Annotated in this window: 178 protein-coding genes, 3 tRNA genes and 1 pseudogene; 92 read left to right on the top strand and 90 right to left on the bottom strand. The window is 71.7% G+C overall.

Annotated features, from left to right (window positions below):
- The 3 genes from tuf to putA form a co-directional block, all read right to left on the bottom strand.
- On the bottom strand, positions 1-835 hold an 835-nt coding region (gene tuf / locus LY05_RS10365; RefSeq protein WP_148923120.1), incomplete at its 3' end, for an elongation factor Tu.
- A gap of 133 nt (positions 836-968) precedes the next feature.
- Positions 969-1,042: transfer RNA gene (locus tag LY05_RS10360), tRNA-Gly, on the bottom strand.
- Between the two features lie 55 nt (positions 1,043-1,097).
- A complete protein-coding gene (putA, locus tag LY05_RS10355) occupies positions 1,098-4,754 on the bottom strand; it encodes a bifunctional proline dehydrogenase/L-glutamate gamma-semialdehyde dehydrogenase PutA (protein WP_148923119.1) in 3,657 nt (1,218 codons plus the stop codon).
- A gap of 127 nt (positions 4,755-4,881) precedes the next feature.
- Here putA and LY05_RS10350 point away from each other — a divergent pair, with 127 nt between their 5' ends.
- Positions 4,882-5,340, top strand: a complete 459-nt coding sequence (locus LY05_RS10350; protein ID WP_072746981.1) for an Lrp/AsnC family transcriptional regulator — start codon at positions 4,882-4,884, stop codon at positions 5,338-5,340.
- Between the two features lie 46 nt (positions 5,341-5,386).
- On the opposite strand, the gene LY05_RS10345 is transcribed toward LY05_RS10350, so the two are convergent.
- The 9 genes from LY05_RS10345 to LY05_RS10305 all read right to left on the bottom strand — a co-directional run bounded on the left by LY05_RS10345 (position 5,387) and on the right by LY05_RS10305 (position 18,540).
- Positions 5,387-8,041: a TRAP transporter large permease subunit gene (locus tag LY05_RS10345; protein ID WP_148923118.1), complete on the bottom strand. Its 2,655-nt coding sequence runs from the start codon at positions 8,039-8,041 to the stop codon at positions 5,387-5,389.
- Positions 8,042-8,055: 14 nt separating this feature from the next.
- Entirely contained in the window at positions 8,056-9,066 is a 1,011-nt protein-coding gene (locus tag LY05_RS10340) for a TRAP transporter small permease subunit (RefSeq protein WP_072746983.1), read from the bottom strand.
- 63 nt (positions 9,067-9,129) lie between these two features.
- On the bottom strand, positions 9,130-10,221 hold the full coding sequence (locus tag LY05_RS10335; RefSeq protein ID WP_072746984.1) for a TRAP transporter substrate-binding protein: 1,092 nt from the start codon (positions 10,219-10,221) through the stop codon (positions 9,130-9,132).
- A gap of 216 nt (positions 10,222-10,437) precedes the next feature.
- Entirely contained in the window at positions 10,438-11,232 is a 795-nt protein-coding gene (locus LY05_RS10330; protein ID WP_346265233.1) for a TIGR03084 family metal-binding protein, read from the bottom strand.
- Positions 11,233-11,234: 2 nt separating this feature from the next.
- Complete coding sequence (locus tag LY05_RS10325) at positions 11,235-12,365, bottom strand: nitronate monooxygenase (protein ID WP_148923117.1); 1,131 nt, start codon at positions 12,363-12,365, stop codon at positions 11,235-11,237.
- 25 nt (positions 12,366-12,390) lie between these two features.
- Positions 12,391-14,343 carry an acetyl/propionyl/methylcrotonyl-CoA carboxylase subunit alpha gene (locus LY05_RS10320; RefSeq protein ID WP_346265232.1) on the bottom strand — a complete coding sequence of 651 codons (1,953 nt, stop codon included), beginning with the start codon at positions 14,341-14,343 and terminating at the stop codon, positions 12,391-12,393.
- A 2-nt stretch (positions 14,344-14,345) separates the two neighbouring features.
- Entirely contained in the window at positions 14,346-15,146 is an 801-nt protein-coding gene (locus tag LY05_RS10315) for an enoyl-CoA hydratase/isomerase family protein (RefSeq protein ID WP_148923115.1), read from the bottom strand.
- A 2-nt stretch (positions 15,147-15,148) separates the two neighbouring features.
- The gene (locus tag LY05_RS10310) at positions 15,149-16,768 is read right to left on the bottom strand and encodes an acyl-CoA carboxylase subunit beta (RefSeq protein ID WP_072746988.1); all 1,620 of its coding nucleotides are present in this window, start codon (positions 16,766-16,768) and stop codon (positions 15,149-15,151) included.
- Positions 16,765-18,540, bottom strand: coding sequence for an acyclic terpene utilization AtuA family protein (locus tag LY05_RS10305; protein WP_148923114.1), 1,776 nt, complete (start codon positions 18,538-18,540; stop codon positions 16,765-16,767). Before LY05_RS10305 ends, LY05_RS10310 begins: the two co-directional genes overlap by 4 nt.
- A gap of 104 nt (positions 18,541-18,644) precedes the next feature.
- Between LY05_RS10305 and LY05_RS10300 the strand changes: the two genes are divergently transcribed.
- From LY05_RS10300 to LY05_RS10290, 3 genes are all read left to right on the top strand, one after another.
- Entirely contained in the window at positions 18,645-19,271 is a 627-nt protein-coding gene (locus tag LY05_RS10300; RefSeq protein ID WP_170258973.1) for a TetR/AcrR family transcriptional regulator, read from the top strand.
- Positions 19,268-20,410 carry an acyl-CoA dehydrogenase family protein gene (locus tag LY05_RS10295; protein ID WP_148923112.1) on the top strand — a complete coding sequence of 381 codons (1,143 nt, stop codon included), beginning with the start codon at positions 19,268-19,270 and terminating at the stop codon, positions 20,408-20,410. The genes LY05_RS10300 and LY05_RS10295 overlap by 4 nt, the downstream gene beginning before the upstream one ends.
- A gap of 72 nt (positions 20,411-20,482) precedes the next feature.
- On the top strand, positions 20,483-21,097 hold the full coding sequence (locus tag LY05_RS10290; protein WP_072746992.1) for an MOSC domain-containing protein: 615 nt from the start codon (positions 20,483-20,485) through the stop codon (positions 21,095-21,097).
- On the opposite strand, the gene LY05_RS10285 is transcribed toward LY05_RS10290, so the two are convergent.
- Positions 21,088-21,429: a DUF2853 family protein gene (locus LY05_RS10285; RefSeq protein ID WP_072746993.1), complete on the bottom strand. Its 342-nt coding sequence runs from the start codon at positions 21,427-21,429 to the stop codon at positions 21,088-21,090. The genes LY05_RS10290 and LY05_RS10285 overlap by 10 nt on opposite strands.
- Positions 21,430-21,843: 414 nt before the next feature.
- Between LY05_RS10285 and LY05_RS10280 the strand changes: the two genes are divergently transcribed.
- From LY05_RS10280 to LY05_RS10240, 9 genes are all read left to right on the top strand, one after another.
- Positions 21,844-23,520: a formate--tetrahydrofolate ligase gene (locus LY05_RS10280; RefSeq protein WP_148923111.1), complete on the top strand. Its 1,677-nt coding sequence runs from the start codon at positions 21,844-21,846 to the stop codon at positions 23,518-23,520.
- Positions 23,521-23,614: 94 nt separating this feature from the next.
- A complete protein-coding gene (locus LY05_RS10275) occupies positions 23,615-24,118 on the top strand; it encodes a hypothetical protein (protein WP_148923110.1) in 504 nt (167 codons plus the stop codon).
- Complete coding sequence (queF, locus tag LY05_RS10270; protein WP_072746996.1) at positions 24,115-24,582, top strand: preQ(1) synthase; 468 nt, start codon at positions 24,115-24,117, stop codon at positions 24,580-24,582. The genes LY05_RS10275 and queF overlap by 4 nt, the downstream gene beginning before the upstream one ends.
- Positions 24,583-24,620: 38 nt before the next feature.
- Complete coding sequence (gene folD, locus LY05_RS10265) at positions 24,621-25,520, top strand: bifunctional methylenetetrahydrofolate dehydrogenase/methenyltetrahydrofolate cyclohydrolase FolD (RefSeq protein WP_148923109.1); 900 nt, start codon at positions 24,621-24,623, stop codon at positions 25,518-25,520.
- Positions 25,521-25,608: 88 nt separating this feature from the next.
- The gene (locus tag LY05_RS10260; RefSeq protein WP_148923108.1) at positions 25,609-25,824 is read left to right on the top strand and encodes a SlyX family protein; all 216 of its coding nucleotides are present in this window, start codon (positions 25,609-25,611) and stop codon (positions 25,822-25,824) included.
- 32 nt (positions 25,825-25,856) lie between these two features.
- Positions 25,857-26,606: an SDR family oxidoreductase gene (locus LY05_RS10255; protein ID WP_148923107.1), complete on the top strand. Its 750-nt coding sequence runs from the start codon at positions 25,857-25,859 to the stop codon at positions 26,604-26,606.
- 101 nt (positions 26,607-26,707) lie between these two features.
- Complete coding sequence (locus LY05_RS10250; protein WP_148923106.1) at positions 26,708-29,278, top strand: ABC transporter transmembrane domain-containing protein; 2,571 nt, start codon at positions 26,708-26,710, stop codon at positions 29,276-29,278.
- 37 nt (positions 29,279-29,315) lie between these two features.
- On the top strand, positions 29,316-29,783 hold the full coding sequence (locus tag LY05_RS10245; protein ID WP_170258972.1) for a cyclic nucleotide-binding domain-containing protein: 468 nt from the start codon (positions 29,316-29,318) through the stop codon (positions 29,781-29,783).
- On the top strand, positions 29,780-30,691 hold the full coding sequence (locus LY05_RS10240; RefSeq protein WP_170258971.1) for an MBL fold metallo-hydrolase: 912 nt from the start codon (positions 29,780-29,782) through the stop codon (positions 30,689-30,691). The genes LY05_RS10245 and LY05_RS10240 overlap by 4 nt, the downstream gene beginning before the upstream one ends.
- A gap of 3 nt (positions 30,692-30,694) precedes the next feature.
- Here the strand turns inward: LY05_RS10240 and LY05_RS10235 are convergent, their stop codons facing one another.
- Genes LY05_RS10235 through LY05_RS10205 form a run of 7 tightly spaced genes read right to left on the bottom strand, consistent with a single transcriptional unit; the run spans position 30,695 to position 38,894 of the window.
- Positions 30,695-32,149 (bottom strand): aldehyde dehydrogenase family protein, encoded by a 1,455-nt coding sequence (locus tag LY05_RS10235; RefSeq protein WP_148923103.1) that lies wholly within the window; start codon positions 32,147-32,149, stop codon positions 30,695-30,697.
- Complete coding sequence (locus tag LY05_RS10230) at positions 32,146-33,759, bottom strand: ABC transporter ATP-binding protein (RefSeq protein WP_148923102.1); 1,614 nt, start codon at positions 33,757-33,759, stop codon at positions 32,146-32,148. Before LY05_RS10230 ends, LY05_RS10235 begins: the two co-directional genes overlap by 4 nt.
- Positions 33,756-34,574: an ABC transporter permease gene (locus tag LY05_RS10225; protein WP_148923101.1), complete on the bottom strand. Its 819-nt coding sequence runs from the start codon at positions 34,572-34,574 to the stop codon at positions 33,756-33,758. Before LY05_RS10225 ends, LY05_RS10230 begins: the two co-directional genes overlap by 4 nt.
- Positions 34,571-35,518, bottom strand: a complete 948-nt coding sequence (locus tag LY05_RS10220; RefSeq protein WP_148923100.1) for an ABC transporter permease — start codon at positions 35,516-35,518, stop codon at positions 34,571-34,573. Before LY05_RS10220 ends, LY05_RS10225 begins: the two co-directional genes overlap by 4 nt.
- A complete protein-coding gene (locus LY05_RS10215; RefSeq protein ID WP_148923099.1) occupies positions 35,515-36,036 on the bottom strand; it encodes a hypothetical protein in 522 nt (173 codons plus the stop codon). Before LY05_RS10215 ends, LY05_RS10220 begins: the two co-directional genes overlap by 4 nt.
- Positions 36,037-36,094: 58 nt before the next feature.
- On the bottom strand, positions 36,095-37,567 hold the full coding sequence (locus LY05_RS10210; RefSeq protein WP_148923098.1) for an ABC transporter substrate-binding protein: 1,473 nt from the start codon (positions 37,565-37,567) through the stop codon (positions 36,095-36,097).
- Positions 37,568-37,592: 25 nt separating this feature from the next.
- Positions 37,593-38,894 carry an acetylornithine deacetylase/succinyl-diaminopimelate desuccinylase family protein gene (locus LY05_RS10205; RefSeq protein WP_148923097.1) on the bottom strand — a complete coding sequence of 434 codons (1,302 nt, stop codon included), beginning with the start codon at positions 38,892-38,894 and terminating at the stop codon, positions 37,593-37,595.
- Positions 38,895-38,974: 80 nt separating this feature from the next.
- On the opposite strand from LY05_RS10205, the gene LY05_RS10200 reads away from it, so the two are divergent.
- The gene (locus tag LY05_RS10200) at positions 38,975-39,544 is read left to right on the top strand and encodes a PAS and helix-turn-helix domain-containing protein (RefSeq protein ID WP_072747010.1); all 570 of its coding nucleotides are present in this window, start codon (positions 38,975-38,977) and stop codon (positions 39,542-39,544) included.
- A gap of 55 nt (positions 39,545-39,599) precedes the next feature.
- On the top strand, positions 39,600-40,424 hold the full coding sequence (gene dapB / locus LY05_RS10195; protein WP_072747011.1) for a 4-hydroxy-tetrahydrodipicolinate reductase: 825 nt from the start codon (positions 39,600-39,602) through the stop codon (positions 40,422-40,424).
- An 11-nt stretch (positions 40,425-40,435) separates the two neighbouring features.
- Here the strand turns inward: dapB and LY05_RS15555 are convergent, their stop codons facing one another.
- From LY05_RS15555 to LY05_RS10180, 3 genes are read right to left on the bottom strand one after another with little or no spacing between them, the layout of a single operon-like run.
- A complete protein-coding gene (locus LY05_RS15555) occupies positions 40,436-41,125 on the bottom strand; it encodes a Smr/MutS family protein (protein ID WP_148923096.1) in 690 nt (229 codons plus the stop codon).
- 9 nt (positions 41,126-41,134) lie between these two features.
- The gene (gene mltA, locus LY05_RS10185) at positions 41,135-42,205 is read right to left on the bottom strand and encodes a murein transglycosylase A (RefSeq protein ID WP_148923095.1); all 1,071 of its coding nucleotides are present in this window, start codon (positions 42,203-42,205) and stop codon (positions 41,135-41,137) included.
- Positions 42,202-42,864, bottom strand: a complete 663-nt coding sequence (locus LY05_RS10180) for a Tim44/TimA family putative adaptor protein (RefSeq protein ID WP_346265231.1) — start codon at positions 42,862-42,864, stop codon at positions 42,202-42,204. Before LY05_RS10180 ends, mltA begins: the two co-directional genes overlap by 4 nt.
- A 188-nt stretch (positions 42,865-43,052) precedes the next feature.
- Between LY05_RS10180 and LY05_RS10175 the strand changes: the two genes are divergently transcribed.
- Together LY05_RS10175 and secB are read left to right on the top strand one after the other, a co-directional pair.
- Positions 43,053-43,556 carry an FxsA family protein gene (locus LY05_RS10175; RefSeq protein WP_148923093.1) on the top strand — a complete coding sequence of 168 codons (504 nt, stop codon included), beginning with the start codon at positions 43,053-43,055 and terminating at the stop codon, positions 43,554-43,556.
- 83 nt (positions 43,557-43,639) lie between these two features.
- Positions 43,640-44,128 (top strand): protein-export chaperone SecB, encoded by a 489-nt coding sequence (gene secB, locus LY05_RS10170; protein WP_370426841.1) that lies wholly within the window; start codon positions 43,640-43,642, stop codon positions 44,126-44,128.
- 31 nt (positions 44,129-44,159) lie between these two features.
- Here the strand turns inward: secB and dnaQ are convergent, their stop codons facing one another.
- The 5 genes from dnaQ to LY05_RS10145 are packed head-to-tail and all read right to left on the bottom strand — an operon-like array spanning position 44,160 to position 47,762.
- Positions 44,160-44,873, bottom strand: coding sequence for a DNA polymerase III subunit epsilon (dnaQ, locus tag LY05_RS10165; RefSeq protein WP_148923092.1), 714 nt, complete (start codon positions 44,871-44,873; stop codon positions 44,160-44,162).
- Entirely contained in the window at positions 44,866-45,498 is a 633-nt protein-coding gene (gene coaE / locus LY05_RS10160; RefSeq protein ID WP_072747017.1) for a dephospho-CoA kinase, read from the bottom strand. The genes dnaQ and coaE overlap by 8 nt, the downstream gene beginning before the upstream one ends.
- 1 nt (position 45,499) lies before the next feature.
- A complete protein-coding gene (locus LY05_RS10155) occupies positions 45,500-46,339 on the bottom strand; it encodes a shikimate dehydrogenase (RefSeq protein ID WP_148923091.1) in 840 nt (279 codons plus the stop codon).
- On the bottom strand, positions 46,336-46,944 hold the full coding sequence (locus LY05_RS10150; protein ID WP_148923090.1) for a Maf family protein: 609 nt from the start codon (positions 46,942-46,944) through the stop codon (positions 46,336-46,338). The genes LY05_RS10155 and LY05_RS10150 overlap by 4 nt, the downstream gene beginning before the upstream one ends.
- Complete coding sequence (locus LY05_RS10145) at positions 46,941-47,762, bottom strand: pyruvate, water dikinase regulatory protein (RefSeq protein WP_148923089.1); 822 nt, start codon at positions 47,760-47,762, stop codon at positions 46,941-46,943. The genes LY05_RS10150 and LY05_RS10145 overlap by 4 nt, the downstream gene beginning before the upstream one ends.
- A gap of 455 nt (positions 47,763-48,217) precedes the next feature.
- Here LY05_RS10145 and hemE point away from each other — a divergent pair, with 455 nt between their 5' ends.
- From hemE to LY05_RS10105, 8 genes are all read left to right on the top strand, one after another.
- A complete protein-coding gene (gene hemE / locus LY05_RS10140; protein ID WP_072747021.1) occupies positions 48,218-49,258 on the top strand; it encodes a uroporphyrinogen decarboxylase in 1,041 nt (346 codons plus the stop codon).
- Positions 49,255-49,710 carry a protoporphyrinogen oxidase HemJ gene (gene hemJ, locus LY05_RS10135; RefSeq protein WP_148923088.1) on the top strand — a complete coding sequence of 152 codons (456 nt, stop codon included), beginning with the start codon at positions 49,255-49,257 and terminating at the stop codon, positions 49,708-49,710. The genes hemE and hemJ overlap by 4 nt, the downstream gene beginning before the upstream one ends.
- 140 nt (positions 49,711-49,850) lie before the next feature.
- On the top strand, positions 49,851-51,122 hold the full coding sequence (gene rho, locus LY05_RS10130) for a transcription termination factor Rho (RefSeq protein WP_170258970.1): 1,272 nt from the start codon (positions 49,851-49,853) through the stop codon (positions 51,120-51,122).
- Positions 51,123-51,192: 70 nt separating this feature from the next.
- The gene (gene mnmE, locus LY05_RS10125) at positions 51,193-52,497 is read left to right on the top strand and encodes a tRNA uridine-5-carboxymethylaminomethyl(34) synthesis GTPase MnmE (protein ID WP_148923087.1); all 1,305 of its coding nucleotides are present in this window, start codon (positions 51,193-51,195) and stop codon (positions 52,495-52,497) included.
- Positions 52,498-52,499: 2 nt separating this feature from the next.
- Positions 52,500-54,365, top strand: a complete 1,866-nt coding sequence (gene mnmG / locus LY05_RS10120; protein WP_148923086.1) for a tRNA uridine-5-carboxymethylaminomethyl(34) synthesis enzyme MnmG — start codon at positions 52,500-52,502, stop codon at positions 54,363-54,365.
- The gene (rsmG, locus tag LY05_RS10115; RefSeq protein WP_148923085.1) at positions 54,362-55,003 is read left to right on the top strand and encodes a 16S rRNA (guanine(527)-N(7))-methyltransferase RsmG; all 642 of its coding nucleotides are present in this window, start codon (positions 54,362-54,364) and stop codon (positions 55,001-55,003) included. The genes mnmG and rsmG overlap by 4 nt, the downstream gene beginning before the upstream one ends.
- 10 nt (positions 55,004-55,013) lie before the next feature.
- Positions 55,014-55,805, top strand: coding sequence for a ParA family protein (locus LY05_RS10110; RefSeq protein WP_072747027.1), 792 nt, complete (start codon positions 55,014-55,016; stop codon positions 55,803-55,805).
- Positions 55,806-55,823: 18 nt separating this feature from the next.
- Positions 55,824-56,681 (top strand): ParB/RepB/Spo0J family partition protein, encoded by an 858-nt coding sequence (locus tag LY05_RS10105; protein ID WP_148923084.1) that lies wholly within the window; start codon positions 55,824-55,826, stop codon positions 56,679-56,681.
- Here LY05_RS10105 and holA read toward each other — a convergent pair.
- The 4 genes from holA to LY05_RS10085 form a co-directional block, all read right to left on the bottom strand.
- The gene (holA, locus tag LY05_RS10100; protein ID WP_148923083.1) at positions 56,678-57,694 is read right to left on the bottom strand and encodes a DNA polymerase III subunit delta; all 1,017 of its coding nucleotides are present in this window, start codon (positions 57,692-57,694) and stop codon (positions 56,678-56,680) included. The two genes, LY05_RS10105 and holA, sit on opposite strands and share 4 nt — an antisense overlap.
- Positions 57,691-58,113, bottom strand: coding sequence for an LPS assembly lipoprotein LptE (gene lptE / locus LY05_RS10095; RefSeq protein WP_170258969.1), 423 nt, complete (start codon positions 58,111-58,113; stop codon positions 57,691-57,693). The genes holA and lptE overlap by 4 nt, the downstream gene beginning before the upstream one ends.
- Before the next feature lie 64 nt (positions 58,114-58,177).
- Complete coding sequence (leuS, locus tag LY05_RS10090) at positions 58,178-60,754, bottom strand: leucine--tRNA ligase (protein ID WP_148923081.1); 2,577 nt, start codon at positions 60,752-60,754, stop codon at positions 58,178-58,180.
- An 81-nt stretch (positions 60,755-60,835) separates the two neighbouring features.
- Complete coding sequence (locus tag LY05_RS10085; protein ID WP_170258967.1) at positions 60,836-61,357, bottom strand: DUF3576 domain-containing protein; 522 nt, start codon at positions 61,355-61,357, stop codon at positions 60,836-60,838.
- 254 nt (positions 61,358-61,611) lie between these two features.
- On the opposite strand from LY05_RS10085, the gene LY05_RS10080 reads away from it, so the two are divergent.
- Positions 61,612-62,622: a porin gene (locus LY05_RS10080; protein WP_148923080.1), complete on the top strand. Its 1,011-nt coding sequence runs from the start codon at positions 61,612-61,614 to the stop codon at positions 62,620-62,622.
- Positions 62,623-62,910: 288 nt separating this feature from the next.
- Here the strand turns inward: LY05_RS10080 and LY05_RS10075 are convergent, their stop codons facing one another.
- Complete coding sequence (locus tag LY05_RS10075; RefSeq protein WP_170258965.1) at positions 62,911-64,677, bottom strand: ATP-binding protein; 1,767 nt, start codon at positions 64,675-64,677, stop codon at positions 62,911-62,913.
- A gap of 97 nt (positions 64,678-64,774) precedes the next feature.
- Positions 64,775-65,323, bottom strand: a complete 549-nt coding sequence (locus LY05_RS10070; protein WP_072747035.1) for a GNAT family N-acetyltransferase — start codon at positions 65,321-65,323, stop codon at positions 64,775-64,777.
- A 133-nt stretch (positions 65,324-65,456) separates the two neighbouring features.
- Between LY05_RS10070 and LY05_RS10065 the strand changes: the two genes are divergently transcribed.
- The 8 genes from LY05_RS10065 (at position 65,457) to LY05_RS10030 (ending at position 74,171) form a co-directional block, all read left to right on the top strand.
- On the top strand, positions 65,457-67,889 hold the full coding sequence (locus LY05_RS10065; RefSeq protein WP_211356318.1) for a heavy metal translocating P-type ATPase: 2,433 nt from the start codon (positions 65,457-65,459) through the stop codon (positions 67,887-67,889).
- Complete coding sequence (cueR, locus tag LY05_RS10060; protein WP_148923078.1) at positions 67,886-68,284, top strand: Cu(I)-responsive transcriptional regulator; 399 nt, start codon at positions 67,886-67,888, stop codon at positions 68,282-68,284. Before LY05_RS10065 ends, cueR begins: the two co-directional genes overlap by 4 nt.
- 58 nt (positions 68,285-68,342) lie before the next feature.
- Positions 68,343-69,752 carry a sensor histidine kinase gene (locus LY05_RS10055; protein WP_249041928.1) on the top strand — a complete coding sequence of 470 codons (1,410 nt, stop codon included), beginning with the start codon at positions 68,343-68,345 and terminating at the stop codon, positions 69,750-69,752.
- Positions 69,749-70,384, top strand: a complete 636-nt coding sequence (locus tag LY05_RS10050; protein WP_148923077.1) for a response regulator — start codon at positions 69,749-69,751, stop codon at positions 70,382-70,384. The genes LY05_RS10055 and LY05_RS10050 overlap by 4 nt, the downstream gene beginning before the upstream one ends.
- Positions 70,385-70,492: 108 nt before the next feature.
- Complete coding sequence (locus LY05_RS10045; RefSeq protein WP_148923076.1) at positions 70,493-71,695, top strand: calcium-binding protein; 1,203 nt, start codon at positions 70,493-70,495, stop codon at positions 71,693-71,695.
- 121 nt (positions 71,696-71,816) lie between these two features.
- Positions 71,817-73,112: an amidohydrolase family protein gene (locus LY05_RS10040; RefSeq protein ID WP_148923075.1), complete on the top strand. Its 1,296-nt coding sequence runs from the start codon at positions 71,817-71,819 to the stop codon at positions 73,110-73,112.
- Positions 73,113-73,135: 23 nt separating this feature from the next.
- Positions 73,136-73,957: a purine-nucleoside phosphorylase gene (locus LY05_RS10035; RefSeq protein ID WP_148923074.1), complete on the top strand. Its 822-nt coding sequence runs from the start codon at positions 73,136-73,138 to the stop codon at positions 73,955-73,957.
- 19 nt (positions 73,958-73,976) lie between these two features.
- Entirely contained in the window at positions 73,977-74,171 is a 195-nt protein-coding gene (locus LY05_RS10030) for a PLDc N-terminal domain-containing protein (protein WP_245728492.1), read from the top strand.
- Between the two features lie 39 nt (positions 74,172-74,210).
- Here the strand turns inward: LY05_RS10030 and LY05_RS10025 are convergent, their stop codons facing one another.
- On the bottom strand, positions 74,211-75,158 hold the full coding sequence (locus LY05_RS10025) for a cyclase family protein (RefSeq protein WP_148923073.1): 948 nt from the start codon (positions 75,156-75,158) through the stop codon (positions 74,211-74,213).
- Positions 75,159-75,362: 204 nt separating this feature from the next.
- On the opposite strand from LY05_RS10025, the gene LY05_RS10020 reads away from it, so the two are divergent.
- Positions 75,363-76,859 (top strand): helicase HerA-like domain-containing protein, encoded by a 1,497-nt coding sequence (locus LY05_RS10020; RefSeq protein ID WP_148923072.1) that lies wholly within the window; start codon positions 75,363-75,365, stop codon positions 76,857-76,859.
- A 3-nt stretch (positions 76,860-76,862) separates the two neighbouring features.
- On the opposite strand, the gene LY05_RS10015 is transcribed toward LY05_RS10020, so the two are convergent.
- From LY05_RS10015 to ccrA, 7 genes are all read right to left on the bottom strand, one after another.
- The gene (locus LY05_RS10015; RefSeq protein ID WP_249041927.1) at positions 76,863-78,422 is read right to left on the bottom strand and encodes an ATP-dependent DNA helicase; all 1,560 of its coding nucleotides are present in this window, start codon (positions 78,420-78,422) and stop codon (positions 76,863-76,865) included.
- A gap of 91 nt (positions 78,423-78,513) precedes the next feature.
- Complete coding sequence (locus LY05_RS10010) at positions 78,514-79,161, bottom strand: acyl-homoserine-lactone synthase (RefSeq protein WP_072747045.1); 648 nt, start codon at positions 79,159-79,161, stop codon at positions 78,514-78,516.
- A gap of 86 nt (positions 79,162-79,247) precedes the next feature.
- Positions 79,248-79,973 carry a helix-turn-helix transcriptional regulator gene (locus LY05_RS10005; protein ID WP_072747046.1) on the bottom strand — a complete coding sequence of 242 codons (726 nt, stop codon included), beginning with the start codon at positions 79,971-79,973 and terminating at the stop codon, positions 79,248-79,250.
- Positions 79,974-80,127: 154 nt separating this feature from the next.
- Positions 80,128-80,475, bottom strand: coding sequence for a hypothetical protein (locus LY05_RS10000; protein WP_148923071.1), 348 nt, complete (start codon positions 80,473-80,475; stop codon positions 80,128-80,130).
- Between the two features lie 87 nt (positions 80,476-80,562).
- Positions 80,563-81,192 (bottom strand): acyl-homoserine-lactone synthase, encoded by a 630-nt coding sequence (locus LY05_RS09995; RefSeq protein WP_072747047.1) that lies wholly within the window; start codon positions 81,190-81,192, stop codon positions 80,563-80,565.
- A 90-nt stretch (positions 81,193-81,282) separates the two neighbouring features.
- Positions 81,283-82,014, bottom strand: a complete 732-nt coding sequence (locus tag LY05_RS09990; protein WP_072747199.1) for a helix-turn-helix transcriptional regulator — start codon at positions 82,012-82,014, stop codon at positions 81,283-81,285.
- Between the two features lie 658 nt (positions 82,015-82,672).
- Positions 82,673-83,965, bottom strand: a complete 1,293-nt coding sequence (gene ccrA / locus LY05_RS09985) for a crotonyl-CoA carboxylase/reductase (protein WP_148923070.1) — start codon at positions 83,963-83,965, stop codon at positions 82,673-82,675.
- Between the two features lie 296 nt (positions 83,966-84,261).
- On the opposite strand from ccrA, the gene LY05_RS09980 reads away from it, so the two are divergent.
- Positions 84,262-86,235 (top strand): protein meaA, encoded by a 1,974-nt coding sequence (locus tag LY05_RS09980; protein WP_148923069.1) that lies wholly within the window; start codon positions 84,262-84,264, stop codon positions 86,233-86,235.
- A gap of 10 nt (positions 86,236-86,245) precedes the next feature.
- Here LY05_RS09980 and LY05_RS09975 read toward each other — a convergent pair whose 3' ends face one another.
- Positions 86,246-87,418: an MFS transporter gene (locus LY05_RS09975; protein ID WP_148923068.1), complete on the bottom strand. Its 1,173-nt coding sequence runs from the start codon at positions 87,416-87,418 to the stop codon at positions 86,246-86,248.
- Between the two features lie 104 nt (positions 87,419-87,522).
- On the opposite strand from LY05_RS09975, the gene LY05_RS09970 reads away from it, so the two are divergent.
- From LY05_RS09970 to atpC, 8 genes are all read left to right on the top strand, one after another.
- A complete protein-coding gene (locus LY05_RS09970; RefSeq protein WP_148923067.1) occupies positions 87,523-88,908 on the top strand; it encodes an aminotransferase in 1,386 nt (461 codons plus the stop codon).
- Positions 88,905-89,291 carry a DUF952 domain-containing protein gene (locus LY05_RS09965; protein ID WP_148923066.1) on the top strand — a complete coding sequence of 129 codons (387 nt, stop codon included), beginning with the start codon at positions 88,905-88,907 and terminating at the stop codon, positions 89,289-89,291. Before LY05_RS09970 ends, LY05_RS09965 begins: the two co-directional genes overlap by 4 nt.
- Positions 89,291-90,337, top strand: a complete 1,047-nt coding sequence (locus LY05_RS09960; RefSeq protein WP_148923122.1) for a quinone-dependent dihydroorotate dehydrogenase — start codon at positions 89,291-89,293, stop codon at positions 90,335-90,337. The genes LY05_RS09965 and LY05_RS09960 overlap by 1 nt, the downstream gene beginning before the upstream one ends.
- A 250-nt stretch (positions 90,338-90,587) precedes the next feature.
- A complete protein-coding gene (locus tag LY05_RS09955) occupies positions 90,588-91,148 on the top strand; it encodes a F0F1 ATP synthase subunit delta (protein ID WP_148923065.1) in 561 nt (186 codons plus the stop codon).
- The gene (gene atpA / locus LY05_RS09950) at positions 91,148-92,686 is read left to right on the top strand and encodes a F0F1 ATP synthase subunit alpha (protein ID WP_148923064.1); all 1,539 of its coding nucleotides are present in this window, start codon (positions 91,148-91,150) and stop codon (positions 92,684-92,686) included. The genes LY05_RS09955 and atpA overlap by 1 nt, the downstream gene beginning before the upstream one ends.
- Before the next feature lie 29 nt (positions 92,687-92,715).
- Positions 92,716-93,594 carry a F0F1 ATP synthase subunit gamma gene (locus tag LY05_RS09945; RefSeq protein ID WP_072747055.1) on the top strand — a complete coding sequence of 293 codons (879 nt, stop codon included), beginning with the start codon at positions 92,716-92,718 and terminating at the stop codon, positions 93,592-93,594.
- Between the two features lie 19 nt (positions 93,595-93,613).
- Complete coding sequence (gene atpD / locus LY05_RS09940) at positions 93,614-95,035, top strand: F0F1 ATP synthase subunit beta (protein WP_072747056.1); 1,422 nt, start codon at positions 93,614-93,616, stop codon at positions 95,033-95,035.
- Positions 95,036-95,061: 26 nt separating this feature from the next.
- Positions 95,062-95,460 (top strand): ATP synthase F1 subunit epsilon, encoded by a 399-nt coding sequence (gene atpC / locus LY05_RS09935; protein ID WP_072747057.1) that lies wholly within the window; start codon positions 95,062-95,064, stop codon positions 95,458-95,460.
- Positions 95,461-95,534: 74 nt separating this feature from the next.
- On the opposite strand, the gene LY05_RS09930 is transcribed toward atpC, so the two are convergent.
- The 7 genes from LY05_RS09930 to LY05_RS09900 all read right to left on the bottom strand — a co-directional run bounded on the left by LY05_RS09930 (position 95,535) and on the right by LY05_RS09900 (position 102,059).
- Positions 95,535-96,011, bottom strand: a complete 477-nt coding sequence (locus tag LY05_RS09930; RefSeq protein ID WP_148923063.1) for an RNA pyrophosphohydrolase — start codon at positions 96,009-96,011, stop codon at positions 95,535-95,537.
- A 7-nt stretch (positions 96,012-96,018) separates the two neighbouring features.
- The gene (locus tag LY05_RS09925; protein WP_148923062.1) at positions 96,019-97,338 is read right to left on the bottom strand and encodes a S41 family peptidase; all 1,320 of its coding nucleotides are present in this window, start codon (positions 97,336-97,338) and stop codon (positions 96,019-96,021) included.
- Positions 97,339-97,352: 14 nt separating this feature from the next.
- Complete coding sequence (locus LY05_RS09920) at positions 97,353-98,501, bottom strand: murein hydrolase activator EnvC family protein (protein WP_148923061.1); 1,149 nt, start codon at positions 98,499-98,501, stop codon at positions 97,353-97,355.
- Positions 98,498-100,057, bottom strand: coding sequence for a 2,3-bisphosphoglycerate-independent phosphoglycerate mutase (gpmI, locus tag LY05_RS09915; RefSeq protein WP_148923060.1), 1,560 nt, complete (start codon positions 100,055-100,057; stop codon positions 98,498-98,500). Before gpmI ends, LY05_RS09920 begins: the two co-directional genes overlap by 4 nt.
- A gap of 78 nt (positions 100,058-100,135) precedes the next feature.
- Positions 100,136-100,606 (bottom strand): 23S rRNA (pseudouridine(1915)-N(3))-methyltransferase RlmH, encoded by a 471-nt coding sequence (rlmH, locus tag LY05_RS09910; RefSeq protein ID WP_148923059.1) that lies wholly within the window; start codon positions 100,604-100,606, stop codon positions 100,136-100,138.
- A gap of 7 nt (positions 100,607-100,613) precedes the next feature.
- Entirely contained in the window at positions 100,614-100,961 is a 348-nt protein-coding gene (rsfS, locus tag LY05_RS09905) for a ribosome silencing factor (protein ID WP_370426843.1), read from the bottom strand.
- Between the two features lie 219 nt (positions 100,962-101,180).
- A complete protein-coding gene (locus LY05_RS09900; RefSeq protein WP_072747062.1) occupies positions 101,181-102,059 on the bottom strand; it encodes a branched-chain amino acid aminotransferase in 879 nt (292 codons plus the stop codon).
- 185 nt (positions 102,060-102,244) lie between these two features.
- Between LY05_RS09900 and LY05_RS09895 the strand changes: the two genes are divergently transcribed.
- The 6 genes from LY05_RS09895 to LY05_RS09870 all read left to right on the top strand — a co-directional run bounded on the left by LY05_RS09895 (position 102,245) and on the right by LY05_RS09870 (position 106,197).
- Positions 102,245-102,781 (top strand): MarR family winged helix-turn-helix transcriptional regulator, encoded by a 537-nt coding sequence (locus tag LY05_RS09895; RefSeq protein ID WP_148923058.1) that lies wholly within the window; start codon positions 102,245-102,247, stop codon positions 102,779-102,781.
- Positions 102,778-103,524, top strand: a complete 747-nt coding sequence (locus tag LY05_RS09890; RefSeq protein WP_148923057.1) for a response regulator — start codon at positions 102,778-102,780, stop codon at positions 103,522-103,524. The genes LY05_RS09895 and LY05_RS09890 overlap by 4 nt, the downstream gene beginning before the upstream one ends.
- A 131-nt stretch (positions 103,525-103,655) precedes the next feature.
- Complete coding sequence (locus LY05_RS09885) at positions 103,656-104,165, top strand: type III secretion system chaperone family protein (RefSeq protein ID WP_170258963.1); 510 nt, start codon at positions 103,656-103,658, stop codon at positions 104,163-104,165.
- Positions 104,166-104,211: 46 nt separating this feature from the next.
- Entirely contained in the window at positions 104,212-105,048 is an 837-nt protein-coding gene (gene proC / locus LY05_RS09880; protein WP_148923055.1) for a pyrroline-5-carboxylate reductase, read from the top strand.
- Positions 105,049-105,191: 143 nt separating this feature from the next.
- Complete coding sequence (locus tag LY05_RS09875; RefSeq protein ID WP_170258961.1) at positions 105,192-105,680, top strand: phasin family protein; 489 nt, start codon at positions 105,192-105,194, stop codon at positions 105,678-105,680.
- 160 nt (positions 105,681-105,840) lie between these two features.
- Positions 105,841-106,197 (top strand): tRNA-binding protein, encoded by a 357-nt coding sequence (locus LY05_RS09870; RefSeq protein ID WP_072747067.1) that lies wholly within the window; start codon positions 105,841-105,843, stop codon positions 106,195-106,197.
- Between the two features lie 9 nt (positions 106,198-106,206).
- Here the strand turns inward: LY05_RS09870 and LY05_RS09865 are convergent, their stop codons facing one another.
- Positions 106,207-107,541 carry an ATP-binding protein gene (locus tag LY05_RS09865; RefSeq protein WP_346265230.1) on the bottom strand — a complete coding sequence of 445 codons (1,335 nt, stop codon included), beginning with the start codon at positions 107,539-107,541 and terminating at the stop codon, positions 106,207-106,209.
- Positions 107,542-107,613: 72 nt separating this feature from the next.
- On the opposite strand from LY05_RS09865, the gene LY05_RS09860 reads away from it, so the two are divergent.
- Positions 107,614-108,552, top strand: coding sequence for an MBL fold metallo-hydrolase (locus LY05_RS09860; protein WP_148923052.1), 939 nt, complete (start codon positions 107,614-107,616; stop codon positions 108,550-108,552).
- A gap of 10 nt (positions 108,553-108,562) precedes the next feature.
- On the opposite strand, the gene LY05_RS09855 is transcribed toward LY05_RS09860, so the two are convergent.
- From LY05_RS09855 to ispH, 4 genes are all read right to left on the bottom strand, one after another.
- Positions 108,563-109,702, bottom strand: coding sequence for a M48 family metalloprotease (locus tag LY05_RS09855; RefSeq protein ID WP_148923051.1), 1,140 nt, complete (start codon positions 109,700-109,702; stop codon positions 108,563-108,565).
- Positions 109,703-109,771: 69 nt separating this feature from the next.
- A complete protein-coding gene (locus LY05_RS09850; protein ID WP_083581246.1) occupies positions 109,772-111,634 on the bottom strand; it encodes a DUF898 family protein in 1,863 nt (620 codons plus the stop codon).
- Between the two features lie 89 nt (positions 111,635-111,723).
- Positions 111,724-112,248 (bottom strand): ribonuclease HI, encoded by a 525-nt coding sequence (rnhA, locus tag LY05_RS09845; RefSeq protein WP_148923050.1) that lies wholly within the window; start codon positions 112,246-112,248, stop codon positions 111,724-111,726.
- On the bottom strand, positions 112,245-113,228 hold the full coding sequence (gene ispH, locus LY05_RS09840; RefSeq protein WP_148923049.1) for a 4-hydroxy-3-methylbut-2-enyl diphosphate reductase: 984 nt from the start codon (positions 113,226-113,228) through the stop codon (positions 112,245-112,247). Before ispH ends, rnhA begins: the two co-directional genes overlap by 4 nt.
- A 229-nt stretch (positions 113,229-113,457) precedes the next feature.
- Between ispH and LY05_RS09835 the strand changes: the two genes are divergently transcribed.
- From LY05_RS09835 to LY05_RS09825, 3 genes are read left to right on the top strand one after another with little or no spacing between them, the layout of a single operon-like run.
- Entirely contained in the window at positions 113,458-115,026 is a 1,569-nt protein-coding gene (locus LY05_RS09835; protein ID WP_170258959.1) for an efflux RND transporter periplasmic adaptor subunit, read from the top strand.
- 3 nt (positions 115,027-115,029) lie between these two features.
- A complete protein-coding gene (locus tag LY05_RS09830) occupies positions 115,030-118,209 on the top strand; it encodes an efflux RND transporter permease subunit (protein WP_148923047.1) in 3,180 nt (1,059 codons plus the stop codon).
- A gap of 34 nt (positions 118,210-118,243) precedes the next feature.
- Positions 118,244-120,052 (top strand): ABC transporter ATP-binding protein, encoded by a 1,809-nt coding sequence (locus tag LY05_RS09825; protein ID WP_072747205.1) that lies wholly within the window; start codon positions 118,244-118,246, stop codon positions 120,050-120,052.
- A 171-nt stretch (positions 120,053-120,223) separates the two neighbouring features.
- On the opposite strand, the pseudogene LY05_RS09820 reads toward LY05_RS09825, so the two are convergent.
- A pseudogene (locus tag LY05_RS09820) lies at positions 120,224-120,975 on the bottom strand (IS5 family transposase).
- A gap of 276 nt (positions 120,976-121,251) precedes the next feature.
- Complete coding sequence (locus LY05_RS09815; RefSeq protein WP_148923046.1) at positions 121,252-122,376, bottom strand: NAD(P)/FAD-dependent oxidoreductase; 1,125 nt, start codon at positions 122,374-122,376, stop codon at positions 121,252-121,254.
- 28 nt (positions 122,377-122,404) lie between these two features.
- Between LY05_RS09815 and mnmC2 the strand changes: the two genes are divergently transcribed.
- The 6 genes from mnmC2 (at position 122,405) to LY05_RS09785 (ending at position 130,095) form a co-directional block, all read left to right on the top strand.
- Positions 122,405-123,130, top strand: coding sequence for a tRNA (5-methylaminomethyl-2-thiouridine)(34)-methyltransferase MnmC2 (gene mnmC2, locus LY05_RS09810; protein ID WP_148923045.1), 726 nt, complete (start codon positions 122,405-122,407; stop codon positions 123,128-123,130).
- Positions 123,127-123,723 carry a uracil-DNA glycosylase family protein gene (locus LY05_RS09805; RefSeq protein ID WP_148923044.1) on the top strand — a complete coding sequence of 199 codons (597 nt, stop codon included), beginning with the start codon at positions 123,127-123,129 and terminating at the stop codon, positions 123,721-123,723. Before mnmC2 ends, LY05_RS09805 begins: the two co-directional genes overlap by 4 nt.
- 96 nt (positions 123,724-123,819) lie before the next feature.
- Positions 123,820-124,623, top strand: coding sequence for an SseB family protein (locus LY05_RS09800; protein WP_170258957.1), 804 nt, complete (start codon positions 123,820-123,822; stop codon positions 124,621-124,623).
- 165 nt (positions 124,624-124,788) lie between these two features.
- Complete coding sequence (locus LY05_RS09795; protein WP_148923042.1) at positions 124,789-126,711, top strand: bifunctional 2',3'-cyclic-nucleotide 2'-phosphodiesterase/3'-nucleotidase; 1,923 nt, start codon at positions 124,789-124,791, stop codon at positions 126,709-126,711.
- Positions 126,712-126,808: 97 nt separating this feature from the next.
- On the top strand, positions 126,809-129,118 hold the full coding sequence (locus tag LY05_RS09790) for a xanthine dehydrogenase family protein molybdopterin-binding subunit (RefSeq protein WP_148923041.1): 2,310 nt from the start codon (positions 126,809-126,811) through the stop codon (positions 129,116-129,118).
- Positions 129,119-129,321: 203 nt separating this feature from the next.
- On the top strand, positions 129,322-130,095 hold the full coding sequence (locus LY05_RS09785) for a metallophosphoesterase family protein (protein WP_148923040.1): 774 nt from the start codon (positions 129,322-129,324) through the stop codon (positions 130,093-130,095).
- A gap of 66 nt (positions 130,096-130,161) precedes the next feature.
- Here LY05_RS09785 and LY05_RS09780 read toward each other — a convergent pair whose 3' ends face one another.
- The 11 genes from LY05_RS09780 to LY05_RS09730 all read right to left on the bottom strand — a co-directional run bounded on the left by LY05_RS09780 (position 130,162) and on the right by LY05_RS09730 (position 138,627).
- A complete protein-coding gene (locus tag LY05_RS09780) occupies positions 130,162-130,863 on the bottom strand; it encodes an orotate phosphoribosyltransferase (protein WP_072747083.1) in 702 nt (233 codons plus the stop codon).
- Positions 130,864-130,865: 2 nt separating this feature from the next.
- Positions 130,866-131,936: a dihydroorotase gene (pyrC, locus tag LY05_RS09775; protein ID WP_148923039.1), complete on the bottom strand. Its 1,071-nt coding sequence runs from the start codon at positions 131,934-131,936 to the stop codon at positions 130,866-130,868.
- Positions 131,937-132,021: 85 nt separating this feature from the next.
- A complete protein-coding gene (locus tag LY05_RS09770) occupies positions 132,022-132,426 on the bottom strand; it encodes a hypothetical protein (RefSeq protein ID WP_072747085.1) in 405 nt (134 codons plus the stop codon).
- Positions 132,423-133,523: a flagellar type III secretion system protein FlhB gene (gene flhB, locus LY05_RS09765; protein ID WP_148923038.1), complete on the bottom strand. Its 1,101-nt coding sequence runs from the start codon at positions 133,521-133,523 to the stop codon at positions 132,423-132,425. The genes LY05_RS09770 and flhB overlap by 4 nt, the downstream gene beginning before the upstream one ends.
- On the bottom strand, positions 133,520-134,320 hold the full coding sequence (locus tag LY05_RS09760; RefSeq protein WP_072747087.1) for a flagellar biosynthetic protein FliR: 801 nt from the start codon (positions 134,318-134,320) through the stop codon (positions 133,520-133,522). The genes flhB and LY05_RS09760 overlap by 4 nt, the downstream gene beginning before the upstream one ends.
- Before the next feature lie 12 nt (positions 134,321-134,332).
- Positions 134,333-136,450, bottom strand: a complete 2,118-nt coding sequence (gene flhA, locus LY05_RS09755) for a flagellar biosynthesis protein FlhA (RefSeq protein ID WP_072747088.1) — start codon at positions 136,448-136,450, stop codon at positions 134,333-134,335.
- A 9-nt stretch (positions 136,451-136,459) separates the two neighbouring features.
- Positions 136,460-137,197: a lysozyme family protein gene (locus LY05_RS09750; RefSeq protein WP_148923037.1), complete on the bottom strand. Its 738-nt coding sequence runs from the start codon at positions 137,195-137,197 to the stop codon at positions 136,460-136,462.
- Entirely contained in the window at positions 137,194-137,460 is a 267-nt protein-coding gene (locus LY05_RS09745; RefSeq protein WP_072747089.1) for a flagellar biosynthetic protein FliQ, read from the bottom strand. Before LY05_RS09745 ends, LY05_RS09750 begins: the two co-directional genes overlap by 4 nt.
- A 6-nt stretch (positions 137,461-137,466) precedes the next feature.
- A complete protein-coding gene (gene fliE, locus LY05_RS09740; RefSeq protein WP_072747090.1) occupies positions 137,467-137,775 on the bottom strand; it encodes a flagellar hook-basal body complex protein FliE in 309 nt (102 codons plus the stop codon).
- A 30-nt stretch (positions 137,776-137,805) separates the two neighbouring features.
- Entirely contained in the window at positions 137,806-138,183 is a 378-nt protein-coding gene (gene flgC, locus LY05_RS09735) for a flagellar basal body rod protein FlgC (protein ID WP_072747091.1), read from the bottom strand.
- Positions 138,184-138,210: 27 nt separating this feature from the next.
- The gene (locus tag LY05_RS09730) at positions 138,211-138,627 is read right to left on the bottom strand and encodes a FlgB family protein (protein ID WP_148923036.1); all 417 of its coding nucleotides are present in this window, start codon (positions 138,625-138,627) and stop codon (positions 138,211-138,213) included.
- A 103-nt stretch (positions 138,628-138,730) separates the two neighbouring features.
- Between LY05_RS09730 and LY05_RS09725 the strand changes: the two genes are divergently transcribed.
- Complete coding sequence (locus LY05_RS09725) at positions 138,731-140,131, top strand: FliI/YscN family ATPase (RefSeq protein WP_148923035.1); 1,401 nt, start codon at positions 138,731-138,733, stop codon at positions 140,129-140,131.
- Positions 140,132-140,183: 52 nt separating this feature from the next.
- Here the strand turns inward: LY05_RS09725 and LY05_RS09720 are convergent.
- Both LY05_RS09720 and LY05_RS09715 read right to left on the bottom strand, forming a co-directional pair.
- Positions 140,184-140,258: transfer RNA gene (locus LY05_RS09720), tRNA-Gly, on the bottom strand.
- A 29-nt stretch (positions 140,259-140,287) separates the two neighbouring features.
- Positions 140,288-140,362, bottom strand: a tRNA-Gly gene (locus LY05_RS09715).
- Between the two features lie 136 nt (positions 140,363-140,498).
- Here LY05_RS09715 and LY05_RS09710 point away from each other — a divergent pair.
- From LY05_RS09710 to LY05_RS09700, 3 genes are read left to right on the top strand one after another with little or no spacing between them, the layout of a single operon-like run.
- Positions 140,499-141,158, top strand: coding sequence for a carbonic anhydrase (locus LY05_RS09710; protein ID WP_148923034.1), 660 nt, complete (start codon positions 140,499-140,501; stop codon positions 141,156-141,158).
- 29 nt (positions 141,159-141,187) lie between these two features.
- Positions 141,188-141,967: a SpoIIAA family protein gene (locus tag LY05_RS09705; RefSeq protein ID WP_148923033.1), complete on the top strand. Its 780-nt coding sequence runs from the start codon at positions 141,188-141,190 to the stop codon at positions 141,965-141,967.
- A gap of 22 nt (positions 141,968-141,989) precedes the next feature.
- Positions 141,990-142,934 carry a zinc metalloprotease HtpX gene (locus LY05_RS09700; RefSeq protein WP_148923032.1) on the top strand — a complete coding sequence of 315 codons (945 nt, stop codon included), beginning with the start codon at positions 141,990-141,992 and terminating at the stop codon, positions 142,932-142,934.
- On the opposite strand, the gene LY05_RS09695 is transcribed toward LY05_RS09700, so the two are convergent.
- A complete protein-coding gene (locus LY05_RS09695) occupies positions 142,928-143,722 on the bottom strand; it encodes an FkbM family methyltransferase (RefSeq protein WP_148923031.1) in 795 nt (264 codons plus the stop codon). The two genes, LY05_RS09700 and LY05_RS09695, sit on opposite strands and share 7 nt — an antisense overlap.
- A gap of 117 nt (positions 143,723-143,839) precedes the next feature.
- Between LY05_RS09695 and LY05_RS09690 the strand changes: the two genes are divergently transcribed.
- From LY05_RS09690 to gmd, 5 genes are all read left to right on the top strand, one after another.
- Positions 143,840-147,916, top strand: coding sequence for a DUF4114 domain-containing protein (locus tag LY05_RS09690; protein ID WP_170258955.1), 4,077 nt, complete (start codon positions 143,840-143,842; stop codon positions 147,914-147,916).
- A gap of 39 nt (positions 147,917-147,955) precedes the next feature.
- A complete protein-coding gene (locus tag LY05_RS09685) occupies positions 147,956-149,641 on the top strand; it encodes an ATP-binding cassette domain-containing protein (protein WP_148923029.1) in 1,686 nt (561 codons plus the stop codon).
- A 229-nt stretch (positions 149,642-149,870) separates the two neighbouring features.
- Positions 149,871-151,805 (top strand): peptidase domain-containing ABC transporter, encoded by a 1,935-nt coding sequence (locus LY05_RS09680; RefSeq protein ID WP_170258953.1) that lies wholly within the window; start codon positions 149,871-149,873, stop codon positions 151,803-151,805.
- Between the two features lie 15 nt (positions 151,806-151,820).
- Positions 151,821-153,176: an HlyD family type I secretion periplasmic adaptor subunit gene (locus LY05_RS09675; protein WP_148923027.1), complete on the top strand. Its 1,356-nt coding sequence runs from the start codon at positions 151,821-151,823 to the stop codon at positions 153,174-153,176.
- 72 nt (positions 153,177-153,248) lie between these two features.
- Positions 153,249-154,319, top strand: coding sequence for a GDP-mannose 4,6-dehydratase (gmd, locus tag LY05_RS09670; RefSeq protein ID WP_148923026.1), 1,071 nt, complete (start codon positions 153,249-153,251; stop codon positions 154,317-154,319).
- A gap of 6 nt (positions 154,320-154,325) precedes the next feature.
- On the opposite strand, the gene LY05_RS09665 is transcribed toward gmd, so the two are convergent.
- From LY05_RS09665 to LY05_RS09630, 8 genes are all read right to left on the bottom strand, one after another.
- Positions 154,326-155,519 carry a glycosyltransferase gene (locus LY05_RS09665; RefSeq protein WP_148923025.1) on the bottom strand — a complete coding sequence of 398 codons (1,194 nt, stop codon included), beginning with the start codon at positions 155,517-155,519 and terminating at the stop codon, positions 154,326-154,328.
- Positions 155,520-155,522: 3 nt separating this feature from the next.
- Positions 155,523-156,545 carry a glycosyltransferase family 2 protein gene (locus LY05_RS15160; protein WP_170258951.1) on the bottom strand — a complete coding sequence of 341 codons (1,023 nt, stop codon included), beginning with the start codon at positions 156,543-156,545 and terminating at the stop codon, positions 155,523-155,525.
- 65 nt (positions 156,546-156,610) lie between these two features.
- Complete coding sequence (locus LY05_RS09655; protein ID WP_148923024.1) at positions 156,611-157,633, bottom strand: glycosyltransferase family 2 protein; 1,023 nt, start codon at positions 157,631-157,633, stop codon at positions 156,611-156,613.
- Complete coding sequence (locus LY05_RS09650) at positions 157,630-158,637, bottom strand: glycosyltransferase (RefSeq protein WP_148923023.1); 1,008 nt, start codon at positions 158,635-158,637, stop codon at positions 157,630-157,632. Before LY05_RS09650 ends, LY05_RS09655 begins: the two co-directional genes overlap by 4 nt.
- A complete protein-coding gene (locus LY05_RS09645) occupies positions 158,634-160,139 on the bottom strand; it encodes an O-antigen translocase (protein WP_148923022.1) in 1,506 nt (501 codons plus the stop codon). Before LY05_RS09645 ends, LY05_RS09650 begins: the two co-directional genes overlap by 4 nt.
- An 88-nt stretch (positions 160,140-160,227) precedes the next feature.
- Positions 160,228-161,160, bottom strand: a complete 933-nt coding sequence (locus tag LY05_RS09640; RefSeq protein WP_148923021.1) for a sulfotransferase family protein — start codon at positions 161,158-161,160, stop codon at positions 160,228-160,230.
- Positions 161,157-162,278, bottom strand: a complete 1,122-nt coding sequence (locus tag LY05_RS09635; protein ID WP_282957562.1) for a DegT/DnrJ/EryC1/StrS family aminotransferase — start codon at positions 162,276-162,278, stop codon at positions 161,157-161,159. The genes LY05_RS09640 and LY05_RS09635 overlap by 4 nt, the downstream gene beginning before the upstream one ends.
- The gene (locus LY05_RS09630; protein WP_148923019.1) at positions 162,275-162,727 is read right to left on the bottom strand and encodes a sugar 3,4-ketoisomerase; all 453 of its coding nucleotides are present in this window, start codon (positions 162,725-162,727) and stop codon (positions 162,275-162,277) included. Before LY05_RS09630 ends, LY05_RS09635 begins: the two co-directional genes overlap by 4 nt.
- 76 nt (positions 162,728-162,803) lie before the next feature.
- Between LY05_RS09630 and LY05_RS15550 the strand changes: the two genes are divergently transcribed.
- On the top strand, positions 162,804-163,292 hold the full coding sequence (locus LY05_RS15550) for an acyltransferase (RefSeq protein WP_211356317.1): 489 nt from the start codon (positions 162,804-162,806) through the stop codon (positions 163,290-163,292).
- A gap of 69 nt (positions 163,293-163,361) precedes the next feature.
- Positions 163,362-164,663 (top strand): hypothetical protein, encoded by a 1,302-nt coding sequence (locus tag LY05_RS09620; protein WP_148923018.1) that lies wholly within the window; start codon positions 163,362-163,364, stop codon positions 164,661-164,663.
- A 279-nt stretch (positions 164,664-164,942) separates the two neighbouring features.
- Here the strand turns inward: LY05_RS09620 and LY05_RS09615 are convergent, their stop codons facing one another.
- Complete coding sequence (locus LY05_RS09615; protein ID WP_148923017.1) at positions 164,943-165,905, bottom strand: GDP-L-fucose synthase family protein; 963 nt, start codon at positions 165,903-165,905, stop codon at positions 164,943-164,945.
- Between the two features lie 110 nt (positions 165,906-166,015).
- On the opposite strand from LY05_RS09615, the gene LY05_RS09610 reads away from it, so the two are divergent.
- Complete coding sequence (locus LY05_RS09610; RefSeq protein WP_148923016.1) at positions 166,016-166,948, top strand: glycosyltransferase family 2 protein; 933 nt, start codon at positions 166,016-166,018, stop codon at positions 166,946-166,948.
- A 148-nt stretch (positions 166,949-167,096) separates the two neighbouring features.
- The gene (locus LY05_RS09605) at positions 167,097-167,804 is read left to right on the top strand and encodes a VPLPA-CTERM sorting domain-containing protein (protein ID WP_148923015.1); all 708 of its coding nucleotides are present in this window, start codon (positions 167,097-167,099) and stop codon (positions 167,802-167,804) included.
- A 72-nt stretch (positions 167,805-167,876) separates the two neighbouring features.
- Here the strand turns inward: LY05_RS09605 and LY05_RS09600 are convergent, their stop codons facing one another.
- Both LY05_RS09600 and LY05_RS15155 read right to left on the bottom strand, forming a co-directional pair.
- Positions 167,877-168,584, bottom strand: a complete 708-nt coding sequence (locus LY05_RS09600; RefSeq protein WP_170258949.1) for a polysaccharide deacetylase family protein — start codon at positions 168,582-168,584, stop codon at positions 167,877-167,879.
- Positions 168,585-168,598: 14 nt separating this feature from the next.
- Complete coding sequence (locus tag LY05_RS15155; protein WP_170258947.1) at positions 168,599-168,862, bottom strand: hypothetical protein; 264 nt, start codon at positions 168,860-168,862, stop codon at positions 168,599-168,601.
- 140 nt (positions 168,863-169,002) lie between these two features.
- Between LY05_RS15155 and LY05_RS09595 the strand changes: the two genes are divergently transcribed.
- From LY05_RS09595 to LY05_RS09570, 6 genes are all read left to right on the top strand, one after another.
- A complete protein-coding gene (locus LY05_RS09595; protein ID WP_148923013.1) occupies positions 169,003-175,590 on the top strand; it encodes a type I polyketide synthase in 6,588 nt (2,195 codons plus the stop codon).
- A gap of 4 nt (positions 175,591-175,594) precedes the next feature.
- Entirely contained in the window at positions 175,595-176,590 is a 996-nt protein-coding gene (locus LY05_RS09590; RefSeq protein ID WP_072747211.1) for a glycosyltransferase, read from the top strand.
- Between the two features lie 47 nt (positions 176,591-176,637).
- Positions 176,638-181,305 carry a MupA/Atu3671 family FMN-dependent luciferase-like monooxygenase gene (locus LY05_RS09585; protein ID WP_148923012.1) on the top strand — a complete coding sequence of 1,556 codons (4,668 nt, stop codon included), beginning with the start codon at positions 176,638-176,640 and terminating at the stop codon, positions 181,303-181,305.
- A gap of 146 nt (positions 181,306-181,451) precedes the next feature.
- Positions 181,452-182,258 (top strand): sulfotransferase family 2 domain-containing protein, encoded by an 807-nt coding sequence (locus tag LY05_RS09580; RefSeq protein ID WP_072747111.1) that lies wholly within the window; start codon positions 181,452-181,454, stop codon positions 182,256-182,258.
- A 151-nt stretch (positions 182,259-182,409) separates the two neighbouring features.
- Positions 182,410-183,435 (top strand): glycosyltransferase, encoded by a 1,026-nt coding sequence (locus LY05_RS15150; protein ID WP_170258945.1) that lies wholly within the window; start codon positions 182,410-182,412, stop codon positions 183,433-183,435.
- Positions 183,432-184,832 carry an O-antigen ligase family protein gene (locus tag LY05_RS09570; protein WP_148923010.1) on the top strand — a complete coding sequence of 467 codons (1,401 nt, stop codon included), beginning with the start codon at positions 183,432-183,434 and terminating at the stop codon, positions 184,830-184,832. The genes LY05_RS15150 and LY05_RS09570 overlap by 4 nt, the downstream gene beginning before the upstream one ends.
- Positions 184,833-184,842: 10 nt before the next feature.
- Here LY05_RS09570 and LY05_RS09565 read toward each other — a convergent pair whose 3' ends face one another.
- A complete protein-coding gene (locus tag LY05_RS09565) occupies positions 184,843-186,276 on the bottom strand; it encodes a right-handed parallel beta-helix repeat-containing protein (RefSeq protein ID WP_148923009.1) in 1,434 nt (477 codons plus the stop codon).
- Positions 186,273-187,199, bottom strand: coding sequence for a glycosyltransferase family 2 protein (locus LY05_RS09560; protein WP_148923008.1), 927 nt, complete (start codon positions 187,197-187,199; stop codon positions 186,273-186,275). The genes LY05_RS09565 and LY05_RS09560 overlap by 4 nt, the downstream gene beginning before the upstream one ends.
- A 114-nt stretch (positions 187,200-187,313) precedes the next feature.
- Here LY05_RS09560 and LY05_RS15545 point away from each other — a divergent pair, with 114 nt between their 5' ends.
- From LY05_RS15545 to LY05_RS09540, 4 genes are all read left to right on the top strand, one after another.
- Positions 187,314-187,820, top strand: a complete 507-nt coding sequence (locus tag LY05_RS15545; protein ID WP_148923007.1) for an acyltransferase — start codon at positions 187,314-187,316, stop codon at positions 187,818-187,820.
- Positions 187,817-188,920: a glycosyltransferase gene (locus tag LY05_RS09550; protein WP_148923006.1), complete on the top strand. Its 1,104-nt coding sequence runs from the start codon at positions 187,817-187,819 to the stop codon at positions 188,918-188,920. Before LY05_RS15545 ends, LY05_RS09550 begins: the two co-directional genes overlap by 4 nt.
- On the top strand, positions 188,917-189,633 hold the full coding sequence (locus LY05_RS09545; protein WP_148923005.1) for an SGNH/GDSL hydrolase family protein: 717 nt from the start codon (positions 188,917-188,919) through the stop codon (positions 189,631-189,633). The genes LY05_RS09550 and LY05_RS09545 overlap by 4 nt, the downstream gene beginning before the upstream one ends.
- 597 nt (positions 189,634-190,230) lie before the next feature.
- Complete coding sequence (locus tag LY05_RS09540; protein ID WP_148923004.1) at positions 190,231-190,956, top strand: 4'-phosphopantetheinyl transferase family protein; 726 nt, start codon at positions 190,231-190,233, stop codon at positions 190,954-190,956.
- 21 nt (positions 190,957-190,977) lie between these two features.
- Here the strand turns inward: LY05_RS09540 and LY05_RS09535 are convergent, their stop codons facing one another.
- On the bottom strand, positions 190,978-192,258 hold the full coding sequence (locus tag LY05_RS09535; RefSeq protein WP_148923003.1) for a glycosyltransferase: 1,281 nt from the start codon (positions 192,256-192,258) through the stop codon (positions 190,978-190,980).
- Positions 192,259-192,382: 124 nt separating this feature from the next.
- On the opposite strand from LY05_RS09535, the gene LY05_RS09530 reads away from it, so the two are divergent.
- The 7 genes from LY05_RS09530 to LY05_RS09500 all read left to right on the top strand — a co-directional run bounded on the left by LY05_RS09530 (position 192,383) and on the right by LY05_RS09500 (position 200,147).
- Complete coding sequence (locus LY05_RS09530; RefSeq protein ID WP_072747120.1) at positions 192,383-193,378, top strand: hypothetical protein; 996 nt, start codon at positions 192,383-192,385, stop codon at positions 193,376-193,378.
- Positions 193,375-194,256, top strand: a complete 882-nt coding sequence (locus LY05_RS09525) for an SGNH/GDSL hydrolase family protein (RefSeq protein WP_148923002.1) — start codon at positions 193,375-193,377, stop codon at positions 194,254-194,256. The genes LY05_RS09530 and LY05_RS09525 overlap by 4 nt, the downstream gene beginning before the upstream one ends.
- Before the next feature lie 48 nt (positions 194,257-194,304).
- The gene (locus LY05_RS09520) at positions 194,305-195,603 is read left to right on the top strand and encodes a glycosyltransferase family 4 protein (protein WP_148923001.1); all 1,299 of its coding nucleotides are present in this window, start codon (positions 194,305-194,307) and stop codon (positions 195,601-195,603) included.
- Positions 195,600-196,652, top strand: coding sequence for a polysaccharide deacetylase family protein (locus tag LY05_RS09515; protein ID WP_148923000.1), 1,053 nt, complete (start codon positions 195,600-195,602; stop codon positions 196,650-196,652). The genes LY05_RS09520 and LY05_RS09515 overlap by 4 nt, the downstream gene beginning before the upstream one ends.
- A gap of 201 nt (positions 196,653-196,853) precedes the next feature.
- Entirely contained in the window at positions 196,854-197,510 is a 657-nt protein-coding gene (locus LY05_RS09510; RefSeq protein WP_148922999.1) for a hypothetical protein, read from the top strand.
- A 10-nt stretch (positions 197,511-197,520) separates the two neighbouring features.
- Entirely contained in the window at positions 197,521-199,134 is a 1,614-nt protein-coding gene (gene xrtD / locus LY05_RS09505; protein ID WP_148922998.1) for a VPLPA-CTERM-specific exosortase XrtD, read from the top strand.
- Complete coding sequence (locus LY05_RS09500) at positions 199,131-200,147, top strand: glycosyltransferase family 2 protein (RefSeq protein ID WP_148922997.1); 1,017 nt, start codon at positions 199,131-199,133, stop codon at positions 200,145-200,147. The genes xrtD and LY05_RS09500 overlap by 4 nt, the downstream gene beginning before the upstream one ends.
- Here LY05_RS09500 and LY05_RS09495 read toward each other — a convergent pair.
- From LY05_RS09495 to LY05_RS09475, 5 genes are all read right to left on the bottom strand, one after another.
- Entirely contained in the window at positions 200,133-201,521 is a 1,389-nt protein-coding gene (locus LY05_RS09495) for an oligosaccharide flippase family protein (RefSeq protein WP_148922996.1), read from the bottom strand. The two genes, LY05_RS09500 and LY05_RS09495, sit on opposite strands and share 15 nt — an antisense overlap.
- Positions 201,518-202,369, bottom strand: a complete 852-nt coding sequence (locus LY05_RS09490; RefSeq protein WP_148922995.1) for a glycosyltransferase family 2 protein — start codon at positions 202,367-202,369, stop codon at positions 201,518-201,520. Before LY05_RS09490 ends, LY05_RS09495 begins: the two co-directional genes overlap by 4 nt.
- Positions 202,366-203,703, bottom strand: coding sequence for a hypothetical protein (locus tag LY05_RS09485; RefSeq protein WP_148922994.1), 1,338 nt, complete (start codon positions 203,701-203,703; stop codon positions 202,366-202,368). Before LY05_RS09485 ends, LY05_RS09490 begins: the two co-directional genes overlap by 4 nt.
- Positions 203,704-203,762: 59 nt before the next feature.
- A complete protein-coding gene (locus LY05_RS09480) occupies positions 203,763-204,551 on the bottom strand; it encodes a CpsD/CapB family tyrosine-protein kinase (RefSeq protein ID WP_170258943.1) in 789 nt (262 codons plus the stop codon).
- Between the two features lie 76 nt (positions 204,552-204,627).
- Positions 204,628-206,265 (bottom strand): GumC family protein, encoded by a 1,638-nt coding sequence (locus LY05_RS09475; protein ID WP_072747130.1) that lies wholly within the window; start codon positions 206,263-206,265, stop codon positions 204,628-204,630.
- Between the two features lie 317 nt (positions 206,266-206,582).
- On the opposite strand from LY05_RS09475, the gene LY05_RS09470 reads away from it, so the two are divergent.
- Both LY05_RS09470 and LY05_RS15540 read left to right on the top strand, forming a co-directional pair.
- Complete coding sequence (locus LY05_RS09470; RefSeq protein WP_148922992.1) at positions 206,583-206,840, top strand: hypothetical protein; 258 nt, start codon at positions 206,583-206,585, stop codon at positions 206,838-206,840.
- 68 nt (positions 206,841-206,908) lie between these two features.
- Positions 206,909-209,318: calcium-binding protein (locus tag LY05_RS15540; RefSeq protein ID WP_170258941.1), on the top strand; the 2,410-nt coding region annotated here is incomplete at its 3' end.

The raw sequence follows: 209,318 nt of genomic DNA, 5'->3' as shown, positions 1-209,318 counted from the left end.
TGCCGCGCAGCAGCGCGCCGATGTTGTCGCCCGCCTCGCCGCGGTCCAGCAGCTTGCGGAACATCTCGACGCCCGTGCAGGTCGTCTTCTTGGTCGGACGCAGACCCACGATCTCGACCTCGTCGCCGACCGTGATCACGCCGCGCTCGACGCGGCCCGTCACCACCGTGCCGCGGCCCGAAATCGAGAACACGTCCTCGATCGGCATCAGGAAGGGCTGGTCGATCGGACGCTCGGGCGTCGGGATGTACTCGTCGACCGCCGCCATCAGCTCGCGGATCTTGTTCTCGCCGATCTCGGGGTCGCGGCCCTCGAGCGCCGCAAGCGCCGAGCCCGCGATGATCGGAATCTCGTCGCCCGGGAAGTCGTAGGACGACAGCAGCTCGCGCACCTCCATCTCGACCAGCTCGAGCAGCTCGGGATCGTCGACCTGGTCCACCTTGTTCAGGAACACCACCAGCGCCGGAACGCCCACCTGGCGCGCCAGCAGGATGTGCTCGCGCGTCTGCGGCATCGGGCCGTCGGCCGCCGAAACCACCAGGATCGCGCCGTCCATCTGCGCCGCGCCCGTGATCATGTTCTTCACGTAGTCCGCGTGGCCCGGGCAGTCGACATGCGCGTAGTGGCGCTTCTCGGTCTCGTACTCGACATGCGCCGTCGAGATCGTGATGCCGCGCGCGCGCTCCTCGGGAGCCGCGTCGATCTGGCTGTAGTCCTTGAACTCGCCGAAATACTTCGTGATCGCAGCCGTCAGCGTCGTCTTCCCGTGGTCAACGTGGCCGATCGTGCCGACGTTCACATGCGGTTTCGTGCGCTCGAACTTTGCCTTCGCCATCCGTCCGTTCCCTGATTTCGAGGTCCCATCCGCGCAACCGCGGATCAACCGCGCCCGCTTAGTGAAAAAAGCGTCGCAGCGCAACAGGGAATGCGGTCATCGCTCCGCGCGGCGCGCGAAAATGGGGAAGGCGTGGAGCGGGCAGCGGGAATCGAACCCGCAACAAGAGCTTGGAAGGCTCGTGTGATACCGTTTCACCATGCCCGCCGACGCTTTCCAGATAGCGCCGCGGCGCGCCGGACGCAAGCCCGGCGCGCCCCGTTCAGGCCGAGCGCGCCAGCAGCTCGGCGTTGCCGCCCGCCGCGGTGGTGTCGACGCTGAGCACGCGCTCATGCGCGAAATCCTGCGGCGCGTCCAGCCCGGCGACCAGCGGCGCGATGGGCCCCTCGCGCGCCGCAAGGGCCCTGCGCAGCGCGGCGAAGCGGTCGGGCGCGCAGGGCGTGGCGGCGGCGACCGCGATGGGCAGGCGCGTCAGCGCCTCGGGGTCGAGCGCGCCGTCAAGCGCGACGAGCGGCGGCGCGGCGCGGCCGCGGCCGGGCGCGCGCAGCAGCGGCGCCAGGATGCGCGGCGCCCCGGGCGCGGCGGCGACGACCGGGCAGCCCATGGCCAACGCGTGGACGCATTGCGTCAGCAGCGCCTCCTCGTCCGGCCCAAGGCACAGCGCCGGGCCGCGGGGCGCAAGCCACAGCTGGTTCGATTCCCCGGTCGGTCCGGGCAGGTCGATGGGCCCCATGTCCACCGCCGCCGCCGCCGCCAGCGCCCGGGCCGCGCGCCCGCGCAGCAGGGCGCGCAGCGTGGCGAGGCGCGCGGGATCGGCCGCCCAGGCCCGCGTCTCGGGCGCGGCGGCGAGGCGCTCGAGCGCGGCGCGCGCCGCGGCCTCGTCCAGCGCCGGACCGGCCGCAACCGCCGTCGGCTGCGTCACGGGCCGGCGGAAGCGGGGCAAATAGTTCGGCCCGCCCGCCTTCGGCCCGGTTCCCGACAGCCCCTCGCCGCCGAAGGGCTGGCAGCCGACCACGGCGCCGATCTGGTTGCGGTTGACATAGATGTTGCCGACATGCGCCCGATCGACGATGCGCTGAACGCGCCCGTCGATGCGGCTGTGCACGCCCATGGTCAGCCCGTAGCCGCGCGCGTTCACCGCCTCGACCACGCGCAGCAGATCCGGCGCGCGGAAGGTGGCGATATGCAGGACGGGGCCGAAGATCTCTTCCTCCAGCGCCTCGATGCCCGGCACGCGGATGACCGCCGGCCCCACGAACAGCCCGCCCGCCGGCGCCGCGAGGCGCTTGAGCAGCCGCCCCTCGGCCTCGGCGCGGGCGATGTGAGCCTCGATGCGGGCGCGCGCCTCGGCGTCGATGACCGGGCCGACATCGGTCGACAGGGCGCGCGGGTCGCCGATGCGCAGCAGGTCCATCGCGCCCAGCAGCATCTCGGTCACCGTCGCGGCGACGTCCTCCTGCACATAAAGGATGCGCAGCGCCGAGCAGCGCTGCCCCGCCGACTGGAAGGCGCTGGCCAGGATGTCGCGCACCGCCTGTTCGGGCAGCGCCGAGCTGTCGACGATCATGGCGTTGAGCCCGCCGGTCTCGGCGATCAGCATCGCCTCGGGGGCGCTGCGGGCCAACTGGCGGTTGATCAGGGCGGCGACCTCGGTCGAGCCGGTGAAGCATACGCCGTCGATCCCCGGATCGGCGGTCAGCGGCGCGCCGACGCCGGGGCCGTCGCCATAGACCATGCACAGCACGTCCTCGGGCAGGCCCGCCTCGGCCAGAAGCGCGGCGGCGCGCGCGGCGGTCAGCGGCGTCTGCTCGGCTGGCTTGGCGACCACGGCGTTGCCCGTGGCGAGGGCGGCCGAGATCTGGCCGGTGAAGATCGCCAGCGGAAAGTTCCAGGGCGAGATGCACGCGATCACGCCGCGCGCGGGGCCGGCCGCTTCGGCCAGCGGCGCCTGGGCGGCGTAGTAGCGCAGGAAATCGACCGCCTCGCGCACCTCGGCCACGCCGTCGAGCCAGTTCTTGCCCGCCTCGCGCGCGACCAGCTCGATCAGCTCGGCCATGTTGTCTTCGTAAAGATCAGCCGCCGCGCGCAGGATGGCGGCGCGGGCGGCGACGGGCGTCGCCTCCCAGGCCGGCTGGGCGGCGCGGGCGCGCGCGACGGCGCGGGCCACGCCCTGGGCGTCGGTCTCGTGCGCCACGCCCACCACCTCGGCCGGATCGGCGGGGTTGGTCACGGCGCGCGGCGCCCCCTCTTCGCCGGCGATCCAGCGATGGGGCGCGGCGAAGGGCGCGCGCGCCCGCGCCAGCGCCCGCACGGCCAGCGGATCGGTCAGATCGACCCCGCGCGAGTTGCGCCGCTCGGCGCCGTAGAGGTCGGGCGGGGCGGGGATCGTCGGATCGGGCGCGAACTCGTCCTCCTCGGCGGCGGCGATCGGGTCGGCGGCGATGACCTCGGGGGGAATGTCCTCGTCCACGATCTGGTGCACGAAGGACGAGTTCGCGCCGTTCTCGAGCAGCCGCCGCACCAGATAGGCCAGCAGGTCGCGATGAGCCCCGACCGGGGCGTAGATGCGGCTGCGCACGCCATGCTCGGACAACAGAAGATCGTGCAGCCCCTCGCCCATGCCGTGCAGGCGCTGGAATTCGAAATGATCGCGCCGCTCGCCGGCCATGTGCAAGACCGCGGCGGCGGTGTGGGCGTTGTGCGTGGCGAATTGCGGATAGATGCGGTCGGTCATGCCCAGCAGCTTGCGCGCGCAGGCGATGTAGCTGACGTCGGTGTGGCGTTTGCGGGTGAAGACGGGATAGCCCTCGAGCCCCAGCACCTGGGCGCGCTTGATCTCCGAGTCCCAGTAGGCCCCCTTGACCAGCCGCACCATGATCCGCCGGTCCAGCTTGCGGGCCAGCGCGTGCAGCCAGTCCAGCACCTCGGGCGCGCGCAGCCCGTAGGCCTGGACCACGACGCCGAAGCCGTCCCAGCCGGCAAGCTCGGGGTCCGACAGAACGGCCTCGATCACGTCAAGCGACAGGTCCAGGCGGTCGGCCTCTTCGGCGTCGATGTTCAGGCCGATGCCGGCCCTGGCCGCCGCGCGGGCCAGCTCGGACAGGCGCTCGACCATCACCGGCAGCATCACGTCGCGCTGGCCGTATTCGTAGCGCGCATGCAGCGCCGACAGCTTGACCGACACGCCCGGATTGTCGCGCACCGTGCAGCGCGCGCCCTCGCCGGCGACGCGGATGGCCTTGGCGTAGGCGCGGTGATAGCGCAGCGCGTCGGCGTCGGTGCGGGCGGCCTCGCCCAGCATGTCGTAAGAGAAGGTGTAGCCGCGCTCGCGCATCCGGGCGCCGCGCTTGACGGCCTGCTCCATGGTCTCGCCCAGCACGAACTGGGCGCCCATCTCCTGCATCGCGCGCGAGACGGCCAGGCGGATCGCCGGCTCGCCCAGCCGCCGGACCAGCCCGCGCAGGGCGGCGACGACGCCCTCGCCTTCGTCCGACAACATGCGTCCGGTCAGCATCAGCCCCCAGGTCGAGGCGTTGACCAGGATCGAGCCGCTGTCGCCCAGATGCGCGCCCCAGTCATGGGGGGCGACCTTGTCCTGGATCAGGTCGTCGATGGTCTCGGCGTCGGGCACGCGCAGCATGGCCTCGGCAAGGCACATGAGCGCGACGCCCTCGCGGGTGGACAGGCCGTATTCGGCCAGGAACAGCTCCATCAGCCCCGGATCGTCGCGCTTGCGGATCGCGCGGACCATGTCGGCGGCGCGGGCGCCGATGGCGGCGCGCTCGTCCGCGGTCAGGCTCGCGGCGGCGGCCAGGGCGGCGACGGCCTCGCTCTCGTCGGTCAGGATGCGGCGGCGCATGCGCGCGCGCAGCTCGTCAAGGGCGGCGGGGGCGGCGGAATCGGCGAAGGTCTGGGACATGGCGGGGCTCTCCTGGGCTCATGCTTGCGAGCATAACCCGCCGCGAGGGGGCTTGCGTCCCGTCTTGCGGGCCTGTTTCGGGCCATCTGACTTTTGTTCGTCGTCCCGTTCAGCCATCATCCCGCGCATGAAGGAAGAAACGGACCGACTCGATTCCATCGACCTGCGCATCGTGCGCGAGCTCGAGCGCGACGCGCGCCAGTCCTTCGCCCGGCTGGCCGAAAAGGTGGGCCTGTCGAAATCGCCCGTGCAGGCGCGGGTCAAGCGGCTTGAGCGGCTGGGGGTCATTCGCGGCTACGCGGCGCGGGTCGATCACGCGCGGCTGGGGGCGGGGCATGTGGCCTTCGCGCAGGTCACGCTGTCGGACACGCGCTCGCACGCGCTCGAAGCGTTCAACCGCGCGGTGGCCGACATTCCTCAGATCGTCGAGTGTCACATGATCGCGGGCGGCTTCGACTATCTGCTCAAGATCCGCACGCGCGACATCGGCGCCTATCGCCGCCTGCTGGGCGAGACGCTGTCGCGCCTGCCGCATGTCTCGCACAGCTCGACCTTCGTGGTCATGGAGGCGGTGAAGGACGACTGAGCGCGAAAGCGAACGCCCCGCCGCGGGGGCGGGGCGTCGTGGTGGCTCAGAAGCTGAGCGAGATGTCGCGGTGATCCGCCGAACACGAGGCGATGAACAGCGCCTGCTCGCGCGTCAGTCGGGGCTGCTGGCGCGCGCCCAGCGTGTCACGGATGGCGGCCTCGTAGCGATCGAGCGCCGGCGCCAGCTCGGCCAGCGCCCGCTCGCGCCAGGTCAGATCGGCCTCGAGCGCGTTCAGCGCCGCCTGCATCTGGGCGATGGCCTCGGCCTTGTCGGGCGTGCGGGCGCGCAGGGCCGAGCGCGCCTTGGACACGGCCGAACGGATCGCGTCGGCGCCCTCGACATCGCCCAGACGGCTGCGCATCTCGGTCACGGGCTCGACCATCTCGGCAGGCTCGTTCGCGGCCACTGCCTCGGCCAGGGCGCGCAGATCGGGCGCCAGGGCGCGCAGCGCCTCGGTCGCGGCCAGCGTCGCCTTGATTTCGGCCGCGGCCTCGTAGCTCTGATCCGCGGCGCGGCGATAGGCGTCGCGCGCCTTGCTCTCGGCCTGGTCCAGCTTGTGGAACGCCTTGTAGACCTCGGGCCAGTCGGCGGGGATCCGCGCGGCCAGCGCGGCGCGCTCGGTCTCGATCTCCTTCAGCCGCGCCTCGAGACGGGGCTTGAGCTGGTCGCCATCCTCGGGCCGCAGGCGGCTGAGGCGGGTGCGGATGCGGTCCGCCTCCTTGTCCAGACGGCGGATGTCCTTCTCGAGCGTGCGCACGGCGTCGTGCACGGGCCGATAGGCGGGGGCCGCGGCCTCGACCGCCTCGGCCGCCTTGCGCGCCTGGCCGAGCAGCGCGATGGCCTCTTCGGCCTTGTCCAGCCCGGCGGTCAGGTCCTTGGCCAGCTTCGAGGGCAGATAGCTCAGATCCTGGGCGCGGACCGCATCGGCGGCGGCGCGGATCCGGTCCGCGTCCTGCGCAAGGCGCTCGGCGACGTATTCCTCTAGGCACAGCTGCAACTTCGGGTTGCGCGGCGGCGGCGCGGTTTCCGAGGTCAGCGAGACGCGCGTGGGCAGGTAGTTGGCCAGCGGCGGGTAGAAGCCGACGATGCCCAGCGCCACCAGCTGCAGCGCGATGAAGGCGATGACGCCCTTGTAGATCTCGATCGTGCGCACCGCCGCGGGCGCCACGCCGCGCAGGTAGAACAGCGCGAAGCCGAAGGGCGGCGTCAGGAACGAGGTCTGGATGTTCAGCCCGATCATCACGCCCAGCCACACGGCGGTGACGTTGGCGGCCGGATCGGCCAGCAGGATCGGCGCGACGATCGGCACCACGACCACGGCGATCTCGATGAAGTCCAGGAAGAAGCCCAGGATGAAGATCACCGTCATGACGATGAAGAACTGCATCCAGAAGCCGCCGGGCAGCGATTCCAGGAACTCCTGCACCAGATGCTCGCCGCCGAAGCCGCGGAAGGCGGCGGTCAGCATGGCCGCGCCCATCAGGATGATGAACACCAGCGCCGAGGTCTTGGCCGTCTCGACCATCACGCCCTGCAGCGTGTTGTCGATGCGCAGCGCCCTCGCCCCGGACCACACCAGCGAGGCGATCAGCCCGGCGCTGCCGATCAGGGCGATGACGACGCCGATCTGGTCGTCGGGGGTCTGGATGTTCTTGATGTTCGGCGCATAGACCACCTGCGCGAAGGCCGCCACGGCCAGCGAGGCCATGAACAGCAGCGCCGGCGCATAGGCCCCGCGCCCGGTCTCGAGCCGGTAGCCCGCCATCACCAGCGCGCCCGCCGCGCCGATGGCGCCGGCCTGGTTCACCGTCGCCACGCCGGCGATGATCGAACCCAGCACCAGGAAGATCAGCGCCAGCGGCGGCACCAGGGTGATCGCCACCTTGCCCCAGAAACGGGCGTCATAGTCGCCCTCGTAAGGCACGGCGGGGGCTTTCTTGGGGTTGAGCAGCGCGAAGACCAGGATGAACGCCATGTAGAGCCCGACCAGCACCAGGCCGGGCACGAAGGCGCCCAGGAACATCTCGCCCGCCGAGGTCGAGGCGACGTCGAAATCCGAGGGCATCGACAGCTCGCCCGTGGCGGCCTTGTAAAGCGCCTTGCGCGCCGTGCCGGCCTGATCCACCGCGCTGGACAGCTGGTCGGCCAGGATGATCAGCACGATCGAGGGCGGGATGATCTGCCCCAGCGTGCCCGAGGCGGCGATGGTCCCGGTGGCCAGCGGCTTCGAGTAGTTGTTGCGCAGCATCGCCGGCAACGAGATCAACCCCATCGCCACCACCGTCGCGCCCACGATGCCCGTGGTCGCCGCCAGCAGCGCGCCCACGAACACCACCGAGATGCCCAGCCCGCCGGGAATCGGCCCGAACAGCTGCGCCATGGTCACCAGCAGATCCTCGGCGATGCGCGAGCGCTGCAGCATGATGCCCATGAAGATGAAGAGCGGAATCGCGATCAGCGTGTCGCGCTCGGCCTCCCAATAGACGCCGCGCAGGTTCGTCACCCCCGCCGACAGCCATTGCGACGGACCGCCCGAGGCGAAATAGGCGTCGGGCGAGCCGGCGAACAGCCAACCCGCCGCAGCCGCCGCCCCCACGGCCAGGATCGCCGAGCCGGGCAGGGCGAAGGCGACCGGATAGCCCGAGCCGAGCGCCAGCGCCATGAGCAGGATCAGAAGGGCCAGAAAAACGAGTTCCATGTCAGCGATTCCGATCAGGCGGCGTGCGCGCCGTCATGGGCGCGGCCGCCCGGCTCGCCGCGCCAGTCGGCGACGGCGTCGAAGAAATATGCGGTGAACTGGATCAGCATGGTGATGGCGAACACGCCCAGATACCCGGCCATCAGGTATTTGACATACATGCCGAACCCGGACTGCGAGACCTCGTAGTTCGAGAGCGCGCCGGTGATGATGGCCGATCTGCCCGCGAACCCGATGATGAGGACCGTCCAGCACAGGACCATGCCCAGCAGCACCGTGCCGACGGCGTTCACCATGCCCTTGGTGCGGGGGCGGAAGCCGGCGTAGAACACGTCGACGCGCACATGCCCCTCCTCCATCAGCGTGTGGGCCGAGGCGAACAGGAACAGCGCCGCATACCAGAAGCGCACGAGGTCGCCCATGAAGGCCTGCTCGTAGGAGAAGATGAAGCGCGTGATCACGATCAGCAGCTCGGCCGCCACGATCAGCAGCGCCAGCCAGGTGAAGCCGAGCGTGCGCGAGAAGAACGCCGTCGCGAACCCCAGCGCCACAAGCGGCAGGTGAACGTTCGGCCCGCGGAAATGCGAACGCCCCAGATCCGAGGCGAGATCGGCGCCGACGACCTGTTCGAGCAGGCCCTCGACGCGCAGGAAGGAAATCGCGGCGTCGGCGATGCCCACATACAGCACCGCGAAGAAGCAGCCGCGGATCAGAAACGCGTTAAAGGCGGCGATGTCGTCGCAATCCTCGCGCAGGCCGCGCAGGGGCGTGCGCACGACCCAGAAGGCCGCCGCCAGCGCCGCCGCCGGCCAGGCCAGCAGCATGACCCAGGCCGCCGCGCCGCCGCCGGCCAGGGCCTGCGCCGGGCCCGGCATTTCGGGCGCGCCGTAAATCAGCCAGATCTCGGCCAGGAACACCGCCAGCATGGCCAGGTTGACCCAGCCGAAAAGCCGCGCGGCGACGTCCAGCCCGTCATTGCCGCCGGCCTTGCCGATCCTGCGGCCCTCTTCGCCAGACAAGGTCATCGCGTTCCCCCCTGTGCGAGGAACGGGGCCGAAGCCCCGTTCCCGTCATCGTAGCGGCGCGGCTCAGATGCCCAGCGCGCGGTTGCGCTTTTGCGAGTAGGCGACGTCCGAGATCTTCATCCAGGCGCCGATCTCGCGCAGCGCCTTCTGGAAGCTGTCGTCCACCTCGCGGGTCAGCTCCGAGTGGGCGCGCGTCTCTTCGAACACCTCGGCGGCGGCCTCGGCGAAGCTCTCGTAGATCTCGTCCGAGAACTCCTTCAGCACGACGCCGTTCTCGTTGATCATCTTCGACAGGTATTCGCCGTTGAGCGCGTTCACCTCGTCCATCGAGTTCGCGTGCTCTTCATAGGCGGCCGCGGTGATGACCTGACGCTCCCAATCGGTCAGCGAGCCCCACCAGGACGCGTTCATGGTCAGCGACAGGGCCGCGCCCGGCTCGTGCATGCCGGGATAGTAGTAATACTTGGCGGCCTCGTAGAACTTCATGAAGTAGTCGTTGTAGGGGCCGACCCACTCGGTCGCCTCGATGGCGCCGGAGACGAGGTTCTCGTAGATCTGGCCGCCGGGCAGCGACACCGGCGAGGCGCCCAGCTTGGCCATGACGTCGCCGCCAAGGCCGGGGATGCGCATCTTCAGGCCCTTGAGATCGTCGGCGGTCTCGATCTCCTTGTTGAACCAGCCGCCCATCTGGCAGCCCGTGTTGCCGGCCAGCAGGCCCTTGAGGCCGAACTCGCCCTTGACCTTGTCCATCAGCTCGTTGCCGCCGGCGTATTTCATCCAGGCGGTGTGCTCGGTGTAGGTCATGCCGAAGGGCACGGCGGTGAAGTAGGCCAGCGCGGGGTGCTTGCCCTTCCAGTAGTAGTCGGCGCCGATATAGGCCTGCGCGTTGCCCGAGGCGACCTCGTCGAAGCTGTCGAAGGCGCCCACGCGCTCGCCGGCGGCGAAATACTCGGTGACGATGCGCCCTTCGCTCAGATCGGTGATGCGCTGGGCCAGGCGCTGGGCGCTGATGCCCAGGCCGGGGAAGTCGCGCGGCCAGGTCGAGACGATGGTCATCGTCTTGCGCGCCTGCGCGACGGCCGGAGCGGCCAACCCGCCGGCGGCGGCGGCCGCGCCGCCCAGCGCGGCGCCCTTCAGAAACTTGCGGCGTTCCATTCATACCTCCCGTCTGATGTCATCGGCGCGCGGCCCGCCTTTTGCGCGGGCGGTTTGAGCGCGTCCGGTCTGCCAATTTGCACTTTCAGGGCCGATGGTCAATCGCAACGCCTTGCAACGCGGCGATCGGTCCCGCCGCGGCGACGCCAAGCGCCTGACGGCGCGTCGCTTTCGCGCGCGGCGATCTGCGCCGCCCGCCCGCCCGGCGCGGGCGCCTCAGCGCCGAACCGGGCCGCGCGTGCCCGGCGCGGGCGGCGTCTCGGGCGGTCCGGCGAAGCATTGGGCCGTGCGCATCCAGCGCTCGGCGGTCGGGCCGACCATGCGCAGGGCGGTGTCGGCGACGTTGCGCGTCTGGGTCACGACCTGACAGAACTCGACGGCCGATCCCTCGATCAGATCCGGGCCCTCGCCGAACTCCCACACGGCGCCCGAGGGCGCGGTCAGCCGCAGGCGCGGCATGGGGGCGGGGGGCTCTTCGCCGCGCACGCGGAACGACCAGCCATAGGCGTTCACCCCCAGCACCACGACGTTGCGGATGCGGTCGGTCTCTTTGCGCTCCAGCCCCAGAAGGTCGAACACCTCCTGCCCATGGGCCCAGGTCTCCATGATGCGCGCCGAGATGGACGAGCGCGCCGACATGCTGGGCCCGGCCCATTTCACGCGCGCCCTGGGGTCGGCCTCGGCCCAGCGCGCGGCCATGTCCAGATAGTGCGCGCGCCAGGCCTCGCGCAGCGCGTGGCCGCGCAGGCCGCCCAGCCATTCGTCCTCGGCCTGGCGCAGGCCGCGCCGGCCCAGCCGATCCATGACCGGCGCCAACATCTGGTCGAAGGCGCGCTCGTCCGTCAGCGAGCGGTCGGCGGCGACGTTCCAGAAATGCAGGTGCCCCAGAACGTCGTTGATCGTCCAGCCCTTGAACTGCGTCGGGCGGTCGAAATCGGCCTCGGGCAGATCGGCGACGACGGCGTGCAGCGTCTCGCTCTCTTCGCGGAAATCGCGGGCTTGCTCGATCATGTTCATTCCTCCAGAAGGCGCGACAGGCGCTCGTAGGCGGCCAGGAAGTCGGTCTTGAACTCCTGCACCACGGCGGCGGCCGAGCCGGCGGCGCGCATCAGCCCCACGCCCTGCCCGACCCAATAGGTGGCCAGCCGCTCGGCGCCGGGATGGCCCGCGGCGGCCAGCTTCTCGACACGGGCGAGCGCCGGTTCGGTCAGCAGCGATTGCAGCGGCATGGGCAGGGGCGGCGGCGCGTCGGGGCCTTCCCACGCATCGGTCCAGGCCGAGCGCAGCTGGCGCGAGGGCTTGCCCGTGCGGCTGCGCGCGCGCACCGTGTCGCGCGAGCCGGCGGCCAGCAGCTTGCGCTTGATCGGCTCGGGGGGTTCGGCCTCGGCGGTGGTCAGCCAGACCGAGCCGCACCAGGCCCCGGCCGCGCCCATCGCCATGGCCGCCGCCATCTGGCGGCCGGTCACGATGCCGCCGGCGGCCAGCACGGGAACGTCGCCCGCGACCTCGACCACCTCGGGGACCAGAACCATGGTCGGGACCTCGCCGCAATGGCCGCCGGCCTCGGCGCCGGCCGCGACCAGGATGTCGACGCCCGCCGCGATCTGCGCAAGCGCATGCTCGCGCGCGCCCACCAGCGCGGCCACCGGGACGCCCCGCGCGCGGGCCATCTCGATCATCGCCGCCGGCGGCGCGCCCAGCGCATTGGCGATCAGGCGGATGGGAAAAGAGAAGGCGACCTCGAGCATCTCGGCCGCGCCGGCCTCGCTCATGTTGCGCGCGGCGCGCAGGGCGGCGCGGCGGTCCTGGTCGAGATCGGCGGCGGGCAGGCCGCCCTGGGCCAGAAGGCGCTCGACGAAGGCGCGCTGGGGCTCGGGCAGCATGGCCGCCAGGGCGTCGTCCTCCAGCGCCATGCCCTTGCCGGCCATGGCGTTGGGCACGATCAGATCCACCCCGTAGGGCTTGCCGTCGCAATGGGCGTCGATCCAGGCCAGCTCGCGCCGCAGCTCGTCGGGCGTGTATTTCACCGCCCCGAACACGCCCATGCCCCCCGCGCGCGAAACCGCCGCCACCACGTCGCGGCAGTGCGAGAAGGCGAACAGGGGAAATTCGATGCCCAGCCTTCGGCAAAGCTCCGAGTTCATGGCTCGCTCCTTTCCCGGCGCCGCGTCACGGCTCTTCGATCTCGACCAGCGGATCGCCCGCGGCCACCTGCGCGCCGGCCTGCGCGTGCACGGCCTTGACGCGCCCGGCGGCGGGGGCGCGGATGTCGTGCTGCATCTTCATCGCCTCGAGCGTGGCCAGGCGCTGGCCCTGGGCGACCTCAAGCCCCGGCTCGGCGGCCATGTCGGTCAGCACGCCGTGCATGGGCGCGCGCACAAGCCCCGGCCCGGCCTGGTCGCCCGCGGCGGCGGCGCGGTCGGCGCGCGTGAAGCGCAGGTCGCGCCAGGGCAGGGCCAGCAGCAGCGCGTCGCCCTGCGCGGCGTGGAACATGCGCACGCGCCTTTCGTCGAGGCGCAGCGTCGCCCCGTCGGGCTCGTCGCGCTCGATCCGGGCGGCGAAGGCGGCGGCGCCGGTCTCGACGCGCAGCGCCGCGCCGCGCGCGCTCACGCGAAGGGCGCGCTCGGCCTCGGCGGCGCGCAGGCGCGCCGTCCATGCCGCGGCGCCGGCGCTGGACCAGTTCTCGAGCCCGGCGGGGTCCGAGACCATGGCCGCGCGCGAGGCGCGGCGCCCGCGCAGGAAGGCGGCCAGCGCGCCCAGCGCCCAGTCCTCTTCGCTCAGGGGCGGCGCGGGGTCCACGCCCGCCTCGTCCAGAAAGGCGGTCGTCGCGGCGCCTTGCGCGAACAGCGGCGCGCGCAGGGCGGCGATCAGAAAGCCGCGATTGGTCGCCGGCCCCAGCAGCGCCGTGCGCTCGAGCGCGGCGATCAGCCGCCGGCGCGCGGTTTCGCGGTCGGGGCCATGGGCGATGATCTTGGCCGCCATCGAGTCGTAATGGGCCGAGATGCGCGGCCCCACGCCGTGATCGACGCGCACGCCCTCGGGCGCGCGCCACAGCGCCACCGGCCCGGTCGAGGGCAGGAACCCCGCGGCGGGATCCTCGGCGCACAGGCGAACCTCGATGGCGTGGCCGTTCAGGCGCACATCCTCCTGCGCAAGGCCAAGGGGCGCGCCCTGCGCGACGCGGATCTGAAGCGCGACAAGGTCAAGGCCGCAGACCGCCTCGGTCACGGGGTGCTCGACCTGAAGGCGCGTGTTCATCTCGAGAAAGAAGAAGTCGCCGCCCCGGTCCAGAAGGAACTCGACCGTGCCGGCGCCGCGATACCCCGCCGCGCGCGCCGCCGCCGTCGCCGCCGCGCCCATGCGCGCGCGCAGCTCGGGATCGAGGGCGGGGCTGGGGGCCTCTTCGATCAGCTTCTGGTGGCGGCGCTGCACCGAACAGTCGCGCTCGCCCAGATGGATCGTCGCGCCGTGGGCGTCGGCCATGATCTGGATCTCGACATGCCGCGCGCCCAGCGCCGCGCGTTCCAGGATCAGCGCGTCCGACCCGAAGGCGGCCAGGGCCTCGGCCCGGGCGCGGGCGAGGGCGTCGGGCAGCGCGTCAAGCTCGCGCACAAGGCGCATGCCGCGCCCGCCCCCGCCCGCCGCGGCCTTGACCATGAGCGGCGCGCCGATGGCGCGCGCCTCGGCGATCAGGCGCGCGTCGGACTGGTCGGGGCCGTCATATCCGGGCAGGCAGGGCACGCCGGCCTCGGCCACGCGCCGGCGCGCGGCGGCCTTGTCGCCCATCAGCGCGATGGCTTCGGGCGGCGGGCCGACGAAGACCAGCCCCGCCGCCTCGACCGCGCGGGCGAAGTCGGCGTTCTCGGACAGGAAGCCATAGCCCGGGTGGATCGCCTGCGCCCCGGTCCGGCGCGCCGCGCGCAGGATCGCCTCGGCGTTCAGATAGCTTTGCGCCGCCGGGGCGGGGCCGATGCACGCGGCGTCGTCGGCGAAGGCGACATGGGGGGCGTCGGCGTCCTCGTCCGAATGGACGGCGATGCAGCGCAGCCCCAGGCTGCGCGCGGCGCGCATCACGCGCAGGGCGATCTCGCCGCGATTGGCGACAAGGATGGAGTCGAACATGCTCATTCCTCCGGGGCCGCCAAGGCCCAGCGCGGTTTGCGGCGAGCGGCGAAGGCGGCCAGCCCCTCGCGCGCCTCGTCGCCGGTCAGAAGGCGGGCGAAGCCGCGCGCGGCGCGCTCGATCTGCGCCGCGCGCTCCAGCCCCGGCAGCGCGCGCAGCAGGGCCTTGGTCTCGGCCACGGCGCCGGGCGCGGCCGCGAGGGCCTGCGCGCGCACGGCCGCCAGCGCCGCGTCGAGCCGGTCCGCGGGCACGGCCTGATCCACAAGGCCGAGGCGCTGGGCCTCGCGCGCGTCGAGGGCGGCGCCGGTCAGCATGAGCCGCCGCGCCGCCGCCGGCCCCGTGCGCCGCAGCACGAAAGGGGCGATCTGGGCGGGCGACAGGCCCAGCCGCGTCTCGGTCAGGGCCAGGCGCGCGTCCTCGGCCGCGATGGCGACGTCGGCGACGCACATCAGCCCCACCCCGCCGGCGGCGGCCGCGCCCTCGACCGCGGCCACGACCAGGATGGGCAGCGCGTCGATCTCGTCGAACAGGCGCGCGGCCTCGCGGCTCATCCGCTCGGCGGCGGCGCGGTCCAAGCCGCCGTCAAGCGCGGCGGCGAAGCCCTTGAGGTCGCCGCCGGCGCAGAACACCCCGCCGCGCCCGCGCAGCGTCAGGCCGCGCGCGCCCTCGGCGACCATGGCCGCGCAGGCCTCGCGCAGCTGCGCGGCCATCTGCGGCGTGAGGGCGTTGCGCGCCTGCGGCCGCGAAAGCCAGACGGTGCGCCAGGGGCCGTCGCGCTCGATCTCGATTTCGCTCCGGGCCATGGTCACATCCTCGCCACGCCGAAGGCGTTGGGCCGAAGGCGGCGCGCGCGCGCCTCGCGGCAGGTCTGCAGGGCGAAGGCCAGCACCTTGCGGCTGTCGCGCGGGTCGATCACGCCCATGTCCAGCATCCGGCCCGAGGTGTAGAAGGCGTCCTCCTGCCGCTCGAAATGGGCCTGGATGGCGGCGCGCTGGGCGGCCAGCCTGTCCTCGTCGGGCTCGAGGCCGCGCCGGCGCAGGCCAGCGCGGGCGACCAGATCCATGGCGCCGGCGGCCTGCGCGCCGCCCATCACCCCCGTGCGCGCATTGGGCCAGGCGAACAGGAAGTCGGGGTCGTAGCCCAGCCCGCACATGCCGTAGTTCCCGGCGCCGAAGCTGGCCCCGACATAGAGCGTGATCTTGGGCACGCGCGCGTTCGACACCGCCTGGATCATCTTCGAGCCATGCTTGATCATGCCGGCGCGCTCGCTTTCGACGCCGACGATGTAGCCGGTGGTGTTGGACAGGAAGATCAGCGGCGCGTCGGCCTGGTCGCACAGCTGGATGAACTGCGCCGCCTTGGCCGCGCCCTGCGGATCGATGGGGCCGTTGTTGCCGATGATGCCCACCTCGACGCCATGGATCGCGGCCTGAAGGCACACGGTCGAGGCGCCGAAGCGCGGCTTGAAGTCCATGAAGTCCGAGCCGTCGACCAGCCGCGCGGCCAGCTCGCGCATGTCGTAGGGCTTGCGATAGTCCACGGGGACGAGGCCGGCGATCTCGTCCGGGTCGTGCAGGGGCTCGGCGAAGGAGGGGCGCGGCGCGGCGCAGCGGCGGTTCCAGTCGAGCCGGGCCATCAGCTCGCGCGCCATGGCCAGGCCCTCGGCGTCGTCCTCGGCCACATACTCGACCAGCCCCGAGACCGAGGCGTGCATGTCCACCCCGCCCAGCTCGGCGTCGGTCGCGCTTTCGCCCGTCGCGGCGCGCACCAGCGCCGCGCCCGCCAGCGCGGCCATGCCGTTGCGGCGCACGCCGATGACGTAGTCCGACAGGCCCGGCTGATAGGCGCCGCCCGCGGTCGAGGGGCCGTGCAGGACCGTGATCGTGGGGATGCCCGCCGCGCTCAGCCGCGCCAGCTTGCAGAACATGGCGCCGCCATGGGCCCACAGCTCGACCTCGTAGTTCATCAGGTTGGCGCCGGCGCTTTCGACCAGATGCACCAGCGGCAGCTTCTGGCGCATGGCGATGTCCAGCACCCGCAGCGCCTTGTCCACGCTCTTGGGCGTGACGGCGCCGGCGTTGATGCCGCTGTCGTCGGCCAGCACCATGCAGCGCACGCCCGAGACGAAGCCGATGCCGGCGATCATGGACCCGCCGGGGATCGAGGTTTCGGGGTCGGGGTCCTCGACCATGTAGTTGCACAGGCTGAAGAGCTCGAGAAACGGCGCCCCCGGGTCCAGCAGGCGCGCCACGCGCTCGCGCGGGGTCAGCTGGCCGCGCTCCTCGAACCGGGCGCGGCGTTTCTCCGAGGCGGCGGCGGCCCGCGCCTCGAGCGCGCGCAGCCGATCGACCAGCGCCAGCATGTCGGCGCGGTTGGCGGCGAACTCGGCCGAGGCGGGCGAGATGCGCGATCGGAACACGGTCATGAGCGGCCCTCCCGGGGCTTGGCGGCTTCGGCAAGCTCGGCGGGCGCCGGCACATGCGCGGCCAGCAGGCGCTGCGCATAGCCCTTGCCCTGCGGGTCGGCGCGAAGCGAGGCCACGCCCCCGCCCTCGAGCACGTCATGCAGCACGATGTTCATGGCGTTGATCCCCGGCAGCAGAAAGCGTTCGACGCGCGAGGGGCCGAAGCGCGCGAAGACCTCGGCGACGCGCTCCTCGGTCAGCGCCGCCCAGATCAGCGGCAGCCATTCGGGGCGGCGCGCGATGACCCCGACATTCACCCGGTCGCCCTTGTCGCCCGAACGCGCCCAGGCCAGCCGTTCGAGCGGCGCGGTCCCGGCCGCGGGCGCCTCGGGCGGCGGCGGGGGCGCGGGGCGCGGCGGGGGCGCGTCGGGCGCGCCGCGCGGCGCGGGCAGGGGCGCCGGGTCGCCGATGTCGAGGCGCGCGCGCACCTCTTCGGCCGGCAGAAGGAACGAGAACAGCCGCACCACCGGCGAGGGCTTGGGCCGCGCGCCGGCGAACATGCTCAGCCCGGGCGGGGCCGACAGGGCCAGGCCGACGGCCGCCTTCAGATACGTCGCCACCGCGCGCGCGTCGGCATGCCGGACCGCCAGCTTGAGCGCGACCTCCTCGTAGCCGGGCGGGTCATCGACGCGGCCGCCCGAGATCTCGGCGCTGATCCGGTCGAAATCGGGGGCGTTCATGGCCCGCAGCGCCGCGCGGGCGCGATCCTCGACCGCGCGGGCGAAGACGGCGGCCTTCTCGCGCGCGTCGCGGCCCTCGAAGGCGAAGATCTGGCCGGCGCGGAACCCGTCGGCCCAGGTCGCGCCGACCTTCAGCAGCCCGCTGGGCGCGCGCCCGCGCGCGCCGGCGACGCGCACCCGGTTCGGCCCGGCCTGCGTCAGCGTCACGCCCGAAAAGTCGCAGATCACGTCGGGCAGCGCGTAGGATTGCGGGTCCTCGATCTCGTAAAGCATCTGCTCGCCCACCGTCGCGGGCGAGACAAGCCCCGCGCAGCCCTCGGGCAAGACGATGTCGGCGGTCCCGTCAGGGCGGACCTCGGCGATCGGATAGCCGATGCGGGCGAAGTCGCCGACCGTGCGCCAGTCGGTGAAGTTGCCCCCGGTCGCCTGCGTGCCGCATTCGAGCAGATGGCCGACCAGCGAGCCGGCCGCCAGCAGGTCATGATCGTCCGGCCCCCAGCCGAAGCGATGCATCAGCACGCCCAGCGCCAGCGCGCTGTCGGCGCAGCGGCCGGCGACGACCACGTCCGCCCCGCGGCGCAGCGCCTCGGCGATGGGAACGGCGCCCAGATAGGCGTTGATCGAGGCCACCTTCGCGGCCGGCGGAAAGGGCGCGCCCGAGAACATCTCGACCCGATCGGCGAATTCGGCGGCGCGGGCGGTCAGGTCGTCGCCGGTCACGCAGGCCACGGTCAGATCAAGCCCCTGGCGCGCGATCTCGGCGCGCAGCGCCGCGGCGCAGGCGGGCGGGTTCACGCCGCCCGCGTTCGAGACCACGGCGACGCCGCCCCGGGCGATCGCGCGCAGATTGGGCGCCATGGCGGCGGTCACGAAGTCGGTCGCATAGCCCATGGCCGGGTCGGCGGCCCGCGCCCGCGCCATGATCGACATGGTGATCTCGGCCAGATAGTCGAAGATCAGCGCATCCACGCCCGCATCCAGCAGCTGCCGCGCGGCATGGGGCGCGTCGCCCCAGAAGCCGCTCGCGCCGCCGATTCTGATGATGTCCGCCATGGCGCCGCCCCCCCTTGCCGTCCTTTCCGCTTGCGTCAGAACGAACGTTCTGTCTGTATGTTTGTCGAAACCCGCGCGCCGCGCAAGCCGAAAAGGACGATGACGTGACGACGCCCACGCCCGGAACCGCCGCCGCACCCGCGCCCGAGAGCGCCACCGACCGCGTCGCCGCGGCGCGGGCGCGCATTCTTTCGGCGGTCGTCGCCTGCCTGGACGAGCTGGGCTACGCCGACACCTCGATCGCCAAGGTGCAGGCGCGCGCGGGCGTCTCGCGCGGGGCGCTGACCCATCACTTCCCGAGCAAGGAGGATCTGATGGCCGCGGCGGCCGAACGGCTGCTGGACGCGGCGCTCGAGCCCGCGCGCCGCCGCGACCCGCGCCCCGCGCGCGAGCAGATCATCGACGCCTGGCGGCGGATCGTGAACACCCCCGAGGGCCGCGCCTTCGTCGAGATCCTGGTCGCCGCGCGCACCGACGCCGCGCTGGGCGCGCGCATCCTGCCCCGGCTGGCCGCGTGGGAGGCGCGCGTGGGCGCGGCCGTGGCGCAGATCTTCCGCACCCCCGAGGGCGACGCGGCCCGGGTCTGGGCCATCTGCCGCACCTTCCTGCGCGGCCTCGTGATCCACGAGCGCTTCGTCGCGGACCCGGCCGAGCTGAACGCCATGGTCGCGCGCTTCGCCGACATCGTCGCCCCGCACCTGCAGCCCGCCGCGCCCGAGGAGGCCCCATGAAGAACCCCTTCGAAACGGACGAACGCCGCGCCTTTCGCGAATCCGTGGCCCGCTTCGTGGCCAGGGACATCGCCCCATATGCCGACGAGTGGGACGAGGCGGGCGAAGTCCCGTGGGAGCTGCACCTCAAGGCCGGGGCGCTGGGCCTGTTCGGCTTCGGCATCGAAGAGAAATGGGGCGGGCTGGGCTTCGACGACTGCTTCATGCGCGCCGCCGCCAGCCAGGAGCTGGGCGGGTGCGGCGCCTCGGGGGTTTTCGCGGCGCTGGGCGCGCGCAACATCTCGGTCGGCCCGATCGCCGCGCTCGGCTCGGACGAGATCCGCGCCGCCGTGCTGCCCGAGGTCCTGTCCGGGCGCGAAAGCTCGGCCCTGGCGGTGACCGAACCCTCGGGCGGCTCGGACGTGGCCAACCTGCGCACGCGCGCGCGCCGCGACGGCGGCGACTACGTCCTCGACGGCGAAAAGACCTTCATCACCGGCGGCATGAAATCGCGCTGGTTCGTGGTCGCCGCGCGCACCGGCGGGCCGGGGCTGGGGGGCATCTCGCTGTTCCTGGTCGAGGCCGGCGCGCCGGGCTTTTCGCGCGCGGCGATGACGCGCAAGATGGGCTGGTGGGCCTCGGACCAGGCGACGCTGCGCTTCGAGGGCGTGCGCGTGCCCGCGCGTCACATGCTGGGCCCGCAGGACCGCGGCTTTCTGGCCATCATGCACAACTTCAACTACGAGCGCCTCAACATGGTCGCCGCCTGCGTGGGCATGGCCCGCCGCTGCTGGCGCGACGCGCTGGACTGGGCGCGTCAGCGCAGCACCTTCGGCAAGCCGCTGATCGAGCGCCAGGTCATCCGCCACAAGTTCGCCGAGATGTCGGCGCGCATCGACGCGGTGGAAAGCTATCTGCACATGATCTGCTGGCAGGCGAACGAAGGCGCGATGCCCGTGCCCGAGGTCTCGAAGGCCAAGTTCCTGGCCACGAAGACGCTCGAATTCGTGGCCTCGGAATGCATGCAGGCGATGGGCGGCGCCGGCTACATGCGCGGCAACGCCGTCGAGCGCACATGGCGCGAGGTCAAGGTCATGGCCATCGGCGGCGGCTCGGAAGAGATCCTGCGCGACCTCGCGGCGCGGCAGATGGGGCTGTGAAGGCTTGACCCCGCGCGCCCCGAGCGCGAACCTGCGCGCCGGATCGTTTCCCGCCCGGCGCAAGGAGCCGCCATGCCCATTCTCTCGCCCACATCCATCGCCGGCCGCGTCGCCTTTCTGGGGGTGGTGCGCGACCGGCGCGTCACCCTGCGCTCCGAGCCGCTGACCGCGGTCGAGGCGACCTTCGAGGGCTTTGCGGGCGAGTGCCATGGCGGGCTGACGCGCCCGTCATGTTCGCGCGTGGCGGCCCAGTATCCCAAGGGAACCGAGATCCGCAACGCGCGTCAGGTCTCGATCCTGTCGGTCGAGGAGCTGGCCGACATCGCGGCGCGGATGGGGCTGGAGGCGCTGCGCCCCGAATGGCTGGGCGCCAACCTCGTGCTCGAAGGCATCCCCGACCTGACGCTTCTGCCGCCCTCGTCGCGGCTGATCTTCGCCAGCGGCGCAAGCATCGTCGTGGACATGGAAAACGGCCCCTGCCAGTTCCCCGCGCAGGAGATCGAGCGCGAACGCCCCGGCAAGGGCAAGGGCTTCAAGCCCGCGGCCGAGGGGCGGCGCGGGCTTGTCGGCTGGGTCGAGCGGCCCGGCCCCATCGCGCTCGGCGACGAGGTTCGGCTGCACGTCCCGCCGCTGCGCCTTTACCCGCACCTTCCGGCGCAGGCCGGCGCCGCGGCGGATCAGCCGTAGACGGCTTCCTTGCCGAAGCGCTTGACCAGCAGATAGTAGACCACCGCGCGGTATTTGCTGCGGTTCGAGCGCCCGTAGGTCTCCATCGCCTCGTCGATGGCCTTGTCCAGCTCGGGACCGTCGGGCAGGCCCAGCTTGCCGATCAGGAAGTTGCGCTTGACGGTCTCGAGCTCGGCCGGGTCCGAGCCCGACACGGTCGAGGCGTCGGCGTTGTAGATCGACGGGCCGCAGCCGATGGTGACCTTGCGCAGCAGGTCCATGTCCGGCTCGACCCCGCACTTCTCGCGCAGATCCGCGGCGTATTTCTCGATCAGCTCGTCGCGCTTGCCCATTTCGCATCCTCCCTGGCGTTTTCAAGGCGTCGCCCTCGATCATGACCGCGCGTTCGGCCCGATCAAGCGTCGAATTCATCCCTGGGCGAGGAACAAGGCGGAAATCCGGCCTCCGCGCGGCCGCGCGGGGGCGATTCGCACGCCCCGCCCGGACCTTGCCGCGCGCGCTCGTCGCGCCGTTCGGGCGCGTCCGCGAACGGCGACGGGCGCCGCCGATGGCGCGCGCGGGTTTCCTGTCGGAAACGGCCGCGGGCGCGGAAATCGGCGCCGCCGTCGCTTCGCGGGCGGATTTCGTCGCAAAAGCTTGCCCATCGCGGCGCGGACGGCTCCTTAATCGGGGCCATCCGGCGCGGCCGCGCGCCGCCGCCCGCACGCCGCCGGGCCGGCGCGCTCCAGCATGAAAGACGACGCTCCATGGCACACAAGACCGACATCGAAATCGCCCGCGAAGCGAAAAAGAAGCCGATCCAGGAGATCGGCGCCAAGCTGGGCATCCCGGCCGAGCATCTGCTGCCCTTCGGCCATGACAAGGCCAAGGTCTCGGACGCCTTCATCAAGTCGCTGAGCGACCGGCCCGACGGCAAGCTGATCCTGGTCACCGCGATCAACCCCACCCCCGCCGGCGAGGGCAAGACCACCACCACCGTCGGGCTGGGCGACGGGCTGAACGCGATCGGCAAGAAGGCCGCCATCTGCATCCGTGAGGCCAGCCTCGGCCCCTGCTTCGGCATGAAGGGCGGCGCCGCCGGCGGCGGCTATGCGCAGGTCGTGCCGATGGAGGACATGAACCTTCACTTCACCGGCGACTTCCACGCCATCACCTCGGCGCACAACCTGCTGTCGGCGATGATCGACAACCACATCTACTGGGGCAACGAGCTGGGCATCGACCAGCGCCGCGTGACCTGGCGCCGCGTGATGGACATGAACGACCGCGCCCTGCGCCAGATCGTCACCAGCCTGGGCGGCGTGGCCAACGGCTTTCCGGCCGAGGGCGGCTTCGACATCACCGTGGCCTCCGAGGTCATGGCCATCCTGTGCCTGGCGACGGACCTCAAGGACCTGCAGCGGCGCCTTGGCGACATCATCGTGGCCTATCGGCGCGACCGCTCGCCGGTCTATGCACGCGACCTCAAGGCCGACGGCGCGATGACGGTGCTGCTGGCGCAGGCGATGCAGCCGAACCTGGTCCAGACGCTCGAGAACAACCCCGCCTTCGTCCATGGCGGCCCCTTCGCGAACATCGCCCATGGCTGCAACTCGGTCATCGCCACGCGCACGGCGCTCAAGCTGGCCGACTACGTGGTGACCGAGGCCGGCTTCGGCGCCGATCTGGGCGCCGAGAAGTTCATGAACATCAAGTGCCGCAAGGCGGGGCTTGCGCCCGACGCGGTGGTGATCGTCGCCACGGTGCGCGCGCTGAAGATGAACGGCGGCGTCGCCCGCGCCGATCTGGGCGCCGAGAACGTCGCCGCCGTGCGCAAGGGATGCGCCAATCTGGGCCGTCACATCGAGAACGTGAAGCAGTTCGGCGTGCCGGCGGTGGTGGCCATCAACCACTTCGTCACCGACACCGAGGCCGAGATCGAGGCCGTCAAGGCCTATGTCGCCGAGCAGGGCTCGGAAGCCATCCTGTGCACCCACTGGGCCAACGGCTCGGCCGGCATCGCCGACCTGGCCCGCCGCGTGGTCGAGCTGGCCGAAAGCGGCGCGGCGCAGTTCGCCCCCCTCTACCCCGACGACATGCCGCTGTTCGAGAAGATCGAGACCATCGCCAAGCGCATCTACCGCGCCGACGAGGTGCTGGCCGACAAGAAGATCCGCGACCAGCTGCGCGCCTGGGAGGAGGCCGGCTACGGCAACCTGCCCATCTGCATGGCCAAGACGCAGTATTCCTTCTCGACCGACCCGAACCTGCGCGGCGCGCCCACCGGCCATTCGGTGCCCGTGCGCGAGGTGCGCCTGTCGGCCGGCGCCGGCTTCGTCGTCGTCATCTGCGGCGAGATCATGACCATGCCCGGCCTGCCTCGCCGCCCGGCCGCCGAGACGATCCGCTTCAACGAGGAAGGCTTCGTCGAGGGGCTGTTCTGAACCGGCGCGGCGCGCGCCGATGGCCTCGACGCGCGCGCCGCGCTACAACCGCCGGACCCGCCGCACGCGCGGCGCCGTTCGGAAAGGACCGACCATGACCCCCATGGCACTGATGCGCGCCGCCGCGCTGGCGCTGCTCGCCGCCTCGGGCGCGGCGGCGGACCAGCCCGCCGGGCAGGACAAATACGCCGGCTACCACTATCCGCCGGTCGGCTCGCAAGAGGTCTTCGCCCGCGACCTGATCCGCGGCCCGGCGCCGGACGCGGCCGCGCGCGAGGCCTTCGTCAGCATGATCGCGGCGGCGCAGTTCGACGGGCGCCACCCGGCGGGCTACGCGCTGTTCGCCAAGGGGGCCGGCTCGCGCAAGCTGATCATGGTCGCGCTCGACGACCAGATCTTCCGCACGCCCTTCCGCGCCCGCGCCGTGATGGCGCGGCTGTCGGCGGCGATGCGCGGCGCGCCCTTCTTCAAGGAGAACGGCCTGTCGCAGGACGGAACCTTCTTCGACATGCTGGCGATGCTGGATTTCGAAAGCCTGACCGTGACCGACGGCGCGACCTGGTCGCACCGCGTCATCTTCGACAGGAGGGCCGAATGACCGACGAAACCGACCTGAGCGCCATCACCACGCTGGGCCGGGCCGCCCCGCAGCCGCGCTCGCCCGAAGAGGCGCGGCTCGACCCCGTGCCCAACCCCAAGCGCGGCACGCTTTACCTGGCGCGCTTCACCTGCCCCGAGTTCACCTCGCTGTGCCCGGTCACGGGGCAGCCGGACTTCGCCCATCTGGTCATCGACTACGCGCCCGATGCGCATCTGGTGGAATCGAAGTCGCTCAAGCTGTTCCTGACCTCGTTCCGCAACCACGGCGCGTTTCACGAGGATTGCACCGTCGAGGTGGGCCGCCGCATTCAGGAGGCCATCCGCCCGCTTTGGATCCGCGTCGGCGGATACTGGTATCCGCGCGGCGGCATCCCCATCGACGTCTTCTGGCAAAGCGGCCCCCCGCCCGAGGGGCTGTGGCTGCCCGATCAGGGCGTGCCGCCCTATCGCGGGCGCGGCTGAGCGCCCGTTCTGCGAACGCATTTTCGAAGGATCATGCCATGACCGCCTCCATCATCGACGGAAAGGCCTTCGCCCAGCAGGTGCGCGCGCGCGTGGCCGAACATGTGGCCCGGCTCAAGCGACAGGGGATCACGCCCGGGCTGGCCGTGGTTCTGGTCGGCGAGGACCCCGCCAGCCAGGTCTATGTGCGCAACAAGGGCCGGCAGACCGTCGAGGCCGGCATGGCCTCGTTCGAGCACCGGCTCGACGCCGCGACGTCGCAGGACGAGCTTCTGTCGCTGATCGCGCGGCTCAACGCCGACCCGGCCGTGCACGGCATCCTCGTGCAGCTGCCGCTGCCCAGGGGGCTGAACGCCGAGGCGGTCATCAACGCCATCGACCCGGCCAAGGACGTGGACGGCTTCCACATCCTCAACGTCGGGCGGCTGGCGACGGGGCAGAAGGCGATGGTTCCCTGCACGCCGCTGGGCTGCCTGATGCTGCTGCGCGACCGGCTGGGCGACCTTTCGGGCGCCGAGGCGGTGGTGGTGGGGCGCTCGAACATCGTCGGCAAGCCCATGGCCCAGCTGCTGCTGCGCGAGAACTGCACCGTCACCATCGCCCACAGCCGCACGCGCGACCTGCCGCAGACGTGCCGCCGCGCCGACATCCTGGTGGCGGCCGTCGGCCGGCCCGAGATGATCCGCGGCGACTGGATCAAGCCGGGCGCCACGGTGATCGACGTGGGCATCAACCGCGTGCCCGCCCCCGACAAGGGGCCGGACAAGACGCGCCTTGTCGGCGACGTGCACTTCGCCGAGGCGGTCGAAGCGGCGGGCGCGATCACGCCGGTTCCCGGCGGCGTCGGCCCCATGACCATCGCCTGCCTGCTGGCCAACACGCTGACCGCCTGCTGCCGCGCCCATGGCCTGCCCGAGCCCGAGGGCCTGACCCTCTGACGCGGCGCCGATCGCCGCCCGAATCCCCTTTCGCCCGCGCCCCGGCCTGCGCTAGCCTGCGGGCCGCGAAGCAGGCGAAGGGGGGCTCATGTCCGACTACGCGAACATCGAGGCGCGGCTTGCCGCGCTGGAAGAGCATGCCGCGCATCAGGCCCGTCTGATCGAGGATCTGGACGAGGCCGTCCGCCGCCAGTGGGACGAGGTCGAGCGCCTGCGCAAGCGCCTTGCGCAGGCGATGGCCCGGCTGAGCGAGCTGCAAGGCGCCCTCGGCCCGCACGCGGCCGAAAAGCCCCCGCATTACTGAACCCGCGACGCGCCCGAGAGGAGGACCAAGCAATGAGCCTGGAAGGACAGGTCGCCTGGATCACCGGCGCCGGCGGCGGAATCGGCGAGGCCGCGGCCCGCGCCCTGGCCGAAGGCGGCGCGCATGTCGCGCTGAGCGGCCGCCGCGCCGCCGAGCTCGAGCGCGTGGCGCGCGACATCGTCGCGGCGGGCGGCTCGGCCGAGACGCTGCCGCTCGACGTGACCGACGACGACGCCGTCGCCGAGGCCGGCCGCGCCATCGCCGAGCGCCGCGGCCGGCTCGACATCCTGGTGGCCAATGCGGGCGTCAACGTCCCCCGCCGCAGCTTCGCCGAGGTCGACATGGCCGGCTGGCGCAAGGTGGTGGATGTGAACCTGAACGGCGTGATGAGCTGCGTTCTGGCCGCGCTGCCGACCATGCGCGCGCAGGGGGGCGGGCTGGTGATCATGATCTCGTCCTGGGCCGGACGCCACGCCGCGCGCCTGACAGGCCCGGCCTACAACGCCAGCAAGCACGCGGTCGTGGCGCTGTCGCACTCGCTCAACATGGAAGAGGGCGTGAACGGCATCCGCTCGACCGTCGTCATGCCCGGCGAGGTGAACACCCCCATTCTCGACGGCCGCCCCGTTCCCCCGCCCGAGGAAGAGCGCGCGCGCATGCTGCAGGCGGCCGACCTTGGGCGCATCATCCGCTTCGCCGCCGAAACCCCGCCGCATGTCTGCCTGAACGAGATCCTCGTCGCGCCGACGCGCAACCGCCTGTTCGACCCGATCGGCGCCTGAGCGCGCGGGCGCCGATGAACGGCTGGGCGGGCCGGCCTTTTCTTGCCGGCCCGATTGCGGGATGATCGGAGTCCGGCCAAGGCCACGAGGGGCGCACCTGCATGGCGGACAAGCTGACGGCCTTCGCCTGGCGGCACTCGCGGCGAGACCAGATCATCATCACGGCGCTGACGGCGACGACCTTTCCGCTGATGTGGGCGACGCTCGAGCTGCCCAAGCGGATCATCAACGACGCCATCGACGGGCGCAACTTTCCCCGCCAGATCGGCTGGATGGAGCTTGAGCAGACCCAGTATCTGCTGGCGCTGTGCCTGGCCTATCTGGGCGCGGTGGCGGGGAACAACGCGCTCAAATACATCCTCAACGTGCGCCGCGGCCTGACGGGCGAGCGCATGCTGCGCCGGATGCGCTTCGACCTGTTCCGCCGCGTCATGGGGCGGCCGCTGACGCGCCTGCGCGCGACCAATCCCGGCGAGCTGGTGCAGATGATATCGGCCGAGCTGGCGCCGGTGGGCGACTTCATCGGCGCCATCTTCGCCACGCCGCTGATGGCGGGCGGGCAGTTCATCGTCTATCTGGGCTTCATCATCGTTCAGAACGCCATGATCGGCGCGGCGGCGCTGGCGCTGTATCCGGTCCAGGCGTGGCTGGTGCCCAAGCTGCAGGCGCGGGTGGTGGCGCTGATCCGCGAGCGCATCGCCAACATCCGCGCCATGGCGCGCGACGTCACCGAATCGATCGAGGGCGCGCCCGAGATCCTGGCCCTGCGCACGCGCCGCTGGCACATGGCCGTGGTGTCGCGGCGGCTCTACGACAACTTCGTCATCCGCAAGCGCATCTTCTACCTGAAATATCTCATCAAGTTCGTGAACAACGTGGCCGACCACGTCACGCCGTTCTTCATCTTCCTGATCGGCGGCTGGTTCGTGATCGACGGCACGCTGGACCTGGGCGCGCTGACGGCGGTGCTCATCGCCTACAAGAACCTCTCGGCCCCGTGGAAAGAGCTGCTGAACTACTACCAGACCTTCTCGGACATGGCCGCGCGCTATCAATACGTGATGGACCAGTTCCAGCACGACGAAGAGGCCCCCGCCCTGCCCGAACGCGCGCCCCAGGGCCCGCACGCGCTTGCGCTGACCGATGCGCGCGCGCCCGGCCTGCCGGCGCCGGTCACTTGCCACGTGCCCGCCGGCGCGCGCGTGGCGGTGGTGGACCGCGACGCGGCGCGGCGGGGGGCGCTGCTGGCGGCGCTGGCCGGCATCGCCGAGCTGCAGTCGGGCGGCTGGTCCTCGTCCCAGCCGATCATCTATCGCGCCTCGGCGCTGGTGCGCTCGGACGCGCGGGTCTTCGCCGGCAGCTTCCGCTTCAACATGCTGCTGGGGCTGATGTTCCGCCCCGTCGCCGACGCCGACGACCCCGAGGCCGAGGCCCGCCGCCGCGAGGCCCTGGCCACCGGCGCGCCCCCCGACGACGTGGACGCGCGCTGGATCGACCCGGCCGAGGCCGGATACCGCGACATGGCGCATGTCGAAAGCCGCATCCTCGAAGCGGTTCACGGGCTCGAGCTGGACGACGACCTGTATGTGATCGGCCTTGGCAGCCGCGCCGACCCCGACGCCCGCCCGCGCCTGGCGCGCACGCTGCTCGATCTGCGCACGCACATCGCCGCCTCGGCCGAGCTGGGCCCCATGCGCGAGGACTTCATCGACGTCTGGCGCCCCGACCGCTTCAACGCCAACGCCTCGCTGGGCGAGAACGTGTTCTACGCCCGACCGCTCGACCCCGAAAGCGGCTGGGCGGGACTGCTGGCCGACCGCAAGGTGATGCGCGCGCTCGACGCGGCGGGGATACGTCCGCTGCTGACCGAAATCGCCATCGACCTGTGCGAGACGCTGCTGAGCCTGTTCGAAGGCGTGGCCGCGGACAGCGACCTCTTGCGCGAATACGGGCTTTTCTCGCGCTCGGAAACGCCCGAGATCCGCGCCATCGTCCAGAAGGCGCGCCGGCGCGGCCCGGGCCGGCTGTCGCGCGCCGAGACGCGCCGCCTGCTGACCATCGCCATGGACTACCGCCCCGCGCGCTTTCGCCTGGCGGTTCTGCGCGCCAAGGGCCGCGAGCCGGCGCTGGTCGCCGCGCGGCCGGCCCTGCGCAAGGCGCTTGCAGGCGATCCGCGGCTCGAGTTCATCGACGAGAGCCGCTACATGCGCAGCTTCTCGATCTCCGAGAACCTTTTCTTCGGCCCCGTCCGCGTCGAGCGCCGCGACAGCTGGGGCCCCTTCAAGCGCCGCGTCGACGTTCTGGTGCGCGAGACGGGCTTGCGCGAGGACGTGCTGCGCCTTGGCCTCGACCAGCCCGTGGGCGAGGGCGGCATGACGCTGAACGCGCGCCAGCGCGTGCGGCTGGCGCTGGGCCGGGCGCTGATGAAGAACCCCGCGGCGCTGCTGCTCGACGGGGTGGCCGCGGGCGACGAGCAGGCCGATCTCGACGCCCGCGCGCGGCTGCACCGGGCGCTGGACGGCGGCGCGCTGGTCTGGGGGGCGGCGACGGCGCGCGCCGCGCGCGATGCGGACGCCATCCTGCGCTTCGACGACGCGGCGGGCGGCGTTCTGCTGCAGGAGGGCCCCGAATCGCTCGCGCGCCTTGACGGCGCAGAAGACGAGGGTCGATAGTGTTCGCGGGGGACGAAAGACATTGGGGGCGACCCGCATGAAGTTCGAGACCGAGGTGGCCGCACTTCAGAAGACGCCCATGTTTCAAGGCGTGGATGCGTCGCGGCTGCGGCTGCTCGCCTTCATGGGCGAGGATCGGCGCTTCGATGACGGCGAATACGTGGTGCGCCAGGGCGACGTCAGCGACAGCGCCTATCTGATCCTCGAGGGCAAGGCCGACGTGATCGTCGAGGTCAACGGCAAGGCGACGGTCGTGGCGACGCTGGGCGATTCCGAGGTCTTCGGCGAGATGGCCATGCTGTGCGAAACGCCCCGCACCGCGTCCGTGCGCGCCCGCGGCGAGCTGCGCACGCTGATGTTCGAGCGCGAGGGCATGTTGCGGCTGCTGCGCGAATTTCCCGAGATGGCGGTCGAGATGGCGCGCTCTCTGGCCCATCGCCTTGAACGGACCACGGCCGAGCTGGCCCGCCTTCGCGCCAAGTGCCCGCCGTCCGAACCGTCGTGACCGCCGCAAGGATCGACAGGGGAACGCTCTTCACGATCTGGGGCGCCGGCGGATCGGCGCCCACGGGCGACCCGCGCCGCAGCCGGTTCGGAGGCGACACGATCTGCTTCGAGGTCCGCCGCCTGGACGAGGCCGCGCCGCCGCTGGTGATCGACCTTGGCTCGGCCTCGCTCAATCTGGGCGCGGATCTGGCGCGCCGCGCCGCGGCCGCCGGCCGCCCGATCGCGGCCGAGATCCTGCTGAGCCATCTGCACCTCGATCACGTCATCGGCCTGCCCTTTTTCGGACCCTTCTACACGCCGGGCGCGCAGCTGCGGCTGCATTGCGGGGTGGTGGACAGCGCATGGGACCTGCAGGACAAGCTCTCGCGCTTCGCCGCGCCGCCCTTCTTTCCGGTCCATCCGCTGCAGATGGAAACCGTGCGCTATGCGCGTTTCGACCCCACGCGGCCCTTCGAGCTGTGCGGAATGCGGATCACCCCGGGGTTGAGCCACCATCCGGGCGGGTGCTGCGCGTTCCGCATCGAAGGCCCGGACGGCGCGATCGCCATCATCGGCGATCACGAGCATGGCGACCCCGAGGCCGACGCCCGCATGGCCGAACTTGCGCGCGGGGCGGACCTGCTGCTGTATGACGGCGCCTATGACGACGACGACTTTGCGCGCCGCCGCGGCTGGGGGCATTCGACCTGGCAGCACGGCGCGGATTTCGCCCGCGAGGCCGGGGCCGGCCGCGCGCTGATCTACCACCACCAGCCCGAACATTCGGATGACGAGCTTGACGCCATCGAGGCCCGGCTGCGCCGCCGCCTGCCGGTCGCGGCCATGGCGCGGCAGAACATGCGCATTCTGATCGGCCCCGAGGGCGCGCGCGTGCTGGACCCGGCCGAGACCGTGCGCGAGGACTGAGCGTCAGCCATGCAGGGCCGCCACGGTCTTGACCGTGGAAAAGCCGTATAGCGCCTCGAAACCCTTTTCCCGCCCATGGCCCGAGGCGCCGCGCCCGCCGAAAGGCAGCTCGACCCCGCCGCCGGCGCCATAGTTGTTCACGAACACCTGCCCCGCCCGCAGCCTTTTCGCGAGGCGCATCTGCCGCGCGCCGTCCCGCGTCCAGACGCCGGCGACCAGGCCGTAGGGCGTGCCGTTGGCGATGGCCACGGCCTCGTCCTCGTCGTCGAATGGGATGACCAGCTGGACGGGGCCGAAGATCTCTTCCTGCGCAAGGGGATGGTCGGGCGCGGCGCCGGTCAGCAGCCGCGGCGCGACGTAAAAGCCCCCCGCCGGCGCGTCGGCGTCGATCCGCCCCTCGGCCGCCACGCTCAGATCGGCGCCCGCGGCCAGCAGCCCCTCGACGCGCGCCTTCTGCCGCGCCGAGATCAGCGGGCCGACGTCGGGGTCGCTCATGGCCGGGCCGACGCGCAGCGCGCGATAGCGCCGGGCCATGCGCTCGACCGCCTCGTCAAACCGCGCGCGCGCCACCAGGATGCGCGACGCGGCCGAGCAGGTCTGCCCCGCATTCTGGATGCCCGCCCCCACCAGAAAGGGCAGCGCCGCGTCCAGGTCCGCGTCCTCGAACACCAGCTGCGGCGACTTGCCCCCCAGCTCGAGCGTGACGGGCGTGACGTTGCGCGCCGCGGCCGCCTGGACCTGGACGCCGACGGCGACCGAACCGGTGAAGCTCAGATGATCGACCCCGGGGCTGGCGGCAAGGGCGGCGCCGGCCTCTTCGCCCAGACCCGGCACGACGTTCAGCGCGCCCGCGGGCAGCCCCGCCTCGCAGGCAAGGCGCGCGAAGGCCAGCGCGGTCAGGCAGGCGTCCTCGGCGGGCTTGAGCACCGCCGCGTTGCCCATCGCCAGCGCCGCGCCGACCGAGCGGCCGATGATCTGCATCGGATAGTTCCACGGCACGATGTGACCCGTCACGCCATGCGGCTCGCGCAGGGTGAAGACGGTGTAGCCGTCAAGATACGGGATGGTCTGGCCGTGGACCTTGTCGGCGGCGCCGGCGTAGAACTCCATGTATCGGGCCAGGGCGCGGGCGTCGGCCCGCGCCTGCGACAGCGGCTTGCCGACGTCGCGGGCCTCGAGCGCGGCCAGCTCTTCGATGCGTTCCTCGACCAGGCGGCCGATGCGGGCCAGGATGCGGCCGCGCTCGAAGGCCGGCATGCGGCCCCACGGCCCATCGAGCGCGGCGCGCGCGGCGGCGACGGCCTGTTCGATCTCGTCCGCGTCGGCGCGGGCGACCTCGGCCAGCGGCGCGCCCGTCGAGGGATCGCGCAGCGTCATGCTTCGCCGCGCCGGGCGCCATTCGCCGCCGATCAGCATCCGGCGTGGGTCGAAGAACAGCGGCAGGTCCGGGTCGGTCATCGGGCGGGCTCCTTTTCGTGCGGGGCGCGGGCGGCGCGGGCGGCCAGCGCCCGCTCGAGGTCCGGCGTCGCCTCGAGCAGGGCGCGCGTGCAGGGGTGGCGGGGCGCGGAAAAGATGCGCTCGGTCGGGCCTTCCTCGACGATGCGTCCGGCCTGCATCACCGCCACGCGGTCGGTCACGGCGCGCACCACGTGCAGATCGTGGCTGATGAACAGCATGCTCAGATCCAGCCGGTCGGACAGCTCGGCCAACAGGTCGAGGATGCGCGCGCGCACCGACACGTCCAGCGCGCTGACCGCCTCGTCCAGCACCACCAGGCGGGGCTCGCACACCAGCGCGCGGGCGATGGCGATGCGCTGGCGCTGGCCGCCCGAGAATTCATGCGGATAGCGGTCGAGCGCCTCGTCCCCCAGCCCGACCCGCGCAAGGGCGGCGGCGGCGCGGCGGCGCGCCTCGGCGCGCGAGGGGCGCGGGCGCAGCATGTGCAGCGGTTCGGCCACAAGCCGCGCCACGGTCCAGCGCGGGTCGAAGCTGTCATACGGATCCTGGAACACCGCCTGGACGTGGCGGCGTCGCTCGGGCGGCGCGCCGGGCGCGAAGGGCGCGCCGCACAGCGTCACCGCGCCGCCCTGCAACGGCTCGAGCGCCAGCAGCGCGCGCGCCAGCGTGGACTTGCCGCAGCCGCTTTCGCCGACCAGGCCCACGTTCTCGCCCTGGCGGATGGCCAGCGACACGCGGTCCACGGCGCGGAACGCCGTTCGGCGGCGCAAGAGGCCGCGGCGCGAGACATGCTCGCGCGTGACCTCGCGGGCGCGCAGAACCTCGTCGCCGGGGGGGCGGGCGCGGCGCGCGGGCTGGTGAACCGAGGCCTGGAACAGCGCGCGCGTGTAGGGGTGGCGCATGTTGCGGAACAGGCGCACGGTCTCGTCCGTCTCGACCACCTCGCCATCCTTCATGATGGCGATGCGGTCGGCCATTTCGGCGACCACCGCCAGGTCGTGGGTGATCAGCATCAGGCCCGCGCCGTCCTCGGCGGTCAGCCGCCGCAGCAGGTCGAGGATGCGGGCCTGCGTGGTCACGTCGAGGGCGGTGGTCGGCTCGTCGGCGATGACCAGCCTGGGCCGCAGCGCCGTTGCCATGGCGATGACCACGCGCTGGCGCTGGCCGCCGCTCAGATCGTGGGGATAGCGGTCATGCGGCACGCGGTCCGCGGGCAGGCCGGCGCGCTCGAGCGCGCGGCGCGCCTCGGCGCGGGCGTCAAGGTCGGGGCGGTGCAGGCGGATCACCTCCTCGACCTGTCGGCCGATGGGGTGAAGGGGGTTGAGGGCGGTCATGGGCTCTTGAAACACCATGCCGATGGCGGCCCCGCGCAGGGCGCACATGCGCGCCTCGGAGGCGGCCAGAAGGTCTTCGCCCTCGAACAGCACGCGCCCCTCGGCGACGCCGCGCGGCGCAAGGCGCATCACGGAAAGCGCGGTCATCGACTTGCCCGAGCCGCTTTCGCCGACCACGCCCAGCACCTCGCCCGGGGCGATGTGGAGCGAGACGTCGCGCAGCACCTGCGCGGCGCCGATGCGAAGCGACAGCCTGTCGATGCGCAGAAGGCTCATCGCGCGCGCCTCACCTTCGGGTCGGACAGATCGCGCAGGCCGTCGCCCAGCAGGTTCAGCCCCAGCACCGTCAGCACGATGGCAAGCCCCGGAAAGATCGCGAACCAGGGCGCGACGTAGATCATGGTCTGCGCCTCGTTCAGCATCCGCCCCCACGAGGGCATGGGCGGCTGCACGCCCAGGCCGACATAGCTCAGACCCGCCTCGGCCAGGATGCCCAGGCTGAACTGGATGGTCGCCTGCACGATCAGCAGATTGGCGACGTTGGGCAGCACATGCTCGACCGAGATGCGCGCCGCGCCCTTGCCCGCCACGCGCGCCGCCAGGACGAAGTCGCGCGTCCACAGGCTGAGCGCGGCGCCGCGCGTGACGCGGGCGAAGACGGGGATGTTGAAGATGCCGATGGCGATGACGGCGTTGAACGCCCCGGGGCCGAGCGTGGCGGTGATCATGATCGCCAGCAGCAGCGAGGGAAAGGCGAAGATCAGATCGTTCAGCCGCATGACCAGCTCGTCCAGCCAGCCGCCGCGCCGCGCCGCGGCGGCCAGCCCCAGCGGCACGCCCAGCCCCGCGCCCACGCCCACCGCCACCAGCGCCACCGCGATCGAGGCCCGCGCCCCGACCATGACCATCGAGAAGATGTCGCGCCCGAAATGGTCGGTGCCGAACCAGTGCTGCGCCGAGGGCGGCTGCAGCCGCGCCGCCACGGTCAGCCGCGTGACGTCGTAGGGCGTCCAGAAGAAGGACAGCGCCGCCAGCCCGACCGCAGTCAGGCTGAGCGCGGCGCCGATGACCAGCGCGGGCGAGAGCCTCATCGCCGCCTCGCGCGCAGGCGCGGATCGACCGCCGCGTAGGCCGCGTCCACCGCCAGCGTCACCAGCGTGACCGCCAGCACCAGCAGCGTCAGCACCGACTTGACCACGATCAGGTCGCGCTGCACGACGCCCTGGAACACCAGCCGCCCCAGCCCGGGCAGGAAGAACACGTTCTCGATGATGACGGCGCCGGCCAGAAGAAAGCTGAACTGCATGCCGATGATGGTCAGCACCGGGATCATGGCGTTGCGCAGGGCGTGGCGGCGCAGCGCCTGGCGTTCGCTCAGACCCTTGGCGCGCGCCGTGCGGATGTAGTCCTCGGACATGGTCTCGATCAGCGCCGAGCGCATCACCCGCGTCAGGATCGCCGCCTGCGGCAGCGCCAGCGACACGGCCGGCAGCGTCAGCGCGCGCATCGCCTCGAGCGGATCGCCCCAGCCCGGAAAGCCGCCCGCCGAGAACCAGCGCAGCCCGGTCGAGAACGCCAGCACCAGCAGCATCGCCACCCAGAAATTGGGCGTCGCGACGCCGATCTGCACCAGCCCCAGCGTCGCCGCATCGGCCGCGCGCCCGCGATGGGCCGCCGCATGAACCCCCGCCGGAATGGCGATGAGCGTGGACAGCGCCAGCGCATACAGCGTCAGCGGCCCCGAAACGGCCAGGCGATCGGCGATCAGCTCGGCGATGGGGGTGCGGTAGGTGTAGCTGACGCCGAAATCGCCGCGCAGCATGCCCGCAAGCCAGGCCAGGTATCGCTCGAGCGGGGGCGCGTTCAGGCCCAGCTCGGCGCGCAGCGCGGCCACGGCCTCGTCCGAGGCGTTGAGCCCCAGCATGGTCACCGCCGGATCGCCGGGCGCGACCTCGAGCATCACGAAGATCACCGCCGTGGCCGCCAGCAGGGTCAGCGCCAGCGTCGCCGCGCGCCTGACCAGAAAGGCGATCATCGGCGCGCCTCCAGCCGCGCGCGCAGCTCGCGCGCCAGCCAGCGGCGCCCCTCGAGCCAGGGCGACAGCTCGAGCGCGCGGCCGTCGGCCAGCGCGATGGCGCCGCTTTCCGACACCGCCGACACCTGCTCGATCGGCACGTCGTAGCGCGGGCCAAGGATGTTCTGCGAACGGATGCGGTCCCAGGTCACGGTCACATGCTCGGTCAGCTGCACGAAGCGCCAGACGGCCGCGGCGGCGAAGATCAGCGTCAGCGCCAGGTGCATGGGCGCGTCGGCCAGAGGCTGGCCCATGCGCACGCGCTCATACAGGGTCCAGGCCAGCACCGCCGTCGCCGCGACCAGCGCCGCCCACCAGCCCCAGCAGGCCGGCCGCGCGCGCAGGATCGCCACATGCCCCGGGCGCAGCGGCGCGTCCCACAGCTTGCGCCGCGCCGGGGCCGGCCGCGTCTGCGCGAGGTTGCGCCACAGCAGCCAGCCCAATGCGACGAATGCCAGAGCGACGAGGAACCGGGCCATGCTGCGTCCTTGCGTTCGCCGCCGCGCGCCCGGCCTGGGCCGGGCGCGCGGGGCGCGGTCAGTCTTCCCAGTAGACGGCCGTCAGGTCGTTGGCCTGGGTGGGGGCGTCATGCCACAGGCCTTTGACCTTGGCGTTCCAGACGCCGATCTTGCCCAGCTGGAACAGAAAGCCGTTCACGGCGTCTTCGGCGATCACCGCCTGCGCGGCGCCCAGGATGGCGGCGCGGCGGGCCGGGTCGACGGCGGCGTTCAGGTCCTGCATCAGCTTGCGGAAGGCCGGATTGTCATACTGGAAGTAGTAGTCGGGCCGCGCATAGATGCCGATGTCCATGGGCTCGGTGTGCGAGACGATGGTCAGGTCGTAATCCTTTCCGCGGAACACCTGCTCGAGCCACTGCGCCCATTCGACGTTCTCGATCGTCAGGTCGATGCCCACCTCGCGCAGCTGCGCGGCGACCAGCTCGCCGCCGCGCCGCGCATAGGAGGGCGGCGGCAGCTTGAGCGTGGCCTTGAAGCCGTTCGGATGGCCCGCCTCGGCCAGAAGGGCGCGCGCCTTGTCGGGGTCGTGCGGATAGAGGCCGGTCAGGTCCACATAGGCGGGGTTGTGAGGCGCGAAATGGCTGCCGATGGGCGTGCCGACGCCGAACATGGCGCCGTCGATGATCGCCTGCCGGTCGATGGCGTGGGCGATGGCGCGGCGCACGCGCAGATCGTCGAAGGGCGGACGGGCGTTGTTGGTGGAAAGGATGGTCTCGCCCTCGGTCGAGCCCATCACCACCTCGAAGCGCGGATCGGCCTGAAGCTGGGGCACGGTCTCGGGGCTGGGATAGCCGGGAAAGGCGTCGACGTCGCCGGCCATCAGCGCCGCCAGCGCCGCGGTCGGGTCGGCGATGAACTTGAAGGTCGCGCTTTCAAGGCGCGCCGGCGTTCCCCAGTAGTCGGGGTTGCGCTCGATGGTGACGCTGTCGCCCTTGACCCAGTTGCGGAACCGGAACGGGCCGGTGCCGATCGGATGGGTGGCGTTGCCCTCGGCGCTGGCCGGATCGACGATCACCGCGTCGCCCCAGCCCATGTTGAACAGGAACTGGCCGGTCGGACGCTTGAGCGTGATGCGCACGGTGGCGGGGTCCAGAACCTCGATCTTCTCGATCGGCTCGAACAGGCCCTTTTGCGCGTTGGTCGAGCCCTCGGCCATGGCGCGCTCGAAGCTGAACTTCACGTCCGAGGCGTCGAACGCCGCGCCGTCGTGAAAGCGCGCCCCCTCGACCAGGTGGAAGACGTAGGTCAGCCCATCCTCGGACACCTCCCACGAGCGCGCCAGCGCCGGCCGCACCGAGCCGTCGGGGCCGATGCGCGTCAGGCCCTCGAAGATGTTGGCGTAGGTCACCTCGTCGATGGCCGCGGCGGCGCCGGCGGTGGGGTCGAGATTGGGCGGCTCGAGCTGCATGCCCACGGTCAGATGCGTGGGCGCCGCCTGCGCCGCGCCGATCATCATGGCCAGCGCCGCCGCCGTTCTGGTGAACAGTTTCATGCCTTCGCTCCCTGTCGCGCGGCGCTCATGCCGGCGCCGCATCCTTCGCCGCGCCGGCGGTCAGCAGCCGCCATGCGGCCAGCGCCATGACCCTTGCCGACGCCGCAAGATCCTCCACCTCGACATATTCGTCGGGTTGATGCGCAAGGTCCAGCCTTCCGGGCCCGTAGGCGATGCAGTCGCGCACGCCGCCGATCTGGTCGAAATGCTTCTGATCGTAGGTGCCGGGCGAAACCACCACCCGCGCCTCGCGCCCCAGAACGTCGCGCACGGCCCCGCGCACGGCGCGCGCGACGGGGCCCTCGGGGTCGGCCATGGTGGGGCGCACCTCGAACAGGTCGGTCAGCCGCGCCTCGAAGCCGTGGCGCGCGCCCACCTCGTCGAGCAGGGCGCGCAGCTCGGCCTTGACCTCGGCGGGGTCTTCCTCGGGGATCAGGCGGCGGTCGAAGACCAGGCTGGCGTGGTCGGGCACGTTGGGCGCAAGAAAGCCCTCGGCCGTCTCGGGCTGGCCGCCATGCAGCGCGGCGATGTTGAGCGAGGCGCGCCGCGCCGCTTCGGGCACGACGGGCGCCGCGGCGACGCGCGCGGCGATGCGCGGGATGTATTCGGTCTCGAGCGCATGCAGCACCCAGCCCATGCGCCGCACCGCGCACTCGCCCAGAAACGGCATCGAGCCATGCGCCACGCGGCCGAAGGTCTCGATCCGGCCCCACCACACGCCGCGATGGCCGATGCACACGCCGTCGGGCGAGAAGGGCTCGGGGATGATGACGTGATCCTGGCGCCCCGCGGCGAACAGGCCGCGCCGCGCCAGCCAGGCGGCGCCGCCGAAGCCGCCCGATTCCTCGTCCGCCACGCCCGACACCTCGATCGCGCCGGGCCAGCCGCCCAGCTCGGCCAGCGCCTCGGCGGCGATGATCGAGGCCGCCAGCCCGCCCTTCATGTCGCACGCGCCGCGGCCATAGATGCGGCCGTCGCGCAGCTCGGCCCCGAACGGGTCCACGCTCCAGCCCTGGCCGGGGGGAACGACGTCGTAATGCGAGTTGAAATGCACGCACGGGCCGGGGCCGGCGCCCTCGCGCCGGGCCAGCACGTTGATGCGCGGGTGACGCTCGCTGTCGGCCAGCGCGCCCTCGGCGCGGATCAGCTGCGCGTCGAAGCCCGCCGCCGCCAGCCGGTCGGCCACGATGCGCGCGCAGGCCTCGTAATCGGCGCCGGGCGGATTGACCGAGGGCACGCGGATCAGCGCGCGCGTCAGCTCGATCAGATCCTCGCGGCGCGCCTCGATGGCGGCGTCGATCGCGTCGCGGATCGCGGCGTCTTGCATCTGCCGGCTCCTTCATGCTTGCCTTGCGCAAGAATTATCCGCGCCCCTGCGCGCGCCGCGCAATATCGTGGAACCACCCTATGGACCCGACCGCCGACCAGCAGCTGTGGGATCTGGCCTTCGACGGCGCCCCGGTGGGCATCGCCCTGGCCGAGCGCCGCGTCATCAGGGTCTGCAACCGCACCTTCGCGCAGATGTTCGGCTATGAGCGCTACGAGCTGATCGGGCGCTCCTTTCGCGATCTGTATCCCTCGGCGGCCGAGTTCGAGCAGTTCGGCGACATCGGGATCGAGGCGCTGCGCGCCTCGGGCCGCTACTCGGACGAGCGCATCATGGCCCGGCGCGACGGCACGCTGTTCTGGGTTCGCGTGCGCGCGACCACGCCGCACCCGGATGACCCGCTCAGCCGCGTGGTGCTGAGCTTCGCCGATCTGTCGGACCAGCGCCCGGCCCACAGCCTGACCCCGCGCGAGCGGCAGATCGTCATGCATCTGTTCGACGGGCGCACATCGAAGCAGATCGCGCAGGCGCTGTCGCTGTCGCCGCGCACGGTCGAGGCCCACCGGGCGCGCCTCTTGCGCAAGTTCGGCGCGGCCAACGTCGCCGAGCTGCTGGCGCTTCTGTCGGGGATGCCGGCCACCGACCGCTAGGCGCGGCGCGCGGGGCGCGCTATCAAGGCGCCCACCACCCAGCAGGAGAGCAGGCATGACCCAGACCGCCCCCATTCCCGTCACCGTCGTCGGCGCGTCCGGCCGCATGGGCCGGATGCTGATCGAGGCGGTGCGCGAGAACCCCGCCGTCGTCCTGACCGGCGCCACCGAGCGCCCCGGTCACCCATGGATCGGCCGCGATCTGGGCGAGGCGCTGGGCGGCGCGCCCATGGGCGTGACGGTCGAGGACGACCCGCTCGAGGCCTTCGCCCGCTCGCGGGCGGTGCTGGACTTCACCGCGCCGGCCGCGACGCTGGCGCATGCGGCGCTGGCCGCGCAGGCGCGCTGCGTGCATGTGATCGGCACCACCGGCTTCGGCGACGAGGACCTTGCGCGTCTGTCCGCCGCCGCGCGCCATGCGGTCATCGTGCGGGCGGGGAACATGTCGCTCGGCGTGAACCTGCTGACGATGCTCACGCGCAAGGTGGCGAAGGCGCTGGACGAAAGCTTCGACATCGAGATCCTCGAGATGCACCACAACCGCAAGGTGGACGCGCCCTCGGGCACGGCGCTGATGCTGGGCGAGGCCGCGGCCGAGGGGCGCGGAACCACGCTGGCCGAAGCGGCCGAGCGCGCGCGCGACGGCATGTGCGGCCCGCGCAAGCCGGGCGCGATCGGCTTCGCCTCGCTGCGCGGCGGCGACGTGGTGGGCGAGCACGAGGTGATCTTCGCCGGCGCGGGCGAGCGCATCGTGCTGCGCCATGTGGCCACCGACCGGATGCTGTTCGCCCGCGGGGCGGTGCGCGCCGCGATCTGGGGCCAGGACCGCAAGCCCGGCGAATACGACATGCTCGACGTTCTGGGCCTGGAGCGCGACTGAGGCCCCCGGCCCTAGCGCAGCTTCTTGAGGTAGACGTAGAAGGCGCCCTCGCCGCCATGGCGGCGATGGGCGGGATAGATGCCCACCACCATTCCCGCCAGCGGTCCCGCGCGCAGCCAGCGCGGCGCCGCGCGGCGCAGCACGCCCTCGGCGGGCGCCATGAAGGGCGCGTCTTCGCCCGCGCGGCGCGCGCGCCCGCCCTTGCCGGTGATGACCAGAACGCAGCGCAGCCCGCGCATGCGGCTGGCGCGCACGAAGCCGGTCAGCGCGGCGTGGGCGCGCTCGGCCGTCATGCCGTGCAGATCAAGCCGCGCCTCGGGCTCGCGCCGGCCGGCGCGCAGACGCCGCGCGGTGCGGCGGTCCAGCCCCTCGGCCGGCGCCAGGCTGTCATAGGGCTCGGGAGCGAAGTCGAAGGCGACCGACGGCGCCGGAGGTGACGGGGGCGGGGGCGGCGGCGCGGCGCCCGGCCGGCGCGGCGACTTGCGCGGCGGCGCCTGGATGGCGGGCTGCGCCGGCGCGCCCCGAAGGGCCGAGGGCGGCGCCTCGGCGGCGGGAAGCGGCATGGCCTGCGCGGCGTCCGGGGGCGCCTCGGACGGCGCGGGCGGCGGAGTGGGGCGCAAGGGATCGGCCGTGGCGGCGACCTGGCTCCACAGGGCGCTTTCCTCGGGGGTCAATCGACGCGGGCGGCGACGGCGGGCCATGGCGCGCCCTCACCGCGCCAGCGCCAGGCGCCGCGCGGCCGAGACCGGCAGCAGCACCGCCACGCGTCCGCGCCCATGCATGGCCGAGGCCTTCTCGAAGGCCTCTTCGCCCGCGCCGAAGAACAGATCGACCCGCCCCGGCCCCTTGATCGCCGCGCCCACATCCTGCGCCACGAACAGCCGCCGCAGGGGCGGCGCGCCCGGCGCCTCGACCCACAGCGGCGCGCCAAGGGGCGCGAAGGCCGGATCGACCGCCGCCGAGCGCCCGGCATGCAGCGGCCGGCCCATGGCGCCGATGGGGCCGTCATCGGGGTCAAGCTCCGCGATCTCGCGAAAGAAGATGTAGGACGGGTTCACGTCCAGCCAGCGCAACCGCTCGGGATCCTCGGACAGCCACGCGCGCAGCCGCTGGGCCGAAAGCCGCCCCGGCGCGAATGCGCCGGCCTCGACCAGCGCGCGGCCGAGCGAGCGGTAAGGATGCGCGTTGCGCCCGGCGAAGCCCAGCCGCAGCACCCGCCCGTCGGTCAGCCGGACGCGGCCGCTGCCCTGGACGTGCAGGAAATAGGCCGCCACGGGATCATCGAGCCAGACCAGCTCGAGCCCGCGGCCGCGCAGCGCGCCGGCCCGGATCTGCGCGCGCGTCAGCCGCCGCAAGGCCGGGTCGTCCGGCGCGGCGTGCAGCGGGTGACGGAAACGCGCATCCGGGCGCAGGGCGCCGTGCAGTTCGGGCTCGAAATAGCCGGTCAGCAAGCCGCCCTCGGGCGGCGAAACCAGCACCGGAACGAAGAAGGTCTCGAAGAACCGCCGCGCCTCGATCGCCGGGTCGCGCGCCGCGGCGCAGGCTGCGCGCCAGTCCTCGGGGCTCAGCGCGACGCCCGGCGCCCCGTCGCCGCGCCCGCCCGCGCCCGCGAGGTCGCAGGTGGCGGCGAAGACGCGGCGGGCGGCGGCGTGATCCTCGTCGGCCCAGCCCTGCAGCTGCGCGAAGTCGAGCGCGCGCCATGGCCCGGCCCAGCCGGGGGCGCCCGGCGTCATGGCGGCCAGCGCCAGCGCCGCCAGGCCTGCCCGAAGCGCGCCGATCATCCGCCCGTCGCGGTCAGGATCCAGTTGGGATCGGACGATCCCATCTTGCGCGTGAAGGTCCACAGATCGGTCTGGCGGCGGACCTCGTTCGGGTCGCCCTCGACGATGTCGTGATCGGCGTTGCGCACGACCGAGATCAGCTCGCCCACGAAGCGCACCTCGATATCGGCCTCGCCCGTGTCCTCGGAGAACATGGCCGAGAAGATCCGCGCCTCGCGCACGCCGATGAAGCGCGCGTCCACCGTCAGCCCCTGGGCGCGGCGGCGCTCGATGGCGTCGGCGAAGCTCTGATACACCTCGTCCGACAGCAGCGGGCGAAGGGTGTCGAGATCGCCGTTCTCATAGGCCATGAGGATGATCTCGTAGGCGCGCTTGGCCCCCTCGATGAAGGCGACCGGAGAGAAGCCCGGCTCGGCCCGCGCCATGCGCCGCAGCGCCAGCGCCGTTTCGCTGTCGGGATCGGCGACGCGGGCGATCTCCTCTTCGAGGGTGCGCTCGCGATCCTCGCCCGACCAGGACGGCGCGGCGGGCGCGTCGGCCTCGACCGGGCGCAGGGGCGGCGCGGTCGGCTTCTCGAAGCCGGTGCGCGTTCCAAGCACGCTGCGCAGCCGAAGGAAGACGAACACCGCGATCGCGGCGAGTATCAGGAGTTCGATCATGGCGCTGTTCATGTCTTCGATTGCGTCTCGCTGGGATCGCGTTTCGGGGCCGCCCCGGGCGCGCGCCAGATCCCCTTGCGGGAACGTGGCGCCCGGCCCGGCTAGAGCCTATGTAAGGCGTGGCGCGGCGCAAGTCCAACCAGCTTGCGTTTCGCAGCGCCCGAGACGCAAGCGGAGGATGTCGCCCCATGTGGCTTTTCCTGATCCTGGTCGCCGTGCCGATCGTCGAGATCGCGCTTTTCATCAAGGTCGGCGGCTTTCTGGGGCTGTGGCCCACGCTGGCGATCGTGCTGGCCACGGCGGCGGCGGGCACGCTGCTGCTGCGCGCGCAGGGGCGCGAGGCGATCGACGATCTTCAGCGCAGCCTGACGCAGGGCGGCGATCCGGCGGGCGCGCTGGCGCATGGGGCGCTGGTGCTGGCGGCGGGGCTGCTGCTGCTGACGCCGGGCTTCTTCACCGACGCGGTGGGCCTGGCGCTGCTGATCCGGCCGGTGCGGGCGGCAGTCATCCGCTGGGCCTCGCGTCACATGGCCGCGCGCATGGAGGTGCATGTGCACGCCGCGCGCACGGGCCCCGGCCCGGGTCCGGCCGGCGAGGACGAGGTGATCGACGCCGATTTCGTGGTCCTCGACGAGGACGGCCGCCCGAGGCCCGAACCGGACCCCGACGCGCGCCGCGTTCCGCCGCGCTGAGCGGGGCGCGCATTGTCGCGGCCGGCCGGAAGTGCTAGCCATCGGCGCGGGCGCAGCCGCCCGACCGCATCATTGAACGGAGCATGTCCGACATGGCCGAGAACGCCCAGCAGCCCCCGCAGCCGCAGGTTTCCATCCTTTCGCAGTTCACCAGAGACCTGTCCTTCGAGAACATCGCCGCCATCAAGCAGCAGGCGCCGCAGGGCAAGCCCGACATCCAGGTGGCCGTCAATCTGGACGCGCGCGCGCGCGGCGAGGACCGCTACGAGGTGTCGCTCAAGATCACGGCGAACGCCAAGTCGGGCGAGGAGTCGCTCTTCATGGTCGAGCTGGACTATGCGGGCGTGTTCCACGTGGTCAACGTGCCGCAGGAGCAGCTGCATCCCTTCCTGCTGATCGAATGCCCGCGCCAGCTGTTCCCCTTCGCGCGCCGCATCATCGCCGACGTCACGCGCGACGGCGGCTATCCGCCGCTGATGCTGGACATGGTCGATTTCGTGGCGATCTACCGCCAGGAGCTTCAGCGCCGCCAGGCCGAGCAGGCCGCCGCCGAAGGCTCGGGCCAGGCCTGAGCCGGAACCTGGGCGAGCGCGCGCGCCGCGCTCAGCCGCCCAGGCGCCGCCACAGGGCGTCTTCGCCCAGTTCGGCGACGAAGGCCTCGTGCGCGGCGCGCTCGGCCTCGGTCAGCCGGGAAGGCAGCGGGGCGGGCCGCGGCGGGGCGACCCACTCGGCCTCGGCGCCGTCTGAGCGGCTCTGCCCGCGGCCGCCCTCGATCACGCCCAGCGCGAAATCGGGCTGACGGCCGCCGATCAGCTCGAGATAGACCTCGGCCAGAAGCTCGGAGTCGAGCAGCGCGCCGTGCTTGTCGCGGGCCGAGTTGTCGACCCCGAAGCGGCGGCACAGCGCGTCGAGGGTGTTCTGCGCGCCCGGAAAACGCTTGCGCGCCATCTCGAGCGTGTCGATGGCGCGGCTCATGGGCAGGGGCGGCAGGCCGGCCCATTCGAGCTCGGCGTTGATGAAGCGCATGTCGAAGCGGGCGTTGTGGATCACCAGCTTCGCGTCGCCGATGAAGTCCAGAAACGCCTGCGCCACGTCCTTGAACAGCGGCTTGTCGGCCAGGAAGTCGTCGCCCAGGCCGTGCACCTCGAAGGCCTCGCGCGGCATGGGGCGTTCGGGGTTCAGATACTGGTGATAGTGGCGGCCGGTGGCGACGTGGTTCACCAGCTCGACGGCGCCGATCTCGACGATGCGATGGCGGCCCGAGGGGTCGTAGGGGTCGATGCCGGTGGTTTCGGTGTCGAGAACGATCTCACGCATCGCGGTCCTCCTCGTCGCGCAGGCGACCGTCGCGCACGGCGTCGAGAATCGCGCCGACGCGGCTTCGGGCATGGTCGAGGCCCCGCCCCGTATCGACGACGAAGTCGGCCCTTGCGCGCTTTTGCGCGTCGGGCATCTGGCGGTCCAGGATGGCGCGGAAGGTCTCTTCGCTCATGCCCGGACGGGCCAGCACCCGGCTGCGCTGGATCTCGGGGGGCGCCGAGACGACGACCACCGCGTCGAAGGCCGCATCGCCCCCGGTTTCGAACAGCAGGGGAATGTCGCACACCGCCACGGGCGCGCCCTGGGCGCGGGCCTCGTCCAGAAACCGGGCGCGGTCCATGCCCACCAGCGGATGCACGGCCTGTTCGAGCCGCGGGATCAGCGACGGATCGGCCGTGACCGCGGCGCGCAGCGCGGCGCGGTCGACGCGCGCGCCCTCGGCCGAGTCGATCACGCAGCCGGGCGCGACGGCGCGCACCGCCTCGACCGCGGCGCCGCCGGGGCCGTAAAGCCGCGCCACCGCCGCATCGGCGTCCCAGACGGGCACGCCGCGATCGGCGAACATGGCGGCGGTGGTGGACTTGCCCATGCCGATCGAGCCGGTCAGTCCGAGAACGCGCATGTCACTCCTCCAGCACCGCGCGGCGCAGCTCCTCGTCCACCTCGGGAGCGACGCCGAACCACGCCTCGAAGCCCGGCCGGCCCTGGTGCAGCAGCATGCCCAGGCCGTCGACCCAGCGCATGCGGCGCTCGCGCGCCTCTTCGAGAAGGGGCGTCATCAAGGGCGTGTAGACGATGTCCGTCACCAGCATCGACTTGGGCGCGCGCCGCAGCGAGACGGGCAGCGGCGGATGGCCGGTCATGCCCAGCGCGGTGGCGTTGACCAGCGTCGCGGCGCCGTCCATGGCGGCTTCGGCCTTGATCCAGTCGACCACCCGCACCTTGGCGCCGAAATGCTCGGCCAGGAACTCGGCCCGCGCGCGGGTGCGGTTGGTCAGGCGGATTTCCGGCGCGCCGTCGGACAGAAGCGCCGAGATGATCGCCCGCGCCGCGCCCCCGGCGCCGAACACCAGCGCCGGACCGTCGGACGCCTTCCACCCCGGCGCCCCGGCGCGCAGGTTCTCGAGAAAGCCGTAGCCGTCGGTGTTGTCGGCGTAGATGGTCCCGTCCTCGCGGAAGGTGATGGTGTTGGCCGCGCCGATCAGCGAGGCGCGGTCCGAAACCTTGGTCGCCAGCTTGAGCACGGTTTCCTTGAAGGGAATGGTGACGTTCACGCCGCGAAAGCCCAAGAGAGGCAGCGCGCGGAAGGCGGCCTCGAAGTCGCGGGGCGCGACGCCCAGCGGCACATAGTCGCCCGCCAACCCGTAGCGCCGCAGCCAGTGGCGATGCAGGCGCGGCGATCGCGAGTGCGCGATGGGCCAGCCGACGACCCCCGCAAGCGGAACGCGGTCGTGCTCGGTCATTCCCCCAAAACTCCCCTGGCGCGCAGGAAACCCAGAATCTCGAGCAACGGCAGGCCGAGGACCGTGAAGTGGTCGCCCTGAACGCGGCTGAAGAGCTGCGCGCCAAGCCCTTCGAGATGATAGCAGCCGACCGTCTCGGTCACGGTATCGCCCAGCCGGTCCAGATAGTCATCCAGAAATTGGTCCGAGAAGGGGCGCATGGCAAGCTGCGCGCGCCCCACATGACGCCAGACGGGCCGGCCCTGATGCACGATGACCGCAGCCGACAGCAGCTGATGGGTGCGGCCGCGCAGGGCGCGCAGCTGCGCGGCGGCCTCGGCGCGATCGGCCGGCTTGTCGAACAGGCGGTCCTCGCAGACCAGCACCTGGTCGGCGCCCAGAACCAGATCGCCCGGCGCGTCGGCGCGCCGGAGCCCGACGCGCATGGCCTTCATCTCGGCCAGGGCGTCGGCGACGTCGCGCGCGGGCGCGCCCTCGGCCAGCATGGCGCGCTTGATCTCGGCCTCGTCGACGCGGGCGGGCTCGATGACGACGGGAACGGCCGCCGCCTCGAGCATGCGCGCGCGCGCGCGGCTGGCCGAGGCGAGAACGACCCGGGCGCTCATTCCGCCCGCCCCCGCGCGCGCAGCTCGGCCATGATCGAGGCGGCGGTTTCCTCGATCGAGCGGCGCGTGACGTCGATCACCGGCACGCCGAGGCGCTGAAAGGTGAGCAGGGCCTGCGAGACCTCTTCGCGGATGCGCTCGGGATCGGCGTATCCGTCGCCCCCCTCGCCGCCGATGGCGCGCAGCCGCTGGCCGCGGATCTGCGCCAGCCGGTTGGGGCTGGCGGTCAGGCCGATGGCGGGCACGCCCTCGGCGATCGCCTGCTCAAGCTCGGGCGGCAGCGGCCGGCCCGGAACCAGCGGAACGTTGGCCGCCTTGACGCCGCGCACGGCCAGGTAAAGGCAGGTCGGCGTCTTGGACGTGCGGCTGACGCCCAGCAGGATCACATCCGCGCGGCGCAGACGATCGCCGACCGCCCCGTCATCGTGCGACATGGCGTATTCGATGGCGGCCACGCGGTCGAAATACGACCGGTCGGTTTCGTATTGCTTGCCCGGCCGCATCCTGCGCGCGGGGCCAAGCGCCTGTTCGAGCAGAGCGAAGAGCGGCTTGAGCAGCGGGACGGTGGGCGCGCCGAGCTTGCGGCAGCCTTCCTCGAGCCGGGCGCACAAGCTTTGATCGAGCAGGGTGTAGACGACGGCGCCGGGGTGTTTCTCGACATCCTCCATAACGCGCTCGACGTCCTTGGGCGAGCGCACGAAGACATGCATGCGCCGCTTGACCTTCGGGTCCTCGAACTGGCTCAGCGCCGCGTTAGCCGCGACGCTGAGCGTCTCGCCCGTCGAGTCCGAGACCAGATGCAGAACGTAAGCGGACATGAATCGCCTTTCCGGTGTTCTCTTGCGCGCGGCGCATATTGGCCGCGACGCGCGCCTGGGGATAGCGTGGATTGTCGGGGATAACCCGGCATCGGCGCGAGGTGTGGCGAGATCGCTTCAATCGGGCGCCCGAGTCATCCACCTGTTGACGAGGAATCCGGCCCCGGCCGCGTCGGCTGTGGATAACTTTCGCCCATCGCGACGCCCCGCCGCAGCATGGCGCGCCGAGCTGAGGAAAACTCTCACGCTTATGGCTTAAGAATTTGTTTTTTCGAGGTTTTTTATCAACACGACAGGCGTGGAGAACCTTGAAAAGCGGCGATGAATCCGCGCGCGCTGGACAAAATTGTGGATAACCTTGTGGAGCTTCGGACTCGAAACGGTAATCCCCACTGTGCAGGGGCCCTACTAAGCACTACAACCTTCAAATCTCCCCCTGTTTCTCTGAGGATGACATGACCCCGCCGACAAAGACCCTTCTGCGCGCCCTGGCCGGCGAAACCCTGCCGACGCCGCCGATCTGGCTCATGCGTCAAGCGGGACGCTACCTGCCCGAATACCGGGCGGTGCGCGAGAAGGCGGGCGGATTCCTCGATCTTTGCTACAACCCGGACCTGGCCACCGAGGTGACGCTGCAACCGATCCGACGCTTCGGCTTCGACGCGGCGATCCTGTTCGCCGACATCCTTCTGGTTCCCCAGGCCCTGGGCGCCAAACTGGCCTTCGAGGCCGGAGAGGGCCCGCGCCTGTCCACCGTCATACGCAAGGAGGACCTGGCCGTTCTGAAGCCGGCCTCGGCAGTCCACGAAACCTTGTCGCCCATCTACGAAACCGTCCGCCGTTTGCGCAGCGAGCTGCCCTCGCACGTCGCGTTGATCGGCTTCGCCGGCGCGCCCTGGACGGTCGCGACCTACATGATCGCCGGGCGCGGAACGCCGGACCAGGCCCCGGCGCGGCGCATGATCGTCGAGGCGCCCGAGTTGTTCGCCGCGTTGCTCGACCGGATCACCGAAGCCACCATCGAATATCTGGACGCGCAGATCGAGGCTGGCGCAGAAGCGGTCAAGATATTCGACAGCTGGGCCGGACCGCTCAATTTCGAGGATTTCGAAACCTGCTGCATCGCGCCCTTCAACCGCATCGCCGCGGCGCTGAAGGAACGGCATCCGAACGTGCCAATCATCGGCTTTCCCCGCGGGGCCGGCGCGCGCAGCGCGGCGTTCGTCAAGGCCACCGACGCTGACGCGATCGCCATAGACCAAAGCGTCGATCCGGCTTGGGCCGCAGAGAATCTGCAAGGAAAATGCGCGGTGCAGGGCAACCTCGATCCGCTCTTGCTGGTGACGGGCGGCGCGCGTCTCGAGTCCCAGGCGCGGCGCATCTTGCGCGCGCTGCGCAACGGGCCGCATGTCTTCAACCTTGGACACGGCATCACGCCGGACGCCGATCCCGACAACGTCGCGCGGCTGGTCGAAATCGTGCGGAGCGCGGAATGACGGACTGGCTGGCCGCGCATTACGACTGGCTCAAGGCGCTGCATGTGATGAGCGTCATCGCCTGGATGGCCGGGATCTTCTACCTGCCGCGGCTTTTCGTCTATCACGCCGAACGCGGACGCGCCGAGCCGGTTCTGGACGAAACCTTCAAGGTCATGGAGCGGCGGCTTTATCGTGCGATCATGGTTCCGGCGATGATCTCGAGCTGGATTTTCGGCGCGTCGATGCTGATCGCGATCGGGCTCGAGGGGATCCTGGCCGCAGGTTGGCTGCAGGCCAAGCTGGCGCTGGTCGTGGCCATGACCATCTATCACGAGTTCCTTGGGCGCGAGATGCGCGCCTTTCAGGCGGGCGCCAATCGACGCTCGGGCCGCGCCTTTCGCATGATCAACGAGATCCCGACCCTTCTCATGGTTCTGATCGTGATCATGGCCATCGTCGAGCCGTTCTGAGGATCTTGACAAGCGCGGCCGCCTTCCCGTAGCGTTTCGCGCGTCCGTGCAGCCCTGTCCGACCCTCCTTCCCGCACGGAAATCCTCTTGCCGCCAGCTGCCGAGAGACGAGGCCGCGCGGGCAAATCTTCGGGAAATACATGGAAATCCAAGAACTTAAGCTCTCCGACCTGAAGGAGAAGTCGCCCACTGCCCTGCTGGAGTTCGCCGAAGAGCTCGAGATCGAAGGCGCGTCGACCATGCGCCGGCAGGACATGATGTTCGCCATCCTGAAAGAGCTTGCCGACCGGGATGTCCAGATCATCGGCGGCGGCGTGCTCGAGGTTCTTCAGGACGGATTCGGGTTCCTGCGCTCGCCCGAGTCCAATTATCTGCCGGGACCGGACGACATTTACGTCAGCCCCAACCAGATCCGCAAATTCGCCCTGCGCACCGGAGACACGGTCGAGGGCCTGATCCGTGCGCCGAAGGAAGGCGAACGCTATTTCGCGCTGGTCAAGTTGAACACGCTGAACTTCGAAGATCCCGAGAAGGCGCGCCACAAGGTACATTTCGACAATCTGACGCCGCTCTACCCGAATGAGCGGCTCAAGATGGAAATCGAAGACGAACAGACCAAGGACAAGTCGGCGCGCGTGATCGATCTGGTCGCCCCGATCGGCAAGGGACAGCGCTGCCTGATCGTCGCGCCGCCGCGGACCGGCAAGACGGTTCTGCTCCAGAACATCGCGCACTCGATCGAGAAGAACCATCCCGAGTGCTACCTCATCGTCCTGCTGATCGACGAGCGCCCCGAGGAAGTGACGGACATGCAGCGCTCGGTCGCGGGCGAGGTCATCTCCTCGACCTTCGACGAGCCGGCCACGCGGCATGTCGCGGTTTCGGAAATGGTGATCGAAAAGGCCAAGCGCCTAGTCGAACATGGCCGCGACGTCGTGATCCTGCTTGATTCGATCACCAGGCTGGGACGCGCCTACAACACGGTCATTCCCAGCTCGGGCAAGGTTCTGACCGGCGGCGTCGACGCGAATGCATTGCAACGGCCGAAGCGATTCTTCGGCGCCGCGCGGAACATCGAAGAGGGCGGTTCGCTGTCGATCATCGCCACCGCGCTGATCGATACCGGAAGCCGCATGGACGAGGTGATCTTCGAAGAGTTCAAGGGCACCGGCAACTCGGAGATCGTGCTTGACCGCAAGGTCGCCGACAAGCGCGTCTTCCCGGCGATCGACATCCTGAAATCCGGCACCCGCAAGGAAGAGCTTCTGGTCGAGAAGAGCGACCTGGCCAAGATGTTCGTCCTGCGCCGCATCCTGAACCCCATGGGTCCGGCCGACGCGATCGATTTCCTGCTCGGCAAGCTCAAGCAGACCAGAACCAACGCCGAATTCTTCGATTCGATGAACGCCTGACGCCCGACCGGAATTTTCGTCGATCGGCCCGAGCACCAGGCTGTTCGGGCCGATTTTATTGGAGTGGTCGATGGACGAGGAAACGATCTTCGCCCAGGCGACGGCCCCCGGCAAGGCGGGCGTCGCCGTCATCCGCATCTCGGGACCGCTGGCCGATTCCGCCCTGTCGGCCCTGGCCGGACCTTTGCCCGAGCCGCGAAGGATGGTCCTGCGGCGAGTGGCGAACCCATCGAATGGCGACACTCTGGACCATGCCCTGGCGGTGCGCTTCGCAGCCGAGGCCAGCTTCACCGGCGAGCCGACGGCCGAGCTGCACCTGCACGGAAGCGCAGCGGTCGTGCGCTCGGTCCTGGATGCCTTGGCGAAGATGGAGGGGCTGAGGCCGGCCGAGCCGGGCGAATTCACGCGCCGGGCGCTGTTCAACGGCCGCATGGATCTTGCGCAGGTCGAGGGGCTGTCGGACCTGCTCGCCGCCGAAACCGAAGCGCAGCGGCTTCAGGCCATGCGGGTCATGGAAGGCGGCTTGAGCCGGCTGGTCGATCATTGGCGCGAAAGGCTCATCCGCGCCGCGGCGTTGATCGAAGCCGGCATCGATTTCGCGGACGAAGATTTGCCCGCGGGTTTGCTCGATGGCGCGGCGGACGCCATGGAGACGGTTCTTGCCGAAGTCAAGGCGGAGCTTTCCGGGGCCCAGGCGGCTGAGCGCATCAGGGAGGGTTTCCGGGTAGCGATCCTGGGGCGGCCAAACTCGGGCAAGTCGACGCTGCTCAACGCTCTGGCGAAGCGCGACGCGGCAATCGTTTCGGAGCATGCGGGGACGACTCGGGACGTCATCGAGGTGCATCTGGATCTTTGGGGCCTGCCGGTGACGTTCCTAGACACCGCCGGGCTGCGGGAAACGGATGATCCGGTCGAGAGGATCGGCATCGAACGTTCTCGCAAGGCGGCGGAAAACGCGGATGTTCGGCTTTGGCTCCAGGAGATCGACGATGGCGCCGAGCCGGAAATTGCATTGAGCGATGCCGACCTGGTCGTCATCAGCAAGGCGGATCGAGGCTCCGCCCCTGATGGTTTGGCCGTATCCGCATTGACCGGAAAAGGCGTGGACTTGCTGCTTGAGACGCTGTTCAATCGCCTTCGGGCGACGGCGCAGACATCGAGCCACGTGATCCGCGTTCGCCAACGCGTCGCGCTGGAGCGCGGCGCGGAGGCGTTGGAAAGGTGTCTTTCGTTGGCGCGATCCGGGATCGGCGAGCCCGAGATTCTTGCCGAGGAACTGCGTTACGCGTTAAGGCAACTTGAGGCCCTGATCGGGCGGGTCGATGTCGAGGACCTGCTGGATGACGTCTTCGCCAGTTTCTGCATAGGGAAATAGGCATGTTTCACGTGAAACACGGGCGTTATGACGTGGTGGTGGTTGGCGGCGGGCATGCCGGCGTCGAGGCTGCCTGCGCGGCTTCGCGCGGCGGAGCGCGCACGGCGCTGATCACCCTGGATGCCTCGAAGATTGGCGAGATGTCTTGCAACCCCGCCTTCGGCGGTCTGGGGAAAGGTCACATCGTTCGCGAAATCGATGCGCTGGACGGCGTGATGGCGCGAGCGGCCGACTACTCGGCGATTCACTACCGCTTGCTCAATCGAAGCAAGGGCCCCGCCGTTCAAGGGCCAAGGGTTCAGGCCGACCGGGACCGATACCGCAGATACGTCCAGAGATTTGTGGCCGCTTTGCCCAATCTCGATGTCATTGAGGCCGAAGTCGAGCGACTGAACTGCCGACGGGGCGAAATAAATGGCGTCGTTCTTGCGAGCGGAGGCGTCATCGGCTGCGCGGCTGTGGTCCTCGCCACCGGCACGTTTCTGCGGGGCAAGCTATTCGTGGGCGACCAGTCGCAAAGCGGCGGCCGGGTTTTCGAGCGCGCGGCAACGGCTCTTGGGCTCGAACTCGAGCGCATGGGTCTGCCCATGGGGCGCCTCAAGACCGGCACGCCGCCGCGACTCTGGCGACGCAGCATCGACTTCTCGATCCTCGAGGAGCAAGCCGGCGACGCCGACCCCTCCTTCATGTCGTTCCTCACGGACGGGATCATTGCGCCGCAGGAGTCTTGCTACATCACGGCGACCAACGAACGCACGCACGAGATCATTCAGGAGAATATCTCGAAATCAGCCATGTATGGCGGCCACATCGCCGCGCGCGGTCCGCGTTACTGCCCTTCCATCGAGGACAAGGTGACGAGATTTCCCGAACGCGGCGCACATCAGGTCTTTCTTGAGCCCGAGGGCGCGGGCGCCCAGACCATCTATCCGAACGGGATCTCGACGTCGCTCCCGGCCGACATCCAGCTTGAATATGTCCGCACGATCAAGGGGCTGGAGAAGGCCGAGATTTCGCAGCCGGGCTATGCGGTCGAGTATGACTTCATTGATCCACGAGCGCTGGACCGCCGTTTGATGCTCAAGGATTTGCCGGGCCTTTTCCTTGCGGGTCAGATCAACGGGACCACTGGGTATGAAGAGGCCGGGGGGCAGGGATTGCTCGCCGGCGCAAACGCGGCGGCATTCGCTCGGGGGCTTGAGGTCTTGGAGCTCTCGCGTGATGAAGCCTATATCGGCGTCATGGTCGATGATCTCGTCACGCGCGGGGTCAGCGAACCCTATCGCATGTTCACATCGCGCGCCGAGTTTCGGCTCAGTCTTCGTGCCGACAACGCCGACCAGCGGCTGACCCCGAAGGGCGTCAGCCTGGGCCTTGTCACGGAAGAGCGGCAGCGGAAGTTCGAGGAAAAATGGCGCCGGCTTGATTCCGCCCGATCGCTGCTCCAATCCCGCACGGTTTCGCCTCAGGAGGCGCGTTCGGCTGGGATACGCGTCAACATGGACGGCGCGCGACGCTCTCTTTACCAGCTGCTTGGCGCCGGAGACCAGGTTTGGGATGCGTTGTGCACGATCGCGCCGGAGCTGGCAAAACTGGACGCCGACATTCGCGACCAGATTGCCCGCGACGCGAAATACGCGCCGTTTCTTGAGCGGCAGGAACAGGAAATTGCGCGCCTTCGCGCGAGCGAATCGATCCCGATCCCGCCCGATTTCGACTACCGTCGAGTCGCGGGCCTCTCCGCCGAGCTGCAGGAACGCCTGGCCGCAGCCCGGCCCGAGACCTTGGCCCAGGCCATGCGCATCGAGGGCGTCACGCCAACCGGCATGGCGCTTGTTCTCGCCAGCATCCGCAAGCGCGCCGTATGAACCGGCGTGACGTTGAAAATTTCCTCGCCAACGAGGTCGGTGTTTCACGTGAAACGCTCGAGCGGCTCGATCTCTTCGAGCAGCTTCTCGGTCGCTGGAATCGCGCGATCAATCTGGTCGGTCCTTCCACCCTCGATTCAATCTGGGAGCGTCATTTCGCCGACTCCGCCCAACTGTGGCTTCTGCGGCCGGAAGTCATCACGTCCTGGCTGGACCTCGGTTCCGGCGGTGGCTTTCCGGGCCTCGTGATCGCCGCCATCGCAGCCGAGCTCAATCCGACCCTTCAGGTTACGCTCGTCGAGTCCGACAGCCGCAAGTGCGCCTTTCTTCTTGCCGCGGCACGAGAGATGAGCGTGAATACGACCGTTCTGAACAAGAGGATCGAGTCCATCCCGGCGGGGCCACATGAAGTCATTTCGGCCCGGGCGCTGGCGCCGCTCTCCAAGCTTCTCGACATGACCGAACGCTTCGCGCCATTCTCGCCACGCCTGCTTTTCCCGAAAGGCGCCAATGCGCTGTCGGAGTTGACCGAGGCGCGAAAAAGCTGGAATATCGACGCGCGGCTCATGCCAAGTCGGGTCGATCCCCGCGGCCAAATCCTGGAAATATCGAGGTTTTCCCGTGTCCAGCACGCCTGACCAGCCTTTGATGAGCGACGCCCGCAGGATTCTGGCCATTGCCAATCAGAAAGGCGGGGTGGGAAAGACCACGACCGCCATAAACCTGGCGGCGGCGTTGGTCGAGACGGGGCGGAAGGTGCTCCTCATCGACCTTGATCCGCAAGGGAACGCCAGCACCGGCCTGGGCATAGACGCGGACCGGCGCGTGAAGACCGCCTACGATGTCCTCATTGCGGACGACCCGCTGCGCGACGCGATCCAACGCACGGATCTCGAGCGCCTGGACATCGTGCCGGCGACGGTCGATCTCAGCTCCGCCGATGTGGCGATGGTGAGCGACAAGCGCCGCAATCGTCGGTTGCGCGATGCCCTGGCCGCGGCCGAAATCGCGCGCGACTACGATCATGTCGTCATCGACTGCCCGCCATCGCTCAATCTTCTGACGATCAACGCCATGGGCGCGGCCGACGCGGTTCTGGTGCCGCTCCAATGCGAGTTTTTCGCCATGGAGGGGCTGTCGCAACTCCTCAAGACCGTCAAGCAGGTTCGGCGAAGCCTGAATCCCGATCTGAAGATCGAAGGCGTCATCCTCACCATGTTCGACCGACGCAACAACCTGTCGCAGATGGTCGCCGAGGATGTGCGGCGCAACCTTGGGGATCTGGTCTACCGGACCGTCATTCCGCGAAACGTTCGTCTGTCCGAAGCGCCTTCCTATGCTGCGCCCATCACGGTCTACGATAGCGCATCGCGCGGAAGTCTCGCCTACCGCGCCCTGGCGCGCGAATTCATCGAGCGCCAGGCCCTCGCCGCCGCCTGAGAACGAAAGGGTTTCGCAATGGCCAAGCAACCGCACAACAAGGCCTTGGGACGTGGCCTCGCCGAGCTCCTGGCCGACGACGAAGCCGAGACGACGCAGCGCGAGTCCACGTTGCCGATCGACGTCATCGTCCCGAATCCGGCGCAGCCTCGACGCCACTTCGACCCCGATCTGCTCGACGAACTTGCCGCCTCGATCCGAGAGCGCGGCGTCATCCAGCCGCTGATCGTGCGGCCGGATCCCGGCAAGCAGGGGCGATACCAGATCGTCGCCGGAGAGCGGCGTTGGCGCGCGGCGCAGAAGGCGCAACTGCACGAGGTTCCCGTCGTCATCCGCGACCTCGATGATGCGCAGGTTCTCGAGCTTGCGATCATCGAGAACATTCAAAGAACAGACCTGAATCCGGTCGAAGAGGCGCGCGGCTTCGCGCAGCTGATCGAGCAGTTCGGCCACACCCAGGAAAAACTGGCCGAAGCGATGGGCAAGAGCCGCAGCTACATCGCCAACGCCTTGCGTCTGTTGACGCTTCCCCAAAGCGTGCTCGACCACCTGGCCGCCGGCCGGCTCAGCGCCGGACATGCGCGCGCGCTGATCACGGCGGAGGATCCCGCCGCTCTCGCCGAGCGCGTCATCGCTCAGGGCCTTTCGGTTCGCGAAACCGAAAGGCTCGTCAAGGACCAGAAGACCAAGGCGACGGCCGCGCCGAAGCCGCGCGTCGTCAAGGACCCCGACACGCTCGCGCTCGAGGCCGACCTCAGCGCCAGCATCGGCCTTCCCGTCAAGATCGAGCACAAGGGAGAGAAAGGCGGCGAGGTGCGCCTGCGTTATGCCAGTCTCGAAGAGCTGGACGGCATCTGTCAGCTTCTGAGCCGTTAACGGCGCTGCCGCGCCTGCATCGCAAGGCGCATGAGCGTGCGCTCGACCAGCGCTTGCGCCGGCGGCGGGTTCGGAGAGCGAAGCGCCAGATCCGCTTCGAGCAAGGCGCGCAGCGCGTTTTCGATCCCCTCGCGCCCCAGCCTGCGCACATGCGCGACCATCAGCGAACGCCTCGGACCGAACAGGGGCGGCCGCGCGCGTCCCGCCGCCGCTTCTGGGCCATCGGGCGCCGATGCGATCTCGAAAGCCTGGCGAAAATGCCGCGACGTCGCGATGAGCAGGCCCGTCGGCGCGGCGCCCTGGGCCGCCAGCCGTCTGAGAATGATGGGAAGCCGCTCGACTTCGCCCTTCGCCACCGCCGCGACCAGCTCGTCAAGCTCGGCCTCCAGCTGCGCGGGCGCGCAGGCGGCGACGTCCTCGGCCCGAAGCGCTCCCTCGCCCTCGCCCAGATACAGCGCCAGCTTCTCGATCAGCGCGCGGAATTCTTCCGCCTCCATCCCCTCGGCAAGCGCCGCAAGGGCGTCCATGGCTTCCGGCGACCAGCTGGCGATGCGCGCCGCCTTGAGCATGGCGGCGATCTCCTCCCGGTCGGGAGGCTCGGAGTACACCCCCACCGCCGCCAGCTGCGCGTGCGCTTCGAACAGCTTGCGCAAGGCGCCCTTCGGCTTCAGATCTCCGGCGGAAACCACCAGCGCCGCATCGCCGCCCCGCAGGTCTTCAAGCGCCGCCTCGACCGCCTTCGCGACGCCATCGCCGGCGCCTTCGATCACGACGACGGTTCTTGCGCTGAAGAAGCCCCGTGAGCGCAAGGCATCGCTCAGCGCCGCCGGGTCGCGCTGGACCGCCGGGCCCGCAAGCCGAACAAGCTCTCCGTCCTCGCCCGCCAGCGCGCGCGCAAGGCGCTCGCGCCGCGCCGCGGTCTCGGCAGGATCCGGGCCGAAAAGCAGCGTGCCGGCGACGCCCTCGATCGGGCGCTCGACATGACGCTTCGCCTCGCGGCCGGTCAGCTTCATGTTTGCGCGCGGCGGCTCAGCTCGGCCAGGACGCGGTCCGCGATCCGCTCGCCCAGCTCGCGCGCCAGGCGCTCCTGCGCATCGCGTTCGGCGGCGCGCGTCGCAAAGAGCGAGCCGGTGGCGGAATACGCCGTCACGGCCTCGACGAAGCCGGAGACGGGCGCAAAGTCTTCTCCGCCCGTCAGAATGTAGCGGCTGCGTCCCCGCAGAACATAGCGCGTGATCGAGTTGTCGTCGGTGATCGCCAGGCCGGACGAAGAGAAGGAAAGTTCGGCCGTCAGGCGCAGGGGCGCATCCGGTGCGGCGCGACCGAGCCGACGCTCGAGCGCCTCGCGCAGGGCGAAGCCGAGCCGGTCGGTCGGCACGTCGAGCGCAATTGCGCCAAGAGCGCGCGCCGGGCCGGAACCAGCGCGGTTCATCGGCGCGAAGCCGCACGCGCCCAGCGTCGCCGCGGCCAGCAGCGCGGCGCAGAGGCGGCGGCGCTCAGAGCACGACATTGACGATGCGTCCGGGCACGACGATCACCTTGCGCGGCGTCTTGCCGTCCAGAAAGCGGCGCACGTTGTCGTCAGCCAGCGCCATCTGCTCGATCTCTTCGCGCGAGGCCTCGCGCGGGACGCGTATCTCGGCGCGCCGCTTGCCGTTGACCTGAACCGCGATCGGGGTCGTGTCCTCGACCAGCAAGGCGGGATCGGCCTTGGGCCAGGGGGTTTGCGCGACCAGCTTCGTCTCTCCCAGAGCCGACCAGATTTCCTCGGCGATGTGCGGCGCCATCGGGGCCATGAGCTGGGCCAGGGCGGACAGGGCCTCGCGCCTGGCGTGCCCCATGCCCTCGCCCTCGGCCGGCGCCTTCGAGATCGCGTTGACGAACTCGTAGATGCGGGCGATCGCCTTGTTGAAGGCGAAGCCCTCGATGTCGGCCGTCACGCCGGCGATGGTCCGATGCGTGGCGCGGCGAAGCGCCATGGCGGCCTCGCACGGATCGGCCGGCGGCTCGGCGCCCCTGGCGGGCAGCGAAGGCAAGGCGTCCTCGGTCAGACGCCAGACCCGCTGCAGAAACCGCCAGGCCGCTTCGGCGCCGGCCGCCGTCCATTCGACGTCACGATCCGGCGGGCTGTCCGACAGGATGAACCAACGGGCCGTGTCGGCGCCGTACTGGTCGATGATGTCGGTCGGATCGACCACGTTCTTCTTGGATTTGGACATCTTGATCGAGGGGCCGACCTCGACCGGCGCGCCGGTGGCCGCCTCGACATGGCGCCCGTCCACGATGCGCACCTCGTCCGGGCTCAGCCAGCGCCCGTCCTGCGCGCGGTAGGTCTCATGACAGACCATGCCCTGGGTGAACAGCGCTTCGAAGGGTTCGACGCATTTCTCGGGCAGGTGGCCCGTCTTGTGCATCGCCCGCGCGAAGAACCGCGAATAGAGCAGGTGCAGGATCGCATGCTCGACGCCGCCGATATACTGATCGACGTTCATCCAGTAATCGACCGCTTCGGGATCGGTCGGCGTCTTGGCCCTCGGCGCGGTGAAGCGCGCGTAATACCACGAGCTGTCCACGAAGGTGTCCATCGTGTCGGTCTCGCGCTTGGCGGGGCCGCCGCAGCGCGGACAGGGCGCGTCGCGCCAGGTCGGATGGCGGTCGAGCGGGTTGCCCGGCTTGTCGAAGGTCACGTCCTCGGGCAGGCGAACGGGCAGGTTTTCCTTCTTCTCGGGCACCACGCCGCATTCGGGGCAGTGGAGCACCGGGATCGGGCAGCCCCAGTAGCGCTGGCGGCTGATGCCCCAGTCGCGCAGGCGATAGTTCACCTTGCGCTCGCCCTTGCCGGCTTGCTCGATGCGGCGGGCGACCTCGGCCTTGGCCTCGTCGACGCTCATGCCGTCCAGAAAGCGCGAGTTCACGATGCGCCCGGGGCCGGTGTAGGCCTCGTCCTCGATGACGAAGCTGGCCGGGTCCTGGCCTTCGGGGCACACCACCGGCGTCACCGGCAGGCCGTATTTGCGCGCGAAATCAAGGTCGCGCTGGTCGTGCGCGGGGCAGCCGAAGATGGCGCCGGTCCCGTAATCCATGAGGATGAAGTTCGCGACGTAGACCGGCAGCTGCCAGTCGGGGTCGAAGGGATGGCGCACGCGCACGCCGGTGTCGAAGCCCTTCTTCTCGGCCTTTTCCAGCGCCTCTTCCGAAGTGCCGATCCGCCGGCATTCCTCGGCGAAGGCCGCAAGCTCGGCATTCTCGCGCGCCAGCGCCTTGGCCAGCGGATGGTCCGCCGCCACGGCGCAGAAGCTGGCGCCGAACAGCGTGTCGGGGCGCGTGGTGTAGACGGTCAGCTCCTCATGGCCTTCGGGCGCGCCGATCGTCTCGAAGCGGAACTCCAACCCCTCCGAGCGTCCGATCCAGTTGCGCTGCATCAGCCGCACCTTCTCGGGCCATTTTTCCAGCCGGTCGATGCCTTCGAGCAGCTCCTCGGCGAAGTCGGTGATGCGGAAGAACCACTGCGTCAGCTCGCGCCGCTCGACCAGCGCGCCCGAGCGCCAGCCGCGCCCGTTCTCGACCTGCTCGTTGGCCAGAACGGTCATGTCCACGGGATCCCAGTTGACCATCGAGGACTTGCGATAGACCAGCCCCGCCTCGAGCATGTCCAGGAACAGCGCCTGTTGCTGCGCGTAGTATTCGGGATCGCAGGTGGCGAATTCGCGCGACCAGTCCAGCGACAGGCCAAGCGGCAACATCTGCGCCTTCATGGCGGCGATGTTGTCATAGGTCCATTTGCCCGGATGCACGCCGCGCTCCATGGCGGCGTTCTCGGCGGGCATGCCGAACGCATCCCACCCCATGGGGTGCAAGACGTTGAATCCGCACGCTTTCTTGTAGCGCGCCACGACGTCGCCCATCGCGTAGTTGCGAACATGCCCCATGTGAATGCGCCCCGACGGATAGGGGAACATTTCAAGAACGTAGCATTTGGGGCGCGCGGGATCGGCTTGCGCGCGGAAGCAGCCGCCGTCTTCCCACGCCTTGCGCCATTTCGGCTCGACTTCCCGGTGGTTGTAGCGCGCCATGTCTTCCCTCGGATTGCTGCCCTGCGGACGCCCTGTCTTACGGGCGGGCGGCGGGCTTTTCAATCCGGCATGGCGCCCGGCTCAGCCCTTCTGCTTGGCCAGCTCGGCGACCTTGATCTGACGCGCCCGCGCCAGGATGGCGTCCTCAAGCTTGCGCGCCGTCTCGGGGCTGACCGGGGCGGGCAGCCACTCGCCGCCCTCGCCGCGCACCTGCCGATAGACCGCCACCTTCAGCGAACTGGCCTCCAGCTTGGGGCTCGACACCAGAACCGTGACCTTGAAGCGCTCGTCCGGCGCATCGGGATTCACCCCCCAGTCGGTCGCGATCACCCCCGAGAACGGGTCCGTCGAGCTCAGCGGCAGGAAGGCCAGCGTGTCGAGCGACGCGCGCCACAGATGGCGGTTGATGGCGATGCCCGCGCCGCCGCCCTCGGTCTCGACGCGGTTCGCGCGCAGCAGGTCCCCGATGGTCGAGGCCCGCCGGTCGCGGGTCATGTCCGCAAGGGTCGGGTCGTATTGCTCCTTGGGCGGCGTGCCCCCGCCGCAGGCGCCAAGAGCAAGAGACGCGGCAAGCGCGCCGGCGATCGGCAGGATCTTGTTCACTCGAGGCCTCCTCGCTTGCGCCGCGCGGCGGCGCGTCCCTGGCCGCATTTAGCTGGGCGCCGCGCCCGGTGTAAAGCCTGCGCGCGCCCCCGGCGCCGCCGCAATTGTTGCGCGCACGTCACAACCCGTCCGCGGATTGAGCGCCGCGACGCATGTCGCTTGACGTTGAAGCCGCCTTTTGACGAAAGTCTGCGTGGCCTTCCGGGGATAACCCGCGGAAGGGTCAAGACATCGCATCAACCGCGAGGGACACCATGAAGAACCTTCTCATCATGTCCACGGCCCTGGTCGCCGTGGCCTCCGTCGCCCAGGCGGCCGAGCCGCTCAAGGCCTCCGTCGGCGGCTACATGTTCGTCGGCGTCGGCGCCAACGACATCGACGGCCAGGACAGCAGCATCGGCGTCCTGCGCGACGGCGAAATCCACTTCAAGGTCAAGGGCTCGTCCGACAACGGCCTGACCTTCGACGGCAAGGTCGAGCTCGAGGCCTGGTCGCAGGGCGGCGACATCATCGACGAGAACTGGGCCCGCGTGTCCGGCTCGTTCGGTTCGATCAAGATCGGCGCCGACGACCACGCGTCGTACAACATGGCCACCGGCGTTCTCTACTTCATGGGCGCGCATATCGGCGCCTATGACGCCTTCGGCGAGTCGGGCGGTCCGGCCGCGTTCGCGTCGAACAACCGCTTCGGCGACGACATCGGCGTGTACTACAACACCCCGAACTTCAACGGCTTCCAGGCCGAGATCTCGTGGCAGCCGAACGGCTCGTCGGACGGCTCGGGCGACAGCAACTCGCTGGTCACCGACAACAACGCCGCCGCCAACAACAACCAGATCTCGATCGGTCTGAACTACCAGGGTGAGTTCAACGGCGTCGAGATCCGCCTGTCGGGCGGCTGGGACTATGTCGACGAGCTGGGCGGCAACGGCGGTTCGTCCGAGGATGCGTTCATGGCCGGCGCTCAGATCGGCTACATGGGCTTCGTCCTGGGCGGCCACTACAAGCAGGCCCTGGTCGCCGGCGACACTGACGACTACGTCGGCAACATCGGCTACAAGACCGGCCCCTGGGGCTTCGGCCTGCAGTATGCCCGCATCGAGCAGGATCTGGCTGGCGGCTACGAGGTCGACAAGTTCGCCGGCTGGGTGACCTACGCCCTCGCGCCGGGCGTGTCGGTGGGTCTTGGCGTCGAGCACCAGAACTCGGACGGCACGAACCCCGACGGCACCGCCGGCATGGCCGTCATGAGCCTCGGCTTCTGATCCAGAGCCAATCGGCTTTCGATCCGGGGGCGGTCCGCAAGGACCGCCCCTTTCTCGTTTCTCGAACCGCTGCGATCAGTCGACCGCGTCATGGCGCCCCGCACCGCCTGTGGAACGCCCGGGCCGCTCCCGCCGCGCACGGGGCGCGCCATCCGCGGCGGGCGCATCGGAAAACCCATCGGGCCAGTCGGCGTCCGGCCGCCTTCGGTTGCAGCGGCCCGGTTGGGTCCGGAGCTTTTCGGTTTGTGGTCGTCGTGATGTCGGCTTGCCCCGGGCCTGTCGGGCGCGTCAGGCCGCGCCCAGTCCCGCTTGCGGCGCGTGCCCTGCGCCGCCCTGCGTCACGCGGGCGATCTCGGCGATCAGCGCGGCTCGATCCACCGGCTTGGCCACATGGCCGTTCATCCCGAGGCGCAGATAGGTTTCGCGTTCGGCCGGATCGGCGGTCAGGGCGATGACCGGCACGTCCCGCACCGGCGGCGGCGACGCGCGCAGGCGGCGGATGGTTTCGATGCCGTCCATCTCCGGCATGTGGATGTCCAGCAGCACCAGGTCATAGGGCCCCTTCGCCAGCGCATCGAGCGCCTCGCGCCCGTTGGCCGCCTCGTCGATCACGCGCTTGTCGCCGTTGAGCAGCATGCGCGCCAGAAGCCGGTTGGTCGGCGTGTCGTCCACGACCAGGATTCGCATCGCGCGGGGCAGCGCGGCCCGCGCCGCGGCGGGCGCATCCGCTTCGGGCTCGACCGCGGCCGCCTTCAACGTCAGGGTGAAGCGCGAGCCGCCGCCCGGCCGCGGCGCCGCCGAGACGTCGCCATCCATCATGCGCGCGATTTCGCGCGTCACAGCCAGCCCTAGGCCCGTTCCGCCGAACCGCCGGCCAATCGAGGCGTCGGCCTGAACGAATGGCTGGAAAATGGCGCCGATCTGCTCGGGGTTGACGCCGATGCCCGTGTCGTCGACGACGATGCGCAACTCGTGACGACCGTCTTCGGCGGGCGTCGAGGTCACATGAACCGCCACGCCTCCTTCGCTTGTGAACTTGAGGGCGTTCGACACCAGATTGCCGACGCATTGGCGCAGGCGGTTCGCATCGACCAGAAGGCGCGGCGGCAGGTCTGGCGAGATGACGAGCTCGAAGGCAAGTCCCTTCTGGTTGGCCAGCGCTTTCCAGACGATCGCCGTCTTGGTCAGCATGTCTCGAACGTCGGTCGGCGTCGGCGAGAGCTCCATCCTGCCGGCCTCGATCTTGGACACGTCGAGAATGTCGTTCAGGATGGTGTTCAAGGCCGAGGCGGATGCGATGATCGCCTCGACCTGTTCGCGCTGCAACGCCGAAAGCTCGGTGCGCGCCAGCGCCTGCGCCATGCCGAGGACGCCGTTGAGGGGCGTTCTGATTTCGTGGCTGGTGTTGGCAAGGAACAGCGACTTGGTGCGGTTCGCCTCCTCGGCCTGGCGGCGGGCTGTCTTCGCCTCGCGCAGCGCGGCGTAAAGACGCGTCACGGATCGGCTGTTCTCGAGCGAGGCGACGATGAAGTAGAACAGGAACATCGTCACGCCCAGAACCATGGGCGCCGCATCGAACAGGCTCATCCGCTCCCAGTCGCGATAGACGATGATCGCCGGCATGGCAGCCAGATAAAGCGCCGGCGCGGCGCCCATCATCAGCAACAGGCGACGCGAGTGCGAGAAGAAGATGATCGTGTGCAGAAGGCTGCCGATCAGCAGGATGAAGGCGTAGATCTGATCGTACACCCCGCCGTTGAGCCATATGATGACGCTGGCCGCGCCGAATGCCAGGCCGCCCCAGAGGAAGTTGGCCTCCATCATGTGCCGCCAGCGCTCGGGCGGCTCGCGCCTTACGCAGGCGCGCTGGTAGACGAGTATCTCGATCGCTTCGTTGATGATGACGCCCAGCGACCAGGCCAGGAGGACGATCGGTCCGGCGACCTTGAACACGACGAGACCCACGATCGTGGTCGCCAGGAAGCGCGCCGCCGCGTTCTCGTGCAATTCCTCGAGCACGCGGATGTCGGCGTTCTGTTCGTCGAAGTCCAACATGTGATCATCCAGAAATCTGGCCTGGCGCCGGGGCCAGCTTCGCCGGGCGAGCTTTCGATTTCGTGTATGGAGCGAAAACTCCTCGCAGCGCAGCACGTTATGCGCTGGCGGCCTTTTCGTCACGCGCATCCTTCTGTTCGGGCGGCCGCAACTCGGCCAGGACCAGACCCGGCTCGTCCGGGTCGGGACGCAGGGAAAAGCCCAGCGAACGCGCCAGGCCAAGCATGGGTCCGTTCTGCGCGGCGATCTCGCCCCAGATGCGGCGCAGGCCCATGCGCCGTCCGGCTTCGAGCGCCGCGCGCAACGCCGCCCGGCCCAGTCCCAGCCCCTGATGGTCGCCGCGCACCGAAACGGCGAATTCGGCCGCGCCCGCGCCGTCGCCCATCAGCCGCGCGCCCGCGACGATGGGGCCGCCCTGCTCGGGTTCGAGCACCAGGCAGACGTCGCGGGCCGGGTCGATGGTGCACAGCCGCCTGGCCAGCTCGGGCGTCAGATGCGGCACGGCATGCAGCATGCGGAACCATTTCTGGCGGTCGGGCAGGGTCTCGTAACCCTCCATCAGCGCCGGAGCGTCCGACGGGCGGATGGGCCGCAGCCGGAAGCGGCGGCCGTCCGCCGCGACGATGATCTGGGGCGCAATGGGCACGAAATCTCGCCTCGATAATTCAATCTGCAACTCGTGCAACCCTAGCTGGCGTCGTCGGCCGCGTCGAGCAGGACCTTGACCTTCCAGTCGCTGGAAGGCCTATCTTCGCGCCAACCCGGCAGGAGGAACGGCCATGAATGCTCTGGACGACCAGATCCAAGGGCGCCGCGAGGCGGCGGTTTCGCTCGAGATCACCGGCATGACATGCGCCGGATGCGCGCGCCGCGTCGAGAGCGCCCTGCGCGAGGTCGAGGGCGTGCGGGACGCGCAGGTCAACCTCGCGCTCGAGCGCGCCGACATCGACGGCGCGGCGGACCCTGCGGCGCTGGTCGAGGCCGTGCGCAAGGCCGGCTTCGGCGTGCGGCTGGCGCAAACCGATCTGGCGATCCGGGGCATGACCTGCGCCGGATGCGCGGCGACGGTGCAAAAGGCCCTGCGCCGCACGCCGGGGGTGATCGACGCCGCGGTCAACCTTGCCACCGAAAGCGCGACCGTCCGTCACCTGCCCCACATGGCCGGTCCGGCCGAGCTGATGGCGGCGGTCAAGGCCGCGGGCTACGATGCGGCGCCCGCGGGCGCGCGCGACCACGACGCCGCCGAGGCCGAGGCCGCCGCCGCGCGTCGGCGCGACGTGCAGGACCTGGCGCTGGCGCTGCTTCTGGCGGCGCCGCTGGCGGGGCAGATGGTCCTGATGGCGCTCGGCTTCGACATGCGCATGCCCGTCTGGGCCGAGCTGGCCCTTGCCACGCCGGTTCAGCTCTGGGCGGGGCGGCGCTTTCATGTCGGGGCGGCGCGGGCGATCCGGGCCGGGGCCGGCAACATGGACGTGCTGGTCTCGCTCGGCTCCTGGGCGGCCTATCTGCACAGCCTCTGGCTTGTCGCGACGCAGGGCGAGGGGGCGGCGGGGCATCTCTATTTCGAGGCCTCGGCCGTCATCATCGCGCTCGTCCTTCTGGGCAAGACGCTCGAGAACCGCGCCAAGCGCGCCGCTTCGGCCGCGTTGCGCGAGCTGATGTCGCTGCGGCCGGAAACCGCCCATGTCCTGATCGCCGGCAAGGAGCACGAGCGCCCGGTCGATGCGGTCGGCGTCGGCGACGTTCTCGTCGTGCGCCCGGGCGAGCGCATTCCCGTCGACGGCGTGATCCTGCGCGGCGAGACCGAGCTGGACGAAAGCCTCATCACCGGCGAATCCATGCCCGTGCGCCGCGGGCCCGGCGACGTCGCGCCGGCGGGCGCGCTCAACGGTCCGGGGCTGATCCGCATCCGCGCCGAGCGCGTGGGCCGCGACACCACGCTCGCCCGCATCGCCGAGCTGGTCGCCCACGCCCAGACGGGCAAGGCCCCGGTCCAGCGGCTGGTCGATCGCGTCAGCGCCGTCTTCGTGCCCGTGGTCATGGCGCTGGCGGCGCTGACCTTCGGCGGCTGGCTGGCCGCGGGCGGCGGGTTCGAGCACGCCTTCCGCGCCGCCGTGTCGGTTCTGGTCATCGCCTGCCCCTGCGCGCTGGGCCTGGCCACGCCGACCGCGCTGGTCGCGGGCACGGGCGCGGCGGCGCGCGCGGGCATCCTGATCCGCGACATCGAGACGCTCGAGCGCGCGGCGCGGCTCGACGTCATCGTTTTCGACAAGACCGGCACGCTGACCGAGGGCGCGCCGCGCCTGACGGCCCTGGCGCCGGCGCAGGGCATGGACGAGAACGCCCTGCTGCTGCTGGCCGCCTCGGCGCAGCTCGGCTCCGAGCACCCGCTGGGCAAGGCGATGGCCCGCGCCGCGCGCGAACGGGGGCTCGAGCCCGAACAGCCGGACTCGTTCGAGGCCGTCATCGGCGCCGGCGTGATCGCGCGGGTCGGCGGCCGGACGGTGCGCATCGGCACGCGCGCGCTGGTCGAGGCCGAGCCGCCCGCCGAGCTGGCGCAACAGGCGCGCGCCTGGACCGAGGCCGGCGCGACGGTGGTCTGGATCGCCGACGACGGCGCAATCCTGGGCGTCGCCGCGCTCGAGGACGCGCTGCGGGCCGACGCGCCGGCGACCATCGCGCGGCTGCGCGCGCGCGGCCTGCGCACCATGCTGCTGACGGGCGACAACGCCGCCGTCGCCCGCCGCGTGGCCCGGAGGCTGGGCATCGACGACGTCGCCGCCGAGGTGCGCCCCGAGCACAAGGCGCAGACCGTCGCCGATCTGCGCAAGGGCGGGCGGCGCGTGGCCATGGTCGGCGACGGCGTGAACGACGCGCCGGCCCTTGCCGCGGCGGATGTGGGCATCGCCATGGGCTCGGGCGCGGACGCGGCGCGCGAGGCGGCGGGGATCACGCTCATGCGGCCGCGGCTGATGCTGGTCGCCGATGCGCTCGACGTCGCGGCCGCCACCGCGCGCAAGATCCGGCAGAACCTGTTCTGGGCCTTCGCCTACAACGTCGTGTGCCTGCCGATCGCGGCGGCGGGGCTGCTGAACCCGGCGATCGCCGGCGCGGCGATGGCGATGTCCTCGGTCTCGGTCGTCACCAACGCGCTGACCTTGCGCCGCTGGCGGCCCGAGGCGGATCGCCCGATGGACCGAGGCGCGGCATGAACATCTCGCAAGTCGCGCGGCAATGCGGGCTGCCGCCCAAGACCATCCGCTATTACGAAGAGATCGGGCTGATCCGCCCGAGCCGCACGCCCTCGGGCTACCGCAGCTTTTCCGAGGCCGACGCCCGCCGCCTGGCCTTTCTGGCGCGCGCGCGGCGGCTGGGCTTCGGCATCGACGAATGCCGCGCCCTGCTCGACCTTTACGAGGACCAGCGGCGCAGCGCCGCCGAGGTGCGCCGCATCGCCGCCGCGCATCTGGCCGAGATCGACCGCCGCATCGACGAGCTGCGCCAGATGCGCGCCGCGCTGGCCGATCTGGTGGCGCGATGCCACGGGCAGGACCGCCCCGATTGCCCGATCATCGACGGTCTGGCCGGCGAAGCCGAGCGCGGCTGACGCCATCGTCGGACCAAGGTCCGTTGCCCGCGCCCGCCCAGCCTGCTCAGATGCGCGCATGACGATGCACAAGGCGCGGCGCATCCGCATGAGCATTCCGCGCGGCCGGCGGCGAACGCTGGCGGCGCAGTTCGCGCTGGTCGGCGGGGTCGTGATGGCGGCGGCGACGCTGGTGGCGGGCTTCTGGGTCTCGGAGCGCATCGAACATGGGGTGCTGCGCAACTCGGCCAACGCCACCGCGCACTACATGGAAAGCGTGATCTCGCCGCTCAGCCAGGAGCTGGCGCGCAGCGACCGGCTGTCCGAGGACTCGCGCCGCGCCCTGCGCCGCATCTTCGAGGAAACGCCGCTGGGCGCGCGGGTCGTCTCCTACAAGATCTGGAAGCCCGGCGGCCTTGTGGCCGACGCCAGCGATCCGGCGCTGATCGGCCGCCGCTTCGCGCCGACCGAGAACCTGCGCGAGGCGTGGAAGGGCGAGGTGCGGGCCGACCTGCAGGAACTTCGCGACGACGAGGACGCCGGCGAGAAGGCCCTGAACATTCCGCTGCTCGAGATCTACTCTCCGATCCGCGAGGACTGGTCGGGCCGGATCATCGCCGTGGCCGAATTCTACGAACGCAGCGAGAAGCTGGCCGCCGACCTGGCCGCCGCGCGGCGCAACAGCTGGATCGCGGTCGGCGCCGCGATGCTGACCATCTTCGCCGCGCTGTTCGGCATCGTCGCGCGCGGCAGCCGCACCATCGAGCGCCAGCGCGCCGCGCTGACCATGCGCCTTGACGAGCTGGCCGCGCTGTCCGAGACCAATCGCGCCCTGCGCCGCCGCGTGCAGGAGGCGGCGGCGCGTTCGGCCGCCGCGGGCGAGCAGACCCTGCGCCGCATCGGCGCCGATCTGCATGACGGGCCGGCGCAGCTTCTGGCCTTCGCGGCGCTGCGCCTTGACGCCCTGCGCCGCGCCGCGCCCGCCGCGGCCGCCGACATCGACGCCATCGAAAGCGCCCTGCGCGAATCGATCCGCGAGCTGCGCGCCGTCTCGCGCGGTCTTTCGCGCCCCGAGGTCGAGCGCCTGAGCCCGTCCGAGATCGTCGAGGCCGCCGTCGAGGCGCACCGCATGCGCACGCGCGACGCGGTGGGGATCGACATCGCCGGCGACGAGGCGCCGGCGCTGTCCGCGGCGGCGCGGATCTGCATCTTCCGCTTCGTGCAGGAGGCGCTGAACAACGCGCACCGGCATGCGGGGGGCGAGGGTCTGCGCGTCGAGCTTCGCCAGTCGCCGACCGAGCTGCGCCTGCGCGTTCTCGACGCGGGCCCCGGGCCCGGAGCCGCCGCGCATGGCCGCGCGTCGACGGGCCTTGGCCTGGCGGGGCTGCGCGACCGCGTCGAATCGCTGGGCGGCGAGTTCTTCGTCCGCCCTCGCCCCCAGGGCGGAACCGAGGTCGCGATGATCCTTTGCGCAGGAGACGACCGATGAGCGCGATCCGCATCGTTCTGGCCGACGACCACCCCCTGTTCCGCGAAGGCGTCGCCAAGGCGCTGTCCGAGGACCCCGAGCTGGACGTCGTCGGACAGGCCGAGGATGCCGACGGCGCCGTCCGGCTTGCCCGCAGCCTGTCGCCGGACCTGGTCCTTCTGGACGTCTCCATGCCCGGCGGCGGGCTGGCCGCCCTGCGGCGCGTGCGCGCGCTGCCCGACCCGCCCGCGGCGGCGATGCTGACCGTGTCCGAGGATGACGACGACATCCTCGACGCGCTGCGCGCCGGGGCCTCGGGCTACATCCTCAAGGGCGTCGGCGCCGCCGAGCTGATCGAAGCGGTCAAGGACATATGCGCCGGCCGCAGCTGGGTCTCGTCCGCCGTCGCGCGCCGCATCTCGGGCGAGATGGCGCGGCCCGCCGGCCCCTCGCCCGTCGATGCGCTGACCCGCCGCGAGGAGGACATCCTGCGTCTGGTCGCCCAGGGTCTGAGCAACCGCGAGGTCGGCGAGGCCCTGGGCCTGCAGGAAAAGACGGTCAAGCACTACATGACTTCAATTCTTCAGAAACTCCACGCGCGCAATCGCGTCGAGGCCGCCATGATGGCGCGCGAACGCTGGCCCGGGGGCTGAACGCCGATTCGCCGGACCAAGGTCCGTGTCGGACGGGCGGCGAATCGCCGATCCTGGGACTCACGGGTCGAATGACCCGGCATCGCGACGAACACGGAGGAGAGAGGCATGGCAGGCGACGTCATCAAGGTCGAGATTTCCAACGACGAGATCGAGATCGTCTATGCCGACGGCTCGAAAGAGCAGATCGAGCGCGGTATCTTCACCAGCAAGGCGGGCGACGGCACGGTGCTTGAACGCCGCGCCGCGACGCAGGACGACGTGCTGCGCCTTCAGACTCTGGCCGACGGCGCGGACGCCTCGCTGATCGACGATCTGAGCGGCGACGACGACATCTCGGGAGGCGACTCGCCCGATGACCTCAACGGCCGCGACGGCGACGATCACATCGACGCCGGCGGCTCGGACGACATCGTGGACGGCGGGCGCGGCTCGGACGACATCTTCGGCCACGACGGCGACGACGATCTGCGCGGCGGTCCCGGCGCCGACCGCGTCAGGGGCGGGCTGGGCGACGACATGATCGACGGCGGCGCCGGGCGCGACCGCCTGTTCGGCGGCGCCGGCCTGGACGACCTGCGCGGCGGCGACATGGACGACCTGCTTGACGGCGGCGACGACGACGACCGCCTGCGCGGCGGCGACGGGAACGACGACGTGCGCGGCGGCGACGGCGATGACGACCTGCGCGGCGGCGCGGGCGACGACATGCTTGACGGCGGCCTTGGCAATGACGACCTGCGCGGCGGCGCCGGCGCGGACCAGGCCAGCGGCGGCGAGGGCGACGACGACATCCGCGGCGATGACGGCGATGACGTGCTTGACGGCGGCGCGGGCATGGACCGGCTCAAGGGCGGCAAGGGTTCGGACACGGCCCATGGCGGCGCAGACGATGACCGCGTGATCGGCGGCGGGTCTGCGGATGCCGTGTTCGGCGACGAGGGCGACGACGTCGTCAAGGGCGGCGGCGGCGACGACCAGGTTTCGGGCGGGCTGGGCGACGACCGCGTGCGCGGCGGGTCGGGCGACGACGTCATCGAAGGCGGCGCGGGCGCCGATCGCGCCTGGGGCGGCGGCGGCGCGGACGTGTTCGTGTTCGCTCCCGGCGACGGCGCCGACAGGATCCACGACTTCCAGGACGGCGTCGACCGCATCGACCTTTCGTCTTTCGACTTCTCGGCCGCGGCGGATCTGGCGTCGAGCATGACCCAGGCGGGCGACAGCGTCGTGATCGACCTGGGCGGCGGCGATTCGCTCACGCTCGAGCACATGACGCTGGCGCAGATCGACGACGGCGACTTCATCTTCTGACCCCTGCGCCCCGGCCCGCCCTCGCCGGCGGGCCGGGGTCCGCGCGTCTTGGGCGTGGAAACCCGCGCCGCGCGGCTCTATCAATGTGGGCGACAGCCAGCCCATTGCGCAGGAGCCGCAGATGACCGACCTCCTCATTCGCAACGTTCGCATCGTGACCGGCGCAGGCGCCGACGCCGTGATCGAGGGCGGCGTCGCCGTCTCGGGCGGGATCATCGAGGCGGTGGGCAAGACCCCCGACCGCGCGCAGGAGGTGATCGACGGCCAGGGCATGATCCTGGCGCCCGGCCTGGTCAACACCCATTGCCACGCCGCCGACAGCCTGTTCCGCGGCCTGGTCGAGAACCTGCCCCTCGAGCCCTGGCTGCAAACGGTCTGGAAGGCCGAGGGCGCGATCCTGAACCCCGAAACCTGCCGCCTTGGCGCGCGCCTGGGCTTCGCCGAGCTGGCGCTGGGGGGCGTGACCTCGGTCATCGACATGTTCTGGTTCCCGGAGCAGACCGTTCAGGCCGCCGCCGAGGTGGGTGTGCGCGTCTCGTGCGGGGGGCTGTTCTTCGACCCGCCGGGCATGGACGGCAAGACCGCCGCGCACAGGCCCGACGACGCCCGCGCCTTCTTCGACCAGCATCCGCCGAGCGACTTTCTGCGCCCCGGCGTGTTTCCGCACGGCGCCTACACCGTCGGCCCGGACAATCTGCGCCTTGCGGCCGAGCTGGCGCGCGAGCATGACGCGATCTTCTCGATCCACGCCTCCGAGACCGCTTTCGAGCGGCAGGACGTGCTGACCCGCCATGGCGCGACGCCCGTGCGGCTGCTGCACGAGCTGGGCGCCCTGGACGAGCGCGCGGTGCTGGCCCATTGCGTGCATCTCGACGACGAAGAGATCGCCATTCTGGCGCGAACCGGCGCGGCGGTGGCGCACAACCCGCTGTCTAATCTCAAGCTGGCCAGCGGCTTCGCCCGCATCCCCGACATGCTGGCCGCCGGCGTGCGCGTGACGCTGGGGACCGACGGCGCCATCTCGGGCAACGATCTGGACATGTGGCTGGCGATGCGCCTGGCCGCCACCATCCACAAGGCCGCCACCGGCCGCGCCGACGCGGTCTCGACGCATGAGGCGCTGCGCATGGCCACCCAGGCGGGCGCCGAGGCGATGGGGCTGGGCGACCGCATCGGCACGATCGAGGTGGGCAAGCAGGCCGACATGATCCTGATCGACGTCTCGGGCCCGCATGCGGCGCCGATGTTCGACCCGCTCACGCATCTTGTCTACTCGGCCGGCCGCGCGGATGTGCGCCATGTGTTCGTCGCCGGCGAGCAGATCGTGCGCGACCGCCGCTTGACCCGCATCGACATCGCGCCGACGCTCGAGGCGGTGCGCGCGCTTGCGCCGCGCATCCGCGCCGCCATCGCCTGACCGCGCCACGGGAAGGACGCCGCATGACCGACGCCGAACGCACTCTTGACGCCGCGGCGGGACGCCTTGCCGAACTCGGCCCGATCGAGGCGGCGCTGATCCTGGGTTCGGGCCTGGGCGCGCTGGCCGATCAGGTCCAAGAGGCGCGCGCGCTGCCCTATGCCGAGCTGCCTGGCTTTCCCGTCTCGACGGCGCCGGGCCATGCCGGGCGCTTCGTCGTCGGGCGCCTGCACGGGCGGCGCGTGGCGCTGATGCAGGGCCGGCTGCACCTTTACGAAGGGTGGAGCGCGGCGCAGATCGCCCTGCCCGTGCGGCTCTTGCGCCGCATGGGCGCGCGCACGCTGGTCATCACCAACGCGGCCGGCGCGCTGAACCCCGATCTGAAGCCCGGCGCGCCGATGCTGATCGCCGACCATCTGAACTTCACCGGCGCCAATCCGCTGACCGGGCCGAATGACGAGCGCATCGGCCCCCGTTTTCCCGACATGAGCCGCGCCTATGATCCCGAGCTGCGCGCGCTGGCGCGCGCCGCGGCGGCCGAGGCGGGCGAGCCGCTGGCCGAGGGGGTCTATGCGGGCGTCGCGGGTCCTTCGCTCGAAACCTCGGCAGAGCGCCGCTTCCTGCGCATGGCCGGGGGCGACGCGGTGGGCATGTCGACCGTCGTCGAGGCGATCGCGGCCAATCACTGCGGCATGCGGGTGGCGGCGATCTCGGCCATCACCAACGCCGCCGACGGCGGCCCCGATCAGCAGCCGGACACCATCGAAGAGGTTCTGGCGAACGCCGCCGTCGCCGGCGAGAAGATCGGCCGCATCCTGGCCCGGCTGATCCCCGCATTGCCCTGAGGCGAGGAAGGAGCGCGAGATGCCTTTTCACGGAATGCACGGAATGGGGCTCTGGGGGCTGGCGCTCCTGGCGCTGGACATATGGGCGATCGTCTCGGTGATCGGCTCGAATGCGGGAACGGGGGCGAAGGTGGCCTGGGTGCTGGCGGTGCTGCTGCTGCCGCTCCTGGGCTTTCTGGCCTGGCTCCTGTTCGGCCCGCGCTCGGCGCGCTGAGGGGGCCGGCCGCCCGTTCGGGGCGGCCGGCGCCGAGGGTCAGTAGAGCGCCACGGGGTTGATGATCATCTGCACCGTGCCGCGGATGCGGGCCTGGCCCAGCACGAACATGAATTCGTTCACGCCCTCGCGCAGGAGCGGGCCGGTGTTCATGGTTTCCAGCAGATAGACGCCGTTTTCCTTCAGCGCGACCACATGGCCGTAGAAGGCCCCGTCGCCCGGCGCCGGCGGAATGGGCTCGACGCCCCAGGTGTCGGCGCCGATGGCCATGGGCTCGAGCGAGACCAGGTAGCGCATGCCCTCGACGCTCACGCCCGGCTCGCCGGACACCCAGGCCTTGGGGTCGGCTTCGAGCATGGCCTCGGTCCAGCCCGTGTGGAACAGGATGATGTCGCCCTTGCGCAGCTCGACCCCCTGCGCCCTGGCGGCGGCCTTGATCTCTTCGGGGCCGAAGTGGTCGCCGGCCTCGAGATGCGGCTTGCCCGCCGCGGCGGCCATGTCCAGCACGACGCCACGCCCGACCAGCGGCGGGATGTTGTGCGTGCCAAGGCGCTTGAGACCCGTCAGCTCGGCGATGTCCTTCTCGTCGTTGCAGTTGTAGTAGTAACCTTTCTCGCCCAGATGGCCGAGGCCGTCGATCTGGCTGCCGATGCCCAGCCAGGTCTGGACCAGGTCGTCGTTGTAATTGCCCTCATAGCCGAACTGGGTCAGCTTCTTGCCGCCCTGCTGGCCGGGCTGCACGACTTCGAGCGAAAGCGAGCGCGGCGGGAAGGCCGGGGTCGAGCTGTCGATCACGATGCCCAGCGGCAGCGACTTGCCCTGCTTGACCAGCTTCAGCGCGGCAAGCGTGTTCTCGGGCGTGACGAGGTTGGCCGAGCCGATCTCGTCTTCCGGGCCCCATTTCGAATGGGCGCAATCGTCGGCGAGGGCCGCGCCCCCGGCCATGAGCGCGGCGGCTGCGATGCAGGCGGCGATGGATCTGCGCATGAGCGTCTTCCTTTCTGAAAGCGGGCCGCGCGCGGCGGCCGGCGAGAAAAAAGCGAAATCAAATTTCGCAAATCATGGGCGCGACAAACCGCCGCGGTCAAGCGATTCGCGCCCCCGCCGCGCGCCCCGCCCGATTCGAAACGGCCGAGGGGCTTGCCCTTGGCCCCGCGCCCGTGTCTGTCTTGCCCAAAGGCGGAGGCGACAATGAACGAGATCGACGCGAAGGGCGTGTTCCTGGGCGGCGGCGGCAAGGATTACGCCCAGCCCCAGCATCTGCGGCTGGACAAGGCCAACCGGCACGGCCTGATCGCCGGCGCCACCGGCACGGGCAAGACGGTGACGTTGCAGATCATGGCCGAGGGGTTCTCGAACGCCGGCGTGCCGGTGTTCCTGTCCGACGTGAAGGGCGATCTGAGCGGCCTGTGCCAGCCCGGATCGCCCGATCACAAGCTGCACGGCGCCTTCCTCGAGCGGGCGCGCAAGATCGGCTTCGACGATTTCGGCTATCAGGGCTTTCCCGTCGTCTTCTGGGACCTGTTCGGGCAAGAGGGGCACCCCGTGCGCGCCACGGTGTCCGAGATGGGGCCGCTTCTGCTCTCGCGCATGCTGGATCTGAACGAGACGCAGGAAGGCGTGATGAACATCGTCTTCCGGCTTGCCGACGAGGAAGGGCTGCTGCTGCTCGACTTCAAGGATCTGCGCGCCATGCTCACGCATGTCTCCGAGCGCGCGCGCGAGCTGTCGGCGCGCTACGGCAACGTTTCGGCGGCGTCGGTGGGGGCGATCCAGCGGCGGCTGCTGGTGCTCGAGAACCAGGGCGCGGCCCAGTTCTTCGGCGAGCCGGCGCTGCGCCTGTCGGACATGATCGCGCAGGATGGCGGCAAGGGGCGCATCAACGTGCTGGCGGCGCGGCGGCTGATGTCCTCGCCGCGGCTTTACGCGACCTTCCTTCTTTGGCTCCTGTCCGAGCTGTTCGAGGAGCTGCCCGAGGTCGGCGACCCGGAAAAGCCGGTCATGGCCTTCTTCTTCGACGAGGCGCACCTGCTGTTCGACGGCGCGCCCAAGGCGCTGGTGGACAAGGTCGAGCAGGTGGCGCGGCTGATTCGCTCGAAGGGGGTGGGGGTGTTCTTCATCACCCAGAACCCCGCCGACGTGCCGGACGACGTGCTGGGGCAGCTGGGCTCGCGCGTGCAGCATGCGCTGCGCGCCTACACGCCGCGCGACCAGAAGGCGCTGCGCGCCGCCGCGCAAACCTTCCGCCCCAATCCCGAGTTCGACGCCGAAGAGGTCATTCCCAATCTGGGCGTGGGCGAGGCGCTGGTGTCCACGCTGGACCGCAAGGGCAGGCCGGGCGTCGTGCAGCGGACGCTGATCCGGCCGCCCTCGTCGCGCCTTGGTCCGGCCGAGCCCGCCGCGCTCGAGGCCGCGCGGCGCGCGTCGCCGGTGGCGGGTCTGTATGACCGGCCGCTCGACCGCCATAGCGCCTACGAGATCCTGGCCGAGCGCGCCGAACGCGCCGCCGAAGAGGCCGAGAAGGCCCAAAAGGCCGAGTCGGCCCCTCAGGCGCGCACGCGCAGCCGCGCCTCGCGCTCGGACAGCGTCGGCGAGGCCTTCGCCAAGTCGGTGGCGCGCAGCATCGGCACGCGCCTTGTGCGCGAGATCGTGCGGGGCGTGCTGGGCGGCATCTTTCGGGGCCGCTGACGCTCAGCCGTCGGGGTCCTGATCCGACAGGGTCAGCGGCGCGGGGGCGGCCAGGCGCAGATCCTCGACGCCGAGCGACGCCTGCGGGCGGGCCATGCGGTTGCGCGTGACCCAGATGAGGCGCTCTTCGGCGCGGGTGACGGCGACATAGGCAAGGCGCTTCCACAGCGGCATGCCCGCGTCGCTGCGTCCCGCGCGACAGGCCGCCCACAGGTCGGGCGCAAAGACCTGAACGCTTGGCCATTGCGAACCCTGGGCCTTGTGGATGGTCGCCGCCGCGCCATGCACGAAGGTCGCGCCCATGGCGGCCGCGGCGGGAATGAAGGGCTCTTCCTGATCGGGGCGCTCGATCCGAATGATCGAGGCGACGCTGATCTGCGGCTCTTCGGCGCCCAGGATATGCAGCTTTGCAAAGCCCTTGCGCCGCCCGGGGCCCAGAAAGACGCATTGCGCGCCCTTCACCAGGCCGCGCGCCTCGAGGTCGATGCGCTTCTTGCGATGGCGCGCCGGCAGCTCGATGCCGTCGCAGATCAGCGGCTCGCCCGGCAAGAGCGCGTCCTCGGGCGCGCCATGCACCTTGCGGAAGGCGTCGATCAGGCGGATGCGCGTGGCGTTGCGCCAGACCAGCATGGGAGAGCGCGCCATCAACGTCGGATCTGCGCGCTCGGCGACGACAACGCGCGGGTCCTGACGCGCGGCGCGCTCGATCAGGCGCTCGAAGTCCTCGAAGCCGATGTCGGGATCGGACAGCGCGTGCGCGATGTCGAGAATGGGGTTGCCGGCCGCCTGCCGGTGAATGCGCGACAGCTCGATCCGCCGATCCGGCCCCAGCGCGTCGAACACCATGGCCCCCGACTGCCCGACCGGCGCCAGCTGCGCCGGGTCGCCGAACAGCACGATCAGCCCGAAGATCTGGCGCAGATCCTCAAGCTGCTTGTCGTCCAGCATCGAGGCCTCGTCCACCAGCGCGATGTCCAGCGGATCGTCGCGCCGCGCCCAGCCGGTGATGAAGTCCGAGCCGCGCAGCCCTATGGCCGCCAGCGCGCCCGGTATGGACTTGTGCCGCTCGTAGCTGGCCCGCACGCGGTCGAGCTGTTCGTCCTCGATGTTCTCGACCTCGGGGCGTTCGCCCTCGCCGGCCAGCCATTCGGCGATCTTCTCGAACTGCGGGTCGTAGACCGGAGTGTAGATGATGCGGTGGATCGTGGTCGCCGGCACGCCCAGATTGCGCAGCACGCTGGCCGCCTTGTTGGTGGGCGCAAGCACGGCGAAGCTGCGCCGGTCCTTGTTGCGGCGCCCTTCCCAGTCGCCCGTCACAGGCTCGAGCCCGGCGGCGCTCAGCGCCTCGACCAGCAGCGACAAGAGACGCGTCTTGCCCGATCCCGCGCGGCCCAGAACGGCCATGACCTCGGCCGGTCCGTCGGCGCGCGCCATGGTCGCGCCGCCGCTCAGATCGACGCCATGACGGCGCAGCGCGGCGGCGACGGCCGCGAATGCGGCGGCCTGGTCGTCGGACAGCGCAAGGTCGCCTGGCGCTTGGCTTTGGGCGGGCGTGGTGGTCACGTCTGGCTCTGTCGCTTCGGGCCCCGCTTGGCCCGCCCAAGCCTTAGCCCGGATCGCGGCGCATGGAAACCGCCGCGCGCCGGGCGCCCGATCAGGCCGCGCGGGCCAGCGCCGGAATGGCCGCGTGCGGAACGATGGGCGGGATCGCGCCCAGGCGCAGCCCCTCGGGCGCGCGGTCCAGGATGTTCTGGCGCACCTGTTCCGAGATTTCCCACACGCCGACGATGATCTGGTCGCGCCCGGTTCCGCGCGCGCCGATGTCCTCGGCCGGCCAGCCCGCGTTGCGCCAGATGCGGCGCATGGGCGGATCGTAGCAGCCGATGTAGTGGGTCAGCCCGTAGCGCAGGCCCACTTCGATTCCGGCCAGCATCAGCGCCGTCGAGATGCGCCGCGCCGCCTGCATGCCGCCGCTGATGCGCGGCGAGACGACGAAGCGCGTGCTCTCCCAAATGAGCGGGCTTTCGATCGTGCCGCCGAGGATGTCCGAGAAATGATCGTTGATCATGCAGCCCGCCGTGGTCGGGGCCAGGCGACCGGATCCGCCATGCGTGCCGTCGGGCAGCTCGTAGATGCAGTAGAGCGGGTTGATGCGGTCGTATTCGTCGGTCTCCCACCCGTTCTCGTCGATGCGCAGATCCCAGGCGCGGCGGTCGCGGAACTGGGCCGCGCGGTCGCGGAACATGGAGTCGGCAAGGCGCGGAAAGGCAGGCAGATCGGAGCCGTAGACGAAACGGATCATGGGCGCACTCCTGTTGGGGGATGCGCCAAGGATTCCACAAAGAGGTAAATTTTCGCGGAATCACGAAATGATTAACAAATCGTGCATCAGACGCGGATTATTCCCGCCTTCACGCCCTTCGCAACCGCATGAAAGGTGTTGACCGCGCCCAGCTTGTTCCGCGCCGATTCCAGGTAAACCCGCAGCGTGTTTTCCGAGATTTGCAGCTTTTCGGCGATCTGCGCGCGCCGCACGCCTTGCGAAATCAGCGTCAGCACGTCGCGTTCGCGCGGCGACAGGGTCTTGGAGGGCAGCCTCGTCTCGATGTTCAGCGAGGACATCGAATGGGTGTGGATGCTGTGCGCCAGAATCAAAAGCTCCTGGCTGATCTCCTGGATGAGCAGCGCCCATTCGCGTTCGGTGCAGGATTTCGAGACGTTGAACATCGCGAACTGCCCCATGGGGCCGTGCAGCGGAATCGAGTAGCCGTGATTCCCCACGCCGAACTCGGCGGCTTCGGCCAGAAGGCGGCGATTCGCTTGCCCGCTCCAGTCCAGGTGGCGCCACTCGACCGGCGCGAAGCCGCTTTGCATCGCGACCACGGTCGGATCGGTGTAGCGATAGCCGGCCTCTTCGTAACGCGCGTGCCAGTCCGGCGAGTAGGTCATGGCGCCGAACTCCTCGGCCGCCCGGTCGCCGCCCAGAGAAAGCGCGTAGTATATGGCGTTGTCCAGGTCGTAGAGCTTGCGCACCTTCACCAGCAGACGCCGGAGTCCTTCTTCCGTGACGGCTTGAGGAAGCTGATCGACGATCGTCTGGAGTTTCTCGCTCATGGCCTGCTCCGCTGCGCCGTGGATCTTCGGCGTCAGGGCGCAAGCAGTCCCGCCCCGCACGCCGGGTGCGGGGTCAGGATAGATTAACCATGATTCATTTCAACTTCTAATTGCGCGCGCCTTCGCCGCCTCCGTCAGAGCGTCGCATCCAGGTTCAGGCGTGGGTTTCGCTCGGGGCGGAGTCCGATCCGCTCGAAGCGCGCTTCTTCAGCTCGACCGCGGCGACGACGATGGCGTCGTCGATCTGTTCGGCAAGGCTGATGTAGTAATTCCGCAGCGCGAACTGCCGAAGGTCGGCAAGGACGTCGATCATCCATTCGTTCTTCACCGGGCTTCTCCCATCGGTTGATCCCTGATGACCAAAGATTGCCCCGGCTGCGCGTCTGGCGCCATTCACCAAAACAAGCTCATCGAAAATGGTGAGGGGGGAGCGATCAAAAGTCTGAAAGACAAGGAAATTTTTCCGAGCGAATCGAAACGCCGTTAACTCGGCCTTCATCATCCCGGCAGGTTCCGGGCGATCGGGAAAAGCAAGGGCCGCACCGCGCATCGCGCGCGGCGCGGCCGCTTCCCCGGCCCGTCGGGGCGCTCATGCGGCGATGGCGAATTCCAGCTCTCGCGCCGCGGCGGCGATCTGCTCGTGCTCGGCGACGCGGCGCGCCATCTTGTCGCGAACCTCTTCGGTGCAGGGCCAGATGCCCGCGCAGATGCGTTTGCGGCCTTCGCCGGCGGCGCCCATCACGTCGGGCGCGAAATCCAGGCTGCGATAGACGCGCAGCATCGGCTCGTCGAACACCGCGACGTAGAACTCGACGCCGAAGCGAAGCCCCGCGTCGATGCCCGCGAGCAGCAGAGAGGTGGTGATGTGCATCGCCTCGCGCGCCGAGCGCACGCTTGGCGAGACGCAAAAGCGCGTGATCTCCCAGATCGTGGGCGAGCTGATGACGACGCCGTCGGTCAGGTGCGAGAAATGCTCGCCGATCATGGTGCGGCCGGTGGTGGGCATGAGCCGGCCCGAGCCGCCATGGCTGCCGTCTTCGCGTTCGTAGATGATGTAGAGCGGGCCAAGCGGGTCATACTGATCGCGCTCCCACCCGTTCTCGTCCACATGGACGTCCCATTTCATCCGGTCGCGGAATTGCCGGGCGCGGTCCTTGAACATCTCGTCGACCAGGCGGGGATGCTTGTCGAGTTCGTGGGCGTAAACATAGCGGATCATGGCACTCTCCTTGGGGAAGCAGGGGAGGCCATGATCGGCAATTAACCATGAATGTTAACTGAATGAAAGGTTAATTTTTCATGTCAAACTCTAAATGTTTATTATACCTGTTCTTACCGCTATTGAGACAGCATGAGGCATGTTCAGTCCGCCCAGCTTGTTGCGGGCGCTGTCCAAATAAACTCGCAGCGTGTTTTCGGAGATTTTGAGCGATTCGGCGATCTGGCTTCTGCTCATGCCCGACGAAATCATCGCCAATGCATCGCGTTCCCTCGGCGAAAGAGCAGGAAGTCCTTTCTCTTCGTCGACCGAAAAAATCTCCAACACCTTCTGGTGCATGAAATTGGCCACAAGCAGCCAATCCGTGGCCGTTTCGGCCAGGTAGCGCTCCCAGACGGCGTCCGTGCATGTCTTGTTGATCGTCAGCACCGCGAACTGGCCGTTGGGGCCGCGAATGGGCACCGTGTAGCCCTGGTTGCCGACGCCCGCATCCACCGCCTCGAGGATCAGGTTGCGCCGCTTGCGCGGGCTCCAGTCCAGACGCTTCCAGTCGAGCGGGGTGAAGCTTTGCACCGCGCCGATGACCGTCGGGTCGACCTCCTTGTAGTTCTCCTCCAGATATCGTTGCGACCACTCGGCTCGATACGTGATCTCGCCGAACTCATACGCCCCTTGTCCGGGGTCGCCGCCGAAGGACATGACCACGTAGACCACATGATCCACGTCGTAGACGTCCCGAATGAGATCCGCGAAGCGACGCACGTCCTCCACGGTTCTGAACTCGGGAAGCCTTTCGATGATGGCGCGTATGCGCTCCGACATGGGTTCCGCCTGACACGTCTCGATGTCGCGGAGCATACTATCTGCGCCGCGCTCAAGCCATGTCCGGCGACCTGAACGCCGGATGAGCGGCCCGCTCCACCGCCGGTGGAGCCGGGCGCGAGGACACGCCAATCAGGCCCTCCCTGCGACGGCGCCAGGGGATGACTGATGGACCGGCCACGCAACACGCACCACAATGCGGCCGTTTCAAACGCTTACGCGCGGCCACCCCCTGAACGCACGCCGGCGGCCAGCTCCCGGGCGCCGCAATCCGCCGCGTTTGGGGTGCGCGGAAGATCGCCGCAAGCCGTGCGACCGCCCTCGATGCAGGCGAATCGCGCAGCCTCTTCGCCGCCTTGAGGCGAAAGGCCCGGCTTTCCGGGGCCGGATCAGGGTCTGGGGCGCACTCGCCCCTGGCCCGAATCCGACGCCGCCTTTACGCTCGCTACGCTTGTCGTCACTCGCTTACGCCACGCTACGTTCAGAAGAATAGGTTAATCTGGAAGGCGAAACATTCCTCGGAAATCGCGAGGCCGGGCCGTCTAAGCCTCGGAAGACGTTGCGTCAAGTTGTCAATTGCGGCAAAAGAAGGGCGGAGGGCCGCCTTGTTTCGACCCTCCGCCGGCAGTGTTCGTCAGGGTGATTCGCCCGTGGCGAATCAGTTCCGCGAAGCCGCGAGCGCGTCCTCGAAGGTGCGCAGCCCCGTGCGCGGCGCGCTGACCAGCACCGCCATGTTCCCCGGCTTGTGCTCGTTGCGCATCATCTTCATGTGCGCCTTGGGAATGTCGCTCCAGGGGAAGACCTCGGACATGCACGGGTCCAGACGCCGCTCCAGCATCAGCTGGTTGGCCTGGCTGGCCTGCTTGAGGTTGGCGAAGTGGCTGCCCTGGATGCGCTTCTGGTGCATCCAGACGTAGCGCGCGTCCATGGTCAGGTTGTAGCCGGTCGTGCCGGCGCAGATCACCACCATGCCGCCCCGCTTGACCACGAAGGTCGAGACGGGGAACGTCGCCTCGCCAGGGTGCTCGAACACGATGTCGACGTTGTTGCCCTTGCCGGTGATCTCCCAGATCGCCTTGCCGAAGCGGCGGGCCTCGTCGAACCAGGCCTTGTATTCGGGCGTGCCGACCTTGGGCAGCTGGCCCCAGCAGTTGAAGTCCTTGCGGTTGATGACGCCCTTGGCGCCCAGCCCCATGACGAAGTCGCGCTTGTCTTCGTCCGAGATGACGCCGATGGCGTTCGCGCCGGCCGTGTTGATCAGCTGGATCGCGTAGGAGCCGAGGCCGCCCGAGGCGCCCCAGACCAGCACGTTCTGCCCGGGCTTGAGCGTGTGCGGGCGGTGGCCGAACAGCATCCGGTAGGCGGTGGCCAGGGTCAGGGTGTAGCAGGCCGATTCTTCCCAGGTCAGGTGCTGCGGCCGCTTCATCAGCTGCTGCGCCTGCACGCGGGTGAACTGCGCGAACGAGCCGTCGGGCGTCTCGTAGCCCCAGATGCGCTGGCTGGGCGAGAACATCGGATCGCCGCCGTTGCACTCCTCGTCGTCGCCGTCGTCCTGGTTGCAGTGGATCACGACCTCGTCGCCGACCTTCCAGCGCTTGACCTTGTCGCCGACCTTCCAGACGATTCCCGACGCGTCCGAGCCGGCGATGTGGTATTCGGCCTTGTGCACGTCGAAGGGCGAGATCGGCACGCCCAGCCCCGCCCAGACGCCGTTGTAGTTGACGCCGGCGGCCATGACGAAGACCAGCACCTCGTGGCTGTCGATCTCGGGAACGTCCACGACCTCGAGCTGCATGGACTTCTCGGGCTCGCCATGGCGCTCGCGCCGGATGGTCCAGGCATACATCTTCTTGGGCACATGGCCCAGGGGCGGAATTTCGCCGACTTCGTAAAGGTCCTTGATCGGCGCCTCGTATTCGATCGGGGCGGCGGGGGTGTCGAGGGGGGCCATGAGGGTCTCCTTCCATGTTGCGGCGCGGTCGGCCGACGCGGCCGTGCGCAACAATCGTGCTAATTTCGTCTGGCTTGAGGAATGACATTGCTCGCGCGGCCTTGCAAGCGTTTTGTGCGCTGCGGTAGCGAGCAACTTAATTCCCACAGGCGACACGGTGGCGACAGAATGTTTCAATCGCTTTGCGCTGCGTTGCAAAATACCTTATAGCCTGAGGCAAGGCGGGCGGCGCGAATCGCGGCCCGCGCAACGCATGCCCGCGCCCGCGCGCGCGAGCCGCCGACGAGGAGCCGCCCATGACCGAGACCCGCCGCGACCGCCCCTGGCTTTTCCGCACCTATGCCGGCCATTCCACCGCGCAGGCGTCCAACGCGCTTTACCGCTCCAACCTGGCCAAGGGGCAGACCGGCCTTTCGGTCGCCTTCGACCTGCCGACCCAGACCGGCTATGACAGCGACCACCCCCTTGCGCGCGGCGAGGTGGGCAAGGTCGGCGTGCCGGTCTCGCATCTGGGGGACATGCGCGCGCTGTTCGACGGCATCCCGCTCGAGCAGATGAACACCTCGATGACCATCAACGCCACCGCCGCCTGGCTGCTGGCGCTGTATATCGCCGCGGCCGAGGAGCAGGGCGCCGACATCCGCAAGCTTCAGGGCACGGTGCAGAACGACATCATCAAGGAATACCTCTCGCGCGGGACCTATGTGTTCCCGCCGCAGCCCTCGCTGCGGCTGATCGGCGACATCGCCGCCTACACCTATCGCGAGGTTCCCAGGTGGAACCCGATGAACGTCTGCTCGTATCACCTGCAAGAGGCCGGGGCGACGCCCGAGCAGGAGCTGGCCTATGCGCTGGCCACCGCCATCGCGGTGCTCGACACGGTCAAGGCGCAGGGCGCCGTGCCCGAGCAGGATTTCCCGACCGTGGTCGGGCGCATCTCGTTCTTCGTCAATGCGGGCATCCGCTTCGTGACCGAGATGTGCAAGATGCGCGCCTTCGTCGATCTGTGGGACGAGATCTGCCGCGACCGCTACGGCGTCGAGGATCCCAAGCTGCGCCGCTTCCGCTACGGCGTGCAGGTCAACAGCCTGGGCCTGACCGAGCAGCAGCCCGAGAACAACGTCTACCGCATCCTCATCGAGATGCTGGCCGTCACGCTGTCGAAGAAGGCGCGGGCGCGCGCCGTGCAGCTGCCCGCCTGGAACGAGGCGCTGGGTCTGCCGCGGCCCTGGGATCAGCAGTGGTCGCTGCGCATGCAGCAGATCATGGCCTACGAGACCGATCTGCTCGAATATGACGACCTCTTCGACGGCAACCCCGCCGTCGAGCGCAAGGTGGCCGAGCTGAAGGAGGCCGCGCGCGCCGAGCTTGCCCGCATCGAGGAGATGGGCGGCGCCGTTCAGGCGATCGACTACATGAAGTCCCGCCTGGTCGAGGCCAACACCGCCCGCCTTGCGCGCATCGAGCGCGGCGAGACCGTGGTGGTCGGCGTCAACCGCTTCACCGAGACCGAGCCCAGCCCCCTGACCGCCGGCGACGGCGACATCCTGGTCGTCGATCCGGCCGTCGAGCAGGAGCAGATCGCGCGCCTCAACGCCTGGCGCGCCGCCCGCGACCCCGCCGCCGTCGAGGCCGCCCTGGCCGCGTTGAAAGAGGCCGCCCGCTCGGGCGCCAACATCATGCCGCCCTCGATCGCGGCGGCCAAGGCGGGCGTCACCACCGGCGAGTGGGGCGCCGCCATGCGCGAGGTGTTCGGCGAATACCGCGCTCCGACCGGCGTCGCCAAGGCCGCCTCGGTCGACGCCGCGGGTCTTGAAGAGGTGCGCGCCGCGGTCGAGGAGGTGTCCGCCCGGCTGGGCCGCAGGCTCAAGTTCCTGGTCGGCAAGCCGGGGCTCGACGGCCATTCGAACGGCGCCGAGCAGATCGCCGTGCGCGCGCGCGACTGCGGCATGGAGGTCGTCTACGAGGGCATCCGCCTGACGCCGGCGCAGATCGTGAACGCCGCGCTCGAGGAATCGGCGCATGTGGTCGGCCTGTCGATCCTGTCGGGCTCGCATCTGCCGCTGGTCAAGGAGGTGATCGACCGCATGAAGGCGGCCGGGCTTGACGACGTGCCCGTCGTGGTCGGCGGCATCATTCCCGAGGCCGACGCTGAAGAGCTGCGCGCCTACGGGGTGGCGCGGGTCTACACGCCCAAGGATTTCGAGCTGAACCGCATCATGTCCGACATCGTCGACCTGGTCGCCGCCGAAAGCCGCGAGGCGGCCTGACGCGCCGCCCTCAGGGCTTCGAATCGCGGCTGAAAAGGTAGATCGCCAGCGCGACGGTCAGCGTGGCGGCGTAATAGGCGAAGATGGCGTGAAAGGCGGCCGCCGGGTCGGCCGGATCGGCCGCCGCTTCGGCGATCCGCCCGGTCGCGAACTGCCCCAGCCCGACGCCGCCGATGCTGAAGAAGTTCATCACCGTCACGCCGCGCCCGGTCAGATGCGCGGGGAAGAAGCTGCGCGCATGGGCCATGAGCGCGGCATAGGACGCGCCGAAAAAGCCGATCGCCGTCATCAGCGCCGTGGCCGTCTGCGGCGCGACGCCCATGGCCAGAACCGCCACGCAGGCCGCGCCGATGGCGTTCGCGCTCAGGTTCAACCACTTGCGCGTGCCCAGCAGCCTGTCGGCCGAACCGATCAGCACGCTGCCCGCCACCATGCCAAGCGCCATCCACGTCATCGCCTGGCCGATGCCGATCGCGTCCATGCCGTGGACCTCGGACAGGTAGGGGCCGGCCCACAGCCCGCGGATGCCCGCCGACGAGGCGTAGTTGAACACCGCCAGCGGCAGCAGCGGCCACAGAACGCGCATCCGCAGCACCGCAAGCACCCCGCCCAGCGCGCTGTCGCCCTCGGCGGCGATGCGCTCGGGATCGCGGATGGCGGTCAACGCGATCGCGGCCAGAAGCGCCGCCATCGCCGCAAGACCCAGCATCACCCCGCGCCAGCCGAAGGCCTCGGCCGCATGGGCCAGCGGCCCCGCGCCAAGCACGTTGCCCAGCGACCCGAAGCCGATCATCAGCCCCGACAGAGTGGCGAAGCGCGCCGGCGCATGGCGGCGGGCGAAGATGAACATGCCGGCCATCAGCACCGGCGCGCAGCCGACGCCGATCAGCGCCATGGCCGCGATCAGCGCGCCGGCGCTCTGCGCCGAGGCGAACAGCAGCGAGCCCCCCGCCGCGCCGACCAGCATCAGCCAGCCCACGGTGCGCCGCGGGCCGATCCGGTCCAGCGCCACGCCGATCGGAAACTGCGCCAGCGCAAAGGCCATGAACCACGCCCCGGCCGCGTCCGACAGCTGCACCGCGCTCAGGCCCAGATCCGCCGTCAGCCCCGGCGACAGCACCGCCAGAAACGAGCGGAAGAACTGGCTCAGCACATAGGCGGCGAACAGCGCTGCGACGTCCATCTGACAAGGCTCCCTTATGGATCGCCCCGGTTTCGCCCGCGCGCCCCCTTGCGTCAATCGCCGATCCGCGCCACCACATGGAAAACCTGCCAAGGAGCGCCCCCATGACCCGCCCGCCCCTGACCAACATGCAGACCCGCGACGTCGAGGCCCTGCTCCATCCCTACGCCAATCCGGCGACGCTGCGCGCCGAGGGGCCGTTCATCGTCTCGCGCGCCGAGGGGCTGCATGTCTTCGACGCCGAGGGCCGGCGCTATCTCGAAGGCATGTCGGGGCTGTGGTGCTGCGGGCTGGGCTTCGGCGACGCCGAGCTGATCGAAACCGCGCGCGAACAGCTGGGCCGCCTGCCCTATTACCACCTCTTCGCCGGGCGCAGCCACGAACCCGCCATCGAGCTGGCCGAGCGCATCAAGGAGCTGGCCCCCGGCGCGGCGCGCGTCTTCTACCAGTCCAGCGGCTCCGAGGCGAACGAGACGCAGATCAAGCTCGTCTGGTATTTCAACAACGCCCGGGGCAAGCCGCAGAAGAAAAAGATCATCAGCCGCGCGAAGGCCTATCACGGGGTGACGATCGTCTCGGCCTCGCTGACCGGCCTGCCCTACAACCATCGCGATTTCGACCTGCCGGTGGACCGCATCTTGCACACCGCGACGCCGCACGCCTGGCGCGGGGCCGAGCCGGGCGAAGACGAACGCGCCTACGCGGCCCGCCTTGCGCGCGAGCTGGACGCGTTGATCGAGCGCGAAGGCCCCGACACCGTCGCCGCCTTCATCGCCGAGCCCGTGATGGGCGCCGGCGGCGTCATCGTCCCGCCCGAGGGCTATTTCGAGGAAATCTCGGCCGTGCTGGCCCGCCACGACGTCCTGCTCATCGCCGACGAGGTGATCTGCGGCTTCGGGCGCACGGGCCAGTGGTTCGGACACCAGACGCTGGGCTTCAAGCCCAACGCCATTTCGATGGCCAAGCAGCTGACTGCGGGCTACGCGCCCCTGTCGGCGGTGGCGATCGACGCCGAAATGGCCGCGGCCGTCGAGGACAACGCCTCGCGCATCGGCGTGTTCGGGCATGGCTTCACCTATGGCGGCCATCCGCTGGGCTGCGCCGTGGGCGCCAAGGCGCTCGAGATCTACCAGCGGCGCGACATCCCCGGCCATGTGCGCAGGATCGCGCCGCTGTTCCAGGCGCGGCTGCGCGCGCTGGCCGATCATCCGCTGGTGGGCGAGGCGCGCGGCCTCGGGCTGCTGGGCGCGCTCGAGCTGGCGCCCGACAAGTCGGGCCGCGCCGCCTTCGAGCCCGCCGGCAAGGTCGGCGCGCGCATGGCGGCCGAGCTGCAGGCGCGCGGCGTGATCCTGCGCGCCATGGGCGACGTGATCGGCTTCTGCCCGCCCATGATCATCGACGAGGACGGCATCGAAGAGCTGTTCGCCCCCATTCCCGACGCGCTCGACGCCACGCTCGCATGGGCGCGCGCCGAGGGGCTGATGCGATGACCGCCGGCGTCATCTACAAGATCCTGCGCGCCGAGGAATGGGCGCGCCTCGAGGCCGAGGGCGCGTTCGAGGGCGCGCCCGTCGATCTGGCCGACGGATACATCCATTTCTCGACCGCCGCGCAGGCGCCCGAGACGGCGCGCAGGCACTTCGCCGGCGCCCAGGGTCTTGTCCTTGCGGCGTGCGATGCGGCGGCGCTGGGCGAGGCCCTCAGATGGGAGCCGGCGCGCGGCGGCGATCTGTTCCCGCATCTCTACGCGCCCTTGCCGCGCGCGGCGGTGATATGGGCGCGGCCCCTGCCCCTCGGGCCGGACGGCGCGCACCGTTTTCCGCCCGAATTCCCCGCCCCCGAGCGCGCCGAAGGCGAGGCCGGCGCCTCATGATGCGCGTCGTCGAGCGCGCCGGGCTGGCGGCGCTGCGCCTGCTCGATCCCGAGACCGCCCATGCGCTGGCGCTGCGCGCGCTGGCGGCGGGGCTTGCGCCCGCGCCGGGGCCGATTTCGTCGCCGCGGCTGGCGGGGCGGGCGATGGGGCTGGAGTTCCCCAATCCCGTCGGCATCGCCGCCGGCTTCGACAAGAACGCCCAGGCGGTGGACGCGGCGTTGAGGCTGGGCGTCGGCTTCGTCGAGATCGGCGCCGTCACGCCGCGGCCCCAGCCCGGCAATCCGCGCCCGCGCCTGTTTCGCCTGCCCCGGGACCGGGCGGCGATCAACCGCTTCGGCTTCAACAATGACGGCATGGAGGCCATAGCCCGCCGGCTCGAGCGCGCGCGCCGCGACGGAGTCGTGGGGGTGAATCTGGGCGCCAACAAGGATTCGCCCGACCGCGCGGCCGATTATGCGGCCGTTCTGCGCCGCTTCGCCGGGCTGGCCGATTTCTTCACCGTGAACGTCTCGTCTCCCAACACCGAGCGTCTGCGCGACCTGCAGGGCGCGGCCGCGCTCGACCGGCTTCTGGCCCTGTGTCAGGAGGCCCGCGACGCCGCCGCGCCCGGCAAGCCGGTTCTGGTCAAGATCGCGCCCGATCTGTCCGGCGACGAGCTGGCCGCCATCGCCCAGGTAGCGATGCGCCGGGCAATCGACGGAATCGTGGCCACCAACACCACACTTTCGCGCGAGGGGCTGCGCAGCCCGCACGCGGCGCAGGCTGGCGGGCTGTCGGGCGCGCCGCTCTTCGCCCGCTCGACCGAGACCCTGCGCGCGCTGGCGCGGCTGACGCAGGGGCGCGTCACGCTGGTCGGGGTGGGGGGCGTGTTCTCGGGGCGCGACGCCTATGCCAAGATCCGCGCCGGAGCGCGGCTGGTGCAGCTCTACACCGCCCTCGTCTACGAGGGGCCGGGACTTGCGGCGCGCATCGTGCGCGAGCTGGACGAGCTGCTGGCCCGGGACGGCTTTTCGCATGTCGATCAGGCCGTCGGCGCCGACCTCTGAGCCGGCCAGGGCGCCGCACAACGACGCAATCTCGCCCGGCGGCGACGCGGCATTTGCCCTCGAAACCCCGATTCTCGGGCTCAACCGTATGAATTGAAACGAAAAAGCCCGAAAAACCGCCTTCCAAGGCCCGTATTGCATGGCCGGGGGGGCTGTGCTAGCAACCGCACGAATTCGGGGGGAACGTTCGTTTTCCACCCTTTCTGGGCGCATGCTTGTCGCGCCCGCCGGAAAACGCGGAAGGGATCACGTGGTCGATTCAGCTTCTCTTGTATCCGGACTGGCCGGGCGCTACGCGACCGCGCTGTTCGAACTCGCCGAGGAAGCCGACAAGCTTTCCGAAGTGGAAAAGGATCTTGCGGAACTGAAGGCCGCTCTGGCCGACAGCGCCGCGCTGCGCGACCTGGCGACCAGCCCGGTCTACAGCCGCGAGGAACAGGCGGCCGCCATCGCGGCCGTCGCCGAGGCGATGGGCCTGAACGGCCTGACCCGCAACCTGCTGGGCCTGATGGCCGCCAAGCGCCGCCTGTTCGCGCTGGGCGCGGTGTGCGACGCCTTCGCGGCGCTGGCCGCCGACAAGCGGGGCGAGATCTCGGCCGAGGTGCGCGCCGCCGCGCCGCTGACCGACGCGCAGCGCGAGGCCCTGGCCGACACGATCCGCAAGGCGGTCGGCAAGGACGTGAAACTGAATGTCGCCGTCGATGAATCCCTCATCGGCGGTCTCGTCGTGAAGGTGGGCTCTCGCATGATCGACACGTCGATCCGCGCGCGCCTCGCCAATCTCCAGAACGCTATGAAAGAGGTCGGGTGATGGGCATCCAGGCATCTGAGATTTCTGCGATCCTCAAGGAGCAGATCAAGAACTTCGGCCAGGAAGCCGAGGTCGCCGAGGTGGGCCGGGTGCTCTCGGTGGGCGACGGCATCGCGCGCGTCCACGGGCTGGACAACGTGCAGGCCGGCGAAACCGTCGAGTTTCCCGGCGGCATCATGGGCATGGCGCTGAACCTCGAGCAGGACAACGTCGGCATCGTGATCTTCGGCTCGGACCGCGAGATCAAGGAAGGCGACATCGTCAAGCGCACCGGGGCCATCGTGGACGTTCCCGTGGGCAAGGGCCTGCTGGGCCGCGTCGTGGATGCGCTGGGCAACCCGCTTGACGGCAAGGGCCCGATCGAGGCCGCCGAGCGCCGCCGCGCCGACGTCAAGGCGCCGGGCATCATTCCCCGCCGCTCGGTGCACGAGCCCATGGCCACCGGCCTGAAGGCGATCGACAGCCTGATCCCGATCGGCCGCGGCCAGCGCGAGCTGATCATCGGCGACCGCCAGACCGGCAAGACCGCCGTCGCGCTCGACGCCATCCTGAACCAGAAGAGCTACAACGAGGCCGCCGGCGACGACGAGTCCAAGAAGCTCTACTGCGTCTACTGCGCCGTCGGGCAGAAGCGCTCGACCGTCGCGCAGCTGGTGAAGAAGCTCGAGGAAAGCGGCGCCATCGAGTATTCGATCGTCGTCGCCGCCACCGCCTCGGACCCCGCGCCGATGCAGTTCCTGGCGCCCTACGCGGCCTGCGCCATCGCCGAGTATTTCCGCGACAACGGCATGCACGCGCTGATCATCTACGACGACCTGTCCAAGCAGGCCGTCGCCTACCGCCAGATGTCGCTGCTGCTGCGCCGTCCGCCGGGGCGCGAGGCCTATCCGGGCGACGTGTTCTACCTGCACTCGCGCCTGCTCGAGCGCGCCGCCAAGCTGAACGAGGATTTCGGCTCGGGCTCGCTGACCGCGCTGCCGATCATCGAGACGCAGGCGGGCGACGTGTCGGCCTACATCCCGACCAACGTGATCTCGATCACCGACGGCCAGATCTTCCTCGAGACCGAGCTCTTCTACCAGGGCATCCGCCCGGCCGTGAACGTCGGCCTGTCGGTGTCGCGCGTGGGTTCGGCGGCCCAGACCAAGGCGATGAAGTCGGTCGCGGGCTCGATCAAGCTCGAGCTGGCGCAGTATCGCGAGATGGCGGCCTTCGCGCAGTTCGGCTCGGACCTTGACGCGGCCACGCAGCGCCTGCTGAACCGCGGCGCGCGCCTGACCGAGCTGCTCAAGCAGCCGCAGTATTCGCCGCTGACCAACGCCGAGCAGGTGGTGGTGATCTTCGCCGGCACCAACGGCTTCCTTGACCCGCTGCCGGTCTCGGCGGTCGGCCGCTTCGAGAAGGGCCTGCTGGCGCATTTCCGCACCAAGCATCAGGACCTGCTCGACGAGATCCGCGACACCGACCCCAAGATCGCCGGCGACATCGCCGAGCGCATCAAGGCCGCGATCGAGGAATTCGCCAAGGGTTTCGCGTAAGCGCCCGCTGTTGAGGAGGAGTTAGGCAGATGCCGAGCCTCAAGGATCTGAAAATCCGGATCAACAGCGTGAAGTCCACGCGAAAGATCACCAAGGCCATGCAGATGGTCGCGGCGGCCAAGCTCCGCCGCGCCCAGGAGGCGGCCGAGGCCGCGCGTCCCTATGCCGAGCGCATGAACGCCGTGCTGGCGAATCTGGCGCGCGGCGCGAACCCGGACACCGCGCCGCGCCTGCTGCGCGGCACGGGCTCCGATCGCGTGCATCTTCTGATCGTCGCCACCGCCGAGCGCGGCCTGTGCGGCGGCTTCAACTCGTCCATCGTGCGCCTGGCGCGCGAGCGGATCGAGCGGCTAAAGGCCGAGGGCAAGCAGGTCAAGATCCTGACCATCGGCCGCAAGGGGCGCGAGCAGCTCAAGCGCGAATACGCCGACCTGTTCGTGGGGCATGTGGATCTGAGCGGGGTCAAGCGCATCGGCTATGCCAACGCGCACGAGATCGCGCACGACATCCTCGCCCGCTTCGAGGGCGGCGAGTTCGACGTCGCCACGCTGTTCTACGCGCGGTTCAAGTCGGTGATCTCGCAGGTCCCGACGGCGCAGCAGCTGATTCCGGCCGTGTTCGAGCAGGACGAAGCCGCCGCGAACGCCCCGGCCGTGGTCTATGACTACGAGCCCGAGGAAGAGGCCATCCTGGCCGACCTTCTGCCGCGCTCGGTGGCGACGCAGATCTTCGCCGGACTGCTCGAGAACGCGGCCTCGGAGCAGGGCGCGCGCATGTCCGCCATGGACAACGCGACCCGCAACGCCGGCGAAATGATCGACAAGCTGACCATCGAATACAACCGCTCGCGTCAGGCTGCGATCACCAAGGAACTGATCGAGATCATCTCGGGCGCCGAGGCGCTCTGACGATACGGAGAGACCGAAAATGGCCAAGACCGGCAAAATCACCCAGGTGATCGGCGCCGTCGTCGACGTGCAGTTCGACGGCGAGCCTCCCGCGATCCTCAACGCGCTCGAGACCGACAACAACGGGCAGCGGCTCGTGCTCGAGGTCGCCCAGCATCTGGGCGAGAACACCGTGCGCGCCATCGCCATGGACGCCACCGAGGGTCTGGTTCGCGGCCAGACCGTGACCGACACGGGCGGCCCGATCACCGTGCCCGTGGGCGACGCCACGCTGGGCCGCATCCTGAACGTGGTCGGCGAGCCGATCGACGAGAAGGGCCCGATCGAGACCGCCGAGCGCCGCCCGATCCATGCTGAGGCGCCCAGCTTCTCCGAGCAGTCGACCGAATCTGAGATCCTCGTCACCGGCATCAAGGTCATCGACCTGCTGGCCCCCTACGCCAAGGGCGGCAAGATCGGCCTGTTCGGCGGCGCCGGCGTGGGCAAGACGGTTCTGATTCAGGAGCTGATCAACAACGTCGCCAAGGTGCACTCGGGCTACTCGGTGTTCGCCGGCGTGGGCGAGCGCACCCGCGAGGGCAACGACCTTTACCACGAGTTCATCGAGTCGGGCGTCATCAACGCCGACAACCTGTCCGAGTCGAAGGTGGCGCTGGTCTTCGGCCAGATGAACGAGCCGCCGGGCGCCCGCGCGCGCGTCGCCCTGACCGGCCTGACGCTGGCCGAGCAGTTCCGCGACCAGTCGGGCACCGACGTTCTGTTCTTCGTCGACAACATCTTCCGCTTCACCCAGGCGGGCTCCGAGGTGTCGGCGCTGCTGGGCCGCATCCCCTCGGCGGTGGGCTACCAGCCGACGCTGGCCACCGACATGGGCGCCCTGCAGGAGCGAATCACCTCGACCAAGCACGGCTCGATCACCTCGGTGCAGGCGATCTACGTGCCCGCGGACGACCTGACCGACCCGGCGCCGGCGACCTCGTTCGCGCACCTTGACGCCACCACGGTTCTGTCGCGCGCGATCTCCGAGCTGGGCATCTACCCGGCCGTGGACCCGCTCGATTCGACCTCGCGCATGCTCGACCCGGCCATCGTCGGCGAAGAGCACTACAACGTCGCCCGCCAGGTGCAGGAGATCCTTCAGCGCTACAAGGCGCTTCAGGACATCATCGCCATCCTCGGCATGGACGAGCTGTCGGAAGAGGACAAGCTGATCGTCGCCCGCGCGCGCAAGATCCAGCGCTTCCTCTCGCAGCCCTTCGACGTGGCCGAGGTGTTCACCGGCTCGCCGGGCGTGCAGGTGCCGCTCGAGAAGACCATCGACTCGTTCAAGCGCGTCTGCGCCGGCGAGTTCGACCACCTGCCCGAGGCCGCCTTCTACATGGTCGGCGACATCGACGAGGTGCAGGAGAAGGCCGCGAGGCTGGCCGCCGCGGCGGCCTGATCCGCGCGCTCTGAAAGGAGGCAGTGATGGCCGACAAGATGCAGTTCGACTTCGTGTCGCCCGAGCGCCGTCTCGTCTCCGCCGAGGTGGACCGCGTGGCGATTCCCGGGATGGAGGGCGACCTGACCGCCCTCCCCAACCACGCGCCCTTGCTGACCACCCTGCGGCCCGGCGTCGTCCGGGCCTATGAGGGCGGTTCGGTGATGGAATATGTGGTGACCGGCGGCTTCGCCGAGATCTCGCCCGCCGGGGCGCAGGTCCTGGCCGAAGAGGCCGTCCCGCGCGAGGAGGTCACGCGCGAGTGGCTCGACGCCGCCATCAAGGACGCCGAAGAGGCCCTTGCCGTGAGCGGCGAGAAGGCGCGCGCGCTGGCCGCGCTCAGGGTCAACGACCTGAAGGCGCTGGGGGGCCAGCTGGGGCTCTGACGCCAGCGCACGAGCCCGAACGGCAAGGCCCCGCGCGATCGCTCGCGCGGGGCCTTTCCTGTCGGCGGCGGCGCTCAGTCGAAGAGCGGCGCGAACTCGGCGAAGATGCGCTCGTAGGTCGGGCGCTTGAAGGGCACGATCGAGGTCAGGAGCTCGTCGCGGGTCATCCACCGCCATTCGCTGAATTCGGGCGTCTGGCGCGTGATGTCGATGTCGTCGTCCGAGCCCTCGAAGGCGAAGGCGAACCAGCGCTGCTTCTGGCCGCGATACTTGCCGCCCCACAGCTTGCCGACCAGCTCGGGCGGCAGGTCGTAGGGGATCCAGTCCGACGAGCTGGCCAGCAGCCGCGCCTGCTCGGGGGCGATGCCGGTTTCCTCGGCCATCTCGCGATAGGCGGCGGCCAGCAGGTCCTCGCCCGGATCGACGCCGCCCTGGGGCATCTGCCAGGCGCCGGGCGTGTCGATCCGCTGCCCGGCGAAGATCAGCCGGGCAGGGTTCAGGATCATCGTCCCGACGCAGGGACGGTAGGGCAGGGCCGAAACGTCGCTCATGGCCGCGTCAGCGCTTTTCGGCATAGATCGACAGCCCCGTGAGCAGGTCCAGCGCGTAGGCCAGCTGCAGATCCTTGTCGCGCAGCTGGGCGGTGGCCTCGTGGCGCTTGCGCTCCTCCTCAAGCTGCTTGCGCTCGTCCTCGGTCAGCGAGTCGTTGTCGAGGCGCCCGCGCAGGTCGGCTTCCGAGCGTCCGCGGCGCGCGGCGTCGTCGGCCGCGGCCAGCTTGCGCTGCTCGATGAGGATGTCGGGTTCGATCCCCAGCGCCTGGATCGAGCGCCCCGAGGGCGTGTAGTAACGCGCCGTCGTCAGGCGGATGGCGCCCTTGCCCGCCAGCGGCATGATGGTCTGCACCGAGCCCTTGCCGAAGCTCTTGGTCCCGATCACCACCGCGCGCCGATGGTCCTGAAGCGCGCCCGCGACGATCTCGGAGGCCGAGGCCGAGCCGCCGTTGATGAGCACCACCATGGGCTTGCCGTCGGTCAGGTCGCCCGGCTCGGCGTTGTAGCGCTCGCTGTCCTCGGGGTTGCGTCCGCGGGTCGAGACGATCTCGCCCGCGTCGAGGAAGGCGTCGGACACGGCGATGGCCTGCCCCAGCAGCCCGCCCGGGTTGTTGCGCAGGTCCAGCACATAGCCCTTGACGTTCTCGGCGCCGCCCAGCTCTTCCTTGATCTTGGCGATGCGGGCGACGAGGTTGTCGTAGGTCTGCTCGTTGAAGGCGGTCACGCGCAGCACGCCCACATCGCCCTCGACGCGCGCGCGCACGGCGCGGATCTTGATGACGTCGCGGGTGATGGTGACGTCGAAGGGCTCTTCGGCGCCCTCGCGCGCGATGGTGACGACGATGTCCGATCCCACCGGCCCGCGCATCTTGTCCACCGCCTCGGACAGGGTCAGCCCCAGCACGCTTTCGCCATTGATATGCGTGATGAAGTCGCCGGCCTGGATGCCGGCCGCCGCCGCAGGCGTGTCGTCGATGGGCGAGATGACCTTGACGAAGCCGTTCTCCATGGTCACCTCGATGCCCAGGCCCCCGAACTCGCCCTTGGTCTGGATGCGCATGTCGTCGAAATCGTCGGGCGGCAGGTAGCTCGAATGCGGGTCGAGCGAGGTCAGCATGCCGTTGATCGCGGCCTCGATCAGCTGCTTCTCGTCCACCTCCTCGACATACGAGGCGCGCACGCGCTCGAGGATATCGCCGAAGAGGTCGAGATATTCGTAAGTGACGGCGGCGTCGTTCTCCTGCGCGAGCAGCGGAGCGACGAGCTGCGTCGTCGCGACGACGCCGGCGATGGCGCCGATCGACGCGGCCAGAGCGAGCTTCTTCATGCGGTCAAGACCCTTCACTGAGCGAATGCGAACCACGAGGCCGGATCCACGGGCGCGCCGTCCTCTCGCGTTTCGATATAGAGCGTCGCGGTCGAGATTGCCCCGTCGCCCCCCTTGGCTTCAACGAAAAACTGCCCCTGATCCCCGGTCGCGGCGCCGGTCAGCCCCACCGGCGCGCCGGCGGGCAGGGTGTCGCCCGGCCGTCCTTCGGTTTCGGCCAGCCCGGCCAGGATGAGCAGTCGCCCCGGCTGGGGTTCAAGGATCGCGACGCGGCCGTAGCCCTCCATTTCGCCGGCATAGCGCAGCGTGGCGTCGAAGGGGGCGAGGACCGGCGTCAGCGGCGGCGCGGCCAGCAGAACGCCCTCGAGCCGCGCGCCGTCGGGCCCGGTCTGGCCGAAGCGGCCGGCGACGCGCCCCGGCGCGGGCGGGGGCAGGGCGCCGTAGGCGGGCGCGGGGGGCGGGGCGGCGTCGGGCGGGGCGGCCAGAAGAGCGACGAAGGCGCGCAGATCGCGCGCCGCACGGCGCAGCCGGTCGGCCGAAGGGGCGGGGGCGCCGCCCTCGTCCTCGCGCAGCGCCGCCGCCAGCGCCGCGCGCGCGCGCTGCAGCGCGGCCAGGGTGCGGCGCGCGGCGGCCCGCGTTTCCTCGTGGCGGGCCCGCAGCGCCCTGCGCCGCGCGACGTCGCTGCGCAGCTCGGCGGCCTTGCGGGCAAGCTGCGGCGTCAGCTCGGCCATCAGCATCGCCGCGCGATCGCGCCCCACCGGGCCGAGCGGATGCGCGAACAGCGCCGGCGGCGGCGTCATCTGCATGGCCATGAGCGTGGCGAACAGCCGGTCGGCCTGCGCGCGCTGCGCCTCGGTCCGGCGGGCCAGCCGCGCCTCGGCCGCGTCCAGCGCGCGAAGCCGCGCGCGCGCCGCCGCCAGACCGCTTTCGAGCGCCGCGGCCGCGTCTGCGGCGGCCTTGAGCGCCGCCGCTTCGTCGCGCGCGTTCTCGAGCGCATCGGCCGCATCCTCGATCAGGGCGACGGCCAGCGCCGCCTCGATCTCGGGCGCGGCGGCGACGGGAGCGGGCGCGTGGGCCGGGTCCTCGGCGCGCGCCGCGGGCGGCGACAGGGCCAACCCCACCGCCAGCGCCTGCGCCAGCGCCGCGCGCAGGCCGCGGGTCATGCCTCGGCGGCGGCCGGCGCGGGTTCGAGCAGGCTGCGTCCGGTCATCTCGGCCGGCTGGGGCAGGCCCATCAGCGCCAGAAGCGTCGGCGCCAGGTCGCCCAGCACGCCGCCGTCGCGCAGCGCCGCGCCCTCTGGCCCGCCGACCAGCACGACCGGAACCGGGTTGAGCGTGTGCGCCGTGTGCGGGCCGCCCGTTTCGGGGTCGATCATCATTTCGCAATTGCCGTGATCGGCGGTGACGATCATCGCGCCCCCCGCTTGCTCGAGCGCGGCGAGGGCGCGGCCAAGCCCCTGGTCCACCGCCTCGCAGGCGGCGATGGCGGCCTCGAGCACGCCGGTATGCCCGACCATGTCGGGATTGGCGAAATTGACGACGATCAGGTCATGCTCGCGCGCGGCGATCGCTTCGGCCAGCTTCCCGGCCACCTCGTCGGCCGACATGCGCGGCTGCAGGTCGTAGGTCCGCACCTTGGGCGAAGGGGCCATGAAGCGGTCCTCGCCGGGAAAGGGCTCTTCGCGGCCGCCGTTGAGGAAGAAGGTGACGTGCGGGTATTTCTCGGTCTCGGCCATGCGCAGCTGCCGCTTGCCGTGCCGCGCGGCCCACTCGCCCAGCGTGTTGACGATGGGCTCGGGCGGGAACATCGCGGTCATGAAGGCGTTGTGGCGCTCGGAATACTCGACCAGCCCGCACATGGCCGCCAGGCGCGGACGGCCCGAGACGTCGAAGGCGTCGAATTCGGGGTCGCCAAGGGCCGAAAGGATCTCGCGCGCACGGTCGGCGCGGAAGTTCATGAACAGCAGCCCGTCGCCGTCCTTCATGCCCGCATAGTCGCCGATGACGGCGGGCGAGACGAACTCGTCCGTTTCGCCGCGCGCATAGGCGGCCTCGATGGCGGCCAGGGGGTCGTCATGGCGTTCGCCCTCGGCCCGGACCATCAGCCGCCACGCCTTTTCGACGCGCTCCCAGCGGTTGTCGCGGTCCATGGCGTAGAAGCGCCCGCACAGGGTGGCGATGCGCGCGTCGCCCGCGCCCTGCAGCGCGCGCGCCAGCTCGGCGATCTGCTCGCGCGCGCTTTGGGGCGGCGTGTCGCGGCCGTCGAGGAAGGCATGGACGCGCACGGGCACGCCCGCCGCCGCGATGACGCGGGCGGCATGGGCGATGTGCCGCTGGTGGGCGTGCACGCCGCCGGGGCTGGCCAGCCCGGCCACATGCGCGGTTCCGCCCGTCTTGCGCAGGCGCGCGATCAAGTCCTGCAGCGCCGGGTTGCGGTCGAAGTCGCCGCTCTCGATGGCGCGGTCGATGCGCGGAAGGTCCATCCAGACGATGCGGCCGGCGCCGATGTTGGTGTGCCCGACCTCCGAATTGCCCATCTGCCCCTCGGGCAGGCCCACCGCCGATCCGCAGGCGCGCAGCGAGGCATGCGGGCATTCGGCCCAGATGCGGTCGAAATTGGGCGTGTCGGCCAGCGCGACGGCGTTGCCTTCGCGCGCCTCGCGCAGGCCCCAGCCGTCAAGGATGCACAGGACGACGGGTTTGGGCGCTGCGGCGGTCATGGGGCTCTCCTTCGAGGGTTGCGCCTTGTGGATGTAGAGCCGCGCGGGCGCGCGCGCAACCGGGCGCGGCGCCGCGGGTCAGGCGCGGTGATAGGGCGCGCCCGCAAGGATGGACGCGGCCCGATACAGCTGCTCGGCCAGCATCACGCGCGCCAGCATGTGCGGCCAGACCATCGGCCCGAAGCTGAGCAGCCGGTCGGCGCGCGCGCGCAAGGCGGGGGCGTGGCCGTCGGCGCCGCCGATGGCGAAGGCCACATGCCCGCGGCCCTGGTCGCGCCACTCGGCCAGCCAGCGCGCGAATTCGGGCGAGGAGGGCGTTTCTCCGCGTTCGTCCAGCGCCACCAGCGCGGCGCCGTCGGGCAGGGCGGCGAGCAGCAGCGCGCTTTCGGCCTCCGCGCCGCCGCCGCGCCGGTCCTCGACCTCGCGCAGCTGCGCCGGGCCCAGCCCGAGACGGCGCCCGGTCTGGTCGAAGCGCTTGAGGTAGTCGGCGACCATCTGGCCCTCGGGACCGCGGCGCAGACGCCCCACGGCGAGGATCGAGACCTTCACCCCGCGCTCAGGCCGACCCGGCCGCGCGCGCCGCCCGCGCCGGAGCCTGCCCGCCCTGCGGCGCGGCGGCCCACATCTTCTCGAGCTGGTAGAACTCGCGCACCTCGGGGCGGAAGACGTGGACGATCACGTCGCCCGCGTCGATCAGCACCCAGTCGCCGGCCTCCTTGCCCTCGACGCGGGCGGACAGGCCGAGCGTCTCCTTCAGGCGCTCGAGCAGCTTTTCCGAGATGGCGGTGACCTGGCGCGACGAGCGGCCGGACGCGATCACCATGTAGTCGGCGATCTGGGTCTTGCCGCGAAGGTCGATGGTGACGATGTCCTCGGCCTTGTCGTCTTCGAGCGAATCGAGCACGGTCCGCAGCAGTTGATCGCTGCTCGCCGCCCCCGCGGGAGCGGGTTCCGAACCGGCCGCTCCCGAGTCAACACGTTCCGACAGAACAGTGTCCTCCTGAATGCGCGCCGTCCTTCGCGCCCCGGCGCCGGGCGCGGACAGTCTAGCGCAAAGGGGTGGGGCGCTCAAGAAAAGCGCCCCGCGACGCCGCGCGCAGCCGTCGCGCGCGGCCCGCGCCGGTCAGAGCCGGCCGCGAACGAGCTTCTCGTAATCCGACGCGACGGTCAGCGCAAGGTCGCCGACCTCGAAGCGATGCTCGCCGATCTGGCCCACGGGCGTGACCTCGGCCGCCGTGCCGGTCAGCCAGCACTGCTCGAAATCGTCCAGCTCTTCGGGGCGGATGTGGCGTTCGACCACCTCGACGCCGCGGCGGCCCAGCAGCTCGATCACCGTCTGCCGGGTGATGCCGTTGAGGAAGCAGTCGGGCGTGGGCGTGTGCACCTTGCCGTCCTTGACGAAGAAGATGTTGGCGCCGGTCGCCTCGGCGACGAAGCCGCGATAGTCCATCATCAGCGCGTCCGAGCAGCCCTTCGCCTCGGCGGCGTGCTTGGACATGGTGCAGATCATGTAAAGCCCGGCCGCCTTGGCGTGGCTGGGGATCGTCTCGGGGCTGGGGCGGCGCCATTTCGAGATGTCGAGCCTGGCGCCGCGGGTCTTGGCGTCGCCGTAATAGGCGCCCCACTCCCAGGTGGCGACGGCCATGTGCACGGGGTTGCGCGCCGAGGCCACCCCCATGTCGGGCCCCGAGCCGCGCCAGACGAAGGCGCGCACATAGGCGTCCTTGAGGCCGTTGGCCTCCATCGCCGCCTTCTTGGCCGCCTCGATGTCCTCCACCGACCAGCGCATGGGAATGTCCAGCGCCTCGGCCGAGGCGATCAGCCGCGCCGAATGCTCGCGCGACTTGAAGATGACGCCGTCATAGGCGCGTTCGCCCTCGAAGACCGACGAGGCGTAGTGCAGCGCGTGCGTCAGCACATGCACCTTCGCTTCGCGCCAGGGGACCAGCTTGCCGTCCAGCCAGATGAAGCCGTCCCGATCGTCATACGCCTCAGCAGCCATGTCGCCGTGTTCCTTCCACATCCTCGCCCGCGCGCGGCGGGGCCTTGCATTGCGGGATATGTCCCGGTTGCGGGAAAGAGGGAAATATTGTTTCTCCGCAGCGGGGGAATCGCTAGCATTGCGCCCTTGGAATGTCAACAAGCCTGACTTAAAATGCCGCCCAGCAACCAACGGAGCCGCAGCGCATGACCCAGCCCAGATCCAGGCCCGCGAAGCTGTCCGGCGGCGAGCGGCTGCTGTTCCTGACGGACGATCAGCTGCGCCAGGGCGTCGAGCTGATGTTCTTCGCCTATCGCGACATGGTCGCCGACGCCGACCGCGTGCTGGCCGAGCGCGGCTACGGGCGCGCCCATCATCGCTGCCTGCACTTCATCTGGCGCCGTCCCGGCCTGTCGGTGGCCGAGCTGCTGGACATCCTGTCGGTCACCAAGCAGTCGCTCAACCGCGTCCTGCGGCAGCTGGTGCGCGACGGCTTGGTGGAAAGCCGGGTCGGGCAGGCCGACCGGCGCCAGCGCCTTCTGCGCCTGACCCCCAGAGGCGAAGATCTGGTGCGCGATCTGGCCAACGCCCAGAACGCGCGCATGCGCCGGGTGTTCCTCGAGGCCGGCCCCGAGGCGGTGCACGGCTTCAAGACCGTGCTTGCCGGCATGATCGACGAGGGCCGCCGCGCCGCCGTGCTGGATCTGGTCGAGGACCGCTTTCCCGAAGGAGGGAAGCGATGAGCGGACGGCCCTTCGGCGCGGCCGGCGCCGCCGAATCCGGTGCGTCATCCGATGCGTCGCGCCCCGGCGCGCATCTGCTGGTGGTGGACGATGACGAGCGCATCCGCGCCTTGCTGCGCCGCTACCTTGCGCGGTCGGGCTTCTACGTCACCGGCGCGCGCGATGCGGCGCATGCGCGGCGCCTGCTCGAGGGGCTGGCCTTCGACCTGCTGATCGTGGACGTGATGATGCCGGGCGAGGACGGCCTGTCGCTGGTCGCCTCGCTGCGGCCCCGGATCGCCACGCCGGTGCTGCTGCTGACCGCGCGCGGCGCCGCGCAGGACCGCATTCGCGGGCTCGAGGCCGGCGCCGACGACTATCTGGCCAAGCCCTTCGAGCCGCGCGAGCTGCTCTTGCGCATCCATGCCATCCTGCGCCGCGCCGCGCCGCCCGAGCCCGCGCCCGAGCCGCCGCGCGTGCTGTCGCTGGGCGAGGTGCGCTACGACGTCGCCCGCGGCGAGCTCTGGCGCGGCGAAGAGCGCATCCGCCTGACCGCGACCGAGGGCGCGTTGCTGCGCGTTCTGGCCGCCGCCGCGCACGAGCCGGTGGACCGCGCCACCCTCCTGGCCGAGCTGGACGACGCGCAAGAGCGCGCGGTGGATGTCCAGATCACCCGCCTGCGCCGCAAGATCGAGCCCGACCCCAAGGCGCCGCGCTACATCCAGACGGTGCGCGGCGCGGGCTACATGCTGACCCCCGACTGAACGGATCGCGTCTTTTCCCCTTTTGCGCGAATCCGATTTGCGGCAACATGCCCGGGCGGAAGGGCGCGCAGAACGTCCTCCGGCGCATCCTCGGGGCCGCGCCGGCCCCGCCGAGCAGGAGGAACGGCTCCATGCCCGCATACGCGCACGATCCCTTCGCCGAAGATCCCCACCCCATCGACCTTGTTCAGGCCCTGGCCGCGGGGCGCAGCTGGCCTTTCGACCGGGTCGCGCCCGACCGCATAGATCTGGCGGTGCAGGGCGCGTGGCGGCTCTATTCCATGGGCCTCGAATGGCGCGCGCGCGAAGGGGCGCTGCGCCTGCTTCTGACCTTCGACCTTGCCGCGCCCCGTCGCCGCGCGGCGCAGCTCGAGCTGGCCCGCGCCGTCAACATGGCCAACGATCATTGCTGGGGCGGCGCCTTCGTCGTCTGGCCCGAGCACGACGTCGTGGCCTTTCGCGCCGCGCTGGCGCTGGCCGTCGACGAGCCGCCGGCGCGCGGCCGGCTCGAAGACATGATCGGCGCCGCCGTCGATGCGTGCGAGCGCTTCGTCCCCGCCTTCGAACTGGCGGCGCAAGGGCGCGCCGGGGCCGAGGCGGCGCTGGAAATCGTCATCTCGGACCCTTACGGTCGCGCCTGACGGCGGTCCGGCAAGGCGCCGGCGCCCCAGGGGACAGGAGGAGAGGATGACGCAGACCACCGCTGCGGACATCGCCGCGCTGGCCGAGCGCGGCGTGACGATTCTGGGTTGCGGCAAGATGGGCGGCGCCATGCTGCGCGGCTGGCTGGCCGCGGGGCTGCCGCCCGAGGCCGCGACCGTGCTCGACCCCGCGCCCGCCGACTGGCTGCGCGAGCTGGCCGCGCGCGGCCTGCGCCTCAATCCCGAGCGGGTCGAGGATGCGGCCGTGTGCGTGCTGGCCGTCAAGCCGCAGGTCATGGCCGAGGCGGCGCCGCAGGTGGCGCATCTGGCGGGCCGCGGCGCCCTGTTCATGTCGATCGCGGCGGGCACGCCGATCAGCTTCTTCGAATCGCTCTTCGGCGCCGACGCGCCCATCGTCCGCGCCATGCCCAACACGCCGGCCGCGGTGGGTCGCGGGGTGACGGCGCTGATCGGCAACGCCGCCGCGACCGAGGCGCACATGCGGCTGGCCGAGGCGCTTGCCGGCGCGGTCGGCGCCGTGGTGCGCCTTGAAGCCGAGTCGCAGATGGACGCGGTCACGGCCATATCCGGCTCGGGTCCGGCCTATGTCTTTCACATGATCGAGGCCATGGCCGCCGCCGGCCGCGCGCTGGACCTGCCCGACGAGCTGGCGATGACCCTGGCCAGGCAGACCGTCATCGGCGCCGCCGAGCTGGCGCGCCGCTCGGACGCCTCGGCCGAGCAGCTGCGGCGCGACGTCACCAGCCCCGGAGGCACCACCGCCGCCGCGCTCGAGGTGCTGATGGCGCCCGACGGGCTGACGGCGCTGATGACCCGCGCCGCCGCCGCCGCCGCGCGCCGCAGCCGCGAGCTGGCGGGCTGACCGGGACTCGGGGCGGGCGTCTTTTTGTGCGGCGCACAATCAGAGGGCTTGACTTTCATGTTGCGCTGCACAATATTCCCCTCATGAGCAGGAGGCGGAAACACCTGACCTCCTCCCAGACGCCCAGAGGAAAGGGACGCCAGATGTTCGACAAGTTCTACACCTTCGAGCCCGAGAAGTTCGCCGAGCTCTTCAAGACCGCCGACATGACCAAGTTCTTCGAGCAGGCCAAGATGCCCATGTTCGACATGACCGCCGTCATGGACGCGCAGAAGAAGAACATGGATGCGCTGATCGCCGCCAACAAGGCCGTGGCCGCCGGCTACCAGGATCTGTTCAAGAAGCAGGTCGCGATCTTCGAAGAGACCATGGCCGCCGCGCAGGCCCAGCTGTCCGAGCTGAAGATGGACCAGCTGACCCCCGAGGCGTCGGCCAAGCAGGCCGAGCTGGTCAAGACCGCCTTCGAGAAGGCCGTCGCCAACATGACCGAGCTGGCCGAGGCCGCGAAGAAGGCCAACATGGAAGCCTTCGAGATCGTTCAGGCCCGCGTCAAGGAATCGATCGAGGAGATCAAGGAGCTGGCCAAGACCGCCCAGCCCGCCAAGCCGGCCAAGGCCGCCAAGACCGCCTGATCGAGACGGAATCCCGGCGCGCGCCCTCTCCCTCGCGCGCCGAAGGATCGGCCGCCCGCGTCCTCCCCGCGGGCGGCCGATTCGCGTTCGGGCGCGGGCTTGCCCGGCGCGGCGCCGCGCGCTACCGCTGGCGTTCCGCAATTCAGCCGCCGGAGGCCCGATGTCCGATCCATCCGCTTCGCCGACCATCGTCTATGACGACTTCGCCAGGGTCGATGTGCGCGTCGGCCGCGTCGTGCGCGCCGAGCCCTACCCCGAGGCCCGCAAGCCCGCCATCAAGCTGTGGGTGGATTTCGGCCCCGAGATCGGGCTGCGGGCCTCGTCCGCGCAGATCACCGAACGCTACGCCCCCGAATCGCTGATCGGCCGCCAGGTTCTGGGGGTGGTGAACCTGCCGCCGCGCCAGATCGGCAAGTTCCGCTCCGAAGTCCTGATCCTGGGCGTGCCGGACGCCGCGGGGGCGGTGACGCTGGTGGCTCCGGACGCCGAGGTTCCGCCGGGCGCGCGCCTGTTCTGAGGCCGGGCCTCAGCGCGGCAGGCGCAGCGTGGCGCGCAGGCCGCCCAGATCGGCGCTGTCGCCCAGCTCAAGCGCGCCGCCATGCGCGCGCGCCACGTCCAGCGCGATCGACAGCCCAAGCCCCACGCCGCCGCCCGAATCCTGGTTGCGCGCCTCGTCCAGCCGCGAGAAGGCGCGCAGCGCCGCCTCGCGCTGGTCGGGCGCGATGCCGGGGCCGTCATCCTCGACCACGAATTCGACGCTGCGCGGCCCGATCCGAAGGGTCAGCCGCGCGCGCTCGCCATGGCGCGCGGCGTTGTCGAGCAGGTTCTGCACCGCCCGCCGCACCGCGCCGGGGCGCATGACCGGCGGCGCGTCGGGGTCGGCGACGCCCTCGACGCGCAGCTCCAGCGCGCGGCCCATGCGCGCGGCGTCGGCCGCAAGCTCGTGCGCCATGGCGACGGGATCGGTCGGCTCGGGCTCTTCGCCATGGCCGCCGCTGGCGAAGTCCAGGAGCTCGCCCAGCATGCGCTCCATCTCGTCCACGTCGCGCATCAGCTCGCGCGTCTCTTCGCTGTCCTCGGCCATGGCCAGCGCCAGCTTCATCCGCGTCAGGGGCGTGCGCAGGTCGTGGCTGACGGCCGACAGCATCTTCGAGCGCTGCTCGATCTGGCGTTCGATCCTGCGCCGCATGTCCAGAAAGGCGGCCCCGGCGCGGCGCACCTCTTCCGCGCCGGCGGGGCGGAAGGGCGTCGGACGGCCCTTGCCGAAGCTGTCGGCGGCCTCGGCCAGCTGGCGGATCGGGCGCACCTGGTTGCGCAGGAAAAGCACCGCCACCACCACCAGCGCGCTGGCCGTCACCGCCATCCACACCAGCAGCAGATGGGGATTCGAGGCGATCACCCGCCGGCGCGGAATCACCGCCCGCAGCACGCCGCGCGCGGTCAGGATGCGCACGTCCGCGCTGCGCCGATCCGTCACCAGATCGACGGTCAGCGGCCGCGTCACGCGGCGGCGCAGCGTGTCGGACAGCGCGTCGCCCGACACGTCGTAGAAATGCCGCAGGCTGCGCGAGGGGATCGCGGCCTCGTCCATCAGCTCGAGCCGCATGTTCAGCGGGCGGGCCAGCTCGGCCAGGCGCGCGCGCGCGGTTGCGTCGTCGGGGGCGGACTCGACCGTCTCGACGATGTAGTTGAGCTCGAGCGCCACCGCGTCGGCCATCTGTTCGGTCACGCCGGCGTAGTGGCGCTGGATGAACAGCCCGGTCACGACCAGCTGCAACAGCACGATCGGCAGGACCAGGATCATCAGCGCGCGGCCGAACAGGCTTCGCGGCAGGTATCGCTTGAGCAGGGCTTTCATCATCCGCATTCTGTGCCCCGCCCGCCGCGGCGGCGCAAGGAATCAGGGGCGCGAGGCGCCGAAGGGGATGCGGCGATGGACGATCCGTTCGACAGGGACGCGCGCGCGGCGCATGGCGTGGCCGAGACGCTCGAGCCGGGGCTGCGCCGCGTCACCTGCCCCAATCCGGGCCCGATGACCTTTACCGGCACGCAGACCTACATCCTCGGGCGCGGGGGCGTGGCGGTGGTCGATCCGGGCCCCGAGAACGCGGCGCATCTGGCCGCGATAGAACGCGCGCTCGCGCCGGACGAGCGCATCGAGGCCATCTTGCTCACGCACACCCATGTGGATCATTCGCCGGGGGCGCGGGCGCTGGCCGCGCGCACCGGAGCGCCGGTGATGGGCTTCGGCCCCCATGGCGCGGGGCTGAGCGCGCGCATGGCCCGGCTCGAGGCCGAGGGCGCGCATCTGGGCGGCGGCGAGGGGGCCGACCGCGCCACCGTTCCCGATCGCCTGCTGGCCGATGGCGAGCGCGTCGAGGGCGACGGCTGGGCCGCGACGGCGCTGCATACGCCGGGCCATCTGTCGAACCATCTGTGCTTCGCGGTCGAGGCCGAGGGCATGGCCCCGGGCGCCGTCCTGTCGGGCGATCACGTCATGGCCTGGGCGACGACCATGGTCTCGCCGCCCGACGGCGACATGCGCGCCTTCATGGCCAGCCTGCGCCGGATGCGCGCGCGCGAGGACCGGATCTACTATCCCGGCCATGGCGCGCCCGTGCGCGATCCGCGCGCGATGATCGATCACCAGATCCGCCACCGCCTGATGCGCGAGGAGCAGATCCTGCGCGCCCTGCCGCCCGAGGGCGCCGACGTCGCCGCCCTGACCGCGCGCATCTACGCCGAGGTCGATCCCGCGCTGCATCCGGCGGCGGCGCGCAACGTCTTCGCCCATCTGATCGGCCTGATCGAGGATGGGCGCGCGCGCCACGAGGGGCCGCTGTCGCCGACGGCGCGGTTCTTCGCAGCCTGAGCCGCCGGGCTCAATCGCAGATCTGACGCAGGGCCACCCAGTCGCCGTCCTCGAGCGCGGGGCGGAAGGGGCTTGCCCCGATCACGTCCGCTGCGCGGGCGCGGGCGGCGCGGGCGCGCGCCTCGGGGTCGCGCGACAGGTGGCTGCGCGGCGCCGGGCCCGGGTCGCGCGCCAGCGTCTCGAGCAGCGCCGCCATGGCCGAGGCGGGCAGCCCGGCCTTGGCGAAGGCGTCCAGCGCGGCGGCGTCGGCGCCGGCCTCGGCGCGCGCATCGTGCCGCGCGCGCAGCAGGGCTTGCGCGAGGGCGGGCGCCTCGGCCGGGCCCGGCAGGCCGCCGGTCAGAAGCCGCAGCGATTCGCGCGGGCCGCCGGCGCGCAGCAGCGCGTCCAGCGGCGCGCGCCGCGCGGCGTGGGCCAGCTCGTGTGCGACGGCGGCGGCCAGCTCTTCGGGGGTGCGGGCCGCGTCGATCAGCCCGCGAAGGATCAGCACCCAGCCGCCCGGCAGCGCCGCCGCGTTGCGCGCGGGCCAGTCCACGACCGCGAGACGCGCCGGCGGCGCGGCGTCAAGGGCCGGCGTCAGCCGCCGCGCCAGGCGATCGAGCGCCGCGACGCCGTCGGGGGCCGCGCACAGGCGCGCTTCGGGGCCAAGGGCCGCCGGGGCGGCCTGCGCCAGCGCGCGGCCCAGCGCCGCCGTGCGTTCGATCGGCGCGCGCATGGCCAGCGCGCGCAGCGCCGCGGGCGTCGCCGCCGACAGCGCCCCGGCCAGCGCCAGCGCGGCGGCGATCCACGCCAGGCGCCGCCAGCGCCGCCGCGGCGCGCGGGGCGGCCGGCGCAGGTCGGGGCAGACCTCTTCCAGCGCGGCGATCATGTCGCGGTCGGCGATGGTCAGCCGCTCCGGCGCATCGGCGTCGGGCATGAGCGTCAGCGCCTCGGCGTGGCCGGTTTTGGGGTCGGCGGCGGCGGGATCGGCCCGCAGGCTGCCCAGCGCCCAATGGTCGATGGGCTCGTCTGACAGGGTGAAAAGCGTCAGCGAGGCCGCGCCGAACTTGACGATCACCTCTTGCGGCTGGGCGCCGGGCGCCGGGACGTAGCGTCCTTCGGCCTCGAGCAGGGCGTAGCGTTTGAGCGCGGTCGCGCCCGTGATTGCGCGCATCGACTGGCCGTCTCCGATCCTTGAGGCGGCGCGGGCCGCCCTGGCGCCGTGGGGCGCGAGAGCATCGGTTTACTCCGATGCGTCCGCCTTCGCCACCCGCGGCGGCGCCGCGCCCGACATGCGCCAGCGCAGGGCGCGCAGGTCCTCGACGGCGATGACGTCGCTGGCCATGCACAGCCGCGCGTGCCGCGCGCGCAGCCACGCCGCGCTCCACAGCCACAGCGACCACGCCGCGCCCAGCGCGCCGGCTGCGCCCAGCGACGCGGCGGCCAGGACCGGGTTGCGCCAGTAATCCGCCCCCGGCGCGCCAAGCGCCGCATTCGCCGCCAGTGGGATGGCCGCGATCAGCGCCAGCGCCGCCCAGATCAGCGCGCCGGGCCAGAGCGCGCGCAGCGCCGTCGAGGCGAGCGCCGCCCACAGCCCCGAGGCCCGCAGCCCGCAGCGCGCCGCCGCGCCGCCCAGGCGCAGCCCGCCGATCATGGCGCGCAGCTCGGCGGCGCGGTAGGCGAACAGCGCCGCAGCCCCCGCCCCCGCCCAAAGCGCAAGCGCCAGCTCGGCGCCCGGCGCGCGCCATGCCGCGCGGACAAGCTCTGCCACCGGGCCGAGCAGCGGGTGGAGGGCCGGCGGCAGGTCGGGCCCCAGCGCGCCGATGGCCGCCAGCGCCCCGCCGCCCGCCGTCAGCGCCCAGAAGGCCAGCCAGCGCGGCGCGGCGCCCAGCGCCGAGGCCTCGAAGCCGAACCGCTCTTCGCCCCAGTAGGCGCGCCGGAGCATGTGCCGCTCGCGCGCCATGCGCCAGAAGGGCGCCAGCAGCCCGGCCGAGCCGATCACCAGCGGCGCCCATGCCAGCCACAGCGCCGGCAGCGACCAGGCCGAGCCGCGCAGCGCGGCGCCGACCCCGCGCCAGCTGGCCGCGCCCAGCAGCCGGGCGCGTCGCCGCCATGTCGCCAGCTGCGCCAGCGCGCCCAGCGGAAGCGCCGCCAGCAGCGCCGCCGCCGCCGCCCGCAGCCCGGCCGCCTCGGGTGCGCCCAGCGCGGCCAGCGCCGCCGGCGCCGCCAGCCAGGCGCCGAGCGCGATCGCGGCCCCGATCGCCGCCAGCATCGCGCCGTCGCGCAGCGCGGCGCGGCGGGTTGAGGCCATGCGCACGGCCTCGCCGTCGATCAGCGTGCGCGCCCACAACGCCTCGTCGATCGCCGCGCGCAGCCAGGGCAGGCCAAGGCCTAGCGTGAAGCTGGCCAGCAAGGCGCCGCGCAGCGCAAGGCGGTTGAGCGGGCCGTCATCCTCGGCGTCGAAAGCCATGGCGCCGTCGGCGTCGGCCCACGGGGCGCCGGGCGCCTCGGGCCCGGCGGCGCCGTTTTCGGGCTCGGCTTCGTCATACGGGTCGGCTGTGAGGATGGGCTGGTCTTCGTCGACCGGTTGCGCCGCTGCCGCGGCCGATTCGCCCGCTGCGGGGGCGGACCGTTCGGGCATCGGTTCGACGGCTTCGGGCGGTTCGGGCGCCGGGTGGTCGGGCGCCGGGCGGTCGGGCGCCGCGTTGTCGGGCGCCGGGCGGTCCGGCTCGGGCCGGGCGGGCGAGGGCGCGGCGGGTTCGTGCGTCGGCGCGCCCTTGGCCGGATCGGGCAGCGGCGGGCGCCGGCCGGCCGCATCCTTGCTGGCCGTCCGGGCGGGCGACGTTTCCGGCGCCTTTGCCGATGGCGCGGGCGGCGCGGCGGCGTTGCGCGGCGCCTTCTGCGCGGCCTTGGCCGAAGCGGGCGTCGCCCTGGCGCGCGCCGCGTCGGCTTCGGCGCCGGACCTTCCGCCGCCTGCCTTGCGCGGGGAAGCAGCCGAGAGCTCGTCATCGCCATAGAGGCGCTCGGCGTCTTCGCGGATCAGGTCGCCGAACAGGGCGACGATGTCCACATCTTCTTCCTGCTGCTGGCGACGCCTGCGACGCATGGCCGATTCACGCTCCGAACACCGGGCCGGGGGTTCCGGTCACGACGCCACCATAACGCGAAGACGCCCGACCGGAAAAGCCCGCCGGGTCATCCGCCCGCGGCGCCGGCGGGCTTTCGCGGGCGGCGGGCGCGGGCGGGACGCGGCGGCTTGTCCGCGCCTTGGGGCTTGAAGGGCGCCATGCCCGCGCGCGCCAGCGCGTCGGCGCGCTCGTTCTCGGGGTGGCCGGCATGGCCCTTGACCCACTTCCACGTCACGTCGTGGCGCGCCTGCGCCGCGTCGAGCCGGCGCCAGAGATCCTCGTTCTTGACCGGCTGGCGCGAGGCCGTCTTCCACCCGTTGCGCTTCCAGCCTTTCATCCAGCTGGTGATGCCGCCCTTCACATAGGCGCTGTCGGTGACGACGGTGACCTTGGCCGGACGCCCCAGCGCCTCGAGCGCCTGGATCGCGGCCATCAGCTCCATGCGGTTGTTGGTGGTGGCCGGCTCGCCGCCCGAAAGCTCGCGCTCCTTGACCCGCGCGCCGTCGCGCACGGCCACCAGCAGCGCGCCCCAGCCGCCCGGCCCCGGATTGCCCGAGCACGCGCCGTCGGTGTAGGCGAATATCTCGGTCATGCGCCGGTTTCCTCGCGGCTCTCCTGGCCGGCGGCCGCGTCGCGCAGGATGCGCGGCGGCTTGAAGCTGACGCGCTCGATCGCCGTCTCGACGGTGCGCAGATCCACCTCGTAGCGGTCGCGGAAGGCGTCCACCACCTCGTCCACCAGGATCTCGGGCGCCGAGGCGCCGGCCGTGATGCCCACCGCGCGCGCCCCCTCCAGCGCGCGCCAGTCGATCTCGGCCGCGCGCTGGACCAGCTGCGCATAGCCGCAGCCCGCGCGCCGGGCCACCTCGACCAGGCGGCGCGAGTTGGACGAGTTCGGCGCCCCGATCACAAGCAGCGCGTCCACCAGCGGCGCCACCGCCTTGACCGCCGCCTGGCGGTTGGTGGTGGCGTAGCAGATGTCCTCCTTGTGCGGGCCGACGATGTTCGGAAAGCGCGCGCGCAGGGCGGCGACGATCTCGGCCGTGTCGTCGACGCTGAGCGTGGTCTGGGTGATGTAGGCCAGGCGCTCGGGATCGCGGGGCGTCAGGCGCGCCACGTCCTCGACGGTCTCGACCAGCAGAACCTCGCCCTCGGGCAGCTGGCCCATGGTGCCGATGGTCTCGGGGTGGCCCTGATGGCCGATCATGACCATCTGCAGGCCGTTCTGGTGGTGCCGCTCGGCTTCGATGTGGACCTTGGAGACGAGCGGGCAGGTGGCGTCCACATACAGCATCCGGCGCCGCTCGGCCTCGGCCGGAACCGATTTCGGAACCCCATGCGCCGAGAACACAACGGGGCGGTCGGCGGGGCACTCGTCCAGCTCCTCGACGAAGACGGCGCCCTTGGCGCGCAGCGCGTCCACGACGTAACGGTTGTGCACGATCTCGTGACGCACATAGACCGGCGCGCCCCATTTCTCGATCGCCATCTCCACGATCCTGATGGCGCGGTCCACGCCGGCGCAAAAGCCGCGCGGGGCGGCCAGGTGAAGGGTGATGGGCGGTCGGCTCATGGCGCAGTCCTTCATGCGCGCGCATGCGCCCGGCGGGGCGGCGCGTCTGCCCCGATGGCATAGGGCGCGGGGGGCGCGATTTCAACCGGCGCCCGCGACGGCGCGGTGGGACGGGGGCGTCGACGGACGGGGGCGAATCGCGCGTAGAATGTGCGCGCGCGCCCGCTACGTTCGGGGACAGGTTCGCGACGGGCGCGCCCCGAATGCGGAAGGGAGGATTCATCGCGCGATGCGTTTCGTGATGCGAGCGGCGATCGGCGCCGCGCTGACGGCGGCGACGCTGGCGCTTCTGGCGCTGGCGGCGCTGCGCGTGGGCGACGCGCTCGAGGCGCGGCGCGAGGGCGGCGCGCGGCCGCAGGCGGCGGCCGAGCGCGCGCGCGTCGCCGCGGTCCTGACCCTGACCCCGACCCGGGTCCGGCCGGTCATCCGCGCCCATGGCCGCGTGCGCAGCGGGCGGACGCTGGAGCTGCGCGCCTCGGCGGCGGGCACGTTGGCCCAGCTGTCGCCCAACTTCGCCGATGGCGGCCATGTGGCGGCGGGCGAGCTGGTGTTCTCGCTGGACCCCGCGCCGCTGCAATCGGCCCTCGAGCGCGCGCGCATCGCCCGCGACGAGGCCAACGCCGCCCTGGCCGAGGCCGAGGACGAGGTGGCGCTGGCCGAAGCCGAGCTGGCCTCGGCGCGCGCGCAGGCCGATCTGCGCGCCGCCGCGCTCGAGCGGCAGCGGTCGTTGCGCGAGCGCGGCGTGGGTTCCGACGCCTCGGTCGAGGCGGCGCAGCTGGCCCTTGCGGCGGCGCGGCAGGCGGCGCTGGGCCGTCAGCAGGCGCTGGCCGCGGCGCGCGCGCGGGTGACGCGCGCGGGCATCGCCCTGGCCCGCGCCCGCCTGCAGGTGGCCGACGCCGAGCGCGAACTGCGCGAGGCGCGCGTGGCCGCGCCCTTCGACGGCATCCTTGCGAACGCCGCCGCGGCGCAGGGGCGGCGCGTGGCGGCGGGCGAGCGGCTGGCCGAGCTGATCGACCTGTCCGCGCTCGAGGCGGCCTTCGAGGTCTCGTCCGACGAGTTCGCCCGCCTTCTGGGTCCCGACGGCCGGCTGATCGACGCGCCCGTGCGCGTGCTGCTCGAGATGGACGGCCTGCCGCTGAGCGCCCCCGCCGTTCTGGCCCGCGCCGGAGCCGAGGTCGCGGCCGGCGGGGCGGGGCGCATGGTCTATGCGCGGCTCGATCCGTCGGCGGGCGCCTTCCTGCGGCCGGGCGACTTCGTCGCCGTCGAGGTCACCGAGCCCGAGCTGGCCGACGTCGCGGTCATACCCGCCGCGGCGGCGGATGCGGCCGGGCGCATCCTGATCGTCAACGCGCAGGGCCGGCTCGAGGAGCGCGCCGTGCGCATCCTGCGTCGCCAGGGCGATTCGCTGATCGTCGCCGACGCGCCCTTCGGCGCGCGCTACGCCGCCGCGCGGCTGCCCCAGCTTGCGCCCGGGGTCAGGGTGCGCCCCGTGCCGGCCGACGCGGCGACGGGGTCGGGCGGCGCGGCCGAGGCCGCGTCGGCGCCGCGGGCGGGCGCCGGGGCCGGGCCGGGCGCGGACACGCGCGCGGGCTATGGCGCGGGAGGGGGCGCGGGAGGGGGCGCGGAGACGGGCGACGACACGGTGACGCTCGACCCCGCCCGCCGCGCGCGGCTGATGGCGCGCGTGCGCGCCGCGCCGCTGCCCGAGGACGAGCGCGCGCGCCTTCTCGCCGCGCTGTCGGCCGAGCGCGCGCCCCGCGCGCTGGTCGAGCGCCTCGAATCGCCCGAGGGGGGCTGAGCGATGCAGACGCGCGGCGCGGGCGCCTGGCGCGGCGGGCTTCTGGCGCATTTCGCGCGCCATCCGACGGCGGCCAACCTGCTGCTGGCGCTGATGGTGCTGCTGGGCGCATGGGGCGCCGGCGCGTTGCGCGCGCAGTTCCTGCCCGACGTGGTCATCGAGACGGTGATCGTCTCGGTCGCCTGGGAGGGCGCCGCGCCGCAAGAGATGGACGACGCGGTCGTGGCCCGCATCGAGCCCGCCGTGGCCGCGGTCGAGGGCGTGGCGCGCACGCGCTCCGACGCGCGCGAGGGCGGCGCCTGGATCACGGCCGAGTTCGAGCCGGGATGGAACATGGACCGCGCCGTGCAGGAGGTTCAAGCCGCCGTCGACGCCGTGACCGGCCTGCCCGACGCCGCCGATCCGCCCGAGGTGCGCCGCGGCGTCTGGCGCGACCGCGTGACCGACGTGGTCGTCCACGGCCCCCTGCCGCCCGAGCAGCTGACCCGCATCGCCGACGAGTTCGCGGCCCGCCTGGCCGAGCGCGGCATCTCGCGCGTCGAGGTGCTGGGCGCGCCGGCGCCGACCATCCGCGTCTCGGTCGAGGAGGCGTCGATGATCCGCCACGACCTGACGCTCGAGACCATCGCGCGCACGGTCGGCGCCGCGGTCAGCGCCTCGCCGGCCGGCGAGATGGAGTCGCGCGCCGCGCGCCTGCGCGCCGGGCTCGAGCGCCGCACCCCCGAGGCGCTGGCCGAGCTCGAGCTGCCCGTCTCGGGCCTGGGCGAGGCGCTGCGCCTGCGCGATGTGGCCCGCATCGAGCGCCTGGGCGTCGAAGAGGGCGTCGAGCTGCGCGTGGGCGCGAATCCGGCGGTGGCGCTGCGGGTCGACCGCTCGGCCGCGGGCGACGCGATCCAGATCCAGCGCCAGACCGCCGAGCTGGCCGCGCGCATGAACAAGGGCCTGCCCGAGGGCGTGCGCATCGAGCTGGTGCGCAGCCGCGCCGAGCGGATCGAGCAGCGCCTGGCGATGCTGCTGGACAACGCCGCAACGGGGCTGGCGCTGGTCGTCGCGCTGCTGTTCGTGTTCCTGAGCGCGCGCACCGCCTTCTGGGTGGCGGCGGGAATTCCGGCCTCGATGCTGGCGGCGGTCGGGCTGATGCACGCCTTCGGGCTGACGCTGAACATGGTGTCGCTGTTCGCGCTCATCATCACGCTGGGCATCGTGGTGGACGACGCCATCGTCGTGGGCGAGCACGCCGACCATCTGGCGCGCGCGCGCGGCATGCCGCCGGCGCGCGCCGCGCTTGCCGCCGCGCGACGCATGACGGCGCCGGTCTTCGCCGCCTCGGCCACGACGATCGTCGCCTTCGGCGGGCTGACGCTGGTGGGCGGGCGCTTCGGCGAGCTGATCGCCGACATCCCCTTCACCGTCGCCGCCGTGCTGGCCGCCTCGCTGGCCGAGTGTTTCCTGGTCCTGCCCGCGCACATGACCCATGCGCTGGCGGCCAAGACCCGCGCGCCCTGGTATGACGCCCCCTCGCGCGCCTTCAACCGCGCCTTCCGCGCCTTTCGCGAGCGCGCCTTCCGCCCGGTTCTGGCCGTGGCCATGCGCCTGCGCTACCCGCTGACGGCGGCCGCGGTGCTGCTGCTGGCGCTGTCGGTCGAGCAGATCCTGCGCGGCACGGTTCCGTGGCGTTTCTGGGCCCCGCCCGAGCGCGGCGCGCTGACCGTCAACGTGGTGATGCTGCCCGGCGCCTCGCGCGCCGACACCCGCGCCGCGGTGGACGAGGCGGCGCGCGCCGTCGCCGCCGCCGCCGCGCGCATGAAGGCCGAGCACGGCGTGGACCCCGTCGCCTTCGTCGAAACGCGCGTCGGCGCGCTGGCCGGGCGCGGCGTGCCCGGCGCCGAAACGCGCGACCCCGACGAGCTGGGCGCCGTCTCGGTCGAGCTGATCGACGCCGATCTGCGCCCCTTCTCGTCATTCGACTTCCTCGACGCGGTGCGCCGCGAAAGCCGCCCCCATCCAATGGCCGAGACGGTCAGCTTCCGCAGCATGCGCTCGGGCCCCGAGGCCGGGATCGAGGTGCAGCTGCACGGCGCCGACCCGCGCGCGCTCAAGGCCGCGGCCGAGGCGCTCAAGGCCCGCATGGCCGCGCTGGACGGCGTCGGCGCGATCGAGGACGACATGCCCTACGACAAGACCGAGCTGGTGATCGAGCCGACGCCGCTGGGGCGCGCGCTGGGCTTCACGGCGCAGTCGCTGGGGCGCGAGCTGTTCGCGCGGCTCGAGGGCATCGAGGCCGCCCGCTTCGCCGAAGGCAAGCGCACCGCGCGCATCGTGGTCCGGCAGGCCGAGGCGGAGACGGCCGCCGATTTCCTGACCCGCGCGCGCGTGCGCGCCCCCTCGGGCGCCTGGGCGCCGCTTTCGGCCGTGGCCGAGCTGCGCGAGGGGCAGGGCTTTGCGCGGCTGCGGCGCGAGAACGGGCTGCTGCGGGTCTCGGTCACCGCCGATCTGGACGACCAGGACGCCGCCCGCGCCGCGGCGCTGCGCGCCGAGCTGAGCGAGCGCATCGTGCCCGAAGTGGCCGACGCGCATGGCGTGGCCTACCGGCTGGCCGGGCTGGACGAGGACGAGCAGGCCTTCCTGTCCGACGCGCTCAAGGGGTTTCTGGCCTGCATCGCGGGGATCTGGCTGATCCTGGCCTGGGTGTTCGGCAGCTGGACGCGCCCGCTGGCGGTGCTGGTCGTGATCCCGCTGGGGCTGGTGGGCGCGGTGTGGGGGCACTGGCTGCACGACACGCCGCTGAGCATGTTCTCGGTGGTGGGGCTGATGGGCATGGCGGGCATCATCATCAACGATTCCATCGTGCTGATCGCCGCGATCGACGAACACGCCCGCCGCCGCGCCCTGTTTCCCGCCGTGATCGACGCGGTGTGCGAGCGCCTTCGCCCGGTCCTGCTGACGACGCTGACCACGGTGCTCGGCCTTGCCCCGCTGCTGTTCGAGCGCAGCCAGCAGGCGCAGTTTCTCAAGCCCGCGGTCATCTCTCTGTGCTATGGGCTTGGCTTCGGGCTGCTTCTAGTGCTTGTGGTCACGCCGGCGCTGGCGCTGATGCAGCAGGATGTGGGGGCGGCGCTGCGGGCGATGCGCCGCATGGCGCGCAGGCCCGCGCGGCTGCGCGCGGCCGCCCGCCGGGGATGACGGCCGCGCGGCGGCGCGGCGATGCGGAGGACGGATGCGGCGCATCTACGCCATGGTGCTGGACATGCTCACCCCGGCCGAGCGCCGGCGCTTCGGGCTGCTCCTGGTCATGATCCTGGCGATGGGGATCATCGAGGCGGCGGGCGTGGCCTCGATCCTGCCCTTCCTGGCCGTCGTCTCGCGCCCAGAGCTGACGCGCGAGAACGCCGTGCTGCGCAGCCTTTACGAGCTTGGCGGGTTCGAAAGCGACGAATCCTTCCTGGTCGCGCTGGGCGCGGCGGTGCTGGGCGTGATCCTGTTCAACCTGGCGGTCAAGACCGCCACCTTCTACGCGATGAACCGCTTTGCGCAGATGCGCGCCTACAGCATCGCCTCGCGCCTTCTGACGGGCTATCTGAGCCAGCCCTACGCCTGGTTCCTGAACCGCCATGGCGCGGATCTGGCCAAAAGCGTTCTGGCCGAGGTCGACGTGGTGGTGAACGGCGCCGTGCTGCCCGCGATCAAGGTCATCGCCTATGGCGCCATCGTGCTGTTCCTGGTGGCGCTGATCGTGGCGATCGATCCGTTCGTGGCGCTGACGGCGGCGGCGGCGGTGGGCGGCGCCTATGCGTTGGTCTACCTGGCCGCGCGGCGGCTGCTGGCGCGCATCGGCGCCGAGCGCGTGCGCATGAACCGCGCGCGTTTCCGCGCCGCGCACGAGACGCTTGGCGGCATCAAGGAGATCAAGGTGCTTGGCCTCGAGGCCCCCGCCGCGCGGCGCTTTCGCGCGCCAGCCGAGCGGCTGGCGCGCATCCGCACGCTGGTGGCCGTGATCGGGGAACTGCCGCGCCAGCTGCTCGAGGCGATCCTGTTCGGCGGCATGATGGCGCTGCTCTTGCACATGCTGCTGACGCGCGAGGGCGGCATCGCCCAGATCGTGCCCACGCTGGGCCTCTACGCCTTCGCCGGCGCGCGGCTGTTCCCCGCCATGCAGCAGCTCTATCGCGACCTGACGGCGCTGCGCTTCTCGCTGCCCACGCTCGAGGCCATGCACGCCGATCTGATGGCCACCGCGCCCCGCGGCGCGCCGCCGCCCCTGCCCGAGCCGCCCGAGCGTCCGCTGGGCCTGCGCCGCGCGCTCGAGCTGCGCGGGGTCTCCTACGTCTATCCCGAGGCGGGGCGCCCGGCGCTGCGCGGGCTTGACATGACCGTGCCCGCACGCACCGCCGTCGGTCTGGTGGGCGGCACCGGCGCGGGCAAGACGACGGCGGTCGACGTGATCCTGGGCCTGCTCGAGCCGCAGGAGGGCGCGCTGATCGTCGACGGCGCGCGGATCGGACCCGAGCAGCTGCGGGCCTGGCGGCGCTCGATCGGCTATGTGCCCCAGCAGATCTACCTTGCCGACGACAGCGTGGCCGCCAACATCGCCTTCGGCGTTCCGCCCGAGCGGATCGACATGGAGGCGGTGCGCCGCGCCGCGCGCATCGCCGAGCTGCACGACTTCGTCGAGCGCGATCTGCCCGAGGGCTACGCCACCAATGTGGGCGAGCGCGGCGTGCGCCTGTCGGGCGGTCAGCGCCAGCGCATCGGGATCGCGCGCGCGCTCTATCACGACCCGGACGTGCTGGTGCTGGACGAGGCGACCTCGGCTCTCGACAACCTGACCGAACGCGCGGTTATGGACGCGGTGCGCAACCTTGGCCGCGCCAAGACCATCATCATGGTCGCCCACCGGCTGAGCACCGTGCGCGGCTGCGATCGCATCTACCTGCTCGAGGGCGGGCGCGTCGCGGCGTCGGGAACCTATGACGAGCTGATCGCGACAAGCCCCGCCTTCCGCGCCCTGGCCCGCGAGGGGGGCTGAGTCGGCGGTGGGAGTTTCGCCGAACGGGTTTGCGTCAGCGCGAGCAGGCGCCCGTCCGGCACCGGGCGTCCGTGCGCGGCAGGCCGTTCCCCGCGCGGCCGCACGAGCCTTCGGATTGCCGCAGGGGCGCATGCGCGCCCATGGCCTCGCGTGCCCGGCTTGTGGTCTCGGCTAGGATGCGGACTCATAATGTATCGCCCACAGGCGTGTGCAGGCCATGAGAACGGCGGCGAGGTCGTTGCGCGCTGACTTCTCGTAGCAGGTGGCGACCTTTCTGAAGTGTTTGATCTTGTTGAAGAAGCGCTCGACGAGGTTGCGCTGGCGGTAGATCACCGGATCGACCGAACGCTGCGCCTTCCGGTGGCGCTGCGTCGGGATGTGGCCGCGCCCGCCATGCTCGGCGATGAGTTCGAGGATGGCGCGGGCGTCATGGCCGCGGTCGGCCACGACGTCGCCGGGCGCGGGATGGGCTGCGAGCAATTCCGCCACCGCCGCCTTGTCCGAGGCCTGCCCCGGCGACAGCGTGACCGCCGGCGGCAGGCCGCGGTGATCGACCATGGCGTTGATCCTGGCGCTCAATCCACCGCGAGAGCGACCGAGGGTGTGATCCGACCTCCCTTTTGAGCCGCCGCCTGCTGGTGGGCGCGGATGATCGAGCTGTCGATGAACTGCATGCTGCCCGGAGACTTTTCCGCAAGAGTTTCAAATACCTGCACCCACCCCCCCGCCTTGGCCCAGCGATTGAAGCGATGGTAGACGGTCGCGCAGGGGCCGTAGCGCTCGGGCAGATCGCGCCAGAGCGAGCCGGTTCTCGGCGCCCGGAAGATGCCGTTCAGCACCCGGCGGTCGTCCACACGCGGCTTGTTGGGAAGAAGCGGCAGGATCAGCCCCCAAACGAAATTGGTCAGATCAAATCGCGCCATCGCCGCCTCCATCGTCGAAGACGGTGAATCACCAATCACGACAATCGTGAATGCCATTTATGGGTACCCATCCCACGGCCAGGATGCGCCGGCCGACACGAAAGCCGAACAGGATCGAGCCGGGCGGAAGGAGCGGGAAGCGCGCGTCCCGCCAGCCGTGAAAGAAGAGCGAGGAAAGCGCCGGGCTCGCCAAGCGCCGATGCGCGACGCAATCGAACCGCGGGGGGCGCGCGGGCATGACAGAGCGCTGAGCCGAAGAGGGCGTCGGCGCGGCTTTCAGGCCCCGGGCGCTTCGGAACGCTCGGCCCGCCGCCATGGCGCGGCCGCGCGGGGCAGTTTGCGCGGCAGGAACTCGTCCGGCAGGGCGTGAGGCTGCCGCGCGATCATCGCGCCAAGGGCCTCGGCCGCCGCATGGGCGATGGCGACGCCGATCTTGAACCCGCCGGTGGCGGCGAACAGCCCCTGGGCGCCGGGGACCGGGCCGACCAGCGGCGCGCGCGAGGCGGCGCGGGGGCGCGCCGCGGCCCAGCGGCGGATGACGGGCGCGCCCTCCAGCGCCGGGCACAGGGCGCGGGCGCGCCCGATCACGGCCTCGAGCGCGGCGTCGGTGCGCCGATCCGCGCGCCTGCGCGTCGCGGTCGAGCCGACGGCGACGCCCTGCGCATGCGGCACGATCCACAGCCCGCGCGCCTGGATGGCGAAGGCCTCGGGCGGCGGGCGCATCGCCAGAAGGGCCGCCTGGCCGTGCTCGGGCTCGCCAGCGCCGGGCAGCCACGGCGCCAGCAGCGCGAAGCTGCGCCATCCGGCGGCGACCACCACGGCGCGCGCGCGCACGCGCCGCGCGCCGATCTGCGCCCATCCGGGCCCGACGCGCCGCGCTCGAAGCCCCGGCAAGATCCGCCCGCCTTCCTGCGCGACCGCGACGCTCAGCGCCGCGCACAGGGCGGCGGGATCGATGCGGGCGGTCAGGTCGTCGCGTTGCAGGCCCCAGGGCGCGGCGAGCGTCCATGCCTCGGGCGCGCGCTCTTCGATCCACATGCGCGCGCCCGGCCAGCGCCGGGCGGCGGCGGCGATGCGGGCCTCGGCCTGGGCGCGCTGGGCCGCGTCGGCGAGCGGCACGGCGCGTCCGATGCGGCGATAGCCGGTCGCAAGGCCCGTGCGGGCCTCGAGCGCGGCGATGCGTTCGGGCAGCGACACCAGCGCGCGCAGCTGGAAATCCGCCTTCGCGCTCCAGCGTTCGGGGGCATGGGGGGCAAGCGCGCCCACCGGCCCGCCCGAGGCGCCCGCGCCGGGCGCGCGCTCGTCGATCACGGTGACGCTCATGCCGCGCTCGAGGCAGGCCAGCGCCGTCCACAGGCCGAAGGCGCCCGCCCCGATCACAAGCACGTCGCTTGCCTGCATGCCGCGCCTCCGCCTACATTCCGGCCCGATGAGCGGGCACACAAGCACCCACCGCGCCCCGGCGCAAGACGATCTGGAATGGCGCGGCGACACGCCGACGTCGCGGCGCTTCGCCGATCCGTATTACTCGCCGCTCGACGGCCTGGCCGAGGCGCGCCACGTGTTTCTGGAGGGCGCGGACCTGCCCGCGCGCATGGCGGCGGCGCCGGGCGGGCTGCATGTGGCCGAGCTGGGCTTCGGCGTGGGGTTGAACCTGTTGGCCGCATGGCGGCTGCACCTGCGGGCGGGCAAGGGGACGCTGCGCTTCACCTCGTTCGAGGCGCATCCCCTTCCGGCCGAGGTCATGGCCCGCGCGCACGCCCGCTGGCCCGAACTGGCCGATCTGTCGCGCGCGCTTTGCGCCGCCTGGCGGCCCGAGGGCGAAGCGGTTCGCGCCGCGCTGCCGGGCCTGGCGCTCGAGGTGCGGCTGGGCGATGCGCGGGCGCTGGTTCCGCGGGCCGGGTTCGAGGCCGATGTCTGGTTCCTCGACGGCTTCGCCCCGGCGCGCAATCCGCAGATGTGGGAGCCGGCCCTGATGCGGGCGGTGTTCGAGGCCTGCCGGCCGGGGGGCGCGGCGGTCACCTATTCGGCGGCCGGGGCCGTGCGGCGGGCGCTGGCGGCGGCCGGCTTCGAGGTGCGCAAGCGCCCCGGCTTCGCGCGCAAGCGCGAGATGCTGGTCGCCCTCAAGCCGCCCGCCGGCGCGCCGCAGCGATGACGGACGACGCCATCGCGCGGCTCGAGGCGCGCATCGCCGCCTGCGAGCTGTGCGCCCCGCGCTTCGCGGCGACCGCCACGGCCCATGCGCCGCGGCCGGTGACGCGCATGTCGGCGACGGCCCGCATCCTGATCGCCGGGCAGGCGCCGGGCGCGCGGGTGCATGCCTCGGGCCTGCCCTTCGACGATCGCTCGGGCGATCGGCTGCGTGACTGGATGGGCGTGGACCGCGCCGCCTTCTACGACCGCGCGCGCATCGCCATCCTGCCCATGGCGTTCTGCTTTCCCGGCTACGACGCGCGCGGCGCCGATCTGCCGCCGCCGCCGATCTGCGCGCGCACCTGGCGGCGCGAGGCGCTGGCGCTGATGCCGCAGATCGAATTGACGCTGCTGGTCGGCGGGCACGCGCAGGCCTGGGCGCTGGGCGCGCGCAACGTCACGCGCACGGTGGCCGAATGGCGGCGCCACGCGCCCGCCGTCCTGCCCCTGCCGCATCCTTCATGGCGCAACACCGCGTGGCTGCGCGCCAATCCGTGGTTCGAGGCCGAGGTCGTGCCCTGGCTGCGCGCGCGCGTCGCGCAGCTGCTGCGCTGAGGCGCTTGCACGCGGGCGCGGCGCGGCCCTATGACTTGGCGGCCCGCGCCGCGGCGCGCCGGGCCGTTCCGCCCTGGCCACTCGCAAGGAGCCGCCATGACCGATCCCCGGCCGACCGCGCTTGACGCGGCCTTCGCGCGCGCGGGGGGCGACCAGTCCGCCGGCGCCGTGTTCGATGCGCTGTTCAACTCGGAAATGCTGCTGATGCTGACCGAAGAGCCGCAGGGCGACTCGATCAGCCCGGTGTTGCTGGCGCTCGAGGCCGGCCCGACCGCGCTGGCCTTCGATCGGGTCGAAAGGCTGGCCGCCTTCGTCGATCGGCCCGCGCCCTATGCGGCGATGCCCGGAAGGGCGCTGGTCTCGCTGCTGGCGGCGCGCGCCGAAAGCGGCGCGCCGGTGAACCTTGCCGTCAATCCTGGCGTTGCGCCGTCCGAGCTGTTCTACGACGCCGAGGCGCTGCGCTGGGCGGCCGGGATCCTGGCCCAGGCGCCCGCGCGCGCTCAGGCGCCGCGGCTGACGGCGGTCGAGCCGCCGCGCGCCGCGCCGCGGGCGCTGCTCGAGGCGCTGGACGCCAAGCTGGCCGCGCTGTCGCCCGTTCTGGCCGAGGCGTGGCTGGTCGGCGTGCGCGAAGAGGGCGCGCCCGACGCCGCGCGCCTGGCGGTGGTGGCGCGGCTGCGCGCGCCCGGCGCCGAGGGGCCGGCCGCTCAGGCCATCGCCGAGACGGGGCTTCTGGCCGATCCCGACGCGCCGCCGCTTGACGTCGCCTTCGCCGAAGAGGGCGAAGCCCTTTTGACGCGCGCGCGCGCCGCGGGTCTGGGCTTCGCCCTCGCGCCGCCGCCCGAGCCCAGGCGCCCCGCCGCCCCCAGCGCCGACCCCGACCGCCCGCCGCGCTTGCGCTGAGGGTTGCGGCGCGGCTTCGCGTTTCGGATCATCCGTTGCGCGCGCGCAACGCGCCGCCGCCTTGCGCGGGGCGTCGGCGCGCACCCGTTGCCAAGGCGCGACGGGCCGGTTTGTGTTTGCGCCAAGGCATTTGAGGGAGCGGGATTTGTTTTCGGCGGGCGAGGCATGACCAACGGGCGCGAAGCCGGGGGCGAGGCCGCTTTCGCCCGGCGCCTGGGACCGGGCCGCGCGCATCTGCGCATTCTCGGCACCACGGATCTGCACGCGCATCTGGCGCCCTACGACTATTTCGCCGATCGCCCGGCGCCTCATCTGGGGCTGAGCCGCGCGGCGGCGCTGATCCGCAGTCTGCGCGCCCAGGCGCCCAACGCGCTGCTGTTCGACAACGGCGACTTCCTGCAGGGCAATCCACTGGCCGATCTGGCGGCGCGCGAGCAGGCGCGCGACCCCGGCGCGACGCATCCGGTCATCGCGGCGATGAACGCCTTGGGCTACGATGCCGCGACGCTGGGCAATCACGAATTCGACTACGGGCTCGACACGCTGGCGGCGGCGCTGCGCCAGGCGCGCTTTCCGGTCGTTCTGGCGAATCTGGCGCGCAGGCGCGGCGCCGATCCGACGCGGGACGAGGGCTTCGTGCCGCCCTACGTCATCCTCGAACGCACGCTGCGCGACGGCGCCGGCGCCGCGGCGCCGATCCGCATCGGGGTGATCGGCTTTTGCCCGCCGCAGACGCTGCAATGGGATCACGGGCGCCTGGCCGGCCTGGTCGAGGCGCGCGGCATCGCCCAGAGCGCCCGGGCGCTGGTCCCGCTCATGAAGGCGCAGGGCGCCGATCTGGTCGTGGCGCTGTGCCATGCGGGCATCGTGCCCATCGCCGCGCGCCCGGACGAGGAGGAAGGCGCGCAGGATCTGGCGTTGATCGAGGGGGTGGACGTCATCCTGGCCGGGCATCAGCACCTGACCTTTCCCGGCGCGCATCCCGCCGCCCCCGGCGTGGACCCGGCGCGCGGAACGGTTCACGGCAAGCCCGCGGCCATGGCCGGCTTCGGCGGCGCCCATGTGGCCGCGATCGACCTTCTGCTCGGGCGCGGCCGCGGCGGCTGGCGGGTGATGGCGCATGAGGTGCGTCTGGCCCGGACCGCCGCGCTGCCCGCCGAGGCCGCCGACCCCGCCGTTCAGGCCGCCGCCGACGCGGCCCACGCGCGCGCGCTGGCGCATATCCGCCAGCCGGTCGGGCGGCTGCGCGCGCCGATCAGCACCTTCTTCGCGATGGCGGCGGACGACCCGTCGCTGCGGCTGGTCAACCGCGCCCAGAGCTGGCGCGTGGCGCAGGCCCTGCGCGGCACGCCGCTCGCGCGGCTGCCGCTTGTGTCGGCGGCCGCCCCGTTTCGCTGCGGCGGACGCGGAGGGCCCGACAACTATGCCTGCGCGCCCGCCGGCGCGATCACCATGCGCCATGTGGCCGAGCTTCATCCCTATCCCAACGAGCTGCGGGCGCTGCTCATCGACGGCGCGACGCTCAAGGAATGGCTCGAGCGCGCGGCCGCGGCCTTCAACCGCATCCTGCCCGGGCGCGAGGATCAGCCGCTGCTGGCGCCCGACTTTCCCAGCTTCAACTTCGACGTCGTCGATGGCGTGACCTACCGCATCGACCTGACGGCGCCGGCCCGCTACGACCTGTCGGGGCGGCTGATCGACCCCGGCGCCGAGCGGATCGTCGATCTGCGCCTTGGCGGTAGGCCGCTGGACCCCTGCGCCCGCCTGGTGCTGGCCACGAACAGCTATCGCGCGGGCGGCGGCGGCGCCTTTCCGGGCGTGCGCCCCGAGGCGATCGTGTTCGAGACCGCCGAGACCAACCGCGACGCCCTGCTGGCCTATCTGCGCGCGCACGGGCAGGTCGCGCCGCCGCGGACGCCGGGGTGGCGTTTCGCGCCGGTCATGGACGCCTCGGCGCTGTTTCCCTCAAGCCCGCGCGCGGTCGCCCATCTGGACCAGCCCCACGCCGCCGGAATCGCGCCCGTCGGCCCCGGCCCCGGCGGCTTCATGCTCTACCGCCTGCGGCTGGACCCCGGCGCAAGGGAATAAGGCGGACTTATCAAACGGTGGACTTCGCCGCGCTGCCCGCTAGGCTGGCGCGCAAGGCGGCCCCGCAGGCCGCGCACTGGTTGCAGGGTGAGGAAACATGACGAAATTCGGCGTCTCGCAGCCCGTTCGGCGGGTCGAGGATCAGCGCTTTCTGACCGGCCACGGCCGCTATGTGGACGACATCGCCCCCGCCTCGGCGGCGCATGCGGCGTTCGTGCGCTCGCCGCACGCGCATGCGCGAATCCTTTCGGTGGACGTGTCCGAGGCGCAGGCGGCGCCGGGCGTGCGGCTGGTCCTGACCGGCGCGGACATGGACGCGCACATGGACCATGACATCGACAGCGCCGTGGTGGTCAACCGCGACGGCACGCCCGGCGCCAAGCCGCGCCGCACCGTTCTGGCGGTGGACAGGGTGCGCTTCGTGGGCGACGCGGTGGCGATGGTCGTCGCCGACACGCCGGCCCAGGCGCGCGCGGCGGCCGAGCTGATCGCCGTCGAATACGAAGAGCTGCCCGCCGCCTTCGACACCGCCCGCGCCATGGAGCAGCCCGAGGTGCACCCCGACGTCGCGCCGCGCAACCTGGCCTTCGACTGGGCCTTCGGCGACGAGCAGGCCGCCGAGGACGCCTTCGCCCGCGCCGCCCATGTCGTCGAGCTGCCGCTGGTCAACAACCGCGTCATCGCCTGTCCGATCGAGCCGCGCGGCGCCTTCGCCGAGTGGGACCCCGAGGCCGAGCGGCTGCATCTTTGCTTCAACGGTCAGGGCGTCTGGGGCCTGAAGGAGCAGCTCGCCCGCCGCCTGCGCCTTGACCCGGGGCAGGTGCGCGTCACCAACCCCGACGTGGGCGGGGGCTTCGGCATGAAGGCCTTCCCGCATCCCGAGCATTTCGCCCTTGCGGTCGCGGCGCGGCTGCTGGGCGGCGCGGTGCGCTGGATGGCCGACCGCTCCGAGGCCATGATGGCCGACGTCCAGGGCCGCGACCACGTCACGCATGCCAGGGCCGCCTTCGACGAGAACCTGCGCCTGACGGCGCTGCGCGTGGACTGCGTGGCGAACATGGGCGCCTACAACTCGGGATTTGCGCAGAACATCCCCTCGACGCTGGCGAAATACGTGCTGCCCGGCGTCTACGACTTCCAGACCGCCTTCTTCTCGGTCAAGGGCGTCTACACCAACACCACCCCCGTCGACGCCTATCGCGGCGCCGGCCGCCCCGAGGCGATCTACGTCATCGAGCGGCTCATGGAATGGTCCGCCCGCCGTCTGGGCGTCGATCCTGCCGAGCTGCGCCGGCGCAACTTCATCCCGCGCGAGGCCTTCCCCTACCGCACCCTGGCGGGCGAGCTTTACGACGTCGGCGATTTCGAGCGCGTGCTGGACCGCGCCATGCGCGAATCCGACTGGAACGGTTTCGAGGCCCGCCGCGCCGAGGCCGCCGCGCGCGGCATGCTGCGCGGCCGGGGCATGTGCTACTACATCGAGTCGATCCTTGGCGCGCCCAACGAGACCGCGCGGATCGAGTTCGCCGAGGATGGCGGCGTGAACCTCTATGTCGGCACCCAGTCGAACGGCCAGGGGCACGAGACCGTCTACGCCCAGATCCTGTCCCAGCGCGCGGGGCTGCCCTTCGACCGCATCCGCGTCATCCAGGGCGACAGCGACCTGATCGCCAAGGGCGGCGGCACGGGCGGCTCGCGCTCGGTCACCACGCAGGGCACGGCCATCAACGCCGCCGCGGACGAGATGATCGAGAAGTTCCGCCCCCTGGCCGAGGAAGAGCTCGAGGCCGCCGCCGCCGACATCGTGTTCGAAGAGGGGGCCTTCCGCGTGGCCGGCACCGATCGGGCGGTCGAGATGATCGAGCTGGCCCGCATCGCGCGCGAAAAGGGCCGCGCCGACCTTCTGACGACCGAGCGCGAGGCGACGCTGCCGGGCCGCTCTTTCCCGAACGGCTGCCATGTGTGCGAGGTCGAGGTGGACCCCGACACCGGCGCGGCGCGCGTCGTGCGCTATGTCGTGGTCGACGATCTGGGCGTGCTGATGAACCCGCTTCTGGCCGAGGGGCAGGTCCATGGCGGCGTCGTCCAGGGCCTTGGCCAGGCGCTGAGCGAGCGCGTCGTGCATGACGAGAACGGCCAGCTTCTGACCGCCAGCTTCATGGACTACGCCCTGCCGCGCGCCGAGGACGTGCCGATGATCGAGTTCCACTCCGAGCCCACGCCCTCGACCGCCAATCCCCTTGGCATGAAGGGCTGCGGCGAGGCCGGCACCGTCGGCGCCCTGGCCGCCGCGGCCAATGCGGTGCTCGACGCGCTGGCGCCCGCGGGGGTGACGCATGTGGACATGCCCATGACGCCGCACCGGATCTGGACCTGGCTGCAGGAGGCCCGCGCGCGCCGCGCCTGACGGCGCGCCCCTGGCGACATGCGCCCGCGCGTCGGCCTGCGCATGGCCCTTCCGGCGGCGCCGCCTCGGCCCGCCGGCCGGCGGCGGGGGCGAACGGGCGGGGGCGAACGGGCGGGCCGGGCCGGCTGGCGCGGCGCCGCCCATCCCCGGCCCGGGCCAGGGGCCGCATGGACCGGCGGCCCGCGCCGGTGTAGGACAGGGCCATGCTCGGACCGATCAAAAAGCTGCTGCGCCGCAGGGCCGCCTCGCCCGTTTTCGATGCGCCGATCGAGATCGACCGCCCCACCTACGCCATCGGCGACATCCATGGCCGGCACGATCTGCTGATCGCGCTGCTCGAGCGGATCGCCGACGACGCCGCGCGGCATGGCTTCGAGGACGCGCGGCTGGTGTTTCTGGGCGACTACGTCGATCGGGGCGAGGAGTCGGCGCAGGTTCTGGCCACGCTGGGCGCGTTGGCGCGCGACGGCGGCGATTCGGTGGCGCTGCTGCGCGGCAATCACGAACAGATGCTGCTCGACTTCATCGCCGATCCGGTGGCCGGCGGGCCGCGCTGGCTGTCGAACGGCGGTCTTCAGACGTTGATGAGCTATGGCGTGGGCGGGCTTGGCCCGGCCTCGGACCCGCAGGCGCTGACCGACGCCGCCGCGCGCCTGGCGCAGGCGATGGGCCCCGATCTGGACCTTCTGCGCCTGACGCCCGACCGCGCCCTGTTCGGGCGCGTGCTGTTCGCCCATGCCGGCGCGGACCCCGCCCTGCCGCCCGAACGGCAAGAGGCGCGCGCCCTGTTGTGGGGCGCGCCCGGCTTTCGCCGCACGCCGCGCGCCGACGGGCTGTGGGTGGCGCACGGCCATTGGGTGGTGGACGAGCCTTCGGCCGAGCAGGGGCGCATCGCCCTCGACACCGGCGCGTGGTTCTCGGGCCGCCTGACCGCCGCGCGCATCGCGCAGGGCGAGGTGGCGTTCCTGCAGACCTGAGGCCCGACCCGCCGGCCTGTCCGGGCGAGGGGTCGGGGGCCGGTCCCGCGGCCGATGCGGGGGCGCTCAGCCGCGGCCGGGCAGCTCGGTCGCGCCGCCATGGCGGGCAGACCATTCGAGCGGCGCGTGCAGGAAGGCCTCGACCTGATCCAGCGTCGCGGCGTCGAACGCCCCGCCCGCGCGCGCGGCGGCCAGAACGTCCCACCAGGTGGCCAGATGGTGCAGCCGCAATCCGTTGCGGGCCAGCACCTCGTGAGTGTCCTTGAAGATGTCGTAGTAGAACACGACCAGCGTATGGGCGCATTCGGCGCCGGCGTTGCGGATGGCCTGGGCGAATTTCAGCTTCGAGCCCCCATCCGTGGTCAGATCCTCGACCAGCAGCACGCGCTGTCCCTCGCGGATGTCGCCCTCGATCTGCGCGTCGCGGCCAAAGCCCTTGGGCTTCTTGCGCACGTATTGCATCGGCAGGCCCATGCGCTCGGCGATCCAGGCGGCGAAGGGAATGCCCGCCGTCTCGCCGCCCGCCACGGCGTCGAAGCGCTCGAAACCCGCCTCGCGCATCAGCGTCGAGACGGCGAAATCCATCAGCGCGCCGCGAATGCGCGGGTAGGAGATCAGCTTGCGGCAGTCGATGTAGACCGGGCTGGCCAGGCCCGAGGTGAAGCGGAAGGGCTCGTCGGCGCGGAAATGCACGGCCTCGATCTCGAGCAGCATCTTCGCGGCCAGCTCGGCCATCAGCGCCTTGTCGGGGAAGGTGGCGGCGGTCATGGTCATGTCCTTTCGTCGTCTGCCTGCGCGGCGACGTGCCAGTGCACGGGAAAGCCGGGGTCGAACACGGTCACCTCTTCGTCGCCGGCGCGGATCCTGGCGGGAAAGCGCGCGGGCTCGTCGCGCCGCTCGAGCGTGATCCGCCCGTCATTGGGGGCGAGCTTGTAAAAGGCCGGGCCGTTGAGCGAGACGAAGGCCTCGAGGCGGTCGAGCGCGCCTTCGTCCTCGAACACCTGCGCCAGGATCTGCAAGGCGTTGGGCGCGGTGAAGCAGCCGGCGCAGCCGCAGGCCGATTCCTTGGCCGAGTCGGGGTGCGGGGCGCTGTCGGTGCCCAGAAAGAACATGCGCTCGCCCGAGGTCGCGGCCTCGCGCAGCGCAAGGCGGTGGGTTTCGCGCTTGGCCACGGGCAGGCAGTAGTAGTGGGGCCGGATGCCGCCCGCCAGGATGTGGTTGCGGTTGATGACCAGGTGATGGACCGTGATCGTTGCGGCAAGGTCGGGGCCGCCCTGGCGCGCATAGGCGACGCCCTCGCGGGTGGTGACGTGCTCCATGACCACGCGCAGGCCCGGCGTCGCGCGGCGCAGCGGGTCGAGAACGCGGTCGATGAAGACGGCCTCGCGGTCGAAGATGTCGATGTCGGGGTCGGTCACCTCGCCATGCACGCACAGCGGCAGGCCGATCTGCGCCATGCGCTCGAGCGTCGGGCGCACCTTGTCGAAGTCGCGCACGCCCGAGGCCGAGTTCGTCGTCGCCCCGGCGGGATAGAGCTTGACCGCATGGACAAGCCCCGAGGCCGCCGCGGCGGCGACGTCGTCGGGGTCGGTCTCTTCGGTCAGGTAAAGCGTCATGAGCGGCGCGAAGCGCGCCCCTTCGGGCAGCGCGTCGAGGATGCGCGCGCGATAGGCGGCGGCCTGCGCGCCGGTCGCCACCGGCGGCACGAGGTTGGGCATGACGATGGCGCGCGCGAAATGCGCCGCCGAATGGGGCGCGACGGCCCGCAGCATCGCGCCGTCGCGCAGATGCAGGTGCCAGTCGTCGGGGCGGCGGATGGTCAGGCGCAAGGGATCGGGCATGGCGGCGGCTCCGGCGCTGGGACGGGTCGCCGCCTTCACTATCCGCTGGCGCGCCGCGGGGAAAGGCCGCCGTCGCCGCGGGGGGTCATTCCTCTGTCCCGCCGTCGCGCTCGGCGCGCCGGCGCGCCTCGCGGCGGGCGTCGAGGCGGGCGCGGTCGGTCATGATCTCGATGGCGCGGGTGCGGGCGAAGGCATGCGCGGCGCCCTGGCGCACGGCCTCGGCCTCGGCCTCGCGGCGGCGGGCCTCTTCGCGCAGGCGGGCCTCTTCGCGCTCGGCCCATTCGCGCCAGACGGCGGCGCGGGCCTGGGCGGCCAGGTCGGCCTCGGCCAGCTCGGCCTCTTCGCGCGCGCGCTCGGCGGCGACGCGCGCGGCCTCGGCCTCGGCGCGCTCGGCTTCGGCGCGGGCGGCGCGCAGGCGGGCGGCTTCGGCCTCGTAGACGCGCTCGGCCAGGTCGGCCAGCAGGCGCAGCTTGCGCAGATCGACGCTCATTCGCCGCGCCATCCCTGCTGGCGCGCGCGCGCGCGCATGGCCTCGGCGAAGCGGATGGCGGCGGCGACGGGGGCGTAGTGCTCGGGGGCGATCTCCTGCCCGATCTCGACCGTGGCGTGCAGCGCGCGGGCGGTGGGCGGGTCCGAGTGGATGGGAACGCCGGCCTCGACGGCCTTCTCGCGGATCATCAGCGCGACCTCGTCCACGCCCTTGGCCACGCATTCGGGCGCCGAGCCGGGCTTGCGCGACCATTTGAGCGCGACCGCGTAATGGGTCGGGTTCACGATCACCACGTCGGCCTTGGGCACCTCGAGCATCATGCGGTTGGTCGCGATGTCCTGCGCGCGGCGGCGGCGCTCGGACTTCACATGCGGGTCGCCCTCCGATTCCTTGTGCTCTTCCTTCAGCTCCTGAAAGCTCATGCGCAGCTTGCGCGCGTGGTTGAAGCGCTGCCAGACCACGTCGATGGCGGCGATGAAGACGGCGATGGCGGCGATGGCGCCCAGCAGGCCGACGCCGATGCGCATCAGCGCGGCGGGAACCGCGGCGGGAGCGGCGCGCGCAAGGCCGATCATCTCGTCGAGGCGGGAGCTCAGGAACAACCCCAGCACGGCCGAGACCGCGCACAGCTTGACCAGCGTCTTGGCGAACTCGGCCAGGCCCGTCAGGCCGAACTTGTTCTTCGCGTTCGAGATGATCGAGATGCGCGAGAGCTTCGGCGCCAGCTTGTCGGGCGCGAAGACGAAGGCCTGCTGCGCGACATACGAGGCCAGAACCAGCGCGAACGGGATCAGCAGCAGCGGCGCCAGGCCTGCCGCGGCGCGGCCGATCAGCGCCGCCGAGAGCCCCGCGCCGCCCGGGCCGAGGATGCGGCCCTCGAGCCCGTCGGCGCGGTCCAGAAACGCGGCCAGCGCCGAGCCGGTCGTCTGCACGCTGACGGCGCCGAAGGCCGTGATGGCGGCCAGAAGGCCAAGATAGCCCGCCGCCGCGCCCATGTCGGTCGATTTGGGAACGTCGCCCTTGCGCCGCGCCTCTTCCAGCTTGCGCGGCGTCGGCTCGTGCGACTTCTCGGCGCCTTCGTCCTGCGCGCCGCTCATGGCAGGGCTCCGAACGGCGCGGCCAGCGTGGCGTCAAGCCGGCCCAGCCACAGGCGCAGGATCAGCGGCGCCGCAAGGGCCAGCAGCGCCAGCGCGCCGGCGGTGATGGCGGGGGCGCCGACGAAGGCGACCATCAGCTGCGGCATGGCCCGGTTGATGGCGCCAAGCGCGACGTTGTAGGCGAAGGCCGCCACCAGAAACGGCGCAGACAGCGAAAAGGCGAAGGCGAAGGCGTCGGCCGCGCGGCTCACCCCCCATTGCGCCAGGTCCTCGGCGCCCAGCGCCGCGCCGTAGGGCGCGACCTGATAGCTGAGCACGAGCGCCCGCGCCGCCTTCACATGCAGCCCCAGCGACATGGCCAGCGCAACGGCCGCGACGACCAGGATCGCGCCCATGGCCGGCATGGGGTCGGGCGTGGCGCCGGCGCCGAAGATCTGCGAGACCGACGTCGCCTGCGCCGCGATCGAGCCGGCCAGCTGCAGCGCCATCACGATCAGCCGCGCCGCGACGCCCAGAACCAGGCCGGCCAGCGCCTCGGACAACAGCGCGCGCGCCAGGCCCACGGCGCCTTCCTGCTGGGCGGCCAGCGCCTGGGGCGCCACGGCCGGCCAGACGACCAGCGTGAAGGCCACCGCCGCCGCCAGCTTGATGCGCATGGGCAGCGTGCGCTCGCCGAAGCCGGGCAGCAGCGCCACCGCCGCGCCCACGCGCGCGAATACGCCCGCCAGCGCGTAGATCGCCCCTTCGGACAGGCCCGCCAGCCCCGACAGCGCCGCGAAGAAGTCGGTCTCGTTCATCGCGCCGCCCGCTCAGGCCGTGCCGAGGAAGGCGGGCTTCACGTTGGGGCCGACCTCCTCGAAGCTGAGCACGGGGTTGCGGATGCCCTTGGCGGCCAGCACCACGCGCAGGAAGCGCCGCCGCCGGGCCGAGGTGATGATGGCCGGATAGCGCCCCTCGGACGCCGCGCGCGAGACCTTCTCGGCCACCGAGCGCGCAAGCCGGTTGATGTCCGAGGGCGGCAGCGCCACGTCCACGATGCCGTCGCCGACCTCGACCTCGTGCTTCTTGAACAGCGCCTCCCATTCGGGCCCCAGCTGGATCAGGGGCAGCGCGCCGTCGGGCTCCTGCAGCTCGGCCACCAGCTGAAAGCCCAGGCGGCGGCGCACATGCTCGGCGATCGCCTCGGTCGAGCTCATCGAGCCGCGGGCCTCGGAGATGGCCTCGAGGATCAGCGGCAGGTTGCGGATCGACACCCGCTCTTCCAGCAGCAGCCGCAGGACCGATTGCAGCAGATCCACGGGAACCTTGTCGGGAATGAACTCGTCCAGGATCTTGCGATTCGCCTGGGCGCGGGCGGGGTCCGAGACCGAGCCGAACTCTTCAAGCAGCTTGCGCAGCGCGCGGCGCGAGAAGAGCAGGGCGAAGTTCTCCTTGATCGTCTCGAGCAGATGCGTGGCGACGACCTCGGTCGGCGTGACGACGGGCAGCCCGCGCAGCGCGGCCTCCTCCTGCCGATCCTCTGGGATCCAGCGGGCCGGAGCGCCGTAGACCGGCTCGGACGTGTCCTCGCCCGCCGGCAGCTCGACCGACCCGTCGCCCTTGAGCGCCAGCGCCATGCCCACGCGCAGCTGTCCGCGCGCGCTCTCGACCCCCTGGATGCGGATCACATAGACCCCGTCGGGCAGCGACAGGTTGTCGGTCAGGCGGATCTCGGGGATGACCACGCCGTAAACCGAGGCGATGTGGTTGCGCATGTTGTGGATGCGCGCGCCAAGGCCGGTCGCCTCGTCCATCACCACGGGCACCAGGTCGGCGGCGAACTCCAGATGGATCTCGTCCAGGTCCAGCACGTCGCCCACCGTCTTGCGGGCGGGCGCCTCTTCGATGACGTCGGCGGCCTCGGTCTTGCTGGCGCGTTCGGCCTGCGCGCGATGGGCCGCCCACGCCGCCGCCCCGAGCAGCGCCGAGCCCAGAACGAAGGGGACGAAGGGCAGGCCCGGGACCAGCGCGAACATGGCCATGAGCGCCGACACCGTGCCCAGCGCCGCCGGAAATCCGCCCAGCTGGCTGAGCAGCGCCTTGTCGGTCGAGCCCATCATGCCGCCCTTGGACAGCAGCAGCGCGGTGGCGATCGAGATGATGACCGCGGGGATCTGCGTCACCAGCCCGTCGCCGACGGTCAGGATGGCGTAGGTCTCGAACGCCTTGCCCAGCGGCATTCCATGCGCCAGCACGCCGATCGCCAACCCCATGAGCAGGTTGAGCAGCGTGATCAGCAGGCCCGCCACCGCGTCGCCCTTGACGAATTTCGACGCGCCGTCGAGCGAGCCGAAGAAGGTCGTCTCTTCCTGCTCGAGGCGCCGGCGCTCGCGCGCCTCGGCGTGCGAGATGGCGCCCGCGGCCATGTCGCTGTCGATGGCCAGCTGCTTGCCCGGCATGCCGTCCAGCGCAAAGCGCGCGCCGACCTCGGCCATGCGGCCCGCGCCCTTGGTGATGACGATGAAGTTCACGATCAGCAGCACGCCGAACACCACCAGCCCGAGATAGACCGAGCCGCCCATCACGAACATGGCGAAGCCCTCGATCACGTCGCCGGCGGCGTTCGTGCCCGTGTGCCCCTGGCCGATGATGAGCTTGGTCGAGCTGACGTTGAGCGACAGGCGCAGCATCAGCGAGGCCAGCAGGATCGTGGGGAAGGACGAGAAGTCCAGCGGCCGCTGGATGAACAGCGTGTTGGTGAAGATCAGGATCGCCAGCCCGAAGCTGGCCGCCAGGCCCAGATCCAGCACCCATGAGGGCATGGGCAGGATCATCATGACGATCACCGCCATCAGCGCCAGGGCGAGCAGGATGGTGGGGTGGTAAAGCTGCGCGGCCGAGAAGTTCAGGCCCAGCGTCGGCCGCGGCGTCTTGATGATGCGGTCCATCGGGGCTCCTCAGTCGAAAAGGGGGCGCGCGGGGCGCAGCAATCCGCCGCCGCGCAGGGCGCGCGCGGCAAGGCTGGGGCCGCCGAGCGGCGAGACCGGCATCAGGCTGGCCAGCCTGACCGGCGGCCGCGGCGCCGCCGAGGGCGCGGCGTCGGGCCCGCCGCCCTCGAGCGGGCCGAGCGCGGCCAGGGCGGCGTTGAAGGCCCGGCGATAGCGTTCGGCGTGCTTGGGCGTGCGCGAGTGATACCAGCCGGCCGCGGTCTCCCACGAGCCCGATTCGTCGTGCAGCGTCCTGATGAACTGCGCCGCGTAGCGGGCGTTGGCGGTCGGGTCGAACATGGCCTCGAGCGACTCGAACGCCTTGCCGTGCCAGCGCCGGTTGATCTGGAAGCAGCCCACGTCATAGCTGCGCGCGCCCTCGGCGTGGCGGGCGCGCACATAGGCCAGCGCCGCCTCGCGATCGGGGAACCAGCGGCCTTCGCCCTCCATGTTCACGGTCCAGGGCCAGGGGCGGCGGCGCCCGTTCAGGGTGCGGCCGGTTTCGATCAAGGTCAGCGCGCGCATCACGCGCAGCGGAACGCCGAATTCGCGCGCGGCCTGCGCGGCGGCGCTTTCGCACAGCGCGGCGGGGTCGGCCGCGGGCGCCGGCGCGCCGGCGAAGCCGCCCAGCGCCGCCGCCGCGAAGGCGCGCGCCGCGCCCAGCATCGCCGCCGCCGCCAGGAACAGGGCGCGGGCGGCCATGCTCATTGCCCTCCGATCAGGGGAATCAGCCGGTCGCGCCAGAACGAGACGAAGGTCTCGGTCATCCATCCCATGGCGATCCAGTAGGTGATGAGGATGGCGCCCAGCTTCGGAACGAAGGTCAACGTCATCTCCTGCACCGAGGTCAGCGCCTGGAACAGGCCGATCGCCAGCCCCGTGATCAGCGCCACGCTCAGGATCGGAAGGGTGGCCAGAAAGGCGGCCCAGATCCCCTCGCGCAGCACGTCCATGATGACCGGCGCGTCCATGGCCGGTCAGACCGGCATCCGCAGGATTTCCTGATAGGCCTCGACGACCTTGTCGCGCATGGTCACTGCGGTCTGGATCGCCAGCTCGGACGAGGCCAGCGCGGCGACGACCGAATGCGCGTCCGCCCGTCCGGCCAGCCCGGCCTTGGCGGTCTCCTCGCCCTGGCGCAAGGTCTCGACGAACGAGGCGGCGGCCTTGGCGAAATCGTTCGCGCCGCCGCGCTCGGCGCGCAGGCCCGAGCGCTCTTCGCCCGGCTGCACGGCCGAGTGGATGTCGGCGTAAAGGCGCGATGCGAGACTGGAGTTGAGTTCCATGACGGTCTCCTTTCTGGAGGGAAGGGGGCGTTACTGGCGCAGCAGTCCCAGAAGGGACGAGGTCATCTGCCGCGCCTGGTCGAACATCTTGAGGTTGGCCTCGTAGCTGCGCTGGGCCTCGCGGGCGTTGGCGACCTCGGTGATCACGTCCACGGTCGAGCCCTCGTAATATCCATCGGCGTCGGCCAGCGGGTTGGCGGGGTCGTAGATCTTGCGCGGCTCGGCGGGGTCCAGATTGACGCGGCCGGCGCGCACGCCGCCGTCCTCGGTCGCCTCGAAGGGAATCAGCTTGCGCCGGTAGCCGGGCGTGTCGGCGTTGGCGATGTTCTCGGTGGTGATGCGCAGGCGCGAGCCCTGCGCGGCCATGCCGCTGGCGGCCACGGCCATGGATTTGAGCAGGTCGGTCATGGTCTCGTCATCTCCTGGCTAGGGCGATCAGCGCGCGCGGCCAAGCGCGGTGCGCAGCACGTCGAGCGACTTGCGCCAGACGCCCAGCGCAAGGTCGTGCTCGAGCCGCAGTTCGGCGGCGCGAATCATCTGATCCTCGAGGGAAACGTCGTTGCCGTTGGGCGAGGCCGCGCCGATCGCCGAGTCGCGGCGCGCGCGAAGGTCGGCGGGGTCGTCGCGCTCGACATAGCCGACATGGCCCGGCCGCGTGGCGCGCGGCGCGAAGGCGTCCTGGTCGTCCATCGCCGCGCGCGCGGCGTAGGTTTCGGAAAACGGCTTGAGATCCAGCGCCTTGTAGCCCGGCGTGTCGGCGTTCGCGATGTTGCGCGAGATCACGGTCTGCCTGGCGGCGGCGTGCCCGGCAAGCTTTTGCGCAAGCTCCAGAACCTTCAGTCCGGTCGGCATCGGGGCTTCTCCCTCGATCGGTTTCGAAAGCGAGAGTTAACCCTTGTTGGTTGATAACTCGTAACCGGCCGCCGAAGAGCGGCGCGAACCGCCGGAGAAGCCGATGACAGATCTGAGCAGCCTCGAGGCCGAGCTGGCCGCCATCGAACCCGTCCGCCGCGGGGGAACCGTGCGCCGCGTGGACACCGGCGCGCTGACGCTGCGCGGCCTCGCGCCGCGCGCGCGCCTTGGCGATCAGGTGGCGGTGACGCCCTCGCAGGTGGCGCGCGGCGCCGCGCGGGACGAGATTCGCGGCGAGATCGTCGCGCTCGACGAAGGCGTGGCGACGGCCATGACCTATGGACCCACCGATGGAATCGGGCTGGGCGATCCGGTGTGGCTGGTGCGCGAAAGCGGTCTGCGGCCCTGCGACGAGTGGATCGGCCGCGTGGTGGACGCCTTCGGCAAGCCGCTCGACGGACGGCCCTTGCCCGTCGGCCCGCGCCCGGCGCCGCTGCGCCGCTCGCCGCCGCCGGCCACGCGCCGCCGCCGCCTTGGCGGGCGGCTGGCCACGGGGCTGTCGGCGCTGGACACGGTCCTGCCCCTGGCGCGCGGGCAGCGCGTGGGCGTGTTCGCCGGCTCGGGCGTGGGCAAGTCGACCCTGCTGGCCGACCTGGCGCGCGGCGTCGAGGCGGATGTGGTCGTGCTGGCCCTGATCGGCGAGCGCGGGCGCGAGGTGCGCGAGTTCATCGAGGGCGTGCTGGGCGAAGAGGGCATGCGCCGTTCGGTCGTCATCGCCGCCACCTCGGATCAGTCGCCCCTGGTCAAGCGCCGCGCGGCCTGGGCGGCCATGACGGTGGCCGAGCATTTCCGCGACGAGGGCAAGCATGTGCTGCTGCTGCTCGATTCGGTGACCCGATTCGCCGAGGCGCATCGCGAGGTCGCCCTGACCGCCGGCGAGCCGCCCAGCCTGCGGGCCTATCCGCCCTCGACCGCCAACCTGATCGCCGGCCTTGCCGAGCGCGCCGGCCCCGGCCCCGAAGAGACGGGCGGCGACATCACCGCGGTGTTCACCGTTCTTGTGGCCGGCTCGGACATGGAGGAGCCGATCGCCGACATCACCCGCGGCATTCTGGACGGCCATCTGGTGCTGGACCGCGCGATCGCCGAGCGCGGGCGCTTTCCGGCCATCGACCTGCGGCGCTCGGTCTCGCGCTCGCTTCCGGGGGTGGCGGATGCGGACGAGAACGCGCTCATCGCCCAGGCGCGGCGCATGGTCGGGGTGTATGAAGAGGCCGCGCCCATGATCCAGGCGGGGCTTTACCGCGCGGGCGCGGATCCGCGCATCGACGCCGCCATCGCGGTCTATCCGGCGATCGACGAGTTCCTGGCCAGCCGCTCGCCGCAGGGCCCGGCCGAGGCCTTCGCGCGGCTGGCGCGGGCGCTGCACCCCGATTCGCCGGCCGATGACGGCCCCGAGGACCGCCGCGCGCCGCGGCGCCAAAACCCGGCGCCGGGCGGCTGAGGCCGCCCGCATGCGCTGGCCGCGAAAGTTGCGATGTCCAAAAAGGGCCGACTGGAGCGGGCGATGAGATTCGAACTCACGACCCCAACCTTGGCAAGGTTGTGCTCTACCCCTGAGCTACGCCCGCGATCTTCGTCGGATCGGCCAGTCGAATGTTGGAGCGGGCGATGAGATTCGAACTCACGACCCCAACCTTGGCAAGGTTGTGCTCTACCCCTGAGCTACGCCCGCATCCTGTGAGGGCGGGTTATAAGGATTCGCGGCGCTGGCGCAAGGGGCAAAATGCGCCCGGCGGCGCTGGATCGGCGCGCCCGCATGGGGTAGTGACGGGCCGGTCGACTTGACATGCAATGATCCGAGGTCCGCGATGCCCAACCAAGCGCTTCTGCCAGGCTACCTTGCCGAACGTTTCGCCTCGTGGAAGGCGCTTCGCTTCGAGCCCGACCGCGCCTGGTATGCGCGCCTGGCCGAGGGCGGCCAGCATCCGCGCGCCATGCTGCTGAGCTGCTGCGACAGCCGGGTCGACGCCGTGGGCATGTTCGGCGCCGAGCCGGGCGACCTGTTCGTGGTGCGCAACGTGGCCAACCTGGTGCCGCCCTACCGGCCCGATCATCAGCACCACGGCACCTCGGCGGCGATCGAGTATGCGGTGACGGTGCTCAAGGTGGCGCATGTGGTCGTGATGGGGCATTCTCACTGCGGCGGCGTGGCGGCGTGTCACGACATGTGCGCGGGGCTCGCGCCCGAACTGGACAAGCCCGGCAGCTTCGTCGGCCGCTGGATGGACATCCTGCGGCCGGCCTACGAGGCGGTCGCCGATCGCCTGCCCGAGGACCGGGAGGAGCGCCTGCGCGCCTTCGAGCGTCACGCGGTGCTCGCCTCGGTGCGCAATCTGGCGCAGTTCCCCTTCGTCGCCGACGCGGTCGCGCGCGGGGTGCTGACCCTTCACGGCGCCTGGATCGACATCGGCGCGGGCGAGCTGCACGGGTTGGATCTGAACAGCGAAACCTGGCGCCCGGTCGTCTGACCGCGGCGCGCGGCAAGAGGCGCCCTGACATGATCGAACAGCTTCCGCCCCCGGCCCCGCACGTATTGGCGCTGCGCTTTGCGGGCCGCATCGAGGCTCGCGACGTGGATGCGGCCGCCGAGATGCTGCGCGATCTGCTCGCGCGCGAAGAGCGGGTTTCGATGTTCTTCGAGATCGACCGCTACGAGGGCGTCTCGGCCGAGGCCCTGGCCCATGACCTGCGCGCGGGAATCGCGCTGCTGCCCGAGATCGGGCGCATCATGCGAATCGCGCTCGTCACCGATGTGGGCTGGATCGCGGCGGCCGCGCGGCTCGAGGATCGCATCCTGCCGCATGTGCATCTGCGCGTCTTCTCGCCCGCCGAGCGCGCCGAGGCGCTGGAATGGGTCGCGGTTCCGAGCGAGCCGCCGCGCCTTGCGCACGAGCCGACGGGGCCCGGGCTGCATCTGATCGAAACCGCCGATCCGAAGGTGGTGGCGTTCGAGATCGACGGCCGCCTGACCCTGGCCGACATCGATCATGTCGCCCCGATCCTGCAGGCCGCCTGGCAGGCCCATGACCGCATCCGTCTTCTGGGGCGCGTGCGCGACTGGCGCGGTTTCGACGCCGAGGTGCTGTTTTCGGCGCGCACGGCGGCGATGAAGCTGGGCGCGCTGCGTCATGTCGAACGCTACGCCCTGGTCGGCGGGCCTTCGTGGCTTGCGCGCTGGATCGAGCTGGCCGCGCCCTTCGCGCCCATGGAGCTGCGCTGGTTCCCCGCCGAGCGCGAGGACGAAGCCTGGGCATGGGTCGGAACCCGTCCCGCCTGACGCCAGCCGGAAAGGAGCGTTCATGCAGCCCGGCGCGCGGCACAAGCTCGAGAACCTGCTGCAGTCGGCGTTGCTGCTGGCCGCGATGGGTGCGCTGTCCTGGTTCAGCATCGAGGCCATCGCCGGCCCCGAAACGGCGCTGTGGGCGATGCTGGGCGTCATGGGCGGGCTGGCCTTGGCGCCGGGCGCGCCCATGCGATTGTTGCTGCGCGCCTACGGCGCCCGCCCGCTGACCCGGCGCGAGGCGCCCGATCTGGCGGCGCTGGTCGAAGAGCTTGCCCGCCGCGCCGAGCTGCCTTCGGCGCCGAAGCTGTTCCGCATTCCCAGCGCCCTTCCCAATGCCTTCGCCATGGGGCGGCCCGAGGACAGCGTGGTGTGCGTGACGGACGGCCTGCTGCGTCTTCTGACCCCGCGCGAGCTGGCCGCGGTTCTGGCGCATGAGGTCAGCCACGTGGCCCATCGCGATCTGTGGATCATGGGCCTGGCCGATTCGATGAGCCGCGCGGTGGCGCTGGTCGCGCAGCTTGGGCAGATCATGATCCTGCTCAACCTGCCGCTGCTGCTGACCGGCGCGGCCACGATCCCCTGGCGCGCGCCGCTGGTGATGATCTTCGCCCCCGTCGCGGTGTCGCTGCTGCAGCTGGCGCTGTCGCGCACGCGCGAATTCGACGCCGATCTGGGCGCCGCGCGGCTGACGGGCGATCCGCTGGCGCTGGCCTCGGCGCTCGAGAAGCTCGAGCGCGGGGTGGGCCGCATGTGGGAGGACATGTTCCTTGGCGGGCGCCGCGTGCCCGAGCCCTCGCTCTTGCGCACGCATCCGCCGACCGAGGAGCGCATCGCGCGCCTGCGCGAGGTCGCCCGGGAGATGCGCGCCTCGGCGCTGGATCTGCCGGCCGGCCTCGTCCCGCCGCCCCTTGCGCCGCCGCCCCCGCCGCCGCGCCGGCGCTGGACGGGTCTTTACTACTGAGCGCGCCCGCCTTCGCGCGGCAACGCCAGGTAGTTGAAGGCAAGGAACGGATAGCGGCGCATCGCGACGAAGGCCGACGCGTCGATCGCCTCGCGCCCATGGGCGTGGTGGAACACGGGCTTGACGTCGTAGCCCAGCTCCTGCGTCAGAAGCGCGTGCAGCGTCACGTATTTCTCGCCGGGCACGTCGGCGTCGTCATGGGGGCCGGCCTCGAACAGAACCACCGGCCGGTTCCGGGTCAGCAGCCGGCGCGCGCCGCGCACCGCTTCCAGCTCGAAGCCCTCGACGTCGATCTTGATGAAGTCGATCCGCATGTCGGGCGGCACGACATCGTCCAGCCGCACGCGCGGCACGCGGATGCGCCGCTCGCGCCCCACGCTTGCGCGGCTGCCAAGCGAGCTGAAGCCTGGCTTGGTGAGGTTCTCGAAGAATTCCGCCTCGCCCGGCTCGTCCGAAACCGCCTCGGCCCGCACCTCGACATGCGGAAGGCGGCGGCGCAGCCAGGCGCTCTTGGTCGGGCTGGCCTCGAAGGCGATCACGCGGCCCTCGGGCGCGCGCCGCGCCAGCTCGCGCGTGATCGAGCCGATATGCGCGCCGACGTCGATGCAGTTCGAGTCGCGGCGCACGAAATCGTCGAGGCACCGGGTCATGAGCCGCTTTTCGCTCACCAACAGCCCCAGCTCGGGATGGGCGGCCAGCCTCGGCAGTTCCGCCAGCGCGCGCAGCCGTTCCAGAAGCGGGGCGGCGGCGGACGTCGCCAGCCAGTGTCGCGCCTTCAAGGGGATCACATTCGCCTCCTGCTCGTGGGCGGACCAGTGTGCGCCCTGATTGCGCCCAAGGCCAGCGCCGGTTTGGCATGATTCCTTAACTTCGCCGCGTTTGACTGAGCGCACACGGAACGATCGGTGAACGTCATGGCGCGCGAAGATTCTCCGCCTGCGCAACGGCAGGCCCCCTTGGTCGACGAGTATCGGCGGCTCTCCACGACGACGCTGCGCGACCGCGACGAAAAAGCGGTCGACGACGCCCTTGCGCCCGTCGAAGGCGCCCCCGATGAGCGGCTCGAGACGATTCAGCTTCTGCACCCCGAGGAGCCGGAGCCGGCGGCGCCGCGCTTCCGCCCCGAAGATGGCGGTCCGGCGACGCTCGACGCGCCCTCGACGCCGCAGCCGGCGCCGGCGCAGGAGCCTGTCGAGGCCTTCGTCCAGGCCGAACCGGCGGCGGCGCCCGCCGCCGAGGCGGCCGATCCCGGCGCGTCCGCGCGTCCGCGGCCCCCTCGCGAGTCCGGCCCGCGGCCCGACGCCCCCGATCGGCCTGACGATCCGCCGCCGCTCGACGCCCCGGCGGCGGCCGAGGCGCCGCGCGCCGCCGCGTCCCATGTTCCGCCCCCGGACGCGCCGTCGCCGCCCACCGGCCCGGATGCGCCGAGCGAGCCCGTGACGCCCGAGACCCCGGACGAGCCCGACGATCCAGAGCCGCCGCAGGATCCCGAGCCGCCCGAGCAGGTTGTCGCGCCGCTGCCGGATCTGGCCGCCGCGCCCGCGCTTGACGACCTTCCGCCGCTGCCGGATTTCGCCTTCGCGCCCTTGTCCTTCGCGTTCGAGGCGCCCGCGCCGGCCGATCCGGGCGAGCCCGCTTCGGTCGTCGCCCCGCCCGCCTATGCCCGGATCTCGCTCGCCGCGCCCGGCGGCGGGGTCGAGGCGCCGGCCGACGCGCCCGCCTGGACCGCACCCGCGCCGCTCGACATTCCGGCCGCGATCACGGGCGATTTCCCCGGCGCCGCGCGCCTGAGCGCCGATCTCGAGGCGCCGCAGCCCCCGTCTGCGCCCGCCGCGCCCGCCGAGCCCGATCTTCTGGAGGCGCCGGCCGCGCCCGAGCTTGCGCCCCTGCGCCCGACGCTGCAGGCGACCGGCGGCCTCGTCGTCTACGACGCGTCGGGAGAAGTTCTGAATCCTCCCGAGGAAACCGAGCCCTGGCGCTATCTCGACCCCTTCGGTTCGGAGGCCGTAAGACTGTCTCCCGAGCTGGTCAACGGCGCGGCGCGGATCAACTCGCTGACGCTCGAGAACGACTCGCCCGTCAGCGTCACCTTCATCGGCGAGTGCGCCGGTTACCGCAACACGCTCGGCTGGTACAAGATCGAGCCCGACGGAACGATCGGCGAGGTCAAGATCATCTGGGCCAACGCCTCGGGAGCGAGCGAGAGCGAGGTTCTGGCCGCCTGGCGCGAGGCCGGCGCGACGGATGAAGAGCTGAGCGCCATCGCCAGCGCGTATGGGAGCAACAGCGAGGGGGGCGCCCTGATCCCCGGGCAGTCGACGGTCGCGCTCGAAGGGCTTCAGGCCGGCGATTCGTTCGGCTTCTTCCTCATTCCTGACGGGTATCGGGACAGCAACCTGCGCGCGGCGCTGACCAACGACGCCCATTTCGAGTTCCGCGCCCCCGACGGCGGCCCCGCCGTCATCGAGCCCGGCATGACCGCCGCGCCGAAGCTGCACTACGCCTATGCTGACCCGGCCGGGTCGGTGCGCAGCGGCGTCGTTTCGCAGGACATCCACCACACCGCCGCCTATGGCGACACGCTCGGCCTGAACGGCTCGGGCCAGCAGCAGGTCATCGCCGGCGTCGTCGGCGACGATCCGGGCGGCCTGGCCGACTGGGGCGTCGAACCGGGACAGCTCCTCATCGGGTTCGAAGACATCTCGCGCCCGCGCGGCGACGACGATTTCAACGACCTCGTCTTCCGTCTCGACGTCGAGCCCGCCTTCATCGAGAAGCTCGAAATCCAGACCGCCATGCCCGACGTCACCATCGGGCACGGCGACCCCACCGCCCTCATCGACGCGGCCTCGGTGACTTTCGAGGGCCTCGAAGGCGCGGCCTTCGCCTTTCCGGGCTGGGACGGCGAAAGCGCCGAGGGCGAGATATCGGCCGACGGCCAAACGCTGCGCTACCATGTCGAGGAGGACCCCGCCTCCGGGACCGCGCGCCTGCGCCTCGAGGCGCCCGAGGGCGCGCCGGCCGCGGCGTTCGAGGCGGTGCTGGACAACATTTCGTTCGTCAGCCGCGATCCGAACGATCAACGCCTGCCCGAGGGCGAGATCGCGATGACGATTCAGGTCGAATCGGGCGCCGCGGTCAGCGACATTGTCAGAACCGCGGTGCGCGTGGCCCATGATCCGGATCGGCCGCCGGTGGCCCCGTCGGCCGAGGTGATCGCGACCGGACCCACCAACGACGAGATCGCGGCCGCGAACGCGCAGCTTCTGGCCGATTGGCAGGCGCAGGTTGCGGCGGTCGAGGCCGCCAACGCCGAGATGACCGCGGCCTATCAAGAGGCGCTCGGGCGCTACGAGGCCGCCCTCGAGGCATATGCCGCCCTGGTCGAGGCGCAGGCGGCGGCCGCCGACGCCGTGGCCGAGGCGCAGGCCCTTGTCGCGCGAGTCGAGGCTTCGGCCGACGCCGTCGACGCGGCGGCGCAGGCCGCCCGCGCCGCGACGGACGAGGCCGAGGCGGCGCGCGAGCAGCTCGCCTCCATCGCCCAGGCGCGCGAGGAAGCGGCGCAGCTTGCCGAAGACGCGCAAGGAGCGCTTGCCGACGCGACCGCGGCGGCGCAGGAAGCGGCGTCGGCCATCAACGCTCTGGCCGAACGGGTCGCGGCGACCCGGGCCGAAGCGGCCGCCGCCGTGCAGGTCTATGACGAGGCCCGCCTGAAGGTCGAATCGATCGAGGGCCGCCTGGACCAGGCCCACGACGCCGCGGTCCAGGCGCACGCCGTCGCCGACGCGGCGCGAGAGGCGGTGATCCGGCTGACCGAGCAGGCGCGCGCGTCCTTTGCGTCGCTCGAGACGGCCAACGCGGCGCGCGACGCGGCCGGCCAGGCTGCGGCCGACGCGCACCAGGCGCTGAGCGAGCGGCTCGAGGCCGCCGAGGCGGCGCGGGACGCGGCGCAGCAGGCCGCGCAGCGGGTCGAGGATGTGCGCGCCGAAGCCGAGGCGGCGCATGAGGCTTGGCTCGAGGCGCCGGACGACCCCGCCCTGGCCCTGGCCGTTCGCTCGGCCATCGCCGCCCATGCCGAAGCCCTCGAAGCCGCCGAAGCCGCCGCCGAGGTCTATCGACAGAGCCTAGATCAGGTCGCTGATGCGCGCGCCGAATATGAAAGGGCGGCGCAAGGGCTTGCGCAGGCCGACCAGGCGGTTGCCGAGGCCGAGGCGGTTCACGCGCAGGATGAGGAGCTCTTGTCGCAAGCCTCCGCCGAATTCGGCCAGGCGCTGGACGCCGCCGCCTTGGCCGATGACGCGCAGGCGCAGATCCAGTCCGAGCTCGACGAAGCGATCGCCGAGGCCGACGGCGCTCTGCAGACCGCGCAGGAACTGGCGGCTCAGCTCGATTCCGGCGCCGGAGCGCTTGAAGCGGCGCGCGCCATCTACACCGACGCGCTTGCGCCGCAGGTCGAGGCCGCCCAATCCGCCTTCGACGCCGCCGTCGATGAGCTGGCCCGGATCGACGCCGAGGCCGGGGACATGCTTGCGAGTCTGGAGGAGAAGCTTGAGGCGGCCGCCGAGGCCTCGGATGCATACGCCGATGCAGCCGCCGCGCATGCGATGATCCTTGACGAGGCGCAGTCCGCTCTCTCGGCCGCCGATCAGGCGATCGACGATCTGGCGCCCCTGCAGGAGGCGTGGGAGCAAGCGCTTGACGGCTATGAGGAGGCGCTGAGCGCCCATGATCTGGGCCAGGTCGAAGACGGCGCGGATTCCCTTGCTCAGTCGCTTGAGGCAACCGCGGATTCGGCGGACGGGCTCGAGGCGACGCTGTCCGCGGCCGATAACGAGTTGTTCGCCTTCGCGGCCGATGATGCTTCCGACGCTCAGGTCGATTCCGGGCCCATCGACATGGGATCAGACCCGGTCGAAGGCCTCGAGGCCTGGGTTTCGCCCGACGATCCCCAGGATCATGGCTCGTCGTCGGGGCTGATCTGAATACTGGCCGCCGCCAGCCATTGCCGAGGAGCGCAGGCGATGACCGTCGCTATTCCGAAGAGCGAAGTTCCGGGACTGGGTTCTCCGGGGGTCCTCCTCGCTTCGGCGGCGGCAAATCTGCTGTCGATGGCGATGCCGCTCGCCATCATGCAGATCTACGATCGCATCATACCCAACCGGGCGGTGGAGACTTTCGCGGCGCTGATGATCGGCGCGGGCGCGGCCGTTCTGCTCGAGGCGGCCCTGACCCGCGCGCGCGATTGCGCGCTGACCTGGCGCGCGGCCCGTTTCGAGCATGCGGCGTCGGTCGGACTGGCTCGGCGCCTCCTCAAGGCTGACCCCAAGGCGTTGGCCGGCATCGCGCCCGGCGTTCACACCGAACGTTTTTCCTCCGTCGCCAGGATTCGCGACGCCGAGTCGGGGCGCGCCCTCATCGCGTTGGCCGACGCGCCCTTCGTCGGATTGTTCCTGGCCATGGTCTATCTGATCGGCGGGGCCGTCGTGCTTGCGCCGGCGGCGGTCGTCGCCATAGCCATCGTGGGCGCCCTGATGGCGAACTTGCGCCTTGCGGCCAGGATGGACGCCGCCGATCGCCTGAGCCAGATGCAGGCCAATTTCGCGTCCGAGACGCTGGGCCGGTTCGCCGCCGTCAAGGCGCAGTCGCTCGAGGCGCCCATGCGGCGCCGGTATGAACGGCTGATGCGCGTTCGCGCGGCGCTCGAGCGTGCGGTAGATTCGACCGTCAACAGATCGGCGGCGTTTTCCAGCGCCCTTGCCCCGGCCGCCATGGTGTCCGTGGCCGCCGCCGGAAGCGTGATGGTCATGGATGGGCGTCTGACCATCGGCGAACTGGCCGCCTGCATGCTTCTGTCCAACCGCGCGTTGCCGCCCGTGCAAAGGATCGTTGCGCAGTGGAGCGCGCTGGTTCGCGCGCGGGTCAGCCGCGAGGCCGTTCGGGAAGGCCTGTCATTGCCGCCGGCCGGCCTCCCGCGCCCCATTGCGCCGACGGCTTTCCAGGGCGGGCTGCTGCTGCAACGCGTGGCGCTCGAGAACTGCAATTCGCCCGAACCCGTCCTCGACGGGATCGACCTCCGAATCGAACCGGGCGAGCGGATCGCCATTCAAGGAGAAAGCGGCGCAGGCAAGACGCTGCTTCTGCAAGTCATGTGCGGCTACCTTGCGCCGGATCGCGGCCGCGTGCTTCTGGACGGGCGCACCGACATGCGGCGCGTCGATGAGGAATGGCTTCGCGCCAGGATCGCCTATGTCCCCGAGCGGGCGGCGCTCTTTTCAGGCACCCTTGCGCAGAACCTGACCATGTTCGACGCCTGCGCCATGCCTGACGAGACGCGCGCCGAGCTTTGGCGGCGGATCGAGGCGGTTTCGGCCGAGCTCGGCCTGCTCGATCTGGCCGGACGACTGCCCAACGGTTTCCATACGCGGCTCGGGCCGGGGTCCGGGCATTCCCTCCCGCAGGGCTTCATTCAGAGGATCGCCATCGCGCGGGCGTTCTTGCGACAGCCCAGGGCGATCCTGTTCGACGCCGCGAACGCAAGCCTCGACGCGCATGGAGATGTGTTGGTGCGCGAAGCCCTGGCCCGCTTCGAAGGAACGCTCGTGATCGTGTCGCAGCGGCCAAGCCTGGTCCGCATCTGCGACCGTCGTTTCCGCCTGAGCAAGGGAAAGCTGATCGAGGAGGCGGACTGCCATGAACTTGCGCGTTGACCGATCGGCGCAGGCGAAGTCCGTCGAAGCGGACGTTCTGGGCTCGGATCTGCGCATCGCCACAAGCGAAGCCGTCCGCCAGGCGCTGACCAGGATCGGCGCCGTCGGCGGGCTCGCGCCGTGCATCGGGCCTTTGCTCGAGGCGCTCGAATGGAACGGCGATCCGCGTCATGTGGTCGAGGCCGCGCCCTATCTCGAACCCGAGCTGGGCGTCGAGGATCTCAGGACCATGATGGCCGCCCTGGGCTTTCACATGCGGCTCGAGGCGCCGCGCGGCGCGTCGCGACGCGTCGCCTCGGCTCTGGCCGTTCCCGCTCTTCTGATCCCCGCCTCCGGCCCGCCTCTCGTGATCCTCGACGCGGATGAAGAAGGCGCGGCGGTCTTCAACGCGGCGTCCGGCCGAACCGCGCGCATTCCGGCGCGTCTGCCGAGGGGCGAGATCTGGACGTTCGAGCGCCTCGAGGCGGAAGCCGACGAGGGCAGGCCGGCCGAAAGCGGCTCATGGATGGCGCGCGCCGCGGCGCACGCGGCGCCGATCTATGTGCGCGCGATGGCCATGACCGGAGTCGGGTTCGTCTTCGCCTTGGCGCCCGCGCTCTTCATCATGACGCTCTATGATCGGATCATTCCCGCGCACGGGCGCGACATGTTGCCCGCATTGGCCGCTGGGGCGTTGGGGGCCGTCGCGGGCGACGCCCTGCTGAGGGCGCTTCGGGGCAGGTTGATGGCCGACCAGGGCCAACGGCTGTTCCATGGGATCGGGACGGAACTGTTCGCCAGGCTGGTCCAGGCGCCGCCCGACATCGGCGCGCGCATGTCGGTCGCCGCACGTCTGCAAAAGCTTCGTCTGGCTTCGACGCTCAAGGACGCGCTGACCGGCCCGGGCGTCAACGCGTTGCTCGAGGCGCCGTTCGCCGCGGCCCTCGTCGTCGCGCTATCGTTCCTGGCCGGATCCATGGCGATTCCGGTGATATGCGCCGCGCTGCTTTATGGAGGGCTGATCGCGGCGTTCTCCGGTGCGGGCGCCGCTCGCGCCGCCGAGGCCGCGCGCCAGGCCTTCGCGCGGCAAGAGTTCATTCACGAGATGGTCGACAACCTGAATGCGATCCGCCTTTCGGGGGGCGGCGACGTATGGATCGAACGATTCAGAAGGCTGTCGAACGACGCTGCGCTGGCCGGTTTCGCCGCGCGGCGCGCCAATGCGACGGCCGCGGCGGCGGGAAAGGCGGTCATGGCCATGGCCGGAATCGGCGCGATCACGGCGGGGGCGGTCCATGTCATGGATGGCGCGATGACGGCCGGCGTGCTGATCGCGGCCATGACGCTTGTGTGGCGCGCGCTGTCGTCGATGCAGGCCCTCTACCAGTTCGCCCTGAATGCGCGGCAGATCGCATCGTCCTGGCGCAGCGTGGATCAGGCCATGCTTACGCCGCTCGAAAGCGCCGGGGCCGAAATGATGAACGCCTTGCCGCCCGTTCGCCTCGGCCGGATCGAGCTGAACCGCGTGTCGTTCCGTCATTCTCCGCGCGCCGAACCGGCGCTGCTGGGCGTTTCGCTCGACATCGCGCCGGGCGAGATCGTCGCGGTGACCGGTCCGAACGGCGCGGGCAAGTCGACGTTCCTGCGGGTGATTCTGGGTCTGGACCAACCTCAGGCCGGCGGCGTGTTCATCGACGGGATGGACATCCGGCAGCTGCCGCCGATCGGACTTCGGCAGTCGATCGGCTATGCGCCGCAGTCCTTCGAGTTGTTCCATGGAACGCTGCTGCAGAATCTGCGGCTGTCCATGCCGACGGCCGGGATGGACGAGATCATCCGCGCAGCCCGGGCGTCCGGTCTCGACAAGCTGGTGTCGCAGCTTCCCGGCGGGTTCGAGCATCGCGTCGGAGACCATCGCACGCAGCGCCTGTCGTCCGGCTTCGTCAACGCCTTCGCCCTGGCGGCCGCATACCTGCGCAAGCCGCGCATCCTGCTGCTGGACGAGGTCGTCGACGGGCTCGACGACCATTGCAGCGCGCGTTTTCTGGAGCATCTGGAGCGGCTTCGCGGGCGCGTGACGGTCGTGATGGTCACGCAACGGCCATCGACGATGCGGCGCGCGGATCGGATCGTGATGCTCGATGGCGGCGCCGTCGCGCGCGTGCTCAAGCCGTCGGAGCTGTGACGTAGGGGGATCGCCATGCACCATTCAACCGTCGGACTTGGCCATGCGCCCCGTGCAGGCGTGAAGGCGCATCGCGGCGCCCAGCGCAAGCTCGAGCTTGAAGAGCGCCGCTCTCCGGGGGCGTTGGGGCGCGTGGCGTTGCTGCTGAGCGCCGCCATCGTCGCGTTCCTGATCTGGGCGGCCTACGCCCGGATGCCCGAGTTGGCGCGCGCCGAAGGCGAGGTCGCGCCGCTCGAGCCGATCCACCGGGTCCAGCACCTCGAAGGGGGCGTGCTTGCGGATCTGCGCGTGAAGGAAGGGCAGCGGGTGCGCAAGGGCGATGTGCTTGCGGTGATGGACGCCGACGCGGCGCGCGCCGAAATGGCCCAGCTCGAGGCGCGGCTGCTGTCGCTCGACCTTGCGCTCGAGCGGATCGCCGCGCATCTCGAGGGGCGCGCGCCGGATTTCAAAGGCATTGCGCAAAGGCATCCCGAAGGGGCCGACGCGGCCGCCGCTCAGCTCGCCCTCTTCGAGGGTGAGCGCGAGGCGCTGGCAAGGCGCCTTGCCATTCTGGACGAACAGGCGGCTGCCGGGCGCAGTCAGCTCGAGGCCGTGGCGCGCCAGCAGGCGGCGGTCGCCGTTCGTCTGGGCCTTCTGGACGAGGAACTGGCCATGCGCGAAGAGCTGTTGCAGATGGGGCACGGCAGCCGCGCGCAGATCATCGAGGCCAGCGTTCGGCGAAATGTCGCGCAAAGCGAGGGGCACAGGCTTGAGGGCGAGCGCGAGCGCTTGTCGGGCGCGCTCGAGGAAACCGAGCGCCGGCGGGCCGAGTTGCTGGCCGCCGAGCGGGCCGCCTGGCTCGACCGCCGGGTTCAGACGCTGCGCGAGCGCGCCGAGGTGCGCGCCGCGCTCGACCTTGCGCGCAGCCGCGTCGAACAGGCCGTGATCCGCGCCCCGTCCGATGGCGTGGTCAGGGCCGTGTCGGTCCAGACGGTCGGCGGCGTCCTGGCCCCGGGGGCGGAGCTGGCGCAGATCGCCCCGCCGCCCGAGGGCCTGCGCATCGTGGCCCGCATCGCGCCGCGCGACATCGGGGCGGTGAAGGTCGGAGAGGAGGCCCTGATCCGTCTTCCCGCCTTCGACTACGCCAAGCCGGCCAAGATCGAGGGGCGCGTGACGCAGATCCTGCCGCAGCCCTTCGAGGATCCGCGCAAGGGGACCTACTTCAAGGCGTTCGTCGAGGTTCCGAACTGGGGCGCGCTGACCGATCTGGGGCTGGAGCCGGCGCCGGGCATGGCGGCGGGGGTCGACATCGTGACCGGCAGCAAGCCGCTGCTCGAATACCTGTTCAAGCCCCTGCGATATCTGCCCGACAGGCTCTTTTCGGAACGGTGACGGTGCGCGCCCGATTGCGCGCCGCCGCCCCGGCGGGTAGGGAGGGCGGGATCCGAACGCAAGGAGCCCGCAATGAGCGAACGCAAGCGCGCCCTCATCACCGGAGTCACGGGCCAGGACGGCGCGTATCTGGCCGAGCTGCTCTTGGAAAAGGGCTACGAGGTGCACGGCGTCAAGCGCCGCGCCTCGTCCTTCAACACGCAACGGATCGACCATCTGTATCAGGACCCGCATGAGCCCGACCTGCGCTTTCGTCTGCACTACGGCGACATGACCGATGCGACGAACCTGATCCGCATCGTGCAGGAGGTGCGTCCGCACGAGATCTACAATCTGGCCGCGCAGTCGCATGTGCAGGTCAGCTTCGACACGCCCGAATACACCGCCAACGCCGACGCGCTGGGCGCGCTTCGGCTGCTCGAGGCGATCAGGATCCTGGGGCTCGAGCGCGAGACGCGGTTCTATCAGGCGTCGACTTCCGAGCTTTATGGTCAGGTTGCGCAAACGCCCCAGTCCGAGAGCACGCCCTTCCACCCCCGCAGCCCCTACGCCGCGGCCAAGCTCTACGCCTACTGGATCACGGTCAATTACCGCGAGGCCTACGGCCTGCATGCCTCGAACGGCATTCTCTTCAACCATGAAAGCCCGATCCGCGGCGAGACCTTCGTCACGCGCAAGATCACCCGCGCGGCGGCGGCGATCAGCCTGGGGCTGCAGCAGAAGCTGTGGCTCGGCAATCTGGACGCCCGGCGCGACTGGGGCCATGCGCGCGATTATGTCGAGGGCATGTGGCGCATGCTGCAGCAGGACGCGCCCGACGACTACGTTCTGGCGACCGGCCAGACGCACACGGTCCGCAGCTTTTGCGAGAAGGCGTTCGCCCAGGTCGGCATCCAGCTGTCCTGGCGCGGCTCCGGGGTCGAGGAGAAAGGCGTCGATCAGCACGGCGCGGTGCGGGTCGAGGTCGATCCGCGCTATTTCCGGCCGACCGAGGTGGATCTTCTGATCGGCGACGCCTCGAAGGCGCGCAGCGTTCTGGGCTGGGCGCCTCGCCGCACGCTGGACGAGCTGATCGCCGAGATGGTCGCTCATGACCTGCGCGTCGTGCGCGATGAGGCCGCGCGGCGCAACCGCGAGGGCTGAGAGGGATCAGGCGCCGGCGGCCTCGCGCAAGAGCCGTTCCATGCGCGCGCTCATCAGGCGCGAGTCGAACCGCGCGGCGACCTCGCGCGCGGCTTCCCCCATCTTGCGGCGCAAGGCTTCGTCGCGCGCCAGGGTCAGCATGGCCTCGGCCTGCGCGGCCACGTCGCCGGGCGCGAACAGAAAGCCGTTGCGGCCGTGCTCGAGCTGATCGGGAATGCCGCCCAGCCGCGAGGCGACCAGCGGCAGCCCGGCGGCTCCCGCCTCGGTCAGGCTGACCCCGAAACCCTCGATGCTTCCGCCCGCCGGGGTCGAGTGCTGCACGAAGACATGCGCGCCGGCCAACAGGCGCGCCACCTCTTCCGCGCTGCGGCGGCCGGTCAGGCGCACCGCGGCGCGGGCGGGGCTGGCGGCCAGCGCGGCCTCGAGCCGGGCGCGCAGCGGCCCGTCGCCGACGCAGATCCATTCGCTGTCTGGCGCGGCGGCGTGCACGATCTCGAAGGCGCGCAGGGTTTCCATGACGCCCTTTTCCGCCGACAGCCTTCCGACCGAAATGAACCGCGCGCCTTGACCGGGGGCGCGCAGCGGCGCCGGCGCGGCCGAGAACAGCGCCACCGGCGCGCCGCAGGGGATGACCGCGCAGGGGGGCGGCGCGACCCCGGCTTCCCTGGCCATCGCGTGCAGAAGGTCGACCTGAAAGCGCCCCACGGCGACGGCCCGCGCGCACTGGCGCAGGGCCTGCCCGACGGCGCGCCGATAGGCCTTGCGGCGGGCCAGCGCCGAGACGTCGCGGCCATGGACCATGAGGACCAAGGGCGGCGCCTCCGGCCAGTCGCGCAACGCGGCGGCAAGCGGTATGGCGTTCCATGCGAAGTGGCAAAGGATGACGCGCGGCCGGACCTGGGCGATGGCGTCGCGGATGGCGCGGGCCGCGTCGCGCGTGGGCGCAAGCGCGCGTGGGTCGCCCAGCCGCCCCGCCGCCCGGCGCAGCAGGCTGCGCGGCGGGGCGAAGGGCGCGTCGATCAGCCGGGCGGGGATGTCCTGCCCCCAGACCGGCGCCGCGTTCCGCCGCCATGCGATCAGGGTCGCGGCAAGACCCGGCATCTCTCGGATCTGGCGCGCGATCCAGATTTCGGAAGGAATGCCGATCTCGGTCGTCACGACCGCGGCGGGCAGGGGGGCGGCGCCGGCGCGCGCGCTCATCCCTCAGCTCCCGGGGCCGCGGCCGAGCGCGCGCCGCACCGTCTTCCGGGCGACCATCGCGGCCAGCAGCGGCGGGTTCCGCGGGTCCTGCCGCAGCCAGCGCCAGTGGCGATCCCAGGCGCCCTTGCGCAAGGTGTTCCAGCCATATTTCGCGTTCAGCTCCAGCGCCTTGGCGACGCGCAGCTCGAGCATCGCGCAGGCCTCGTCCAGGGGCAGATCGCCCAGCGGCCGCCCGGCCCTGCGCAGGGCCTCGATATGGCGGCGCGTGGCGCTGGCGATGGCGCGATAGTTGACCGGAGTCACGCTGCCCGGCGAGTATTCGCCCGTGACGCCGCCGATGCGGGTCGAGAAGGCGTAAAGCGCCTCGTGCAGCACGCCAAAGCGCACGCCGGCGGCCAACGCGCCCAGATACCCGAAGAAGTCGGCGCCGTGGCGTTCGTCGGCGGGATAGGTCATGCGGCCGGACGCGGCCAGGGCGCGACGGTAGATCGGCTTGAGCAGGCCATAGTCGAGGGGCGCGTCCGGGTCCACGGAGCGTTCGAGAAAGCGGCGGGGGGTGAGCAGCTCGAGCGCGCCGTCGGCCGGCAGCTGCCGCGGCGCGGGCTTGCCGGCCTTCAGGTCGTGGAAAAGCGGCAGGTCGGACAGCGCGTCGAACCCGTGCGCCTCGGCCATGCCGATCAGCCGCGCCAGGCGGCCGGGCAGAAAGGCGTCGTCGGCGTCCAGCAGCGCGATCCAGCGGCCGCGCGCGGCCGCGGCCCCGGCGTTGCGCGCCGGGGCGCAGCCAAGGTTGCGCGCGTGGCGCAGAACCCGCACCCGGGGGTCGCCGGCGGCCAGCGCCTGGGCGACGTCATGCGTCTCGTCGCTCGAGGCGTCGTCGATGATGATGAGCTCGACCGCGACGCCCTCTTGCGAAAGGGCCGAGCGCGCGGCGCGCTCGAGAAAGGGCGCGACATTGTAGGCGGGCAGGATGACGCTCGTGTCCGGGGCGTCGGTCTGGTCTGCCGGGTCGTCGGCGGCATCGGGCACGGCGCCCTCCTGATCATTGCGCGCGAAATCCTGCGCGACCAGTTGTCCACAAGGCGGCGAGCGGATCAACCCGGGCTTCGACCGCGCAGGCGGGCCAGCGCCCGCGCGGCGCGCCGGGCCAGCTGCCGCGCCGCGACCAGCGCCAGAAGCGGGGGGTTGCGCCAATCCTGCCGCAGCCAGCGCCAATGCCGCCTCCATGCGCCCTTGCGCAGGGTGGTCCAGCCGTAGCGGGCGTTGAGCTCGGCGCATTTGCGCAGGCGCTGGCGCAGCAGGGCCTCGGCCTCGGGCGCGGGCAGGCCGGGGATGTCGGCGCCCCTGGCGCGGATCTCGTCGATGATCCGCCGGGTCGAGGCGGCGACGCTGCGATAGTTCACATCCGTGACCGATCCGGGCGAGAACGCGCCGCTCAGCCCGCCGATCCGCGTTGAGAAGACATAGCCCCGCTCGTGCAGCACGCCCATGCGCGCGCCCGCGCAAAGGGCGTTCCACACGGCCAGGAAGTCTTCGCCATGGCGCGTGTTCTCGGCGAAGCGGAATGTTCCCTCGCGCGCCAGGCGCGCGCGCGTCAGCGGCTGCAGCAGCCCGTAGTCGATCGGCGCGTCGGGGCGCACGGACGCCTCGAGAAAGGCGCGCGCGTCCACATGCTCGAGCCGGCCGTCGGCGGGAATCTGCGTTGGGGCGGGCCTGTCGGCCGCCAGGTCGTAGAGCAGCGGCAGGTCGGCGATCATGTCCAGCCCGGCCTCGTCGCCCACCGCGGTCAGGCGCGCAAGGCGGCCCGGGGCGAAGGCGTCGTCCGCGTCCAGAAGCGCGATCCATTCGCCGCGGGCCGCCGCCATGCCCCGGTTGCGGCTGGCGCCGGGGCCAAGGTTGGCCTCGTTGCGCAAAAGGCGCACGCGCGAATCGCGGCGGGCCAGGGCGCCGGCGATCTCGGCCGTCTCATCGCCCGAGGCGTCGTCGATCACGATCACCTCGACGCTTGCGCCCTGGTCTTCGAGCGCCGAGCGCACCGCCCGCTCTAGGTATCGCGCGGCGTTGTAGGCCGGCACGATGACCGAAACGCGCGGCGTGCGGGGGGGCGCGGCGCTCATGCGCGGCTTTCGGCGCCTGCGGGCGCGCCGTAGCGGCGGCGGTAATAGGCCTTGTAGGCGGGCTCGAAGGCATAGCGCGCCCAATCGCGCAGCGGCCTTGACGAGCGCAGCCGCATGGCGGTCAGCGCGGCGCGCGGCGCCATGGCCGCCCGCCCGAGGGCGCCGGCCTCGGCCAGGTCCACGCGCAGGCTGCAGCGCAGGATCTCGGCCCGGCAGGCGGCTTCGACCTCATCCTTGCCCGGATAATCGAGGTCGGCGAAGCGCTCGAGGATGTGACGGCAGTTCCGCGCGCGCCAGCGGTCGAGGCGCAGGGGCGTTCCATACAGAAGCTCGCGCGGATCCTTGTCCTGACCCTTCCAAGACATGCCTCCGGCGCTGCAGCGCACAAGCTCCTCACCGATGTGAACCACCTGCCCAAGCAGCGCCGCGCGAAAGGGAAGAATGGTGTCCTCGACGGCAAGTCCCGGACCAAGCGGACCGAACCGCTCATAGACCGCGCGATCCCAGGCGGCCGTCGCACCATGCAGGCGCAGGTGTTCGACGATGATGTTGCGCGGCGTTGGATCGGAGACGAGAAGCGGGTCCGGGCGCCGCGTCGCAAAGGGGCGTCCGTCGGGGCCCACGATGGCTGCGAGCGAATGCAAAAGCATGGCTTTTCCGTCGGAGGCGCGCCAGGCGTCGATCAGGGTCTGGGCGCGATGGGGGACCGATTCGTCATCGCCCGCCGCGATGATGACGAGCCGGCCTTCGGTCAGCTCCATCACGCGGTCGACATGTCCGGTGACGCCCAGATTCTTCGGGTTGCGGTTCAGCTTCACGCGGTGGGGGCCGCGATATTCCTCGGCCATTCGGCGCATCACCTCGAAGGTGCCGTCGGGCGACGCGTCGTCCGAGAGAAGAATCTCGAGAGGCTCTTGGGTCTTTTGCGCCAGCGCCGCCGCGACGGCGCGGCCCACGGTTCTTTCCTGTCGAAACGCGATCAGGGCGAAGGTGGCCAGGGTCATCTGTCGTCTCCTTGTCTCGCCACGGGCCAGCCAATGCGTTGGAAGATTCGGTGCAGCTTGGCGCCAAGCCTTCCGTTCGGGCCGATGCGCCTTGCGATGGTGCGCGCGCCCGCGACCGCGGCGACGGCGGCGGCGGCCAGGCCCGCCGCAGCTCCGGCGAGCGGGTCGAGTCGGGCGGCCAGCAGCACCGACGCCCCGAGCGCGAGGTTCATCGCCAGCAGACGGACGGCGTCGCGTTCCCAGCGGAAATCGTGCAGCCGCCCGACTAGCCGGCGCATCAGGGCGAGATGAACGCAATAGGCGGCGACAAAGGCCACTCCCGCTCCGTTCAGACCCATGATCGGGGTTGCCAGCGCCACGAACCCCACGAAAACGGCGTTGAACGCCAGCTGGCTGGCGAAGAACAGTCCCGAGCGCGCATGCGCCACGATCACGTAGCCCAGCGGCCATGCGCTAAGCTTGAGGACGTTGCCAAGCGTTTGCCATTGAAGCAGCTCGACCGCCGGCCCGAAGCGCGCCGAGTAAAGGGCCGTCACCACCCATGGCGCAAGCCCGATCAGGGCCGCCATGGCCGGCCCGACCAGGCTCAGCGCAATGGCCGTCTGCTCGTTGACGAGGCGCGCGGCGGCGGGGCGGTCGTTTATGATCGCGGCGAGGCGGGGATAGTAGTCCGCCCCCATGGCCGACAGCAGAAATCCCACATACTGCATCGTGATCGCCCACGACGCCTGGAAATGGCCCGCAGCGTCCACGCCGAAGTCGCGCGTCAGCGATGCGCGCACGGCCAGCAGCGCAAGCCCTGAAAGCAGGCCTCCGCTCATGAACACCACCCCAAGCCCCAGCATCTGCCGCCAATGATCGAGCGTCTGGGCGGCGTCGAACGGCGCTGGCTCGGGGCGGGGCAGGCGTCGCGTGTGGCGAAGCGCCGCCAGGACCGAGGCGACCGGCGCGGCCAGGGGCAGAATGATGATGGCCGGCTCGCCCCACAGCCACACCGCCAAAAGCCCCGCCGCCGTTCCCACCGCGCCGCCCTCGATCGCAATGCGCGCCAGCTCGGGGATGCGCCGCATGCCCTGCAGCAGGGCCGTTTGCGAAGCCGCCAGAAGGCTTGCGAAAACGCCCACGCCCAACAGGCCCACCTCGAATGCGCGCGTTTCATCGCCAAAGACCAGGCTGGAGATGGGGCGCCGCAAGAGCCAGACGGCCGCCATTCCGGCCGCGCCCTGGACCAGATTCGCCAGAAGGAGGGTCCGGCGCACTTGCGCCAGCGTGCCGGCGTCGGCGCGGGCGGCGGCGATCTGGCGCACGCCGCTTTGTCCGACGCCAAGTCCCGCCAGTTGCGCGCCGGTCTGCAGGATGTTTCCGTATATGCCCAGAATCCCCACGCCGGCTGGGCCGAGCAGGACCGCCACGACCTTCACCCTCAGGATTCCCATGAGGATGGTGATCGACTGGGCGCCGCCGATCATGGCCATGGATTTGAGCAGTCCGCCGGCCGACATCGCGTCTCAGCCCCGCGCCGGGCCGGAGGCGGCCGGCCCTTGGTTCAAGGGGCGCGCGAAGACGCCGAGGTGATCGCCAAGGGGCATCTCAGATTCCGATCAGGCGGGCCGCCCGACGCCCGGCGGAGCGCAGGCCCTGGCGCAGCCGATGCGCTCGAAGAATGGCCTGCGCCCGCGGCGAGGGGCGCTCTGGCAGTCCATAGCGTTCCAGCATGGGATGCGGCGCGATGCAGCTCGTCACCACCTCGGCCTGCGCCTGCGTCAGGTCGCGCCGCCACCCCTCGGGGTCGGCCTTGGCGATGGGGCGCGCGATTTCTTCGCGGGTATAGTAGATGTCGTTGCCCAGCGCGGACTGGAACTCGCCGGCCGGCGTTTCCTCGGGGCGGATCATCAAGTCGTCCCAGGGAAGGCCGAGAAAGTCGCACATGCGGCGGGCGGTGGCTTCGGGCTCGGCGACCAGGTCCTCATAATGAAGCGTCAGAACGCGCTCGGGCATGGCGTCGGCGGCGGCGAAGCCCGCGGCCCAGTAGCGCGCGATGCTTTCTCCGGCTCCGACCAGCGAGGGCGCGAAGCTGGGAGGCCGCTTGCCCTGGGCGAGGCTCTTGCGCAGCACGCGCATCATCGAGGCCGCGACGGCGCGCGGGTCGCGCAGCACGAAAATGAACCGCGCCTCGGGGAACATTTCCCCCAGAGACATGAACTCCAGAACGTTCGCCGGCGTCTTTTCCGAGAAGACGCCCGCGCCCGCCCGCGCGGCGCGGGCGTCGAAGATCGCGCGCAGCATGCCGGCCACCGCCGCGTTCACCGTGGCCTCGTCGGCATGGGGCGCGATCCGCCCCGAGCGCACCGACTCGATCATCCGGCGTCGAAGGGCCGCGATCTCGGGGGTGAAATCGAATTCCGGCCCGCCATAGATCATCGGATGCGCGTTCAGAACGCGCTGCGTCAGCGTGGTCCCGGATCTGGGCGCGCCGCCCACGAAGACCAGAAGGGGTGCGGCCGGTCGGTCGGCGTCGCTCATCGCGCTGCTCCCAGGACTGCGAGGGCTTCGAGAACCTCTTGCGCGACGCGCTCGGCGCTTTCGGTCGGCAGATGCGGCCCGATCGGCAGGCTCAGCACGCTTTGCGCCAGATCGCGCGCGATGGGGAAGGCGTCGGGCGCATGGCCAAGATCGCGATATGCGCCCTGCATGTGCGGCGCGATCGGGTAGTGGATGAGCGTCTGCACGCCACGTTGCGTCAGCCTCTGCTGAAGCGCATCGCGCAGACCGTTCGGGACCGTGATCACGAAAAGGTGCCAAACGGCTTCGGCCGGATCGGGCACATGCGGCAGACCCAGGCCGGATCCGCTCAATGCGCGCAGATAGAGGTCGGCGATGCGGCGCCGGCGGTCGTTCCATTCGTCCAGAGCCTGAAGCTTGACGCGCAGGACCGCCGCCTGGACCGGATCCAGCCTGCTGTTGGCGCCGCGTTCCTCATGGACGTATTTCGCCGGCGATCCATAGTTCCCCAGCCTGCGGATGCGCTCGGCAAGCTCGGCGTCGTCGGTCGTCACGGCGCCGCCGTCGCCAAGCGCGCCAAGGTTCTTGCCGGGATAGAAGCTCCAGCATGCGGCATCCGTCCCCGCGCCGATGCGCCGTCCCGCCCAGCGGGCGCCATGGGCCTGGGCGGCGTCCTCTATCACGCGCAGGCCGTGGCGGCGCGCAACGGCGGCAATCGCTTCGACATCTGCGGGAACCCCATACAGGTGCACCGGAATCACCGCCTTCGAGCGCGGCGTCACGGCGGCCTCGATGCGGCCGGGATCGATGTTCCGCGTGAGGGGGTCCGGCTCGACGGGGACAGGAGTCGCGCCTGCGGCGCTGACGGCCAGCCAGGTGGCGATGAAGGTGTGCGAGGGCACGATCACCTCGTCGCCCGGGCCGATATCCATCGCGCGCAGCGTCAGGGTCAGCGCATCGAGGCCATTGCCCGTTCCGACGCAGAAACGCGCCTGCGCATGAGCGGCGAACTCGGATTCGAACGCTTCAAGCTCCGCCCCGCCGACATACCAGCCGGATGCGGCCACGCGGGCCATTGCGGCGTCGATTTCTGGCCCGAGCTCGCGATGCGCCGCGCCGACGTCCAGAAAGGGGATCATTTGTCGGCGCCCGCGTTCCATGCCCGACCGCCCGGCCGATCGCGCCCGATTTCGCGCGCCGCTTGCCGAAACGCGTCGTAATCCCGGTAGTAGTCGCTTTCGTCGTAGGGTTCCGAAGCCAGGACCATGCACACGGCCCCTTGGGAAAATCGGTCCATCTCGCGCCAGACCAGCCGGTTGATGTAAAGCCCCTTGCGCGGATTGCTGAGCCAGAAGTCGGCGGTCTGCTCGCCGTCGTCCACGCGCATGCGGAAGCTGCCCGACAGCGCAAAGACGACCTGCTCGAGCCGCTTGTGGGCATGACCGCCGCGCGCCGCGTCCGCGGGCACGTTGTAAAGATAATAGACCCGTGCGATGGGGAACGGAACGTGCTTCGTTCCCTCGATGAACGTAAGATCGCCGCGCGGGTCCGAGACCACCGGCAGATCGATGAGGCGGCAATCCTTCATGGTCCGGCGTCCTCTGAACGGCCTGATCGAAATCACCCCTGCCGAACAGGCCGTCGGGCCATGCGGCGGGCGTCAAATGGAGTTCGGCGACATGCATATCCATCCCTTGGCCGATGTGCAAACGCGGCGCATCGGTCCGGACACGCGCATCTGGCAATTCACCGTGGTGTTGCCGGGAGCCCGCATCGGCGCGCGCTGCAACATCTGCGCTCAGGTCTTCATCGAGAACGACGTCGAGATCGGCGACGACGTGACGATCAAGAACGGCGTCCAGCTGTGGGACGGGCTGCGCATCGGCGACGGCGTGTTCATCGGCCCGAACGCGACCTTCACCAACGACCTTTTCCCGCGCAGCGGTCGCCGGGAGGGCCCGTTTCGGAGCACGCGCATCGAGGCGGGGGCCTCCATCGGCGCCAACGCGACCATCCTGGCCGGCGTGACGATCGGCCGAGACGCGATGGTGGCCGCGGGCGCGGTGGTCACCCGCGACGTTCCGCCGGCCACGGTCGTCGCCGGCGCTCCGGCGCGTCCGCTGCGTCCGGTGCGGCCCGAAGAAAGACGCTGACGCGCCCGGTTTGCGCCCTTTCGCGCGCGGGTCTATCCTGCGCGCGCCGCCGCCTGGAGACTGCGCGCCATGAAGACGTTCATCCGCCTTGCGCTTTCGGGCGCCGTTCTGCTGCCGCTGGCGCTGGGCCTTGCGCTGATCGAGCGCGAGCCGCTCGTGGCCACGCCGCTGCGCGCCACGCCCGAGGGGGCCAAGGCCGTCAAGCGGCTGTTCCATCGCGTGCGCGCCGTCACCGTTGAGCCGGTCGCCGAGCCGACGGTCGAGGCGAGCGTGGCGGATCTTGAGCACGTCATGGCGTTCGGCGCGCGGGTCTATCCGGGCCTGCGCGGCGCAGCCGAGCGGGTGGCGCAGGGAATCCGCCTGCGGCTGTCGGCGCCGGTTCCCTTTGCGCCCGGTCTGGGCTGGATCAACGCCGAGGCCGTGATTCCCGCCTTCGACCAGGGCCCGCGCCTGGCCGCCGCCCGGCTTGGCCGGCTGGACCTGCCGCCCGAGCTGGCGCTGGGCGCCGCGCGGCTGGGCGCGAACCTGATCCTGGGCGAGCGCTTCGGCGACCGCCTTCTGGCGGCCGTGCCGCGGCTCGAGCTGACGCCCGAAGGGGGGCGCGCGACCCTGGCCATGAGCGACGCCGACCGCAAGCGCCTGTTCCGCCGCCTGGCCGGCACGTTGCGCGGGGGCGATCTGCCCTCGCCGCAGGCCGTCGCCGCCCATCTGCGCGCCTTGCAGGAGGCCGAGGCGCAGGGCGTTCTGGCGGGCCGGGGCTCGTTGACGCCCTATCTGCGCTTCATCGTCGAACAGGCCATGCGCCGAGCCCGCCCGGGCGAAGAGCGTCAGGAGCTGGCCGCCGCCATCTTCGCGCTGAACGCGGCCTGCGGCTCGCAGCCCTTCTCGGTGCTGATCGCCAAGATGTCGGGCAAGGACGCGCCGCCCCCGCCGCGCACGGCCGTTTGCCGGAAGGTCACCCTGGCCGGACAGGACGACAAGAAGCGGCACTTCGTGACCTCGGCCGCGATCGAGGTCGCCAGCACCATGCGCATCTCGCTGACCATGGGCGAATACAAGGAGCTGATGGACAGCATCGACCGCTGGGGGTTCGAGTTCGCCGACATCGCGGCGAACGTCTCGGGGCTGCGCTTCGTCGAGGCCTTCATGAACGCCGACCCGGCAAGATGGCCCGAGCTTCTGGCGCGCGTGAAGGACGAGGATTCGGTGCTGATCCGCTTCGACGATCTGCCGGGCAAGCTGTCGCGCGACGAGTTCGTGGCCCGCTTCGTCAACGCCGACAGCCCCGCCTATCGCGAGGTCATGCGCCGCATCGAGGCGCGCGCCGCCGCCTTGCCGGTGGCGCGGCCGTTGCCCGCGCCCGAGGGGTGAGGGGTGAGGGCGCGGGCGGCGTCACGCGCGCGCCCGCCTTGGGGAAGGGCGGGCGCGCATTGCCGACCGGCCGCCGCTCCGCAGAACGCTGCGCGCGGAGGCGGCCGTGGAACGCAAGCATCGGGGGACGCAACGCATTCGGGCTGGGGAAGCGCCCGAGGCCTGCAACCTGGCGCGGGGCGAAGGCCAGGTCTTAACCATTTCAAGGCGATTGCATGGCGGCTGCGCTCGCCGAATGGGAATGTTCCCGCATGGCGAAGGGGCGCGTCGGGGCGCCCCTCAGGCGCCCCGCGCGGCGCCCGCGGCCGTTTCGGCCAGGAAGGCGCGGTAGGCGTCGGCCACGCCCTGGCGCAGGGGGCGGGCGTTGTTCCAGCCCAGAGCCCGAAGGCGCGAACAGTCGGTCAGCTTGCGCGGCGTGCCGTCGGGGCGCGAGGCGTCGAAGACCGGCTGCGCCGTGCAGCCCACGGCCTCGGCGACGATCTGCGCCAGCTCGCGAATCGAGACCTCCTCGCCCGAGCCGACGTTGATCGGCAGCGGATCGGACCAGCGCCGCAGCAGGAACACCAGCGCATCGGCCAGGTCGTCGACGTGCAGGAACTCGCGCAGCGGCGCGCCGGTGCCCCACAGGGTCACGGTGCGCGCGCCGCTCTGGCGGGCCTCGTGGAACTTGCGGATCAGGGCCGGCAGCACATGCGAGCCCTCGGGGTCGTAATTGTCGCCCGGGCCGTAAAGATTGGTCGGCTGGGCCGAGATGAAGTCGGCCCCGTATTGCGCGCGATAGGCCTGGCACATCTTGATGCCGGCGATCTTGGCCACGGCGTAGGCCTCGTTGGTGGGCTCGAGCGGGCCGGCAAGCAGGCTTTCCTCGCGGATCGGCTGCGGCGCCTCGCGCGGGTAGATGCAGGTCGAGCCAAGGAACAGCAGCTTTTCGACCCCGCTTTCCCACGCGCTGTGGATGACGTTGGTCTGGATGGCCAGGTTGTCGCGGATGAACTCGGCCGGGCGCGTGGCGTTGGCCATGATCCCGCCGACCCGCGCCGCGGCCAGCACCACCACGTCGGGGCGGTTGGCGAAGAACCAGTCGCGCACGGCGCGCTGATCGGTCAGGTCCAGCGCCTCGCGCCCGGCGGTCAGCACCTCGACCGGCTCGGCCGCCAGGCGCCGGGTCACGGCCGCGCCGACCATGCCGCGATGCCCCGCGACGAAAACGCGCTTGCCGTCAAGCTGGTAGGGAATGGCCATGCCGCGCTCCTTCATGCCGCGCCCGCGACGCTTTCCTTGCGGGCCGGGGCCTGTATAACCGCTTGTCGGGCGCGCGCGAATGCATGGATGCGACGAAATCGGGGGGAGGCATGGCGCAGGACACGCCGGGGCGAGAGCCGCGCATCGCGGTGATCGTGCCGCATCTCAACCAACCCGACCATCTCGAGCGCAGCCTGAGCGCGCTCGACGCCCAGAGCTTCGACCGCGCCGAGGTCGAGGTGGTGGTGGTGGACAACGGCTCGCGCGCGCTGCCGCGCGAGGTGGTGGCGCGCCATCCGGGCGTGCGCCTGATCGAAGAGCCCGAGCCCGGCCCCGGCCCCGCGCGCAACGCCGGCGTGGCGGCCACGCGCGCGCCGCTGCTGGCCTTCGTGGACGCCGATTGCGTGGCCGATCCGCGATGGCTCGAGGTGATCGCCGACGCCTTTCGCGACCCGCAGGCCGAGGTCATCGGGGGCGATGTGCGCATCCTGATGCGCGACCCCGCCCGCCCCGGTCCGATCGAGGCCTACGAGGCGATCTTCGCCTTCCGCCAGCGCGAATACATCCGCAAGATGGGCTTTTCGGGCACCGGCAATCTGGCCATGCGCCGCGAGGTCTTCGCCCGTGTCGGCCCCTTTGCGGGCATCGGCGCGGCCGAGGATGCCGAGTGGGGCCGGCGCGCGCGCGCCAGGGGCGTGGTCACGCGCTACGAGCCGCGCATGATCGTCCATCACCCCGCCCGCGAATCGCTGCGCGAGCTGCAGCTCAAATGGGACCGGCACATCAGCCACCAGTTCGCCGAGGCCGCGGCCCAGGGTCGGCGCGGGCTGGCGAAATGGGCGCTCAAGACGGCGGCGATGGCCCTGTCGCCGGCGGCCGAGATCCCGCGCATCCTGGCCTCGGACCGCGTGCCCGACATGCGCGCGCGCCTTCTGGCCTTTGGGGTTCTGACGCGGATTCGCGCCTATCGCGCGCGCCGGATGCTCGAGGCGCTGCTGGGCGGGGCGGCGCGCGGCGCAAGCGGGCGCTGGAACCGCGACTAGGGCGCGGCGCGGCGCGCGATAGCGTTAACGCATTGAAAAACAGTCTTAACGCGGGGCTGCGCGGGTTGATCGGCGCGGCCATGCGTCCTTTAATGGTCGGTGAACGTGGGGCGGCGCGAAGGGGCGCCGCGGCAAAGGGGGGCGAGCGATGCGGCTGGCGGATGGCATGCGGGGCGTTGGCGGCGCCGGGCGGCGCGCGTGCGCCGCGGCGGCCGCCGTCCTGCTGCTGGCCGCTTCGGCGGAGCCGGGGCGCTCAGCGGCCATCTTCTCGCCCACCGACGCCGCGCTGCGCGGCGCAAGCACGATCGACTTCGACTCGCTCGAGGCCGGGCGCAAGCGCCGCTACGTCTTCGAGGACGAAGGCGTGGTCTTTCGCGCCAAGAAGGGGCGCCTGGCGATATCGCCGGCCACCTTCGGCGGAGTCTATGGCGGCTCGGGCATGGAGCTGTCGACCCTGTTCGTCGGCCCGCCCTACCGCTTCAACATCCGTTTCCGCCGGCCCGTCGATGCCTTCGCCATGAGCTGGGGCGCCGCCAATCCCGACTGGATCGTCAAGGCGCGCGATGCGACGGGCAAGGTGATCGCCAAGACGATCTTCGCCGGCTCGGACGGGCCGCATGCGGGGCTGGTGTCGTATTACGGGCTGGCGGCCGAGGGCATCGCATCGGTCTCGCTGCGCAGCCTCGGGGGGCAGGACTGGGTGAAGATCGACGACTTCAGCTTCGCGCGCCGGCAATACGCCCCCGAAGGCGCAACCGAATCAGCCGTTTCCGCGCCAAGCGCGGTTCCCCTTCCCGGCGCGCTGCCGCTGCTCATCGGCGCGCTTGGCGGGCTGGCCTTGCGGCGTCGGCGCTGACGCGTCGGCGCCGCGGGCCGGACGGGTCCGCGCCGGACAGAAGGTCCGGCCGGACTTGACGCTTCCAGACCTTCAATCGCCGCGTCGAATGCGCCGCCAGGCGGCGTCGACGGGCAGCACCTCGGCCCCAGAGGTCAGCGCCGCGTCCAGCGTCGCCGCCAGAAGGTCGGGGGTCGCGTCGTATGGCCCCGGGGCGGCCGAGACGCCATGCGTGAAGAAGATCAGCCACCCCTTGCGCCGCCGGTTCTCCTCGATCAGGCGCAGCGGGCGCGCGGGGTCGTTGCAGGCGTAAAGCTCGTTCGCTCGCAGCCAGTGGGTCGAGGCCAACCCGGCATTGATCCCCGGCACGCAGGAACGGGCCGTGGGGGCAAGGCGGCTCACGATCCATTCGACCCGCGTGTCGCCCGCGCCGAAGGGATAGGCGAAATGGCGCGTGGCGCCGGGGGGCAGCGCCTCCTGATTGCGGCGCAGCTGCTCGACGATCCTGGCCGAGGGCAGGTCGCGCAGATTGGGATGGGTGAAGGTGTGGTTGGCCACCTCGTGCCCGCGCGCGATCGCTTCGGCCAACATCTGCGGCGTGGCCAGTTTCGGGCGCGCGCCCGACGCCATCAGCCCGGCGCAGGCGTAGAAGGTCGCCCGCGCGCCGCGGCTTTCCAGCACGGGCGCGCCGGCCTCGAACGCCGAGCGCGGGAAGTCGTCGAAGCAGAAGGTGACGATCGGCCGCGCCGGCGCGGCGCGAAAGCGCTTCTTGAACGCCGCGCGGTAGAGAATCGTCTTCAAATCGAGGCGCGCCTTCATTTGCGCCGCACTTCGTCGAATCCGGCGCGCGGCGCCTGGTTTCTTGCCGCAACGCTTGCATGATTGCCGGAACCGGCTAAGATTTTCCGAAAGGGTTTGACGGCGCGGCGCCGGATCAGCGTTTCGCCGCCCGCCAGACCGTCGGCGACCGGGCGCCGGGTGGGGCGCCGCCTGGTCGCGCAAAGCGCCGCCAGGTGGCCGCGCGCCGAGTATGCTTCCGTTTTCAAATCGGTTTGCTCGCCTTTTGCGAGAAGTTTCATTCATGCAGTTTTCCGGCGCGTTTGGCCGGGGTCAATGGGGAAGCTGAAAATGTTTGCACAAGCGCTTGTTCGCGGCGGCGATTCCCGCCTGCTAGGCGGGGTTTCCGCCATTGCGCGCGCGCATCGCGCGGGTCTGCGTCATGACGGCCGCTGAGGGCGCCGGGGGGCGCGTCGACCTCGACCAGGTTTCGGACACCGACATCGCGATCGTCGGCATGGCGCTGCATGTGCCGGGGGCGCGCGATCCGTCCGCCTTCTGGCACAACCTGCGCGAGGGGGTCGAGTCGATTCGCCGCCTGAGCGAGGACGAGCTTCTGGCCGCCGGCGAGTCGCCCGACCGCATCCGCCATCCCAATTACGTGCCCGCCGCCGCGCCGCTCGAGGGGTTCGACGAATTCGACGCCGAGTTCTTCGGCTTCAGCCCCAAGGAGGCGGCGATCCTGGATCCCCAGCACCGCCAGTTCCTGGAAACGGCGTGGGAGGCGCTCGAGAACGCCGGCCATCCGCCCGAGCGATTCCCCGGCCCGATCGGCGTCTTCGCCGGCTGCGGCATGGGCAGCTATTTCTACTTCAACATCTGCTCGAACCCCGATCTGGTCGATCAGGTCGGCATGTTCCTGCTGCGCCACACCGGCAACGACAAGGATTTCCTTGCGACGCGGGTCAGCCACATCTTCGACCTCAAGGGGCCGAGCGTGAACATCCAGACGGCGTGCTCGACCTCGCTCGCCGCGACCCACTACGCCTGCCAGGCGCTTCTGGGCGGCGAGTGCGACATGGCGCTGGCCGGGGGCGCCACCGTCGAGCTGCCCCATGCGCGCGGCTACCTGTTCCAGGAGGGCGAGATCCTTTCGCCCGACGGCCATTGCCACGCCTTCGACCACCGCGCCCAGGGCACGGTGTTCGGCTCGGGCGCGGCGGTGGTGGCGCTGCGCCGGCTCAAGGACGCGCTGGCCGACGGCGACCATGTCTGGGCGGTGATCAAGGGCACGGCGGTCAACAACGACGGCGCCGCCAAGGCCGGCTACCTGGCGCCCAGCGTGGACGGGCAGGCGGCCGCCATCGCCGAGGCCCACGCCGTCGCGGGCGTGGGCCCCGACACGATCGGCTATGTCGAGTGCCACGGCACCGGCACCTATCTGGGCGATCCGATCGAGGTCGCGGCGCTGACCGACGCCTTCCGCCGCGGGACCGACAAGACCGGCTTTTGCCGCATCGGCTCGGTCAAGACAAACATCGGCCATCTGGACACCGCCGCGGGGGCGGCGAGCCTGATCAAGACGGCGCTGGCGCTGCACGAGGGCGAGATCCCGCCCAGTCTGGGCTACGAGGCCCCCAACCCGGCCATTGATTTCGAGAGCAGCCCCTTCCAGGTCGCCGACGCGCTGACGCCCTGGCCGCGCGGGGCCGCGCCGCGCCGGGCGGGGGTGAACTCGCTGGGCGTGGGCGGCACCAACGTCCACGCGGTGCTCGAGGAGGCGCCCGCGCAGGCGGCGTCCGAGCCTTCGGACTGGCCGTTCCAGCCGATCGTGCTGTCGGCGCGCTCGCGCAAGGCGCTGGACGAGGCCTCGGCGGCGCTGGCCGCGCATCTGCGCGCCCATCCCGAGCAGGACCTGGCCGACGTCGCCTTCACGCTCAAGGAAGGCCGCCGCGCCTTCGAGAAGCGCCGCGTCCTGGTCGCGGCCGACCGCGAAGAGGCCGCGCGCCTGCTCGAGGAACGGCCCCCGCGCCGCGTCTTCGATCACGAGGCGCTGGCCGAGCCCGAAGTCGTCTTCATGTTCCCCGGCGGCGGGGCGCAATACGTCAACATGGCCCGCGACCTTTACGAGACCGAGCCGGTCTTCGCCGACTGGATGGACAAGGGGCTCGAGATCCTGGCGCCGCTGACCGACCATGACCCGCGCGCGCTGTGGCTGCCCGAGCCGGGCGCCGAGGCCGAGGCGGCCGAGCGGCTGCGCCGGCCCTCGGCGCAGCTGCCGCTGATCATGATCGTGGAATACGCGCTGGCGCAGCTGTGGATGTCCTGGGGGGTGCGGCCGGCGGCGCTGGTCGGGCACTCGATGGGCGAGAACGTGGCCGCCTGCCTTGCGGGCGTGATGTCCTTCGAGGACTGCATCCGCCTCGTTCATCTGCGCGGGCGCCTGTTCGACGAGGCCCCCGCCGGCGGCATGCTGAGCGTGCCCATCTCGGCCCAAAGGCTGGCGCCGCTGCTGGGCGAGGAGCTGGACGTCGCCAGCGTCAACGCGCCCGAGCTGACCGTGGCCTCGGGCCCGCAGGCGGCGCTTGACGCGCTGCAGGCGCGCCTGGCCGAGCTCGACATCGAGGCGCAGCGCATTCCCATCGACATCGCGGCCCATTCGCGCATGCTCGACCCGCTTCTGGCGCGCTTCGGCGACTTCCTGCGCGGCCTGTCGCTGTCGCCGCCGCGCATTCCGATCGTGTCGAACCGCACCGGCAAGGTGCTGACCGACGCCGAGGCGACCGACCCCGACCACTGGGTGCGGCACCTGCGCGGCACGGTGCGCTTCGCCGATTGCATCGGCGCCCTGGCCGAGCGCCCGGGGCGCGTGTTTCTCGAGGTCGGGCCGGGCAAGGCGCTGGGCGCGATGGCGCGCATGCATGGCGCGGTTCCCGCGCAGCAGGTCATCGACACGCTGCGCCACCCCGACGAGGCCATCTCGGACGACGCCTATTTCCTGGGCGCGGTGGCGCGGCTGTGGGCGCTGGGCGTCGAGGCAGACTGGACCCAGATCTGGGGCGAGGCGCGCCGCCGCCGCGTGCCGCTGCCCACCTATCCGTTCCAGCGCGCGCGTTATTTCATCGAACCGGGCGTCGGCGCGCATCGCGGCGGCGCCGAGCGGCCCGCGCGCATCGACGACATCGCCCGCTGGGGGGCGCGTCCGGTCTGGCGGCCGAAATTCGCCGACTGCCCCGTGGATCTCGAGGAAGAAGGCGCGCTCGAAGCCGCCCTGGCCGAGGGCGCGGCCCCGCGCAGCTGGCTGTTCTTCATGGACGAGGCCGGCCTGGCCGCCCGCGCCGCCGCGCGGCTGCGCGCCGCCGGCGCCGAGGTGATCGAGGTGCGCGCCGGCGACGCGTTCGCCCGCACGGGCGAGGACGCCTACGTCATCGCGCCAGAGCGCGGGCGCGAGGATTACGACCTGCTCGTGCGCGATCTGGTCGAGCGCGGCCGCGCGCCCCAGCGCATCGCGCATTTCTGGCTGACCACGGCGAAGGAAAGCTTCCGCCCCGGTTCGAGCTTCTTCCACCGCAATCAGGAGCAGGGCTTCTACGCGCTGACCTTCCTGGCGCAGGCCATCGCGGCCGAAGGGCTGCCCGCGCCGCTGCACATGACGGTGGTGACCTCGGGCGCGGCGCGCGTGAAGGACGAGCCCCTGCCCCATCCCGAGAAGGCCGCCGTCGCCGGCCCGGCGCGCGTCATCCCGCGTGAGCTGCCCGGCGTGACCTGCGCCACGCTCGACGTGGCCTTGCCCGGCGCGGGGGCGCGGGCGGGCGGGCCGCTGGCCATGCTGCGCGACCCCTTCGCCGGGCGCCGCGCCGCCGAGGCCGAGATGGACCTTCTGGCCGAGCGCGTGCTCGAGGACCTGCTGGCCGCGCCCGCCTGCGCCGCCGCCGCCCTGCGCGGCGAGCGTCGCTTCGAGCTGGAATGGCGGCCCATGCCCCTGCCCGAGGCGCCGCGGACGCCGATCTTGCCCGAGGGGGGCGTGTGCCTGATCACCGGCGGCTTCGGCGGCGTCGGGTTGACGGTGGCCGAGCGGCTGGCGCGCGAAAGCCGCGCGCGGCTGGTGCTGGTGTCGCGCACGCCGCCGCCCCCGCGCGAGGAGTGGGCGGCGCTGGCGCGCGCGCTGGCGCCGGACGATCCGCGGCTGCGGCGCATCCGCGCGGTCGAGCGGCTCGAGGCGCTGGGCGCGCAGGTCATGCCGGCCGCGGCCGATGTGTGCGACCTCGAGCAGATGCGCGCCGTGCTGGCCGAGGCCGAGCGCCGCTTCGGCCCCGTCCAGGCCGTGATCCATGCCGCGGGCGCGGTGCGCGACGCGCCGCTGATGACCAAGACGCCCTCGGCCATCGAGGATGTGTTCGCCCCGAAGATCCACGGACTTCAGGTGCTCCAGACGCTGTTCTTCGACGAGGCGCGCAAGGGCGCGCGGGCGCCGCTCGACTGGATGGCGCTGTTCTCGTCCACTTCGACCGTCATCGCGCCGGCCGGGCAGGTCGATTACGTCGCGGCCAACGAATACCTCAACGCCTGGGCGCAGGCGCATGCGGGCGGCCCGACGCGCGTCGTGGCGATCGACTGGGGCGTGTGGGCCGAGGTCGGCATGGCGGCCGAGGCCATGGCCGCCCGCGAGGCGGGCGACGCCGCGCCCAGGGAGCCGGTCGCGGGCGCGCCGCTTCTGGACGTCGCCGCCCATGACGAGTCCGGCGCGCGGCTGTTCGAGGCCGAATGGCGCCCCGAGGACCGCTGGGCGCTGGACGAGCACCGCACCGCCGCCGGCGACGCCCTGCTGCCCGGCACGGGCTATCTCGAGCTGGCGGCCGAGGCGCTGGCGGCGCACGGCCAGGGCGGCCCCTTCGTCCTGCGCGACCTGTGGTTCCTGCGCCCGCTGCACGCGCCCGACGGCGCGGCGCCGGGCGGCGGCCTCAAGGTGCGCGTGCGCCTGCGCCGCACGGATGAGGGCTATGCCTTCGACGTGCTCGGCGCCTGCTCGGTCGAGGGCCGCCCCGCCTTCCAGCTTCACGCCCAGGGGCGCATCGCGCCCGGCGCGCCGGCCCCGGCCGCGCCGCTGGACCTCGCCGCCGTCGAGGCGCGCTGCGACGCGGCGCGGCGGGCCGATCCGGCGGGGATCGTCTCGCCGCAGGAGGCGCATCTGCGCTTCGGCCCGCGCTGGCGCGTGCTGCGCGCCCTGGCGCTGGGCCGGGGCGAGGGGCTGGCGCGCCTGGCCCTGCCCGAGGCGGCGCGGGCCGATCTTGACGCCGGCTGGCTGCTGCACCCGGCGCTGATGGATCTGGCCACCGGCTGGGCCATGGAGCTGATCCCGGGCTACGCGCCCACGCATCTGTGGGCGCCGATCTCGTATGAAGAGGTGCGCGTGCACGCCCCGCTCGAGGCCGAGGTGGCGAGCCATGTGCGCCTGGTCGAGGCCGACGCCGACGGCGCGCGCTTCGACGTGCTTGTGGCCGATCCGGCCGGGCGCGTTCTGGTCGAGGCGAAGGGCTTCGCCATCAAGCGGCTCGAGAACGCCGACTTCGCCCGCCCGCGTCCGCCCTCGGCGCGCGAGGTCGAGTTCGACCGGCCCTCGGCCGCGGCGCGCGCGCGCTCGCCGGCCGAAGAGGCGCTGGCGCACGCGCTGTCGCAGGGCATCCGTCCCGAGGAAGGCGCCGAGGCCTTCGTCCGCGCCATGGCGGCGGGGCGCGCGCAGCTGGCGGTCTCGTCCATGGATCTGGGCGCGCTGGCCGCGCAGGCCGCCGCCGCCGCGCCCGCCGAGGAAGACGCAGCGCGCAAGTTCGCCCGCCCCGAGCTCGAGGGCGGCTACGTCGCGCCGCGCACGGATCTCGAGCGCAGCCTGGCCGGCTTCTGGGAGGATCTTCTGGGCGTGGACAAGGTCGGGGTCGAGGACAGCTTCTTCGATCTGGGCGGGCACTCGCTGATCGCGGTGCGCCTTTTCGCCCGCATCAAGAAAAGCTGGGGCGTCGATTTTCCCATCTCGACCCTGTTCGAGGCGCCCAGCGTGGCCGCCCTGGCGGCGCTGATCGCCGAGCGGCTGGGCGTGGACCCGGCCGCGGGCGACGACGCCGCGCCCGAGGCCGAGGCCCCGCGCGCCGCCGCGCGGCCCGCGCGCCGCTTCACCCATCTTGTGCCCATGCACGAGCGCGACGGCGGCGCCGGGGCGCCGATGTTCCTGGTGGCGGGCATGTTCGGCAACGTGATGAACCTGCGCCACCTGGCCCAGCTGGTCGGCGCCGAGCGGCCCTTCTACGGCCTTCAGGCGCGCGGCCTTTACGGCGACCAGCCCCCGCACGAGACCTTCGAGGAGGCCGCGCGCGACTGCATCGCCGAGATGCGCCAGGTTCACCCGGGCGGGCCGTGGCTGCTGGGCGGCTTTTCGGGCGGCGGCATCACCGCCTACGAGATCGCGCGCCAGCTGCGCGAGGCGGGCGAAGAGGTGGCGCTGCTGGCGCTGCTCGACACGCCCCTGCCCATGCGCGAGCCCCTTTCCGCGCGCGACCGCGCGCTGCTCAAATGGGGGCAGATCCGCCAGGGCGGGCCGGCCTATCTGGCCCGCTGGGCGCGCGAGCGCATCGCCTGGGAGGCGGGCAAGCTGCGCGCGCGCATGGACGAGCCCGCCTCGGACGAGCCCGTGCGCCGCTTCCATGACGAGGCCATCGAGGCGGCCTTCCTCGCCGCGCTGCCGCGCTATCGGATGCATCCGTGGGACGGGCCGCTGACGCTGTTCCGCCCGCCGCTGCGCAAGGTGCACAAGGTGTCGGGCGGGCGCTGGGTGGATGACGAGCGCGCCTATGTGCTCGAGGACAACGGCTGGACCCGTTGGGCCCCCGCGACCGAGGTGGTCGAGGTGCCGGGCGATCACGACTCGATGGTGCTCGAGCCCAATGTGCGGGTGCTGGCCGCGCGGCTGCGCGCGCGCATCCTGGCCGCCGAGGCGGCGGCGGGCCGCGCGGGCGCGCCGCGCGCCGCGGCGGCGGAGTAGCGCCATGACCGATCCGACGGTTCTGACGATCGTGCTCAACTGGCGCACCGCGCCGATGACGCTGCGCGCGGCGCGCGCGGCGCTGGCGGCGATGGAGGGCATCCCCGGCGCGCTGACGGTGGTCGACAACGACAGCGGCGACGGCTCGTTCGAGATGCTCAGCGCCGCGCTGGCCGACGCCCCGCGCGCGCGGGTCATCCGCGCGCCCTCGAACGGCGGCTTCGGGGCGGGCAACAATTTCGGCATCCGCGCCGGGCTGCCCGACGGGCGGGCGCCCGACTACGTCTACATCCTCAACTCCGACGCCTTTCCGGCCCCGGACGCGATCCGCCGGCTGCGCGACCATCTCGAGGCGCACCCGCGGACCGCCTTCGCCGGCAGCTACATCCACGGCCCCGAGGGCGAGCCGCACACGACGCTGTTCCGCTTTCCCACCATCGCGGGCGAGCTGGAAGGCGCGGCGCGCTTCGGCCCGCTGAGCCGCCTTCTGCGCGGCGCGGCGGTGCCGCTGCCGATCCCCGATCGCTCGCGCCCGGTCGACTGGGTTGCCGGCGCCAGCCTGATGATGCGCCGCGCGGCGCTGGATCGGATCGGGCTCTTCGACGAGGCGTTCTTTCTCTACTACGAGGAAACCGACCTGTGCCTGCGGGCGCGCCGCGCCGGCTGGTCGGTGGACTATGTGCGCGAGAGCGAGGTCATGCATATCGGCTCGGTCTCGACCGGGCTCAAGACCGCACGGCGCATGCCTGCCTACTGGTTCGATTCGCGCATGCGCTACTTCGTCAAGAATCACGGCCGCGCCTATGCCGCGGCGGCCACGGGCGCGCGCGCGCTGGGCTGCGCGATCCGGCGCGCGCGCGTCGCCGTGCAGGGCGCGGACACCGGCGATCCGCCGCATTTCCTGAAGGACCTGCTCCGGCACGCGGCCGCGTCCGTCGCCGGGGCGGCATGGCCGGGGCGCGCGCCCGTGCGGGGCGCGGCCGCGCCCGGCAAGGGCTGAACGCGATCGGGGCGGGGCCGGCGCCGCCCGCATTGGGGGATTTTTCGATGACTGCCTTTTCAACCGTTCTGGTCGGCGACGAGTCGCTGCTCATCCAGTGCGCCGAGCGCCTTCGCGCGCGCGGCCACGCCATCGCCGCCGTCGTGACCGACGATGCGGGCTTGCGCGGCTGGGCGCAGGAGGCCGGGCTGCGCGTTGCGCCGCGCGGACCCGAGCTTGCGCAGGCGCTTGCGCCCCTTGGCTTCGACTGGCTCTTGTCCATCGCCAATCTGCGCGTGCTGCCGGACGAGGTGCTGTCGCTGGCGCGCAAGGGGGCGGTAAATTTCCATGACGGCCCGCTGCCCCGGCGCGCGGGGCTGAATGCGCCGCTCTGGGCGCTGCTCGAGGGCGACTCGAGCCACGGCGTGACCTGGCACCTGATCGAGGGCGGCGTGGACGAGGGCGACATCCTGGCCGAGCGCGCCTTCGAGCTTGCGCCCGACGAAACCGCGCTCACGCTCAACGCGCGCTGCTACGCCGCCGCGCTCGACAGCTTCGAGGACCTGCTGGCGCAGCTCGAAAGCGGCGTTCCGACGCGCAAGCCGCAGGATCTGTCGCAGCGCCGCGTCCACCGGCGCGCCGACCGGCCCGAGGCCGCCGCGCGGCTCGATTTCCGCCGCCCGGCGGCCGAGCTGGCGGCGCTGGGGCGCGCGCTTGACCACGGAACCTATTTCAACCCGCTCGCCAAGCCGAAATTCGTCGACGCCCATGGCCGGCTGCTTCTGGCCGGCCGCATCGAGGCGCTGCCCGACGAGGACGCCGCGCCGGGCGCCGAGGCCGGCGCGGTGCTCGAGGTCGCGCCCGATGCGCTGATCGTGGCCGCCGGGTCGGGGCGCGTGCGCCTTTCCGCGCTGACCGACGCGCTGGGCGCCCGGGTCGCGGCCGAGGATGCGGCGCGGGTCGGGGCGGTTCTGCCCTCGCTCGATGCCGAGGCGGCGCGCGCCTTGACCCGGCGCGTCGAAGAGGCCGCCCCCGCCGAGTCGCGTTGGCGCGCGCGGCTCGCCGCCATGGTCCCGGCGGCCGTGCCGCTGGCCGCGCCGCGCGATCCCTCGGCGCCGGCGGCCGGGCGCGAGCCGCGCCGGCGCAGGCTGGATCTGCCCGCGGGGCTCGACGCCGACGCGCTGGCCGCCATCGCCGCCGCCGGCGCGGCGCGCGGCGGCGCCGGCGAGGCCTTCGACCTGGCGCTGCGCGAGGCCGCCCATGCCGAGGCCGAGGCGGCGACCGGCGGCGTGCTGAACGGCTGGGTTCCGGTCCGCTTCGAGGCCGACCCGCGCGGCGACGGCGCGACGCCCTTCGCCGAGGCGCGCGCGGCCTTCGCCCGCCGCCTGGCCGAGGCCCGGCGCGACGGGACCTTCGCGCGCGACCTGGTCGCCCGCGACCCGGCGATCCCCGGCCTGCCGGTTCCCGACCTGGCGCTGCTGGGCCCGGGCGCGCCGCCGCTGGCCGAGGCCGCGGCGCAGCTGGTCCTCGACCCGGCCGCGCCCGAGCTGCTGACCGATCCCGCCCGGCTGGGCGAGGCCGAGGCCGAGCTGCTGGCCCGCCGGATCGAGACCCTGGCCGCCGCGCTGGCCGCGCCCGAGGCCGAGGCGGCCCCGACCGCGCGCCTGCCCCTCCTGCCCGAGGAGGAGCGCGCGCGCCTCCTGCGCGAGTGGAACGCCACCGAGGCGCCCTTCGACGACCGCCCGATCCATCAGCTGATCTCGGCGCAGGCGGCCCGCACGCCGGACGCGCCCGCCATCGCCTTCGAGGACCGGACGCTGACCTACGCCGAGCTCGAGGCCGAGGCCGAGCGCGTCGCACACGCGCTGCGCGCGATGGGGGTGGGGCCGGGCGTGCTGGTCGGGCTGTGCGCGCCGCGCGGGCCCGAGCTGGTGGCCGGGGCGCTGGGCATCCTCAAGGCCGGCGGCGCCTATGTGCCGCTCGACCCGTCCTACCCGGCCGAGCGGCTGGCGCTTTATGTCGAGGACAGCGGCGCGCCGGTGATCGTCGCCCATTCCGCGACGCTGGACGCGCTGCCGCCCCATGAGGGGCGGACGCTGGTCATCGACCGCGATCTGCGCCCGGCCGAGGCCCCGGCGACGCCCCCCGAGGGCGGCGCCGGCCCCGAGGACCTGGCCTACGTCATCTACACCTCGGGCTCGACCGGGCGGCCCAAGGGGGTGATGGTCACGCATCGCAACGTGGCGAACTTCTTCGCCGGCATGGACGCGCGCATCCCGCACGACCCGCCGGGAACCTGGCTGGCGGTCACCTCGCTGAGCTTCGACATCTCGGTGCTCGAGCTGTTCTGGACGCTGGCGCGCGGCTTCAAGGTGGTGATCGCCGGCGACGACGACCGCGGGCTGGTCTCGAACGGGCCGCTGGCGGTCTCGGACCGGCGCATCGACTTCAGCCTGTTCTACTGGGGCAACGACGACGGGCCGGGGCCGAAGAAGTATCAGCTGCTGCTTGAGGGCGCGAAATTCGCCGACGCGCACGGCTTCTGCGCCGTCTGGACGCCCGAGCGCCATTTCCACGCCTTCGGCGGCCCCTATCCGAACCCGGCGGTGACCGGCGCGGCGGTGGCGGCGGTGACGCGGAACCTGAGCGTGCGCGCGGGCAGCTGCGTCGCGCCGCTGCACCACACGGCGCGCATCGCCGAGGAATGGGCGGTGATCGACAACCTCACCGACGGGCGCGCGGCGCTGGCCATCGCCTCGGGCTGGCAGCCGGACGATTTCGTCCTGCGCCCCGAGAACACGCCGCCCGAGAACAAGCCGGCCATGTTCCGCGCCATCGAAGAGCTGCGCCGCCTGTGGCGCGGCGAGGCGGTCGAGTATCCGCGCAAGGACGGCTCGATGCACGCGGTCGTCACCCAGCCGCGCCCGGTCTCGGCCGAGCTGCCGATCTGGGTGACCACCGCCGGCAATCCCGAGACCTGGCGCGAGGCCGGCGCCATCGGGGCCAACGTGCTGACCCATCTTCTGGGCCAGTCGATCGACGAGGTCGCCGACAAGATCCGCATCTACCGCGACGCGCTGCGCGAGGCCGGGCACGACCCCGACTCGCGCACCGTGACGCTGATGCTGCACACCTACATCGCCGAGGACCGCGAGAAGGCCCGCGAAATCGCGCGCGAGCCGATGAAGGACTACCTGCGCGCCGCCGCGGGCCTGATCAAGCAATACGCCTGGGCGTTTCCGGCCTTCAAGCGGCCCAAGGGGGTCGAGAACCCGTTCCAGATCGACCTTGGCGCGCTGAGCGCCGAGGAGCTGGAGGGCATCCTCGACTTCGCCTTCAAGCGCTATTTCGAGGATTCGGGCCTGTTCGGCACCATCGAGGACGCGCTGGCCCGCGTCGAGCAGGTCAAGCGCATCGGCGTGGACGAGATCGCCTGCCTGATCGACTACGGCATCGCGCCCGAGCTGGTGCTCGAGGGGCTTGGGCCGCTGGCCGAGGTGCTGGCGCGGGCCAACCGGGCGTCCGAGATCCCGGCGGACGACTTCTCGATCGCCGCGCAGATCCTGCGCCACGGGGTGACGCATCTGCAATGCACGCCGTCCATGGCGCGGATGATCGTCATGAACGACGAGGCGCGCCTTGCGCTGTCGCGCGTCAGGCATCTGATGATCGGCGGCGAGGCGCTGCCGGGCGCGCTGGCCGGTCAGCTTGCGCAGGCCGGGGCGGGCGCGGTGCAGAACATGTATGGCCCGACCGAGACGACCATCTGGTCGGCGACCGGCCCGGCCGACCCGTCCGAAGCGGTGGTCAACATCGGAACCCCGATCGCCAACACCCGGCTTTACGTTCTGGACGCGCAGGGCGAACCCGCCCCGATCGGCGCGCCGGGCGAGCTGTGGATCGGCGGGGCGGGCGTGACGCGCGGCTATCTGGGGCGGCAGGGCCTGACCGACGCCGCCTTCCGCCCCGACCCCTTCGCCGGGGACGGCTCGCGCATGTATCGCACCGGGGACCTGGCGCGGCGGCGCATGGACGGGCGCATCGACTTCCTCGGCCGCGCCGATCACCAGGTCAAGATCCGCGGCCACCGCATCGAGCTGGGCGAGATCGAGGCCGCCGCCGCCGCCTTCCCTGGCGTGCGCGCCGCCGCCGCGCTGGCGCGCGAGGACGCGCCGGGCGACGTGCGCCTGGCGCTTTACGTCGTCGGCGCGGCGCCCGAGGCGGCGCTGCGCGCCCACCTGGCCGCCGCCCTGCCCGCGCACATGCTGCCGGCGCATGTGATCTTCATGGACGCGCTGCCGCTGACCCCGAACCGCAAGGTCGACCGCAAGGCCCTGCCGGCGCCGGGCGCGGCGGCGGCGGCGGGCGGGGCGCCGCGCCGCGCCGAGGGCCCCGCGCCCGAGGGCGAAGCGGCCCGGCGCATCGCCGCCATCTGGTCGCGGGTGCTGGGGGTGGACAAGGTGAGCGCCTCGGACAATTTCTTCGAGCTGGGCGGCCATTCGCTTCTGGCGGTGCAGGCGCATCGCGAGATCAGGGCCGAGCTGGGCGCCGAGCGGCTGTCCATCACGGACATCTTCCGCTTTCCGGTGCTTTCGGCCCTGGCCGCGCATCTCGAGGGCGCCGGCGCCGCGCCGGCCGCCGACCCGGCCGAGGACGACGCTCGCGCGCAGGCCCGCGCCGAGGCCATGGCCCGCCGCCGCGCCATGCGCGCGCGCCGCGGCGCGCCGGCCGCCTGAGCCGGCGAAGGGCGCGGGAATTTGCCCGCTGCGCGGCGGTGGGGTATCACCTTGGCCGGACGATCCATGACCGGCCGAGGGGAAGCGATGATCGAGGGCGCGCGGGGTGCGGGCGGATCCGGCGGCGCGGCGGAGGCCGCCGGCTGATGCCTTACGCGCTGCATGAAGGCCGCGTGATCTTCTTCGCGCATGTGCCCAAGGCCGGCGGATCCAGCGTCGAAGACCACATGGCCGCGCGTTTCGGCCCGCTCGGGCTGCTCGATCGCGGCTGGATGCAGGGCTGGATCGACGGGCGCTGGCGCGACGGAGGGCTGGCGGTCTCGCCGCAGCACCTGGCCGCGGCGGATCTGCGCGGGCTGCTGCCGCGCACGCCCGACGCGGCGTTCGCGGTGGTGCGCGACCCCGTGGCCCGCATCGTCAGCGAGTATCGGTTTCAGGCCCGCGCCAGCCGGCCCCTGTCGCGCCCGCGCCTGGCGCGGCTGGGCTTCGATGTGTGGCTGCGCGCGACGCTGGCGGCGGCGCGGCGCGATCCGCGGGTGTTCGACAACCACATCCGCCCGCAGTCCGACATCGTGCCCGAGGGCGCGCGGGTGTTCCGTCTGGAAGATGGCCTGGACGCGGTCGCCGAGTGGCTGGACCAGGTTGCCGGCCCGCCGCCGCAGGGCCAGACGCCCGGCGGCCGCATCGGCCATGCGCTGCGCTCGACCGGGGCGCCGATCCGGCCCGGCCGGGCCGAGCTTGCGCTCATCGCCCGGTTCTACGCGCGCGACTATGCGCGCTTCGGCTATCCGCCGCCGGATCTCGACGCCGCGCCGGCGCGCACGCAGGGCGGGCTTGCGCCGCGTCCGGGATGGAGGGCGCGCCTGTGGCGCGGGGCGGGGGCGGCCGCGCGCCCCGTCGCGCCGTTGCTGGGGCCGGGGGTGGCGGCGGCCTGGCGGCGCGGGCGCATTTGACCGGCGCCGGGCGCCGAACGGCTTTTCCGTGCGGCGCCGGCGCGCTATCGTGGCCGGGCCGGCGCCGGCGGGTCGATTTCCAAGGGTGTTCTTTCATGACGAATGCGTTCCGCGCCCAGCGCGCGCCAGGCTCGTGGCCGAGCCGCGCGCCATGAACGCGCCGCATCCCGCGGGCGATGCGGATCGTCCGCTCGTCACCCTTTTCGTCTTCGCCTACCGCCAGCAGGACACGGTGCGCGAAGCCATCGAGGCCGCCTTCGCCCAGACCTACGGCCCGCTCGAGATCCTGCTGTCGGACGACGCTTCGCCGGACGGAACCTTCGAGGTCATGCGCCGCATGGCCGAAAGCTATCGCGGGCCGCACCGGGTCACGCTCAACCGCAATGCGCGCAATCTGGGCATCGTCGCGCATCTGGACCGCATCGCCGAGATCGCGGCGGGCGAGCTGCTGGTGCAGAACGGCGGCGACGACATTTCCGAACCCGACCGCGTGGCGGCGTTGATCGAGGCCTGGCGGGCCAGCGGACCCACGCCCGAAAGCCGCGCCGCGCTGGTCCATTCCGAGGCGCTGCGCATCGACGCCGCGGGGCGGCCCCTGGGCGTGCGCCGGCCGAGTCCGGTGGTCGATTCGCGCGTGTCGCCCGAGGCTTTCCTGCGCGGCAACATGTATGTGATCGGCGCGACGCAGATGTGGGCCCGGCGCCTGCACCGGCGCTTCGGCCCGCTGGCGCCGACCGCGCTGGTCGAGGACCGGGCGCTGCCCTTCCGGGCGCTGCTGGACGCCGGAGCGGCCTTCGTCGATCGCCCCCTGCTGCGCTATCGCGCCGGGGGCGTCTCGGAAACCGAGGATGGCGGCGACCCGGCGGCCGCGCGCGTCAGGCGTTTGTTATACCGGCGCTGGTATGTCTCGTGCTACCGGACCTATGCGCGCGATCTGGACGCGGCGGGCGGGGCCGAGCTTGACCCTTTGCGCGCGATCTGCGCACAGGAGCTGCGGTTGCACGAGCTGCGCCTTGCGGCGGCCGAGCGGACGGGGCTTGCGCGGCTGGCGCTGATCCCCGAGGCTCTGCGCCTTGCCGTTCGCCGTCGGGAGCCGGAAATCGCGGCCGATCTGGCGCGCGCGATGGCCGGCGCCTGGCGCGCCGGCGCGGCCGAAGGACGAGAGAGGATTCGATGAAGCAGCAAGCGGCGAGCGCGGCGGCGCGCATGGCCCAGGCGGACCGGCTTCCGCGCCTGGCCATCGCCTTTGTCGTCTGCCTGGCGATTCCCCTGGTCTTCTACATCGGTCCTCTGCGGATGACGCCCTATCGCGTCGTGCTGGTCGCGTCCTTCGCGCCGCTGGTGGGGTTGTGGCTTGCGGGTCGGCTCGACGGCATCAAGCCGCCGGATCTGATGGCGGCCTTCTATGCGCTGTGGGCGGGGCTGTCGCTGGTGGTCAACCATGGCCTCGAGAAGGTCGAGCTGGCCGGCATCACCGCGATCGAGATCCTGGGCGCCTACCTGCTTGCGCGCGCCTCGATCCGGGGGCCGAACGGCTTTCGGGCCTTCGTGCGCACCCTGCTTTGGGTCACCTTGGCGCTGATCCCCTTCGCCTTCGTCGAGGCGGTGTTCTACAGGCGGCTGTTTCAGGAGGCGCTGGGCGGGTTGGCGCTTCCGATCTCGAGCTTCGAAACCCGGTGGGGCATGCTGCGCGCCGCCGCATCGTTCGAGCACCCGATCCTGTTCGGGGTGTTCGCGGCGTCGGGCCTGGCGATGTCCTATTACGCGCTGCGCGGCGACGGCCGCCGCTGGCCCATGGCGGCGCTGGTGGCGGGCGCGGGGGCGTTCTTCTCGCTGTCGCTCGGCGCCTATGTCGCCTTGGCCGCGCAGCTGGGCCTGATCGTCTACGACCGCCTCACCGAGGGGCGGAAGGGCCGTTGGCGCAACCTGATCATCGTGATCGGCGCGGTTTACGCGTTCTTGCTGGTCGCATCGAACCGCGGGCCTATCCTGATCTTCATCCAGACCTTCGCGTTCAACTCCTTTTCCTCCGCCATCCGACTCCAGACATGGAACTACGGAACCGACGTCGTGCTGAACAACCCGATCTTCGGCATCGGGCTGGACGAAAACTGGCCGCGGCCGCACTGGCTGACCAGCAGCGTGGACAATTTCTGGCTGCTCAATGCGATGCGCTACGGTCTGCCCGCCGCCATCGCCATCGCGGGCCTGGTGTTGTCGACGCTTCTTCGCCTCGGGGCGCGTCCGATCGCCGATCCGCAGGTCGACGCCTGCCGCAAGGGGCTGGTGATGTCGCTTGTGGCGATGTGCGTGGCGGCGGCGACGGTGCATTATTGGGGCACGATCTTCGTCTATTTCATGTTCCTTCTGGGCGCCGGCTCATGGCTGTTGGAGTGGGAGGAGTCCGCCGCTCCGGCGACCTCCGCCGCGCGCGGACCGGCCTCGGCGCTGCGTCGGCGCGCGCCGGACGAGGCGCCCGCGCCCCAGCCCGGCCCCAAGCCCGCCCGCAGGCCCGTCGCATCGCCGGCGCCGCCGCGCGGTTTGCCTCTGGGCACCGGACCGCGCCGGGGCTGAGGGGCGGGGCTCAGTCGCCGCTCTCGAGCGCGCCCAGATCGCCGCCCGAGGCCGGGCGGGGCGCGCCGTTGAGGTCGCGAGGCGGCTGAAACGCCGGATCGGCGGCGCGATGGGCGGGGCCGTCGGGCCGCGGGCGATAGTCGCCGGCGGACCGGTCGCGAATGACCAGCCCCGGATAGCGAATCCGCAGGTTGCGGCGCGACAGCGTCCAGTCGGGCAGGCTGAACTTCATGGCCATGTTGTTCGCGGCCACGTTCCCGCCGAAGCGGGCGCCGTTTTTGTGCGCCCGGAACATGATCCAGGGCCGCGCCTGCGGGCCCGGGCGGCGGTTGAGGACGGTGTTGTTCACGACGCGGACGTTCTTGCCGCCCATGACCGTGATGCCGTGGTATTGATCGACGACGATGAGGTTGTTCTCGATCGTCCAGTTCTCGTAAACGCCGTCGAAAAGGCCGATGCCCTGAAGGCTGCAGGCCAGCCTGGCCGAACCGGGGCGGTCCCATTCGAAGATGCGGTTGGCCGAAAGCGTCACATCCCGCACCACCCCGCTGCCGGCGCGGCGGTTCTTTCCCACCGACCAGGACTGGATCCCGTCATCGTGATTGCCCGACCCCGTCGCGACGCAGTTGTGCACGAGATTGCCGTGCACCCGGCTGCCATCGCCCAGAACGCGGATGCCGTCGGCGCCGAAAAGGTCGATCTCGTTGTTTTCGACGACGGCGCGCGGGCCGGTGGCCTGGATGCCGAAATTGACCCCGGTCATCCGATTGCCGCGCGCCGCGCCGTCGGGACCGTCCAGGCGGATGCCGTCGCGGGCGTTGCGCCGCCAATCGACGCCGCGGGTCCAGCGCGCGATTTCGGCGTCGGGGGCCGAGCGCAGCTCGAGCTGCTCGAGCGCGACGCGCCGGGCCGTCCGGTGCACGAGGACAAGCGGTCCGCGGCGCTTGGCGCGGGCGGGGCGCGGAAGGGGAAGGGGCGTGCCGTCATCGGCGCGCGCGATGGGCGCCGGCGCGGGCTCCGGCGGCCGGGGCCTGGGCATGACGAGCAGGTTGCGCAGGGTCAGCCCCTCGGCCTGGTGGATGACGACCTTGCCGAGCCATGCCGCGCCCTGGCCCGGATCGGGCAGGGCGGCGGCGGCCCTGGGGTCGCCCTCGCCTTCGATGACGACGTCGCGGATGATCCGTCCGGGCGCCTTGGTCTTCGCATCACGCGGGCCGGCCGCGCGGATCGAGGGCGCGCCGTAAAATCCGGGCGCCAGCGACAGCCGGTCGCCGTCCTGCAGGCGGCCCGACAGAAAGGCGGCGCGGATGCTGGCGAAGGGGCGCGTGGGCGATCCGTCTCCGCCCTGCGCCGCGCCGGCGGCGACGTGGAACGTGGCCGCCGGCGCCGCGCCGCAGATCAGCGTCGCGACAAGGGCCAGCCCCAGGGCGGCGCGCGGGCTCATCGCCGCGCCCCGCGCAGCCGCGCGGCCGCCGCCAGGGCAAGCGCCGCCCACGCGCGCGGATGGGCGGGCCTCTGGCGCACGGCCCGCCATGCCCAGCGCAGCGCCGCGGCCGCGTCGCCCGTGCGCCGATGGCCGCCGGCCAGGATCACGAGCCGTTCGAACAGCGCATCGGGCAGGGCGGCGAAGGCTTCGGCGTTCTTTTCCAGAATGCGCTCCAGCGCCGCGACCCGGTTGCGCGGCACGCGGGTGAGGCTGTTCGGCGAAAAGCGCTGGAGGACCAGGGGTTCGGGTTCGAAGGCGATGGGGCCGAGGCGCGAGAGTCGGATGAACAGGTCCCAATCCTGCAAAGCGCCCAGGGTTTCGTCGAAGCCGCCGGCCTTTTCGATCGCATCGCGGCGGCCGACGAAGGTCTGGGTCGAGATGAGGCTGCCCGCGCGCAGGAGCGACTCGGTCAGGTCGCCCTCGAGCGCGGCGCGGCGCCTCGGGCGCGGCCAGTATTCGAGCTTCGACGGATCGTGACGGTCGGCCTCGGGCAGTCCGAGGATGATCATGCCGCAATAGGCGCCGATGGGCTCCTGCCCCGTCCGCGCGCGAAACCGGGCCATTGCGGCGAACTGGCGCTCGAGCTTTTCGGGCAGCCATTCGTCGTCGCTGTCCTGAAAGGCGACCCAACGGGCGCGCGCGGCGCGCAGGCCGGTGTTGCGCGCCGCCGCGCCGCCGCGGTTGCGCTCGTGCCGCAGGACGCGCAGCCGCGGATCGCCCAGCGCCTCGACCGCGGCCGCCGAGCCGTCGGTCGAGGCGTCGTCCACCACGATCACTTCGGTTGGGGACAGGGTCTGGCGCAGAACGCTGCGCGTTGCGGCGGGCGCGGTCGCCGCCCGGTTGAACATGGGAATCACCACCGCGATTTCGGGCTGGGTCATTGTCTGCGTGATCTCCCGCTTCTTGCGCCGTCCTGCTTGCGGCGCTCGACCGCGTGCGAAGCCTTGGTGTATCAGGATCCGCACGACATGTTGCGCGCGGATTTGGAGGATTGCATGGCGAAGGGCGGCCGGCTGGGCCTTGGGTATTTCACGATCAAGCGCGTGCGAAAGGTGCTGGTCCGCCTGCGGCTGTTGGCGCTGCGGCGCATTTGGGGGATGGACATCGACCCGACGGTCGAGCTGTCGATGTCGGCCAGCTTCGACCGCGTCTATCCGCGCGGCATCCATGTCGGGCCGTTCACCTATCTGGCGTTCGAGTCGAAGATCCTCACCCACGACATGACCCGCGGCCTGTATCTGGACACGCGCATCGGGGCCAACTGCTTCATCGGCGGGCGCAGCCTGATCCTGCCCGGGATCACCATAGGCGACGGCTGCATCGTCGCCGCGGGCGCGGTGGTCACGCGCGACGTGCCGCCGGGGTGCATCGTGGCCGGCAATCCGGCGCGCGTCGTTCGCGAGGGGATCGAGGTCGTCCGCTACGGCCGCCTCGCTCATGCCGACGAGAACGAACGCCGCATCCTGGCCGCCTGGGCCGAGGACGGGGCGAACCGGGCATGAGCGGGCAAGGCGCCGGCGCGGCGCCCGTTCTGGGCGTCGCCATCGTCACCTACAATGCCGAAAAGGTGATCCTCGACTGCCTCGAAAGCCTGCTGGCCGCCCCGGACCAGCCCATGCGGATCGTGCTGTGCGACAACGCCTCGACCGACGGCACGGTGGATGCGATTCGGGACTGGGCGGCGGGCCGGCGGGCATGGCGGCCCTCGGATCTGCCGGGCCTGCCGCCGGCGCCCGCGCCCAAGCCCGTGCGCCTGGTCGAGTTCGACGCCCCGCCCGCCGCCGGCGCATTGCCCCTGGCCGGCCAGGGCGCGGACGAGCCGGGCATCGCCCTCATCCACTCGGGACTGAACCGGGGCTTTGCGGGCGGCGTCAACCTGGCGCTCGAGGCGCTGCGCGCGGCGCCCGACGTCGCGCTGTTCTGGGTGCTCAACCCCGACGCCATCGCGCCGCCCGGCGCGCCCGGGGCGCTGATGCGCGCGGCGCGCGAGGGCGGGCCGGGCATCGGGCTTTGGGGCGGGCGCATCCTCTATGCCGATGCGCGCGGCTCGATCAACGCCGACGGGGGCGGTTGGCTCAATCGTTGGACCGGGGTGACGGGGGGCGTCAACTTCATGCGCCCGCATGCCGACGCGCCGCCGCCCGATCCGGCCGGGTTCGACTTCGTGTCCGGCGCCAGCATGGCCGTCACGCGCGCCTTCCTCGAGACCGTCGGTCCGATGCGCGAGGACTATTTCCTGTATTACGAGGAGGTGGACTGGGCCCTGCGGCGCGGCGATCTGGCCATCGGCTACGCGCCCGGCGCCACGATCTACCACCATGTCGGCGCGTCGATCGGCTCGCCGACCCATCGGCGCGGAGGTTCGCCCTTCTCGCTCTACTTCCTGTTCCGCAACCGCCGGCGGCTGGTGAGGCGCTTCAACCCGGCGGCCCTGCCGGTCGCCTGGGCCTATTCGATGGCCAAGGTCGCGCAGCTGGCGCTGCGCGGCGATCTGGCGGCGGCTTCGGCGGCCTTTCGCGGGTTCAACGGCCTGCCCCCGCCCCGCGCGGTGCGCGAGCGCATCGCTCCCGAGGCGCGGCCGCTGGCCTTTGGCGGCGAATGAAGGCCCGCGCCGCCGCCCTGACGCTGGCCGCGCTTGCGGCGCTGGGCGCCGGGGCGTGGCTTGACGGCTACGGCGCGCGGGCGCTGCTGCGCGCCGAGCGCATGTTGCAGGTCCCGCCGGCGCCGCTTGACGTTCCGCCGGATCGGCCGGCGCGGATCGTGCTGCTGGGCACGAGCCTGACCGCGGGCGGCGAGCTGTGGCTGCGCCGGGTGCGCGCGCGGCTCGAGGCATGCCGCCCGGGCGGCGTCGCCCTGACGCGGGTCGCCAGGCCGGGCGCGGCCGGCGCCTGGGGGCAGGCCCGCCTGGCGGAAATCCTTGCCGATCCGCCGGACCTGATCGCCATGGAGTTCACCATCAACGACTCGGCCCTGCATCGCGGCGAGCCGCTCGCGCGCGCCGCCGTGCGTCACGAGGCGATGCTGGCGCAGGCGGCGCGGGCGGGCGTGCCGGTTCTGCTCATGACCATGAGCCCGGCCTGGGGGCTGCGCGCATGGCCGCGCCCGGGGCAGGTCGCCTATCGCGACGCCTACAGGGCGCTGGCCGCGCAGGGGCGCGCGGCGCTGCTCGACACCATCGCGCTGTGGCGCGCTTTGCCCGAGCCGCGCCGCCGGGACATGGTTCCGGACGGCTTGCACCCGACCGATGAGGCCATGGCCGAGATCTTCGCGCCCGCTCTGGCCGACGCGTTGGAAGGGGCGCTGTGCGCCGGCTGATCCCGTGCGCCATGGGCCGTCGCATCCGGGGTCTTCCCGGTCTATGTTCGGCGCGTCGGGCGTTCCAAAGCGCATCGCGGCGGCGGCCGGCCCGGGCCGGCGCCGTCCCGGACGGCCTTGCGGCGGCGTCGCTCGCCGGGCAATGGGGGCAAGACCCGCCCCGGCGCCCCTTTGCAGAGCCGAGGCGGCGCCGTGGCGCGCGGGCCGGCCGCGTTGTTGGGGAGAGATGGCGGCGATGAAGTGCACCTTCCTGCTCTTGCCTCTCCCCGCGCATCAGGCGCGCGCGGGGTGGTGTCCGACCCCGAGCGCAGCGGCCCGGCCGGGTGGGCGCGCCCTCGCGCGGCTTCGGGCCGCGAAGCGGCGGGCGACGGCGGCCAGCGAGAGGATTCGCGCCGGGATGGCCGTCGGGCTCGAGGCGCGCCGCGTGGAGATCCGTTGGCGCGTTCGCGAATCCGCCGATGAATTTCGCGCGGGGGCGGCCGCGCCTCGGCGCCGCCCGCCCGGGGCGCGCGCGTCCGCCGCAGGACGCGCGCCCACCCCCCCGCGCCCGGCGAAAGGGCGCGCGGGCGCCGCGTCGCGCCCTTCGGGTTTCGGCCGATGAGCCCGGAAGCCGTCCAGGCGCTGGCGCGCGGCTTGTTCCCGGCGGGGGTGGCGGTGGCCGCGGCCGATCCGCGCGCGCCCGCGTCGGGCCTGTTTGGAGAAGAGGCGGCCGCCGTGGCCCGCGCCGTCGAGCCGCGTCGGCGCGAGTTCGCCGCCGGGCGGCGCGCGGCGCGGGCGGCGCTGGCGTCGCTCGGGATCGCGCCGGCCGCGATCCCGATGGGGGCGGACCGCGCGCCGGTCTGGCCGGCTGGGGCGGTCGGCTCGATCTCGCACACCGCGCCGCGGCCGGGCGCGACGGGACCCGCGGCCTGCGCGGCGGCGGCGGCGCGGGCGGACGCCTTCGGCGCGCTTGGCCTCGACGTCGAGGGGGCCGCACCGCTGGCGCCGGCGCTGCGCGCGCAGATCCTGGTTCCCGCCGAGGCGGAGGCGCTCGAAGCCCGCCCCGAGGCCGAGCGCGGCCGGCTGGCCAAGCTGATCTTCTGCGCCAAGGAATGCGCCTACAAGGCGCAATACCCGTTGACCGGGGCGCTGTTCGGCTTCGAGGGGATGCGGATCGACTGGAGCTTCGCCCCGGACGGGCGCGCGGGGCGCTTCGCGGCGGTCTTCCTGCGCCCGGCCGGGGCCTTTGCGCCCGGCGACCGGCTCGAGGGCCGCTTCGCCTTCGCCGGCGGGCTGGTCGCGGCGGGGGTCGCGCTGCGCCAGGCGCCGGTCAGCCGCCGCTGAAAGCGGTCCGCGCCCGCCCCGTCATTGCGCGGCCGCGCGCCTCGGCGGCAGGCCGGCGCGGATCAGCTCGCTGCGGTGGCGGAACACCGAGACGTCGTCGAACGGCGCCCCGTCGCGCGCGGCGCGCGCGAACAGGTCGGCCAGCGCGGCGCGGTCGGCGGCCAGCTGCGCCAGGATCTCGGTCAGGGCGGCGGCGTCGTTCAGCGGCGCCAGGCGCCCGCCCCCATGGCCCGCGATCAGGTCGCGGGCGAAGGCGCCGTCATAGCCGACGATGGGCGTGCCAGAGATCAGCGCCTCGATCAGGCAGCGCGGCGATTCGGGGGTCTTGTGGCAGAACAGGAAGACATGGGCCGCGCGCAGGGCGTCCAGCACCGCGTCCCGGTCGGCGGCGAAGCCGGGCGTCGAGACCCGCTCGTCCAGCCCGGCGGCGGCGATCTCGCGGCGCATGGCCGCGCGCTCGGTCCCGTCGCCAAGCCAGGTTGCGCGGAAATCGACGCCGCGCGCGGCCAGCCCCGCCAGCGCGGCGACCCAGTCGAGCGGCCCTTTCATCGGGTCGGCGCGGCCGACATAGACGATGCGCAGCGGCCCCTCGGCGGCGGCGGCGGCCTTGGCGGCCAGCGCCTCGGGGGCGATATGGTCGGCGGCGGCGATGTGGATGTCGTGCACGACTTCGGGGCGGCGGCAGAAGGGGGCGTAGGTCTCGTAGGTCTCGCGGCCGTGGAACAGGCCCAGATCGGCGCGCCGGATCAGCGCCCGCTCGAGCGCCGCCATCGGCCGGTGGGTGAGCCGGGCGCGCAGGCGCGCACGCCACGGGCCCGCGCCGGCCGAGCGGCGCACGACCTCGGATTCGACCCGGTCGGTCCACACCGCGTAGGGCCGGCCCATGCGCCGCGCCTCTACGCAGGCGACCGAGCCCCAGTCGCCGAACAGCCCGCCGATCGAGAAGGACAGGTAGTCGGCCTCGTCGATCAGCGCGCGGATGCGCCGGCGCGCGGCAGGCAGGGCGCGCAGGAAGCGGTCGGGCCGCCAGGCGACGGGCATCGGCTCGATGCGGATGCGCTCCAGCGAGGGGCCGACCTCGGTCAGCGGCACCCAGTCGGGCGGCGGCGGCCCCTCGGCCAGCGGCATCATCGAGATCACGCGGGCGAAATTCTCGGCCCACAGGCGCAGGCCGTTGCAGGCCTGCCCCTCGAGCGTCAGCGCGCCGTCGGGCCGTCCGCCGGCGCGGTGAAGCGGAACGGGCGCGTAGATCAGAAGCGTATCGCCCGCCTTGGCGCGGGCGCCCTGGAAATCATCGCTCATCGCGCCCCCCAACAGCGCGCCGCCGCAAAAATCGCGGCTCGGGCGCGAAGGATCATAGCACGGCGCGCGGTCCGGCGCAGGAAAATGCCGCGCCGGGCGCGCGCGATTCGGGTTAGGATGCGGCATGAGCAGGGGCGCTTGGTTCATTTTGGCGCGGCGGCCGCTCCGCCGCGCATGGGCGCTGGCGGCGCTGGCGCTGTCGGCCTGCGGGCTAACCGCGCGCTGCGCGCCGCAGGGGCTGGATGACGCGTCCATGCGCGCGCTCTACGCGCAGCCCGCTTCCGCGCCCGACCGGCCGCTACGCGTGTTTCACCTCGGTCACAGCCTGGTCGGGCGCGACATGCCCGAAATGCTGCGCCAGCTGGCCGACGCGGCCATGGGTCCGGGGCACGACCACGCCAGCCAGCTGGGATGGGGAACCAGCCTGCGCGAGCATTGGGAGCCGGACCTGCCCATCAACGGCTTCGAGACCGAGAACGCCCATCCCCGCTTCCGCCCCGCGGCCGAGGCTTTGGCGGGCGGGGGCTACGACGCCGTCGTTCTGACCGAGATGGTCGAGATCCGCGACGCCATCCGCTGGCATGACAGCTGGGACTATCTGCGGCGCTGGGCGGCCCTGGCGTGGCAGGGCAACCCCGACGCGCGCGTGTGCCTCTACGAGACCTGGCCCGCCCGCGACAGGGACGAGGCGGCCTGGCTGGCCCGGCTGGACGCCGACCCGGACGAGTTCTGGCGCGGGCGGATTCTGCGCCCGGCTCTTGCCGCCTTGCGCGATCAGGGCATCGAGCGGCCCATCTGCGTGATCCCGGCGGGCTCGGCGCTGGCGATTCTCGATCGGCTCTTGCGCGACGAGGGGCCGGCCGACGGCCTGCGCCGCGCGGGCGATCTGTTTTCCGACGACATCCATCTGAATGACCAGGGAAATTACATGATGGCGCTGATCCATTTCGCGGTGCTTTACGGGCGCGACCCGCGCGGCCTGCCGCGCGCGCTGCGCAAGGCCGACGGCGCGCCCGCGCATGCGCCCGGCCCGGCGGCGGCCGCCCTGATGCAGCGGGCCGCGTGGCTGGCGGTCCTCGGCGATCCGCTCACGGGCCTGCGCCCCGAGGCGGCGCGATGAGCGCGCGCCCCCTTGCCGCGCGCCTCGTCGGCGCGGTCTTGGCGCTGGCGCTGGCGCTGGGCGCCGCCGCGCAGGCCGCCGAGCCGGCGCGGCTGAGCGTGATGTTCGTCGGCCACAGCCTGGTGGCCAGGACGCTCCCCGACATGCTGGCCGACGCGCTGCGCGCCTTCGGGCTGCGCGCGCGCGTCGATGCGCAGATCACCAACGGCGCCCCGCTTTCCTGGAACTGGGAGCGCGCCGCCGAGGCCGAGGGCGCGAACGCCCGCGCCCTGCTGCCCGCCGGCGGCCACGAAGTGCTGGTCCTGACCGAGGCCCAGCCCCTGCGCGCCCATCTGCGCTGGTCGGACACGGCGCGCAACATCGCCCGCTTCGCCGCGCTGGCGCGTCAGGGGCGGGCGCATGCGCGCGTCTATCTCTACGAGACCTGGCCCTGCCTGGGATCGGGCGCGCCCGAAGGCTGCGCCTACGACGATCACGACGACCAGCCCTGGCGCGCGCGGGTGGCGGCCGAGCTGCCGCTCTGGCGCAAGGCGGCCGCGGATGCCGGCCGTCTGGGGGCCGGGCAGGTGCTGCTGATCCCGGCCGGGCAGGCCATGGCCCGCGTCGAGGATGCCGCCCGCCGCGGCGCCGCCGCCGGGCTGGACGGCGCGCGGGCCCTGTTCGCCGACGACATTCACCCCAACGCGCTTGGCTTTTACCTTGTGGCGATGACCCACTTCGCCGCCATCGTCGGACGCGATCCGTCGGGCCTGCCCGCGACGCTGCGCGACCGCTACGGCAAGCCCTTTCCCGCGCCGCCCCCCAGGATCGCCGCCTTTCTGCAGCGCACGGCATGGGAGGCGGTCTGCGCCGAGCCGCTTTCGGGCGTGCGCTGCTGAGCGCCCTTCGCCATTCCCGCGCCAACCCGATTTCATGGAGAAGCCGCTTTGAAGGACGACGCCCACGCCGCCGACAAGGCCGACGCCCCGCCGCGCCCGGATGCCGCCGCCGATCCCGCCGCCGATCCCGCCGCCGCGCGCGGGCTTCGGGTGGCTTACCTCGTCAACCAGTATCCCAAGGTCAGCCACACCTTCATCCGCCGCGAGATCCAGGCGCTCGAGCGCCTCGGCGTGCGGGTCGACCGCTATGCCCTGCGCGGGTGGGACAACCCGACGCCCGACCCCTCGGACGCCGAGGAATGCGCGCGCACGCGCCACCTGCTGCGCCGCGGCCCGGCGCCGCTGGCGGCCGCGGCGCTGCGCGTGGCGCTGCGCCGGCCGCGCCGCTTCGCGCGGGCCTTGGGCGCGGCGCTGGCCATGGGGCGGCGCGGGATGCGGCCCTTGCCCTATCACCTGGCCTATCTTGCGCATGCCTGCCGGCTGCTCGAGCTGCTGCGCGACGCGCCCGTGGCCCATCTGCACGCGCATTTCGGCACCAACGCGGCCGAGGTCGCGCTGCTTCTGCGGCTTCTGGGCGGGCCCCGCTACAGCTTCACCGTCCACGGCTCGGACGAGTTCGACCACGCCGACGGGCTGGCGCTCGACCGCAAGATCGCCGGCGCGGCATTCGTCGCCGCCATCAGCGCCTACACCCGCGCGCAGCTCATGCGCCGCGCCGCGCCCGAGCATTGGCCGCGCATCCAGGTGGTGCGCTGCGGCCTAGAGGACGCCTTCTTCGCCGACGATCCCGCTCCCTTTCCCGAGCGGCCGCAGCTGTTGTGCATCGGCCGTTTCTGCGTCGAGAAGGGGCAGCCGATCCTGCTCGACGCCTTCGCCGCCGTCGCGCGGGCGCATCCCGATGCGCGGCTGATCCTGGCGGGCGACGGCGAGATGCGCCCGCTGATCGAGCGGCGCATCGCCGAGCTGGGCCTGAACGCGCGCGCGACCATCACGGGCTGGATCTCGAGCGATCAGGTGCGCGACCTGATCCGCGCCTCCACCGCGGTGGTGCAGCCGAGCCTGATGGAGGGGCTGCCCGTCGTTCTGATGGAGGCGATGGCGCAGCGGCGGCCGGTGATCTCGACCTGGATCGCGGGCATTCCCGAGTTGGTCGTCGATGGCGAGAACGGCTGGCTTGTTCCCGCCGGCGATGCCGAGGCCGCCGCCCGCGCCATCGACGCCTGTCTGTCCGCCCCGCCCGAGCGGCTGGCGCGCATGGCCGAGGCCGGCTTCGCCCGGGTGCGCGCCCGACACGCGATCGACGCCGAGGCCGCCCGCCTGGCCGAGCTGTTCGCGCAATCGACATGAGCGACGGCCTCGGCCCCAGGCGCGGCGGGGCGGCGCGCGCGCTGGTCCGGCGGGCGGGAATCGCGGCGCTGGCGCGCGGTCCCCTGCCGGCGCTGGCGCGCCGCCGCGCGGCGCGCCGGGGCGCGGCGGCGGTGCTGTGCTGGCATGCCATCGGCCCCGACGGCGCCGGGCCCGAAGCCTGGACGGTCAGCCGCCTGGGCGACCTGCGCGCCCAGTTCGCCGAGCTGGCCCGCCGCTGGCAGGTGGTCCCGCTGGACGAGGCGCTGGCGCTGCTCGACGCGCCGCCCCGTCGCCGTCCCGGTCCGCCTCCGCGCCCGCTTGCGGCGCTGACCTTCGACGACGGAGACGCCAGCCTGCATGCCTTTCTGCCGGCGCTGCTGGACGATCTGGGGCTGTGCGCGACGATCTTCGTGGCCACCGCGCAGATCGAGACGGGGCGCCCCTTCTGGTTCGACCGGGTGATGAACGCGCTGCTTGCGCCGGCGCCTTTCACGCTGGATCTGCGGGCGCAGGGGCTGGGCCTGCGCCGCTTCGATGCGCCGCCCGGCGCGGGCCGCTGGCCGGCGATCTCGGCCTTGCTCGAGGCGCTCAAGGCCCTGCCGCCGGATCGGCGCGAGGAAGCCGCCGCATCCGTCGTCGCGCTTGCGCCGCCCGCGCCCCCCGGTCCGCGGCTCGGTCCGATGAGCCTTGCGCAGCTGCGCGAACTGGCGGCGCATCCGCGCATCGCCATCGGCGCCCACAGCCACGGGCACGAGCTGATGGACCGCATCGCCCCCGAGGCCGCGCGCGCGTCGATCGCGCGCTCGCGCGCGTTGCTGGCGCAATGGACCGGGCGCGCGCCGGCGCATTTCGCCTGGCCGAACGGCAACTGGTCCGACGAGGTCGCGCGCATCGCGGCGCAGGAGGGCTTCGCCTCGGCCGCCGCGCTGGGGCCGGCGGAGGGCCGCTTCCTGCTCGAGCGCGGCGCGCGGCGGCACGCCTATCCGCGCATCGCCGTCGGCCGGTATGACTCGCTCGACCGCTTTCGCCTGCGCCTGGCCGGATTGTAGGCGCGCGGCCGCCGCCATTGAGTTCCGGCGCCATCGGCGGTAAGATGATGCGTCAAGGCCGCCCGCCCGGATTGTCGGGGCCGGCCCCATTTCGTGCCTTCTGGCCGCCGTTTTCAGGCCGCGTCCCCTCGCAACGCTTGTTTCGATCGCTTGCCCCTGCGCGGGCGCGCGCAGTCGTTTCAAGCCAGGGAAAGCAAGATGATGCTTCGATTTCATAAGCTGATTTTCGCCGCCGCCGTCGGGCTTGCGGCGCTGCCCGGCGGGGCGCGCGCCGCGACGGTGGACCTGGACTTCCGCCTGCCTGCCGGCTCGTCCGAGCTGGGGCGGGCGGACAGCGTCTCGTTCGCTCAGGGCTCTCTGGCGCTGACCGTCACCGCAGGGGTGCAGGCCTTCGGCCGGATCTGGCCATGGGCCCAGGTGACGCGCGCGAGGTCCGGGCTCGGGGTGCGAAATGGGTTCATGGACGGCGGCCAGATCGACGGGCGCATCGGCCGCGATCTGTTGATCTTCTCGTTCGATCGGGCGGTGCGCATCGAGGGCGTGGGCTTCGCGCGCGTCGATTCGGACGACGACGCGGCGCTGTTCGTCGAGGGCGGGACCGGCGCGCTCGAGCGCGCGGCGGTGTTCGATCTGCCCTCGGGCGGCTGGCTGAGCACGCTTGCGCTCGATCCCGCCTGGTTCGGCGACCTGTTCGGCATCGGCGCCGCGGGCTGGAACGACGATTTCCGCATCTCGGGCCTGCGGGTCAGCTTCGAGGACGGCATCTCGGCCACGCCCGGCCCCGGTCCCTTCGGCCTGATCCTGGCGGCGCTCGGCGCGCTGGCGCTGGCGCTGCGCGGACGCGGCGCGCGCGCCTGAGCGGGGCGCCGTGAGCGCGCTTGCGCAGGCCGGCCCCGCGCGCGCCGGGGCCGTCGCCCGGCCCGGCTGGGGCGCGGCGCTGCCCGCCGCCGCGCTGGCGGCGTCGGCGGCCGCCCTGTTCGCGCCGGGGTTGGGCGCGCTGGCGCGGGCCTGGTCGCAGGTCGAATACGGGCATGGCCCGGTCATCCTGATCCTTTCGGGGCTGATCTTCCTGAAGATCCTGCGGCGCACGCCCGCCGCGCCGGCCGAGGGCGGGCGCTGGCAGGGGCTGGCGCTGATCGCGCTGGCGGCGCTGATCGCGCTGGGCGGGCGCCTGGCCGGGCTGCCCGAGGTCGTGGCCTACGCGCTGCCGCCCTGGGTCGGCGGGGTTCTGCTGACCGGCTTTGGCTGGCGAGCGGGGCGGCGCTTCTGGCCCGTGGCGGCGCATCTGGTTCTGATGCTGCCCTTGCCGGGGCTGCTCTACTGGCAGGTCTCTTCGGGGCTCCAGCTTCTGTCCTCGAACATCGGGGTGGCGCTGATCCGCGCCGCCGGCGCGCCGGCGCTGCTTGACGGAAACGTCATCGACCTTGGGGTGCACAAGCTGTTCGTGGCCGAAGCGTGCTCGGGGCTGCGCTATCTGTTTCCGATCATGAGCTTCGCCTTCGTCCTGGCGGTGCTTTATCGCGGCCCGTCGGCGCACAAGGCGCTGCTGATGCTGGCCGCCGCGCCCCTTGCGGTGGCGGCCAACGCGCTGCGCGTCGCGCTGGCCGGCGTGCTGACCAGCCGCCATGGCGCGGCGGCGGCGCAGGGGGTCGATCACCTGCTCGAGGGCTGGGCGCTGTTCGCGCTGACCGTGGCCGCTCTGTTTGCGCTGACGGCGCTGCTGGCGCGGCTTGGGGGCGCGCGCTCGCTGCGGGCGGCGATGGATGTGGATCTGACGGGCGCCGGGGCGCGGCTGCGCCAGGTCGCGGCGGCGCGCGCAAGCGGGCCGATGCTGGCGGCGCTGGCCTTGACGGCAGGCGCCGCCGCCGGCTGGGCGCTGGCGCCCGAGCGCCCGAGCCGCAGCCCCGACCTGGCGCCGCTGGCCGCCTTTCCCGAGCGCCTGGGCGCTTGGCGTCTGGCCTTCGCCCGCCCGGCCGGCCAGGATCTGCGCGCCGCGCTGGGCGCCGACGAGATGCTGTGGCGCGTCTACGCCCCGGGCGCCGGCCCCGCCGACCAGGCGGTGGACCTGTTGATCGTGCGGCACGAGGATCAGAGCCGCGGCGGGCTGCACTCGCCGCGCATCTGCATGCCGGGCGGCGGGTGGGAGGTCGAGACCATGGCGCCGCGCGATCTTGGCCCCGCCCTGGGCGGGGCGGCGGGGCTGACCGTCACGCGGGCGGTGGTGCGCCGCGGGCTTGACCGGCGGCTGGTCTATTTCTGGTTCGAGCAGCCGGGCCGGCGCACGCCCTCGGATCTGGCGGCCAAGCTGGGAATCCTGCGCGACGGGCTGATGCTGGGGCGCACGGACGGAGCGCTTGTGCGTCTTGTGACCGATGCGGGGCGCGGCGCGGACGCGCTGGCGCGCGCCGATGCCCGCATGGCGCGCTTTCTGGGCGCGATGGGGCCGGCCCTGGCGCCCTTCTCGCCGGCGGGCGCGCCATGAGCGCGCCGGCCGCCGATGTGGGCGTGGTCGCCATCGGCCGCAACGAGGGCGAACGCCTGCGCGCCTGCCTGCGCGCGGCCCGGCGCGACGCGGCGCATGTGGTCTATGTGGACAGCGGCTCGACCGACGGCAGCGTGGCGGCCGCGCGCGCCCTGGGCGCCGAGACGGTGGCGCTGGACATGAGCATTCCCTTCACCGCCGCGCGCGCGCGCAATGCGGGGCTGGCGCATTTGCGCCGGATCGCGCCGCGGCTGCCGCTGGTGCAGTTCGTGGACGGCGATTGCGAGCTGCGCGAGGGTTGGATCGCCGCCGCCCGCGCCTTTCTTGCCCGGCGGCCCGAGGTGGCCGCCGTGTGCGGGCGCCGGCGCGAGCGCCGGCCCGACGCCTCGATCTACAACGCCGCCTGCGATGCCGAGTGGGACACCCCCGTGGGCGAGGCGCTGGCCTGCGGCGGCGACGCCCTCATGCGCATCGAGGCGATCGAACAGGTCGGCGGGTGGCGCGACTCGCTCATCGCCGGCGAAGAGCCCGAGCTGTGCGTGCGTTTGCGCGCCGCCGGCTGGCGGATCTGGCGGCTCGACGCCGAGATGACGTGGCACGACGCCGACATGCGCCGCTTCGGCCAGTGGTGGCGGCGCTCGGTGCGGGCGGGCCACGCCTTTGCCGAGGGCGCGGCGCTGCACGGCGCGCCGCCCGAGCGCCACTGGGTGGCCGAGACCCGCCGGGCGCTGCTGTGGGGCGCGGCGCTGCCCGCCGCGGCGCTGGCGGGCGCGGCGCTGGTTCATCCGGCGGCGCTGGGGTTGCTGGCCGCCTGGCCGGCGCAGACGGCGCGCCTGGCGCTGCGCGCGCGCGGCGCGCCGCGCGCATGGCCGCTGGCGGCGTTGACGGTGCTGGGCAAGGCGGCCGAGGCGCAGGGCGCGCTGCGCTTCATGGCCGGGCGGGCCCTGCGGCGCCCGTCGCGCCTGATCGAGTATCGGCGTCCGGCGCGGGGGGCGGGTTCACCCGACGCCTGACAAGGCGCCCAGCGCCTCGCGCGCGTGCCAGAGCGCGCCCGCGCCCAGCGCCATGCCGCCCAGCGCGAAGACGGCGTCGTGCAGCGGGTCCCAGGCGCCATGCTTGCGCGCCAGCAGGGCGATCAGCGGATGCGAAGCGGCGAAGGCCAGTCCCTGCCCGATCAGCGCGCCCAGCAGCCCGCCATGCGTGGCGCCGAGCAGGATGAACGCCGTCTGAAAGGTCGCGCGCGCGGCGAACAGCCAGAAGTAGCTGCGCGAATCGCCCGCCGCCAGCGCCGACTGGTCATAGGTCATGCCCAGCGCCTGCACCATTTGCGCCAGCGCCGCCGCCGTCACGATGGCGCCGGCGGCGTGGTAGCGCGCGTCATACAGAACATCGACCAGCGCCGGTCCCGCGAAGGCCATGAGCGCGATCAGCGCCATGGCCGCCCCGCTCAGCGCGAAGCGCAGCCGGCGCAGCCGCGCGAAGTTGCGCGGATCGGCCGCGGGCGGACTGTCGCGATAGACGGGGATCATGATGCGGCTGACCACCGCGCCGGCCAGCATCATCGGCGCCGAGGCCAGGAAATAGCCGATGTTGTAGATGCCCAGCATGTCCAGCGTCAGGAAACGGCCAAGGATAGCCCGATCGCCCTGCGCGACGACGAAGCCGAGCGCCGAGCTGAGAAAGATCCACTTGCCGAAGCCGATCAGCTCGCGCGCGGCCGCGCCCTCCCAGCGCAGGCGGTTGCGCGGGCCCGGCAGCATCAGATGCGAGAGCGCCAGCTTGGCCGCCGCCGCGACCAGCGCGCCCAGCACCAGCGCCCAGACCGAGCGCGTCGCCAGCGCCAGCGCGATCATCGCGGCGGCGCCTGCAAGCTGCGCGCCCAGATCCGCGGCCATCACCCGCCCCAGCGTCAGCCGCCGTTGCGCAAGCTCGATCCGCGTCGGGTTGAACCCCGCGATCAGCAGCGTCAGCCCCGCCGCCGGCAGCAGCTGCGCCAGCATCGGCGCGTCGTAAAAGCGCGCCGCCGGCCCCGCCGCCGCCCACGAGGCCAGCCACAACAGCGCCCCGCGCATGATCTGCATGGTCCACGCGGTGTCCAGGAAGGCGGGATCCTCGCCGCGGCGGCTTTGCATGATCGAGGGGCCGATGCCCACATCCGAGAACATGGCCAGCCCGGTCAGGAACACCGAAACCAGCGCCATCAGGCCGAACGCCTCGGGAAACAGCAGCCGCGCCAGCACCAGGTTCGACGCCAGGCGCAGCGCCTGACCGCCGCCGAAGCCCAGCGCCGTCCACCCCGCCCCGCGCGCCGCGCGCGCCAGCAGCCCGCCGCCCCCAAGGCGACGCAGCAGGCCGGCCAGACCGGCGGGGGCGGGCGGCGCGGTCATTCCGCCGCGCTCGGCGTCACGTCCAGCCAGCCGCACAGCTCGGCGTAGAACAGCGGGTCGCGCTCGGGCGGCTGGGCCATGGCGCGCCGCGCCTCAATGGTGCGCAGATTGGCGCGCACCGATCTGCGCAGCGCCAGACCCCATGGCGAAACCTTGGTCACGGGGGTCCACAGCGGCAGGCGGGCGCGCCACTTGCGGCGGACGTGATGGTAGGCGGCGGCGAAGTCGGGGCCCAGATTGGGGTGGAAGCCGTCATTGTGGATGGCGGGCAGCGCGGCGGCGTAGCAGCGCAGCCCGCGGGCGGCGGCCTCCTGCACGATGTCCGTGCCATACATGTGAAAGCCGGGCAGGCTCTCGTCAAAGCGCAGACCGCAGCCGCGGCGCATGACCATCAGCATCTCGTCATAGCTTTGCACCGGCTCGGGTTCGGGCGGCGGTCGGCCGACGATGGCGCCGATCGAGCTGGACCAGACCGGGCCGCGCCCCATCACGTCCATGGCGACGCCGTAGCAGCCCAGCATGGCCCAGTCCGGGTCGCGCGCGGCCGTCTGCGCCGCGCGCAGCCGCAGCAGCGCGTCCCAGCCCTGGGGCAGGAACACGTCCTGATGGGCGAAGATGACCAGATCGACCTCCGCCATGGCGGGCGCGTCCATGCCGCGATTGTAGGCGACGGCGGCGCTTGGCGCGCCCTCGACGATCTCGACGGGGACGTCGCCGGCCGCCAGCATGGGCGAGCGCATCAGGTTGCGCTCGAGCGTCGCGCGGTCGTTGCAGGCCGTCACCACCCCGAGGCGGGGGGCCTTGGCGGCCGCGGCGTCGAGGGGCTCGCGGGCGGGGCGTTCGTTCATGTCGGTCTCCTTGCGCGTTCGGCCTCGAGACGCCCGGCCAGGGCCCCGGCGATCATCCAGGTCAGCGGCGTGAGCGATGCGTTCGGGATCAGATCGATCAGGTTCGCCGCCAGGATCAGCCCCAGCGCCGCCGTGGCGGGCGCGACCGGCGCGCGCCTGCGCGCGGCCAGGATCAGCGGCAGCGTCAGCAGGCCGAACTCGGCCAGATAGCCCAGCCAGCCGAAGGCGCCGATGACGATGATCCAGCGCCCGTCGGCGATGGTCAGATCCCGCCCCGTCGCCGGGTCGTATTCGTGGCTGCGGCCATATCCGCCCCAACCCAGGAACGGGCGCAGATTGGCCCGGGCAAGCAGGACGTCCTCGTTGCCAAGGCGAAAGCCGAGCGATTGCGCGCGCTCTTCGTCCACCGCGGCGGCCAGCTCGAGCGCGGTTTGGGTCGGCGCCAGATCCGCCCCCCGCAGCATCGGATAGAGCAGCACCGCCCCGCCCGCCAGCGCGGCGGCCAGCACCTGCCAGCGCAAGGGCGCAAAGCGCACCAGCGGCGCGAAGGCCAGCGCGTAGAAGGTGGCCGACAGGGTCTTGCAAAGGACGAGGACGCCCAGAAGCCAGGCCGTGGCCGCCGCCCGCGCCGCGCGGCGGCCCTGCGGCGCCAGGCGCCACAGCGCCGCCGCGGCGATGACCGCCATCGCCATGAACATGGCCAGCCACAGCCCATGCGGCAGGAACACCACCGGGCGAAAGCCGCCATAGCGCATCTGCTGGTCGAAGGCGTGCGGGAAGAAACCGTAGATCCAGCTGTGCAGCTGCGGGCTCATGCGGATCTCGAACAGCGCGGGCAGCGTGTAGGCCAGGCCCGCCGCCGCCAGCGCCGTCAGCAGGTCGCGATGCGCGTCCTCGTCGGCCAGCATGCGCCGCGCCAGCAGATAGGGCATGAGCAGCACCGCGTTCGTCAGCGCCGACGAGGCCGCATCGTAAAGGTTCAGCCCCGGCATGAACCGCACCCCCGTGATGACGGGGTCGGGATTGGACAGCGCTGTGGCGAATGGCCCGGCAAGATAGATCGCCGCTAGCGCGCCCATGGGCCCGCGCAGCACGCCCAGGCCGCCGCGCGCGCGCAGATGCGGCCAGCACAGCGCCAGCGCCGCGGCGGCGGGGATGAAGGTCTTGTCCAGCGCGGGCAGAAGCGGCAGGTCCACGCCCGTGCGCTCGGGCAGCAGAAGATAGCCGGCGAGCAAGGTCCAGATCAGCGCCCGCCGCGGCGCCATGCGCCGGAACATCGCCAGCGCCACGACGGGCCATGCGAACAGCGCCACATATGCCAGGGCGTTGGGCATGGCTCAGCCCCCGCGCCGTTCGCGGGGGGTGGGCGGCGCGCCAAGGGGGCTTCGCGCGCTCACGCCCCGCCGTAGCCATAGTCGTAGCGCTTGCGCGGCAGCGACTCGCATTTGTTCAGCGCAACGCCCAGAAGGTTGCCCGCCGCCTCGATCCGCGCGGCGCAGTCCTCGACGTCCTGAACGCGCGATTCGTTCTCGGCCGCGATCAGCAGCGCGCAATCGGCCCGGCCCAGAAAGCCCGCCGCATCGTCGGCGGCCAGCATGGGCGGCAGGTCGTAGATGACCAGATCGGGGTCGAGCGTGCGCGCCATGCGCTCGAGCGACGCGCGCGTGCGCTCGTCCTGCAGCAGCTCGGCCGAGTCGCGCACCGGCCCGTGCGCCAGCGCGAAGGCAAGCCCCTCGGCAAGGCGCAGCATGGCCGCTTCGGGGGCGACGTCGCCCTGCAGCATCCGCTCGACCGGCGCCGGAGCGCGCACGCCCAGGATCTGCGCCATGCTGGGGCGGCGCAGGTCCAGCTCGACCACCGCTACGCGCGCGCCCGACTGGCGGGCCATGCTGAAGGCCAGGTTCAGGCAGGTCAGCGTCTTGCCGCAGGCCGGGGTGGGCGAGGTCACCGCCACCGAGCGCCAGCCGCGCTGGCGCATCGTCTGCAGCAGGCTTGTGCGCAGCATGTCGAAGGGCACATGCGCGGGGTCGGCCTTGGCATGGGTGACGACGCGGGCCGCGCGCAGCCGCGCGGCGTCGGGCGCGCGCAGGGGCAGGGCGCGCCAGGCGGCTTCCGCCTCGGCCGTGCGCGCGCGGCGCACGGGTTCGGGCGCGGCCGAGTCGATCTGCTTGAACAGGTTCATGACGCCCCCTTGCGCGCGCGTTCGCCTTGCATTGCGCATCTCATGGTCCCCCTTCGCGCACCCCCGCGCAAGCGCGTCATCCCAAACGCCTGCGCACCAGCTCGATCCAGCCCTCGAGCCCCGAGCGTTCGAGCGCCTTGCGCGCCAGAAGCTCGAGCGGCATCACATGCGCGTCGATCGCCCACAGCGCCGCCGCGCCGCCGCCGAAGACCGCCGCCGCGGCCAGGAGCCGCACGGCCCAGACGCGCCGGCGCTCGTTGGTCGTGGTCACATAGGGCAGCACGGCGACGGGCCGGCGGCCGATGCGCTCGAGGTCGTCGGAGCGGCGCACCACGCCGCTGAGCAGTTCGAGCAGCACGATCAGCCCCAGCCCCGCCGCCAGCCCCGCCGCCACCGAGGCGACGGCCATCTTCAGCCGGTTCGGCCGGATGGGCCACTCGGGCACGACGGGGGGCTCGATCACCTCCATGCGCTCGCCCTGCTGCTGGAACTCCAGCTGCTCGCCGGCCTGGGCCTCGGCCAGCTTGGCGCGCGCGTCGCGGTAGCGGCTTTCGGTCTCTTCATACTGGCGGCGCAGGGCGTTGAGCGCGATCTCGACGTTCGGCGTGGCCAGGATGGTGCGTTCGAGCGCGGCGCGCTGGGCCTCGAGCTCGGTCAGCCGGTTCCCGATATGCGCGATCTGGGCGTCGATGAAGGCCAGGCGGCGGCGGGCCTCGACCGCGGCGGGCGGAGGCGGCGCCGCGTCGGTTCCGGCCGGGGCCTGGGCGCGGGCCGCGCGCTCGGCGGCGACGGCGGCCTCGAAGGCCTGCACGCGCGAGCGCAGGCTGCGGATCTCGGGGTGTTGCGAGGACAGCACCGCGCTGCGCTCCATCAGCGCGCGGCGCGCCGCCTCGAGCCCGCGCTCGAGCGCCGATTGGGCGGGGCTCTCGACGCTGTCGAGAATGAAGGTCAGCGACGAGCGTTCCTGCTCCAGCTCGAGGCGGCGCAGCTCGAGCCCCGCGGCGCGCTCCTGCAAGAGGTCGAGCTGGTCGCGGCGGTAGTCGAGGCTGTCGGGCAGACTGTCTTCGTGCTCGCGCATGAAGGCGATGATGGCGGCCTCCTGGCGGGCCAGCTCGTCGGCCAGGCGCTGGGCCTCCTGCGCGAAGAAGGCCGAGGTCGTCTCGGCCCGGTCGCGGCGCAGGCGGGTGTTCTGCGCCAGGATGCGCGTGACCAGGTCGTTGACGACCGCGGCGGCGGTTTCGGCCTCGGCCGCGGTGAAGGCGACGGTGAAGGCGGTGGCGCCGGCCGCGCCCGGATTCCAGCCCGGATTGTTCCCGAGCGGCGCCTGCTCGAGCACGATGGCGCGGCGCATGGCCTCGACCTTGCGGGTCGGCGAGATGTCGGCCCCTTCGGGGAACAGACGGTGGCGCTCGGCCAGTTCCAGCATGGTCTCGCGCGTCAGCAGACGCTGTCGGATGAGCGCGATGCGCTCGCCGGCGGGCGAGCTGACGGTCGAACGCACCAGATCGGGAGATATCCGCTGCGTCTCGACCAGGATCAGCGCGCGCGATTCGTAGACCGGCGGCAGGACATAGGCGACCCCCACGCCCACCAGCGCGACCGCGACCCAGACCGCGAACAGCGTCCAGAAGCGGCGCCGCGCAACGGCCAGCCAATAGGTCAGGTCGCCGATCAGGCCGGGGCCCGGGGCCGGGGCGGCGTCGATCTGGGTCATGACGGCCTCGATCCGTGCGGCGCGCGGCCGGCCCGGCGCGGCTGCGGTTCCCGGCGGCCGGCGCGGAGTCGGGCCGTGCTGCGGGCGTCGGCTGGTGGCGGGGCGAGCATGCGTCGCCGGCGGGAATTCATGTCTGGCCTTCCAATCAGGGCGCGCAAGGCGGCCCGGAGCGCAGGTGAAACGGCGGCTGACGCAAGCGCCGGGCACGCGGCGCCGGATCGCGGAACTGGGCGGAGAAACGCCGCCATGGCGCCGAAGCGAATCTGATAGAATCAAAAAACACGTCGAAAACGGAAATATTGGTGCAAGGATCGTTCATGAAGGCCCCGCCTGTCAATGCGCGCAACCAAGAAAAGCGCGCGATCCCCTTGCAATGGGACATTTTTGTGACTGCCGCGAATGCCCATGGAGGAAGGTGCGCGCTGTCTGCTAGATGCTCCGGCGCTGGACAGTATCCAGTGGCCAAGAATGGTAAAAATTGGCAAAAGCAGGCGACGGAGCGCGTAAAGAAGGCAAGAAATCTGAATAGTCGCTTGGGAAAATTCCCAAACCGCAACGCAGTTATTGACCGATGACTGGTTCGCGGCTATGCAGGTTGCTGTTTCGCGTGTTCATCGCTCTAGCGTACATGAAGGGTGTGCTGATGCCTTCTACAGAGCTTCTCGCCCAGACCGCGTCCGCGGTCGGCAACTCCAATCCCGCCATCGCCATCAACCTCTCGCCGCTCAACGACTGGTCGGTCGAGATGCCGTTCCTGGACCTGATGAAGAATGCTCGCCCGTTCTGGGCGAACCAGTCGGGCCAGTGGTCGAGCATGTCGCACGAGCAGCTCGAATCGTCCGGCTATCTGGACGAGAACGGCTGGCCCACCGCGATCCCGGCGGGGATGGAGGGGATCAACGCCTTCTGGGACTGGAGCCAGCCCGAGGCGGCCGCGACCCGCGCGGGAACCTATGTCATCACCTACAAGGGCGAGGGGCAGATCACCGTGCCCTTCGGCGGCACGGTCGTCAGCTCCGAGCCCGGGCGGATCGTGTTCGAGAACCCCAATGGCGGCCCGTTCATGCTGCGAATCGTCAGCACCGATCCAAACGGGACCGGCGAATATCTCCGCGACATCTCGGTGGTGAAAGCCGAGTATGAAGAGCTGCACGAGGCCGGCGCCATCTTCAACCCCGAGTTCCTCGAGGTCGTGTCGGACTTCCGCCAGTTCCGCTTCATGGACTGGATGGAGACCAACAACTCGGTCGTCGCCGACTGGTCCGAGCGGACCACGTTCGAAGACGCCCACTGGACCGGCGAGCAGGGCCCGCCCGTCGAGGTGATGGTGCGCCTTGCGAACGAGGCCGGCGTCGATCCGTGGTTCAACATCCCCCATCAGGCCAGCGACGAGTATGTGCGCCAGTTCGCCACCTATGTGCGCGACAATCTGGACCCGGCGCTGAAGGCCACCATCGAGTATTCGAACGAGACCTGGAACGCCGCCTTCCAGCAGTATCACTGGCTCGATTCGCGCAGCCAGGCCGAGTGGGGCCGGAGCGCGCCCTTCGACTACTACGTCAAGCGCGCCACCGAGGTGGCGAAGATCTTCGACGAGGTCTTCGGGCAGCAGGCCGACGATCGTCTGGTGCAGACGCTGGGCGCGCATAACGGCAACACCTGGCTGACGGGCTATCTGCTCGACGCGCCGATCTGGCGGCAGGCCGATCCGTCCGGCTACGTCGCGCCCGCCCAGACCTTCGACGCGGTGGCCGTGACGACCTATTTCGGCGGCGCGACCAGCACCGACGCGGCCCTGAGGCAGGATCTGCTGAACGCCATCAACGATCCGAACGTCAACGCCTTCGACTATCTGGCGCAGAAGCTGCTGGACCCGGATTATCCGCTGTCGATTCCCTTCTTCGAGGGTCTGCTGCGCGAGCACAAGGCCATCGCCGAGGCGGCCGGCCTGCGTCTGACCGCCTATGAGGGCGGGCAGCACGTGCACCATCTCTTCGCCACCGACGGCGCCGGCGAACAGCTGACCGACTTCATGATCGAGTTCGTGCGCAGCCCGCAGATGGCGCAGCTCTACGAAGCGTCGATCGAGTCGTGGAAGACGATCGGCGACGGCGCCTACATGCAGTTCGGCGACGTGCAGACGCCGAACAAGTGGGGTTCGTGGGGCTTCCTCTCGAGCCTCGATGATTCGACGCCGCGCGGCGACGTGATCTACGCCGCCAACGCCGAAACGCCCTGGTGGGAGGATCGCGGCGGCGTCCACTTCCAGAACGGCGTGATCCGCGAGGGCGGCGCGGGCGACGATGCGCTGACCGGCACCGTGCAGGAGGACTACCTGATCGGCGGCGCGGGGAACGACGTGCTCGTCGGCGGCGCCGGCGATGACGGGCTCAACGGCGGCGAGGGGATCGACACGGCGGTCTTCTCGGGCACCGCGTCCGATTACGTCGTGCATCTCGAGGAGGGGGGCGTGCGGCTCGTCGGCCCCGACGGGTCCGACTTCTTGCGCGACGTGGAGTTCGTGGAGTTCGAGAATGGAGGCGTTGTTTCCATGGCCGACCTGACCGACGGCGCCGTGCCGGCGCCGACCGATCCCGCCCCGGCGCCGGTTGATCCCACCCCCGTCGACCCCACGCCGACGGATCCGACGCCGACCGACCCCACGCCGAGCGATCCGACCCCCGCGCCCGGCGGCCAGTCCCTGTCCGACGACGTTCTGATGATCGGTCACAGCCTGATCGGCACGACGCTGCCGCTGATGCTGCGCGACCTGGTCGACGACGCGCCCTCGGGCGGGCGGATCGACGCGCAGATCATCAACGGCGCGCCGCTGAGCTGGCAGTGGGACCACTCGTCCGAGGCGCAGGGCGTGGACGGGCGCGCGGCGCTCGCCACCGGCGCCTACGAGGCCGTCGTGCTGACCGAGGCGGTGCCGCTGCAGAACCACCTGACCTGGTCCGACACCTACGGCTACGCCAAGCGCTTCTACGACCTCGCCGTCGGCGCCAATCCCGAGGCGCGGGTCTACATGTACGAGACCTGGCACGACATCC

This window comes from Oceanicella actignis (genome assembly GCF_008124525.1).
GTDB lineage: Bacteria > Pseudomonadota > Alphaproteobacteria > Rhodobacterales > Rhodobacteraceae > Oceanicella > Oceanicella actignis.
This window is presented reverse-complemented; position numbering and strand designations above follow the sequence as displayed.

What these genes read in the sequence shown, in the direction of transcription:
- LY05_RS09615 (WP_148923017.1), bottom strand. Translation starts at nt 165,905, where the DNA reads ATGGCCATTCCCTACCAGCTTGACGGCAAGCGCGTTTTCGTCGCGGGG.
- LY05_RS09560 (WP_148923008.1), bottom strand. Translation starts at nt 187,199, where the DNA reads ATGACCCAGCCCGAAATCGCGGTGGTGATTCCCATGTTCAACCGGGCG.
- holA (WP_148923083.1), bottom strand. Translation starts at nt 57,694, where the DNA reads ATGAAGCTGACCGGCCGCGAGGCGAAGCGTCATGTCGAGCGCCCGATC.
- LY05_RS10225 (WP_148923101.1), bottom strand. Translation starts at nt 34,574, where the DNA reads ATGAGGCTCTCGCCCGCGCTGGTCATCGGCGCCGCGCTCAGCCTGACT.
- LY05_RS10345 (WP_148923118.1), bottom strand. Translation starts at nt 8,041, where the DNA reads ATGGAACTCGTTTTTCTGGCCCTTCTGATCCTGCTCATGGCGCTGGCG.
- LY05_RS09525 (WP_148923002.1), top strand. Translation starts at nt 193,375, where the DNA reads ATGAGCGCGCGCCCCCTTGCCGCGCGCCTCGTCGGCGCGGTCTTGGCG.
- mnmG (WP_148923086.1), top strand. Translation starts at nt 52,500, where the DNA reads ATGTTTCACGTGAAACACGGGCGTTATGACGTGGTGGTGGTTGGCGGC.
- LY05_RS10020 (WP_148923072.1), top strand. Translation starts at nt 75,363, where the DNA reads ATGAACGAGATCGACGCGAAGGGCGTGTTCCTGGGCGGCGGCGGCAAG.
- LY05_RS10035 (WP_148923074.1), top strand. Translation starts at nt 73,136, where the DNA reads ATGACCGACGCCGAACGCACTCTTGACGCCGCGGCGGGACGCCTTGCC.
- LY05_RS10000 (WP_148923071.1), bottom strand. Translation starts at nt 80,475, where the DNA reads ATGATGAAGGCCGAGTTAACGGCGTTTCGATTCGCTCGGAAAAATTTC.
- LY05_RS10175 (WP_148923093.1), top strand. Translation starts at nt 43,053, where the DNA reads ATGTGGCTTTTCCTGATCCTGGTCGCCGTGCCGATCGTCGAGATCGCG.
- LY05_RS10030 (WP_245728492.1), top strand. Translation starts at nt 73,977, where the DNA reads ATGCCTTTTCACGGAATGCACGGAATGGGGCTCTGGGGGCTGGCGCTC.
- LY05_RS09500 (WP_148922997.1), top strand. Translation starts at nt 199,131, where the DNA reads ATGAGCGCGCCGGCCGCCGATGTGGGCGTGGTCGCCATCGGCCGCAAC.
- LY05_RS09930 (WP_148923063.1), bottom strand. Translation starts at nt 96,011, where the DNA reads ATGAGCGACGTTTCGGCCCTGCCCTACCGTCCCTGCGTCGGGACGATG.
- LY05_RS09620 (WP_148923018.1), top strand. Translation starts at nt 163,362, where the DNA reads ATGAAGACGTTCATCCGCCTTGCGCTTTCGGGCGCCGTTCTGCTGCCG.
- LY05_RS09980 (WP_148923069.1), top strand. Translation starts at nt 84,262, where the DNA reads ATGACCGAGACCCGCCGCGACCGCCCCTGGCTTTTCCGCACCTATGCC.
- LY05_RS09685 (WP_148923029.1), top strand. Translation starts at nt 147,956, where the DNA reads ATGACCGTCGCTATTCCGAAGAGCGAAGTTCCGGGACTGGGTTCTCCG.
- LY05_RS09590 (WP_072747211.1), top strand. Translation starts at nt 175,595, where the DNA reads ATGACCGATCCGACGGTTCTGACGATCGTGCTCAACTGGCGCACCGCG.
- LY05_RS10290 (WP_072746992.1), top strand. Translation starts at nt 20,483, where the DNA reads ATGCCCATTCTCTCGCCCACATCCATCGCCGGCCGCGTCGCCTTTCTG.
- LY05_RS09990 (WP_072747199.1), bottom strand. Translation starts at nt 82,014, where the DNA reads ATGTCGGAGCGCATACGCGCCATCATCGAAAGGCTTCCCGAGTTCAGA.
- queF (WP_072746996.1), top strand. Translation starts at nt 24,115, where the DNA reads ATGACCGACGAAACCGACCTGAGCGCCATCACCACGCTGGGCCGGGCC.
- LY05_RS09645 (WP_148923022.1), bottom strand. Translation starts at nt 160,139, where the DNA reads ATGTCGGCCGGCGGACTGCTCAAATCCATGGCCATGATCGGCGGCGCC.
- LY05_RS10280 (WP_148923111.1), top strand. Translation starts at nt 21,844, where the DNA reads ATGGCACACAAGACCGACATCGAAATCGCCCGCGAAGCGAAAAAGAAG.
- LY05_RS09675 (WP_148923027.1), top strand. Translation starts at nt 151,821, where the DNA reads ATGCACCATTCAACCGTCGGACTTGGCCATGCGCCCCGTGCAGGCGTG.
- LY05_RS09760 (WP_072747087.1), bottom strand. Translation starts at nt 134,320, where the DNA reads ATGAACGAGACCGACTTCTTCGCGGCGCTGTCGGGGCTGGCGGGCCTG.
- rsmG (WP_148923085.1), top strand. Translation starts at nt 54,362, where the DNA reads ATGAACCGGCGTGACGTTGAAAATTTCCTCGCCAACGAGGTCGGTGTT.
- LY05_RS10040 (WP_148923075.1), top strand. Translation starts at nt 71,817, where the DNA reads ATGACCGACCTCCTCATTCGCAACGTTCGCATCGTGACCGGCGCAGGC.
- LY05_RS09580 (WP_072747111.1), top strand. Translation starts at nt 181,452, where the DNA reads ATGCCTTACGCGCTGCATGAAGGCCGCGTGATCTTCTTCGCGCATGTG.
- lptE (WP_170258969.1), bottom strand. Translation starts at nt 58,113, where the DNA reads ATGAACCGCGCTGGTTCCGGCCCGGCGCGCGCTCTTGGCGCAATTGCG.
- LY05_RS09875 (WP_170258961.1), top strand. Translation starts at nt 105,192, where the DNA reads ATGTTCGACAAGTTCTACACCTTCGAGCCCGAGAAGTTCGCCGAGCTC.
- LY05_RS09830 (WP_148923047.1), top strand. Translation starts at nt 115,030, where the DNA reads ATGCAGACGCGCGGCGCGGGCGCCTGGCGCGGCGGGCTTCTGGCGCAT.
- LY05_RS10045 (WP_148923076.1), top strand. Translation starts at nt 70,493, where the DNA reads ATGGCAGGCGACGTCATCAAGGTCGAGATTTCCAACGACGAGATCGAG.
- LY05_RS10005 (WP_072747046.1), bottom strand. Translation starts at nt 79,973, where the DNA reads ATGAGCGAGAAACTCCAGACGATCGTCGATCAGCTTCCTCAAGCCGTC.
- LY05_RS09510 (WP_148922999.1), top strand. Translation starts at nt 196,854, where the DNA reads ATGCTTCGATTTCATAAGCTGATTTTCGCCGCCGCCGTCGGGCTTGCG.
- LY05_RS09945 (WP_072747055.1), top strand. Translation starts at nt 92,716, where the DNA reads ATGCCGAGCCTCAAGGATCTGAAAATCCGGATCAACAGCGTGAAGTCC.
- LY05_RS09725 (WP_148923035.1), top strand. Translation starts at nt 138,731, where the DNA reads ATGACAGATCTGAGCAGCCTCGAGGCCGAGCTGGCCGCCATCGAACCC.
- rho (WP_170258970.1), top strand. Translation starts at nt 49,851, where the DNA reads ATGGAAATCCAAGAACTTAAGCTCTCCGACCTGAAGGAGAAGTCGCCC.
- LY05_RS09650 (WP_148923023.1), bottom strand. Translation starts at nt 158,637, where the DNA reads ATGACCCTGGCCACCTTCGCCCTGATCGCGTTTCGACAGGAAAGAACC.
- LY05_RS10205 (WP_148923097.1), bottom strand. Translation starts at nt 38,894, where the DNA reads ATGCAAGACGCCGCGATCCGCGACGCGATCGACGCCGCCATCGAGGCG.
- LY05_RS10245 (WP_170258972.1), top strand. Translation starts at nt 29,316, where the DNA reads ATGAAGTTCGAGACCGAGGTGGCCGCACTTCAGAAGACGCCCATGTTT.
- LY05_RS09855 (WP_148923051.1), bottom strand. Translation starts at nt 109,702, where the DNA reads ATGCGCGCAATCACGGGCGCGACCGCGCTCAAACGCTACGCCCTGCTC.
- LY05_RS09680 (WP_170258953.1), top strand. Translation starts at nt 149,871, where the DNA reads ATGATGGCCGCCCTGGGCTTTCACATGCGGCTCGAGGCGCCGCGCGGC.
- LY05_RS10050 (WP_148923077.1), top strand. Translation starts at nt 69,749, where the DNA reads ATGAGCGCGATCCGCATCGTTCTGGCCGACGACCACCCCCTGTTCCGC.
- LY05_RS10055 (WP_249041928.1), top strand. Translation starts at nt 68,343, where the DNA reads ATGACGATGCACAAGGCGCGGCGCATCCGCATGAGCATTCCGCGCGGC.
- flhB (WP_148923038.1), bottom strand. Translation starts at nt 133,523, where the DNA reads ATGAGCGGCGCGCAGGACGAAGGCGCCGAGAAGTCGCACGAGCCGACG.
- LY05_RS10295 (WP_148923112.1), top strand. Translation starts at nt 19,268, where the DNA reads ATGAAGAACCCCTTCGAAACGGACGAACGCCGCGCCTTTCGCGAATCC.
- LY05_RS10350 (WP_072746981.1), top strand. Translation starts at nt 4,882, where the DNA reads ATGAAGGAAGAAACGGACCGACTCGATTCCATCGACCTGCGCATCGTG.
- LY05_RS09640 (WP_148923021.1), bottom strand. Translation starts at nt 161,160, where the DNA reads ATGAGCGACGCCGACCGACCGGCCGCACCCCTTCTGGTCTTCGTGGGC.
- gmd (WP_148923026.1), top strand. Translation starts at nt 153,249, where the DNA reads ATGAGCGAACGCAAGCGCGCCCTCATCACCGGAGTCACGGGCCAGGAC.
- LY05_RS15155 (WP_170258947.1), bottom strand. Translation starts at nt 168,862, where the DNA reads ATGAAACTTCTCGCAAAAGGCGAGCAAACCGATTTGAAAACGGAAGCA.
- LY05_RS09495 (WP_148922996.1), bottom strand. Translation starts at nt 201,521, where the DNA reads ATGACCGCGCCGCCCGCCCCCGCCGGTCTGGCCGGCCTGCTGCGTCGC.
- LY05_RS09635 (WP_282957562.1), bottom strand. Translation starts at nt 162,278, where the DNA reads ATGATCCCCTTTCTGGACGTCGGCGCGGCGCATCGCGAGCTCGGGCCA.
- LY05_RS10230 (WP_148923102.1), bottom strand. Translation starts at nt 33,759, where the DNA reads ATGAGCCTTCTGCGCATCGACAGGCTGTCGCTTCGCATCGGCGCCGCG.
- LY05_RS10250 (WP_148923106.1), top strand. Translation starts at nt 26,708, where the DNA reads ATGGCGGACAAGCTGACGGCCTTCGCCTGGCGGCACTCGCGGCGAGAC.
- LY05_RS09805 (WP_148923044.1), top strand. Translation starts at nt 123,127, where the DNA reads ATGACGGACGACGCCATCGCGCGGCTCGAGGCGCGCATCGCCGCCTGC.
- flgC (WP_072747091.1), bottom strand. Translation starts at nt 138,183, where the DNA reads ATGACCGACCTGCTCAAATCCATGGCCGTGGCCGCCAGCGGCATGGCC.
- LY05_RS09490 (WP_148922995.1), bottom strand. Translation starts at nt 202,369, where the DNA reads ATGAACGAACGCCCCGCCCGCGAGCCCCTCGACGCCGCGGCCGCCAAG.
- ccrA (WP_148923070.1), bottom strand. Translation starts at nt 83,965, where the DNA reads ATGGCCCCCCTCGACACCCCCGCCGCCCCGATCGAATACGAGGCGCCG.
- LY05_RS10335 (WP_072746984.1), bottom strand. Translation starts at nt 10,221, where the DNA reads ATGGAACGCCGCAAGTTTCTGAAGGGCGCCGCGCTGGGCGGCGCGGCC.
- LY05_RS09895 (WP_148923058.1), top strand. Translation starts at nt 102,245, where the DNA reads ATGACCCAGCCCAGATCCAGGCCCGCGAAGCTGTCCGGCGGCGAGCGG.
- LY05_RS10340 (WP_072746983.1), bottom strand. Translation starts at nt 9,066, where the DNA reads ATGACCTTGTCTGGCGAAGAGGGCCGCAGGATCGGCAAGGCCGGCGGC.
- mltA (WP_148923095.1), bottom strand. Translation starts at nt 42,205, where the DNA reads ATGATCGGCGCGCTTCGGGCAGGCCTGGCGGCGCTGGCGCTGGCCGCC.
- LY05_RS09795 (WP_148923042.1), top strand. Translation starts at nt 124,789, where the DNA reads ATGACCAACGGGCGCGAAGCCGGGGGCGAGGCCGCTTTCGCCCGGCGC.
- LY05_RS09970 (WP_148923067.1), top strand. Translation starts at nt 87,523, where the DNA reads ATGACCCGCCCGCCCCTGACCAACATGCAGACCCGCGACGTCGAGGCC.
- LY05_RS09530 (WP_072747120.1), top strand. Translation starts at nt 192,383, where the DNA reads ATGAGCAGGGGCGCTTGGTTCATTTTGGCGCGGCGGCCGCTCCGCCGC.
- LY05_RS09825 (WP_072747205.1), top strand. Translation starts at nt 118,244, where the DNA reads ATGCGGCGCATCTACGCCATGGTGCTGGACATGCTCACCCCGGCCGAG.
- mnmE (WP_148923087.1), top strand. Translation starts at nt 51,193, where the DNA reads ATGGACGAGGAAACGATCTTCGCCCAGGCGACGGCCCCCGGCAAGGCG.
- LY05_RS09850 (WP_083581246.1), bottom strand. Translation starts at nt 111,634, where the DNA reads ATGCGTCGCAGGCGTCGCCAGCAGCAGGAAGAAGATGTGGACATCGTC.
- LY05_RS09550 (WP_148923006.1), top strand. Translation starts at nt 187,817, where the DNA reads ATGAGCGGGCAAGGCGCCGGCGCGGCGCCCGTTCTGGGCGTCGCCATC.
- putA (WP_148923119.1), bottom strand. Translation starts at nt 4,754, where the DNA reads ATGTCCCAGACCTTCGCCGATTCCGCCGCCCCCGCCGCCCTTGACGAG.
- LY05_RS10150 (WP_148923090.1), bottom strand. Translation starts at nt 46,944, where the DNA reads ATGAGCGCCCGGGTCGTTCTCGCCTCGGCCAGCCGCGCGCGCGCGCGC.
- LY05_RS10260 (WP_148923108.1), top strand. Translation starts at nt 25,609, where the DNA reads ATGTCCGACTACGCGAACATCGAGGCGCGGCTTGCCGCGCTGGAAGAG.
- atpA (WP_148923064.1), top strand. Translation starts at nt 91,148, where the DNA reads ATGGGCATCCAGGCATCTGAGATTTCTGCGATCCTCAAGGAGCAGATC.
- LY05_RS10220 (WP_148923100.1), bottom strand. Translation starts at nt 35,518, where the DNA reads ATGATCGCCTTTCTGGTCAGGCGCGCGGCGACGCTGGCGCTGACCCTG.
- LY05_RS10235 (WP_148923103.1), bottom strand. Translation starts at nt 32,149, where the DNA reads ATGACCGACCCGGACCTGCCGCTGTTCTTCGACCCACGCCGGATGCTG.
- LY05_RS10285 (WP_072746993.1), bottom strand. Translation starts at nt 21,429, where the DNA reads ATGGGCAAGCGCGACGAGCTGATCGAGAAATACGCCGCGGATCTGCGC.
- LY05_RS09475 (WP_072747130.1), bottom strand. Translation starts at nt 206,265, where the DNA reads ATGACCCAGATCGACGCCGCCCCGGCCCCGGGCCCCGGCCTGATCGGC.
- LY05_RS10275 (WP_148923110.1), top strand. Translation starts at nt 23,615, where the DNA reads ATGACCCCCATGGCACTGATGCGCGCCGCCGCGCTGGCGCTGCTCGCC.
- LY05_RS09595 (WP_148923013.1), top strand. Translation starts at nt 169,003, where the DNA reads ATGACGGCCGCTGAGGGCGCCGGGGGGCGCGTCGACCTCGACCAGGTT.
- LY05_RS10215 (WP_148923099.1), bottom strand. Translation starts at nt 36,036, where the DNA reads ATGGCCCGGTTCCTCGTCGCTCTGGCATTCGTCGCATTGGGCTGGCTG.
- LY05_RS09780 (WP_072747083.1), bottom strand. Translation starts at nt 130,863, where the DNA reads ATGACCGCCGCCACCTTCCCCGACAAGGCGCTGATGGCCGAGCTGGCC.
- LY05_RS09480 (WP_170258943.1), bottom strand. Translation starts at nt 204,551, where the DNA reads ATGAACCTGTTCAAGCAGATCGACTCGGCCGCGCCCGAACCCGTGCGC.
- LY05_RS15555 (WP_148923096.1), bottom strand. Translation starts at nt 41,125, where the DNA reads ATGGCCCGCCGTCGCCGCCCGCGTCGATTGACCCCCGAGGAAAGCGCC.
- LY05_RS09815 (WP_148923046.1), bottom strand. Translation starts at nt 122,376, where the DNA reads ATGCAGGCAAGCGACGTGCTTGTGATCGGGGCGGGCGCCTTCGGCCTG.
- atpD (WP_072747056.1), top strand. Translation starts at nt 93,614, where the DNA reads ATGGCCAAGACCGGCAAAATCACCCAGGTGATCGGCGCCGTCGTCGAC.
- LY05_RS15150 (WP_170258945.1), top strand. Translation starts at nt 182,410, where the DNA reads ATGAACGCGCCGCATCCCGCGGGCGATGCGGATCGTCCGCTCGTCACC.
- LY05_RS10110 (WP_072747027.1), top strand. Translation starts at nt 55,014, where the DNA reads ATGAGCGACGCCCGCAGGATTCTGGCCATTGCCAATCAGAAAGGCGGG.
- LY05_RS10180 (WP_346265231.1), bottom strand. Translation starts at nt 42,864, where the DNA reads ATGATCGAACTCCTGATACTCGCCGCGATCGCGGTGTTCGTCTTCCTT.
- LY05_RS09900 (WP_072747062.1), bottom strand. Translation starts at nt 102,059, where the DNA reads ATGGCTGCTGAGGCGTATGACGATCGGGACGGCTTCATCTGGCTGGAC.
- LY05_RS10065 (WP_211356318.1), top strand. Translation starts at nt 65,457, where the DNA reads ATGAATGCTCTGGACGACCAGATCCAAGGGCGCCGCGAGGCGGCGGTT.
- LY05_RS09470 (WP_148922992.1), top strand. Translation starts at nt 206,583, where the DNA reads ATGAAGGCCCCGCCTGTCAATGCGCGCAACCAAGAAAAGCGCGCGATC.
- LY05_RS09630 (WP_148923019.1), bottom strand. Translation starts at nt 162,727, where the DNA reads ATGAAGGATTGCCGCCTCATCGATCTGCCGGTGGTCTCGGACCCGCGC.
- LY05_RS10155 (WP_148923091.1), bottom strand. Translation starts at nt 46,339, where the DNA reads ATGACCGAGCACGACCGCGTTCCGCTTGCGGGGGTCGTCGGCTGGCCC.
- LY05_RS09700 (WP_148923032.1), top strand. Translation starts at nt 141,990, where the DNA reads ATGCAGCCCGGCGCGCGGCACAAGCTCGAGAACCTGCTGCAGTCGGCG.
- mnmC2 (WP_148923045.1), top strand. Translation starts at nt 122,405, where the DNA reads ATGAGCGGGCACACAAGCACCCACCGCGCCCCGGCGCAAGACGATCTG.
- LY05_RS10315 (WP_148923115.1), bottom strand. Translation starts at nt 15,146, where the DNA reads ATGGCCCGGAGCGAAATCGAGATCGAGCGCGACGGCCCCTGGCGCACC.
- LY05_RS10310 (WP_072746988.1), bottom strand. Translation starts at nt 16,768, where the DNA reads ATGACCGTGTTCCGATCGCGCATCTCGCCCGCCTCGGCCGAGTTCGCC.
- coaE (WP_072747017.1), bottom strand. Translation starts at nt 45,498, where the DNA reads ATGCGCGTTCTCGGACTGACCGGCTCGATCGGCATGGGCAAGTCCACC.
- LY05_RS10305 (WP_148923114.1), bottom strand. Translation starts at nt 18,540, where the DNA reads ATGGCGGACATCATCAGAATCGGCGGCGCGAGCGGCTTCTGGGGCGAC.
- LY05_RS15545 (WP_148923007.1), top strand. Translation starts at nt 187,314, where the DNA reads ATGGCGAAGGGCGGCCGGCTGGGCCTTGGGTATTTCACGATCAAGCGC.
- LY05_RS09790 (WP_148923041.1), top strand. Translation starts at nt 126,809, where the DNA reads ATGACGAAATTCGGCGTCTCGCAGCCCGTTCGGCGGGTCGAGGATCAG.
- gpmI (WP_148923060.1), bottom strand. Translation starts at nt 100,057, where the DNA reads ATGACCGCCGCAGCGCCCAAACCCGTCGTCCTGTGCATCCTTGACGGC.
- LY05_RS09975 (WP_148923068.1), bottom strand. Translation starts at nt 87,418, where the DNA reads ATGGACGTCGCAGCGCTGTTCGCCGCCTATGTGCTGAGCCAGTTCTTC.
- LY05_RS09570 (WP_148923010.1), top strand. Translation starts at nt 183,432, where the DNA reads ATGAAGCAGCAAGCGGCGAGCGCGGCGGCGCGCATGGCCCAGGCGGAC.
- LY05_RS09515 (WP_148923000.1), top strand. Translation starts at nt 195,600, where the DNA reads ATGAGCGACGGCCTCGGCCCCAGGCGCGGCGGGGCGGCGCGCGCGCTG.
- LY05_RS09770 (WP_072747085.1), bottom strand. Translation starts at nt 132,426, where the DNA reads ATGAGCGTCGATCTGCGCAAGCTGCGCCTGCTGGCCGACCTGGCCGAG.
- LY05_RS10105 (WP_148923084.1), top strand. Translation starts at nt 55,824, where the DNA reads ATGGCCAAGCAACCGCACAACAAGGCCTTGGGACGTGGCCTCGCCGAG.
- LY05_RS09750 (WP_148923037.1), bottom strand. Translation starts at nt 137,197, where the DNA reads ATGAGCATGGCCGCCCGCGCCCTGTTCCTGGCGGCGGCGGCGATGCTG.
- LY05_RS15550 (WP_211356317.1), top strand. Translation starts at nt 162,804, where the DNA reads ATGGAGTTCGGCGACATGCATATCCATCCCTTGGCCGATGTGCAAACG.
- flhA (WP_072747088.1), bottom strand. Translation starts at nt 136,450, where the DNA reads ATGGACCGCATCATCAAGACGCCGCGGCCGACGCTGGGCCTGAACTTC.
- LY05_RS09485 (WP_148922994.1), bottom strand. Translation starts at nt 203,703, where the DNA reads ATGCCCAACGCCCTGGCATATGTGGCGCTGTTCGCATGGCCCGTCGTG.
- LY05_RS10255 (WP_148923107.1), top strand. Translation starts at nt 25,857, where the DNA reads ATGAGCCTGGAAGGACAGGTCGCCTGGATCACCGGCGCCGGCGGCGGA.
- cueR (WP_148923078.1), top strand. Translation starts at nt 67,886, where the DNA reads ATGAACATCTCGCAAGTCGCGCGGCAATGCGGGCTGCCGCCCAAGACC.
- LY05_RS09800 (WP_170258957.1), top strand. Translation starts at nt 123,820, where the DNA reads ATGACCGATCCCCGGCCGACCGCGCTTGACGCGGCCTTCGCGCGCGCG.
- LY05_RS09890 (WP_148923057.1), top strand. Translation starts at nt 102,778, where the DNA reads ATGAGCGGACGGCCCTTCGGCGCGGCCGGCGCCGCCGAATCCGGTGCG.
- LY05_RS09585 (WP_148923012.1), top strand. Translation starts at nt 176,638, where the DNA reads ATGACTGCCTTTTCAACCGTTCTGGTCGGCGACGAGTCGCTGCTCATC.
- rnhA (WP_148923050.1), bottom strand. Translation starts at nt 112,248, where the DNA reads ATGACCGAGATATTCGCCTACACCGACGGCGCGTGCTCGGGCAATCCG.
- LY05_RS09605 (WP_148923015.1), top strand. Translation starts at nt 167,097, where the DNA reads ATGCGGCTGGCGGATGGCATGCGGGGCGTTGGCGGCGCCGGGCGGCGC.
- LY05_RS09655 (WP_148923024.1), bottom strand. Translation starts at nt 157,633, where the DNA reads ATGAGCGCCGCGCCCCCCCGCACGCCGCGCGTTTCGGTCATCGTGCCG.
- LY05_RS09925 (WP_148923062.1), bottom strand. Translation starts at nt 97,338, where the DNA reads ATGAAGAAGCTCGCTCTGGCCGCGTCGATCGGCGCCATCGCCGGCGTC.
- LY05_RS09610 (WP_148923016.1), top strand. Translation starts at nt 166,016, where the DNA reads ATGGCGCAGGACACGCCGGGGCGAGAGCCGCGCATCGCGGTGATCGTG.
- LY05_RS10200 (WP_072747010.1), top strand. Translation starts at nt 38,975, where the DNA reads ATGGACCCGACCGCCGACCAGCAGCTGTGGGATCTGGCCTTCGACGGC.
- hemE (WP_072747021.1), top strand. Translation starts at nt 48,218, where the DNA reads ATGACCCCGCCGACAAAGACCCTTCTGCGCGCCCTGGCCGGCGAAACC.
- LY05_RS09835 (WP_170258959.1), top strand. Translation starts at nt 113,458, where the DNA reads ATGCGTTTCGTGATGCGAGCGGCGATCGGCGCCGCGCTGACGGCGGCG.
- LY05_RS10075 (WP_170258965.1), bottom strand. Translation starts at nt 64,677, where the DNA reads ATGTTGGACTTCGACGAACAGAACGCCGACATCCGCGTGCTCGAGGAA.
- hemJ (WP_148923088.1), top strand. Translation starts at nt 49,255, where the DNA reads ATGACGGACTGGCTGGCCGCGCATTACGACTGGCTCAAGGCGCTGCAT.
- LY05_RS10080 (WP_148923080.1), top strand. Translation starts at nt 61,612, where the DNA reads ATGAAGAACCTTCTCATCATGTCCACGGCCCTGGTCGCCGTGGCCTCC.
- LY05_RS10330 (WP_346265233.1), bottom strand. Translation starts at nt 11,232, where the DNA reads ATGATCGAGCAAGCCCGCGATTTCCGCGAAGAGAGCGAGACGCTGCAC.
- LY05_RS10210 (WP_148923098.1), bottom strand. Translation starts at nt 37,567, where the DNA reads ATGAAACTGTTCACCAGAACGGCGGCGGCGCTGGCCATGATGATCGGC.
- secB (WP_370426841.1), top strand. Translation starts at nt 43,640, where the DNA reads ATGTCCGACATGGCCGAGAACGCCCAGCAGCCCCCGCAGCCGCAGGTT.
- atpC (WP_072747057.1), top strand. Translation starts at nt 95,062, where the DNA reads ATGGCCGACAAGATGCAGTTCGACTTCGTGTCGCCCGAGCGCCGTCTC.
- LY05_RS10025 (WP_148923073.1), bottom strand. Translation starts at nt 75,158, where the DNA reads ATGCGCAGATCCATCGCCGCCTGCATCGCAGCCGCCGCGCTCATGGCC.
- LY05_RS09870 (WP_072747067.1), top strand. Translation starts at nt 105,841, where the DNA reads ATGTCCGATCCATCCGCTTCGCCGACCATCGTCTATGACGACTTCGCC.
- LY05_RS09705 (WP_148923033.1), top strand. Translation starts at nt 141,188, where the DNA reads ATGATCGAACAGCTTCCGCCCCCGGCCCCGCACGTATTGGCGCTGCGC.
- leuS (WP_148923081.1), bottom strand. Translation starts at nt 60,754, where the DNA reads ATGGCGCGCTACAACCACCGGGAAGTCGAGCCGAAATGGCGCAAGGCG.
- LY05_RS09730 (WP_148923036.1), bottom strand. Translation starts at nt 138,627, where the DNA reads ATGCCGACCGGACTGAAGGTTCTGGAGCTTGCGCAAAAGCTTGCCGGG.
- LY05_RS09540 (WP_148923004.1), top strand. Translation starts at nt 190,231, where the DNA reads ATGAGCCCGGAAGCCGTCCAGGCGCTGGCGCGCGGCTTGTTCCCGGCG.
- LY05_RS10325 (WP_148923117.1), bottom strand. Translation starts at nt 12,365, where the DNA reads ATGAACTCGGAGCTTTGCCGAAGGCTGGGCATCGAATTTCCCCTGTTC.
- dnaQ (WP_148923092.1), bottom strand. Translation starts at nt 44,873, where the DNA reads ATGCGTGAGATCGTTCTCGACACCGAAACCACCGGCATCGACCCCTAC.
- LY05_RS10010 (WP_072747045.1), bottom strand. Translation starts at nt 79,161, where the DNA reads ATGATCCGTTTCGTCTACGGCTCCGATCTGCCTGCCTTTCCGCGCCTT.
- LY05_RS09785 (WP_148923040.1), top strand. Translation starts at nt 129,322, where the DNA reads ATGCTCGGACCGATCAAAAAGCTGCTGCGCCGCAGGGCCGCCTCGCCC.
- LY05_RS09565 (WP_148923009.1), bottom strand. Translation starts at nt 186,276, where the DNA reads ATGAGCCCGCGCGCCGCCCTGGGGCTGGCCCTTGTCGCGACGCTGATC.
- LY05_RS09995 (WP_072747047.1), bottom strand. Translation starts at nt 81,192, where the DNA reads ATGATCCGCTATGTTTACGCCCACGAACTCGACAAGCATCCCCGCCTG.
- LY05_RS09665 (WP_148923025.1), bottom strand. Translation starts at nt 155,519, where the DNA reads ATGAGCGCGCGCGCCGGCGCCGCCCCCCTGCCCGCCGCGGTCGTGACG.
- proC (WP_148923055.1), top strand. Translation starts at nt 104,212, where the DNA reads ATGACGCAGACCACCGCTGCGGACATCGCCGCGCTGGCCGAGCGCGGC.
- LY05_RS09865 (WP_346265230.1), bottom strand. Translation starts at nt 107,541, where the DNA reads ATGATGAAAGCCCTGCTCAAGCGATACCTGCCGCGAAGCCTGTTCGGC.
- LY05_RS10145 (WP_148923089.1), bottom strand. Translation starts at nt 47,762, where the DNA reads ATGTCCGCTTACGTTCTGCATCTGGTCTCGGACTCGACGGGCGAGACG.
- fliE (WP_072747090.1), bottom strand. Translation starts at nt 137,775, where the DNA reads ATGGAACTCAACTCCAGTCTCGCATCGCGCCTTTACGCCGACATCCAC.
- LY05_RS09710 (WP_148923034.1), top strand. Translation starts at nt 140,499, where the DNA reads ATGCCCAACCAAGCGCTTCTGCCAGGCTACCTTGCCGAACGTTTCGCC.
- dapB (WP_072747011.1), top strand. Translation starts at nt 39,600, where the DNA reads ATGACCCAGACCGCCCCCATTCCCGTCACCGTCGTCGGCGCGTCCGGC.
- pyrC (WP_148923039.1), bottom strand. Translation starts at nt 131,936, where the DNA reads ATGCCCGATCCCTTGCGCCTGACCATCCGCCGCCCCGACGACTGGCAC.
- LY05_RS09920 (WP_148923061.1), bottom strand. Translation starts at nt 98,501, where the DNA reads ATGACCCGCGGCCTGCGCGCGGCGCTGGCGCAGGCGCTGGCGGTGGGG.
- LY05_RS09860 (WP_148923052.1), top strand. Translation starts at nt 107,614, where the DNA reads ATGGACGATCCGTTCGACAGGGACGCGCGCGCGGCGCATGGCGTGGCC.
- LY05_RS09965 (WP_148923066.1), top strand. Translation starts at nt 88,905, where the DNA reads ATGACCGCCGGCGTCATCTACAAGATCCTGCGCGCCGAGGAATGGGCG.
- folD (WP_148923109.1), top strand. Translation starts at nt 24,621, where the DNA reads ATGACCGCCTCCATCATCGACGGAAAGGCCTTCGCCCAGCAGGTGCGC.
- LY05_RS09960 (WP_148923122.1), top strand. Translation starts at nt 89,291, where the DNA reads ATGCGCGTCGTCGAGCGCGCCGGGCTGGCGGCGCTGCGCCTGCTCGAT.
- ispH (WP_148923049.1), bottom strand. Translation starts at nt 113,228, where the DNA reads ATGAGCCGACCGCCCATCACCCTTCACCTGGCCGCCCCGCGCGGCTTT.
- LY05_RS09545 (WP_148923005.1), top strand. Translation starts at nt 188,917, where the DNA reads ATGAAGGCCCGCGCCGCCGCCCTGACGCTGGCCGCGCTTGCGGCGCTG.
- LY05_RS09745 (WP_072747089.1), bottom strand. Translation starts at nt 137,460, where the DNA reads ATGGACGCGCCGGTCATCATGGACGTGCTGCGCGAGGGGATCTGGGCC.
- LY05_RS09885 (WP_170258963.1), top strand. Translation starts at nt 103,656, where the DNA reads ATGCCCGCATACGCGCACGATCCCTTCGCCGAAGATCCCCACCCCATC.
- LY05_RS10320 (WP_346265232.1), bottom strand. Translation starts at nt 14,343, where the DNA reads ATGTTCGACTCCATCCTTGTCGCCAATCGCGGCGAGATCGCCCTGCGC.
- LY05_RS09535 (WP_148923003.1), bottom strand. Translation starts at nt 192,258, where the DNA reads ATGAGCGATGATTTCCAGGGCGCCCGCGCCAAGGCGGGCGATACGCTT.